Origin of the sequence: Lysinibacillus sp. FN11, from assembly GCF_024628845.1 — a bacterium.
Taxonomy (GTDB): Bacteria; Bacillota; Bacilli; order Bacillales_A; family Planococcaceae; genus Lysinibacillus; species Lysinibacillus capsici.
In genome coordinates this window covers 2,132,271-2,362,956 of sequence record NZ_CP102383.1, presented here as the reverse complement: position 1 = coordinate 2,362,956, position 230,686 = coordinate 2,132,271, and the positions used below count along the sequence as shown (strand labels likewise).

General features: G+C 37.2%; 216 protein-coding genes, 21 pseudogenes and 1 riboswitch (2 of these 238 only partly in view). Of the genes and pseudogenes, 160 read left to right on the top strand and 77 right to left on the bottom strand.

From position 1 onward, the window contains the following. From NP781_RS12730 to NP781_RS12650, 17 genes and pseudogenes are all read left to right on the top strand, one after another. Nucleotides 1-1,144, top strand: partial view of an amino acid deaminase/aldolase gene (locus NP781_RS12730; protein WP_257522448.1) — the 3' portion only. 50 nt of this gene lie to the left of the window's left edge; the window shows 1,144 of its 1,194 coding nt (coding positions 51-1,194); its start codon lies off the left edge, out of view; it ends in the stop codon at nt 1,142-1,144. Further along, a complete protein-coding gene (locus NP781_RS12725) occupies nt 1,113-2,435 on the top strand; it encodes a D-arabinono-1,4-lactone oxidase (protein ID WP_221680259.1) in 1,323 nt (440 codons plus the stop codon). The genes NP781_RS12730 and NP781_RS12725 overlap by 32 nt, the downstream gene beginning before the upstream one ends. 360 nt (nt 2,436-2,795) lie before the next feature. Next, on the top strand, nt 2,796-4,466 hold the full coding sequence (gene ilvD, locus NP781_RS12720; RefSeq protein ID WP_221680260.1) for a dihydroxy-acid dehydratase: 1,671 nt from the start codon (nt 2,796-2,798) through the stop codon (nt 4,464-4,466). Between the two features lie 485 nt (nt 4,467-4,951). Next, a pseudogene (gene ilvB / locus NP781_RS12715) lies at nt 4,952-6,717 on the top strand (biosynthetic-type acetolactate synthase large subunit). Continuing rightward, nucleotides 6,714-7,229, top strand: coding sequence for an acetolactate synthase small subunit (ilvN, locus tag NP781_RS12710; RefSeq protein ID WP_004231416.1), 516 nt, complete (start codon nt 6,714-6,716; stop codon nt 7,227-7,229). The pseudogene ilvB and the gene ilvN overlap by 4 nt, the downstream one beginning before the upstream one ends. Before the next feature lie 89 nt (nt 7,230-7,318). Further along, nucleotides 7,319-8,353 carry a ketol-acid reductoisomerase gene (ilvC, locus tag NP781_RS12705; RefSeq protein ID WP_016991908.1) on the top strand — a complete coding sequence of 345 codons (1,035 nt, stop codon included), beginning with the start codon at nt 7,319-7,321 and terminating at the stop codon, nt 8,351-8,353. After that, nucleotides 8,340-9,875 carry a 2-isopropylmalate synthase gene (locus NP781_RS12700; RefSeq protein ID WP_221680262.1) on the top strand — a complete coding sequence of 512 codons (1,536 nt, stop codon included), beginning with the start codon at nt 8,340-8,342 and terminating at the stop codon, nt 9,873-9,875. The genes ilvC and NP781_RS12700 overlap by 14 nt, the downstream gene beginning before the upstream one ends. 184 nt (nt 9,876-10,059) lie before the next feature. Then, nucleotides 10,060-11,159 (top strand): annotated as a pseudogene (gene leuB / locus NP781_RS12695) (3-isopropylmalate dehydrogenase). Between the two features lie 17 nt (nt 11,160-11,176). Beyond that, on the top strand, nt 11,177-12,586 hold the full coding sequence (gene leuC, locus NP781_RS12690) for a 3-isopropylmalate dehydratase large subunit (RefSeq protein WP_221680263.1): 1,410 nt from the start codon (nt 11,177-11,179) through the stop codon (nt 12,584-12,586). A gap of 32 nt (nt 12,587-12,618) precedes the next feature. Further along, complete coding sequence (leuD, locus tag NP781_RS12685) at nt 12,619-13,209, top strand: 3-isopropylmalate dehydratase small subunit (protein ID WP_257522447.1); 591 nt, start codon at nt 12,619-12,621, stop codon at nt 13,207-13,209. Between the two features lie 397 nt (nt 13,210-13,606). After that, on the top strand, nt 13,607-14,491 hold the full coding sequence (rbsK, locus tag NP781_RS12680) for a ribokinase (RefSeq protein ID WP_257522446.1): 885 nt from the start codon (nt 13,607-13,609) through the stop codon (nt 14,489-14,491). Between the two features lie 256 nt (nt 14,492-14,747). Continuing rightward, a complete protein-coding gene (locus NP781_RS12675) occupies nt 14,748-16,598 on the top strand; it encodes a dynamin family protein (protein WP_257522445.1) in 1,851 nt (616 codons plus the stop codon). 104 nt (nt 16,599-16,702) lie between these two features. Next, entirely contained in the window at nt 16,703-17,923 is a 1,221-nt protein-coding gene (locus NP781_RS12670; RefSeq protein ID WP_257522444.1) for an RtcB family protein, read from the top strand. Between the two features lie 81 nt (nt 17,924-18,004). Then, nucleotides 18,005-18,991: a LacI family DNA-binding transcriptional regulator gene (locus NP781_RS12665; protein WP_257522443.1), complete on the top strand. Its 987-nt coding sequence runs from the start codon at nt 18,005-18,007 to the stop codon at nt 18,989-18,991. A gap of 105 nt (nt 18,992-19,096) precedes the next feature. Further along, on the top strand, nt 19,097-20,518 hold the full coding sequence (locus NP781_RS12660) for an aldehyde dehydrogenase family protein (protein WP_257522442.1): 1,422 nt from the start codon (nt 19,097-19,099) through the stop codon (nt 20,516-20,518). A 20-nt stretch (nt 20,519-20,538) separates the two neighbouring features. Continuing rightward, nucleotides 20,539-21,384, top strand: a complete 846-nt coding sequence (locus tag NP781_RS12655; protein ID WP_004231440.1) for an AhlS family quorum-quenching N-acyl homoserine lactonase — start codon at nt 20,539-20,541, stop codon at nt 21,382-21,384. Nucleotides 21,385-21,401: 17 nt separating this feature from the next. Beyond that, a complete protein-coding gene (locus tag NP781_RS12650; RefSeq protein WP_257522441.1) occupies nt 21,402-22,574 on the top strand; it encodes an iron-containing alcohol dehydrogenase in 1,173 nt (390 codons plus the stop codon). 137 nt (nt 22,575-22,711) lie between these two features. Here the strand turns inward: NP781_RS12650 and NP781_RS12645 are convergent, their stop codons facing one another. Further along, nucleotides 22,712-23,221 carry a ferritin gene (locus tag NP781_RS12645; protein WP_048392396.1) on the bottom strand — a complete coding sequence of 170 codons (510 nt, stop codon included), beginning with the start codon at nt 23,219-23,221 and terminating at the stop codon, nt 22,712-22,714. A gap of 201 nt (nt 23,222-23,422) precedes the next feature. Continuing rightward, nucleotides 23,423-24,184, bottom strand: coding sequence for a TerC family protein (locus NP781_RS12640; protein WP_004230735.1), 762 nt, complete (start codon nt 24,182-24,184; stop codon nt 23,423-23,425). A gap of 414 nt (nt 24,185-24,598) precedes the next feature. Between NP781_RS12640 and NP781_RS12635 the strand changes: the two genes are divergently transcribed. Beyond that, a complete protein-coding gene (locus NP781_RS12635) occupies nt 24,599-26,359 on the top strand; it encodes an ABC transporter ATP-binding protein (RefSeq protein ID WP_257522440.1) in 1,761 nt (586 codons plus the stop codon). Between the two features lie 290 nt (nt 26,360-26,649). Continuing rightward, nucleotides 26,650-27,069: an SRPBCC family protein gene (locus NP781_RS12630; protein ID WP_221680271.1), complete on the top strand. Its 420-nt coding sequence runs from the start codon at nt 26,650-26,652 to the stop codon at nt 27,067-27,069. Nucleotides 27,070-27,108: 39 nt separating this feature from the next. On the opposite strand, the gene NP781_RS12625 is transcribed toward NP781_RS12630, so the two are convergent. The 5 genes and pseudogenes from NP781_RS12625 to NP781_RS12605 all read right to left on the bottom strand — a co-directional run bounded on the left by NP781_RS12625 (nt 27,109) and on the right by NP781_RS12605 (nt 32,185). Continuing rightward, a complete protein-coding gene (locus NP781_RS12625; protein WP_257522439.1) occupies nt 27,109-28,590 on the bottom strand; it encodes a spore germination protein in 1,482 nt (493 codons plus the stop codon). Next, nucleotides 28,590-29,714, bottom strand: coding sequence for a GerAB/ArcD/ProY family transporter (locus NP781_RS12620; RefSeq protein ID WP_221680273.1), 1,125 nt, complete (start codon nt 29,712-29,714; stop codon nt 28,590-28,592). Before NP781_RS12620 ends, NP781_RS12625 begins: the two co-directional genes overlap by 1 nt. A gap of 148 nt (nt 29,715-29,862) precedes the next feature. Further along, nucleotides 29,863-30,752, bottom strand: a pseudogene (locus NP781_RS12615) (RsiV family protein). Beyond that, nucleotides 30,745-31,263, bottom strand: a complete 519-nt coding sequence (locus tag NP781_RS12610; RefSeq protein WP_004230723.1) for an RNA polymerase sigma factor SigV — start codon at nt 31,261-31,263, stop codon at nt 30,745-30,747. The pseudogene NP781_RS12615 and the gene NP781_RS12610 overlap by 8 nt, the downstream one beginning before the upstream one ends. A 154-nt stretch (nt 31,264-31,417) precedes the next feature. Beyond that, entirely contained in the window at nt 31,418-32,185 is a 768-nt protein-coding gene (locus NP781_RS12605; protein ID WP_221680275.1) for a sulfite exporter TauE/SafE family protein, read from the bottom strand. Between the two features lie 215 nt (nt 32,186-32,400). On the opposite strand from NP781_RS12605, the gene NP781_RS12600 reads away from it, so the two are divergent. From NP781_RS12600 to NP781_RS12575, 6 genes are all read left to right on the top strand, one after another. After that, nucleotides 32,401-32,826, top strand: a complete 426-nt coding sequence (locus NP781_RS12600) for a hypothetical protein (RefSeq protein WP_036077327.1) — start codon at nt 32,401-32,403, stop codon at nt 32,824-32,826. Between the two features lie 74 nt (nt 32,827-32,900). Next, nucleotides 32,901-33,896 carry an LLM class flavin-dependent oxidoreductase gene (locus NP781_RS12595; protein WP_221680276.1) on the top strand — a complete coding sequence of 332 codons (996 nt, stop codon included), beginning with the start codon at nt 32,901-32,903 and terminating at the stop codon, nt 33,894-33,896. A gap of 713 nt (nt 33,897-34,609) precedes the next feature. Beyond that, nucleotides 34,610-34,999 carry a GntR family transcriptional regulator gene (locus NP781_RS12590; protein WP_004230719.1) on the top strand — a complete coding sequence of 130 codons (390 nt, stop codon included), beginning with the start codon at nt 34,610-34,612 and terminating at the stop codon, nt 34,997-34,999. Further along, nucleotides 34,996-35,685 (top strand): ABC transporter ATP-binding protein, encoded by a 690-nt coding sequence (locus tag NP781_RS12585; RefSeq protein ID WP_221680277.1) that lies wholly within the window; start codon nt 34,996-34,998, stop codon nt 35,683-35,685. Before NP781_RS12590 ends, NP781_RS12585 begins: the two co-directional genes overlap by 4 nt. Further along, on the top strand, nt 35,682-36,509 hold the full coding sequence (locus NP781_RS12580) for a hypothetical protein (RefSeq protein ID WP_257522438.1): 828 nt from the start codon (nt 35,682-35,684) through the stop codon (nt 36,507-36,509). The genes NP781_RS12585 and NP781_RS12580 overlap by 4 nt, the downstream gene beginning before the upstream one ends. Nucleotides 36,510-36,522: 13 nt before the next feature. Further along, nucleotides 36,523-37,737 (top strand): hypothetical protein, encoded by a 1,215-nt coding sequence (locus tag NP781_RS12575; protein WP_257522437.1) that lies wholly within the window; start codon nt 36,523-36,525, stop codon nt 37,735-37,737. A 103-nt stretch (nt 37,738-37,840) separates the two neighbouring features. Here the strand turns inward: NP781_RS12575 and yfkAB are convergent, their stop codons facing one another. Continuing rightward, nucleotides 37,841-38,953, bottom strand: coding sequence for a radical SAM/CxCxxxxC motif protein YfkAB (gene yfkAB, locus NP781_RS12570; protein ID WP_221680280.1), 1,113 nt, complete (start codon nt 38,951-38,953; stop codon nt 37,841-37,843). A gap of 272 nt (nt 38,954-39,225) precedes the next feature. Between yfkAB and NP781_RS12565 the strand changes: the two genes are divergently transcribed. The 8 genes from NP781_RS12565 to NP781_RS12530 all read left to right on the top strand — a co-directional run bounded on the left by NP781_RS12565 (nt 39,226) and on the right by NP781_RS12530 (nt 47,066). Continuing rightward, on the top strand, nt 39,226-39,930 hold the full coding sequence (locus tag NP781_RS12565; RefSeq protein WP_221680281.1) for a YjjG family noncanonical pyrimidine nucleotidase: 705 nt from the start codon (nt 39,226-39,228) through the stop codon (nt 39,928-39,930). Between the two features lie 171 nt (nt 39,931-40,101). Further along, nucleotides 40,102-41,709 carry a nickel ABC transporter substrate-binding protein gene (gene nikA, locus NP781_RS12560; protein WP_257522436.1) on the top strand — a complete coding sequence of 536 codons (1,608 nt, stop codon included), beginning with the start codon at nt 40,102-40,104 and terminating at the stop codon, nt 41,707-41,709. Nucleotides 41,710-41,714: 5 nt separating this feature from the next. Further along, entirely contained in the window at nt 41,715-42,656 is a 942-nt protein-coding gene (locus tag NP781_RS12555; RefSeq protein WP_004230709.1) for an ABC transporter permease, read from the top strand. Then, nucleotides 42,656-43,459, top strand: a complete 804-nt coding sequence (locus tag NP781_RS12550) for an ABC transporter permease (protein WP_257522435.1) — start codon at nt 42,656-42,658, stop codon at nt 43,457-43,459. Before NP781_RS12555 ends, NP781_RS12550 begins: the two co-directional genes overlap by 1 nt. A 17-nt stretch (nt 43,460-43,476) precedes the next feature. Further along, nucleotides 43,477-44,349 carry an ABC transporter ATP-binding protein gene (locus NP781_RS12545; RefSeq protein ID WP_257522434.1) on the top strand — a complete coding sequence of 291 codons (873 nt, stop codon included), beginning with the start codon at nt 43,477-43,479 and terminating at the stop codon, nt 44,347-44,349. Then, complete coding sequence (locus tag NP781_RS12540; protein ID WP_257522433.1) at nt 44,343-45,155, top strand: ABC transporter ATP-binding protein; 813 nt, start codon at nt 44,343-44,345, stop codon at nt 45,153-45,155. Before NP781_RS12545 ends, NP781_RS12540 begins: the two co-directional genes overlap by 7 nt. Further along, a complete protein-coding gene (locus NP781_RS12535) occupies nt 45,152-46,348 on the top strand; it encodes a staphylopine family metallophore export MFS transporter CntE (protein ID WP_257522432.1) in 1,197 nt (398 codons plus the stop codon). The genes NP781_RS12540 and NP781_RS12535 overlap by 4 nt, the downstream gene beginning before the upstream one ends. Before the next feature lie 82 nt (nt 46,349-46,430). Next, nucleotides 46,431-47,066 (top strand): 50S ribosomal protein L25/general stress protein Ctc, encoded by a 636-nt coding sequence (locus tag NP781_RS12530; RefSeq protein ID WP_221680287.1) that lies wholly within the window; start codon nt 46,431-46,433, stop codon nt 47,064-47,066. A 48-nt stretch (nt 47,067-47,114) separates the two neighbouring features. Here NP781_RS12530 and NP781_RS12525 read toward each other — a convergent pair whose 3' ends face one another. The 3 genes from NP781_RS12525 to NP781_RS12515 all read right to left on the bottom strand — a co-directional run bounded on the left by NP781_RS12525 (nt 47,115) and on the right by NP781_RS12515 (nt 48,766). After that, nucleotides 47,115-47,720, bottom strand: coding sequence for a DUF2812 domain-containing protein (locus tag NP781_RS12525; protein ID WP_257522431.1), 606 nt, complete (start codon nt 47,718-47,720; stop codon nt 47,115-47,117). Continuing rightward, on the bottom strand, nt 47,707-47,994 hold the full coding sequence (locus NP781_RS12520; RefSeq protein ID WP_036218718.1) for a PadR family transcriptional regulator: 288 nt from the start codon (nt 47,992-47,994) through the stop codon (nt 47,707-47,709). The genes NP781_RS12525 and NP781_RS12520 overlap by 14 nt, the downstream gene beginning before the upstream one ends. A gap of 145 nt (nt 47,995-48,139) precedes the next feature. After that, nucleotides 48,140-48,766: a YczE/YyaS/YitT family protein gene (locus NP781_RS12515; RefSeq protein ID WP_205444071.1), complete on the bottom strand. Its 627-nt coding sequence runs from the start codon at nt 48,764-48,766 to the stop codon at nt 48,140-48,142. A 163-nt stretch (nt 48,767-48,929) separates the two neighbouring features. Here NP781_RS12515 and NP781_RS12510 point away from each other — a divergent pair, with 163 nt between their 5' ends. The 3 genes from NP781_RS12510 (at nt 48,930) to NP781_RS12500 (ending at nt 51,979) form a co-directional block, all read left to right on the top strand. Next, nucleotides 48,930-49,352: a pyridoxamine 5'-phosphate oxidase family protein gene (locus NP781_RS12510; protein WP_048392416.1), complete on the top strand. Its 423-nt coding sequence runs from the start codon at nt 48,930-48,932 to the stop codon at nt 49,350-49,352. A 94-nt stretch (nt 49,353-49,446) separates the two neighbouring features. Beyond that, nucleotides 49,447-51,192, top strand: a complete 1,746-nt coding sequence (gene ade / locus NP781_RS12505; RefSeq protein ID WP_257522430.1) for an adenine deaminase — start codon at nt 49,447-49,449, stop codon at nt 51,190-51,192. 250 nt (nt 51,193-51,442) lie between these two features. Continuing rightward, the gene (locus NP781_RS12500) at nt 51,443-51,979 is read left to right on the top strand and encodes a DUF6143 family protein (protein ID WP_257522429.1); all 537 of its coding nucleotides are present in this window, start codon (nt 51,443-51,445) and stop codon (nt 51,977-51,979) included. 115 nt (nt 51,980-52,094) lie between these two features. Here the strand turns inward: NP781_RS12500 and NP781_RS25535 are convergent, their stop codons facing one another. From NP781_RS25535 to NP781_RS12480, 3 genes are all read right to left on the bottom strand, one after another. Then, nucleotides 52,095-52,898: a methyl-accepting chemotaxis protein gene (locus NP781_RS25535; RefSeq protein WP_004230681.1), complete on the bottom strand. Its 804-nt coding sequence runs from the start codon at nt 52,896-52,898 to the stop codon at nt 52,095-52,097. A 57-nt stretch (nt 52,899-52,955) separates the two neighbouring features. Beyond that, the gene (locus NP781_RS12485; RefSeq protein ID WP_257522428.1) at nt 52,956-54,527 is read right to left on the bottom strand and encodes a phytoene desaturase family protein; all 1,572 of its coding nucleotides are present in this window, start codon (nt 54,525-54,527) and stop codon (nt 52,956-52,958) included. 393 nt (nt 54,528-54,920) lie between these two features. Next, nucleotides 54,921-55,820: a cobalamin B12-binding domain-containing protein gene (locus tag NP781_RS12480; RefSeq protein ID WP_257522427.1), complete on the bottom strand. Its 900-nt coding sequence runs from the start codon at nt 55,818-55,820 to the stop codon at nt 54,921-54,923. Between the two features lie 351 nt (nt 55,821-56,171). Here NP781_RS12480 and NP781_RS12475 point away from each other — a divergent pair, with 351 nt between their 5' ends. The 4 genes from NP781_RS12475 (at nt 56,172) to NP781_RS12460 (ending at nt 59,586) form a co-directional block, all read left to right on the top strand. Next, entirely contained in the window at nt 56,172-56,882 is a 711-nt protein-coding gene (locus NP781_RS12475) for a TspO/MBR family protein (protein WP_221680293.1), read from the top strand. Between the two features lie 253 nt (nt 56,883-57,135). Beyond that, nucleotides 57,136-57,738, top strand: coding sequence for a hypothetical protein (locus NP781_RS12470; protein ID WP_257522426.1), 603 nt, complete (start codon nt 57,136-57,138; stop codon nt 57,736-57,738). 181 nt (nt 57,739-57,919) lie between these two features. Further along, entirely contained in the window at nt 57,920-58,468 is a 549-nt protein-coding gene (locus NP781_RS12465; protein ID WP_221680294.1) for a flavodoxin family protein, read from the top strand. A gap of 218 nt (nt 58,469-58,686) precedes the next feature. Then, nucleotides 58,687-59,586: a LysR family transcriptional regulator gene (locus NP781_RS12460; RefSeq protein WP_221680295.1), complete on the top strand. Its 900-nt coding sequence runs from the start codon at nt 58,687-58,689 to the stop codon at nt 59,584-59,586. 22 nt (nt 59,587-59,608) lie between these two features. Here the strand turns inward: NP781_RS12460 and NP781_RS12455 are convergent, their stop codons facing one another. Both NP781_RS12455 and NP781_RS12450 read right to left on the bottom strand, forming a co-directional pair. Further along, nucleotides 59,609-60,637: an S-layer homology domain-containing protein gene (locus NP781_RS12455; RefSeq protein WP_221680296.1), complete on the bottom strand. Its 1,029-nt coding sequence runs from the start codon at nt 60,635-60,637 to the stop codon at nt 59,609-59,611. Between the two features lie 125 nt (nt 60,638-60,762). Continuing rightward, nucleotides 60,763-61,500, bottom strand: coding sequence for an SDR family NAD(P)-dependent oxidoreductase (locus NP781_RS12450; RefSeq protein WP_221680297.1), 738 nt, complete (start codon nt 61,498-61,500; stop codon nt 60,763-60,765). Nucleotides 61,501-61,660: 160 nt separating this feature from the next. Between NP781_RS12450 and NP781_RS12445 the strand changes: the two genes are divergently transcribed. The 15 genes and pseudogenes from NP781_RS12445 to NP781_RS12375 all read left to right on the top strand — a co-directional run bounded on the left by NP781_RS12445 (nt 61,661) and on the right by NP781_RS12375 (nt 75,863). After that, the gene (locus tag NP781_RS12445; RefSeq protein WP_221680298.1) at nt 61,661-62,269 is read left to right on the top strand and encodes a TetR/AcrR family transcriptional regulator; all 609 of its coding nucleotides are present in this window, start codon (nt 61,661-61,663) and stop codon (nt 62,267-62,269) included. 206 nt (nt 62,270-62,475) lie between these two features. Next, entirely contained in the window at nt 62,476-62,637 is a 162-nt protein-coding gene (locus NP781_RS12440; protein ID WP_004230657.1) for a hypothetical protein, read from the top strand. Between the two features lie 153 nt (nt 62,638-62,790). Then, nucleotides 62,791-63,705 carry a metal ABC transporter solute-binding protein, Zn/Mn family gene (locus NP781_RS12435; RefSeq protein ID WP_221680299.1) on the top strand — a complete coding sequence of 305 codons (915 nt, stop codon included), beginning with the start codon at nt 62,791-62,793 and terminating at the stop codon, nt 63,703-63,705. A gap of 9 nt (nt 63,706-63,714) precedes the next feature. Then, the gene (locus tag NP781_RS12430; RefSeq protein WP_004230653.1) at nt 63,715-64,443 is read left to right on the top strand and encodes a metal ABC transporter ATP-binding protein; all 729 of its coding nucleotides are present in this window, start codon (nt 63,715-63,717) and stop codon (nt 64,441-64,443) included. Between the two features lie 11 nt (nt 64,444-64,454). Further along, a complete protein-coding gene (locus tag NP781_RS12425; RefSeq protein ID WP_257522425.1) occupies nt 64,455-65,327 on the top strand; it encodes a metal ABC transporter permease in 873 nt (290 codons plus the stop codon). After that, nucleotides 65,324-66,193 carry a metal ABC transporter permease gene (locus NP781_RS12420; protein WP_221680300.1) on the top strand — a complete coding sequence of 290 codons (870 nt, stop codon included), beginning with the start codon at nt 65,324-65,326 and terminating at the stop codon, nt 66,191-66,193. Before NP781_RS12425 ends, NP781_RS12420 begins: the two co-directional genes overlap by 4 nt. 227 nt (nt 66,194-66,420) lie before the next feature. Continuing rightward, nucleotides 66,421-67,617, top strand: coding sequence for an MFS transporter (locus tag NP781_RS12415; RefSeq protein WP_221680301.1), 1,197 nt, complete (start codon nt 66,421-66,423; stop codon nt 67,615-67,617). Between the two features lie 146 nt (nt 67,618-67,763). Beyond that, nucleotides 67,764-68,416, top strand: a pseudogene (locus NP781_RS12410) (ArsR/SmtB family transcription factor). A 45-nt stretch (nt 68,417-68,461) separates the two neighbouring features. Beyond that, entirely contained in the window at nt 68,462-69,727 is a 1,266-nt protein-coding gene (locus NP781_RS12405) for an MFS transporter (RefSeq protein ID WP_221680303.1), read from the top strand. 210 nt (nt 69,728-69,937) lie between these two features. Beyond that, complete coding sequence (locus NP781_RS12400; RefSeq protein ID WP_257522424.1) at nt 69,938-70,174, top strand: P-loop NTPase family protein; 237 nt, start codon at nt 69,938-69,940, stop codon at nt 70,172-70,174. 551 nt (nt 70,175-70,725) lie between these two features. After that, nucleotides 70,726-71,514, top strand: coding sequence for a lipid II flippase Amj family protein (locus NP781_RS12395; protein WP_255600892.1), 789 nt, complete (start codon nt 70,726-70,728; stop codon nt 71,512-71,514). A 149-nt stretch (nt 71,515-71,663) separates the two neighbouring features. Further along, entirely contained in the window at nt 71,664-72,338 is a 675-nt protein-coding gene (locus tag NP781_RS12390) for a response regulator transcription factor (RefSeq protein WP_257522423.1), read from the top strand. Next, the gene (locus NP781_RS12385) at nt 72,335-73,696 is read left to right on the top strand and encodes a sensor histidine kinase (protein ID WP_257522422.1); all 1,362 of its coding nucleotides are present in this window, start codon (nt 72,335-72,337) and stop codon (nt 73,694-73,696) included. The genes NP781_RS12390 and NP781_RS12385 overlap by 4 nt, the downstream gene beginning before the upstream one ends. A gap of 173 nt (nt 73,697-73,869) precedes the next feature. After that, nucleotides 73,870-74,808 (top strand): annotated as a pseudogene (locus NP781_RS12380) (alpha/beta fold hydrolase). A 189-nt stretch (nt 74,809-74,997) separates the two neighbouring features. After that, nucleotides 74,998-75,863: pseudogene (locus tag NP781_RS12375) on the top strand (DMT family transporter). Between the two features lie 26 nt (nt 75,864-75,889). Here NP781_RS12375 and NP781_RS12370 read toward each other — a convergent pair. Beyond that, nucleotides 75,890-76,576: an ArsR/SmtB family transcription factor gene (locus tag NP781_RS12370; RefSeq protein ID WP_202341089.1), complete on the bottom strand. Its 687-nt coding sequence runs from the start codon at nt 76,574-76,576 to the stop codon at nt 75,890-75,892. An 88-nt stretch (nt 76,577-76,664) separates the two neighbouring features. Here NP781_RS12370 and NP781_RS12365 point away from each other — a divergent pair, with 88 nt between their 5' ends. The 4 genes from NP781_RS12365 (at nt 76,665) to NP781_RS12350 (ending at nt 79,151) form a co-directional block, all read left to right on the top strand. Beyond that, nucleotides 76,665-76,973, top strand: a complete 309-nt coding sequence (locus tag NP781_RS12365; RefSeq protein ID WP_257522421.1) for an antibiotic biosynthesis monooxygenase family protein — start codon at nt 76,665-76,667, stop codon at nt 76,971-76,973. Nucleotides 76,974-76,998: 25 nt separating this feature from the next. Continuing rightward, entirely contained in the window at nt 76,999-77,829 is an 831-nt protein-coding gene (locus tag NP781_RS12360; RefSeq protein ID WP_221680309.1) for a CbrC family protein, read from the top strand. Nucleotides 77,830-77,894: 65 nt separating this feature from the next. After that, nucleotides 77,895-78,767: a PA2928 family protein gene (locus NP781_RS12355; protein ID WP_257522420.1), complete on the top strand. Its 873-nt coding sequence runs from the start codon at nt 77,895-77,897 to the stop codon at nt 78,765-78,767. A gap of 93 nt (nt 78,768-78,860) precedes the next feature. Further along, nucleotides 78,861-79,151: a hypothetical protein gene (locus NP781_RS12350; protein ID WP_221680311.1), complete on the top strand. Its 291-nt coding sequence runs from the start codon at nt 78,861-78,863 to the stop codon at nt 79,149-79,151. Nucleotides 79,152-79,265: 114 nt separating this feature from the next. Here the strand turns inward: NP781_RS12350 and rpoN are convergent, their stop codons facing one another. Next, on the bottom strand, nt 79,266-80,585 hold the full coding sequence (gene rpoN / locus NP781_RS12345; RefSeq protein ID WP_257522534.1) for an RNA polymerase factor sigma-54: 1,320 nt from the start codon (nt 80,583-80,585) through the stop codon (nt 79,266-79,268). Between the two features lie 508 nt (nt 80,586-81,093). Between rpoN and NP781_RS12340 the strand changes: the two genes are divergently transcribed. From NP781_RS12340 to NP781_RS12300, 9 genes are all read left to right on the top strand, one after another. Next, nucleotides 81,094-82,485: a sigma-54 interaction domain-containing protein gene (locus tag NP781_RS12340; protein WP_257522419.1), complete on the top strand. Its 1,392-nt coding sequence runs from the start codon at nt 81,094-81,096 to the stop codon at nt 82,483-82,485. Nucleotides 82,486-82,805: 320 nt separating this feature from the next. After that, on the top strand, nt 82,806-83,576 hold the full coding sequence (locus NP781_RS12335; protein WP_048392439.1) for an SDR family NAD(P)-dependent oxidoreductase: 771 nt from the start codon (nt 82,806-82,808) through the stop codon (nt 83,574-83,576). A 27-nt stretch (nt 83,577-83,603) separates the two neighbouring features. Continuing rightward, nucleotides 83,604-84,992, top strand: coding sequence for an aminomethyl-transferring glycine dehydrogenase subunit GcvPA (gene gcvPA, locus NP781_RS12330; RefSeq protein ID WP_221680315.1), 1,389 nt, complete (start codon nt 83,604-83,606; stop codon nt 84,990-84,992). A gap of 22 nt (nt 84,993-85,014) precedes the next feature. Further along, nucleotides 85,015-86,601: an aminomethyl-transferring glycine dehydrogenase subunit GcvPB gene (gene gcvPB, locus NP781_RS12325; RefSeq protein WP_221680316.1), complete on the top strand. Its 1,587-nt coding sequence runs from the start codon at nt 85,015-85,017 to the stop codon at nt 86,599-86,601. Nucleotides 86,602-86,612: 11 nt separating this feature from the next. Beyond that, nucleotides 86,613-87,359, top strand: a complete 747-nt coding sequence (locus NP781_RS12320; protein ID WP_221680317.1) for an SDR family NAD(P)-dependent oxidoreductase — start codon at nt 86,613-86,615, stop codon at nt 87,357-87,359. A 21-nt stretch (nt 87,360-87,380) separates the two neighbouring features. Then, entirely contained in the window at nt 87,381-88,208 is an 828-nt protein-coding gene (locus tag NP781_RS12315; RefSeq protein WP_221680318.1) for an ABC transporter substrate-binding protein, read from the top strand. 201 nt (nt 88,209-88,409) lie between these two features. Next, the gene (locus NP781_RS12310; RefSeq protein ID WP_004230603.1) at nt 88,410-89,105 is read left to right on the top strand and encodes an amino acid ABC transporter permease; all 696 of its coding nucleotides are present in this window, start codon (nt 88,410-88,412) and stop codon (nt 89,103-89,105) included. Further along, nucleotides 89,080-89,802 carry an amino acid ABC transporter ATP-binding protein gene (locus tag NP781_RS12305; protein ID WP_257522418.1) on the top strand — a complete coding sequence of 241 codons (723 nt, stop codon included), beginning with the start codon at nt 89,080-89,082 and terminating at the stop codon, nt 89,800-89,802. Before NP781_RS12310 ends, NP781_RS12305 begins: the two co-directional genes overlap by 26 nt. A gap of 30 nt (nt 89,803-89,832) precedes the next feature. Next, the gene (locus tag NP781_RS12300; protein ID WP_257522417.1) at nt 89,833-91,485 is read left to right on the top strand and encodes a M20/M25/M40 family metallo-hydrolase; all 1,653 of its coding nucleotides are present in this window, start codon (nt 89,833-89,835) and stop codon (nt 91,483-91,485) included. A 423-nt stretch (nt 91,486-91,908) separates the two neighbouring features. Here the strand turns inward: NP781_RS12300 and NP781_RS12295 are convergent, their stop codons facing one another. From NP781_RS12295 to fdhF, 3 genes are read right to left on the bottom strand one after another with little or no spacing between them, the layout of a single operon-like run. Further along, nucleotides 91,909-92,955, bottom strand: a complete 1,047-nt coding sequence (locus NP781_RS12295) for an Mrp/NBP35 family ATP-binding protein (protein ID WP_257522416.1) — start codon at nt 92,953-92,955, stop codon at nt 91,909-91,911. A 12-nt stretch (nt 92,956-92,967) separates the two neighbouring features. Then, entirely contained in the window at nt 92,968-93,447 is a 480-nt protein-coding gene (locus tag NP781_RS12290; protein WP_257522415.1) for a helical membrane plugin domain-containing protein, read from the bottom strand. A 4-nt stretch (nt 93,448-93,451) separates the two neighbouring features. Then, nucleotides 93,452-96,388, bottom strand: coding sequence for a formate dehydrogenase subunit alpha (fdhF, locus tag NP781_RS12285; RefSeq protein ID WP_257522414.1), 2,937 nt, complete (start codon nt 96,386-96,388; stop codon nt 93,452-93,454). A gap of 574 nt (nt 96,389-96,962) precedes the next feature. On the opposite strand from fdhF, the gene NP781_RS12280 reads away from it, so the two are divergent. The 3 genes from NP781_RS12280 to moaA are packed head-to-tail and all read left to right on the top strand — an operon-like array spanning nt 96,963 to nt 99,155. Then, on the top strand, nt 96,963-97,310 hold the full coding sequence (locus tag NP781_RS12280; protein ID WP_004230595.1) for a Na-translocating system protein MpsC family protein: 348 nt from the start codon (nt 96,963-96,965) through the stop codon (nt 97,308-97,310). A gap of 12 nt (nt 97,311-97,322) precedes the next feature. Next, nucleotides 97,323-98,138 (top strand): formate dehydrogenase accessory sulfurtransferase FdhD, encoded by an 816-nt coding sequence (gene fdhD, locus NP781_RS12275; RefSeq protein WP_257522413.1) that lies wholly within the window; start codon nt 97,323-97,325, stop codon nt 98,136-98,138. Continuing rightward, a complete protein-coding gene (moaA, locus tag NP781_RS12270) occupies nt 98,139-99,155 on the top strand; it encodes a GTP 3',8-cyclase MoaA (RefSeq protein ID WP_257522412.1) in 1,017 nt (338 codons plus the stop codon). A gap of 51 nt (nt 99,156-99,206) precedes the next feature. Here moaA and moaC read toward each other — a convergent pair whose 3' ends face one another. From moaC to NP781_RS12255, 3 genes are read right to left on the bottom strand one after another with little or no spacing between them, the layout of a single operon-like run. Next, nucleotides 99,207-99,689 (bottom strand): cyclic pyranopterin monophosphate synthase MoaC, encoded by a 483-nt coding sequence (gene moaC, locus NP781_RS12265; RefSeq protein ID WP_257522411.1) that lies wholly within the window; start codon nt 99,687-99,689, stop codon nt 99,207-99,209. Beyond that, nucleotides 99,682-100,272 carry a molybdenum cofactor guanylyltransferase gene (locus tag NP781_RS12260; RefSeq protein ID WP_257522410.1) on the bottom strand — a complete coding sequence of 197 codons (591 nt, stop codon included), beginning with the start codon at nt 100,270-100,272 and terminating at the stop codon, nt 99,682-99,684. The genes moaC and NP781_RS12260 overlap by 8 nt, the downstream gene beginning before the upstream one ends. Next, complete coding sequence (locus NP781_RS12255; RefSeq protein ID WP_221680326.1) at nt 100,269-100,763, bottom strand: MogA/MoaB family molybdenum cofactor biosynthesis protein; 495 nt, start codon at nt 100,761-100,763, stop codon at nt 100,269-100,271. Before NP781_RS12255 ends, NP781_RS12260 begins: the two co-directional genes overlap by 4 nt. 107 nt (nt 100,764-100,870) lie before the next feature. Between NP781_RS12255 and NP781_RS12250 the strand changes: the two genes are divergently transcribed. From NP781_RS12250 to moaD, 5 genes are read left to right on the top strand one after another with little or no spacing between them, the layout of a single operon-like run. Then, nucleotides 100,871-101,887 carry a thiazole biosynthesis adenylyltransferase ThiF gene (locus NP781_RS12250; RefSeq protein ID WP_257522409.1) on the top strand — a complete coding sequence of 339 codons (1,017 nt, stop codon included), beginning with the start codon at nt 100,871-100,873 and terminating at the stop codon, nt 101,885-101,887. Between the two features lie 13 nt (nt 101,888-101,900). Beyond that, nucleotides 101,901-103,190: a molybdopterin molybdotransferase MoeA gene (glp, locus tag NP781_RS12245; protein ID WP_257522408.1), complete on the top strand. Its 1,290-nt coding sequence runs from the start codon at nt 101,901-101,903 to the stop codon at nt 103,188-103,190. Then, nucleotides 103,160-103,678, top strand: a complete 519-nt coding sequence (gene mobB, locus NP781_RS12240; protein ID WP_257522407.1) for a molybdopterin-guanine dinucleotide biosynthesis protein B — start codon at nt 103,160-103,162, stop codon at nt 103,676-103,678. The genes glp and mobB overlap by 31 nt, the downstream gene beginning before the upstream one ends. Next, nucleotides 103,675-104,151 (top strand): molybdenum cofactor biosynthesis protein MoaE, encoded by a 477-nt coding sequence (locus NP781_RS12235; RefSeq protein ID WP_221680330.1) that lies wholly within the window; start codon nt 103,675-103,677, stop codon nt 104,149-104,151. The genes mobB and NP781_RS12235 overlap by 4 nt, the downstream gene beginning before the upstream one ends. Continuing rightward, on the top strand, nt 104,148-104,381 hold the full coding sequence (gene moaD, locus NP781_RS12230) for a molybdopterin converting factor subunit 1 (RefSeq protein WP_221680331.1): 234 nt from the start codon (nt 104,148-104,150) through the stop codon (nt 104,379-104,381). Before NP781_RS12235 ends, moaD begins: the two co-directional genes overlap by 4 nt. Nucleotides 104,382-104,418: 37 nt before the next feature. Here the strand turns inward: moaD and modB are convergent, their stop codons facing one another. Together modB and modA are read right to left on the bottom strand one after the other, a co-directional pair. After that, a complete protein-coding gene (gene modB, locus NP781_RS12225; protein WP_221680332.1) occupies nt 104,419-105,075 on the bottom strand; it encodes a molybdate ABC transporter permease subunit in 657 nt (218 codons plus the stop codon). A 3-nt stretch (nt 105,076-105,078) separates the two neighbouring features. Beyond that, nucleotides 105,079-105,864 (bottom strand): molybdate ABC transporter substrate-binding protein, encoded by a 786-nt coding sequence (gene modA / locus NP781_RS12220; protein WP_257522406.1) that lies wholly within the window; start codon nt 105,862-105,864, stop codon nt 105,079-105,081. A 162-nt stretch (nt 105,865-106,026) separates the two neighbouring features. On the opposite strand from modA, the gene NP781_RS12215 reads away from it, so the two are divergent. From NP781_RS12215 to NP781_RS12205, 3 genes are all read left to right on the top strand, one after another. Next, a complete protein-coding gene (locus NP781_RS12215; protein WP_257522405.1) occupies nt 106,027-106,953 on the top strand; it encodes a substrate-binding domain-containing protein in 927 nt (308 codons plus the stop codon). 227 nt (nt 106,954-107,180) lie between these two features. After that, nucleotides 107,181-107,807, top strand: coding sequence for a trimeric intracellular cation channel family protein (locus NP781_RS12210; RefSeq protein ID WP_255600900.1), 627 nt, complete (start codon nt 107,181-107,183; stop codon nt 107,805-107,807). A 56-nt stretch (nt 107,808-107,863) separates the two neighbouring features. Beyond that, nucleotides 107,864-108,565: an SIR2 family NAD-dependent protein deacylase gene (locus tag NP781_RS12205; RefSeq protein WP_257522404.1), complete on the top strand. Its 702-nt coding sequence runs from the start codon at nt 107,864-107,866 to the stop codon at nt 108,563-108,565. Between the two features lie 30 nt (nt 108,566-108,595). Here the strand turns inward: NP781_RS12205 and NP781_RS12200 are convergent, their stop codons facing one another. From NP781_RS12200 to crcB (NP781_RS12190), 3 genes are read right to left on the bottom strand one after another with little or no spacing between them, the layout of a single operon-like run. Continuing rightward, nucleotides 108,596-108,943, bottom strand: coding sequence for a hypothetical protein (locus NP781_RS12200; protein WP_221680337.1), 348 nt, complete (start codon nt 108,941-108,943; stop codon nt 108,596-108,598). A 14-nt stretch (nt 108,944-108,957) separates the two neighbouring features. Next, complete coding sequence (gene crcB / locus NP781_RS12195) at nt 108,958-109,287, bottom strand: fluoride efflux transporter CrcB (RefSeq protein WP_257522403.1); 330 nt, start codon at nt 109,285-109,287, stop codon at nt 108,958-108,960. Continuing rightward, on the bottom strand, nt 109,284-109,649 hold the full coding sequence (crcB, locus tag NP781_RS12190; protein WP_221680339.1) for a fluoride efflux transporter CrcB: 366 nt from the start codon (nt 109,647-109,649) through the stop codon (nt 109,284-109,286). Before crcB (NP781_RS12190) ends, crcB (NP781_RS12195) begins: the two co-directional genes overlap by 4 nt. 911 nt (nt 109,650-110,560) lie before the next feature. Here crcB (NP781_RS12190) and NP781_RS12185 point away from each other — a divergent pair. Both NP781_RS12185 and NP781_RS12180 read left to right on the top strand, forming a co-directional pair. Next, nucleotides 110,561-112,302: pseudogene (locus NP781_RS12185) on the top strand (ABC transporter ATP-binding protein). Next, complete coding sequence (locus NP781_RS12180; RefSeq protein WP_221680340.1) at nt 112,299-114,032, top strand: ABC transporter ATP-binding protein; 1,734 nt, start codon at nt 112,299-112,301, stop codon at nt 114,030-114,032. The pseudogene NP781_RS12185 and the gene NP781_RS12180 overlap by 4 nt, the downstream one beginning before the upstream one ends. 49 nt (nt 114,033-114,081) lie before the next feature. On the opposite strand, the gene NP781_RS12175 is transcribed toward NP781_RS12180, so the two are convergent. Continuing rightward, complete coding sequence (locus NP781_RS12175; RefSeq protein ID WP_004230571.1) at nt 114,082-114,450, bottom strand: hypothetical protein; 369 nt, start codon at nt 114,448-114,450, stop codon at nt 114,082-114,084. 195 nt (nt 114,451-114,645) lie between these two features. Between NP781_RS12175 and NP781_RS12170 the strand changes: the two genes are divergently transcribed. The 6 genes and pseudogenes from NP781_RS12170 to NP781_RS12145 all read left to right on the top strand — a co-directional run bounded on the left by NP781_RS12170 (nt 114,646) and on the right by NP781_RS12145 (nt 118,730). Next, on the top strand, nt 114,646-115,149 hold the full coding sequence (locus tag NP781_RS12170; protein WP_257522402.1) for an RNA polymerase sigma factor: 504 nt from the start codon (nt 114,646-114,648) through the stop codon (nt 115,147-115,149). Then, nucleotides 115,088-115,732, top strand: a pseudogene (locus NP781_RS12165) (sigma factor regulator N-terminal domain-containing protein); the annotation flags it as partial. The gene NP781_RS12170 and the pseudogene NP781_RS12165, both read left to right, overlap by 62 nt. Nucleotides 115,733-115,773: 41 nt before the next feature. Beyond that, nucleotides 115,774-116,142: an anti sigma factor C-terminal domain-containing protein gene (locus NP781_RS12160; protein ID WP_306832388.1), complete on the top strand. Its 369-nt coding sequence runs from the start codon at nt 115,774-115,776 to the stop codon at nt 116,140-116,142. Nucleotides 116,143-116,300: 158 nt separating this feature from the next. Further along, the gene (locus NP781_RS12155; RefSeq protein WP_004230568.1) at nt 116,301-117,056 is read left to right on the top strand and encodes an SDR family NAD(P)-dependent oxidoreductase; all 756 of its coding nucleotides are present in this window, start codon (nt 116,301-116,303) and stop codon (nt 117,054-117,056) included. Between the two features lie 25 nt (nt 117,057-117,081). Next, on the top strand, nt 117,082-117,510 hold the full coding sequence (locus tag NP781_RS12150; protein WP_255600819.1) for a MarR family winged helix-turn-helix transcriptional regulator: 429 nt from the start codon (nt 117,082-117,084) through the stop codon (nt 117,508-117,510). Between the two features lie 446 nt (nt 117,511-117,956). Next, the gene (locus NP781_RS12145; protein WP_221680342.1) at nt 117,957-118,730 is read left to right on the top strand and encodes an IclR family transcriptional regulator; all 774 of its coding nucleotides are present in this window, start codon (nt 117,957-117,959) and stop codon (nt 118,728-118,730) included. Here NP781_RS12145 and NP781_RS12140 read toward each other — a convergent pair. Both NP781_RS12140 and NP781_RS12135 read right to left on the bottom strand, forming a co-directional pair. Next, nucleotides 118,721-119,956 carry an aminotransferase class V-fold PLP-dependent enzyme gene (locus NP781_RS12140; protein WP_257522400.1) on the bottom strand — a complete coding sequence of 412 codons (1,236 nt, stop codon included), beginning with the start codon at nt 119,954-119,956 and terminating at the stop codon, nt 118,721-118,723. The genes NP781_RS12145 and NP781_RS12140 overlap by 10 nt on opposite strands. A 14-nt stretch (nt 119,957-119,970) precedes the next feature. Then, entirely contained in the window at nt 119,971-121,059 is a 1,089-nt protein-coding gene (locus NP781_RS12135) for a M24 family metallopeptidase (protein ID WP_257522399.1), read from the bottom strand. Nucleotides 121,060-121,340: 281 nt separating this feature from the next. Here NP781_RS12135 and NP781_RS12130 point away from each other — a divergent pair, with 281 nt between their 5' ends. From NP781_RS12130 to NP781_RS12110, 5 genes are all read left to right on the top strand, one after another. Continuing rightward, on the top strand, nt 121,341-122,276 hold the full coding sequence (locus tag NP781_RS12130; RefSeq protein ID WP_004230561.1) for an LCP family glycopolymer transferase: 936 nt from the start codon (nt 121,341-121,343) through the stop codon (nt 122,274-122,276). Nucleotides 122,277-122,627: 351 nt separating this feature from the next. Next, on the top strand, nt 122,628-122,738 hold the full coding sequence (locus NP781_RS12125) for a transcriptional regulator (protein ID WP_221680345.1): 111 nt from the start codon (nt 122,628-122,630) through the stop codon (nt 122,736-122,738). Between the two features lie 150 nt (nt 122,739-122,888). Further along, on the top strand, nt 122,889-123,449 hold the full coding sequence (gene lepB, locus NP781_RS12120; RefSeq protein ID WP_221680346.1) for a signal peptidase I: 561 nt from the start codon (nt 122,889-122,891) through the stop codon (nt 123,447-123,449). Nucleotides 123,450-123,848: 399 nt separating this feature from the next. Beyond that, nucleotides 123,849-123,948, top strand: a riboswitch (purine riboswitch). Nucleotides 123,949-124,022: 74 nt separating this feature from the next. Continuing rightward, the gene (locus tag NP781_RS12115) at nt 124,023-125,213 is read left to right on the top strand and encodes an MFS transporter (protein WP_004230558.1); all 1,191 of its coding nucleotides are present in this window, start codon (nt 124,023-124,025) and stop codon (nt 125,211-125,213) included. Between the two features lie 253 nt (nt 125,214-125,466). Then, nucleotides 125,467-128,073, top strand: coding sequence for a cation-translocating P-type ATPase (locus NP781_RS12110; protein ID WP_221680347.1), 2,607 nt, complete (start codon nt 125,467-125,469; stop codon nt 128,071-128,073). 45 nt (nt 128,074-128,118) lie between these two features. Here the strand turns inward: NP781_RS12110 and NP781_RS12105 are convergent, their stop codons facing one another. Further along, entirely contained in the window at nt 128,119-128,601 is a 483-nt protein-coding gene (locus NP781_RS12105) for a DUF3231 family protein (protein ID WP_255600825.1), read from the bottom strand. A gap of 97 nt (nt 128,602-128,698) precedes the next feature. Further along, entirely contained in the window at nt 128,699-129,355 is a 657-nt protein-coding gene (locus NP781_RS12100; protein WP_370635343.1) for a cupin domain-containing protein, read from the bottom strand. A 239-nt stretch (nt 129,356-129,594) separates the two neighbouring features. On the opposite strand from NP781_RS12100, the gene NP781_RS12095 reads away from it, so the two are divergent. The 4 genes from NP781_RS12095 to NP781_RS12080 are packed head-to-tail and all read left to right on the top strand — an operon-like array spanning nt 129,595 to nt 131,756. Continuing rightward, complete coding sequence (locus NP781_RS12095) at nt 129,595-129,816, top strand: WYL domain-containing protein (protein ID WP_221680349.1); 222 nt, start codon at nt 129,595-129,597, stop codon at nt 129,814-129,816. Beyond that, nucleotides 129,813-131,072, top strand: a complete 1,260-nt coding sequence (locus NP781_RS12090) for a Y-family DNA polymerase (protein ID WP_257522396.1) — start codon at nt 129,813-129,815, stop codon at nt 131,070-131,072. The genes NP781_RS12095 and NP781_RS12090 overlap by 4 nt, the downstream gene beginning before the upstream one ends. Nucleotides 131,073-131,083: 11 nt before the next feature. Then, nucleotides 131,084-131,419, top strand: a complete 336-nt coding sequence (locus NP781_RS12085; protein WP_009370357.1) for a YolD-like family protein — start codon at nt 131,084-131,086, stop codon at nt 131,417-131,419. After that, a complete protein-coding gene (locus NP781_RS12080) occupies nt 131,403-131,756 on the top strand; it encodes a YhjD family protein (protein WP_221680351.1) in 354 nt (117 codons plus the stop codon). Before NP781_RS12085 ends, NP781_RS12080 begins: the two co-directional genes overlap by 17 nt. Nucleotides 131,757-131,817: 61 nt before the next feature. Here the strand turns inward: NP781_RS12080 and NP781_RS12075 are convergent, their stop codons facing one another. The 5 genes and pseudogenes from NP781_RS12075 to NP781_RS12055 form a co-directional block, all read right to left on the bottom strand. Then, complete coding sequence (locus NP781_RS12075; RefSeq protein WP_257522395.1) at nt 131,818-132,552, bottom strand: hypothetical protein; 735 nt, start codon at nt 132,550-132,552, stop codon at nt 131,818-131,820. Nucleotides 132,553-132,756: 204 nt separating this feature from the next. Continuing rightward, the gene (locus NP781_RS12070; RefSeq protein WP_257522394.1) at nt 132,757-133,233 is read right to left on the bottom strand and encodes a GNAT family N-acetyltransferase; all 477 of its coding nucleotides are present in this window, start codon (nt 133,231-133,233) and stop codon (nt 132,757-132,759) included. 87 nt (nt 133,234-133,320) lie between these two features. Beyond that, nucleotides 133,321-133,605, bottom strand: coding sequence for a hypothetical protein (locus NP781_RS12065; protein WP_221680354.1), 285 nt, complete (start codon nt 133,603-133,605; stop codon nt 133,321-133,323). A 364-nt stretch (nt 133,606-133,969) separates the two neighbouring features. Beyond that, complete coding sequence (locus tag NP781_RS12060; protein ID WP_081011033.1) at nt 133,970-134,095, bottom strand: YjcZ family sporulation protein; 126 nt, start codon at nt 134,093-134,095, stop codon at nt 133,970-133,972. Nucleotides 134,096-134,370: 275 nt separating this feature from the next. After that, a pseudogene (locus NP781_RS12055) lies at nt 134,371-134,594 on the bottom strand (hypothetical protein). 203 nt (nt 134,595-134,797) lie between these two features. Here NP781_RS12055 and NP781_RS12050 point away from each other — a divergent pair. Then, nucleotides 134,798-135,778, top strand: a complete 981-nt coding sequence (locus NP781_RS12050; protein ID WP_257522393.1) for a DUF2268 domain-containing putative Zn-dependent protease — start codon at nt 134,798-134,800, stop codon at nt 135,776-135,778. Between the two features lie 675 nt (nt 135,779-136,453). On the opposite strand, the gene NP781_RS12045 is transcribed toward NP781_RS12050, so the two are convergent. Further along, nucleotides 136,454-138,010: an S-layer homology domain-containing protein gene (locus NP781_RS12045; protein WP_257522392.1), complete on the bottom strand. Its 1,557-nt coding sequence runs from the start codon at nt 138,008-138,010 to the stop codon at nt 136,454-136,456. A gap of 373 nt (nt 138,011-138,383) precedes the next feature. On the opposite strand from NP781_RS12045, the gene NP781_RS12040 reads away from it, so the two are divergent. The 8 genes from NP781_RS12040 (at nt 138,384) to NP781_RS12005 (ending at nt 145,801) form a co-directional block, all read left to right on the top strand. After that, nucleotides 138,384-139,106, top strand: a complete 723-nt coding sequence (locus NP781_RS12040) for an SDR family NAD(P)-dependent oxidoreductase (protein ID WP_257522391.1) — start codon at nt 138,384-138,386, stop codon at nt 139,104-139,106. Nucleotides 139,107-139,441: 335 nt separating this feature from the next. Continuing rightward, nucleotides 139,442-139,990 carry a hypothetical protein gene (locus NP781_RS12035; protein ID WP_221680359.1) on the top strand — a complete coding sequence of 183 codons (549 nt, stop codon included), beginning with the start codon at nt 139,442-139,444 and terminating at the stop codon, nt 139,988-139,990. A 380-nt stretch (nt 139,991-140,370) separates the two neighbouring features. Continuing rightward, nucleotides 140,371-141,432, top strand: a complete 1,062-nt coding sequence (locus NP781_RS12030) for a suppressor of fused domain protein (protein WP_221680360.1) — start codon at nt 140,371-140,373, stop codon at nt 141,430-141,432. Nucleotides 141,433-141,497: 65 nt separating this feature from the next. After that, nucleotides 141,498-143,159, top strand: a complete 1,662-nt coding sequence (locus NP781_RS12025; protein ID WP_257522390.1) for a DUF6138 family protein — start codon at nt 141,498-141,500, stop codon at nt 143,157-143,159. A gap of 14 nt (nt 143,160-143,173) precedes the next feature. Then, nucleotides 143,174-143,869: a DUF4274 domain-containing protein gene (locus tag NP781_RS12020; protein ID WP_257522389.1), complete on the top strand. Its 696-nt coding sequence runs from the start codon at nt 143,174-143,176 to the stop codon at nt 143,867-143,869. 17 nt (nt 143,870-143,886) lie between these two features. Beyond that, nucleotides 143,887-144,687: a hypothetical protein gene (locus NP781_RS12015; protein ID WP_257522388.1), complete on the top strand. Its 801-nt coding sequence runs from the start codon at nt 143,887-143,889 to the stop codon at nt 144,685-144,687. Nucleotides 144,688-144,847: 160 nt separating this feature from the next. Further along, nucleotides 144,848-145,315 (top strand): DUF4259 domain-containing protein, encoded by a 468-nt coding sequence (locus NP781_RS12010; protein ID WP_257522387.1) that lies wholly within the window; start codon nt 144,848-144,850, stop codon nt 145,313-145,315. Nucleotides 145,316-145,336: 21 nt separating this feature from the next. After that, nucleotides 145,337-145,801, top strand: coding sequence for a hypothetical protein (locus NP781_RS12005; RefSeq protein WP_257522386.1), 465 nt, complete (start codon nt 145,337-145,339; stop codon nt 145,799-145,801). 61 nt (nt 145,802-145,862) lie between these two features. Here NP781_RS12005 and NP781_RS12000 read toward each other — a convergent pair whose 3' ends face one another. Continuing rightward, nucleotides 145,863-146,897, bottom strand: coding sequence for a YdcF family protein (locus NP781_RS12000; RefSeq protein ID WP_257522385.1), 1,035 nt, complete (start codon nt 146,895-146,897; stop codon nt 145,863-145,865). Between the two features lie 115 nt (nt 146,898-147,012). Next, nucleotides 147,013-148,179 (bottom strand): immunity 26/phosphotriesterase HocA family protein, encoded by a 1,167-nt coding sequence (locus NP781_RS11995; RefSeq protein ID WP_257522384.1) that lies wholly within the window; start codon nt 148,177-148,179, stop codon nt 147,013-147,015. Between the two features lie 182 nt (nt 148,180-148,361). Between NP781_RS11995 and NP781_RS11990 the strand changes: the two genes are divergently transcribed. The 4 genes from NP781_RS11990 to NP781_RS11975 all read left to right on the top strand — a co-directional run bounded on the left by NP781_RS11990 (nt 148,362) and on the right by NP781_RS11975 (nt 150,943). Beyond that, nucleotides 148,362-148,796: a GNAT family N-acetyltransferase gene (locus NP781_RS11990; RefSeq protein WP_221680368.1), complete on the top strand. Its 435-nt coding sequence runs from the start codon at nt 148,362-148,364 to the stop codon at nt 148,794-148,796. A 12-nt stretch (nt 148,797-148,808) separates the two neighbouring features. Then, nucleotides 148,809-149,300, top strand: coding sequence for a nucleoside 2-deoxyribosyltransferase (locus NP781_RS11985; RefSeq protein WP_257522382.1), 492 nt, complete (start codon nt 148,809-148,811; stop codon nt 149,298-149,300). Next, a complete protein-coding gene (locus NP781_RS11980; protein WP_221680370.1) occupies nt 149,300-149,614 on the top strand; it encodes a YbjQ family protein in 315 nt (104 codons plus the stop codon). Before NP781_RS11985 ends, NP781_RS11980 begins: the two co-directional genes overlap by 1 nt. A gap of 408 nt (nt 149,615-150,022) precedes the next feature. Beyond that, entirely contained in the window at nt 150,023-150,943 is a 921-nt protein-coding gene (locus NP781_RS11975) for a helix-turn-helix transcriptional regulator (RefSeq protein ID WP_257522381.1), read from the top strand. A 31-nt stretch (nt 150,944-150,974) separates the two neighbouring features. Here the strand turns inward: NP781_RS11975 and NP781_RS11970 are convergent, their stop codons facing one another. Next, complete coding sequence (locus NP781_RS11970) at nt 150,975-151,406, bottom strand: hypothetical protein (RefSeq protein WP_257522380.1); 432 nt, start codon at nt 151,404-151,406, stop codon at nt 150,975-150,977. 93 nt (nt 151,407-151,499) lie between these two features. Between NP781_RS11970 and NP781_RS11965 the strand changes: the two genes are divergently transcribed. From NP781_RS11965 to NP781_RS11935, 7 genes are all read left to right on the top strand, one after another. Beyond that, nucleotides 151,500-153,188 carry an AAA family ATPase gene (locus NP781_RS11965; RefSeq protein ID WP_257522379.1) on the top strand — a complete coding sequence of 563 codons (1,689 nt, stop codon included), beginning with the start codon at nt 151,500-151,502 and terminating at the stop codon, nt 153,186-153,188. A 199-nt stretch (nt 153,189-153,387) separates the two neighbouring features. Next, nucleotides 153,388-153,897: a TetR/AcrR family transcriptional regulator gene (locus tag NP781_RS11960; RefSeq protein WP_054550387.1), complete on the top strand. Its 510-nt coding sequence runs from the start codon at nt 153,388-153,390 to the stop codon at nt 153,895-153,897. A 92-nt stretch (nt 153,898-153,989) separates the two neighbouring features. Next, on the top strand, nt 153,990-154,409 hold the full coding sequence (locus NP781_RS11955; protein WP_257522378.1) for a DUF3995 domain-containing protein: 420 nt from the start codon (nt 153,990-153,992) through the stop codon (nt 154,407-154,409). Nucleotides 154,410-154,454: 45 nt separating this feature from the next. Beyond that, nucleotides 154,455-155,072 (top strand): histidine phosphatase family protein, encoded by a 618-nt coding sequence (locus NP781_RS11950; protein ID WP_257522377.1) that lies wholly within the window; start codon nt 154,455-154,457, stop codon nt 155,070-155,072. Between the two features lie 78 nt (nt 155,073-155,150). Beyond that, nucleotides 155,151-155,987: a D-alanyl-D-alanine carboxypeptidase family protein gene (locus NP781_RS11945; protein ID WP_257522376.1), complete on the top strand. Its 837-nt coding sequence runs from the start codon at nt 155,151-155,153 to the stop codon at nt 155,985-155,987. Nucleotides 155,988-156,653: 666 nt separating this feature from the next. Continuing rightward, nucleotides 156,654-157,169, top strand: coding sequence for an SH3 domain-containing protein (locus tag NP781_RS11940; protein ID WP_257522375.1), 516 nt, complete (start codon nt 156,654-156,656; stop codon nt 157,167-157,169). After that, nucleotides 157,160-157,915: a polysaccharide deacetylase family protein gene (locus NP781_RS11935; protein WP_257522374.1), complete on the top strand. Its 756-nt coding sequence runs from the start codon at nt 157,160-157,162 to the stop codon at nt 157,913-157,915. Before NP781_RS11940 ends, NP781_RS11935 begins: the two co-directional genes overlap by 10 nt. Before the next feature lie 48 nt (nt 157,916-157,963). Here the strand turns inward: NP781_RS11935 and gltS are convergent, their stop codons facing one another. Together gltS and hutG are read right to left on the bottom strand one after the other, a co-directional pair. Continuing rightward, nucleotides 157,964-159,148: a sodium/glutamate symporter gene (gene gltS, locus NP781_RS11930; protein WP_221680378.1), complete on the bottom strand. Its 1,185-nt coding sequence runs from the start codon at nt 159,146-159,148 to the stop codon at nt 157,964-157,966. Continuing rightward, nucleotides 159,135-160,109 (bottom strand): formimidoylglutamase, encoded by a 975-nt coding sequence (gene hutG, locus NP781_RS11925; protein ID WP_257522373.1) that lies wholly within the window; start codon nt 160,107-160,109, stop codon nt 159,135-159,137. The genes gltS and hutG overlap by 14 nt, the downstream gene beginning before the upstream one ends. 140 nt (nt 160,110-160,249) lie before the next feature. Here hutG and NP781_RS11920 point away from each other — a divergent pair, with 140 nt between their 5' ends. From NP781_RS11920 to NP781_RS11895, 6 genes and pseudogenes are all read left to right on the top strand, one after another. Continuing rightward, the gene (locus NP781_RS11920) at nt 160,250-161,143 is read left to right on the top strand and encodes a LysR family transcriptional regulator (protein ID WP_257522372.1); all 894 of its coding nucleotides are present in this window, start codon (nt 160,250-160,252) and stop codon (nt 161,141-161,143) included. 145 nt (nt 161,144-161,288) lie between these two features. Beyond that, nucleotides 161,289-162,524 carry an acyl-CoA dehydrogenase family protein gene (locus tag NP781_RS11915; RefSeq protein ID WP_257522371.1) on the top strand — a complete coding sequence of 412 codons (1,236 nt, stop codon included), beginning with the start codon at nt 161,289-161,291 and terminating at the stop codon, nt 162,522-162,524. Next, nucleotides 162,521-163,295 (top strand): annotated as a pseudogene (locus NP781_RS11910) (SDR family oxidoreductase). The gene NP781_RS11915 and the pseudogene NP781_RS11910 overlap by 4 nt, the downstream one beginning before the upstream one ends. 13 nt (nt 163,296-163,308) lie before the next feature. Further along, on the top strand, nt 163,309-164,352 hold the full coding sequence (locus NP781_RS11905) for a phosphotransferase family protein (protein WP_257522370.1): 1,044 nt from the start codon (nt 163,309-163,311) through the stop codon (nt 164,350-164,352). A gap of 275 nt (nt 164,353-164,627) precedes the next feature. Beyond that, nucleotides 164,628-164,861 (top strand): DUF3955 domain-containing protein, encoded by a 234-nt coding sequence (locus tag NP781_RS11900; RefSeq protein WP_221680383.1) that lies wholly within the window; start codon nt 164,628-164,630, stop codon nt 164,859-164,861. 236 nt (nt 164,862-165,097) lie between these two features. After that, nucleotides 165,098-165,247, top strand: a pseudogene (locus tag NP781_RS11895) (alpha/beta fold hydrolase); the annotation flags it as partial. Between the two features lie 262 nt (nt 165,248-165,509). Here the strand turns inward: NP781_RS11895 and NP781_RS11890 are convergent. From NP781_RS11890 to NP781_RS11880, 3 genes are all read right to left on the bottom strand, one after another. Further along, nucleotides 165,510-165,749 (bottom strand): hypothetical protein, encoded by a 240-nt coding sequence (locus NP781_RS11890; RefSeq protein ID WP_257522369.1) that lies wholly within the window; start codon nt 165,747-165,749, stop codon nt 165,510-165,512. Nucleotides 165,750-165,891: 142 nt separating this feature from the next. Beyond that, on the bottom strand, nt 165,892-166,467 hold the full coding sequence (locus tag NP781_RS11885) for a GNAT family N-acetyltransferase (protein ID WP_257522368.1): 576 nt from the start codon (nt 166,465-166,467) through the stop codon (nt 165,892-165,894). A 16-nt stretch (nt 166,468-166,483) separates the two neighbouring features. Next, the gene (locus NP781_RS11880) at nt 166,484-167,350 is read right to left on the bottom strand and encodes an AraC family transcriptional regulator (RefSeq protein ID WP_257522367.1); all 867 of its coding nucleotides are present in this window, start codon (nt 167,348-167,350) and stop codon (nt 166,484-166,486) included. A 267-nt stretch (nt 167,351-167,617) separates the two neighbouring features. On the opposite strand from NP781_RS11880, the gene NP781_RS11875 reads away from it, so the two are divergent. Further along, complete coding sequence (locus tag NP781_RS11875) at nt 167,618-168,373, top strand: class I SAM-dependent methyltransferase (RefSeq protein ID WP_257522366.1); 756 nt, start codon at nt 167,618-167,620, stop codon at nt 168,371-168,373. Between the two features lie 47 nt (nt 168,374-168,420). Here NP781_RS11875 and NP781_RS11870 read toward each other — a convergent pair. Then, a pseudogene (locus NP781_RS11870) lies at nt 168,421-169,613 on the bottom strand (Ger(x)C family spore germination protein). Nucleotides 169,614-169,754: 141 nt separating this feature from the next. On the opposite strand from NP781_RS11870, the gene NP781_RS11865 reads away from it, so the two are divergent. Continuing rightward, entirely contained in the window at nt 169,755-170,138 is a 384-nt protein-coding gene (locus NP781_RS11865; RefSeq protein ID WP_221680388.1) for a VOC family protein, read from the top strand. A 161-nt stretch (nt 170,139-170,299) separates the two neighbouring features. On the opposite strand, the pseudogene NP781_RS11860 reads toward NP781_RS11865, so the two are convergent. Beyond that, nucleotides 170,300-171,214, bottom strand: a pseudogene (locus NP781_RS11860) (class I SAM-dependent methyltransferase). Between the two features lie 134 nt (nt 171,215-171,348). Here NP781_RS11860 and NP781_RS11855 point away from each other — a divergent pair. Continuing rightward, a complete protein-coding gene (locus NP781_RS11855; protein ID WP_257522365.1) occupies nt 171,349-171,813 on the top strand; it encodes a hypothetical protein in 465 nt (154 codons plus the stop codon). A gap of 1,368 nt (nt 171,814-173,181) precedes the next feature. Here the strand turns inward: NP781_RS11855 and NP781_RS11850 are convergent. Then, nucleotides 173,182-173,447, bottom strand: a pseudogene (locus NP781_RS11850) (SAM-dependent methyltransferase); the annotation flags it as partial. A 38-nt stretch (nt 173,448-173,485) separates the two neighbouring features. Next, nucleotides 173,486-174,910 carry a VanZ family protein gene (locus NP781_RS11845; RefSeq protein ID WP_257522364.1) on the bottom strand — a complete coding sequence of 475 codons (1,425 nt, stop codon included), beginning with the start codon at nt 174,908-174,910 and terminating at the stop codon, nt 173,486-173,488. 426 nt (nt 174,911-175,336) lie between these two features. On the opposite strand from NP781_RS11845, the gene NP781_RS11840 reads away from it, so the two are divergent. Then, nucleotides 175,337-175,498, top strand: a complete 162-nt coding sequence (locus NP781_RS11840; RefSeq protein ID WP_004225101.1) for a hypothetical protein — start codon at nt 175,337-175,339, stop codon at nt 175,496-175,498. 468 nt (nt 175,499-175,966) lie between these two features. Here the strand turns inward: NP781_RS11840 and NP781_RS11835 are convergent, their stop codons facing one another. Beyond that, nucleotides 175,967-176,428 carry a DinB family protein gene (locus tag NP781_RS11835; protein ID WP_257522363.1) on the bottom strand — a complete coding sequence of 154 codons (462 nt, stop codon included), beginning with the start codon at nt 176,426-176,428 and terminating at the stop codon, nt 175,967-175,969. A 162-nt stretch (nt 176,429-176,590) separates the two neighbouring features. Further along, nucleotides 176,591-176,794 carry a hypothetical protein gene (locus tag NP781_RS11830; RefSeq protein ID WP_004225104.1) on the bottom strand — a complete coding sequence of 68 codons (204 nt, stop codon included), beginning with the start codon at nt 176,792-176,794 and terminating at the stop codon, nt 176,591-176,593. Nucleotides 176,795-177,028: 234 nt separating this feature from the next. On the opposite strand from NP781_RS11830, the gene NP781_RS11825 reads away from it, so the two are divergent. The 4 genes and pseudogenes from NP781_RS11825 to NP781_RS11795 all read left to right on the top strand — a co-directional run bounded on the left by NP781_RS11825 (nt 177,029) and on the right by NP781_RS11795 (nt 184,700). Continuing rightward, nucleotides 177,029-177,538 (top strand): ClbS/DfsB family four-helix bundle protein, encoded by a 510-nt coding sequence (locus tag NP781_RS11825; protein WP_221680393.1) that lies wholly within the window; start codon nt 177,029-177,031, stop codon nt 177,536-177,538. Between the two features lie 820 nt (nt 177,539-178,358). After that, nucleotides 178,359-182,479 (top strand): annotated as a pseudogene (locus tag NP781_RS25530) (chitobiase/beta-hexosaminidase C-terminal domain-containing protein). 1,022 nt (nt 182,480-183,501) lie between these two features. Beyond that, nucleotides 183,502-183,878 (top strand): annotated as a pseudogene (locus NP781_RS11800) (transposase); the annotation flags it as partial. Nucleotides 183,879-184,248: 370 nt separating this feature from the next. After that, nucleotides 184,249-184,700 (top strand): annotated as a pseudogene (locus tag NP781_RS11795) (NUDIX hydrolase). Nucleotides 184,701-185,027: 327 nt separating this feature from the next. Here the strand turns inward: NP781_RS11795 and NP781_RS11790 are convergent. Together NP781_RS11790 and NP781_RS11785 are read right to left on the bottom strand one after the other, a co-directional pair. Then, nucleotides 185,028-185,465 carry a DUF3021 domain-containing protein gene (locus NP781_RS11790; protein WP_221680395.1) on the bottom strand — a complete coding sequence of 146 codons (438 nt, stop codon included), beginning with the start codon at nt 185,463-185,465 and terminating at the stop codon, nt 185,028-185,030. A 4-nt stretch (nt 185,466-185,469) separates the two neighbouring features. Then, entirely contained in the window at nt 185,470-185,910 is a 441-nt protein-coding gene (locus NP781_RS11785; RefSeq protein WP_036223011.1) for a LytTR family DNA-binding domain-containing protein, read from the bottom strand. Nucleotides 185,911-186,090: 180 nt separating this feature from the next. Between NP781_RS11785 and NP781_RS11780 the strand changes: the two genes are divergently transcribed. Further along, nucleotides 186,091-186,726: a CPBP family intramembrane glutamic endopeptidase gene (locus tag NP781_RS11780; protein ID WP_221680397.1), complete on the top strand. Its 636-nt coding sequence runs from the start codon at nt 186,091-186,093 to the stop codon at nt 186,724-186,726. A 1,310-nt stretch (nt 186,727-188,036) separates the two neighbouring features. On the opposite strand, the gene speD is transcribed toward NP781_RS11780, so the two are convergent. The 4 genes from speD to NP781_RS11760 form a co-directional block, all read right to left on the bottom strand. Continuing rightward, entirely contained in the window at nt 188,037-188,711 is a 675-nt protein-coding gene (speD, locus tag NP781_RS11775) for an adenosylmethionine decarboxylase (RefSeq protein ID WP_257522358.1), read from the bottom strand. After that, a complete protein-coding gene (locus NP781_RS11770) occupies nt 188,699-189,541 on the bottom strand; it encodes a bis-aminopropyl spermidine synthase family protein (RefSeq protein WP_257522357.1) in 843 nt (280 codons plus the stop codon). The genes speD and NP781_RS11770 overlap by 13 nt, the downstream gene beginning before the upstream one ends. A gap of 719 nt (nt 189,542-190,260) precedes the next feature. Further along, a complete protein-coding gene (locus tag NP781_RS11765) occupies nt 190,261-191,493 on the bottom strand; it encodes an MFS transporter (RefSeq protein ID WP_221680399.1) in 1,233 nt (410 codons plus the stop codon). A 73-nt stretch (nt 191,494-191,566) separates the two neighbouring features. Further along, complete coding sequence (locus NP781_RS11760) at nt 191,567-192,196, bottom strand: LysE family translocator (protein ID WP_221680400.1); 630 nt, start codon at nt 192,194-192,196, stop codon at nt 191,567-191,569. 159 nt (nt 192,197-192,355) lie between these two features. Here NP781_RS11760 and NP781_RS11755 point away from each other — a divergent pair, with 159 nt between their 5' ends. Together NP781_RS11755 and NP781_RS11750 are read left to right on the top strand one after the other, a co-directional pair. Next, entirely contained in the window at nt 192,356-193,036 is a 681-nt protein-coding gene (locus NP781_RS11755; protein WP_257522356.1) for a TraR/DksA C4-type zinc finger protein, read from the top strand. Nucleotides 193,037-193,946: 910 nt separating this feature from the next. Then, the gene (locus tag NP781_RS11750) at nt 193,947-194,078 is read left to right on the top strand and encodes a hypothetical protein (protein ID WP_255600859.1); all 132 of its coding nucleotides are present in this window, start codon (nt 193,947-193,949) and stop codon (nt 194,076-194,078) included. 79 nt (nt 194,079-194,157) lie between these two features. Here NP781_RS11750 and NP781_RS11745 read toward each other — a convergent pair whose 3' ends face one another. Next, nucleotides 194,158-194,358 carry a hypothetical protein gene (locus tag NP781_RS11745; protein WP_221680402.1) on the bottom strand — a complete coding sequence of 67 codons (201 nt, stop codon included), beginning with the start codon at nt 194,356-194,358 and terminating at the stop codon, nt 194,158-194,160. A gap of 210 nt (nt 194,359-194,568) precedes the next feature. On the opposite strand from NP781_RS11745, the gene NP781_RS11740 reads away from it, so the two are divergent. Then, nucleotides 194,569-194,796 carry a hypothetical protein gene (locus tag NP781_RS11740; protein ID WP_257522355.1) on the top strand — a complete coding sequence of 76 codons (228 nt, stop codon included), beginning with the start codon at nt 194,569-194,571 and terminating at the stop codon, nt 194,794-194,796. Between the two features lie 89 nt (nt 194,797-194,885). Beyond that, nucleotides 194,886-195,122 carry a DUF3953 domain-containing protein gene (locus NP781_RS11735; RefSeq protein WP_004230330.1) on the top strand — a complete coding sequence of 79 codons (237 nt, stop codon included), beginning with the start codon at nt 194,886-194,888 and terminating at the stop codon, nt 195,120-195,122. An 18-nt stretch (nt 195,123-195,140) separates the two neighbouring features. On the opposite strand, the pseudogene NP781_RS11730 reads toward NP781_RS11735, so the two are convergent. Further along, nucleotides 195,141-195,434: pseudogene (locus tag NP781_RS11730) on the bottom strand (PBSX family phage terminase large subunit); the annotation flags it as partial. Between the two features lie 330 nt (nt 195,435-195,764). Between NP781_RS11730 and NP781_RS11725 the strand changes: the two are divergent. Next, on the top strand, nt 195,765-195,950 hold the full coding sequence (locus tag NP781_RS11725; RefSeq protein WP_221680404.1) for a hypothetical protein: 186 nt from the start codon (nt 195,765-195,767) through the stop codon (nt 195,948-195,950). 410 nt (nt 195,951-196,360) lie between these two features. Here NP781_RS11725 and NP781_RS11720 read toward each other — a convergent pair whose 3' ends face one another. Next, a complete protein-coding gene (locus NP781_RS11720) occupies nt 196,361-196,483 on the bottom strand; it encodes a hypothetical protein (protein WP_004230338.1) in 123 nt (40 codons plus the stop codon). A gap of 346 nt (nt 196,484-196,829) precedes the next feature. On the opposite strand from NP781_RS11720, the gene NP781_RS11715 reads away from it, so the two are divergent. Continuing rightward, on the top strand, nt 196,830-197,198 hold the full coding sequence (locus NP781_RS11715; protein ID WP_257522354.1) for a hypothetical protein: 369 nt from the start codon (nt 196,830-196,832) through the stop codon (nt 197,196-197,198). Between the two features lie 205 nt (nt 197,199-197,403). Here the strand turns inward: NP781_RS11715 and NP781_RS11710 are convergent, their stop codons facing one another. Both NP781_RS11710 and NP781_RS11705 read right to left on the bottom strand, forming a co-directional pair. Then, the gene (locus NP781_RS11710) at nt 197,404-197,850 is read right to left on the bottom strand and encodes a GNAT family N-acetyltransferase (protein ID WP_221682963.1); all 447 of its coding nucleotides are present in this window, start codon (nt 197,848-197,850) and stop codon (nt 197,404-197,406) included. A 312-nt stretch (nt 197,851-198,162) separates the two neighbouring features. Continuing rightward, nucleotides 198,163-198,924 carry a glycosyltransferase family 2 protein gene (locus NP781_RS11705; protein WP_221682962.1) on the bottom strand — a complete coding sequence of 254 codons (762 nt, stop codon included), beginning with the start codon at nt 198,922-198,924 and terminating at the stop codon, nt 198,163-198,165. A gap of 598 nt (nt 198,925-199,522) precedes the next feature. On the opposite strand from NP781_RS11705, the gene NP781_RS11700 reads away from it, so the two are divergent. The 4 genes from NP781_RS11700 (at nt 199,523) to NP781_RS11685 (ending at nt 202,980) form a co-directional block, all read left to right on the top strand. Beyond that, a complete protein-coding gene (locus NP781_RS11700) occupies nt 199,523-200,080 on the top strand; it encodes a type II toxin-antitoxin system HicB family antitoxin (RefSeq protein WP_257522353.1) in 558 nt (185 codons plus the stop codon). 805 nt (nt 200,081-200,885) lie between these two features. Next, nucleotides 200,886-202,244: a (R)-1-hydroxy-2-aminoethylphosphonate ammonia-lyase gene (locus tag NP781_RS11695; RefSeq protein ID WP_257522352.1), complete on the top strand. Its 1,359-nt coding sequence runs from the start codon at nt 200,886-200,888 to the stop codon at nt 202,242-202,244. 210 nt (nt 202,245-202,454) lie between these two features. Next, complete coding sequence (locus tag NP781_RS11690) at nt 202,455-202,643, top strand: hypothetical protein (RefSeq protein ID WP_004225125.1); 189 nt, start codon at nt 202,455-202,457, stop codon at nt 202,641-202,643. Between the two features lie 208 nt (nt 202,644-202,851). Further along, nucleotides 202,852-202,980, top strand: a complete 129-nt coding sequence (locus NP781_RS11685) for an IS3 family transposase (protein ID WP_004225126.1) — start codon at nt 202,852-202,854, stop codon at nt 202,978-202,980. Nucleotides 202,981-203,013: 33 nt separating this feature from the next. On the opposite strand, the gene NP781_RS11680 is transcribed toward NP781_RS11685, so the two are convergent. The 3 genes from NP781_RS11680 to NP781_RS11670 all read right to left on the bottom strand — a co-directional run bounded on the left by NP781_RS11680 (nt 203,014) and on the right by NP781_RS11670 (nt 205,103). Continuing rightward, nucleotides 203,014-203,217, bottom strand: a complete 204-nt coding sequence (locus NP781_RS11680; protein ID WP_221682960.1) for a hypothetical protein — start codon at nt 203,215-203,217, stop codon at nt 203,014-203,016. A gap of 119 nt (nt 203,218-203,336) precedes the next feature. Next, entirely contained in the window at nt 203,337-203,597 is a 261-nt protein-coding gene (locus NP781_RS11675) for a hypothetical protein (protein ID WP_257522351.1), read from the bottom strand. A gap of 903 nt (nt 203,598-204,500) precedes the next feature. Beyond that, nucleotides 204,501-205,103, bottom strand: coding sequence for a DUF3238 domain-containing protein (locus NP781_RS11670; RefSeq protein WP_257522350.1), 603 nt, complete (start codon nt 205,101-205,103; stop codon nt 204,501-204,503). A gap of 159 nt (nt 205,104-205,262) precedes the next feature. On the opposite strand from NP781_RS11670, the gene NP781_RS11665 reads away from it, so the two are divergent. The 11 genes and pseudogenes from NP781_RS11665 (at nt 205,263) to NP781_RS11610 (ending at nt 214,306) form a co-directional block, all read left to right on the top strand. Further along, nucleotides 205,263-205,763, top strand: a complete 501-nt coding sequence (locus tag NP781_RS11665; protein ID WP_257522349.1) for a sigma-70 family RNA polymerase sigma factor — start codon at nt 205,263-205,265, stop codon at nt 205,761-205,763. Nucleotides 205,764-205,775: 12 nt separating this feature from the next. After that, nucleotides 205,776-205,988: a hypothetical protein gene (locus NP781_RS11660; protein ID WP_257522348.1), complete on the top strand. Its 213-nt coding sequence runs from the start codon at nt 205,776-205,778 to the stop codon at nt 205,986-205,988. A gap of 522 nt (nt 205,989-206,510) precedes the next feature. Then, nucleotides 206,511-206,936, top strand: a complete 426-nt coding sequence (locus tag NP781_RS11655; RefSeq protein WP_221682957.1) for an acyl-CoA thioesterase — start codon at nt 206,511-206,513, stop codon at nt 206,934-206,936. Nucleotides 206,937-206,947: 11 nt separating this feature from the next. Further along, the gene (locus NP781_RS11650; RefSeq protein WP_257522347.1) at nt 206,948-207,322 is read left to right on the top strand and encodes a DUF423 domain-containing protein; all 375 of its coding nucleotides are present in this window, start codon (nt 206,948-206,950) and stop codon (nt 207,320-207,322) included. Between the two features lie 162 nt (nt 207,323-207,484). Beyond that, nucleotides 207,485-208,815, top strand: a pseudogene (locus tag NP781_RS25525) (SPFH domain-containing protein). 14 nt (nt 208,816-208,829) lie between these two features. After that, nucleotides 208,830-209,933 (top strand): TFIIB-type zinc ribbon-containing protein, encoded by a 1,104-nt coding sequence (locus NP781_RS11635; protein ID WP_257522345.1) that lies wholly within the window; start codon nt 208,830-208,832, stop codon nt 209,931-209,933. A gap of 454 nt (nt 209,934-210,387) precedes the next feature. Next, nucleotides 210,388-211,593, top strand: a complete 1,206-nt coding sequence (locus NP781_RS11630) for an EAL-associated domain-containing protein (protein ID WP_036076413.1) — start codon at nt 210,388-210,390, stop codon at nt 211,591-211,593. Between the two features lie 310 nt (nt 211,594-211,903). Beyond that, the gene (locus NP781_RS11625) at nt 211,904-212,554 is read left to right on the top strand and encodes a copper amine oxidase N-terminal domain-containing protein (protein ID WP_257522344.1); all 651 of its coding nucleotides are present in this window, start codon (nt 211,904-211,906) and stop codon (nt 212,552-212,554) included. Between the two features lie 16 nt (nt 212,555-212,570). Further along, the gene (locus NP781_RS11620; RefSeq protein WP_221682952.1) at nt 212,571-212,828 is read left to right on the top strand and encodes a hypothetical protein; all 258 of its coding nucleotides are present in this window, start codon (nt 212,571-212,573) and stop codon (nt 212,826-212,828) included. A gap of 28 nt (nt 212,829-212,856) precedes the next feature. Further along, entirely contained in the window at nt 212,857-213,762 is a 906-nt protein-coding gene (locus NP781_RS11615) for an FAD:protein FMN transferase (RefSeq protein WP_257522343.1), read from the top strand. Then, a complete protein-coding gene (locus tag NP781_RS11610; RefSeq protein ID WP_221682950.1) occupies nt 213,752-214,306 on the top strand; it encodes a ferric reductase-like transmembrane domain-containing protein in 555 nt (184 codons plus the stop codon). Before NP781_RS11615 ends, NP781_RS11610 begins: the two co-directional genes overlap by 11 nt. Before the next feature lie 142 nt (nt 214,307-214,448). Here NP781_RS11610 and NP781_RS11605 read toward each other — a convergent pair whose 3' ends face one another. The 3 genes from NP781_RS11605 to NP781_RS11595 all read right to left on the bottom strand — a co-directional run bounded on the left by NP781_RS11605 (nt 214,449) and on the right by NP781_RS11595 (nt 216,359). After that, entirely contained in the window at nt 214,449-215,693 is a 1,245-nt protein-coding gene (locus NP781_RS11605) for a sensor histidine kinase (RefSeq protein WP_257522342.1), read from the bottom strand. 1 nt (nt 215,694) lies between these two features. Next, nucleotides 215,695-215,892, bottom strand: a complete 198-nt coding sequence (locus NP781_RS11600; protein WP_257522532.1) for a winged helix-turn-helix domain-containing protein — start codon at nt 215,890-215,892, stop codon at nt 215,695-215,697. Between the two features lie 89 nt (nt 215,893-215,981). Then, nucleotides 215,982-216,359: a response regulator transcription factor gene (locus tag NP781_RS11595; protein ID WP_257522341.1), complete on the bottom strand. Its 378-nt coding sequence runs from the start codon at nt 216,357-216,359 to the stop codon at nt 215,982-215,984. Nucleotides 216,360-216,575: 216 nt separating this feature from the next. Between NP781_RS11595 and NP781_RS11590 the strand changes: the two genes are divergently transcribed. Together NP781_RS11590 and NP781_RS11585 are read left to right on the top strand one after the other, a co-directional pair. Then, nucleotides 216,576-217,127: a hypothetical protein gene (locus NP781_RS11590; RefSeq protein WP_257522340.1), complete on the top strand. Its 552-nt coding sequence runs from the start codon at nt 216,576-216,578 to the stop codon at nt 217,125-217,127. Nucleotides 217,128-217,797: 670 nt separating this feature from the next. After that, nucleotides 217,798-218,190, top strand: coding sequence for a RidA family protein (locus NP781_RS11585; protein ID WP_257522339.1), 393 nt, complete (start codon nt 217,798-217,800; stop codon nt 218,188-218,190). A 52-nt stretch (nt 218,191-218,242) separates the two neighbouring features. Here the strand turns inward: NP781_RS11585 and NP781_RS11580 are convergent, their stop codons facing one another. Further along, nucleotides 218,243-218,488 (bottom strand): hypothetical protein, encoded by a 246-nt coding sequence (locus NP781_RS11580; RefSeq protein WP_257522338.1) that lies wholly within the window; start codon nt 218,486-218,488, stop codon nt 218,243-218,245. 425 nt (nt 218,489-218,913) lie between these two features. Between NP781_RS11580 and NP781_RS11575 the strand changes: the two genes are divergently transcribed. Beyond that, nucleotides 218,914-219,768 (top strand): malate synthase, encoded by an 855-nt coding sequence (locus NP781_RS11575; protein WP_221682944.1) that lies wholly within the window; start codon nt 218,914-218,916, stop codon nt 219,766-219,768. A gap of 359 nt (nt 219,769-220,127) precedes the next feature. Here the strand turns inward: NP781_RS11575 and NP781_RS11570 are convergent, their stop codons facing one another. Both NP781_RS11570 and NP781_RS11565 read right to left on the bottom strand, forming a co-directional pair. After that, nucleotides 220,128-221,174 carry a DUF418 domain-containing protein gene (locus NP781_RS11570; protein ID WP_257522337.1) on the bottom strand — a complete coding sequence of 349 codons (1,047 nt, stop codon included), beginning with the start codon at nt 221,172-221,174 and terminating at the stop codon, nt 220,128-220,130. 90 nt (nt 221,175-221,264) lie between these two features. Continuing rightward, nucleotides 221,265-222,218: a helix-turn-helix transcriptional regulator gene (locus tag NP781_RS11565; protein ID WP_221682942.1), complete on the bottom strand. Its 954-nt coding sequence runs from the start codon at nt 222,216-222,218 to the stop codon at nt 221,265-221,267. 101 nt (nt 222,219-222,319) lie between these two features. Between NP781_RS11565 and NP781_RS11560 the strand changes: the two genes are divergently transcribed. Further along, a complete protein-coding gene (locus NP781_RS11560; RefSeq protein ID WP_221682941.1) occupies nt 222,320-222,850 on the top strand; it encodes a dihydrofolate reductase family protein in 531 nt (176 codons plus the stop codon). 14 nt (nt 222,851-222,864) lie between these two features. Here the strand turns inward: NP781_RS11560 and NP781_RS11555 are convergent. Beyond that, nucleotides 222,865-223,871 (bottom strand): annotated as a pseudogene (locus NP781_RS11555) (serine hydrolase domain-containing protein). Between the two features lie 140 nt (nt 223,872-224,011). Here NP781_RS11555 and NP781_RS11550 point away from each other — a divergent pair. Next, nucleotides 224,012-224,532, top strand: a pseudogene (locus NP781_RS11550) (AAA family ATPase). 31 nt (nt 224,533-224,563) lie between these two features. On the opposite strand, the gene NP781_RS11545 reads toward NP781_RS11550, so the two are convergent. After that, nucleotides 224,564-225,385, bottom strand: coding sequence for a non-homologous end joining protein Ku (locus NP781_RS11545; protein WP_221682938.1), 822 nt, complete (start codon nt 225,383-225,385; stop codon nt 224,564-224,566). A gap of 106 nt (nt 225,386-225,491) precedes the next feature. Between NP781_RS11545 and NP781_RS11540 the strand changes: the two genes are divergently transcribed. Further along, nucleotides 225,492-227,309 carry a DNA ligase D gene (locus NP781_RS11540; protein WP_257522336.1) on the top strand — a complete coding sequence of 606 codons (1,818 nt, stop codon included), beginning with the start codon at nt 225,492-225,494 and terminating at the stop codon, nt 227,307-227,309. Nucleotides 227,310-227,524: 215 nt separating this feature from the next. Here NP781_RS11540 and NP781_RS11535 read toward each other — a convergent pair whose 3' ends face one another. Then, complete coding sequence (locus NP781_RS11535) at nt 227,525-228,487, bottom strand: MBL fold metallo-hydrolase (protein ID WP_257522335.1); 963 nt, start codon at nt 228,485-228,487, stop codon at nt 227,525-227,527. Between the two features lie 138 nt (nt 228,488-228,625). Between NP781_RS11535 and NP781_RS11530 the strand changes: the two genes are divergently transcribed. Next, a complete protein-coding gene (locus NP781_RS11530) occupies nt 228,626-230,101 on the top strand; it encodes a methyl-accepting chemotaxis protein (protein ID WP_257522334.1) in 1,476 nt (491 codons plus the stop codon). Between the two features lie 276 nt (nt 230,102-230,377). Then, nucleotides 230,378-230,686, top strand: the 5' portion of a protein-coding gene (locus tag NP781_RS11525) for a GNAT family N-acetyltransferase (RefSeq protein WP_221682934.1). It continues 165 nt past the right edge of the window; only the first 309 of its 474 coding nucleotides appear in the window; it begins with the start codon at nt 230,378-230,380; its stop codon lies beyond the right edge, outside the window.

Sequence of the window (230,686 nt, the reverse complement as noted above, 5' to 3'; positions counted from 1 at the left end):
ATGGTTAGACTTAGATGCACTAGATAAAAATATACAAATGGTTCAAGATGCTTGTGGTGGAAAACAAATTCGTATTGCAACAAAATCGATTCGTTCTATTGAGGTCCTTCGTTATATACAGAAAAAACTTGTGAATGTTGTGGGATTAATGACATTTACTGCAACAGAGACCCTTTTTTTATTAGAGCAGCAGTTTGATGACTTATTGCTTGGCTATCCAGTAATGGAGGAAGCAACGATTCGTCGATTGTTGCATTTTGTAAAGGAAGGAAAAATCGTCACCTTTATGGTAGACAGACCAGAACATATCCAACTATTGGCGAAATTGGGACAAGAGATTGGCGTACGTGTACAGGTTTGCATTGATCTTAATGTTTCAAATGATTTTAAAGTATTGTATTTTGGAACAAAACGTTCGTCATTGTCTTCTCTTGAAACGTTGACACCTTTTTTACAAACCATTCAAAACACCCCTGTAATTGAAGTGGTAGGAGCGATGGGCTATGAGGCTCAAATAGCAGGGGTTGGCAATCGTCCAGCAAATGCTGTAAAAGGTAGAGTCATAGAAGCCATGCAAATACAAGCCAAAAAGCAAGTAACGCAGTTTCGTCGATTAGCGGTCGCCCATATCAAGGCCTATTTTCCAAATCTGCGCTTTGTTAATGGTGGGGGATCAGGAAGTATGACGTACACCAATCAACAGAAGGAAGTAACGGAAATTACAGTTGGCTCGGCTTTTTATGCACCTGCATTGTTCGATCAATTTACACATTTACAGCTAGAAAAGGCTGCTGGATTTGCCTTACGTGTAACAAGAATGCCTGAAAAAAATATCGTTGTTTGTCATGGGGGAGGCTATACGGCTTCAGGAGCAATTGGGATGGATCGTTTGCCTGTATTCTATGACCCTACCACTTTTGCATATCTTAGCCTAGAAGGCGCAGGGGAAGTGCAAACACCCATAAAGGTCAAAGAGAAAAGTATCAATATTGGCGATACTATTTATTTTCGACATGCGAAGGCTGGAGAGCTTTGTGAGCGTTTTCAGATCCTGCATGCTATTCGTGGGGACAAGTATGCAGGACATTACACAACATACAGGGGGATGGACAATGTTTTCTATAGAAAAATGGCGGAATGGTGAAAAGTGGACAAACTGGGCTGGTAATGTTATTTCCTATCCGAATGAAATGTATTTACCACACTCCATTGATGAAGTTTCAGCAATTGTGAAGCATGCGTGTCAATCAGGAAAGACAATCCGTGTCACAGGTGCTGCTCATTCTTTTAGCGCTGTGGCTATGCCTGAGCATATAGCAATTTCCTTACATAATCTGCGTGGATTAATCGCTGTGAATGAGGAAAGGCAGGAGGCAACATTATGGGCAGGGACCTACCTATATGAAATTGGTCCAATGCTAGCGAAACATGGTTTTGCGTTAATCAATATGGGCGATATACAGGAGCAAACCATTGCAGGGGCAGTGTCAACTGGCACACATGGCACAGGGGTTACACTTGGTTCTCTATCGTCAGCTGTCCAGGCATGGGGATTTGTAGATGGTACTGGTACTTATCAGGAACATAGGAGAGGGATGGATGATTTATCTGAAGCGCTGCATGTATCTCTTGGGATGCTAGGTGTTCTGGTCAAAGTAACGATTAAGGTCATACCACTATATGGTTTGCATTATGTGGGGGCAAGAGAAACATTGACAAATGGTCTCTCGTTATTTGCTGAGGATATTCGTCAACATCGTCATGTGGAGTGGTTTTATTTTCCTGGTAGTGAAACAATTCAAGTAAAACGGATGAATGCGGTCGCGCCTGTCTTTCAAAGCGAATGGAATAAAAAAATAGAAAGGTTAAAGCTACAAATAGTAGAAAATGGGGCTTTTTTTGCGATGTCAGCGCTTTGTAAGTGGAAACCAGGTTTAAGTGGTACCATGAGCAAGATAGCGGCTGCCAATGTGGTAGAAAGTGAAAAAGTAGGGATAAGCTATGAAATTTATCCTTCACCTCGTAGCGTGAAGTTCCAAGAGAGTGAATATGCCATCCCTTTATCACAGTTTGAAGCTTGTTTGGAGGAAATCCATGCAACGTTTAAAAAAGGGACTTTTAATGTGCATTTTCCTTTAGAGTGTCGAACAACTGCAGGCGAAGCAGGTTTTTTAAGTCCAACACAAGGGCGTGAGTCAGCTTTTATAGCCTTTCATATGTATAAGGGAATGGCAGAAGAACCTTATTTTAAATGGGTGCATACATTGATGCAAAAATATGAAGGTCGTCCTCACTGGGGAAAACAACATCATTTAACAGCGCAAACGGTCTATGCGTTGTATCCAGAGATTGAAAAGTTTTTAAGTATTCGACACCAATATGATCCTGAACAAGTATTTTTTACAGGATACTTAAAAAAGTTGTTTCTATTGTAAGCGTTATCTCGAGGATTGGATGATTTAGCTTATTCAAATATATGGGAATTATTTATTTACTCATTTTTGTTTATTATTAAAAAATTAAAATTTGAACGAAATGTCAAAATTTTTATCAAAGCGAGATAAAACTGATGCTTAATCAGCATGTAAACGATTTCAATTTTGACAGATTTTTTGAATTGTTTAAACAATTCAAAAAATACTGTTGACGAGACCTTTTTTTCGTACTATGATAACAACAATCTTTACAGCAGTAATCGTCTAAGAGACCATTACTCTATAAACAAAAAATAAAAAGACAGAACATTTTGTCTATAGCAACGAACATAGTATGGATAGCAATGAGGGGCGTTTAAAATGAGAAGTGACATGATTAAAGTAGGCGTAGATCGAGCGCCACATCGAAGTCTTTTATATGCAACAGGCAAAGTAAAAGCAAAAGATCTAGGCAAACCATTTATTGGGGTTTGTAACTCTTATATCGACATAATACCAGGTCACGTTCATTTACGTACGTTCGCTGATGTAGTGAAAGAAGCTATTATAGAAGCGGGTGGTATTCCATTCGAATTTAATACAATTGGCGTCGATGATGGTATTGCAATGGGGCATATAGGTATGCGTTATTCCTTACCGAGTCGTGAGATTATAGCAGACTCTGCTGAAACTGTTATTAATGCACATTGGTTTGATGGCGTATTTTATATTCCAAACTGTGACAAAATTACACCAGGAATGCTTATGGCAGCAGTTCGTACGAATGTACCATCTATCTTTGTTTCAGGTGGTCCAATGGAGGCGGGAACTTCTGCAGCAGGAAAACAGCTTTCCTTAACATCTGTGTTTGAAGGTGTAGGAGCCCACAAATCAGGAAAAATGTCTGCGGAAGAGCTGTTGGATATTGAGAATAATGCTTGTCCAACATGTGGCTCATGCTCAGGCATGTTTACAGCAAATTCGATGAACTGCTTAATGGAAATGCTTGGTGTTGCTTTACCTGGAAATGGTACAATCGTTGCCACTTCTGAAGAGCGTCACAAGCTGATTAAAGAAGCAGCTAAACAATTAATTCGCATGATCAAGGAAGACGTTAAACCTCGCGATATTATTACAAAAGAGGCAATTGATGATGCGTTTGCTCTTGATATGGCAATGGGAGGCTCCACAAATACAGTTCTTCATACATTAGCAATTGCCAATGAAGCCGAGATAGATTACAACATTGAAGATATTAATAAAGTAGCGGAAAGAGTGCCTTATTTAGCAAAAATCATGCCTGCTTCAGATATTTCAATGGATGATATTAATAAAGCAGGTGGCGTAAGTGCCATTATTAATGAATTAACATCTATTCCAGGTGCTATTCATCCAGACCGTCCAACCGTAGCAGGCGTTACAATGGGTGAGCTTGTCAAAGATTATCACATCACGAATGATCAAGTCATTCGAACAAAAGACAATCCATATAGTGCTGTAGGTGGATTATCAGTTTTATTCGGTAACATCGCACCAGATGGCTCTGTTATTAAAGTAGGGGCAGTTGATCCTTCTATCAAAGTATTCAAGGGCGAGGCTATCGTCTTTGATTCACAAGAAGCAGCACAAGAAAACATTGATAATGGAACGGTGAAAGAGGGCCATGTAGTTGTCATTCGCTATGAAGGACCTAAGGGTGGCCCAGGGATGCCAGAAATGCTCGCACCAACATCTGCCATTCAAGGTCGAGGCCTGGGTACAAAGGTTGCCTTAATTACAGATGGTCGTTTCTCCGGGGCATCTCGTGGTATTTCAATTGGCCATATTTCACCAGAAGCTGCTGAAGGCGGTCCAATCGCTTTAGTAGAAAACGGAGATATTATCGAAATTGATCTACCAAATCGTACGATTAATTTACAAGTTTCAGATGAAGTTTTAGCTGAACGTCGTGCAAAATTACCAGCCTTTGAGCCAAAAATCAAACGCGGTTGGTTAGCAAGATATTCAAAATTAGTGACGAGCGCTTCTACTGGAGGCGTAATGAAAATTTAACAACTAGATAAATAAAAACGTTGATGAGGTTAAAGGTTCTAGAGCCTTGTATCTACCAGAGAGCCGGTCGTGCTGGAAGCCGGCGATACAACTAGATCCGACATCCCCTCGGAGTGGGCTATTAAACGTGTTTACACCATTAGATAGCTCCGGGCATAGTCGAAAGTGCTCGTTATTAATGAATAAATGTTTTATGACACTATATTGGATGCGATGTCTGTCGCATTGGTGCATAAATGCAGTCATTTATTCGCGAGGTAGCAATTATTTGCTATAAAAAAGGGTGGTACCATGGAAAGTCTTTTTCATCCCTACGTAAGGTAGTTCTTTGCGTGTGGAGAAAAAGGCTTTTTATTATTTTCACGATGCAATTGAACAACCTCTCAACGAAAAGGATGAGAGGAATAGTCAATCCAGCTATTGACACTTCACTAATCTACAACACTGATGTGTGAGTTTGAAAGAAATGAAGGAGGCATAATTTGATGAGTGCGAATGTTTCAATCAATGAACAAGAACAATTAGCGACAACAGCAACAGCTGAACAAACCTATCAAGCGAAGGACGGTGCAGATGTATTAGTGCAGGCATTGCACGATCAAGGGGTTGAAATTGTCTTTGGCTATCCTGGAGGAGCCGTATTACAAATTTACGATGCGATGTATAAAAACCCTATTCGCCATATTTTAACAAGACATGAACAGGGTGCTATTCATGCGGCGGAAGGCTATGCTCGTGTTTCAGGTAAAACAGGCGTTGTTATTGCCACAAGTGGACCTGGTGCAACAAACCTTGTAACAGGTATTGCGGATGCCATGATCGATTCTATTCCATTGGTTGTTTTTACAGGACAGGTTGCGACATCTGTGATTGGAACAGATGCTTTCCAAGAAGCGGATATTATGGGGATTACAACACCGATTACAAAGCACAACTATCAGGTGCAGGATGTCAATGATATCCCCCGCATTGTGAAGGAAGCTTTCCATATCGCTAGCACAGGTCGTAAGGGGCCAGTTGTCGTGGATTTCCCAAAAAACGTTTCCCAAATGTTGTTTGATGTAGAGAATCCACCGCAAGCACCTGATGAAATTTATTTACCAGGTTATCAGCCAACATATAAACCAAATTATTTACAAATCCAAAAGGCGATTCAAGCCATTTCATTGGCAAAAAACCCAATCATCTTAGCAGGTGCAGGTGTTCTTTTTCGGATGCACGTGAGGAATTAACGACTTTCGCAGAAAAATATCGTATTCCAGTAACGAACACATTGCTAGGCTTGGGCTCCATCCATGGTGAACATGACTTATTCCTTGGAATGGCTGGGATGCATGGAACAGCTACAGCAAATACAGCGATCACAAAATCGGATTTATTACTCAATATTGGGGCACGATTTGATGATCGTCTAACAGGTAATCTAGCTACATTTGCACCAAATGCAACGATTATCCATATCGATATTGATCCTGCTGAAATTGGCAAGAATGTACCGACAGATATTCCAATTGTTGCTGATGCCAAAGAGGCTTTAAAAGCACTGTTGAAAAAGGATTTCCAAGGTCCTGATACAGATGATTGGTTAGCTTATTTAAGGAATCATGCGATGGAATATCCATTATGGTATTGCAAGGATACAAATACGCAAGAAATCCTACCACAAGAGGCATTGCAATTAGTGCACAAGATTACTGAAGGGAATGCCATTGTGACGACAGATGTTGGGCAGCATCAAATGTGGGCAGCGCAATATTATCATTTAAATAATGATCATGCATGGGTAACGTCTGGTGGACTTGGTACGATGGGCTTCGGCTTCCCGGCCGCAATTGGCGCCCAATTTGCGAAGCCAGACAAAAAAGTTATTTCGATTGTAGGAGATGCAGGATTCCAAATGACGGCACAGGAGCTATCCATCCTACAGGAATTTAACTTACCAGTAAAAATAGTGATTTTGAATAATAGCTGTCTAGGCATGGTGCGTCAATGGCAACAAACATTCTATGAAGAGCGCTATTCATCATCACTTATGCCGATCCAACCAGATTTTGTTAAGTTAGCTGATGCTTATAACATTAAAGGCTATCGAATTAACACAATCGATGAAGCAGAGTCTATTTTCCGTGAGGCACTGCTGTCTGATGAGCCAGTATTAATTGACTGTCGAGTGAAACAGCTTGAATGTGTTTACCCAATGGTAGCACCTGGCAAAGGCTTACATGAAATGATTGGGGTGAAAAAGAATTGAAGCGAGTAATTACCGTAACTGTGATTAACCAAAGTGGTGTATTAAACCGTTTGACAGGTTTATTGATGAAGCGTCAGTTCAATATTGAATCGATTACAGTAGGTCATACGGAGCAACCAAATTTTTCAAAGATGACCTTCGTTGTCAACGTAGAGGACGAACGCAAAATTGAACAGCTAGTGAAACAGTTATCCAAGCAAATTGATGTGTTAAAGGTCAATGACATTACCGATAAATCGATTGTTCTACGAGAGCTAGCACTAGTAAAGGTGATTTCCCCACCAAATTTACGTTTGGAAATGAATTCAATTGTTGAACCGTTCCGCGCCCAAATTATAGATACAGCTAAAAATGTTGTGACGTATCAAGTAGTAGGGCATCCAGAGAAGATTGATGCCTTTATCGAACTCATTCGACCATATGGCATTAAAGAACTTACACGTACAGGAGCAACTGCCTCCGTTCGTGAAACACAAAAAGTCTCAAACCCGCAGCTCTCTATTTTAAAATAGTTTGCATATAAAAATGAATAGCTTGATAGACAGCGTAAGTTATCTAAAGCTATAAAAAAAACAAAACATATTCTAGGAGGAAATTAACTATGGCTACAATGTACTATGAGCAAAATATCAACGAGGACGTATTAAAAGGAAAGAAAATCGCAATTATCGGTTACGGTTCACAAGGTCATGCACATGCTTTAAACCTTAAAGAATCAGGTTTTGATGTGGTAGTAGGGGTTCGTCCAGGTGGATCTTTCGATGCGGCAAAAGCAGATGGTATTGACGTAAAAACAGTGGCTGAAGCAGCACAAGAAGCAGATGTTATCCAAATTCTATTACCAGATGAGCGTCAAAAAGCAGTTTATGAAGCGGAAATTGCGCCACATTTACAAGCTGGTAAAGCATTGATGTTTGCACATGGCTTCAACATTCATTTCGGTCAAATTACACCACCAGCAGATGTTGACGTATTTTTAGTAGCACCAAAAGGACCAGGACATCTAGTTCGTCGTCAATTCCAAGAAGGTGCTGGTGTACCAGGACTATTCGCTATTCACCAAGATGCTACAGGTCAAGCAAAAGATTTAGCGCTTGCGTATGGTAAAGGAATCGGTGCTGCACGTGGTGGACTTCTTGAAACAACATTCAAAGAAGAAACAGAGACAGACTTGTTTGGTGAACAAGCGGTACTTTGTGGTGGGGCAACACAGCTAGTAAGAGCAGGATTCGAAACATTAGTAGAGGCTGGTTATCAACCAGAATTAGCTTACTTTGAAACACTACATGAGCTTAAATTAATTGTTGACCTAATGTTTGAGGGCGGTATGGCAACAATGCGCTACTCAGTTTCAGATACAGCAGAGTGGGGAGATTATGTTGCAGGACCACGCATCATTGATGAGTCTGTAAAAGCTCGTATGAAGGATGTATTAACAGATATCCAAGATGGTACATTTGCTCGTCGTTGGATTCAAGAAAATGAAAATGGTCGTCCAGAATATACAAAATTCAAAGAAGCTGGTGCGAACCATCAAATCGAAGAAGTGGGCGCGAAACTACGTGCTATGATGCCATTCATCAACGAAGGTAAAGAAAAAGTTGTGAGAGAAGTGGCGACAAGTGCGAAAAATTGATATTTTCGATACTACGCTTCGCGATGGTGAACAATCTGCTGGGATCAACTTAAACACAGCCGAGAAGATTGAAATTGCCAAACAATTAGAGCGCCTTGGTGTGACAATTATAGAAGCAGGATTTCCTGCTTCGTCACCCGGTGACTTTGATGCGGTCCATCGCATTGCAGGTACAGTAAAAAATTCCATTGTGACGGGGCTAGCTCGCTGTATCCAAAAGGATATTGATGCTACATGGGAAGCGATAAAAGTAGCACAACAGCCACATATTCATATTTTTCTAGCCACATCACCTATTCATATGGAATACAAATTAAAAAAATCTCCTGATCAAGTGGTGGAGCAAGCGGTAGAGGCTGTTAAATACGCTAAAAAGTTCTTCCCACTTGTACAATGGTCTGCTGAGGATGCATTCCGCTCTGATCGAGAATTTTTAGTGCGAATTATGAACGAAGTGGTTGCTGCTGGTGCAACAACGATTAATGTTCCAGACACTGTAGGGTATGCATCCCCACAAGAATATGGTGCATTATTTAAGTTCCTACTGGAAAATGTCAAAGGTGCTGACAAAGTGAAATTCTCTGCCCATTGTCATGATGATTTAGGGATGGCAACAGCTAATACGATTGCCGCAATAGAAAATGGTGCTGCACAAGTCGAAGGAACGATCAATGGTATCGGCGAACGCGCAGGTAATGTGGCACTCGAGGAAATTGCTGTAGCACTTCATATTCGCAAGGACATTTATCAGGTGCAAACAGGCATTCAGTTGCAAGAAATTAAACGTACGTCTCAATTAGTCAGTAAATTGACAAATGTTGTGATTCAGCCAAATAAAGCGATTGTAGGAAGAAATGCATTCGCACACGAATCGGGCATCCATCAAGACGGTGTCTTAAAAAATCCAGAAACCTATGAAATTATTTCACCTGCTTTAATCGGCGAAGGTGAAATACCATTAGTTCTCGGGAAACATTCTGGTCGTGCAGCCTTCCGTGATCGTGCGGAAACAATGGGCTTCCATCTTTCTGATGAAAAGTTGAACAAAGCATTTGTGGAATTTAAAAAATTGGCTGATCGTAAAAAAGAAATTACAGAGGAAGATTTACTCACTCTTCTTACTGAGCAACAAGTTCAAGTAGAAGATGTACCACTCTTTGATTTGAAAATGGTGCAGGTGCAATATGGTACTGAAAATATTCCTACAGCGACAGCTATTGTGCTTACACCTGAGGGACTAGAGAAAACCGTTGTAGCTACTGGCTCTGGTTCAGTAGAAGCCATTTTTAATACACTGGAGCAACTTGTACCTGGAGCTGTGCATGTCATTGATTACCGTGTGACATCGGTTGGCAAAGGACGAGATGCACTGGGTGAAGCGGTTATAAATATTCGCTATGATGAGGTTTCGACTACAGGCCGTAATTCCTCTCAAGATGTTTTAGAAGCATCGGCAAAAGCTTATTTAAATGCTATTAACCGTCATTTAATTCAAGCATGCCTTCGCGCACATCCTGTATAGGTTTCTAAGGTAGTGAATTGTATGAAGTACCATTCACAAGTCGGATGCAATGATGTCATGGCGTATTGTATCAATTAACCCAAAATTACGCTTAGACGTAATGACTACGCTCACCTCGATAAAAGGTAGGTGAGCGTCTTTACTAAATTAGCGAATACGCTATACAAAGAAAGGTGTTTTGACGATGGAGAGAAAAATTACAGTACTTCCCGGTGATGGAATTGGGCCAGAGGTTGTTGCTTCTGCTGTACGTGTATTACAGGTGATTGGTAAACGATTTAATCATACATTTCATTTAGGATATGCAACAATTGGTGGTGCTGCAATCGATCAGCACAACAATCCATTACCGGATGAAACGATCGAGATGTGTGAAAATAGTGATGCGATTTTATTAGGAGCTGTAGGTGGTCCAAAGTGGGATCAAAACCCTCCTGAATTACGCCCAGAGAAAGGGTTACTGCGAATTCGGAAACACTTCGATTTATTTGCCAATCTACGTCCAGTAAAGGCGTTCCCGAGTTTACTAGATGCTTCACCATTAAAGCGTGAAGTGGCTGAGAACGTTGATTTAATGATTGTACGTGAACTAACAGGCGGCGTATACTTCGGGGAACCACGTATGCGTACTGAAAATGGCGCAATTGATACAACCGTTTACTCTAAAGCAGAGGTAGAGCGTATCGTTGAAAATGCCTTTGAACTAGCACGTTTACGTGGTGGCAAATTATGCTCTGTTGACAAGGCGAATGTGCTTGAAACAAGTCGCTTATGGCGTGAAGTTGTAGAAGCAAAGAAAAAGAGTATCCAGATGTAATCGTAGAACATAACCTAGTAGACTCTGTTGCAATGAAACTTATTACAAATCCTGGACACTATGATGTAGTCGTTACTGAAAATATGTTTGGTGATATTTTAAGTGATGAAGCATCTGTTATTACTGGTTCTCTAGGTGTTTTACCATCCGCATCCATTCGTGGTGATAATTTTGGCTTATATGAACCAGTACATGGCTCCGCACCAGAAATTGCAGGGCAAGGTGTAGCAAATCCCGCTGCAACCATTTTATCCGTAGCGATGATGCTGCAATATTCATTCGGCTTAAAAGAAGAAGCAGCAGAAATTGAACGCGCTGTAAGTGCAGTATTTGATGATGGCTACTTTACAGCAGATCTTGCTCGCGACGGCAGTCGCATTTTATCGACTAATGAATGGACAGATAAGGTAATTAACGAAATTGATACTAGCTTTGTATCACAAAGTATTATGACAACATATATTTAAAGAAATAGGTGAAGACAATGGGTAAAAATATAATTGAAAAGATTTGGGATAAACATGTTGTTTATCAGGAAGAGGGCAAACCGGACCTGTTATATATTGATCTTCATTTAATTCATGAAGTAACATCTCCGCAAGCTTTTGAAGGGTTACGTATGAACGGACGTAAAGTGCGTCGTCCTGATTTAAGCTTTGCCACAATGGATCATAACGTACCAACAAAAAATTTACCAACTATCCAGGATCCCATTGCACGCAATCAAATCGAAACATTAGCTAAAAATGCTGAGGAATTTGGTGTTGAGTTAGCAGGCATGGGTCACCCTGACCAAGGGATTGTCCATGTTATTGGGCCAGAGCTTGGATTAACACAGCCTGGTAAAACGATTGTTTGTGGTGATTCTCATACATCGACTCACGGTGCCTTTGGGGCCATTGCATTTGGTATTGGGACATCAGAGGTGGAGCATGTATTATCGACGCAAACGCTATGGCAAAATAAGCCGAAAACGATGGAGATTCGTGTCGAAGGGGAGCTACCAGTTGGGGTAGCGGCAAAGGATATTATCTTAGCCATCATTGCCAAGTTCGGTATTGGTGTTGGTACAGGACATATTGTGGAATTCACTGGAGAGGCTATCCACAAACTATCTATGGAAGAACGCATGACCATTTGTAATATGTCAATTGAGGCAGGCGCAAAAGCTGGGCTTATCTCACCTGACCAAACAACAGTCGATTATATTCGTGGACGCAAATATGCACCGCAGGGAGAAAAATTGGAAGAAGCAGCCGCTTACTGGTTAAGTCTTGCTTCAGACGAAGATGCAACGTACGATACGGTTCGTATTATAAAAGCTGAAGAAATTGAACCAATCATTACGTGGGGAACAAACCCATCAATGGGTACTGGTGTTTCTGGGCATGTTCCAACACAAGCAGATTATGAGGATGAATCTGACAAGGCGGCACTTCAAAAAGCACTTGCCTATATGGGCTTAGAGGAAGGACAACCATTAACATCCATTGACATCCAGCATGTCTTCATTGGCTCCTGCACAAACTCACGCATTAGTGATTTGCGTGCAGCTGCTGATGTTATCAAAGGGCGTAAGGTGCATGACAAAGTCACAGCCATCGTTGTCCCAGGCTCACATACAACGAAAAAACAAGCAGAGGCAGAAGGTTTAGATAAAATATTTATAGATGCAGGCTTTGAATGGCGAGAGTCTGGTTGCTCGATGTGTCTTGCGATGAATGATGATGTCGTACCAGCTGGAGAACGCTGTGCCTCTACCTCAAACCGTAACTTTGAAGGACGTCAGGGCGCTGGAGCTCGTACACATTTAGTGTCCCCACCAATGGCAGCAGCCGCTGCGATTGCAGGTCACTTTGTCGATGTACGTGAATTTGTGAAGGAAACGGTGTAAGTCTTGCTTTACTCGAAAGGGATGATTGAAAAATGGAACCAATTAATATCGTAAATAGTGTCATCACACCACTTGATAGAAAAAATGTTGATACCGATCAAATTATTTCAAAAGAATTTCTAAAACGTATTGAGCGCACAGGTTTTGGACAGTTTTTATTTTACCATTGGCGTTTCGATGCACAAGGGAATGAAATAGCTGACTTTGTATTAAATAAACCTGAATTTAAAGAATCTAAAATTCTAGTGGCGCAAGATAATTTTGGCTGTGGCTCCTCTCGTGAACATGCACCATGGGCAATTTTAGATTACGGTTTTAACGTTGTCATTGCACCTTCTTTTGCAGATATTTTTCATAATAACTGCTTCAAAAACGGTATCTTACCGATTAAGCTAACAGAATCGGAATGTGATGCTATTTTAGCAAAAGGGTTAGCAAAGCCCTATAGTATGGAAGTAAATCTTGTAGAGCAAACCGTAACAGGGGAAGATGGTACAGTCTATCATTTTACAATTGACCCGTACTATAAAGAAACGTTACTGAATGGTTGGGATGAAATCGCCTTAACCTTTAAATATGAGGAACACATCGCCGCATATGAGGCGAAGCGAGTAGCCTATTAATTGATATGACTGAAGACAAATTGGATGTTGTCTTCAGTTTTTTTGTGTGTAGTTCATTTCCCATAAGAAATTCTTTATAATAAAGAAAGCATCGACAATATTATCATAGTAAAAAAGATTTCGAATGTTACAAGAGCTAGTCCAGCCAGCTTTTGGAAACGTTTGTGGGTTATCTCAAGCATTGCTCAGTATGAAGTATAGGAAGATAATCCGAGTAGTTCACGAAACAAGATCGATTAGCTTTCGAAATATTACTGTTTATAAGGTCGTGTTTGAACTTGATAGGTATCTAGTAGATTTGTGAGTTTATACGAAATTTATACTGTTAAGCTACTGAAATGATACTGCTCATTTCAGTTGTTTTTTGTTTGATCAAAAGATGAAAGGTAGGAATTCAATGATTACAGTTATAGGAAGTTTAAATATGGATTTAGTTGTACAAATGAATGCTTTTCCAAAGCAGGGGGAAACCATTCTAGGTAACTCGTTTCAAACAGTTCCAGGAGGAAAAGGGGCTAATCAAGCAGTTGCCGCAGCTCGTCTTGGCAGTGAGGTGGCGATGGTTGGCTGTTTAGGGAATGATCATTTTGGTGAGACATTACATGCCGTTTTACAGCAAGAGCAGATTCAGACAAACGCCATTGTAAAAAGCACCACTGCTCCTACAGGCATTGCTAATATACTTATTTACAAGAACGATAATCGTATTGTTGTCGTACCGGGAGCTAATTATGACTTAAGCATATCCCATCTTGAAGCTTCAAAAGAGGTGATACAAAAAAGTCACTTGGTAATTATACAGCTTGAAATCCCTAAAGAGACGACAGCCCATGCCATTCATTTATGTAAAGAAGCGGGTGTTCCAATACTGTTGAACCCTGCTCCAGCAGCCAATTTTGATGTGCAGTGGATGGAGGATATTACCTATTTAACACCCAACGAGACAGAATGTGCTGAAATTTTTAACGAGCCAGTGGAACAAGTTTTAGAAAAATATCCTAATAAATTAATCGTGACGCTAGGAAGTGATGGTGCACGTTATTTCGATGGCTCCTATCCAATTCATGTTCCAGGTTATATGACAACAGTCGTGGATACAACGGGCGCAGGTGATACCTTTAATGGTGCTTTAGCCTATGCTTTAGTAGAAGGGCAATCGTTGGATGAGGCTGTATATTTTGCTAATATCGCTGCTTCCTTATCTGTAGAGAAACTAGGTGCCCAAGGTGGAATGCCAACACTTGGAGCTGTTTATGCTCGTATGGTAGGTTTGGAGGAATAGGTCAAATGTCAGCTACTCAGCAACCTTGGATAGAAATCTCCAAGCCTTATACTTCTAAACTCATAGTCTGGACTATACCCTTTAGTCTGTGTAGCAATCATATATGAGGCAGACAGGAAATGGGTGTAAGGATGAATTCCTATTTGTGGTATAAACGTATAAGTATATTGTCCTCTTTTCATCAATCCATGTATTAGAAAAGCCATAGTTTCATTTATAATGGTCTTATAGATACATACGAAAAGAGGTTTTGAGGATGACGAACATTGACAATACGCCAATCGAAAATACAACCTCAGCGAATAATATTTTGCCGCAATTTGTTGACCAACTACGACACTTGTATGGCATCATCGTCCAAAATACATATGTGAAAGATACAGCAAAACATTTAAATCGAATCATTCAAGATGCCAATAACCAGACGATGATTTTAATAGTTGGAAAAGAGCGGGTGGGCAAAACAACACTTGTGAATGGACTTCTAGGACGCGAAATATTATCGGTAGATGATCAGCATCCAACAAGTGTAAATACGTTTATACGATACGGCGAGCAAGAAGAGATTAAAGCTTATTTTTTAGATGGTGTTGTCGCTGTATTTGATCTCAGTAAATTAGAACTACTAACAACTGGCGATACGTTTGCTTCCCAGATTTTACGTGAACATTTAGATTACCTAGAAGTCTATTTGAAAAATGATTTGTTAAAATCCGTGACAATCATTGATTCTGTGTCATTAGAAGCAGGCGGGGGAGAAATGGCTTATTTTTCAGAGGCGCTTATGAACCGTGTTGATGAAATTTTCTGGGTGTTACGCGCTGGTTCAATGGCAATGGATGCTGAACTTCTATTGATTGAAACGTTAAAAAATAAAGGTGTTGAACCTTTATGTGTCATCAATGGCATCGATGATGAGGAATATCCCACAGCATTTATGGAATCTGAACAACAACGTATTGGTCATTTGATGAGTGATTTTATAGGGATTTCAGCCATTAATGCACTAGTAGCCAAACAAACAGACAATCATGAGCTTTGGCAAAAAAGTCAGTATGATCAATTAATTGCTCACATTCATCGTGTGGCTGAAAATAGTGATAAAAAAACATATGCCATCCTAATTCGCTTCTTACAATGGCTTGAACGATTCCGCTTCGAATTGACTGTAATTCCACAACGAGATCCATTTCAATCTGCTGTAGAGAATATTGAAAAATACGCAGGCGATACCCAATATGAATATTCTCGCTATCAACGTGACTTAGCAATTGTCAAAGAATATGAGCAAGAATATGAACAGGTAGCGAACACGTTTAAACAGGTTCAAACACTGTATCAACTATTACAAACGATAGCGCAACATGATTATTTACAAGATTCCAAGGTGGAAGAATTTACCGAAATTGCTGTGCACTATCAACAAATGTTGCGTGAATACCGCAACATGCACAGTGAGTATTTACGCGAATATGAGCGTTTAGATGCACAACATAAAAAAATTCATGGTAAAGGTCTTATGAAAGCTTTCTTTGGCCAACATACGCAAAATGAATTTTTCAAAGAGCGTGTTCAAAAACTAAATGAGCAGCAAGAGGTTTGTGTCGCCCAATATGCCAAGGTACAACAAGCAGAGGTTTCAATGCTACAGGCGATTCGAGATACACAGCCTTTTTTGATTGATTTAGTGAAAGAACGCATGAGCCGTATTGAACAAAAAGTACAGAAACTAAATCAACAGCGTGCAAATGATAAGCGTCAGTTAAAGCGCTATGCTGAAAAATTAAATGAATTTTCTTGCTTAATCGAAGCACAGGGTTATATAAAAGAGCATCTTCAACCATTTTTAATGAATGAGCAAATGCCGTTGAAATCGAAGGATATTGCCATGCTTGAGGAAACTGTTCAGGCTATTTTAGCCATTGATTTATCAAACAATGGCTTACTGGCACGAAGTCAAATGAATAATAAAATGGAAAGTATTGCAATACCTTTTGTGGTGCAAGAAAAATATCCCCTGCAAATGCTTGCCTTAAGGGAAGAAGATGTAAAATCAAATGATATACCCGAAATACCCAAAAAATTAGTTGTCCAATATGAAGATTAGGTTTTCACCAAACGTTCTAAAAGTAGCATGCTTTTAGAACGTTTTCTTTATGACATGAAACAAATCATTCCAGTTTTACGTATAAGTAGTAAGGAGGGATACAATTGATTGAAATAAATGGACGCTTTACGAATGCTAAAATTTTTGCGCAAACAGCATTACAAACAGCTGTTGATCAGATTCAAGAATTAACAGATCAGGCTTTCATGGCAGGCACTAAAGTACGTATTATGCCAGATTATCATGCGGGTAAGGGATGTGTAATTGGCACGACCATCCAATTGCAAGACCGTGTTGTACCAAATCTTGTCGGCATTGATGTGGGGTGTGGTGTATTTGTAGCACAATTAGACGTAACGACCGTTGATTTTGCTCAACTCGATGCCATCATTCGCACATATGTACCAAGTGGGCAGGATATTCATAAAGAAGTATCGCCAAGCCGACATTTTGTCGAGTTTGAAGGGAAACAATTTCGAGCAAGCGGCTTGAAAGACGACTATACGAACTTGTCATTAGGTACACTTGGGGGAGGCAACCATTTTATTGAACTTGCCAAAGATGAAGATGATCAGCACTATTTGCTCATCCATACGGGGTCACGATATGTAGGGGCAAAGGTTGCTAATTGGCATCAAAAAAGAGCTTATGATAATTTACGTCGAGAAGATTTGACAGAGAAAATAGAAGCATTGAAACAGCAAGGACGACATCAAGAGATCCAATCCATGATACAAGCCTATAAAGAACAAACACCGTTCGTTCCAAAAGACTTGTCATATTTAGAGGGGGAAGCTTTCCATGATTATATCCATGATATGAAGATTGCACAGCAATTTGCACGGATGAATCGTTGGACCATTGCAGAAACCATTGCTAAACAGATGGATTGGCATTTTACGGATACGTTTGATACGATTCATAACTATATCGATACAGAAACGATGACGCTTCGCAAAGGGGCTGTTCGTGCAAATAAAGGTGAAAAGCTAGTTATTCCAATGAATATGCGGGATGGATCTCTGATTTGTATAGGGAAAGGCAATGCAGAATGGAATTATTCAGCCCCTCATGGAGCGGGACGTATGTTTTCACGACGCGCAGCGAAAAAAGCTTTGAATATGGCCGATTTTAAAGATACGATGCAGGGGATTTGGACAACATCAGTCAATGAAGAAACCTTGGATGAGGCGCCAATGGCCTATAAGCCGATGACCGAAATTACTTCTGCGATTGTGGAAACTGTAGATATTGTCAAAGTGATTAAACCTGTCTATAACTTTAAAGCGAGTGAAGCTGCAAAGCCATTTGAGCGAAAGGGTTAAGGGAGAGAAGGAATCATCACTATAATCATTATTCTATAAATGGTATAATATAGCTTCACAATGATGAAATGGGTGGTTTTTTTGGTTTCTTCAAAAGATGTGGCGAAGCATGCTGGTGTCTCACAAACAACTGTATCTAGAGTATTGAATACACCAGAGCTTGTAAAGCCAAAAACAATTAAAAAAGTAATGCAGGCGATAGAGGAGCTTAACTATGTGCCAAATGATATAGCAAGATCGCTTGTTCAGAAAAAAACAGGCATTATTACATTGATTTCGGGGCCCTTACACAACCCTTTTTTTGTTGATACAACTACAGCTATCGTGAATTATGTTAATGCACGTGGCTATAAAGTGAATGTCTATTTTGGCACAGAGGATAATCTAAATTCAATCTACAATGCAGTTTTAGAAACGAAAGCAGACGCAATTATTTTGTCTTCTATGCTGTATCAGGATGATTTATTTTATAAACTAGAGAAACTAGCTATTCCATTTATTATGTTTAACCGTAAGCATAAAGAGAATAGACATTTTGTGGAAATTGATAATGTTCAAGCAGGTTACCTTGCGACCAATCATGTCCTATCATTAGGGCATGACTCTTTATGTTGGATAGGGGGGCCACATCAAATGAGCACCTTCCATGGACGCTATCTGGGATTTGAACAAGCTTTACAGGATTATGGGCTAGATGCAAAATTAGTGCCTACTTTTTTAACGAACACCAATAAAATAGATATTGAACGAGCGTTTACAGAACTTTTACAACTCGAAAAAAGACCAACAGCTATTTGTGCTGCTACCGATGCCATTGCCATTGAAATATTGAATCTTTGTTTAGAGAGAGGTTTTCAGGTCCCGAGAGATTTTAATATCATTGGTATTGATAATGTAGAACTTAGTAAACATCACTCTATTGCCTTAACAACAGTAGGTTTAACATCAGAAGAGAACTTAGGTTTTATTGCTATCGAAAAATTATTTGAGGTAATGGAGAAAAAAATACTTGCATTAGACAAACAGAGTCTGTTAAGATTTTCCCAAGAAATACAACGTGTAAAATAAACTGATAGACCATCAGTTTATTTTTTACACCAAAATGGTTACGTATTCATTTCTTTATTTTCTGAAATGAATACGTAACCATAAAAAGAAAGGAGTGAATTACGATTGAAAAAGGGCTTATGGATCAATGGAGAATGGAAGATGACTGCTGAATGGATGGAGATCCAAGCTCCCTATTCGCAAGAGGTATTGGCACACTTTGCGATGGCCACTGAAAAAGATGTACAGGAGGCCATTGAAAGTGCGCATGCTGCAGCTCCTCAAATGGCTGCATTAACTGCTTTTCAACGAGCAGAGATATTAGAGCAGTTATCCACCCTTTTTGCAGAAAATAGAGATGAAGCAGCAAGTATCATTGCAATGGAATCAGCCAAACCGTTAAAGTATGCTTACGCTGAAATTGATCGCACAGTTGAAACCTATAAATTTGCGGCAGAAGAAGCAAAGCGACTTACTGGTGAAATGGTTCCAATGGATGCATCAAAAAATGGAGAGGGGCGCTTTGCTTATACATTAAGAGAGCCAATCGGTGTTGTGGCAGCGATTACACCATTTAACTTTCCGCAAAATCTAGTAGCACACAAAGTTGGGCCAGCATTAGCTGCAGGCAATACCATTGTATTGAAGCCTGCCACACAAACAGCACTATCAGCCCATTTTTTGGCAAAATTATTGACGCAAACAAATTTACCAGCAGGTGCCTTTAATCTTGTAACTGGACAAGGTAAATTAGTAGGCGATGCATTTTTAGCACATCCCAATGTTAAGATGATAACGTTTACAGGAAGTCCAGCTGTAGGGATTTCTCTACGCAATCGTGCAGGCTTGAAGAAAGTAACCTTAGAACTAGGTTCCAATGCAGGAGTAATTATAGACGAAGGGGTACAGCTTGAGCGTATTATGGATCGCATTGTGATGGGGGCCTTTTCCAACCAAGGTCAAGTCTGCATTTCTTTACAACGTATCTATGTCATGGAAAGTATGGTGGAGGAATTTTTAATACGGCTGAAGGAAAAAATAGAGCAGCTTACAATTGGTGATCCAATGGATAATCAAACAGATCTTGCTATGATGATTTCACAAGCTGAACAACAGCGTGCTTATCAATGGATTGAAGAGGCAGTAGCTGAAGGGGCACAAGTAATTACAGGTGGTCACATTGACAATCATATTTTATTGCCCACTGTTTTATATAATGTTCAACCACAGAGTCGTGTATCCTGTGAAGAAATTTTTGCACCTGTTGTTATCGTCAATACGGTATCCACCATTGATGAAGGGATAGCGGCTATCAATGATTCTCACTATGGCCTACAGGCAGGCATCTTCACTCCTTCTATTCAGACAGCTTTTCAGGCTACAAAAGCATTGCACGTTGGTGGGGTCATCATTAATGATGTACCTACTTATCGAGTAGATCACATGCCATATGGTGGTGTAAAGGAAAGCGGCACAGGCCGAGAAGGCATTAAATATGCGTTAGAAGAAATGACGGAAATGAAGCTAGTAATTTGGAATAACCAATAATCACGAATGGAGATGGGAAAATGAAAATGATTAAACAACATCCAAAATTGTATGTGATGGACAATGGTACGATGCGAATGGATAAAAATTATATGATTGCGATGCATAATCCCGCAACCATCGATCATCCAAACCAGCCAAATGAATTTGTTGAATTCCCTGTTTATACAGTACTGATTGATCATCCAGAAGGCAAAATTCTATTTGATACAGCATGCAATCCAAACTCGATGGGTCCAGAAGGGCGATGGGGTGAATTTACGCAAAAAGCATTTCCTATTAATATGCCAGAAGAATGCTATTTACATCATCGTCTAGAAGAATTAAATGTTCGTCCAGAGGATATCAAATATGTTGTTGCTTCCCATTTGCATCTCGACCATGCAGGGTGCTTAGAACTCTTTACAAATGCGACAATTATTGTACAGGAAGATGAGTTTAATGGCACATTACAAACATATGCTAGAAACGTGAAAGACGGTGCCTATGTTTGGGGTGACATTGATATGTGGATAAAAAACAATCTACAATGGCGCTTAATCAAACGTGGCGAGGATCATGTAAAACTAGCTGAAGGGATACAAGTATTAAATTTTGGTAGTGGTCATGCTTGGGGAATGCTAGGTTTGCATATTCAAATGCCTGACACAGGTGGTATTATCTTGGCTTCAGATGCTATTTATACGGCAGAAAGCTTTGGCCCTCCTGTCAAGCCACCAGGCATTATCTATGATTCTGTAGGTTATAATACGACTGTGGAACGGATTCGAAGACTAGCACATGAAACAAATTCACAAGTATGGTTTGGCCATGATCCTATTCAATTTAAATCATTTAGAAAATCGACGGAAGGCTATTATGAATAGATAGGAGTAGAGAAGCCATGCATAAATTAACCTTTACGCCTGCTAGCTATACTGGCTGGGGCTGTTTGAGTCAGCTTCTGCTAGAGGTAAAGAAGTTTAACGCTCACAATATTTTGATCGTGACAGATCCATTATTAAAAGAAATAGGTCTAACGGACAATGTCGAAAAGCCTTTGATTGAGAAAGGCTATACAACAACCATTTATACTGATATTGCACCAGAGCCTCCGCTTGCAATTGGCGAAAAACTAGTTGATTTTACGAGAAAGCATCCATTTGATTTGGTGATTGGTGTAGGTGGGGGCAGTGCACTAGATTTAGCGAAGCTTGCCGCCGTATTAGCAAAACATGATGGAAAAGTTGCAGATTATTTAAACCTGACAGGAACGAAGACATTAGATAATAAAGGGTTACCTAAAATCTTAATTCCTACCACTTCTGGGACAGGCTCGGAGGTAACAAATATTTCTGTGCTATCACTGGATACAACCAAGGATGTCGTGACACATGATTATTTATTAGCGGATGTAGCGATTGTAGATCCTGCCTTAACGATTTCCTTACCATCGAAGGTGACAGCGGCGACTGGGGTAGACGCGTTAACTCATGCGATAGAAGCCTACGTATCAGTAAATGCGAATGCAGTAACGGATGCACTTGCACTACAAGCTATCCGATTAATTAGCCAGTCAATTCGAACAGCTGTCCATAATGGGCAAGATAAGCAAGCGCGCACAGATATGAGTTATGGCAGCTATTTAGCAGGGTTAGCCTTTTTCAATGCTGGTGTAGCAGGCGTCCATGCTTTAGCCTATCCCCTGGGAGGTCAGTTCCATATAGCTCATGGTGATTCCAATGCAGTACTATTACCATATGTCATGGGTTATATTCGTCAAAGCTGTGAAAAACGAATGAAAGATATTTTAGATGCCATGGGGATATCATCTTCCTATTTATCGCAAGAAGAGGCTTCCTATAAATGTGTTGACGCCTTACAAAAACTCGTTCAAGATGTGAAAATTCCCTCAACATTACAAGGATTCAATATCCCTGCCTCAGCACTTGAACAGCTAACAGAGGATGCTACAAAACAAACGCGTATTTTAGCGCGAAGTCCAATGCCATTAGAGCGTGAAGATATCTATCAAATCTATCAAGCTGCCTTTGATGGTGTGGTAAGAGAACCATAAAGAACCTGAGAAACGTTGATTATTCAACGTTTCTCTTTTATTACATCTTTTGAAAATCCCACACATCGTAATGTGGTTTCCAAAAGATAGATACCTAAAAAAATCTGCTCTAATGGCAGATTTTTTTATAAGAAATATTATGCTTCTGTATCTGGTGTAAATGTACGTGTAGCCAATTCTGCATCTAGCATAAAGATTGCGTTTGAGTCAGTTTCGATACGCTCAATTTTACGAATTAATGTATCAAATGTAGATTCTTCTTCTACTTGCTCGTCGATGAACCATTTTAAGAAGGCCATTGTCGCATGCTCACGTTCATCTAAAGCAATGTCTGATAAATTGTAAATACGGCGTGTTACTTCTTTTTCGTGTGAGAGAGCTGTTTTAAAGGCATCTAAAATGGATTCGAAATGATTGCCTGGGCTTTCAAAACCTTGAATTGTTGCGCGGTAGCCCATATCACTTAAGAAATTATAAAATTTCATGGCATGGAAGCGTTCTTCTTCGGCTTGTACTAAAAAGAAGTTAGCGAAGCCATCATAATCTTGATCAGTGCAATAGGCTGCCATTGCCATATAGGCATGCGCAGAGTAGAATTCAAAATTCATTTGTTCATTAAGAGCTGTGTGTAGTTTTTCAGATAACATAAAAGTTTTCCTCCTTTTGCAGTAAATGACTTCTTTACTAGTATACAGTGTTGAGGCAGTAACATACAAAAAATTTAATTTTTAAAGCAATTCATGCAAAAGTTAATTGATATTCGTTCTCAATTAGAGAATCTCTTCTTTTATACTTTTAAGAAAATAAAAAAAATCGCCTCGATCGTAATCGAAGCGATTTTTTCATTATTATTGTTCTTGTTTCTTTTGATTTTTCACACCGATTAGGTAGCCACCTAATGCGATAGCAATTAAGACAATCCAGAAAATAGCTTTCCAAATAGTGGAGTGGGGGAATTCGTGTGGAATCACACCCAATTTTTCATGTGCTAATGTTAATACAGCTAATTTTACACCAACCCAGCCGACAATTAGGAAAGCAGCTGTTTCAAGTGATGGGAATTTGTCGAGAACCTTTACAAACCAACGAGCTGCGAAACGCATCATGATGACACCAATAATACCACCTAAGAACATCACTGCGAACTGACCTGCGTTAATCCCGCCAATATCAAAATCACCGATATGTGGAAGTGTGACAGCAATGGCAACCGCTGCAAGAATAGAATCCACAGCAAATGCGATATCAGCAAGTTCTACTTTTACAACCGTCATCCAGAAGCCAGATTGTTTTTTCGGCTCTTGAATTTCTTCGGAGTTTTGGGATGCTTTCCGCGAATCATAAATATGCTTAATAGACATAAACAGTAGATAAGCTGCACCTATTGCTTGAATTTGCCAGAAATTAACGAGCGTTGTAATAAGGAATAATGCGGCAAAACGGAAAACAAATGCCCCCACTAATCCATACAATAAAGCTTTTTGTTGTTGTGCCTTTGGTAAATGCTTAACCATAACAGCCATTACGACGGCGTTGTCTGCTGCTAACAAACCTTCTAGTACAATTAATACGACAAGTACCCATGCGTATTCTAAAAATATTGCCTCCAAATTTATTGCCTCCTTTAATTGTTGAACAGAAATGAATGGCTTGCTAACTTATTCTTTCCCTATTTTAAGCAAAAGAAAAAGACCCCTGCCTAAAAAATAGGCAAAGGTCTTGCTAAGCAATTAACTGTTCGTTGCACAGAAAGTTTTCTGTGTGACAAGAAATGCCATCACACCCGATGGTAATATACCATGTAATGACGAATGTGAATCAGATGCTTCGATCGCATCTGCTAGCTACTCCCTTTGACAATAAAGTCAAAAGCTATTCAATTCTTACTAACATAATAACATGCAACAATATAAAAGTAAATAAAAATATACTGCTATGGAGAAAAAATACTTTTCCGTTACGTTTGCACAAATGGTACTATAAAAAGATAGGCAAAATTTTTACAACTTAGAGAGGAGACAAACATGTATAGAAAATTTTTTTCCTACTACAAGCCACATAAACGATTGTTTGTCATCGATTTTTCGAGTGCCATTATTGTAGCAATCTTAGAGCTTGCGTTTCCATTGGCTGTTCAATGGTTTATCGATGAGTTATTGCCAACAGGAGATTGGGGCATGATCGTGAAAATAAGTGTCCTATTACTGCTTGTTTATGCCATTAGTACATTATTGAACTTTATCGTTAACTATTTAGGACATAAACTAGGCATAAATATCGAAACGGATATGCGTCAGGAATTATTTACGCATGTACAAAGACAATCATTCCGATTCTTTGATAATACGAAAACAGGTCATATTATGAGTCGCATTACCAATGATTTGTTTGATATAGGTGAGTTTGCCCATCATGGACCAGAGGATCTCTTTATTGCGATCATGACCTTTGTTGGGGCCTTTGCCATTATGTTTAATGTGAATCCAACACTCGCTTTGATTGCAGCCATTATGGTGCCATTTTTAACATGGCTTGTGACATTTAGTAATATAAAAATGAACAATGCTTGGAAAACGATGTATGGCAAAATTGCTGATGTGAACGGACGTGTAGAGGATAGTGTGTCCGGTGTCCGTGTTGTGAAATCCTTTACAAATGAAGAATTTGAAATTAAACGCTTTAAGGAGCAAAATGGACTTTTCCGTACGGCTAAATTATATGCCTATAAAATTATGGCAGGGACACACTCCAGTATTTACATGATGACGCGCCTCCTTACATTAATGGTGTTAGTGGTCGGCGCTTGGCTAAGCTTTAATGGGAAATTATCTTATGGGGAGCTAGTGAGCTTTGTTTTATATACGAATGTTCTGATTAAACCAATTGATAAAATTAGTGCTTTATTAGAGCTTTATCCGAAAGGAATGGCTGGCTTTAAGCGTTTCCGTGAATTAATTGAACAGGAGCCAGAAATTCAAGATCGTGAGGATGCAAAGGTTATTAAACATTTAGATGGAAATATTGCCTTCAATCATGTTCATTTTAATTATGATGCATCCAAACAGGTTTTACATGATATATCATTTGATGTAAAAGCTGGCCAAACTATTGCCTTTGTAGGTCCTTCGGGTGCTGGCAAAACTACAATCTGCTCATTGATTCCTCGATTTTATGAGGTTACAAAGGGCGCTATTACGATTGATGGTATCGATATACGTAATATGACACAAGCTTCATTACGTGCTCAAATCGGTATCGTACAGCAGGACGTCTTTTTATTTACAGGTACGATTCGTGAAAACATTGCCTATGGAAAATTAGATGCAAGTGAAGCGGAAATTCGAGAGGCAGCGAAAAAAGCCCATCTAGAGGCATTTATTGCAGAGCTGCCCGATGGCTATGATACACAAATAGGTGAACGTGGCTTAAAATTATCAGGTGGACAAAAGCAACGACTCGCGATTGCTCGTATGTTCCTAAAGAACCCGCCTATCTTGATTTTAGACGAGGCAACCTCTGCCTTAGATACAGAAACAGAAATGATTATTCAGCAATCGTTAACAGAGCTTGCTGAAAATCGTACAACACTAGTTATTGCCCATCGACTGGCAACTATTCGCAATGCTGATCGTGTATTAGTTGTGACACCGAAGGGCATTGAAGAGGATGGCACCTATGATGAGCTAGTGGCACAAAATGGGATTTTTGCAAAGCTTCATCATATTCAATTTCGCAAGGGACAAACAGAACAAAGCGTTCAGAAAGATTTTGTGGAATTGACGTAAATGAAGGAAAGGGAGATTGTTTTTTTTAACAATTTCCTTTTTTAGTTGCTTCTCTTATTACTTGTACTGCTCATGTTGTATCTAAAGCACACTAATATGCATAATAAAGGTTTATGTAGAAAGAGGGAATCCATTGAAAGGTAATACCATCGAATAATCAAAGGGTATCAGGTCAAATTATTGATATGGATAATGGAACATTTATTTCTGAATACATAGAAGGAATGTTTAGCAAGTTTATCGAATAGAACTACAGTTCACTATAAAGGTCATAAAATAGAGGTGAAACAATGGGTAACGATAGAATCATCGGTCAAACGAAAAGTGTAGGTTTTCAAATCGGGGTTAGAAGGACGTTTCCAATTTCCCAGGAGCAAGCATGGGCATTGCTCACGACAACAGAAGGGGTACGTACATGGCTAGGTGAAGGCACTTCAGTTATATTTGAGCCTGGGCATAAATACCATTCAAAGACAGGGTCAGGCGAAATCAGGATTGTTAAACCGTTAGAGCAGCTTCGATTAACTTGGCAAAAGGAAGAGTGGTCAAAACCATCTACTGTACAAATCCGTATTTTACCAAAAGATCGTAATAAAACAACCATTAGCTTTCATCAGGAACATCTTTCTGATCAGACAGTACGAGAAGAAATGAAAGGTCATTGGGAAAGTGTACTGGACGTTATAACAAAAAGAGTCCAAAATCGTTGAGCAAATAAAGATAGCATCCCTTCACAATCGATAGGGATGCTATTTGTTTTTATTTGGAGAATCCTTGTTTTCATGTCCTTTTGAAGTTCGTGTATAATCCTGTGGAGCAAGTGCTTTGTTACGTTCTGTATAGCCCTTAGGTGATAATCGAAAGATGGATTTTTTAATGGTTGCCCAATTTAGATCTGTTGCCAGGTTCATGTAAGAGTAGCCGTAAATTCGAATATTACTTAAGTAAAGCAGTGTTAGGTATAAAGAAACAAAGAAGCCAAATAATCCGAAAAAGGCACTAGCAAAGATAAAGGCAACGCGTAATATGCTAACAGAAGTTACAAGCGACTGATTCACTAATGTAAAGGAGGCAATGGTAGAAATAGCGATGACAACGATCATTTCAGGACTGGTTACACCTGCTCGAATGGCTGCATCCCCGATAATTAATCCACCTACAACACTGATGGTCCCACCGATAACGGAAGGGAGACGCAAGCCTGCTTCACGAAACAATTCAAACATGAGCAACATGAGCAACATTTCAAGCGAAGAGGGGAGCGGTAAGCCCGCCTTCGCTTGCACAACGGTTGCGAGTAGTTGGAGCGGCAATTGGTTTTGGTGATAGGTTGTCAAGGCTAGCCAGAATGCAGGAAGTAGTAATCCGATTAAAATACCAAATATTCTCAATAATCGTTCGAGTGAACTGAAAATAATAGGATATTCATTGTCCTCAGCTGATTTTAGTAAGAGAAACAAATTGACAGGGGTAATGATGGCATAGGCGACACCATCTACAAAAATAATAAAACGTCCTCTTGCTAAGGCCTGTACCGCATAATCAGGTCGTCCTGTATAATCAAACTTCGGAAAAAGCTTGGAATTTTTATTGACCCGTTCCATCAATAAATCGCCACTAAATACAATATCTGTATCAACGGCAGCAAGCTGCTTTTTGATTCCATGTAAAATATCCATATCCACAATATCATCAAAATAAAGAATGGCTACCGTAGTTTTTGATCGCTTCCCAAGCTCCACTTTTTCCACACAAAATGAGTTGGTCGGCAAGCGTTTTCTTACTAGTGCGATATTGACGCGTATATCTTCAATGAAATTATCTCTGGGCCCTTTAACAAGAACCTCCATGCGTGTTTCTTCAGGCTGGCGATTCGGCTTGTGGGCAATATTGCTTGCATATAAAAGATTGCCTTCATCAAAATACAACAACAAGAAGCCACTATAGACAAAAGTTATCAGCTGTTCCTTGTCTTGTACTTTTTGAATACTTGGAACATGAAGATGCCTTGCGATATTCTCTTCAAAGGGGACCTCATCCAAATGATCATATAAATACTGAATACGTTGAATAATCACTTCATTAAGCATTTGTTGATCAATCATAGCATCACACGTAATAAAGTGTACTTTCTGCTGATTAAACATATATTCCTGAAATTGAATATCTGCCGATTTTTGAAATAATTTTCTGAGCGTACTAAGATCTAGCGCCTGTTCTTGCTGAGGCATTATGATTCACCACTTTTCATATCTTGTTTTTCAGTTTTCCCCTTTTTAGAAGATTTATCCGACAAGAAAGCTACGACTACGAAAAATATTGAGAGTAAAAAGAAAAAAATAAAAGTGGCTGTAAGAATATAATGTCCTTTTACTTTTAAAAATAGGCTTTCATTTAGCATAATTAATGGTAAACAAAGAATAAAGAAGGGAGGAGCAAGCATTTGCCATATACGCTTCGGATCTCCTGTCATCTTCAATAAATCTGCCACAATGTACAAAAGGAAACTAACTCGAATAAAGGTTCCTGTCAGCCATTGATAAATGGAGAAAAAGTCAAGATGCTCGATATAGCGACCGATTGTCACTAATCCCCATTCCTCGTAGGCAGGGTAGCGTTGCTTAGCTGCTTCATTCGGTCCAAATTCTGTAATGGCCCCAATTAATGGTCCTAATGTCAGTCCTACTAAAATGGCCAGCATAATAGCAAAATGGTACCAGCGAATACGTTCCTTAAATTGATGCTGTAAAAATAGCAACATTAAAAGCTCAATAAACCCGGATGCAGGGAAAATCATGCCTCGCAATACAGGCTGGAATCCATGTTCAAAAAATGGACGCAATAATTCATAATCTTTCACCTGCATGTTCGTAAAGGCAACGAAAAAGCCGAAGATAACTACACCGAATAATACAAAAACGTTTAAAATGACAATTGTCTGTAAGCTAGTCGCCACAAGAAGAATACACAGAATGGTATAGATAAATAATAAGATGATCACAGGTGTTTGAGGTAAAAATGTAGTATTAACCCATTGCAGTGTTTCAATCATTGTAAAAGCTGCGATAATCATTAAAAAAATAGCAACTGTATAAATTACAATAGTAGAGCCAATTTTCCCGATTTTTGAATCAAGCCAATCTCGGATGGGCTCCTGATTAGATTTTGATTGAATATATACTAATAAAAATAGCCAAAAGAAAACAATTCCCCCAGCAAACAATACTGACAGCCAGCCATCTCTTTTGGCCACATCTAGTAGCGGAGGAATAATGGTTACATGATTTTTTAAGCCAATAACAGTCATTGATAGGAAGATGACATGTAAAATACTGATTGATCCTACACTTTTCATGTTGAAAACCCTCTAACATAGATTGATACATATTAGCTTTGACAAAAAAGTCGGCTTTATAAGCAGAAAATGGTATGGTTTCATGAAAAAAATGAGGTATTGGATGACACCATCATCCAATACCTCGTCATAGGAAAAGTAAGCTAAATTAATGAATATATTTTGTGCTTACAAGATCTTCTTTTAAGACATCTGTTGGGATTTCAAACTCTACAACGCCCATATAGCCAGGTGCCACTTCATATTTATCAAAGGAAATCACAAGCTTGCCTTTATCAGAAATGTAGAATTGCTGATCAGGTTTAATGGCTGTAAATTCCTCCATTAACTCTTCATCGGCAAGGCCAGCACCCTTTACCCAGTAAACTTTATCTTGATTCGATTCAGCTATTTGTGTACGCATTTGTTCTTTAATATTTTCACTAATTGTTTCAATATAGTGCTGATCTTTAAAGAGCATTGGTAAAGTAATTAAAATTTCGTTTTCTTTATCGATCGTATCGTATTCCATCACCGTTGAAGAAGAAGCAACGGTATTCACTACATAACGGCCAATCGACAAAATTTGTTCGTTATCAGTTTTGATTTCGTAGCCACTATCAATACCTAAATGACCACCGCCATTTAATTTTAAATCGCCCACTTCTGCCATAAATTCATCGTAAAGTGTCTTACCTTCTGCACGATATTTTTCATTTAATGTATTCGCCAGATCTTGATTTTCTAAGTTTTCAATAGAAGGTACTTTAATATTGGCATCATAAGTATCTTCAGCCACTTCATATTCTGTCCAAGTCAATACTTTTATCACACTCCCAACCACGGGAATTTCTGAGAGTGTGCGTGCCATTGCAGGACTTACATTTAAACCAGCTGTAAATAGCATGGCTGCAGCGGCTGATCCAAGGACCCATTGAGGTGTACGATTTTTTTCTTTTTTTGACCTTGCTTAAGTGCTTTTTCAACCACGAAGTCTAGCTCTTTTGGAATCGGGACTTTCATATATTGTTTTTCTAACTCCTGTAATTTTTTATCCATGTGCAGTTTCTCCCTTCACATCTTCCAATTGGATTTTCAATAGTTTTAATGCTTTATAAAGACGCGATTTGGCTGTACTCAACTTAATGTCGAGGATGTTCGCCACGTCAGCGAGTTTTAAATCCTCGAAATAATGGAGAATGACAACCTCTCGATACATTTGCGGGAGTTCATCCAACGCATGCTCCAAGTCAACATTCTCATAAACATCCTCTTGAGCAGGTGTTAAATATTGTAATGTATCATCATCTGTCACTTGTAAGCGTTTATGCTTACGTAAAAAATCTATGGCTGTACGGACAACTATTTTATAAAACCAGCTTTTCATATAGGTCACATTTTCAAGTCGATCTAATGAAAGCATGGCTTTTTGGATACTGTCTTGTACAACATCTAGTGCGTCCTGTTCATTTTTTGTATAGCTATACGCGAGCAAATAAAAACGCTCTTTTTGTTCTCGAATGAATTGGACAAACACCTCTTCATGTTGAAATGCATTTCTTGTTCTCATGTCCAAAGAAGCTCCTTTTTTAACATTGTCAAATTGTATACATTTACTAGACGTACGAGGAGAGGGAAAAAGTTGATGCCATGAAAAAAACTTACCCCAATTGAGATAAGTTTGATCCTTCTATAGTATTGGCATACGTTAGTATAACGGCTGATCATGAAAAATAGTCATATGTATTTTTCAAGAGTAATAGAATGGTCACAACGATAAATAATTTACGTACATAGCCACTGCCGCGTTTAATGGCAAATTTTGAACCAACAATAGCTCCTGCAATTTGCGCAAGACCCATAGGTAGTCCGTAGGCATAATTTATTTGTCCTAAGTATATAAACATAAGGAGGGCAGCTACATTACTGCCGAAATTTAAAAATTTGGCGTTTCCTGCTGATTGTAAAAAATCAAAGCCAACTAGGAGAAAAGCAAAGAGTAGAAACGAGCCTGTCCCAGGACCTAAAAAGCCATCATAAAAGCCAATAAGTGTAATCACAAAAACAAAAATAATAGAACGCTTTGGGGTTAATTGTTTATAGGTGGTCATACTGCCCCAGTCTTTTTTAAAGATGGTATAGATAGCAACGGCTGCAAGCATAATCAGCATTAATGGCTTCAGTACACTTGGGTCCATTAAGTGGACAATCCAAGCACCCAGCATAGAGCCAAAAAAGACGAAGGGGAAAAGCTTATAGACGGCTTTTATATCTAGTTTACCAGAGCGATAAAATGTCACTGTGCTAGTAAGGGAACCCATTGTACCTGCCAATTTATTGGTTGCTACTGCAGCAGAGGGAGGAAGACCAACGAACATAAGAGCTGGTAATGAGATAAGCCCACCTCCTCCAACCACTGAATCAATAAAGGCTGCTAAAAAACCGAAGAGGATTAAAATTAATAAAATATTTACATCTAAATCAAAAGGCACAAAAGGTCATCTCTTTTCTATCATAATAATCTGATAGTAGCGAACTGAGGATAGGCTGTAAATACTCTAGCTGCTATTTTTTAATAGAAATAAATGAAGTGATCCGATAGGAAATGACGATAATTTCTACATAACACAAAAAAATTCTACTTGGAGTCATTATTTTGATGTATTATGTAGTTGATGGTGTTTTTACGTAAAGGGGACGTGATGACATGAGTTTAGGAAATCATATACGTGTATTTCTCTGTGTTGTGTTTATGGGAGTACTTGTAGGGTATGTCTTTAATGCAAAAAAAGATATAACAGATCATGAGTATATTGATACTGTAAAGGAAGGCTATTTGGAGAATTTTTCAGATGTCACAGTTCGAAATGCGTTTAATTACGCTTTTTTTGAACCTTACTGGCGCTATTATGAAGCGAAAACTGGGGAGCAAGTTGTAGAATTGTCAGGTGATATTACGTTTCAAGACGAAAAAGGACATGCTATTCTCCAATTTGTCGTGAACGAACAAACGCAGCAATTTTCCCTAGAGGCAATGAAATTTAAAGATGTCGTATTAAACCAGCAACAACAGCAAAAGCTTGTTGGCATGGTCTATCACACTTGGGAAAAGAAACAACTAGCTTATGAGTAAGGTTTTTTATTTTGTAAATCATCCAAACTGTATTACAGTAAAAGGGGGAGCTAGAGACAGAGAGGATGTTTTACATGAGATTAAGTATTTTAGATCAAATGCCGATTCCAAAAGGTCATTCTGCAGAAGAGGCCTTCCAACGTACAGAACAGCTGGCATTGCTAGGTGAAGAGCTTGGCTATCACCGTATGTGGCTTGCTGAACATCATAATAGTCAGTCATTGGCGAGTTCAGCTCCTGAAGTAACTGCTGCTTTTTTAGCTGCTAAAACACAGCGGCTTCGCATTGGTACGGGTGGCGTCATGATGATGCATTATTCACCCTATAAGCTAGCAGAGGTCTTTAAAACATTATCGGGGCTGGCACCCAATCGTATTGATTTTGGTGTGGGGAGAGCTCCTGGTGGTGATCATGCCGCTATCTATGCATTGGCAGAGGGAAGACGACAACGCTTCACGGAACAGTACGATAAGCTAGAAATCATATTAAAACTAATGAATAATCAAAAAACAGGTGAACATGTCTATGATCAAGTCGTTGCAGCTCCTGCTCATATTTCATTACCAGAGGCTTGGTTACTAGGTTCTAGTGGTCAGAGTGCCATGCAGGCTGGCCAGCTGGGAGTAGGCTATTCGTATGCACAATTTTTCACGGGCAATATATCAAAGGATATCTTTGATGCCTATAAAGCCTATTTTACGCCTTCTTATTATATGGATAAACCACAAATCATTGTGACATATGCAGCAACAGTTGCCCCCACCTTAGAAGAAGCGGAATATTTAGCTAAACCGATTGATATTTCTCGTCTTCAATTAATGAAAGGGCAAATCATTCAAACAATGTCACCCGAAGAAGCGAAGGATTATCCATTAACTGAAATGGATAAATTGACGATTGACAATAATCGCAAGGCGAATCTTGTCGGGACACCCCAAGACATTGCTTCTTTTTTAAGTGCTGAGCAAGAACGCTATGGCTTTGATGAAGTAATGCTAAATTGCAATCAATATGAATTAGAAAGTCGTTTAAATACCTATAGATTCCTAGCAAAGGAATTAATTAGATAAGGGGAAAGCCATATTCATCTGAATATGGCTTTTATGTATTTAGAATAACGGCTTTACAATTAGAAAAACCCGGAAATTTATTTCCGGGTCTGATTACCACTTACATTTTCTGCTCCATGACACACTGCCTCGCTTCCGCATAGGATCTTAAGATATTCCTAAGAAATCTGTACTTTAGCTTATTCAGTTTTGATGGTCCTTCTGAGTTATCGATCAATCGCACTCATCGGGTTAACCCTCCTAGTCATTGGATTTGAAGTGAAATCTTTAATAGTATAGCTCAACTATAATTTCTTATACCTCTTGTGAGCATAAAATTTATTTTTTTGTGCTAAAGAAAACATACATTCCTAACCAGTTAACAATTAGCATGATTATTGAGAAGAAAAAAACACTCGTCTGTTTGAAGAAAAGCATATTTGCATCCCAGATTGTACATGCTACTTGTCCAACTGGTTGTGATTTTAATTATTGATAGTTATTTCCATAAATATGGTTGACTTAAAATGTGTATTAAGCATATAATACATTGCAAGAAGTGTATTAACTGTTTAATACATTTTTTTAATGACAGTGTATTAAGTACTTAATACGCAGAGGTGTTAGCGAGAAAAAAATATGTCCATGTTTATTGATAGGGGCAACCCATCATTATGCATACTGTGTATTAAGTGGTTAATACGCGAAATTAATTTTTTGAGGAGTTGAGTTATTTGACTATAAATTTTAATAATCGGGACCCGGTGTATGTCCAAGTTATTCGGCATTTGAAAGAACAAATTGCCAAGGGGTTTTATGAGCCCGGTCAGGAGATCCCATCCAGAAGGGAATTAGCCAATCAGTTAAAGATTAACCCAAATACTGCGCAACGAGCTTATAAGGAAATGGAGGAACAAGGATTGATTTTTACAGAGGGGAATATGCCTAGCTGCATTACAAAAGATGAAGCGGTCCTTAAAAATGTCCGTGAGGAATTGATTATCGAAGCGGTTGACTTATTTTTGGGCTCTATTAAATCTATCGATGTGCCGTTAGCAGAAGTGTTGGAACTCGTAAAGAAAAAACATGATGCCGAAAGCGGAGAAGCGGAGGAATCGAAATGATTGAAGTAAATAATGTTAACAAGAAATACGGCAGGAAACAGGTTTTAAAAGACTTTTCTTTTACTGCAGAAAAAGGGGAGATTACTTGTTTAATAGGAATAAATGGTGTAGGTAAGACGACAATCATGAAAGCTATTATGGCGCTCACACCAATTAATAGTGGTGAAATTTTAATTGATGGAGAAAAAATCACAAAAGAAAGCTTTGAAAAAATAACCTTCATCCCAGACACAATAACGATGTTGCCACAAATGAAAATCAGTGAAGCTTGTGCGTTCATGGCTGATTTTTATAAAAGCTGGAATCCTCAGAGAGCAGAAGAATTACGACAATTTTTTAAACTTGATCCGAATGAACGAATTGCTAACTTATCGAAAGGAAATACAGCAAAAGTGAATATGCTACTGGGTTTGTCACTTGATGTCGATTATTTACTGATGGATGAACCATTCTCTGGCATTGATATTTTCTCTCGTGAGCAGATTGCAGAGGTGTTTACAAGCCATTTAATTGAAGAACGTGGTGTCATTATAACAACGCATGAAATTAGTGATATTGAGCATTTGATTGATAAAGCAGTCCTTATTGATGACGGTGCAGTATTGAGAGAATTTAGCGTGGAGGAAGTACGTGAAAATGAAGGGAAATCAGTGGTTGATGTGATGAGGGAGGTATATCGAGCATGAAAAACTATTTAAAACTTGTTAATTTTGAAGTAAATCGATTTTTTAAATTGTATTTGATTTTAATAGGCTTGACCATGCTCAGCCAGCTTATAGGAGCGGGAATTATCTCACAAACCTATATGAAAAATGCTAAACAGTTGATGGCAGAAAACCAGTTATCCAGGAACCAGTATGAGGAGCAATACGGGACTTTTTCTTTCGATCGATTCACTGATTCAGAATGGTTTCTGCTGCCAATCTTTTTTTGTATCGCCATGTTGATGATTTATGTTTTCTTTATTTGGTATCGAGATTGGTTTGGTAAAAATACATTTATTTACAGATTATTCATGTTACCAACTGAAAGAATCGCCATTTATTTTGCGAAATTAACGACGATTATGCTTTTAGTTCTTGGCTTGATTGCTTTGCAAATCTTGCTAATTTTGATGGAAAAACAAATAGTGAATAAGATTATACCAATAGACCTCCAATCAAATTTCTCAATTTATACTAGTTCTACTTTAAATATGTGGAGGTGGCTGTATCCGACTAGCTTTACAGAGTTTATCCTGGTTTATGCACTTGGGTTACTTTTCGTGGCAGTAATATTTACCGCGATTTTAATTGAGCGAAGTTATGGTTTAAAAGGGATTTTTTACGCTATTTTTTATGGCTTACTGTCACTTGGGGTATTTTTTGCTCCAATCCTATTAGTTAATGTTTATACAAATTACTTTTACCCACTTGAAATTTTCTTAATGGTACTGGTAACGAGCATGATCGTTTTAGGCAGTGCCATTTGGATTGCGAATCATTTATTAAAATATAAAATCAGGGTCTAGAGGAGGTATAACAATGAAAAAATATTGGAAAACAATCAGTATTAGTTTCTTCATCGTGGTGTTTATCAGTTCTTACTATATCCAAAAAACAGCAATGGCATCGAAAAATGACAGATCCTATAAAATTGAAACGATCAGCGGAAATAAGGAAGAAATCGAAAATCTTATTCTTCAAACAAGTTATCAGAGTAATGATCTTTATCATATGTTGTACATATCAAAGGATGGTTCCACGAATCCCAATAATCAGTCTTTTTTTAGAGATTTGATGGCACCGAATGAACCTATGAATCTTCGAAAATATATTGAGGAACACCGTAATTTTATGCGTGGGAAAGAATTTGATCCAAGAAAATATTTTGAAGACAAATCACGTTTGATTTACACAACGTTTTTAGATGATGGCGGAAAAGAAGCTAGCAATGTCGTAACGCTTCAAATTGATACACTTGATAAAAATACAAATGACAGTTCTTCCTTTAAAATCGATATACCAGTCAAAGCTAGCTATGATTGGATTAATGTGAATGACGTCTACGTAGGAGATGGAAAGATAAATATTTTAACAACAAACTATTTATCAGCCAACTATCTTATAAAAGCTAGGGAAGAGTTGCATGTCTATTCGATTGATGAGAACAAGAAGGAATTAGTAAAGGACGCCATCCTTGCAGAGTTAGTGTCAGAAGAAAGAGGCACTTCCAGTATCCGTATTTTTAATGAATACAATACTACTACTCAAAACGAAAATTATTATTTATATATGGTAGAAAAATACAGTGATCGAAAAGAAGATACTGAGCTAGAAGTTATCTCTAGTCAAATATATCTCTATAATAATGCCAAGAATGAAGCAGAGGAATGGACTATGCCAGAAGAATTAAAACCCTATCGGAAGTCAATGCTGATTCATAAAGAAACGATATACATTCCTGTTTATTCAGCCAATGGTTTAACGCTGAATCGTTATCATATTGAAAAGAAAAAGTGGGAAGAGCCCTTAACCCTTCAATATTCAAGCATTGCGAATGAGAAAGATGCTCCATATTTACGTATAGCAGAGGGGAAATTTTATTTAGTATATCGTGTTTCTGATGGACAGTGGTTGTCTATCGTTGATTTACGTACAGGTGGATTGATTTATGAAGGGAAAATCATTTCCGAAGACAAGAAAAATCAAGAGGTGGATTCTTCACTTACGATCGAACAATTATATACGATGCATTAAAGAACAGATAAGGCCAACTTACAATTTATAACGCCATATGTAAAAGCAACTCCATGTTGATCAGTCTTTGTTCAACATGGAGTTGCTCTCTTTATCGATGAACTTATACACGAGCAGAGCCACTCACAAACGCGGCATCTTGATAATACATATTTTTTACAAGTACATTTGGCCCTAAGCATTTGACTGCTGGACAATGGCAGTTAAGCGATTTTGCCAAGTCGGTTGCCATCCATTTATCAAAGATCAATGGTAGTTCGTCATGTACAATATTGCCGAGGGCTGGTGTGTCACCAAAGTCGGTAACGATCACATCGCCTGTAAAGATATTGATATTCAATCGTGAACGACCGTCTGGGTCATTACGCATTGTGACATTCTTCTCAGTACGGAGACGTTGTAACAGCTTTTGATCCTCTTCGTTCATGCTACATGGGTAGAATGGTAGTGTACCAAATAACATCCATGTATTGTCATCACGGATATCTAGCAGGTGATGAATGGCTTCACGTGTTTCCTCTAGTGATAAAGAAGTAAGTGCACTTGCAAAGTCGGATGGATACATTGGATGCACCTCATGACGTGCACATTTCATCTCATGGATGATTTGGTGATGAATATGTTCTAAGTATGGTAAAGTTTTTTTGTTTAACATTGTTTCTGCTGATACCATTACACCATGTTCAGCTAGCATTTTTGAGTTATCAATCATGCGTTGGAATAAGGCTGCACGTTGGTCGTATGTTGGTTTGCGTTCCATCATTGCAAAGCCCGTTTCGACGAATTCATCGATTGTTCCCCAGTTATGTGAAATATGAAGGACATCAAGATAAGGTGCAATCAGTAAATAACGTGCTGGTTCCAATGTTAGGTTGGAGTTAATTTGTGTCCGTACACCACGTTCATGCGCATATTTTAAAAGTGGCAACACATAATTCTGGACGGACTTTTTACTCATCATAGGTTCTCCACCAGTAATGCTGAGCGTTTTTAAATGGGGTATTTCATCTAATCGTTTTAGAATTAATTCAATTGGTAATGCCTCAGGGTCTTTATTTTGTAATGTATAGCCTACTGCACAGTGTGCGCAGCGCATATTACAAAGTGTTGTTGTTGTAAATTCAATATTTGAGAGTGTCATTTGTCCATGTTGTTCTACATCTAAATAGGCTTCCCAAGGATCATAGACAGGTGTTATTTTTTGTAAGGTCGTCATCTTTCGTACATCTTCCTTTCTAGCAATCTATTGTCTCATATTCAACGATAATTTCAAATATGAAATTGCAGAACGGACTATTTTATGGCTAGACGAACTTTTTTCCAATATAGAAAAAGTTCCCTCGTTTCAATTTACGGATAAGCATGTGTATAAAGCGCATACATGTTCTAATATTCTGTCATAGGACATTTTACTGTTATTTTTCATAAAAAACGTTATCATGATATAGAGTAAATAGTCACAATGCATCAAAGAAAGTGGGAATGAACATGACGAAATATGAGATCTTATTGTTTGACGTAGATGATACATTACTAGATTTTGATTTAGCTGAAAATGCAGCACTAGACCGCATGTTTAGAGAGGAAAAGATAGCCACTACGCCCGAGATGATTGCGCGCTACAAAGAAATTAATGAATCGATGTGGCGAGCTTTTGAGCGTGGGGAAGTGACAAAAAATACACTACATAATACAAGATTTGCGGTTGCTTTAAAGGAATTTGGGATGGAGGTCGATGGCGTCTACTTTGAATCACTATTCCAGAAATACTTACAGGAAGCACACCATTATGTAGAAGGGGCTTATGAAGTTATCGCTCAACTAGCCGATCACTATCATTTGTATGTTGTATCAAATGGCGTAACATTGACACAGAATAAACGACTAGTGGATGCCGATTTAGCACAATATTTTAAAGGCATCTTTATCTCCGAGCAAACGGGCTATCAAAAACCAATGCCTGCCTTTTTTGATTACGTATTTGAGCGGATTGAGCATTTTGATAAAGCTAAAACGCTTATAATCGGCGATTCTTTGACATCAGACATTAAAGGCGGCTTGCTGTCAGGCATTGATACATGCTGGTTTAACATCCGCAATATTGAAAATACGAGTGGTATTGAACCGCATTATGAAATTAAAAAATTGCATGAGTTACATGAGCTATTGCATACAAAAATAGCACTATATTAAGACAGAAGGCACTTCCTTTGTTCCATGGACAGAGGAGGTGTTTTTTTATGTTTTTTGTGGCTAATAAAATTTATTTTTGAATATCTACTTTACAAAAAGTCATGAATCATTTAAAATTCGATTTTGAATGATAATAGTAATCATTACTGTTTAGGTAAAGGGGAAAGTATATTGAAAAAAATAATGAGTTTACTAGTTCTATTGATTGTGAGTGCATGTATGCTTGTGGCATGCGGACACTCGGATAACAAGGCAAAAAAAGAAAAGGCAAAAGGTGAAAATGAGCATGTTTTAACCATTTCTTGGCCCAAGGATATTGGAGAAGTAAATCCACACTTGTATGCGCCAAATGAAATGTTTGCTCAGGCAATGTTATACGATCCGCTTGTACGCTATGGAAATGATGGGCAAATAGAGCCAGGATTAGCAACAGCATGGGAAATGTCCGAAGACGGTAAGAGCTACATATTTACATTACAAGACAATGTCTTGTATTCAGACGGCTCTCAGCTTACGGCAGACAATGTTAAACGTAATATCGAAACCGTAGTGGAGAATATTGCACCGCATAGTTGGCTAGAAGTGGTGGCAATCATTGATCGGGTAGAAGTTTTAGATAAGCTGAAATTAAAGATTCATTTAAAAGAGCCTTATTATCCATTTTTACAGGAGTTAACGTTGATTCGTCCATTACGTATGTTAGGGGATAGTGGCTTCCCAGCAAGTGGGTCAACCAAAGATGGCATTGAAAAAGCAGTTGGAACAGGTCCTTGGATTTTAACTGATTACAAGCAAGACAATTTTGCTGAGTTTTCACGTAATGAGCATTATTGGGGAGAGAGACCTAAGCTAGAAAAGGTCATCGTCAAAATTATTCCTGATTCACAAGCACGTATGATGGCACTTGAAAAAGGAGATATTGATTTAATTTTCGGAAGTGGTCAATTAGCTCCTGAGGAACTCCGAGCTTTGGAGAAAAATCCGCACTATCAAACGATAATTTCTGAACCTTCCTCTACTAGAATACTATCTTTCAATTCAGACTATGGTGTGACGCAAGATAAAGATGTCAGACTTGCTTTGCAGTATGCTTTTGATCGACAAACAATTATTGAACATGTATTAAATGGCATTGAGCAAGAGGCCAAGTCTTTATTTGCTCCAGGATTTCCGTATAGTGATATTCCATTTGAGTCTTACAGCTATGATTTAGAAAAAGCCCAGCAACTATTGGATAAAGCAGGCTGGATCTTCGAGGAAGGGGCTCCGTTTCGATCCAAAGACGGTCAAGCACTGACCATAACGATTCCGTATAACAGTAATGACCAAGTGCATAAATCTATTTTTGAATATCTACAGGGCGCATGGCGTGAATTAGGCGTAGATGTCAAATTGATTGGAGAAGAAGATCAACTTTTCCGAACGCGAAGTAAAACAGGTGATTTCAATGTCATTATGAATGATACGTGGGGGGCACCTTATGATCCCCATATGTATTTACGGATGATGACGGGGGAAAAGCAAATTGGCTATTATGCGTTAAAAGGCATGGCACAATCAGAACAATTAGCAGCGAATATTGCGAAAGTGATTCGCTCAACTGATGAATCAGAGAGACGTAGTTTGTATGAAGCTATTTTACAAACCATTCATGAAGAGGCGATTTTCATGCCATTATCTTATCGGACAAATTATTTGGTGGCCAATCAACGTCTAACCAATTTATCGTTTTCTATGCAGCAATTTGAAGTGCCACTCAATCAATATGAGGTGAAATAATCAAAATGTTTGCATTCTTTGTTAAACGGCTAGCCAGTATGTTACTGGCATTGCTTGGTATAACCATCATCGCCTTTGGATTAATCCGTTTCATTCCTGTTGATCCTGTTGAAGCATATTTTACAATCAATCAAATTCCAGCTACTGAAGAGGCCATGACAAGTATGCGTGAAGAAATGGGTCTCGATCAACCATTATGGATACAATATATTGATTGGCTCAGCCATGCATTGCAATTAGATTTCGGAACATCCTTTGTGTCGAAAAAGGCCGTGGCAACAGAACTGTTTCAACGATTTGAGACAACATTGCTTTTAGCAATAACAGCATTGGTCATAATTATTGTCATTAGCTTTGCTATTGGCATTTGGTCTGCAAGTAAAAACAGTGGGTGGCTCGATTGGTTTACACGTACAGCTATCTTTACAATCGCCTCTATGCCAAGTTTTTGGCTTGCCTTTCTCTTCATTTACACAGTGGCTTTGAAATGGGGCGTCTTACCACTTATGGGGTGGGGAAGTTTTGCTCATGTCATTTTACCATCGATAACACTGGCTTTAGGATTTATACCTTATTATATTAGGCTCATCCGATCAAGCATGAGAGAAGAAATGAAGAAACCGCATGTTCTCTTTGCCCGTGCAAGAGGGGTAAAAGAAACGGTTATTTTGCGTACACATATTTTCAAAGGCATTTTACCACAACTTATCACATCCCTTGCCATGACCTGTGGTGGTCTATTAGGGGGTGCAGCGATTATTGAGAATGTTTTTGCCATTTCTGGCGTGGGACACTTTATTGTGGAGGCCATGTTAGCAAGGGACTACGCTGTACTACAAGCTTTTATTGTCATCATTGGGGGATTATATATCACCATCAATTTTATAGCAGATATACTTTGTGCGGTTGTTGATCCACGTGTCAGGCTGAAAGGAGGCGCTCTATAATGAAAAAAAATCTGCCACTCATCATCAGTAGCTTGCTCGTACTCGTGCTGGTGGTGATGGCTCTATTTGCTCCTTGGTTAGCGCCTCATGATCCTTATACAACAGATATAGCCAATAAATTACAAGGATTTTCTATGCATTACCCCTTAGGTACAGATCACCTAGGGCGCTGTGTGCTATCTCGTTTATTGTATGGTACACGCACCTCTCTGCTGCTAGCCTCTGGCGTACTATTCATTACCTTAATCATTAGCATCATCGTAGGGTGTCTGGCGGGGTATATCGGTGGGCTGGTTGATCTAGTATTAATGCGTATTTGTGATGTTCTTCTATCCATTCCTGATTTTATTTTTGCCCTTGTCATTGTAGGTGCGTTAGGTGGCGGCATTAAAAATATGTTTGTGGCAATTATTTTTGTGTCGTGGGTAGGTTTTGCGCGTATTATTCGCAATATGGTGCGTTCTTTAAAAGAAAGCACTTATGTACAATATGCACGGCTGACAGGTGTACCGAAACGAAAAATTATTAGGAGGCATATATTGCCGTTTGTCTTTCCACAAATATTTTTGTTAAAACTAATCGGGCTTGGCTCAACGATTCTTTTAATTTCGGAGCTGTCGTTTTTAGGGTTAGGTGTTACGGCACCGATGGCAGAATGGGGCATGATGATTAAAGATAGTAAAACCTATTTAATGAGTGAACCAACGCTTATGTTTATACCAGGTATCATGATCTCATTAACCGTTCTTATTTTTAATTGGTTTGGGGATGCCCTTCGTACGGTTATGGATGCCAAAGTATAAGAAGAAGAGGTGACAATATGTTAGAGATAAGGGATTTGTCAATTACGCTTCAAACAGCGCAGGGACCTAAAAAAGTTGTGCAGCATGTTGATTTCCAGATTCCAACTGGTACAACGCTTGGCATTGTCGGGGAAAGCGGTAGCGGTAAAACGATGCTGTGCTATGCTATCTTGCAACTGTTTCGGGAGTCCCGAAACTATGAGGGAGACATTTTATTAGAAGGGCGTTCCTTACTGGGAATGGATGAACAGCAGTTGCGAGGTCTTCGGGGCAATGACGTGGCATGTATATTGCAGAATCCTATGGCTATGTTTAATCCTATTATAACAATAGGAGAGCATATGATTGAAACATTACAAGCACACCGATCGCTCAGTAAAAGACAAGCATTGCACATAGCAACTGAGCAACTTGCTTTTTTTCAATTGAGCGATTCAAGACTGTTAAAAAAATATCCTCACGAGTTAAGCGGGGGCATGCTTCAACGTGTCATGATTGCCCTGGCTATGAGTCTTCGTCCGAAACTTTTACTTGCAGATGAGCCAACGACAGCCCTTGATACGATGACACAGCTCAAGATTTTAGAGGAATTGTCTCATTGTCAGCAACAATATCAGACAACGATGCTGATTGTGTCACATGATCTTGGCGTCATCGCTCGAATGGCAGATCAAATTGTAGTTATGCGAAGAGGGAAAATCATGGAATACGGCCCAGCCGAACGGCTATTACAAAACCCTGTTCATTCCTATACAAGAGCATTGGTCGCAGCCAAAAGGAAGGATGATCAGCTCGAAAAACTTGTGGATAGCTGGTCAGGTGATACAAACGGAATCCTATATGAACTAGACACGAACTATTGGGTAAGACAGGAGGAAAGCCGATGTTAGAAATCCAACAAGTATCTAAAACCTATCGAAAAAAGAGATGGTTTGGGGAATATGTAACGATAGAAGCTGTGAAAAATATATCATTCAACTTGGAGCAAGGCGTTTGCTTAGCCATTGTCGGGGAGAGCGGTAGTGGCAAAACCACACTAGGAAAGCTGATAATAGGTATGGAAAAGCCGGATAGCGGCACCATACAATTCGATCATATAAACCTAGCAACGACATGCAAAGAAGAGAAGAAGCAATTACAAAAAAATATTCAAATCGTTTTTCAAGATTGCCATAGTGCTGTTAATCCGAAAATGAAGATTCGAGACATCATTGCAGAGCCAATGAAATGTCATTTACAGTTGACGAAACAACAGCGGCTAGAAAAAATAGAGGAACTTTTAGTACAGGTGGGACTATCGGAGCGAGATGCTCAAAAATACCCTCATCAATTAAGTGGTGGTCAGTTACAGCGGGTGACCATAGCAAGGGCGATAGCAACAGACCCTAAGCTCATTATCTTGGATGAATCCATTAATAGTTTAGATATATTGGTACAAATCAGTATTCTAAAACTATTGAAACAATTGCAACAGGAAAGGGGCCTCAGTTACTTATTTATTACCCACGATTTACACGCAGTTAGTTTGTTTGCAGATGAAGTAGCTGTTGTAGACCAGGGGGAAGTGGCGGAATTTCTTCATGATGTGTCTCAAATTCCATATATGACCCATCCGATCAGCCAGCGCTTATTAGCCTCTAGATTACCTATAAGCCGTCAAGAAATTTCTTCGTTGCAAGGGGAGCAAGTATCATGAAACTTCAGCCTTTATCCCTTCGCATGATGCAAATATATGGGCTTGCGGTTATTTTTTTTACCGCCAATGCCATGTTGACAGTTATTTTTCCATTAGAAGCAGCGGATGGAGGGTACTTGGAGGGCGAAATTGGTGCCATGATGGCCATGTATATGCTTGTTTGTATGCTATTAAGACCTTTTGCTGGCCAAATGGTCGCCAAGCATAGCCCTTATACCATTATGCAATGGCTGTTAATTGGCCATGCACTTGCACTGCTTATCTATGTAATATTTGGTATTGATAGTGTCTTTTTAGTACGAGCCCTACAGGGTATCATCACCGCTTTCTTTTCTATGGCGATGCAGTTAGGTATTACAGATGTTTTACACGATCATGATCGAGGGCAAGGCATGTCGATGTATTCCTTATCCAGTGTTGTACCTGGTTTATATGGACCTGCAGTAGCGCTACTCTTGTGGACGCAATTTGATAGACAGCATTTATTGATCTTTGTGGTTTTGTTGGCTCTTCTGCCACTACTGTTTTTTATTGGCTCCCCTTTACCAAAAGCAAAGGAAGACACAGAAGTTGTGACAACAAGAGAGCTGATAGCCGCCATGAAGGGGGCAAAACAACACAAGGGGCTAATCCTATCAGCAATCGTTATGGTTCTTGGTGCTGCTATTTTTGGCGCCATCACCACGTTTTTACCATTGTTTATGCTGACTGAGGGAGTGGGGAATCCAGCTATTTATTTAACGTTACAGGCATTGGTCGTGGTGGGTAGTCGCTTTGTATTGCGACGCTCTATTCCTTCAGATGGTCAATGGCATCCGAAATTTATTGCCTGTGTGCTTTTCAGCTCCATATTGGGCACAACGCTGCTTGCTGTTTTACCTGAAATAGGTTCTTTTGTCTATATTTCCGCTGTTTTCAATGGCCTTGCCTCAGCGATGCTATATCCGACAATTACTACATATATGTCGTTTGTTGTACCAAAAGAATCGAGAAATGTTTTGCTAGGTTTATTTTTAGCTACCTATGATTTAGGCTTTGGGTTGGGTGGATTTTTGATGGGCTTTATTGTGCAATTTACGTCCTATATGGTCATGTTTATGGTTTGTACGGTTTTAGCGATTATCGCACTCTGTGTTGTATTGCGTAACGGTAATCCCGAGAGGCAAATTATCACTACCATACTGACAAAATAATCGCGTGCTTGCTATGTATAAAATATAATAGAAAAGGCAAAACCTTTTATGAGACTAGTTTCCATGAAAGGGGAAATATTCGATGAATATGGTTTTAACTGCCAGTAAACGTCAAAAGGGACGACAATCTTCTTTAACACAGCTTCGACAAAATGGGCGCATTCCAGGTGTGGTTTACGGCTTTCAAATGGAATCAACGGCGATTATGTTAGATGCGAGAGCCTTTGCAAAAATGTTAGCTACACAAGGTACGAAAAGTGTTTTCCAATTAGATGTTGAAGGAAAACGCATTAATGCAGTTTTAACAGAGGTACAACGTTGTGCATTAAAAGGGAATGTTAAGCATGTGGATTTTAAATCCATCAATATGTCAGAGGAGCTAGAAGTGGATATTCCAGTGACTGTAGTTGGGGATGCAGTGGGAGTTGCTGATGGCGGATTCCTGCTCCAGCCTAATCGTGAAGTGCGTATTAAAGTGAAGCCAACTGACATTCCAGAAACCATTGAAATAGATGTTACAAATGTTGCAATTGGGACTTCTCTATACGTCGGAGATATTCGTCAACAGTTCTCGTTTGAAATTTTACAAGAGGATGACTACACACTTGTGACGATTACACCACCAGCTGCTGAAAACGTACAAGAAGATGATACAGTGGACGATACGCCAGAAGTGATGGAAGCAACAGGACAAAATACTGCTGAACCAGAAGCATAAAGGAAAGAGGAGCCTCCTTACACTACGTAAGAGGCTTCTTGCTATTTGCTATAAAAATTGCTGTATGGATTTACGATAACGATAATACAGCGTGATATATATACTACAAGTTGCTAAAAATAGCCATGGTGGAATAAAGCGCATGATGGCGAAGGGTGTTTCAAATAAGAAAGCAAAAAGGAAAACAGAACCTTCTTTATCCCATAAACCAGGGGTATAATATGCGCTTTTTATACTGAAAAAGGGAGCGACGCCATCGTTGCCATAGAAAATCATTAAGAAGATAAATGAGAGTATTGCCCAATTGCTTGCATGTTTCATTAAACGTTTATATTTCGCAATGTGGGAATCATGATCTGAAAATAATTCATCATTACCATCTTTACTTTTTGTCCAATAATAGGTGCCATCATATGATTTTTCTTTTACTATACGCCAGCCAAAATCCTCATGTAATTGCTTATAGGTAGCTTTATTTTCTTTGCGAAGCTCCTGCTGACAATCAATCCGAATAACTTGTTCAAGATCTTCAGTAGGCTGAAATGTATAAATACCTGTTGAGTTTATATTGGAGCATAGCCAACCCTTAGCTAACATTTCATTTAACCAGCGCTCTTCCTTTTCGATATCAAAAAAGACTTTAAATTTTATCATGTTTGCCAGCTCCCTCATATAAAGCTAAAATGTGCTGCAATCTTTGCTGCTCTGCCGCTAATATTTCTAGACCCTCTTCGGTCGTTTGATAAACCTTGCGTCTTGAATCCTGGGTTTCAACAGGTGTAATCCAATGATATTTCAATAAATTTTCAATGGCTCCATACATAGTACCAGCAGCAATCCTTACTGTACCAGCACTCATTTCCTCAATTTTTTGCATCATCGCATAACCATGCAGTGGTTCACGTAAGGCAAGTAAAATGTAATGCATGGTTTCAGATAAAGGTAATAATTTATGTTTTTTCACATCTTCACCTCAAATATACAGTCAGACTATATAGTTTGATTATATATAGTTGAACTGTATATTTCAACTGTAAAAAAAGACAATGCAAAAACTGCATTGTCATTAAAGTTTAGACAACAGCGCTTTTCACGCCTGTCCATCGCATAAATAATTTTTCGTTATAGGATAAGGCAAATTGTACGATTGGTCCAAGTCCAAATGCCATAAATACCGTACCGATACCAATAGGACCACCAAGTAGGAAGCCAATAATTGCAACCGTTACTTCCATTGTTGTACGAGAGCGAGTCACACTCCAGCCAAGCTTATGGACCATCATCAGCATGAGTGTATCACGCGGTCCAATACCTAAGTTCGCCACCATATACATCCCACAGCCCCAGCCAAGTAAAACTAACCCTGTTAGGTAAGATATAAGTTGCATCCAAAAACCATCAATATCAGGTAACCAATAGTTAAAAATATCAATAAAAATGCCTGCCAAAAACATATCGATAAACGTTCCAGGTAAAGGGAATTTTTTTGTAATCAGCATATCAAATGCTAAAATAGCAAGTCCCAAAATAATGGACCATGAACCGATTGATAAGCCTACTGTTTTTGTTAAGCCAATATGTAGTACATCCCATGAGCCCACTCCAAAAAGTTGGCCTTTAATTGTTAAGGTGATACCAAAAGAAAGCACGATAATGCCTGTTATGAAAAACAAACAGCGCGTAAGAAAAGCTTGTTTCATTTTTAACCCTCATTCATTCGAAAATTCCTGTTGTCCATCCAGTTATTATAACAATAGATTTTCATTATGTCCGAAGATTGTCATTTCGCATTTTTCAAAAAAATACGGTTTAGCTTTCTTGGGAAAGGGCAAAATAGGTATATAGATGAAAGGATGGGATACTATGACTTCTGTACGTGATGAAATTTTAGAAGTATTAAATCGAGAAAAGATTGGAACAATGGCAACTGTAGAAAATGGCAAGCCTTACTCACGATACATGACGTTCCAGCATGAAGATTTTGTATTGTATACAGTGACGAATAAACATTCAGAAAAAATGGAAGAGCTACGCAAAAACCCATATACCCATATTTTATATGGCTACGAAAATGGTGGTTTTGGTGATACGTATGTGGAAATAGAAGGAAAACTTACAGAAGTACATGAAGAAGGGATAAAAAATAAACTAGCTGAATTTTTTACGAGTATCTTTATTGGCAATCAGGATGAAATGGTGACATTAAAGATTGAGCCTATTCGTATGCGCTTAATGAATAAAAAAGGGCAGCCACCTAAAGAGCTAGAATTTTCAAACGACCATTGACAATGGTCGTTTTTTACTGATGTAGCGATAAATAGTTGCAATGGTTAGCATCTTTTTGGCATGATAGTTCTTAAAAGAAAAAGGAGTATAGGTTATGGCGATAAAATTACAGCAGCTAACACAAAATGTATTATCCTCTCAAGGAAAATTAGAGGCAGATTTTATACTGAGAAATGCGCAAATTGCGGATGTTTTTTCGTTAACATGGCAAAAAGCAGATATCGTCGTGAAAAATGGTATGATTGTTGCTCTAGATCGCACGAATAAGTTTCACGCTAAACAGGAAGAGGATGCGGCAGGAGGCTATGTCATTCCTGGTTTAATTGATGGGCATATACATATTGAGTCTTCTATGTTGACACCAGGGGAATTTAGTCGCGTTTTACTTCCTCATGGTATTACAACAGTGATGACAGATCCTCATGAGATTGCCAATGTCGCAGGAGCGGAAGGCATTCAATTTATGCTCGATGATGCACAAAATGCAGATATGGATATTTTTGTCATGCTGCCATCAAGTGTACCAGGTACACAGTTTGAAAATGCAGGCGCTACACTAACGGCTAAGGATTTGGCGCCATTTTTACAACATGAACAGGTTCGGGGATTAGCTGAGGTCATGGATTTCCCAGCGGTATTAAATGGGCAAGAGGACATGCTTCAGAAAATTTTATTATCAAAGGAAGCAAATTTAGTCATTGATGGGCATTGTGCAGGCTTACAAAGCGAGCAAATTACAGGCTATCGAGCTGCGGGTATTCACACAGATCATGAATGTGTAACGGCTGAGGAAGCCATTGACCGTGTAGAGCAGGGGATGTATGTACTGATCCGAGAAGGCTCAGCCGCTAAAAACTTACGTGACTTATTGCCAGCTGTCCAGTCACATAATGCTCGGCGCTTTGGTTTCTGTACAGATGATAAATATGTGGATGAATTAATCGACGAAGGCAGCATCAATTATGATATCGCCATGGCAATAGCTGAAGGGATGCCACCATTGCAAGCAATCCAGTTAGCTACCGTTAACACCGCAGAATGCTATCGTTTATTGGATCGAGGTGTACTCGCACCAGGCTATAAGGCAGATTTTGTGTTAGTAGAGAATTTGTCAACAATGCAGGCAAAGGCCGTATGGAAAAATGGGCGGAAAGTGGCTGAAGATGGTAGAATGCTGACTAATCGTCAAGTGCCAGTTGTGCCTGCTCATATCCATCAATCTGTCCATTTACCAACCATTACAAAGGATAGGCTACAACTAGCATTCACAAAGGGTACAAAGGCGAATGTAATGGAGATTGTGCCAAATCAGCTAATTACCAATCATGTAATAATTGATGTACCTATAAAGGATGGTGTTTTCGTCCCTTCTGTAGAACAAGATCTACTGAAATTAGCCGTCATCGAACGTCATCATCAGTTACACACGACAGGTTTAGGAATCGTCAAAGGCTTTGGCTTACAAAAAGGGGCAGTTGCCACAACAGTAGCACATGATTCACATAATGCCCTTGTTGTAGGAACAAATGATGAGGATATGGTCCTGGCGCTTACACGCATTCAGGAAATTCAAGGAGGCTTTGTCATTGTAGCGGATGGCCATATTCTAGCGGAGATGCCATTAACCATTGGAGGCTTGATGACAGATGTACCAGCTCAGCAAGCAAAGGAGCAGCTAGCAGGCTTGCACAGTGCATTAAAGACGCTTAATCCAACATTAGATTTCCATTTTCTACTGACGTTTTCTTTTGTGGCATTACCAGTTATTCCTGCTTTAAAGCTAACAGATACAGGATTATTTGATGTGACAACCTTCCAGCATATCTCAGTAGAAGCATAGATAAAAAAACGACCTACTAGCTTTCATTAAGCTTTTAGGTCGTTTTCTTATATTACTTATTTAGTGCTAGCTCTCATTCACCATCATTTACGAACTATAAACATGCTTAAAAGTCATTGTAATATGGAATTAGTCGTAAAATTAAGGATTGTGTGTTGATTATTTCAACCTCTTATTTGTAAGATATTTTCGTCTAAACATCCCTACTAAAAATACATACATTAATATATAAAAGGGGGTGAGATTGACAATGAAAAATAATGATCGATTTATGAAAGTAGTTAGTATTCCTACGCCTTTATATGAATCATTATTAGGTCAATATTTTGTTGGGCAAACCGAATTAATTACCTTACAAAAAGGAAGAAATGCGTGGGGAAGCTTAAGTAATCCTAAATATTCTAATGTGGATTTGTTTGTAAATGCGTTTACCATTACTAATTATTCTAAGCAACCTATTCTAGCTGAAATTTGGTTTAATGCAATACCTCCTGGGGATTCAATGATTTCTAAAAATGTAACGCCTACTAATACAGCCATTTATCCACCACCAAATCCAGACGTTAAAATTGAATTTGCTGAACTTGTTGAAGGGCACCCATATAAAGGAGTAAATGCGTTTAAACGAATTGTTCCATCACAAAGTACTTTAGTAAGCGATGAAGATGGAAAATTTATTTTTCCATCTGGTGAATCATTTGTAATTTTTTTAGTTACACAGGACAATGAATGTATAGAGGCTGAGATAGCATTTGGGTGGTTTGAAAAAATGAAAAAATACCATTAAATAATAAGGAGATTGTTAGTAGAATATAATTTATAGTGATATTAATTAGTTAGAAAAAAGAAGCTAAAGCTCTCAAATATCTATTGAGAACTTTAGCTGCTGTATTATTGACTAGTTAAAGCATTTTTTCGAATCTATCAATGGCTTTATTAAATTCATTGTGAGTTTCTGTTACAACTTTCTTCAAATCATGTGTAATATTATCGACCTTTTCCGTATCACTTTCTATAGTCATTACATTATATTCGATATTTCGAAGTGCATTATCAACATTCAGTGCTAATTTTCGTACCTCTTCTGCTACGACTTTAAATCCGCGACCTTTTTCACCAACACGTGCAGCCTCTATTGCGGCATTCAGTGCTAGGACATTTGTTTGTTTAGCGATAGTATGAATCACTTTTACAGTATCTCTAATTGCGTCAACTTCTTTGGCAAGTGATGCTACAGCTTTTATGTTTTCTTCTGAATTGGATACAACAATTTCTACTAACTCCTGAGGCATACTTTTTAGTTTAGCAATAATCTCTAAAGTATTGAATTCTCGATTTGTAATATCTGTTGAAATTTTTAATATGGAACTTACCTTATTATTGTCATTGAAAATGGGGAGGTAAGTTGCTTCAAGCCATATAGAATCGTTCATTTTACTTATTCTTTCAATTTTTCCTTCATATTTTTCTCCATTTAATAAACCTTGCCATAGGAGATGATAGTCTGGGCTTTGTATAAAATCCGGTTTACAAAACTTTTCATGACCCATCCCAATAACTTCATCCACCTGATATCCTAGAACCTCTGCAAATTTTTTATTAGCCCAAATCACTTTTCTATTCAAGTTAAACTCTACGAGGGCTAAATTTTTTTTCATTGAATCTACAATTGCATTTTCATTCATATGTTTTGTCTGAATATTCATATTTTCAAATCCTTATATTAGGTAGCTAAGCTAAATTTAATTCATACTTAATGATTATTAGATATGCAACATTACTTTTTCACTAGGTTTGTTATTGAGTTCCGTATTAAAGAGATCTATTTTAGGTAAAGGTTTCACTGCTAATTGTGCTAGACCATGCTTTTGTAGAATTCCATTAGAAGTAATACGGGCAGACTCCAAGATAATCGGTAAACCACTTCCTGGATGTGTACCACCGCCAACTAACCAGCTATTTTTTAATTCTTCAAATTTATTGTGAGGGCGGAATGTCAGCATCTGTGTAAGCTGATGACCTAGGTTAAAAGTTGCTCCTTTATATACACCTAAATTCTCTTCCCAATTTTTCGGTGAAATTATGTGTTCTTCTTCAATGTATTGCTCTAGATTTTCAATGCCAAGTTTGTCCTCAATTAACCCAATTAGCATGTTACGATAATCTTGTTCACAGGTATCCCACTCAATATGACTGAAATTATTAGGTACTGGTGCTAATACATATAGCGTTGATTTCCCTTGTGGGGCAACTGTCGGATCTGTTACAACTGCATTTTGAATGTAGATAGATGGATCATCCGACAACAATTTATGGTTAGTAATTTCTTCAACATTTTTTCGGTAATTTTTTGCAAACCAGATCGTATGATGGGGCAAATCAAATTTTTTATTGACACCTAGATAAAGCATAAAAGTAGAGCAAGAGTATTTTTTCTTCTCTAACTTTTCTTTAGTGTATTTTTTAAGAACACCAGGCTCGACTAAATGAGTCATCGCATGACCAAAATCACTATTTATTATTACTTCATTAGATGCTATTTTTTCGCCATTATCTAAAATGACACCCTTTACCTTTCGACCATCCAACCAGAGCTTTGAAACGCCACAGTTCGTGTAGATCTCTCCACCATTTTCTCGTACAACCTTTGCCATTGCCTGTGTTAACTTATTAATGCCACCTGTAATGTGATAAACACCATAAGCATGCTCAATAAAAGATAGAATGGAAAATGCACCAGGACTTTCCCACGGAGACATGCCTAGGTATTTTGCTTGGAAAGTAAAGGCAAGTTGTAATTCCTCTTGCTTGTAAAATCGTGAAAGCGTATCGATTAAAGATCTACCGATTTCAAGCTCACCCAATGCCTTTAAAACTTTTGGTTGTAGTAAATCTGTATAACGGTTCATGCTTGCTTGCAATACAGGTACTAACGCTTCTAATTTGTGATTAGTTTCATTCATATATTTTTCAAAAGAGCCCTCATTGCCTGGAAATAATTCATTTATTTGACGAATCATTTCCTCACGATCACGAGTCATTTTAATGCGTTTATCGTGAAAAATTAATTCATACATTGGATCTAGGTTTACTAGATCTATATAATTATGTATATTTTTACCGGCAAGCTCGAATATTTCTTCAATAATATATAACATATTTAAAAATGTGGGGCCCATATCAAATTTATATTCTCCTAGCTTTATTTCACTTGTTCTACCACCAATATAGGGTTGTTTCTCGTAAACTTTGACATTAAATCCTTTAGCGCTAAGCAGCATTGCCGACGCTAAACCACCTGGACCAGCTCCTATAACAATAATCTCCTTTTTCATTGTAAAAAACCTCCGTATCTGCTATTTAGTCTTTTAACACTACCTGTATTGAGTCATGATTTATAAATAGATAAAAATATTTATGGTTGTACAAAAGTTATACAGTGATTATACAATTAGTGTACAAAAATGTGCAAACTATATATTCTTGAAATTTAAAAAATTATTTTATGGCTATTGCGTACAAAAAAAATCATAGACAAAAGCATGTGTAACCAATGCTTTCATCCATGATATTCTCGTTGAACTTCTCAATAAAATAGATTGTAATAACAATGCCTTATTTAAACAGGGATAGCAGTATTAATAAACTTTTTAACGTTTGTTTATAGTACTAGTTCTAACCAAAAACGTTAAACTCCTACTAAAAATAAAGTTATTTAGAGTGAGAGTTTATAAGTTATTTATAACTTCATCAATAGTACTGGCAATAGCAATTGAATGTAAGGAATGTGTTTTTAAATACTCTTCAGAGCCAGCACCCCCCATATAAAATCGAATAGAAGGATGTTGTGCAGCGAAGTCATCTAATTGCTGAATGCTAGTAGGGTATAACTCAAATGGCCTTGTAGTCATAGCAGATAATAGAACCACCTTTGGTTTAAAATGTATGATTAAAGATTCAATTGCCCCAACAGCTGGAGAACTGCCAACAAGGAATGATCGCCAACCAGTCATCATTGCTTGCAACAATAAAATATGAAGTTGAACTTCATGATGCTCCCCTGGTAAGCATGCGCCCATTATAAGTGGTGCATCCTCTTTAGAGTGATAATTTCGTCTTAATTGTACTAAATAATCTCTAACAATCATCGTAGTCACAGATTCTTGATACTCAGTCCATTCCTGTTTTTCCCACAATCTTCCTACCTCTTGTAAGAAAGGAATAATCACATGAGATAGAAATTTTGCTAATCCTAATGAATGATTTGCTTGTTGCAGGAGTCGATTAAGTTCTACTTCATTGCAAAGTCTTCCTTCTTCCAATAAAAGATTACAGAAATGATCTACATTGTCGCTTATGGTCAACACTGTGGGGGTAACTGCCTCTAAAACATTTTGATTGCTAAGTACAATTGTCACTGCTTGTTTTATAGAATAGCCTTGGTTCGAAAGGCTAAGTACTTTTAAATATAGCTGCACATCCTCTTCACTATAAACACGGTGTCCATTTTCTAATCTTTTGGGATGAACAAGTTGGTAGCGCTCTTCCCATTTACGTATCACTTGTTTGGATAGCCCTGTGATTTCAGATACCTGTGTAATATTATATTGCCAATCTGTTGGTGTCATTATTTCCCTGCCTTTCTATAGCTAGTAACATTCATGATTGTGAGTATTTGTGTACCGTAGTGCTCTCCGAAACCTTACAACTTTTCATATTATAATATAGATATTTAAAAGTTGTACAACAATTGTATAACTATAGTGGTTGAATATTGAATAACAGGGAAATAAGGGTGGGGAATTTAATGAGACAATTTGTTGGTTTTTTCTTCCATACCATAATGAATAGGCTATACGATTTTATAGATAAGCTAATGGCTTTAAATAATTTATTAATGTTATGTAAGCGGAGTAATTATAAGTTGGAAAGGGTAATGAATATATTGAATTAGATGATGTATATGAGGGGGAAAGAACATGAAATGGATTGCACTCATAAGTTATTTTGCCATGGTTATTATTAATGGACTAGCTAGCACGGTGGGGATTAATGGGAAAAAGACAGGTGAAATTTCTAATCAGGTAGATGTATTGTTTATTCCAGCAGGCTATGTTTTTAGTATTTGGGGCTTGATTTATTTTTTATTATTCATTTGGCTTGTACAACAATTTCGGTCTTCAACTACTAATCGTATAAATAGCAATCTGGGTCTCTTTGTAATCACTGCATTTTTAAATATCGCATGGTTGTTGAGCTGGCATTATGAATTGTTTATAACGTCCATTGTTATTATGGTCGGCTTATTGGTTCATATAATTTTTCTGTATGTAAGTTACCCGAAAGAGGATAATCGTTTTTCAGGGAGACTTCCGTTTTCTGTATATTTAGGGTGGATTAGTGTGGCGTTGATGGCTAATATTAGCTTTGTGCTTAAATATTATGAGTGGGATGGGTTTGGGCTCTCAGAGGAAATATGGGCACAGTTATTACTTATTCTTGCGACTGTGCTAGCTGCTTTTATACGTGTTTATAAGCAAGATGTATTTTTTCCATTAGTAATTATCTGGGCTTTTATAGGAATCGCTATCAAGAATGGAGAAGATGCAGGGAGTATTTTCTATATGCCATTTATATATAGTTTGTTCCTGGTAATTTGGATTTTCATTGGAAGGCCTAAAAGAATATAGTTAAAGTATCTATAATATTTGATAGAAAGCGTGCTTTGAAAAGAAAATTTATTTATAAAGAAACCCAAACTAATGAAGTGTTATGAGCTTCTGTGTAGTTTGGGTTTTTTGTAAAGATAGGTGACCTTTCATCCAATTCTTCTTATCCAATGATTAAAATGTATTCACTTTTTTAAATGTAGAAATAATGGAAATATAAAGGGAATAAGCTCTTTTTGTCGAATCTTCTTATGATGAAAGGAGTAATCAAGTTTTGCTTGTCACAAATTATTTTTATGATCTACCAGAAGAGACTAAAGAATCTATTTATTTATATGAATATAATCTTATATTGAGTAAAGAAGTTGAAATCATTCAATTACATCGAAAACGGTCAATTGTTTATGAAATGAAAAACAAAGGAGTTATATTGAAAAAATTTTTATCTGAAGGAAAAGGGGATAACGATATTTACGCATTGTTGGAGTTAAACAGTAGTCCTTATTTTCCTAAAATTTATGCATATAAAAAAAGAGAGTTTTTATTTGTAGAAAAAGTGAATGGTAAAACTTTATCACAGGTTTTAAAAGAAGGCATAACTAACAATGAATTAAAAGAAATTGTTTTGAAAATGATTGAAGCAAAAAAAGATATGATGAATGTAGACAGATACGATTTTGATTTTAAATTTGAACATATATACTGGGATACGGAAAATAGCACTTTGAAATGGATTGATTTGGGTGCGTGTGTAAAAAACCCAATAGGATATTCTGAAGAAGAAAAAAAGAAACGAATTGAATATTGCATTAACCAAGTCAAACAACAATTTGCTAAATATGGGTATAGTTTGTTGGATAATTTAGAGGGGCTATAACTAACTATTGATTTCATTTTGTAACCTAGTTTAATTGAACATATTAAGTATGCATGCTAATTGTAATCGAATTTTTCGATTTATTTTATCGAAATAATCATCTTTATCGATTTGTGAAATCATAATAAGCTATTGATATACGGGGACACTAGTTAAAACTTTAAGGAAGTAGGGATACTAAATGTCAATAGCAGTTATTTACGGTGGAAATCGTCCTGATGGGAATGTAGAGACATTAACAAAATTAGTTATTCAAGGCCTAATGGTAGAAGAAATTTATTTAAAGGATTATTTAATTCAGCCGATCATTGATAAGCGTCATACTGAGGAGGGCTTTTCTAATATCAACGATGATTATAACGCCATCATTGACCGCATACTTCCGCATGACATTCTTATTTTTTCTACGCCTATTTATTGGTATAGCATGACAGGAATAATGAAGAATTTTATTGATCGATGGTCGCAAACTTTAAGGGATCCAGATTATCCTGATTTTAAGGCCCTGATGTCTTCTAAAAAAGCATATGTCATTGCAGTTGGTGGAGATGAGCCCTATATAAAAGGGTTACCCATGATTCAGCAATTTCAATATATATTTGACTTTATTGGGACAAAATTTGAAGCTTATATTGTAGGAGAAGGAAACAAACCAGGCGACATTCTACAAGATTTAAAAGTGTTATCTGCAGCTAATCTTCTAAAAAATGAATTAGCAGGGAACGAGTAATTGATAGCCGGATAAAAAGACTTATTTGGAATCTATTATGATCCAAATAAGTTTTTTTATTTAAATTTTAATGGCAACAGGCTTGGCTCCATCGTTTCACGATTGCTTTGTTCGCAAGCCTGTGTCCCTGTCACTTAGCTACTAACTAGTGTAAACTGAAATTTACTATCGATAAAGATGAATGTTTCGGTAAAATTAAATTAAAGGGGTTTGAGTGAATGGATATGAAGCAACTTCAGACGTTTTTAACAGCAGCTGAGACCTTAAGCTTTACTCAGACAGCACAGCTTCTTGACTACGCTCAATCAAGTATCACTGCCCAAATTAAAACATTAGAGCAGGAATTGGGTGTTATTCTTTTTGAGCGCCTAGGAAAACGTATTGTCCTAACAGAAGAAGGTAACCGTCTACAACAGTATGCCAAAAAAATGCTAGAGCTAGATCGTGATTTGAAAAAAGCTATGTCCACTGAGCCCGAACAAATCGTCTTAAAAATTGGGGCTCAAGAAAGTCAGTGTGTCTATCGACTACCAAGTATTTTACAGCAATTTCAACAAGCACACCCGCAAGTGAAAATCATTTTCAAGCCTGTGCATACAACAGCTATTGCAAAGGATTTATTACAAGCTGGTAAACTTGATATTGCATTGATAACGGACACTTATCAGGAAACTGCCATGCTCAAGCGAGAGCGATTGATTCAGGAACAGCTTGTTTTTGTGAGTGCCCCCAAAGAAATTAGTCAGCCTCTATCGGCTCAACAAATTTCAACTGAAACGATGCTGTTAACAGAAACAGGGTGCTCCTATCGTAATCATTTAGAGGCACAGCTACAGCAAGAGGGTGTCAAGCCCTTACAAATGATTGAATTCGCCAGTATTGAAGCGATCAAGCAATGTGTGATGGCAGGGTTAGGTATTACATTTTTACCTAAAATGGTTGTAGAGAAGGAGCTGGAAAGTGGGCAATTAATGGAAGTACCGTCCACAGTTGATTTAGCGCCGATTTATACAGATATTGCATGGCATAAAGATAAGCATATGCATCCCTGTCTCGAAGATTTTATTGCCATCGCCAAACATAGCTATGAAGCTTTTAAGGATGAAAAAAGAGCCTGAATGAATCAGACTCTGTTACAAATTATTGCTGCTTGAGGGTACCCGAAAAATTGGTGCCTTCATTACGTTCAGCACGACAATCAATCTCGGACACCTTTAGGGCATTATTGGATAAACGTTCAAACTCGACGACACAACGATTGCCATTCGAGGATGTATTCATGAGGGCTTTCATATTGCTTGTAATTGTGGCTGTGCCATTTACACTACCTGAAGCGGAGCCATCATTCGCCGTTAAAGCAATAGAAAAGCTCTTGTTTGTGGCATTGGAGATTATAGCATCACGGCGGTTAAACTCATTTGTACCCTTACCCCATTTATAGTAATAGGTATACACACCTTCCCATGCGCTTTTACTAGGAGTAGCCTGTTGTAATGATTTGTCGAGCTGATTTTGAGCATTTTTTGCCCTACTATTTAAAGATACGTTGTTGGCATTCTCATGAATTGCTTGTGCATCCGCTGAAATTTCATAATAATTTCGTTCGTCCATACGATAGAGCATCGTGACAACTTGCGCACGGGTCATGTTGTTTGTCACGCCATAAAACTTTTGTAAATTTCGCTCTTCGTACTGTGGATTTAGCCCGGAAGAAATATAGGTATCAAGTAAAAATTGAATAGATTGATTTAAGCCCTTCTTACCGCTAGCTAAATGAGCAATAGCCTGTGCCACTACACCGCGCTTCACAGTAGCCGCTCGGATTCGGTTGTCGAAATAGCCATTTAAAGGCACCCCATAGCTTGCGAGCTGGTTATAGAATTCATCCGACCAGTTTGCCGAAGGAGTTTGCTTTTTTAATTCGTCGATGGGCGTTTCGAGCTCATAAAAATTGGCTAATAGTTTTGCTAATTGCTGTTCAGTAATGGAAGCATTCGGTTTAAATGTACCGTCTGTAAAGCCGTTAACAATATCATATTCTTCTGCCCATAAAATAGCTTCATAGGCATAATGATCCTTTGATACGTCCCGAAAGCCAGCAGCTTGTACATTGCCTGCACTAGCTATTATCAGAATAGAAAATAATAATGTACCTATTACTTTTTTCATTTGTTGTCTTCATCCTTTCTTGCTCGCTTTAGTAATAGTTTGCAGGAAATGGATAAAAACTGCAAATTTTTCTAGTGAAAAAATAATCGCTGCCCTTTGTTGGGTAGCGATTATTTTAAACGTCGTTATTGGGCTGTGTAGCCACCATCTACTGTTAATGTGTTCCCTGTCATAAACGTTGAATCTTCACATGCCATAAATAAAACGGCTTTCGCCATTTCCTCTGGTTGTCCTAGTCGTTGCATAGGTGTGATCTGACGTAATGGCTCCTTACTTTCTTCCGGGATAATTGGTGTATCAATAAAGCCTGGACATAGGGCATTGACACGAATCCCCCGCGTAGCAAATTCCAATGCTAATGAACGTGTTAAATTAATCACGCCACCTTTTGCCGCATTATAAGCAGCTGATCCTGGCGAGCCAACCCAACCATACATTGAAGCTGTATTAACGATTGTTCCACCATTCGCTTTTAGCATTTCTTTGATGGCAGCCTGTGCCATTAAAAATACACCATCTAAGTCTACATTTACAGTTTGACGCCATTCCGCATAAGGAAGCTCCTCAGTTGGCGTAACACGTCCAATTCCTGCATTATTAAAAAGGACATCGACTTTGCCAAATGCCTCAATAGTTGTTTGATAAATAGCTGCTACTTCCTGTTCATCCGTTACGTTTGCTTTGATAAACATGGCTTCTGCTCCTGTTGCCTGTAGTTCAGCTGCAAATGCTTGGCCTTTTTCCTCGTTTAGGTCCACAAGCACCACTTTTGCTCCCTCTGCTACAAATAATTGGGCTGTTGCAGCACCGATACCAGAAGCACCACCTGTAATAATTGCGACTTTATCTTGTAATTTCCCCATACATGACACTCCCTTAAACAATCTTTTTTCTTGCACACTGTGTAAATCACGGTGTACTTTTATTGTAAAACGCCTGAAAACGGAAACAATCATTAATGTCGTAGTAAATATCTAACTAGTAGACATATGTGCCTGAAATGTCTAAAAGGGGGAAGTAAAATTGCCAAAATGGACACAAAGACAAGAAAGAACCCGCCGTCATTTTTATGAAGCGTTTGTCGAGTTAATGAAACAGCATGGTTTTCAAGCCATTACAGTGAAGGATATTGTAGAACGAGCGGGCTATAACCGTAGTACCTTTTATGTGCATTTTCAAGATAAATTTGAACTAGCAGAGAATTTACTAGAACAAATGCTGAGTGGTCTGGAAGTGGCAGTAGGTGAACCCTATCTATATGGTGAAAAGGTATATACGACAAAATTGAAAGCACCATCCTTTAATATTATTCATTACATTTATAAGCACCGTCAGTTTTTCGAGCTGCTGAATGTGGAAGATACGATTCCTGGGTTGCACACCCGTATGCCCTTAACGATTACAAAAATTTATCAAGAGCAATTTAAATTTGAGACGATCAATCAGCAGCCTGTCAACATGAACATGTTCAAGCATTATACTTCCTACGGCTTTTATGGATTGATGATGCAATGGATTGCAAGCGGTTATGAAAAATCAGAAGAAGCTTTAATCAAGGACATTATTGAATTAACGAAAACACATATTTATGCATTTGAATTTATAGGAAAGCCGCTGGAAAAAGAAGAATGAAAGTATATTAAAATAAATATATGTATTTTTATAAAAGAATCTCTAATGTCTGCATTAGGGATTTTTTTGTTTGGGCTAAGCTAATTTTTGTGTAAGAAAAAAATTTTTTAAAAGAAATTTTCATAAAGTAGTTGAATTTTCTTTGTATTAAGCATATATTTTTCCTAAGGGAAACAAAATATCTCCAAAGAAAGAAGAGTGCGTGAATGAAAGATTTAGGTGATTTCAAGCTGACGATTCTTCCAATGGCCATTTTAATTATTTTAGCAATCGTATGGAAACTGACCGATTCAGTAGGCGCAGGTATGATGTTAATACTTTTCTGGATGAGCTGGCGCCAGCTTATCAGGAAAATGAATATAAATTAAGGTATTGTATGGAAAAAGTTAGGAGATTGAAGTTGAATACTACTAGGGGCGGGCATGACAAACAATTTACGGCTTGTCCGCCGATTGGTTACTTCGTTGTTTAGGCACTTTTTTCAAACAATTGCTTAAAAAAGAGAAAGTCGAGGTAGGAAAATGAAACAATGGTTAGGTGTGATGGTATTATCACTCTCATTTCTATTATTAGGCTGTTCAGCAGAAACAGAGGGTGAAAAAGAAGGTATTGTGGTTGCAACCACTGGACAAATTGCAGATGCGATAAAAGAAATCAGTGGTGATCATTTACAGGTATCAGCATTAATGGGTCCAGGTGTAGATCCCCATCTCTACAAGGCGACTCAAAGTGATTTATCAAAATTGGATAAAGCAGAAGTCATTTTTTATAATGGCTTACATTTAGAAGGACAAATGCTCGATATATTTGAACAAATGGCGAAGGATAAAACGGTCTTGGCAGTGGGCGAGACATTAGATGAAAAACAACTGCTTGCCAGTGATACGGATGCCATGCTCCATGATCCACATATTTGGTTTGATATTGAGCTTTGGAAAGGTGTTGTCAAGGCAATCAGTACGCAGCTTCAGGAAGAATACCCTGAATTTAAAGCAGATTTTCAAACAAATGAAGCAGCTTACTTGAAAAAGCTGGATGATTTACAAAGCTACGCAGAAAAGCGGGTGAATGAAATACCACAGCAACAAAGAATATTAGTAACCGCTCATGATGCATTCAATTATTTTGGCAGAAGTCAGGCATTTGAAGTACGTGGCTTGCAAGGGCTGAGTACGGATTCAGAGTATGGAGTGAAAGATGTTCAGGAGATGGTTGATTTCTTAGTAGAAAATAAGATTAAGGCTCTTTTTATAGAATCCAGTGTGTCCGATAAGGCGATGAAAGCTGTTATTGAAGGGGCTAAGGAGAAAGGCCACGACATTGTCATCGGTGGAGAATTATTCTCCGATGCTATGGGAGCTGAAGGAACAACAGAAGGTACGTATGTAGGTATGTATCAACATAACATCGACACGATCGTCGATGCATTAAAGTAGGTGAAGAATATGTATGCATTAACAGTGGAAAATCTATCGGTGGCGTATGATAAAAAAACAGTATTAGAAAATGCCTGTGTAACAGTGCCTACAGGTCATCTAGCTGCCATTATTGGCCCAAATGGTGCAGGGAAATCCACATTTTTAAAGGCCATTTTAAATCAGCTTCCCAATAAAGTAGGAAAGGTAGAAATTTTAGGGAAGGTGTTTGAACCAAAGAGTTTAGTAGTAGGCTATGTTCCTCAGCGTAATGCGGTGGATTGGGATTTCCCAACAAATGCGTTGGATGTGGTGCTCATGGGGCGTTATGGCCATACAGGTTTATTTAAAAGACCGTCTAGGCAGGATAAAATTGTTGCTCGACAAGCTTTAGCAAGTGTTGGGATGCAGGATTTTGCAGAGCGTTCCATCGGGCAGCTTTCAGGAGGTCAGCAACAGCGTGTATTCCTGGCTAGAGCCCTTGCACAAAATGCAGATATCTATTTTTTAGATGAACCATTTGCAGGAGTAGATGCTGCGACAGAAAAAACGATTATTGATATTTTAAAGGATTTAAAGGCACAGGGAAAAAGTATTTTTGTTGTGCATCACGATCTTCAAACCGTTAAAGAATATTTTGACTATACGATTCTATTAAACAAAACGATTTTAGCATCAGGCGCAACAGAAGATGTTTTTACACCAGAGCAATTACAAAAAACATATGGTGGTAAACTTTTCATGATGCAGCATGTGTAAGGAGGGACATAATGTTAAGCGGTAACTTATTGTGGGTACTGAGTGGAACGATGTTACTTGGCATTGCAGCAGGTATCACAGGCACGTTCTCCTTCTTACAAAAACAAAGTCTAGTTGGGGATGCTGCTGCGCATGCAGCATTACCAGGCATTGCCCTTGCGTTCCTGCTAACAGGTCAAAAGGAATTGCCGATTTTAATGCTAGGAGCGGGCATTACATCTGCATTATCTGTGTATTGTATTCAATGGATTGTGTCATTTTCAAAAATGAAGGCTGACGCTGCCATTGGATTAGTCCTCACTGTATTTTTTGGTGTGGGTGTTGTATTTTTAACAGTGGTCAACCGTAGCCCACTGGGGAATCAGAGCGGTCTGAATAATTTTATCTTCGGTAAAGCAGCGACGATGACCAAGGCAGATTTAATGTGGCTCTTTATTAGTGCAACCATCATTATTGTAGTTAGTCTCTTGCTTTATAAGGAATGGAAGCTACTGATCTTTGATCCTGTTTATGCAAAAGGGATTGGCTTACCGATAGAGGCTTTAAAGGCAACATTAACGGTTTTAATTGTTATGACAATTGTTACAGGTATACAAGCTGTTGGCGTTATTTTAATGTCAGCTCTATTAATTATTCCTGCTGCCAGTGCCAAGCTATGGACAAAAAAATTGAGCACAATGCTCATTTTAAGTGCTGCGATTGGAGGTATCGCTGGCATAACAGGAACCTTTATTAGTGCAATTCGAACAGGGTTATCGACGGGTCCGATAATTGTCTTAGTGACAGCAGGTATATTCTTTATTTCGTATTTTATAAGTCCAACTGGTCAAATTAGTAAATATCGTAGGAAAATGCAATTTCGAAAGCAGGGTGATGTAAGATGATTGAATTTTGGGTTGTATTCACGGGACTGTTAGTTGGGATAACTTGTGGAATTGCAGGTGTCTTCCTCATCTTGCGTAGAATGTCCATGATTGCAGATGCGATCAGTCATACAGTGCTCTTTGGCATTGTGATGGCTTACCTTATTACCCAAACGTTGAATGGTTTTTGGATGTTGGTAGGTGCTGCGTTTGCAGGAATTTTAACAGCCTATCTTGTGCAATTATTACATTCTTCTGGTATTCAAGAAGACGCAGCGATAGGCGTAGTGTTTACATCTCTGTTTGCAGCAGGTGTTCTCCTTATCACCTTATTTGCAGGCAATGTGCACTTAGATGTTGAGCATGTTTTAATGGGAGAAATTGCTTTTGTTCCTTGGGATAAATGGACATTGCTTGGGCTAGCAATGCCTAAGGCAGTATGGATGCTCTTGCTCGTCCTCGTCATTAATATTGGGTTCCTACTTCTTTTCTTTAAAGAAATGAAGCTTGCGACGTTTGACCCTGTTTATGCAGCAACCATTGGAATTCCCGTTGTCTTTCTTCATTATGGCTTTATGACATCGATTTCGTTTACAACAGTGGCAGCTTTTGATAGTGTAGGGGCCATTTTAGTGGTTGCCATGTTAATTGGACCAGCTGCAACTTCCTATTTAATCAGCAAGACGATTAAGCAAATGTTTGTCTATAGTATGCTCTTTGGAGCTGCTGCTTCCGTCATTGGCTATTATTTAGCGAAATTCTGGGATACCTCTATAGCAGGTATGATGGCGACAACAGTCGGCTTCATTTTTTGCATGACGTTCATCTGTCAAAAAATCGTTGAGCGTAGAAAGAAAGCACTTGTTCATAAACTAGAAACCTCTTAACGAAAAACATCGTTTGATACGCTCATCAAACGATGTTTTTTCTATTGGGGGCAAGTTCAAACTTTTGAATGAGTACTCCTTCTAGGAAAAATAGTATACTCGTTAAGATAAACTAGAAAGAGAAAGTGTAGCATAGCATAGCATCTAGCAAATTTTTCTATATTTTTATGTACGAATATTTAAAATTTTGTTACGATAAATTTTATGATAGCAACAAGGAGAACAGCATGTGGAGAAATCGAAACGTATGGATTATTTTATTAGGTGAATTTGTCGTAGGTCTCGGCTTATGGGCTGGCATTATTGGCAATTTAGCCTTTATGCAAGAGGTAGTACCTTCTGACTTTCACAAATCATTAATTATTTCTTGTGGTATTTTAGCAGGCTTAGTCGTTGGTCCAATGGCAGGGCGTATCATTGACCAATCGAAGAAAAAAACGGTTGTCCAGTTGGCCAGTATCGGACGCATCATCAGTGTTTTATTTATGTTTATCGCACTTTATACTAATTCTGTCATTTGGATGATTCTATTTTTAATCACACTGCAAATAGCAGCAGCATTTTATATGCCTGCCTTGCAATCTATTATTCCCATGATTGCGAAGGAACAGGATTTAATTACATTAAATGCTTGGCAAATGAATGCGAGAACCATTTCAAGGATCGTTGGTACAGCCGCTGCCGGATTTATGCTCAGTTTTTTTGAGTTAAAATGGTTATATATTATTTCATTTATTGTCTATTTAGGTATGTTTGTCATTACTAGTCTATTGCAATTGGATGAAGCATCTACTGAAACGATGACAAACAAAGAAAAAGGGAATTTTAAAGAAGTGTTACCGATGGTCAAAGAGCATCCAGTCGTCTTGATGACCCTTGTCTTAATGTTAATACCTACATTATTTTTAGGCTCTTTTAATTTAGTAATTATGAAAATAGCTGAAATTCATCAATCTACCACAATTTCAGGATTATTGTATACGGTGGAAGGTCTCGGATTTATGCTTGGTGCAGCTGGTTTAAAAATGATTGCTGACCGTGTACAAATGGGTACTCTGCTTTTTTCATTAGCCTTTATTATCGGCTCAATGGAGCTACTATTATTACTGGCAGATATTCCATTTTTCGCTTTAGTGGCATTTGGCGTTTTTGGCTTTTCAGTTGGCTGTTTTTTCCCAACAACAATGGTAATCTTCCAAAAGCAAGTACCCAAACAGTTCCATGGACGCTTTTTCTCATTCCGCAACATGATTGATTCAGTCGTCTTTCAAGTCGTGCTTTTATCGACAGGCATGATGCTAGATTTAATTGGTTTAAGTGGTATGGGACTTGTTTTCGGAATCATAAGCTTAAGTTTAACCACTACTTTCTTATTTTACGCTAAGAAAAAGAAAGTCGTTATGCATGCACATTCAATCAATTAAAAAGGTAGAACATGTTTCTTTGGAAGCATGTTTTATTTGTGCATAAAAATGTAGATGTGTATCAATCGATTGACAATGGTAAAATAAAACATTATCATTCAACTATTCAATAAATTAATTGAATAGTTGTAAGGGGGTTAGTATTAATGAATGAGCGTAATTTAAAGGATTTGTTATATCAAGAATTCGCTAGGATAGGAAAAAGTTTATCTAGTCCTAAGCGATTGGAGATTCTTGATATACTTTCTCAAGGTCCGAAGTCTGTTGAGGCATTAGCCAAGAACACCGACATGTCAGTTGCGAATGTATCTCAACATTTACAAACACTTTTGAACGCCCGATTAGTAAAATTCACAAAAGAAGGTAATTTTGTTATTTATGAATTAGCAGATGATGTGATTTCTGATTTTTTAACGACATTACATGCATTATCTGAAAAGCAATTGATTCAGGTTCAGCAAATAAAAGAAGCATTTTTTAATGAGCACCTTGGTATAGAGGGAGTAACACTTACCGAGCTTATTACTCGAATGGAAAAGGGGAGGTTTTATTACTAGATGTTCGTCCAAAAGAAGAGTTTGAAAAAGCACATATTCCTGGAGCTGTTTCGATTCCAATTGAAGAGTTAGAGAAACAACTATCTTCATTGCCAACTCATTTTGACATTGTGGCTTATTGTAGAGGCCCCTACTGCTTATTGTCAGCACAAGCTGTAAAAATGTTGAAAGCAAAAGGCATGAATGCTTTTCGATTAGAAGAGGGCGTTTTAGAATGGCAAAGTTTAACTGAAAATAAATGAAGTGTTTGTAGCTCTGATAAAGATTAATGGAAAGAAGGTTGAAAAATGGTTGAAAAATCTCAAGAATCAATTGCGTCCTATATTGAGTCACCAGAAAAACTAAAAAACCTATATAGGCGTGTATTGATAGTTGTTAGCTTATCCCAAATTTTTGGTGGAGCTGGACTTGCAGCGGGTATTACTGTAGGCGCTCTACTGGCACAACAAATGCTTGGAACGGATGCCTATGCGGGTGTACCCTCTGCATTATTTACATTAGGCTCTGCGGTTGCAGCTTTCATTGTAGGAAAACTATCACAACGTTATGGTCGCCGCATAGGCTTATCAACGGGTTTTATAGTGGGTGGACTCGGTGCAATAGGTGTAGTCCTTGCTACTTTAATAAATAGTATTGTGTTATTGTTTGCCTCTTTATTAATCTATGGAGCTGGTACGGCAACTAATTTACAGGCACGCTATGCCGGGACAGATTTAGCCAATAATAAGCAACGTGCTACAGCAATCAGTACAACCATGCTTATGACCACGTTTGGTGCTGTTTTAGGTCCAAATTTAGTAGAATGGATGGGAAAAGTGGCCCTGTCTATCGGTATTCCAGCTCTAGCGGGACCATTTCTATTATCTGCTTTGGCCTTTATTATGGCGGGGCTTGTATTGTTTACTATGTTGCGTCCTGACCCTCTAGAAATAGCGAAAGCCATAGAGGCACATAAGCAAAAAATGAACAAAGAAAATCAAACACCATCCATGCCTATATCAAGCAATAAAAGAGGCCTAGCGGTAGGAGCAACAGTTATGGTCCTAACACAAATTGTCATGGTGGCCATCATGACAATGACACCTGTACATATGAAACATCATGGACATGGATTAGCTGAGGTTGGTATTGTGATAGGGTTTCATGTAGGTGCTATGTATCTGCCATCACTCGTCACAGGTATGCTTGTTGATAAAATCGGACGTACGGCAATGAGTATTGCTTCAGGTATTACGCTGCTGCTCGCGGGCGTAGTGGCTGCATTTGCACCAAGCGATTCCATGGTGTTACTCATTGTGGCACTTTCTTTACTGGGATTAGGTTGGAACTTCGGCTTAATTAGTGGAACTGCTCAAATTGTTGATGCGACGGAGCCTTCTACCCGTGCAAAAACACAGGGGAAAATGGATGTCTTTGTGGCATTGGCAGGTGCATCAGGTGGTGCGCTATCAGGTATGGTAGTAGCGAATTCAAGCTATGCAGTGTTGTCCTTAGCAGGAGGGCTATTGTCGTTAGTATTAATTCCTGTTGTCATTTGGTCTAGAAGAGCCTAAAAAAGAGAAGGAGAAAAAAGGGAATCTCATCATCTTGGACATGGTACCTTTTGATTGCGCAAGATGTTGTCCGACGTGATATGTTAAAGGTGCATTTATCGAGAAGGCAATCTTTCTATTGAATTAATTCGTCAAATCGCAGAGTATGGTAAAGGTCGTTGTGAAGTTGTCATTGTAGAAGGAATATTACATACCAGTCGTTATGGAGCTATGTTAAAAGATTTAATCCACTTCTATGATCAGAAGGCCAATACTTATTATTTTGATTTATCTTTTGAGGAAACCGTTATTCGTCATCATTCTAGCGCTAAAAAGAATGACTTCGGGGAAGATTCTTTACGTGCTTGGTGGAATCCGCATGATTATCTTGGGGTGGATGGAGCAACGCTGCTGACGGAAGAGATGTCACAGGATGATCGATTAAAATTGTTGGTAAAGCAACTATAGAAGTAACAAAAACTTACCCTTTCTTAGGGTAAGTTTTTTCATAGTGTTGAAAAACAAAACCATCAATAGAATTGTTGTAAAAGGTGAAAATGGATTTCCGTGCAGGTTACTTCTTTGGCGAACACAGCTCCGTTTAGAGGTTTACCTGTATCGCTATCCCAGAAGATTCAAGTAGCCTTCCACTCCAACCCATTAAAATGTTTCTTCTTTAGAAAAATTTATCGAATAAAACAAAGGTGTTCACTACTCTTTATGGCGAGGGTAGTCACTCATCACTTCTCACTACTGCCAGTATGAAAGAGGAAAAGACACTTTTGTAGAATGGTTGATTGGAGAGGAGTCAGCGTCACAGAGGAGACCTCTGGAGCGAACGCCCTGGAAAGGACACTGGCGGAACGAAATCAAACCCTCGCCTTTTAAAATTGCATTTTCTACCGTTGACATCACATTTTTTCAATTGGAACTATTTTATTGAATAAGCGTTACAATATTAAATCGTTAGAAAGCGAAGAGTAGGTACATATGTGGATTTAATAACAGAAAAATTAATCATGATTGCTTTATTTATTTTAATCATTCATGCGATTGAAACGCTTGCCTATGCCGTACGTTTATCAGGAGCACGTGTCAAATTACTAGCATCGGCTTTATCTCTTTTTAATGTAATGGTCATGGTGTCGAGGTTAGCAAATATGATGCAACAACCATTTACAGGGAGCCTTGTTGATACAGCACCCACGGTTAATGCGATGACATTTGTAGAGCATCAATTTCGACTAATTATTGGAGCGGCTTCGCTTGGAACAATAGTAGGAATCTTACTTATCCCCACCTTTGTAGCCATTTTTTCAAGGGCTATCGTTCATTTGGCTGAGGAAAGAGGTTCAATCCCGTCTTTATTGAAAAAGGGCTTTACATTTGACTATGTAAGACGGGGGATTAAGCATATTCATACACCAAATTTTAGTTATTTAAAAGGCATTCGTCTACAGGATATACCGATTAAATTATTTGTCATCAATATTGTCATTACAGCTATCTATACGATTGGCGTTTTATCTGCATTGTATGCCACATTATTAGTACCAGAATTAAAGACTACTGCTGTTATGGCATCTGGATTAATTAATGGCATTGCAACGATACTATTAATCCTATTTATTGACCCGAAAATATCCATTCTAGCAGATGATGTGATCAATAAGAGAGGAAGCTATCTAGACCTAAAAAGAATGTCTGTTATGATGATGTTTTCCAGATTTTTAGGAACCATTGTGGCACAGTTATTATTGATTCCAGGGGCTCATTACGTTGCATGGTTTGCAAAGCTAATTGCTTGATTAGAACCACTTCCTTTATGTTTTTTTAGGAAGTGGTTTTTTACTTTTAGGACACAGCAATTAATCGTGAGGTGTGGTAGGGGAGAAGTAAAGAAATTATATAGTATAATGTGGGTGAATAATAGATTCGAAAAGAGGGGAACGAATGTATGGCAACGATACTTGTTGCGGATGACGATGCGAACATTCGTGAACTTGTTTGCCTTTTTCTGCGCAAAGACGGGTTCACTACAATGGAGGCAGGAGATGGTAAAGAAGCATTAGCCATCTACGGCTCAGCACCTATTGATCTTGTTGTACTGGATATTATGATGCCAACGATGGATGGCTGGACACTATGTAAGGAGCTCCGCAAAATGAATACGGATCTTCCTCTACTGATGCTGACTGCAAGAGGGGAGACATGGGAAAAAGTGAAGGGCTTTGAGCTTGGAACGGATGATTATTTAACAAAGCCATTTGATCCGTTAGAGCTAACTGTACGTGTAAAGGCACTTTTAAAGCGCTACAGAATTGGCCATTCGCAGACCATTCAACTTGGTCAAGTCACGTTGGACCGTCAGACCTATAAAGTTATGAGAGGAAAAAATGTTATTTCACTACCACTCAAGGAATTTGAATTATTATATAAGCTTGCAGAAACACCTGGACAAGTCTATACAAGAGAACAACTGATCGACCAAATTTGGGGGATTGATTATGTGGGAGATAATCGAACCATCGATGTACATATTAAGCGCCTGCGTGAGCGCTTCAACACCATCACTGATTTTCATATCGATACAATAAGGGGTCTGGGCTATAGGCTTGAGGTTGAGGAATGATTAAATCTTTATATACACGCGTCGTTTTAATCTTTCTAGTTGCTGTCATTGGGGGAACTGTTATCTCTTTTTTCATGGCAACATGGGTATTTAAAGATAAATTAAATGAAAGCTTACAAATTCCCTTACTAAATTTTGGACAAGACATGGTACAAATTTTTGACACATTGCCATATCATGAAGCAGATCGTTTTATACGTGATATGCATCAGCTTGAATCCTATCATATTCGCATTTATGAAGAAACAGGGCAGTTTACGTCTTACGGAAAGCTTCATGGCAATCAGTTAGCCCCTGTAACAATGGAACAAGTACAAGCTGTACTGGATGGAGAGGTCATTCAAGTAATTCCAAGTGGTATTTCATCAATATTTGTCGGCATACCTCTAACAACAGAAATGGGAACTAGAGCGATGTTTATCCAAACGATTTCTTTACCATCAACCTCTTTTTCCATTAAGTTGATTTTGAATTTTGCTACTTATGCCCTTGTTATTGGAAGCGTTGTGTTTTTAGTTGCAGCGATGTTTTTAGTCAAGCCAATCAAAAAACTAACACAAGCAACTAAACATATTGCTGGTGGTGATTTCAATGTCGAATTAAATATTAAGCAATCGGGGGAGTTAGGTACGTTGGCTAAAAGCTTTGAAGACATGGCGGAGGAGTTACAGCAGCTAGAGCAAATGAGGAGGGATTTTGTATCAAATGTGTCTCATGAGGTGCAATCTCCACTTACCTCCATTTCTGGTTACGCATTAGCACTGAAACAAGTCGATGTAACGGATGACGAGAAACGCCGTTATCTTGATATCATCATTTCAGAGGCCAATCGAATGTCTAAGATGAGTGATAGTCTTTTAAAGCTGAGCTTACTAGAATCAAAGACACAGCCAATGCTTCTCGATACGTTCAGTCTAGATGAACAAATTAGACGTGTCATAGTCTCCCTCCAGCCTCAATGGTCCTCTCGTAATATTGATTTTGAGCTTCAGTTGAAGGCTGTTCGCCTCATGGCTGATTACGATCAATTACATCAGGTATGGACAAATATTCTTACGAATAGTATTAAATTTTCAAGTGCTAATGATACGATTGAGATCAGCATGAAGCATAGTGCAAATCATGTGACAGTCCGAATAGCGGATAGAGGCATGGGGATTTCTTTAGAGAATCAGCAACGTATATTCGAACGGTTTTTCAAGGCTGATCGTTCCCATAGTCATAAGTATGAAGGCAGTGGGATGGGGCTTGCTATCGTAAAGCAAATCGTCTCGCTACATCGAGGAGAAATTGAAGTCGAGAGTGAGCTTGGATACGGGACGACAATGATTGTCAGATTACCTATCACCTTAAATTAAAGAGAGAATGTTTGTCGTAACATTTTTTTTGTTGTTCATCTTGTGTTCATCTTGTCGTCATGCGTAAGACATCTCTCTCCTTTATAGTAACACTAACAGCTCAAAAGTAGCTGGAATAATCGTAGTAAAGGAGGGAGGCACGAGTAAAGGTGAATCCCCCTCGTGCATTAAACATGAAAAAATTTATGCGTGTTTTACTGAAATCAATGGCAGTCCTAGGTGTATCAATTGTGGGGTTACTTCTCATTGTTTTTACAATAAACATTATTTGCAACAAAATAGAGCAAGGAAAAATAGAACCCTATGGTCAGCTCGTCTCCGTTAATGGGGAAAAGATGAATGTCACTATTCAAGGAAAGGGTACTGAAACCATCGTATTACTACCAGGCTTTGGGACTGCAGCACCGACGCTTGATTTTAAGCCATTGATAGATGAACTAGCTCCCTATTATAAGATCGTCTCAATAGAGCCATTTGGCTATGGCTTAAGTGAGGATACAGCTAAAGAACGAAGCACAGAGAATATTGTTAGTGAAATTCATGAAGCTTTACAGGAGTTAAAGATTGATCGGTATATGCTAATGGGCCATTCGATAGCAGGCATCTATGGACTCGATTATGTTAATAAATATCCGAATGAGGTAACTGGATTTGTCGGAATTGATAGCAGTGTCCCTACACAGGATGGTATGGACACGAAGTTTCCAATCAAGTAGTTACAACTTCTAAAAAAATCAGGGATTGCAAGAATTCTTATAAAATTTTCAGATGATCCCTATGCAGGTCTTCCGTATGATGATGACACAAAAGAGCAAATTAGGATGATTACACTCAAAAACTTTTATAATACAAGTACTTCAAATGAATTAGAATATATAAGCGAAAATTTTACAGCAGCAAAAAATCTTACATTCCCTAAAGATTTACCGCTTCTCTTATTTGTCCAAGCAAAAAGTGGTGGAGTTGAAAAGAACTGGATACCGCTTCATGAAGAACAAGTCAAACATTCAGTTTATGGCAAAGTAATCACATTGGATGGGGATCATTACTTACACCATACAAAATCGCAGGACATCGCAGACAACGTCAGATCGTTTATGCAAAATAAATAATCCATAGTATCTTACCTCTTTGCTTTTGGAGGTAAGATTTTTAAAGACTATTCCTTTCATTAATTTCTTCCTAAGGAAAGCTTATAAAATTTTTCAATCGAGTTGTAATCCATACTTCGATGAGTATTGAAATACTTCCTGATTATAATGGACGTAGAACAATTATTCTATCAGGTAAGGAGCTATTGGATGAAAAATTATCAATTTATTGCTTTATTAGTAGTAACGACCTTTTTAATGGGTTCATCATTTGCCATTGTTAAATTAGGCTTACCGTATGCCTCGCCTTTATTATTGGCTGCACTTCGTTTTATATTGGCTGGTATAATCATGGCGATCGTTGTTATCATCTTGAAGAGACCCCATCCTATTACAAGGAGGAGTGGTTCAAGTTATGCATGATCGGGCTCTTTCAAACGGCAGGTGTGATGGGGTGTATTTTTTTAAGTCTACGCACCATCACGGCAAGTGAGTCTTCTATTTTAACATTTACAAACCCATTACTGGTTGTGATTTTTGCCACCATTTTCATGAAAGTGCGCTACCGTTTCTATCAATGGATAGGGGTTTTATTTGGCTTAATCGGGGTGATGATTACGATGGGGGCACAAGTTGATTTGAAAGTAGGAATCCTTTTTGGCTTGCTATCAGCTATTTTTTGGGCTACTGCCACCCTGTTAGTGAAAAAATGGGGCGTGTTATTTGATACGTGGGTTTTATCTGCTTATCAGATGCTGTTTGGTGGCTTACTATTATTAATAGGAAGTTTATTGTTAGAACAGCCATTTTTTATTGTGAACCCACAATCGTTATTTATTCTATTGTGGCTTAGTATTTTTTCCTCCATCATTCAATTTGCAGGGTGGTATTATCTTCTGCAAAATAGTGATCCAGGGAAAACAAGTGCCTATTTATTTTTAGCTCCTTTTTTTGGCGTATTAACAGGCTGGGTGTTATTGGATGAACCGTTAAAACCATCACTAATGGTTGGCGGCTTACTCATCATCATGGGCATTTATTTAGTAAACCGTACTTTTAGTAGAGAAAAGGGCTAGGAGATAACTCCGTGCCCTTTCCTATTTTACAAATCTAAATGAAAGATCTCTTTAAAGCCTATTTTCCCTTTCTCCGTCACTTTAATGGCGCGAATAGAGGGAACGCGTAAAAGCCAACCAAGGTTGAAAAATTGATTTAATAGCTCACAGCCTAATGCACCAGCTAAATGATAACGCCGTTCACTCCAATCTAAACAGGCATGAGAAAAGGATCGTCGTTTTCTCTTTAAAGCAGTTAAATCGATTCCGAATGTCGTAAAAAATAATGTGCCCTCATCTGTCAGGACAAATTGTTTACCCTCCAATGTAAGATAGCCTGCCTTCAGCATTGATTCCGTTAATTGGACACCCAATTTACCAGCAAGGTGATCATAGCAAGTTCTAGCATCCTGTAATAACTTGATTTGGCTCGATTGCTTTAATGAACGTACTTCAGGTGGTGGAGAGATGGCTAGGAATGACTCTAAAAAATGAGCAATGTCCTCACCAGCCAATTGAAAATAACGATGACGGCCCTGTTTTTCAACTTTTATCAGCTTTCCTTCTACTAATTTAGCAAGATGAAAGCTAGCAGTTTGTGGTTTGATGGCAGCCATATAAGCTAGTTCACTAGCCGTATGAAAACGACCGTCCATCATACTAGCAAGTATGGTTGCCCTTGATGTTTCACCAAGAAGTGCCGCTATTTCTGCCATGTTTGGATTAATTCCCATTCTGTCACAATCCTTTCAGTGTCCTATATTTAGATTTTAGTCAAAGTCATTATGGTTTACAATAAAAGTAATGGAGGAGGAGAAATAAATGGAAACATATTATGCAGTGATTTTTACATCGCAAAGAACTGAGCAAGATGGGGATGGCTATGGCAAGATGGCTGACCTAATCGATGCCTTAGCACAGCAACAGCCTGGCTTCATTCGTGTTGAAAGTGTTAGAAATGAGGAAGGAAAGGGCATAACAGTGTCTTATTGGGAATCGCTAGAGGCTATCCAAGCATGGAAAGACAATGCTAAGCATTTAACAGCACAACAATTGGGTAAAGACAAATGGTACGCAAACTATAAAGTGGAAATCTGCCAACTGATAAAAGATTATTCATTTGCCAAATAGCAAGTGAGAAGGAGGCTTATTTTTTATGACGATTGTGGAAGAATGGCACGAACTAAGACAAAAATTTAATCCTTCCAATCCGATAACCATTAATCAAATGCATATTTTTAAAGATCAATTAAAGCAGGTTCAACAAACAGAAGAAACATTAAGGATATTAGTAGAGGTTTACTGTTTACTTAGGATGTATCCTGAGGCATATCAGTTATTTACTGTCATTATGAATAAAGACGATAAAAAGGATCTGAAAAAATATGGCGTTCTCCAGACCTACATAGATAAACCAATTACGGTGAATCCTCTGCTACCAAGAAAAATTAGAGACCATCAGCAACTTAAAACGAAAATTCCAACGTTTAAATATCTACCAAACCCTCTTGAGGCTGAAATTTTTGAAACAGATGAAATCGTTGTATGTGATTGTTGCGAGCAAGAAGTGGATGTTTATTATACTGGTGGTATTTATGCAATTGAGGACGTAGATTATCTTTGTCCTTCCTGCATCCATAGCGGGGAAGCAGCTCAAAAATATGATGGTTCTTTCCAGCAAGACTTAATGGATGATGAACAGGTTACGAATCCCAAGTTTGCGGAGGAAGTGCTCTTTCGGACGCCTGGCTATGTAAGCTGGCAGGGCAATAATTGGGTGGCACATTGCTCTGACTATTGTGCGTTTATCGGCTATGTTGGTTGGCGTGATTTAGTAGAGCTAGGAATTGAGGATCAATTTGATAATTATACCGGCTTTTCAAAAGAAGAACTTTCCGCATCCTTAATGAACAATGGGCATCATCAAGGATATTTATTTCAATGCTTGGAATGTGACCGTTATGTGCTTTATTCAGATTTTAGTTAATCGTTGTTTGAGGGGTAGAGAAGTGGAACAATTTCTACAACGATATATCTATTCATGGCGTTTAAATGGTTGGCTCACCCACGATATTTTTTTCTGCTGTTCAAATGGTGCAAGGCTCAGAAAATAATGGGACATCGAATGGTATTACACATGTAATCGCCCACCATCTCCTAGTAGCTGTGAATTTACAAACAGGTGAAAAGCAATGGACAAAATCAGCTTCCTATAAAGAAACACTGCTCGGGGAATTTATGGGTGGTGTTCTTGTCCATCATCGTGATGATGAATTTGGTCAATTATCACTGGTAGATATGGAAACAGGCAAAGAAATACTTTCTGAAAAAGATTTTCGAACGCACCATCCGTCATTAATAGCGATATTGAGCAATAACGCACATCAAATGGCTGTCCTAGAGAACAATTTATATTTGGAAGGGGTCGATGGCAAATTCTATCGCTTTGATGGTAAAACATTAAGTGAGGATGCGAAGGCTCAAGATTACCTATCTGCCCGTTTTTTCATCGAGACAGAGTTGCCAGGATATTTTGCCACACATCCACAGCCTGTAGAGAATTATCAGGGTATTCGAGATTTTAGTCAAGCTGTCCTAACTGAGCCAGCCATTCGAGCCTATGAAAATTTACAACCAAAAGTGGTGGATGTAGATATCATAGAAAAAACGGCTCTTGTTTCATATAGGCAAACACAGCGAGAAAGTGCTGAACACATGTTATTGCTCTATGATATGAACAAACATCAAATATTGTGGGAAAGCAATATTGGCATCATTAATTCCCAGCAGCAACAGCCCGCTGTACGGACTTTAGAGAATAGCTATGTTATTCAAGCTGGTGATAGATTACTGGTATTGGACAAACAAATGAAAAAGAGGTCTGTTCACTATCATCTACGTTGGAATCGTCCTATTGATGAGTGAAATCTACTGGAAAAATCGTTCTTTTTTTGATTCGCCAAAAAAGGAGTATAATTTAATAGGAAGAAACTCTGATTAAAAGGACGGCATGCGAATATGGATGAGCAATTAGTAGAGTGGATTATACGCTTTCAAAGGGACAAGGATATGGAAGCACTGGCCCATTTAAAAGATTATTGTTATGAGATGATCGAGCCTTTGATGGAAGAATTTACGATGAAGTATGGCGAAGAAGCAGGAGAGTTATTACGCCTAAAGTGGGATAAACGATTTTATTTTATATTTACAAAATATCAAGTGAATGTAGGGCTACCCCTAGAGACATTTGTAAAAAATACGTATCGTTTTTATTTCATGCAGGTGTTACAAAAGGCTGGTTATAAGTAATCGAAAAAACCCTTCATTTGGGAACTGACAGTCGGTTTTGAGACAGTCAATCCCATAATGAAGGGTATTTATTTTGTCTTTAACCTCTTAATAAGTAACTGATAATAAAGTTTTTTATAAATAAATGCGTTTAGATGAATTGGCTATGTTCAATTCTTTACGATATTTTGAAACTGTGCGTCGTGAAATTCGAATACCCTCAGTTTCTAATTTTTCAGTTAGTTGTTGATCTGATAAAGGAGTTTTTCTATTCTCATTTTCTACCAATTTTTTAATGCGACTTTTTATATAGGACACAGAATCAAGCTTTCCTGAATCGTTGATAATTCCTTTTGTAAATAAAGACTGGAGTGCAAAGATTCCATGTGCTGTACGGATAAATTTATTTTTAACCGCACGACTTATGGTGGATTCATGCATATTTAATGCTTGTGCAACATCTTTTAAACGCATAGGAGATAAGGCTTTTATTCCATGTTCAAAGAATGAAGCTTGTAAATCAAGCAGTAATCGTGTCAGGCTGTATAAAGTTTTATCACGTTGAGCTATTCCTTGTGTTAAAGCTATAATATCGTTCATGCATTGTTGGTAATAGGCATAATCTTCAACGGACTCTTTTAATAGATCTACGTAATCTTGATTAATTTCTATTTTAGGTAAAAACCGATTATTTAGTTCTATTATCCATTCCCCATTCAATTTGCTAATGATTATATCAGGTATAATATACACGCTAGTAGCATTATTATCCAATGAAGCTGGAATGGGTTTTAGGTTTCGTATATATTGTATTGTTCTTTGAGTTTCTTCTATTGAAATGTCGTAAGTTGTACTTAACATTTTAATTGATAAATTAGCTACTTGTTCTAAATGATGTTGAATGAATGGAGCTGCAAATGGTGGGGCCTCTATATCATTGTAAATTTGAATTAATAAATATTCTTTCATATTTCTAACGCCAACGCCAAGAGGTTCGAATGTTTGTAATAGATCTAACAGTGTATTTATATGGTCTAAAGAGATGTTAAATGATTTAGCAACTTTGGATAAATCTACATTTAAAAATAGATGTTCATCGAGGTTATGTATGAAATATTTTAAAATTTCTCTGTCATGTTGTGTAAGACTTAGATGTAAAGGTATTTGATCGAGTAGTTGGGTAATATATGAATGTTGCTGTGTTAGCCGAGTTTGAATGAAATCATACTGTTGCTTTTGCTTAGGTTGAATACCTTTTATAGACATTGTGGCAAGGTCTACAATATCCTTTGTGTGATTCATGTTTTTCTCAATAACAGTTAAGAGTGGATTTTCATTTGATTTCTCATAAATATGTTGTTCTAATTCGGAGCTGGAGTATTGTAGTAGTTCCAATTGATGAATGAGTTCAGTTGTCAACGTTTGAGTAATTTGTTGTGAGACGTTTAAATTCATTTTCAAGGGAATCACCTCATTTTCTCTATGTAATGTTATTATTATCTAATCTACAAATTTTGTCTATATTGGATCAGATATTTAGTGAAAAAACATAATGCTTAAAGGTAACTAGTTCTTACAATGAGTAGGAAAGCAGATAAAGATAAATAGCTGTTGTTGAATGAGATAAACTTCTAATTTAGAGGATGATATAGAATATAGACATAGTTATAAATGTTAGCTACCCAGTCATGGAATGCCCCATTTAAAGTTAGATATTCTGTTTAACTTTTATGGGGCAATTCAATTTTGCATGGCTTTTTTCATGCTCTATAATCCTTGAAGAAAATTATAAAGGTAAGATGTAACTTTTGGCGAATTAAAAAAGATAAGATAATTAAACTTCCGTAAAAGGTGTAATTCTCATAAAACCTAATCCATTAACTATTTTATGGACTATTACGAGCTATTTTCACTATAAACAAATTGGCTATATTACTTTTTCGATTTTTGTGGGGGGAATATCATGTTGAATGCCGAAAAATTAGTGCAATCTATGCTGGATGCCTTTGGTGAACTATTACAATTGGAAATGGCCTATTTCACTTCGAATGGTGAAGTTTTTATAGCAACGGAAGAATATAGAAAGCAAAAAGGGATACAGGTACACCTTCCGTTCTTTCAGAAGTATTATTCTAAATCTGTTCAATATTTACAAAAACCTGGTCAAATGAAAGTGTGTTCTGGTTGTAGGTTCCAAAATAACTGTCCATCTAAAGTGGAAATGCTAATGAATTTAGTAAAAGGAGATCGTCACTTCGGATATTTGACATTTGTCAGTTTTACAGATGAGGGGGAGAAAAAATTTTCATCTGAGCCGAAGGAATATCAGTATTGGTTAGCTCGGTTGGGAGATATGATTATGAATGCCCTGAACAACGAAGGATCCTATTTATTGCTTGAACATAAAAAAGGATTTGATACGAAATATGTATTAGGCAACGCACCTCACTTACAACTTATAAAGAGTAAGTTAAGTAGTATTGCAAATAGCCCATCTTCAATTGTCATAACAGGAGAGACGGGAACAGGGAAAAGTTTATTAGCGAAATATATTCATTCAAATAGCATTACACACAAAGGGAAATTTATAGAGTTGAATTGTGCAAGCATTCCAGAAAACTTGTTTGAAAGCGAGTTATTTGGCTATGATGAAGGGGCGTTTACAGGGGCTAGAAGAAAAGGGAAAATGGGCTATTTTGAAGTAGCAGATAAAGGTACTTTATTCCTCGATGAAATTACAGAATTACCATTACATTTACAAGCGAAGCTATTAACAGTTTTGCAAGATGGGCTTATTTATAGAGTCGGAGCAATTGAGCCTAGAAAAGTAAATGTCAGGATTATTGCTGCGACAAATAAACCTTTAGAAGATATGGTGAGAAAAGGTGAGTTCCGTTCGGATTTATATTATCGACTAAATGTGATCCCTTTAACATTACCTCCTTTAAAAGAAAGAACAGATGAAATAGAATATTTGATTGTAAAGTTACTTGAAAAGATTCAGCATAAAACAGGGAAATTTATTAAAGATTTTTCGAAGGAATTTTTGGAGGAATTGAAATTATACTCTTGGCCAGGGAACATAAGAGAGTTAGAAAATGTATTAGAGTACAGTATGGTAATGGAGAATTCCTTACAATTAACAAGGGAAAGCTTACCGAAATATATCATCGAGAATAATCAAGCACAAAATCTTTATAGCAATTCTAATATATTGAAAGATACAGAAATGGAGGTCATTTACCAAATGCTCTCTATATATGGAAATGACACTGCTGGAAAAGAACGTGTTGCTGAAGAATTAGGCATAAGTACAAGAACGCTTTATAGAAAACTAAAAAGTGTAAATTTATAGTTTAAGTTTGACACAAATACCTTGCTTTTAGAGATTTTTAAATTTCTCACCTCCTTAATGGGGAATTTAAAATGAACTTCCTAGGTATTTGTGTTTTTTTATGGCTGATTTTAATGACAAAAGTGACAACGGAATTGACAAATATGGCAAAAGGAAATTTAGTATATTGCTGAATCTTTTACGATACATATTTTGAAAACCCTTTAACATCAGAAATTTCTGATATTTTGTAGATTAAAATGGTAAATGGATTTGTGTTTCTACACTTGGCACGTATTTTGCTAGATATATAGTAAGCAAAGGAAAGGAGGAAGATTTATTTGGTAGATTATTTTGAATTGGAAGGTAAGGTGGCTGTGATTACGGGAGGTGCCTCAGGGATTGGCCTTGCAACAGCTAAATTATTAAGTGAGTTGGGAACTAAAACTGTGATTTTAGATATTGATCAACAAAAAGGTAAGGATACAGAAAAAAGCTTTCAAGAAGCTGGTTTAGATGTTGAGTTTTTAAAATGTGATGTAACGAATACACAAGATTGCAAAAGTGTGGCTGATTCTATACAGGAGAGATATGGAAAAGTAGATGTGCTTTTTAATAATGCAGGCATTATCCGTAGAAAAACGGTAGTGGATTTAGAGGAAGCGGATTGGGATGCGGTTATTAATGTTTCTCTAAAAGGGGTCTATCTACTTTCGAAATACTTAATCCCACTCATGAGAGGAAATGGTGGCAGTATCATTAATACTGGTTCTGGGTGGGGAATCAAAGGTGGAGACAAAGCTGCATCTTACTGTGCTGCAAAAGCAGGGGTTGTAAATTTAACAAAGGCTATGGCTATTGATCATGGTCCAGAAAATATTCGCGTAAATTGCATTTGTCCTGGAGATACAGATACGCCATTACTTCGTGGAGAAGCAAAACAATTAAATATAGATGAATCAAGTTTCTTACGTAGTTCAGCTGTTGATAGACCGTTAGCAAGATTAGGAACACCTGAAGATATTGCTAAAGGGGTACTATTCTTGGCAAGTAATTTATCTGCTTGGGTTACGGGAACGACATTAACAGTTGATGGTGGCGGCTTAGCCTAAAAATAATTATAGAGGGAGGCAAATTAAATGAGTAAAAAGGTCCATCCATATATCCCCAATATGGTATCTGAGGTAAAGCAAGAAATGTTAGATGAAATTGGTGTTCAATCCGTTGAGGAACTTTATTCGTGTATTCCAGAGGATTTACATTTTAAAGGTACCATGAATATTCCAAAAGCTTTAAATGAATTAGAGTTACGACGCCATATTGAGGGTCTTTTAAATAAAAATATAAGTACCAATGAATATATTAATTTTCTAGGAGCTGGTTGCTGGCAACACTTCATACCAGCCGTATGTGATGAAGTGAATCAACGTGCAGAGTTTTTAACAGCTTATGCAGGAGAGCCTTATGAGGATCATGGACGCTTTCAAGCATTATTTGAATATCAAAGCTTAATGGCGGAGCTTGTGGATATGGAAGTAGTGAATGTTCCTACATTCGATTGGGCCCAAGCTGCATCTACATCGATTCGTATGGCGAGTCGGATTACAAAGCGTACGAAAATATTACTTGCTAATACACTTTCTCCCGAACGCAGAAAAGTTATTACAAACTATGGTACACCACAGTTATCATTTGAAGGAATAAAATTCAATCTTAATACAGGATTAATGGACTTAGCCGATTTAGAAGAAAAGTTGTCAAATGAAGTTGCAGCTATTTACTTTGAAAATCCATCCTATTTAGGTTTTATCGAGTCGCAAGGTCAGGAAATTTCACAACTTGCTAAAAAATATGACGTACTTATGATAGTAGGAGTTGATCCAAGTTCCCTAGGGGTATTGGCACCACCAAGTCAATATGGAGCCGATATCGTATGTGGAGATCTTCAACCATTAGGTATGCACATGAATTATAGTGGAGGGCAAGCTGGATTTATTGCAACATATAATGATCCAAAATTTGTTAATGAATATCCATCACGATTGTTCGGTATTATTCCGACTGTAAAGAAAGGTGAATATGGTTTTGGTGACATTGCCTATGATCGTACGTCCTTTGCAGATAGAGAAAACGGTAAGGAGTCTGTAGGCACACAAACAGCTCTTTGGGGAATTACAGCAGGTGTGTATTTATCATTAATGGGGCCAAATGGCATGTACGAGTTAGGTCAAGCCATTATGCAAAACAGTCAGTATGCAGTAATGCAATTGAATTCTATTAACAATATTCGGGGTTCAAGAATTACCTCTCCATTTTTCAAAGAGTTCATTATAGATTTTAACGATACAGGATTAACAGTAGAAGAAATCAATTCACGGTTACTTGAGCAAAAAATCTTCGGTGGTAAAGACTTATCGTTGGAATTTCCTGAATACGGTCAAACAGCACTTTATTGTGTAACTGAAGTTCACACTAAAGAGGATATTGATAAGTTAGTCAATGCTTTATCTACAATTGTTGGATATTAAATAGGGAGAAAGGAGTTTTAACGTGGATAAGATTCTAAGAGAGAATGTAAATAAAGATTTTCATCAAGCTAAATGGAATGAACCTATCATTTTTGAGTTACATCAATCAGGAGAAGTCGGAGTAGAAGTACCGCAACCTTCAAATGAGATTGTAGAAGCAGTCGGGGATGGTATTTCATCCTTACCTCAGAAAATGAAAAGAACAAATAAACCGAATTTACCAGAAATAGGTCAAGCACGTGTGTTACGACATTATGTAAGGCTATCGCAAGAAACATTAGGCTCTGATTTTAATGTTGAAATTGGACAAGGCACTTGTACGATGAAGTATATTCCAAAAATTAATGAATTGCTTATTCGTAATCCTAAAATAATGGAATTACATCCTTTACAAGAGGGAAGTACTGTCCAAGGAATGCTAGAAATCATTCACAATTTGGACTTAGCGATGCGTGAGATTTCGGGGATGGATTGTTTCTCTTTCCAACCAAGTGGGGGTACACAAGCACTGTTTGCTATGGCATCGATTGTGCGCAAATATTTTGAAGTAAAAGGTGAGGCAGATCAACGTAATGAAATTATTACAACCATCTTCTCACACCCTTCTCAAGCAGCAACCGCAGTAGTCAAAGGTTATAAAATAATAACTATTCATCCAGATAAAAATGGTTTTCCGGATATTAATAAATTGAAAGAAGTTGTATCCGAAAGAACAGCTGGTTTTGTTGTAGCTAACCCTGAAGATACAGGGATTTATAATTCTAAAATTAAAGAATTTACGAAAATAGTGCATGATGTTGGTGGAATTTGTTATTACGATCAGGCAAATGCCAATGGACTGTTAGGAATCACACGTGCAAGAGAAGCAGGTTTTGACATGTGTTTTTTCAATCTACACAAAACATTTGCAGCACCTCACATGTGTGGAGGACCAGCAACAGGGGCTCTTGGGGTCACAGAAGAATTAAAGCCTTATTTGCCAGGCCCAATTGTTGAAAAAGAGGGAGACCAATATGTGTTAAATGATCAATTAGAGCATTCGATTGGAAAAGTACGATCATTCCATGGGGTAGCTCAAACGATTTTGCGTTCTTATGCTTGGATTAGGGCATTAGGCACAGATGGACTTAAAGCTGTGGCAGAAACAGCCGTATTAAATAACAATTATCTGTATAGTAAAGTATCAAAAATTCGAGGTGTAAGTGTGCCATATATACAAGGGCAACGATTAGAGCAAGTTCGTTATAGCTGGGAGCAGTTGGAGAAAGAAACAGGTGTTACAACAGAGGATGTACAGCGCCGAATGACTGACTTTGGTTTACATTACTGGACTAGTCATCATCCGTATATTGTTCCGCAACCATTTACACTTGAACCAACAGAATCTTATTCTAAGGCAGATTTAGATGAATACATTCAAGCGCTTGAGCAGATTTCTAAAGAAGCGTACGAAACGCCAGAAATTGTTAAAGCAGCACCGCAAAATAGCACAATTCATCAGTTAATTGAAGCAGACTATTTAGATGAGCCTTCTAAATGGTGTATTTCATGGAGGGTATATCTACAAAAGGTGAAAAATAAAAAGGATGTATTAATTAATAACCATTAGGGGGTGTTTGAATGAGAACCAATCATAGAAGTTTAAAAAATAAGAGAGTAGTTATTACAGGAGGTGCTAGTGGTATAGGATTAGCCACCGCACAACGTTTTATAGAAGAAGAATCTATAGTGGCTATTTTAGATATTAATAATGAGGGTATTGAACAGTCGATAAAAGAAAATCCCGGAATTGCTAAAGGCTATGTAGTAGATGTTAGTAATCCTGAAAATGTAAACGCTGTTTTTGAGAATATAAAGAGGGATTTAGGTGGTGTAGATGTTTTTATTGCGAATGCAGGTATTAGCATTCGCAATAAGTTTCTTGATATTAGTCCTGAACAATGGAGTAAAGTATTAAACATTAATCTTAACGGTGTATTTTATACTTCACAAGCAGCCGCAAAAATGATGGTGGAGCAGGGCAAGGGTGTCATACTTATGACAGCGTCTACAAATGGAGTGACAGGACATCCATTCTATGCTGACTACAATGCTTCAAAAGCAGGGGTTAATCTTTTAGCACGAACAATGGCATTGGAGCTTGCTCCAAATATCCGAGTTAATACGATATGTCCTGGATACGTACTAACCCCTATGCAAATGGCTGAGTATACACCAGATATGTTGGAAGTTGTAAATGAAGGTATCCCTCTGAAACGACATGCAGATCCTAAGGAAGTCGGAGCATTATATGCTTTCCTTGCTTCGGATGAGTCATCTTATATTACCGGACAAACAATTGCTATTGATGGTGGAGAGCTAGCTTAATTAAATGGAAGGGGTTATTTGATGAAGAAAAATTTATTCTATTTATTATTGGTGTTGGTTATTTCGCTGATGGCGGCATGTTCGGAAAATAAAACAAATACACAAGTTCCAGCTACTGCGGATGCAAAAAATGAGGATCAGGATAAAAGTGTAACAACAGAAATGAAATTGGTTAAGGATGGCAAGTTAACATTTGCAATGAGTGGTTTACTCAAACCATTAAATTATAAGGAAAACCAAGAATTAGTAGGCTTTGATGTTGAGATAGGGAAAGAAATTTCAAAAAGGATTGGGCTAGAAGCAAATCCTGTAACAAATCCATGGGAAACAATTATTCAAGGGTTACGAGGAAATAAATATGATGCCATTATTGGCAGTATGACAGCTACCGAGGAAAGGTCTAAACAGGTCGACTTTTCAATCCCTTATTATGTTTCAGGTGCTACAGTATTTATCTCGAGTGAAAATAATGAGATTAAAACGGTAGAAGATTTAAAGGGAAAAACGATTGGCGTTATGCAAGCTAGTACGTATGTTGAAGATGCGAAGAAATATACAGATAAAATCAAAGAATTCCCTAGTGAAATCTATGCATTACAAGATCTTCCACCAGGTCGGCTAGATGCAGTAATTACTGATAGAATTGTAGGTATTTCAGCCATGCAAGAATCCGGATTAAAGATTCAAGCCCTAGGAGAGGTCATTAAAAGAGAAGAAATTGCAGTGGCGATTAATAAAGATAATGAAGTTTTATTAGAAGCGATTAATAAGGCGATTGAAGAGATGGTTAAGGATGGAACGTATAAAGAAATAAGTATGAAATGGTTTGGGAAAGACTTGTTAGAATAACTGTTAAAAATAGCGTGCCTAGTATGCTAAAGACGTACTAGGCATAGATATTAATTGTTCTAAAACATAAAGTTATTAAAATTGTAGGTTAAATAGATTGAAAATTCTATCTATTTAACCCCTACCAAAATCTAATTTTAGCTATCTATAGGAGTGTTTGTCTTTTACGTCCACATACTTAAAAGAGGTTAGGTGATTAATATGGATTTTCTAACAAATGTAACATCTATATTCCAAAAGCATGGCATTGAGTTTTTAAAAGCGACAGTTTTAACTATTGAATTAACAATTGTTTCTTTATTTATTGCTTGTGTGATTGGGTTAGTGTTTGCCTTCTTCAAAGTATCCAATATAAAAATATTGGAAAGTATTGCTAACGCTTACATTTTTGTTGTTCGTGGTATGCCATTAATCGTACAACTTATGTTCTTATACTATGGTATTTCTAGTATTTTTACTTTATCAGACTTTGCAGCAGGATCCATTGCGCTGGGAATTCATTCAGGAGCATATATTGCAGAAATTTTCCGTGGATCCATTCAATCTATTGATAAAGGCCAAATGGAGGCTGGTCGATCATTAGGAATGACATATTTTAAAACAATGAGAAGAATTATTTTACCTCAGAGTTTTAAAAGAGCTATTCCAGCATTAGCTAATCAATTTATCATAGGGTTAAAAGATTCGTCTTTAGTAGCTTATATCGCAGTGTCAGAATTATTTAACCATGCACTTTCAACCCAAGCATACAACTATATGCCTCTTGAAACATACTTTGTTGTGGGGATATACTATTTAATTTTAGTCTTATTATTCACGTTGTTATTTAATAAACTTGAAAGTCGACTGGATGTTGGGAGGAGGAAAAAACGTGATAAAGTTGAAATCGCTTTCTAAATCATTTGGTGACTTGGAGGTTTTAAAAGGGATCAATCTTGAAATTAATAAATCAGAAGTGGTTGTTCTAATAGGGGCTAGTGGATCAGGGAAGAGCACTTTATTACGATGTATGAATTTTTTGGAGATATTAGATTCAGGTACGATAAGCATTAATGATGAGATTATTGATGTAAAAAGAACTAATTTAAATCATGTAAGAGAAAATATGGGGATGGTATTTCAACATTTCAATTTATTTCCCCATTTAAGTGTTTTACAAAATGTAATAGAAGCACCAATTCAGGTGAAAAGGCAAAGTAAAGAGGAAGCGATTAAATTTGCTATGAATTTGTTAACACGAGTAGGTCTTGCTGATAAAGCTAATTACTATCCTGAACAACTATCTGGTGGTCAAAAACAACGAGTTGCTATTGCAAGAGCACTGGCAATGAATCCAAGTGTTATGTTATTTGATGAACCAACATCAGCATTGGATCCTGAGTTGGTAGGAGAAGTCTTAGAGACTATGAAAAGCCTTGCTAAAGACGGAATGACGATGGTCGTCGTAACCCATGAAATGGGCTTTGCTAAGGAAGTTGCGGATAGGGTAATTATGTTAGCAGATGGCAAAATTATTGAAGAGGGTTCGCCAGTCGAAATTTTTAAAGCACCAAAACAAGAAAGAACGATTAAGTTTTTGCAACAAGTTTTATAATTATTATCTTTAATTAGGGGATGATGATAGATGTTAAAAACGTATGAAGAAGTATTAAAGGTTACGAACGAACTTGTAAATATTGAAAGCATTGTTAATACCGAAGGGGAAATTAACATATCAAAGTCACTGGCTAAAACAATTTCTAATTTACCTTATTTCCTGAAAAATCCTAATTATGTGTTTACTTCACGAACAATTAATGATGAGGTTGAAAGGTACAATGTGTTTGCATTTGTAAAAGGGACTAAAGGAGATAGTAATAAAACGGTTGTGCTAATGGGACATACAGATACGGTGGGTATCGATGATTATAATAGTTTGAAAGAGAAAGCTTGTTTTCCTAATGAACTGCATGAAGCGTTAAAGGGTGAAGAAGTTCCGCCGTTGGTTCGAGAGCATTTAGAATCAAATGAATGGTTATTTGGAAGAGGAACACTTGATATGAAGAGCGGTGTTGCAAGCCATTATTATCTATTAAAATATTATTCAGATCACCCAGAGGAACTGAATGGAAATATCGTATTTTTTGCTGAATGCGATGAAGAGGATAGTTCTCATGGCGTATTGTCTGGTTTAAATGATTTAAAAATGTTAAAAGTAGAGCATGGGTTTGATTACGCGGCATTAATTAACTCCGATTTTGTTGCTCCTAAGTATGAGGGGGATGAAAGTAGATATATATATAAAGGAAGCGTTGGTAAGCTACTCCCTTCTTTTTATATAACTGGGGTGGAAAGCCATGTAGGCTCTAGTTTTGAAGGAATCGACCCTAACTATATTGCTGCGGAGTTAACTAGACAAATTGCATATAACCCAGAGCTATGTGATAAATCGTTAGGAGAAACACCAATGCCACCTGTAAGTTTGAAGCAAACTGATTTTAAAGAGACTTATACAGTTCAGACAGCTCTTGCTTCATATGTATATTATAATTTCTTTGTGCAATCATGGTCACCTAAAGATGTGTTAGAAAAGTTAAAAGTCCATGCTGAAATTGCATTTAATAATGTAATAACTAATTTAAATCATCATTATAAGAGATATTGCGAAATTAGTGGGCAGGAATATACAAAATTGCCATGGAAGACGAGGGTATTGTTCTATGAAGAATTAGAACAATCAATTATTGTTGAATATGGGGACAATTATAAAGAGCATATAAAAAATTTTAAACACGAATTATTAAAAAATAAAGAGTTAGATGTACGCATGTTTTCTGCAAGAGTGGTAGAAGAAGTTTGGAAGTGGACCAAGGATAAGAGTCCTGCAATCATTATTTTTTATTCTTCATTGTACTCACCATGTGTAGAAGTAACTGGTAAAAATGAAAAAGAAAAAAATTTACTAACCGCCTTAGATTATGCAGTTGAAAAAGTTCAACCACATTATGATAAGCCTATTGTACAAAAAAATTATTTCCCTCATATTTGTGATATGAGTTGCGTGGCTATAAATGTCGATGAAGATAGTGTGAATTCAGTTGTTAACAATAACCCTAGCTGGAGAACTAAACATTATGTAAATTATGATGACATTAGAGAACTAAATATCCCTGCAATCAATATTGGACCATATGGATATGATGCACATAATAGATATGAAAGAACAGAATTGAAATATACTATGGAAATAATGCCTAATTTAACAAAGCTAGTAATAGATAAATTACTTGAAAATTAAAGCGTATCATGGTATTCGTTTTAGTGAATGATAGAACGTTGCGGATCTAAGCGAGAGTTAGGTCAAAAACATCTCGATTGGGGGATGATTGACTGTGCCTTTAGGGGACATGCTCATGGTCATTCCTTTTTTACTTCTTGTTGATAATACAAATTATAGAGTCTTAATTTATATGCAAGGTAACTTTTTCTGACAGATGATGTGACTGAAGAAGTGTGCCTAAGATAAAAAAATGTAGACGCAATGTTTGGCGGGAACTTTTGCTTATCTTATTTTTTTCTTCTATATAATAACATACTCTTGGTCACATAAAAAACACCTTCACGTTGATTGTTCGGGATACTTATCCCCTTATTTCAACGAAAGGTGTTTTAATTTGTATCAGTTTTTAGATTAGTGCATGGTAAAAAAACAAATCAAGGGTTATTTATAGAGTAGATCTTCTGCTAAATGAGTAAACACCTCACCGATTATCGACTCTTCATCATAGACCGAGGAACCTGTATTTTCCTCAGGTTGAGCAAAAGGAATTTGAGCGATTACATCTGTCTGTAATAAATCTGCTAATTGTTCGGCTCCGCCTTGTCCAAATAGATAGTTTTTTTGACCGTCAGCACCTTCAAAATAGGCCATGTTTTCAACAACACCAAGAATCCTGTGTTTCGTATGTTGCGCCATCAAGCCTGCACGAGAAGCAACATGTGAAGCGGCAAGATGCGGTGTTGTCACGATGATTTCTTGAGCTTGTGGAATCATCGCAGCCATATCAATCGCAACATCACCTGTACCAGGTGGTAAATCGATGAGGAGATAATCTAAATCTCCCCATAGCGTGTTGACAAGGAAATTGCGAATCCACTTATTGAGCATAGGACCACGCCACATAACAGGCTGGTTGTCATTTGTAAAAAAGCCCATCGACATTATTTGTACGCCGTGACGTTCTACTGGAATCGCCGTTTGATCAAGCATGGTAGGCTTTTGATCAATCTTCATCATGGCAGGGATACTGAAACCATAAATATCAGCATCTAAAATACCTACACGTTTGCCAAGACGAGCAAGTGCAACCGCTAAATTGATTGTTACAGTAGACTTTCCAACACCGCCTTTACCACTTGTAATGGCAATGAATTGAACACCAGAATTAGGCAGTAGCATGTTTGGCATTCCTTGTTCAGTCACATTTTTTGCCTGTAGAGAGGCGGTTAAAGTGCGTCGCTCCTGATCTGTCATAGAGCCAAAGCTAATGGTAACAGTGGAGGCACCAAGCGCTTGTAAGGCCTCCTCCACATCTTGCTGTATTTTCGCCTTTAACGGACATCCTGGTATGGTCAAAATAATATCCAGCGCTATATGGTTGTCATGTATTTGAATGTTTCGCACCATATTCAAATCTACAATACTCTGATGTAGCTCAGGATCATTTACCTGTTTCAATGCGTTTACAACATTTTCTTTTGTTAACATTTAGGAACCACCTTATTCTTTTAAGCCTTTGCCGAGTCCCTTTAAGAAATGAACCCCAAAATTGAGCGCACGATTGACATCTGGATCGTTTATCATTTTCATGAGCTTAAAGGCACTGACCTTTTCATTCGATTCAAGTGCTTTACTTGCTTCATCTACGCCTGTATTTAAGCCTTCAATCAGCTTAGTCGTTGTTTCAGGATTGAGCTCCGTCAATGCTCCCGCAACACCCATTAAATTGTTAATGATATTGGTTACAGGCTTACGTGTTAATTGTCCAAGTGCAATATGGGCCACTTCCTCTTTGGCTTCAAGTAGCTTCATTGCTGCTTCTAATGCACCGATATCATTTAATTCAGCCATAATACTAAACACTTGATTGACGGTTTCTTCATTTTCAGAAAGCAGTTCTTTTAGATTGTCTAATTTTTGTTCCTTTAGTTGTTCTTCCGTTAATTGTTGTTTTTTAATACCTGTAATGGGTACAGCCATGCTCTCACTCTCTTTCGTTTATGGTTGTTAAGTGAACGTAGCCAGGACGATTCCATTTTCGTTGTACCTCAACACCATTTTGAGGATGACGCTTTTTATAGCGTGGGTTTGTGCGAGGAAGTGGTGATTTACCTTTTGCTTTTAGCACTTCTACTCGTACTTTTGTTTGTTTATAAGCTGGTGTTGACGTATTCACATCTGCTGCAGGGCCAGTTAGGAAGTTGATGGCTGAATCTTTGCTAACAGAGTTCATTGGTAAGAATAATTCGTTTCCTTGTACGCGATCTGTAACAAGAGCATTTAGCTTCAAGGCACCATATGGAGACACTAAACGAAGTAGGGCTCCATCTGCAATGCCTCGTTCTTTCGCCAATTCTGGTGATACTTCAACGAAAATTTCAGGTACTTTCGATTGAATACCTTTCGATTTATTTGTTAGATTTCCTTCATGGAAGTGTTCAAGCATACGGCCATTATTAATATGACAATCGTATTGTGCTTCAAACTCAACAGGTTGCACCCAATCATTTAAAGCAAAACGAGCTTTTTTGTCAGGGAAGTTAAAGCCATCCTCATATAATAAGGGCGTATCCTTACCATCATGGCTACCCCAACAGAAGCTTCCCCAGCCCTCTAGAACCTCATAATTGGCTTGTGAGAAGAGGGGAGACAGGCTCGCCATTTCATCAAAAATGTCACTTGGGTGATCATAATGCCAATCTGCTCCTAAACGACGAGCAACCGCTTGCAAGATTTCCCAATCTGCTTTCGACTCACCAAGTGTTGGTAATACTTGATACAGGCGTTGAACGCGGCGTTCTGTATTCGTGAATGTACCTTCTTTTTCAAGCGAAGGCGCAGCAGGTAAAATCACATCTGCATATTGTGCTGTGCGTGATAGGAAACAATCTTGGACAACGAAAAAGTCAAGCTGTGAAAGCACCTCATCTACATGGTTAGCATTACAGTCAACGAGTGCCATATCTTCACCCACTAAATACATTGCTTTCATTTTCCCTTCCATAATCGCATCTAACATTTGCATATTATTTCGACCTGGCTGTGGTTGAATAGGGACACCATAGGCTTTTTCGAATTTTGCACGTGCCTCGTCATCAGTGACTCTTTGATAACCTGGCAGTAGATTTGGAAGTGTCCCCATATCGCAGGCACCTTGCACATTGTTATGGCCGCGAAGTGGGTAGGCACCAGCACCTGGACGACGATAGTTCCCAGTTGCTAAAAGTAAATTTGAAATCGCCGCGGATGTATAGGAGCCACCAGTATTTTGTGTTACACCCATGCCCCAAAGAACACATGTCCCATCTGCATCACGAATCATTTCAGCCACTTCGATCAATGTTTCTTTACTAATACCAGTCATTTCTTGCGCATAATCAAGTGTATAGGTTGCAAGTATTTGTTTAAAATCTTCATAATGAAGGACGTTTTCTTGAATAAAGGCTTCATCATGCCAACCTTGATCAATGATATATTTGGTAACAGCCATTAACCAAACTTGGTCAGTACCTTGCTTTGGACGCATAAAGATGTCGGAACGCTCTGCCATTTCATGCTTACGAATATCAGCAACAATTAATTTCTGACCATGTAATTTATGTGCACGTTTCACACGTGTTGCTAAAACAGGATGTCCCTCAGCTGGATTAGCCCCAACAATAATGACAAGTCCAGCCTTAGCAATATCTTTGATCGTACCAGCATCTCCTCCCATGCCAACTGTACGTAATAAACCATCAGTTGCAGGAGATTGGCAATAACGAGAACAATTATCGACATCGTTTGTTCCAAATAATTGGCGGGCCATTTTTTGAATTAAGTAATTCTCTTCATTTGTAATTTTAGATGAGGAGATAAAGCCAACAGAACCTGGACCATATTGTTGTTGAGTGCCACCTAGTTTTGTTGCAATTAAATCCAGGGCTTCATCCCACGATGATTCCACAAACTCATTATTTTTACGAATGAGTGGTTTTGTAATACGTTCCTCAGAATTGATAAAATCCCAGCCGAATTTCCCTTTGACACATGTAGAAATCGCATTTACTGGACCATCGGAAGGCTGTACTTTTAAAATTTTACGACCCTTTGTCCAAACTTCGAACGAGCAGCCTACACCACAGAAAGTACAAACTGTTTTTGTTTTTTTGGTGCGCTTACTACGCATAGCAGCTTCCACTTCAGAAACGGCAAAAATACCGCTATAACCTGGTTCAACTTCCTTAATCAAACTGATCATCGGATCTAACATATCCTGTTTGAGGCCAGTCATAAATCCTGCCTCTCCAAGCATGGATTTTTCCATTAAGGCATTACATGGACATACGGTTACGCATTGACCACAACTTACACAGGAAGAATCATTGATAGCTACGCCTGTATCCCAAATGACACGTGGTCTCTCTGCTTCCCAATCAAGGGATAATGTTTCATTTACTTGTAGATTTTGACAAACCTCTACGCACTGACCACAAGCGATACATTGGTTAGGATCATATCGATAAAACGGATGTGACATATCCACTTCATGAGGTTCAACTTTTGGTTGGTAGGGATATTTTTGATGCTCGATTTCCATCATTTCAGCTGTGTTGTGTAATGCACAATTACCATTGTTGTTATCACAAACTGTGCAATACAGTAAATGATTTTCAAGTAGACGGTCCATCGCTTCTGTTTGTGCCGCTTTTGCTTTGTCAGAAGTTAGGAATACATTCATGCCGTCTACTGCCTTTGTAGAGCAGGAACGAACTAATTGACCATTCACTTCCACGATACATGTATCACATGTTTCTATTGGGTCAACAGCGGGCACATGACAAATCTGTGGATGTGGAATGTCATGTTGATTAATGGTATCAAGGATTGTAGCTCCTGCTTTTACTTCATACGGTACGCCATTAATATTAATTTGAGTCAAGGTAACTTCCTCCTTTTGCACTTTGAGACGAATCGGATAACATGTTACAGCTTAAGACAAAAGGGAATAACAAATCGAGTTGGTGATTGTTGAAAAAGATTGTCTTGTTATCATTGTAATTCCCAATGGTTCTTGAAGCTACCTCAAAATAGGTAAATTGCTAGATCATAACATGTTATCCATGTCTCGGTTTGAAAAAATAAAAAAATCCACCATGAAATCACATGTCCTAGACATGCTAATAATTCATGGTGGATAAAATTCTTAGCAGGTCTTGCTAAAAACTCAATCTACTTTTATTTTTTAATAACAATAGAATTCAACTATTAAAAACACTATGCAACATCGTAACATAGGGATCAAAATAAATTAATTCCATTTGTGATATGCATATTATAGCCCTTTCCTTCAAAATGAACAATATTTATCATAAAATTTATTAAATGAGAATTGTTATCAAAAAGTATTTTCTCTTTTATTTTTTTAAAAGTTGCTATATCATTAACAAACTGTAAGGGTGGCCTACATAACCATTTGCCTAAAAAAGTTTAATTATGATGGGAGAATCGTTGCTATGTCTAAAAAAATCCACGAATTTAATGACATGATTCGAAAGTTAAGGAAGGAAGTATTTGGTAAAGGTCCGGAGCGTATTCATACCGTTTTTGTAGAGAATATGGCTGTATCTACCCTATACGGAAATATCACTCCGACAGAAAAATTTATTGCCAGTACACCAGAAGGGCTGAAAATGGTCCATGCTGCAAGAACAAGTATGATTCAAGATTTATATAGACAATCGCCACCAGAGGGTATGGAAGAACTGATGGGCAGCAAATTACTTCACTTATTTTCAGATATTAAAATTGAAGAGGATTTTGCGATTTCCGTCTTTGTTTTTGAAAAGCATATCAGTGAATAAAGGGGATGCCTTATGGATCAAGCAATGACAAGAAAAATTGTGCGTGTTGAAGGACAACGAGTGACAGAAATGGATGATTTAATTGTTTCAGAATACGCTGTGACCGTAAAAATTAATCAGCAAGAATTTGTCACGATGGTATGTACACCGGAGTATGTAGAAGATATGGTTATTGGCTACTTAGCTTCTGAACGAGTGATTCGTAGTTTTGAGGATATTGAGGAAATTTGGCACCAAGAGAAAGAGGGCTTTGTGCATATTAAAACAAAGCATATTAATCCTTATTACCAACAGACGCAAAACAAGCGCTATATTACGTCTTGCTGTGGGATGAGTCGACAAGGGTTTGTGTTTACGAACGATGCATTAGTAGCGAAAAAAATGGATCAAGTCCATGTGCAAATAACGACCGAGGATTGCTTCCGTCTAATGCATGCGATGCAGGATAGTGCCGACATTTTTAAGAAAACGGGTGGCGTGCATAATGCTGCACTCTGTGATGTAAATGGCATGGTCCTAAGTCGCATGGATATTGGACGTCATAATGCTTTGGATAAAATTTACGGCTATTGCCTACGCAACAACATCCGTATGGAAGATAAAATTATCGTCTTTAGCGGACGAATATCATCAGAGATTTTACTAAAGGTTTCCAAAATAGGCTGTGCCATTGTGTTATCTAAATCAGCACCAACCGAATTAGCATTGCAATTAGCAGAGCAGCTTGGTATTACGACGGTTGGCTTTATTCGTCAACAGACATTGAATATTTATACACATCCACAACGCATCCTATTACCAGCTAATGAATTGAAAGAAGGAGATTAAATGACGAATCTACAAGACCAATTACACAGACCGTTAAGAGATCTAAGAATATCCGTGACAGATCGTTGTAATTTTCGCTGTCGCTATTGTATGCCAGCAGAAGTATTTGGTCCAGATTACGCATTTTTACCGTCTGATAAAATATTAAGTTTTGATGAAATTGAACGATTAGTAAAAATCTTTGTTTCATTAGGCGTGAAAAAAATACGGATTACAGGTGGGGAACCCTTGCTACGTCGTGATTTGCCCGAATTAGTTGCCCGTATTCACCGCATAAAGGGTGTAGAAGATATTGCTTTAACAACCAATGGCTCGTTATTAAAAAAATACGCACAGCCATTGGCACAGGCAGGCTTAGCCCGAGTTTCTGTTAGTTTAGATTCACTTGATGATGAGCGTTTTTTCGAGATGAATGGTCATAGAGGCAAGGTATTGCCAGTGTTAGAGGGAATTGAAAAGGCTGCAGAAGCGGGCTTACAAGTAAAAATTAATATGGTTGTTCAAAAAGGGAAAAACGAACAAGATATTGTTACTATGGCGCAGTTTTTTAAAGAAAAACAACATATTCTACGCTTTATTGAATATATGGATGTAGGGAATTCGAACGGCTGGCGCTTGGATGATGTGGTGTCCAAAAAAGAGATCATTGAGCAAATCCATCAATTTACGCCTTTACAACCAATAGCTCCCAATTATAAAGGAGAAGTGGCAACGCGTTATCAGTATCAAGATACTCAAGGTGAGATTGGTGTCATTTCATCTGTAACGGATTCATTCTGCTCCAATTGCTCACGTGCTCGTCTCTCTGCAGAAGGGTCATTATACACTTGTTTATTTGCAACAGAAGGCACGGATTTAAGAGAATTGTTACGTTCAGGGCAAGATGATGCTGCCATCATCAAGTGCATTTCGAACGTTTGGGAAACAAGAAATGATCGTTATTCAGATGAACGCAATGAACAAACGATGGCAAAAAGGAAAACGTCAAAAATTGAAATGTCTCATATTGGGGGGTAGCGTGTAAAAAAACAGAAAAAAATCGGCACAATAATGCCGAATTTTTTCTGTTTATTTATGCACAAAAGTGCCACTTTTTCCACCCGTTTTTTCAACAAGGTAAGTTTCTTTGATGACCATCGTCTTATCAACGGCTTTGCACATATCATAAAAAGTTAGTGCAGCGACAGACACAGCAGTGAGAGCTTCCATTTCAACACCCGTTTTTCCACTACATTTAACAGTGGCTTGGATATGGAGCTCATAGCCATTCTCTGCTTTTTCATAATCAAACTGGAAATCCGTGCCCTGTAGCATAATGGGATGGCACATGGGAATGATATCAGCTGTTTTTTTAGCTCCCATAATCCCTGCAACTTGCGCAACTTGCGTCGGATCACCTTTTTTAATGCCTCCTTGTTGGATGGCTTCATAGACCGCATCGGATAAAAGAATCGTACTGCGCGCAATTGCTGTACGTGTGGTAATTTCTTTTGCGGAGATGTCGACCATTTTAGGACGACCTTCTTCGTTCCAGTGTGTAAAATTATTCATTATTAAACTCCTTTTTCCTTGTTTGTGACCAGTCTTGTTGTGCGTTGATATTGATGAATGTTGAGCAATCGTCATCAAAAGGGACATAACAAACACGAAGTTGCTCTAAAAGCACTTTCATACTTCGTTTATTTTGTGCCGTTAATTGTGTCGCATTTGGTAAAGCCGTACGTCGATATAATGCAGCTAATGGCTGATCTCTTAGTGCTTGCGTCGGAACAATGGCATCGTACGTGTCATGAATCAGGCCTAACATTTTTTGGATAAATTTTGCATTCATATAAGGCATATCGCTCGCTACGACAAAAAACCATTCCACATCAGGATAGGCTGTCATGATATGATGCAAAGCAAAAAGAGGGCCTTGATGTGGCTGCTTTTCAATGACCCATTGAACATTTTCCTTTCCAAACTGATGTTGTAAGTGCGCATTCGTAGCGATAATAAGAGGATCTAGCTGATTTTTTTGCAGGGCTATGAGACTATGTTTATATAATGGCTGTCCAGCAAACATCTCAAACATTTTTGGCTGTCCATAGCGAGAGGATTGACCGCCAGCTAACACTATACCTGCAATTTTCATAAGCGCTTTAACTCACCGACAAAATGTTGGACAGTAGGTACAATGAGCTTCGTCATAGCCAAAGTCACCGCATTTGTGGAGCCTGGTAAAACATAAATGGCTGTTTGCTGGAGACTTCCAGCGGTGGCACGACTAAACATCGCCTTTGGGCCAATTTCTTCATAGCTGAGCATTCGAAATAATTCACCAAACCCCATCATTTCTTTTTCAAGCAGAGGCAGAATGGTGTCATAGGTTTGGTCTCTTGGTGTAAATCCTGTTCCACCAGTAACGATAATGGTATTTATTGTTGGATCGCTGCACCATTTTTTAACATAACGAGCGATATCGAGCGGTTCATCCTTTGTTAGTTGGTAGTCTACAACTTCAAATGCAGCTTCCTGTAGTAAGGACTGAATACGCTGACCAGCATGATCATCTGCCTTTGTGCGTGTATCACTGACCGTTAAAACGGCAACTTGAATTGGTTGCTGCTGATGTGTGGGATGCACAGTAAGACCTCCTTCAAATGCGTTTTTGCTAAAAAACATTGCTTTTATTATAATGCTATAAATGAAAAGGTCAAACGAAAATTCATAGAAAGAAAGGCCTCATACGTATGCAAAATAGATATTCTAGACAACAATTATTTCACCCCATCGGACAAACAGGGCAACAATCCCTCCAGCAAAAACATGTCCTTATCATAGGTGCGGGGGCATTGGGGAGTGCTAGTGCAGAAGCGCTTGTACGAGCGGGTATTGGCAGGCTGACCCTCATTGATCGTGATTATGTAGAGTGGAGTAATTTACAAAGACAGCAATTATATACAGAGCTAGATGCACAAGAAAAAATGCCCAAAGTTATCGCAGCTAAAAAGCGTCTCCAACAAATAAACACAGAGGTAGAAATTCATGTCGGTATTATGGATGCTTGCACAGAGACCTTGCTACCATTACTAGAAGATATTGATGTGATGGTCGATGCGACCGATAATTTTGATGTTCGCTTTGTCATGAATGACCTTGCGCAAAAATATCGTATTCCTTGGGTATATGGCTCTTGTGTTGGTAGTTATGGGGCGACTTATACAATTGTGCCAGGCAAAACACCTTGTTTGCATTGCTTATTAAACGTGATGCCTCAAACTGGGATGACTTGTGATACGGTAGGAATTATTAGCCCAACGGTACAAATCGTAGCTGCTTATCAAGTGGCAGAGGTTTTCAAGCTGCTTGTTGGGGATGACAAAGCCTTACGAAAAAGCTACTTAACGTTTGATGTTTGGCAAAATCAACACTATGAAATCAATGTGGAGAAAATAAGGCAGGGTGATTGTCCATCTTGTGGCGACAAGCCAACCTATCCTTACCTATCCTATGAAAATCAAACGAAATTACAGATCCTTTGTGGCCGAGACGCGGTACAAATTCGACCACCAAAGCCTATCTACTATTCGCTCGACCAGCTGGCAAATCAGCTCCGTTCCCACGGAGAAGTTCAGATTAATCCGTATTTGCTATCTTGCCAAGCGGACGATTACCGAATTGTTATTTTCCAAGATGGGCGAGTCGTGATACATGGTATACAAGATATACAGAAAGCCAAAAGCATTTATTATCGTTTATTAGGTTAAGGGAGTGTACCAAATGGTAGAAAAAAGACAACCAATTCCTGTGGCAGAAGCCGTTCATCGTGTAATGGACTATGCCTTTCAAGCAAAAAAGGAGCATGTGCCATTAACGCAAGCGCATGGACGTTTTATAGCACAAGCTATTAGAGCCGATCATGATGTACCAGCTTTTGATCGTTCACCGTATGATGGCTATGCCATTCGTTCCATCGATAGTCAAGAGGCATCTTCACAGCATCCAGTCCGCTTTCAAGTCGTTGGGGAAATTGGCGCTGGCTATGTCTATGATGACGAAGTTGGCGATCATCAAGCTGTCCGCATTATGACGGGGGCCCCGATACCACAAGGATGTGATGCAGTGGTCATGCTAGAATTAACCCATACATTCGAAGAAAATCATCAAAAGTATATGTCGATTAAACGACCTTTTGAAGCAGGTACTAACATTTCCTATAAAGGGGAAGATGTACAGCAAGGCGCTGTCCTCATTGAACAGGGACAAACGATTAATCCAGGAGTGATGGCACTGCTTGCTACTTTTGGCTATGAGCAAGTACCTGTTTATCGTAAAAAAGTTATTGGTGTGCTTGCCACTGGTAGCGAATTATTAGAGCCAGGGGAATCTTTACAGCCAGGTAAGATTCGCAATAGTAATGCCTATATGATTATGGCGCAAATTGAGCGTGCTGGCGCAGAAGTGAAATATTTTGGCAAGTTTAGTGATGATCTTGCGTTATGTATTGATCGTGTTGAAAAGGCCCTACAGGAAGTTGATATTTTAATTACAACGGGTGGCGTTTCCGTAGGGGATTATGATTATTTACCAGCTATTTACGAGGCGATTAATGCAAAGGTATTGTTTAATAAAATAGCGATGCGTCCAGGTAGTGTGACAACAGTTGCTGCTCGCAACGACAAATTATTATTTGGCCTTTCTGGTAATCCTTCAGCCTGCTATGTTGGCTTTGAGCTATTTGTACGTCCGATTATACGTTCTGCATATGGGCATACTCAACCACATTTACGTAGAGAGCAAGCTATTTTAGGGGCTGATTTTACAAAGCCCAATCCCTTTACACGCTTTGTACGAGCTCGTATCGATTATGAAAAAGGGCAGCTCGTAACTGTCCCATCTGGGTTCGATAAATCGAGTGCAGTTTCATCTTTAGCGACAGCCAATGCGTTCATTGTTTTACCAGGAGGCTCCAGAGGCTATGAAAAGGGTATGCAAGTGGATGTCCTTTTGCTAGAAGATTTGCAAGGAAGTGAGTGGCCTTGGGACAATATCGAAAAATCTTACAGATAGTTGGCTATCAAAATAGTGGGAAAACAACATTGATGGCGCAATTGATCAAGCGGGCTACAATGGAAGGGCTAAGGGTTGGAGCCATTAAGCATCATGGACATGGTGGTGTACCGATGATGGAAACTTCAAAGGATAGTAGTCGGCATGAGCAAGCAGGCGCGGTTGTCACAGCAGTGGAGGGGGCGGGTACTTTACGTATGAGTATCCACCAAAATAGCTGGCAATTGGCTGATATACTAGCGATTTATGATTCTTTTCCCCTGGATATCATGCTAATTGAAGGGTATAAAAATGAACATTATCCGAAGGTTGTGCTGCTGCGCACTGCTCAGGACCAAGTACTGCTACAGCAAGTAACCAATATCCTCTGTGTAATTTATTGGCCAAGCTGTCCACTTGATCTATCCCTAACAATCCCAGCTTTTTCGATTCATAAAGAAACACAATATATGGAATTTTTGTTGACAGAAATGAGGGGAAAACGATGACGACAGCGTTATTTGAAATTATCGATCAACCGATAGATGTAGAGGAAGTAAGGCAAAAAGTCCTTAGTCGAAATGCTGGAGCCATCACATTATTCATCGGCACAGTGCGTGAAATGACGAATGGTAAAAAAACGATGCATTTGGAATATCAAGCCTATCCAGCAATGGCGATTAAAATGTTTGAACAGATTGCAAAGGAAATACAAGAAGAGTGGCCAGAAGCAAAAGTGGCCATCACCCATCGTGTCGGGCATTTAGCTATTTCCGATATTGCCGTAGTGATTGCTGTGTCATCACCGCATCGTAAAATAGCTTACATGGCGAATGAATATGCAATTGATCGCATAAAACAAATCGTACCCATATGGAAAAAAGAACATTGGGAGGACGGGACAGAGTGGATTGGTGATCAATTGGAAAATGTTCCCTATCCGCAAGGGAAACCAGCCATTCAGGAGGAGGAAGACCTGTGATTAACATTTTATTATTTGCCCACCTACAGGAAGCACTAGGTGAATCAAAGCTATCAGTAGAGCTGTCAGATGTGACAGTTGCACAGTTAAAAGAGTGGATGGAAAAGCGCTATCCTCAGCTAACATTACAACAGATCATGACAGCGGTTAATGAGGAATTTGCAACGGATACGACGATTGTCAAATCTGGCGACACAATCGCCTTTATTCCACCGATCAGTGGGGGATGAGCAAAAAGAGGTAGTTGGCTTGAGCCAACTACCTCTTTTATACTTTCAGGATATGGATAGTAAGAAGTAAAAGGAAGGAAATGGCGATCATACACAGAACCCATGTCCAGGCAAGGGGCATGTTTCCAGAATCGATGGCCATATATATTGCTAGCGGTGTTGTTTGTGTTTTCCCTGGAATATTTCCCGCAAACATAAGTGTCGCTCCAAACTCACCCAAAGCTCGTGTGAAGCTTAGAATCCCACCAGAAACAAGTGCCTTTAATGCAAGGGGAATGGACACATAAAGAAAGACCTGCCATTCATTCGCCCCATCCACACGTGCTGCATTTTCAATATCTCGATCGACAGAGGCAAAGCCAGTTTTAGCTGATTGATACATTAATGGAAAGGCAACGATTGTAGAAGCGATGACGGCCGCCCACCATGTGAACATGATAGGTTGATCGAATAGCCAGATAATGAAATTTCCTAGCATACTATTTTTCCCGAAAATGACGATAAGCAGGAAACCGACTACGGTAGGAGGTAAAACTAATGGTAGTAGCAATACCGTTTCTAGCACTAGTTTGCCTTTGAAATCATGGGTTGCCATCCATTTACCCATTAAAATACCTGCTATAATAGCGATGATCCCTGCAACAAAAGCAATTTCGATCGAAAGCCTAAGTGGAGACCAAAAATCGGTACTCATCTTTTATTGAGCCCCTTTAAATCCATACTCTTCAAAGACATCCATCGCTTCATCACTTTGTAAGAAGTGATAAAAATCCTCCGCCTCTTGCGCATGCTTACTAGCTTTTAAAACACCTACAGGATAAATAATCGGTGCGTGCATAGCATCATCGGCAGTTGCCACGACATTGACCTGATCAGAGACAAGGGCATCTGTTTTATAGACCATCCCAGCATCCACATTTTCTGTTTCTGTATAAGTAAGTACTTGACGTACATCTTTTGTATATACTACTTTTGATTCGAGTGAATCCCAAAGTTGCATATTTTTTAATGTGTCCACACCATACTGTCCAGCAGGAACCGTTTCGGGCGTACCGAGTGCAATTTTTCCTGCTTGTTGTAAATCTTCAAAGGATTGAATTTGCTTTTCATTGTTTTTAGGCACGATTAATACTAAGTCATTGGCTAAAAGATCCGTTCCTAGCTTTTGATCGATCATTTCTTTCTCTACAAGCACATCAAATTTATCCTCCGCTGCTGAAAAGAAAAGGTCTGCAGGAGCACCTTGTAAAATTTGTTGCTGTAAAGCACCTGAACCACCAAAGTTATAGAGGATTTTGATTGTATCGTGTTGTTTTTCATAAGTTGTTTTCAATTCCTCTAAGGCATCCTGTAGACTAGCCGCCGCAGAAATCGTGAGTTCAACAGGTTCGTTTGTTGCCGCCTCTTTTTCTTGGTTACCACAGGCTGCTAATAGTCCAACTAGTACGAACAGTGTCGCAAATAAACGATAAAATTTTTTCACTATGAGTATACTCCTTTTATAACTCGTTATAACAAGACATAACTAATTATAATCAGATATAAATAAAAAAGAAAGTTAGTAAGGGTAGAAAATGTCAAGATGTTCATAAAGCTATAAATACGTTACCATGTAAATAGAGGCTTATAGGAGGAGAACTTTTACATGTCACAAGAACAATCCTATACGATTGAAGAGGTTGCACAATTATTAAAGGTTTCAAAATTAACAATTTATGATTTAGTGAAAAAGGGTGATTTGCCAGTTTTCCGCGTAGGACGGCAAATGCGGGTAGATCGTGCTGACTTGCAAACCTATATACAAAAACGGAAAACAGGTAGTACGCCAGCTGTGGCACAGGCTTCCATTGTCACTCCGACTAAAAATCATGCGAAAATTATAGTGAGTGGGCAAGATTTAGTATTAGATATTTTAGCAAAATATATCGAGAAACGACGATCTATGAAAGTATTACGCTCACATGAAGGTAGTTTTAATGGTGTAATGGCGTTGTATCACGGAGACTGTGATATTGCGAGTTTACATATGTTTGATGGGGATACAGGAGATTATAATACTCCTTATGTAAAAAAAATCTTTGTTAGCCATGCCTTTGTGCTCATCAATGTTGTATCACGTAAAGCAGGTTTCTATGTTCAAAAGGGGAATCCGTTGGAAATTCACACATTTGAAGATTTTCAAACAAAGACATTCACATTTATCAACCGTGAAAAAGGCTCAGGTGCTCGTACTCTGTTAGATGAGCAATTGCGCATTCATGGTATTGCATCATCCACGATTGCAGGCTATGCCCATGAAGAAATGAGCCACCTCGATGTCGCCTCTGCAGTCGCCAATGGACGTGCAGATGTTGGGATTGGCATTGAAAAAATCGCCAAGCTTATTCAGGTCGATTTTATACCAATGGTCACTGAACGTTACGATATTGTGTTATTAAAAACACCAGAAAATCAACCGCTCATCGATATGGTGAAGGAGATTTTAAATACTTCTGATTTCCAATCTGAAGTAGCTGCATTAGGAGATTATGACGTCTCTTTAATGGGCCAAGTCATGTATGAAACGCTATAATCGAAAATTCATATTGAGTTTAATGAAAAAATCAATTACAATTCTAACTAGGAAATTTTATGGTCGTTGTGTCATTTAGTATGGCTCAGCTACTATATGTTTTATGATACATGGTGAGATGGATAAATTAGTAGGTGCTACTGCTAGGATATTAGCCCACCATAAAATAGCTTGCGTACTCAATGCGCAACTATTTTATGGTGGGCTTTTTGTATAGTAAAAAGGAGATGGATGATGTGACATGGTCAGTACTACATATTATTGGCATGATTGCCTACGCCATTAGTGGAGCATTTGTTGCGTTACAGGCCAACTATTCTTTTATTGGCATATTTGTGCTTGGTCTTACAACGTCTTATGGTGGTTCCATTATCCGCAATGTTGTACTGGATATCCCTGTGTCAGATATATGGGAACGGCAATCCTTATTAGTCGTTTTAGTCACGCTGACGACCATTTTATTTGTCAAAAGGAACTGGATTCATCATTGGAACCGCTGGGGCTATTTCTTTGATTCAATTGGCCTAGCCTCTTTCGCCATACAAGGCGGATTGTTAGCAAAAAGCTTGCATCACGACCTAGGTATCATTATTATAGCGTCGATGTTTACGGGTGTTGGCGGAGGCATGGTTCGAGATTTATTAGCTGGTAGAGCGCCGCTTGCATTAAGAGAAGAAATCCACGCTGTCCTAACCTTTGTATGTGCCCTTTGTATATGGTTGGGGTGGGACAGCCCGTTTGAATTGTCAGTCATTGTTATTTTTATAGTAGTGATTCGCATGTTATCTGTGAATAATAAATTAAAATGGAAGCTTCCTTTTCAACATTCCTATAACCATGCAAAGGAAAAATAGGTTGATTGTCGAAATAGGTGAAGGTAGTTTTTTAATTCGAAAAAAGGAGGGGTAAAATGGCAATAGAACGTTTACGTGAGTGGTTACTATCTTCAAATAATACAGTGATTCTAACAGGAGCGGGCATGTCAACGGAAAGTGGAGTTCCCGATTTCCGTTCAGCATCTGGTTGGTGGAAACAAATGGATCCAAGAACTGTCGCAACAACGGAAGCATTAACAGATCACTACTCATTATTTCATGAATTTTATAAAACACGTATTGAAAACCTAGAAAAGGCGGCTCCCCATGAGGGGCATCATATATTAGCTGATTGGGAAGCAAGAGGTCTAGTGTCTCTAATCGCTACTCAAAATGTGGATGGTTTTCATCAATTAGCGGGAAGTCAATACGTAGAGGAATTACATGGCTCCATTCGATCTATTCGTTGTCAACGTTGCCAGCAGGCTGCAGGCATGGAAAGCTTCTTGAACAAGGCTAATTGCTCCCATTGTGGTGGGAAACTTCGTCCAAATGTCGTGCTATTTGGAGAAAGCCTACCACAAGCAAGCTGGCACCGTTCCATGGAGGCAATCAAAACAGCTGAACTTGTCCTTGTCATTGGAACGAGTCTTGAGGTGTATCCCGTCAACCAACTGCCTATGATGACAACAGGAAAAACCGTTTATATTAATATGGATATTTCACAGCAGACAACCCCATTTGATCTGACGGTGAGAGGGAAAATAAAAGAAGTGTTGCAAACACTTCAAATCTAAAAAAGGCGCCCTTGCAATTCCAAGTGGCGCCTAAAACATTTGGGGTAGAAATTCCCTCATGAATCGTTGATTTTTTCGTAACCATATCTTCAAAATCATACGATGTGTTAACAGTTTATGCCTTTTATTTGGTCTCGCCTTTGCTTCTATGAGGCTCTGTAAAAGAATACAAGTTTCAGGTGCAAAAGCTTGAGGTTCAACGAGAACATCCAGCTTGTAATCAATCAACTGGGCTGTCTGAACCTTGGCAAGTAATTGCGCAAATTGTGTATTCATGGTAGCGTAATTTTCCTCTAATTCTAGGTCAATCAATGAATAGAGCGTTTGCTCTATTTCAACTTCTAATTCCTCCAGTAACTCTTTTGACGGCAGTGTCAATAGTTCACCCTCTTTTATACGACTAGATAACCAATAGCTGCACTAAGTATGCCAATTAGCAAGGTACTGGCAATATAGCTAATGGCTTGTCTCCATTTTTGTTGTTCTATAAGCTGTAGACATTCAAATCCAAAAGTAGAAAAAGTTGTGTAGGCTCCTAAAAAACCTATGCCAATTAATTGCCATAACCAATCACTAAGATGTAGGGCAAATAAGAAACCAAGCGCAAAGGAGCCTGTACAATTAATAATCAAAGTCGCCCATGGATAGGGATGTACAAGTAATTTTCCTAAATAAAACCTAGAAAGAGCGCCAAAAAATCCACCAATTCCAACTAAAATCATGCAATACGCCCCCTAGCAAGTCGTATTCCCAGCCATGTGCAAGCTAATCCACCTAAAACACTCACTGTAACATAGAGTACAGCCTGTAGCCACTCGCTATTTTCTAGGAGTAATAGTGTCTCTAAGGAAAATGTCGAAAAGGTAGTAAAAGCGCCACAAAACCCTGTACCTACTCCTAGTATAATAGGTGTGCGTTTTATAAAAGAAGTAAAAAGCCATGCTAAGCAAAAGCAGCCCAGTAAATTTATAAACAGTGTTGTGAATGGAAATATTTCTGTATTGGGAACGGCGAGACTAAGGCTATATCGACAGATGGCACCAAGAATTCCACCAATTCCCACGGCTAGGAATGACCTCAACATAAAAACCCCTTACTGAAAATGACTATAATGAAAGTGTATCATGAGACAAAAATTTTAGAAATATTTCAATTCAAGTTATGTCCCCAAATCGATTATTAAAATGTATATAGTGTATAGAAAGTTATAAATGCTTATGAAATAATATTTCGAAATATTATATATGGAAAATGAAATGTATTTTATTACATGGACAATTCTTGTTCCCTCTTATGTGAATCCGTTGACGGAAAACCCGATGACGGCTAAACCATAAACGGAAATCACGACACTACTAAATAATAAATAACTAAATAATAATTAACTAAATAAAGATGATGATAAGCATATTGAAGGAGTGCAATAGACGCAAAGAGAATATTCTATTGTCTGCTATTTGGTATCAAAATCACTAGTCGTGTATTTCAGTCTTTAGGTTAATGTTTGTGCTGTAGAATTATTGTAAGGTTATAGACAACACTGTAATTTTAAGCATGTTCTCCCTTTGATTCCTTGAAGCATTTCAATGCTTTAAAGCGCTAACTATTTCCTGAAAATGATAAAAAATAACAGGGTGATAGTTGACAAATATTTCTATAGTGTGATAATCTTCAAGAACACTATAACAAATAAACTAAAGGAGGGCATGACAATGTTAATTTTATCCGCATCAAATTCAATCACAGTTACATACATTGTCCGTGCCTAACGCTTTATTTACTATTGCAGAACTAGGTATGGAATTATCCTGCCTTTTATAAGAGACACTTACTCTTTTAGGGTATGTGTCTTTTTTTGTGCAAAAAAGGTTGTAGTGAAAACAAAAAGGAGTGTATGTATATGACAAAAACAGTTAGAAGAATGATTTTCAAAAAGGAATTTCTAGAAAGTGGGTAGTCATCCACAACAGCACGGAGGAAAGAAGGTTATGATGTATGTTTGATGTGTTAAGTAAATTAGGCTGGTTCTTTAAAAAATACTGGAAGCAATATACGGTGGCCATTGTTCTACTAATGGTTGCCAGTGGATTAGAGGTTGTCCCTCCCTATCTACTCGGTTCTATTATAGATCTATTGACTGCAGGAGAAATGACACCAGCTATTTTAACAAAGTATGTCTTGATTTTTATTGGGATTATTATTGGGGGCTATTTATTAAATTTTGTGTGGCAATTCCGACTATTTGAAGGAGCTATCAACCTTGAGAAAATTTTACGTCGTAATTTAATGCAGCATTTTTTACGCATGACCCCAACATTTTATGAAAAAAACCGTACTGGTGACCTGATGGCACGTGCAACAAATGACTTGAATGCCGTATCCATGACAGCAGGTTTTGGCATTATGACGTTGATTGATTCAACGATTTATATGGGCTTTATCATTTTTGCGATGGGCTATATGATTTCTTGGAAGCTCACATTTTTTGCCATGTTACCAGTCCCTATTATGGCGATCCTCATTCAATATTTAGGAAAAATTGTTCATGAGCGATATATGAAGGCACAAGATGCTTTTGGGGAACTAAACGATAGTGTGCTGGAATCTGTAGCAGGAGTGCGCGTGGTGCGTGCCTATGTGCAGGAAAAAAGGATGAGGCTAATTTTGCAGATATGAGTGAAGTTGTGTATGCGAAAAATATTCATACAGCGAAAATCAATGCTTTATTTGGCCCGATTACAAAAGTTGGAACAGGCATTAGCTATGTTGTAGCACTTGGTTACGGGGCTCATTTAGTGGCAACAGAAGCGATGACGGTTGGGCAACTGGTGACGTTTAATGTTTATTTAGGTTTGGCTGTTTGGCCGATATTTGCGATTGGTGAGCTCATCAATGTTATGCAACAGGGGAATGCCTCACTAGATCGCGTGCAGGAAACATTGAACTACGAGGCGGATGTTCGAAATATTCCGAATCCCCAAATGATTGCGACACCAAATGCGATTGGCTTTGATGCCTTAACATTCCAATATCCGATGAGTCAGGTGAAAAACCTACAGCAGATTTCACTTTCCTTGAAAAAAGGTCAAACCCTTGGCATTGTAGGTAAAACGGGAGCAGGTAAAACAACCTTCCTACGCCAATTATTGCGAGAATACCCAATTGGTCAGGGACAGCTTGCCATTGACGGTATCGATATTACGGCTCAAACGAAGGAGCAGATCCTCGATTGGATTGGTTATGTGCCACAAGATCATGTGCTATTCTCACGAACTATTCGTGAAAATATATTATTTGGGAAAGAAGATGCAACACAAGCAGAGTTGCAGCAGGCGATACGTGCCGCTTATTTTGAAAAGGATTTAGACAATCTACCAATGGGCCTTGAAACACTTGTTGGAGAAAAGGGTGTCTCTCTTTCAGGCGGTCAAAAACAACGTGTGTCTATTGCTCGTGCTTTAATTAAAGATCCTGAAATTTTAATGCTGGATGATTCGCTTTCCGCTGTCGACGCGAAGACAGAGGCAAGAATTATTGAAAATATTCAGCGTGAACGTCAAGGTAAAACGACGATTATTACGACACATCGCTTGTCTGGTATTCAGCATGCCGATGTCATCATCGTACTGGATGATGGGCAAATTGTAGAGCAGGGAACACATGAGGAACTTCTTGCGCAACAAGGATGGTATAAAGAGCAATTTGACCGTCAGCAGCTAGAAGGAGGTGCCTCATGAGTACGAGTCAACGTTTAATACGCTATGCGATGTATTTTAAAAAGCCGATACTATTAGGCTTATTCTTCCTAACAATTGCCGTATTCACGGAGCTTGTTGGACCGTTTATTGCGAAACATATTATTGATAATTATATGACAATCGGTCATATAGAAATCAAACCGATTACATGGTTGCTCATTGTTTATTTACTTTTAGCCATTGCAACAGCCATATTACGTTATTTTATGTATATTTATTTGCAAATTGGGGCAAATCGTGTCATCCAAAAATTACGTAAAGATGTCTTTGAACATATTCAAACTTTACCGATCCAATACTTTGACAATTTACCAGCGGGTAAAATTGTTGCTCGTGTAACAAACGATACAGAGGCAGTTCGGAATCTATATGTACAGGTACTATCTAATTTTGCGACGAGCTTTATTTCTATTTTTGGGGTGTATATAGCGCTCTTTATTTTAAATTGGAAAATGGCAATGCTTGCTTTAACCATGATTCCAATTGTTTATGTGTGGATGATTTTATATCGAAAATTTGCCTCTAAATACAACGATGTCATTCGTACAAAAATTGCAGATATTAATGCCATGATTAATGAATCCATTCAGGGCATGACAATTATTCAGGCGTTCCGTCGTGAGCAGCAAATGACGAAGGAATTTGATGACATGAATAATGAGCATTATGCGTATGAACGTAAGCTGCTGGTGCTTGATTCAGCTACATCCTTTAACCTTGTGAATACGCTAAGACTCATCATGTTTACGGTCTTTATTTTCTACTTTGGTACACGCTCATTCACTGCAACTGAAGTGATTACGGCAGGGACATTGTATGCATTTGTTGATTACTTAACAAAGCTATTTAATCCGATCACGAATATTGTGAACCAGTTTTCACAGCTTGAGCGTTCACTCATTGCAGGTAAACGTGTCTTTGAGGTGCTCGATACGAATGGCGAGCCTGTTTCAAAAAAGAGCATCCCACGATATAAAGGAAATGTGGTTTTCGAAGATGTTTCCTTTGCCTATAAAGATAATGAATATGTGTTGAAAAACCTGTCATTTGAAGCACATCAAGGTGAAACAATTGCCTTAGTTGGTCATACAGGTTCAGGGAAAAGTTCCATAATGAACTTGTTGTTCCGCTTCTACGATCCGTCAAAAGGCAAAATAACCATTGATGGCATTGATATTACCTCTGTTCCACGTCAAACGATGCGTGAACATATGGGTATTGTGCTACAGGACCCTTACTTATTTACGGGTACGATTGCATCCAATGTTAGCTTAAACAACCCGCGCATCTCTCAGGAGAAAATAGAAGCTTCCTTAAACGCTGTTGGTGGGGAACGCGTTTTAGCTAATTTACCAAATGGCTATGAGGAGCCAGTCATTGAGAAGGGCAGTACATTATCTTCAGGACAACGTCAGTTGATTTCATTTGCACGCGCTCTAGCATTTGATCCAGCAATTTTAATATTAGATGAAGCGACATCGAATATTGATACGGAAACGGAAGAAATTATTCAGCATGCGATGGATGTCCTGAAAAAAGGACGAACAACGTTTATTATTGCCCATCGACTTTCTACGATTAAAAATGCAGATCGTATTCTTGTACTTGATCGCGGGAAAATTGTAGAAAACGGCACGCATGATGAACTGCTAGCACTTGGCGGAATTTATGACAAAATGTATCAAATGCAAGCGAACTCCTTACAATAAATTAATAGCTATGAAAAGCCCCACTTCAACTGAAGCGGGGCTTTTCTATTTATCTTACATATTTAAAGACATTGACAAAGAATAACAGGACAGACAACGCTACAGCAATACCACCACCAGACACGAAAAGCTCAAATAACCAGCGTGGTACATCCCAATACACCATCATCATGCCAACAAAAAGGAAGGGTAAACCGAGATTGTAAAGCCAGAACTGTGCTTTGGCGAGACCTGTCTCCGCAGCATTTTTATAAGTCGAATAAATTAAACCAATGAATCCAGTAGTCAGCCAACCTACCACACCAATATGAGCATGTGTCGCTTTCCATTGAAGTTGAACCGTATAATGCATAAACAGGCCAAAAGCAAAAACAATCAATAAATAAAAGACTGAAACCTTTATCCATTTAGCACCCATTATCCACAACTCCTTTCTTGAAAGTGATTTTAGCTAGCTGCTACAGTATATTCTTGTCAAATTAAAAAGATGCTTGTATGTATTTGAAAATAAATGTTGTTGGTTTTCATTAAACTAAAATAATTAATGGGAACTTTTTGTAATATGTAAACTTTTCATGGAGTTCTGCGTTGTATAGGCAGAAGGGAGGTGGACATGGTAAAGCAATCAATGAATGCGTTTCTACAGCAAGCAGGAACGCTGCTATATCGTTATTTGAGAAAACGTGGATTAGCCCATGAGGATGCAGAAGATATCGTCCAAGATACATGTTATAAATTTTTATTACATAAAAATGGAATTCAGTCAGACAAAGTAATGAGTTGGTTATATCGTGTAGCAACCAATCAATTTTATGATCTCAAGAGAAAAGAAACACGTCATCCAACAACAGAATTAGATGAGGTTCAATTGACTTCATTCATTCATATTCCTGAGATCCAGATGCTAAAGAAAGAAAAATTAAAGGACATACAGAACACACTCGAAACGCTATCCATTTTGCATCAGGAATTATTAATCCTGAAATATGAGCTGGGATTATCGTATAAGGAAATTTCAGTCTTGATGAATAAGAATGAAAACACACTAAAAACGCATGTCAGACGTGCTAGGGAAGAATTTACAGAACGATTTAAGGAGGATATTCATGATGAATAAAGAAGAAAATGAATTTTTGTTTGATGATAAACAAACGAAAAAAATAATGAGAAAGGCAAGGTTTTGGTCAACAGTCAAAATGATTGGGATTACATTGGTCGTTACCCCCATTGTGCTAATAGCATTATGGTATGGGCTGAGGGCTTTATCGTTAAATAGCGCGCAAAAAGTAATGGATGATATTCATTTATTTAACGAAATAAGTGCGCCCAATGTCCAAATTAGTAATCAGGTTTATGACGATCATTTGCTGGGAGGGAAAATAACAACAACAACCTATAAGGTGCTTGGAGATCAGCATCGTCCATATATTTGGGAGCCTATCAAAAGCGATTATAATTTATTTGGAACGCTTACACGAACGGCCATTTCTAGCTCCATCCAGATAGAAGGTTCAGAATCACTGGCAGAAACATATCAATTCGAACGGTTTAATGACTACACAGGTGACCGAGAAATGTTTTTTTATCATCCAAGGATTTCCTACGATCATTACCAAGATAATATTAGTGAACTGCATCAATTGGAGAAAAATACTTTAGTAGAAATAGCTATTTCCTTTGATGATGCCTATAATTTTGGTGAAATTAAAAGCAAGCTACCTTCTGAAGTACAAGTAGATTGGTGGTGGGTGGATGCCTATCCAGATGCTACACTAGATTTTTTAAGCAAGGACAGAATACTATTTCAGCCAATGATCCATACATTTACGGCTTCCAATCAGAGCAATCTAAACCTAAACCTCGACGCTCTTCAAACGACGAGGTTGAGACCTTTATTCGAAACATTGAGCTTCTTCGTAAAAGCAAGAACTTTGAGTGGGAAACAAATCAGGTTTATCAAGCTTTAGTAGGGGAAAATGGAACCCTAGAGAAAAGTGATGTGAAAATAACCGGGGCTGTAGTAACTGGTACTCCAGAGCAATTGCAGTCTTTACAAGGACAAACCTACATTAAAGGGTCTATATTTGGTGTAATATCGAATCAGAAATAGAGCGCTGGAAAAGAGTAAACGGACAATCAATTTTAGAAAAGCTTATTTTGGATTAACTCTTCTCTAGAATAGGCTTTTTATCTGAAGCATTTTAGTTTAAAACTAAATAGTTTGATGTTAAACTATTAACAGATAAACAAGAAGGAGATGTTGTTGCAATGGGTAAGCTACAAAACAAAGTGGTCATTATTACTGGTGGCGCAGGTGGGATTGGTAGTGGAATGGCAAAAGCTATGGTAAAGGAAGGGGCGATTGTGACAATTGTTGACTTAAATACAGAAGCAGGCGAGGCAATGGCAAAAGAATTACAAGAAATGTCTCCGAAGTCTATGTTTTTACAGGCTAATCTAATGGAACGCGACCAATTACCAAAAATTATTGATACAGTCGTAGAAAAATACGGTAAACTAGATGTGCTAGTTAATAACGCTCATGCTGCTAAACAAGTTACAATAGAAGAAACTACACAAGCAGATCTTGATTTGTCATTTGGAACAGGTTTTTATCCAACCTTCTATTTAATGCAAGCAGCCCTACCGCATTTAAAAGAAACTAAGGGTAATATTATTAACTTTGCATCTGGAGCAGGCATTCAAGGTCATGAAACACAGGCTGCTTATGCCGCTGCCAAGGAAGCCATTCGTGGTATTTCCCGTGTTGCCGCAAATGAATGGGGACGTTTTGGTATTAATGTCAATATCATTAGTCCGCTTGCTGATTCACCAGGTGTACAAGCATGGGCAAAAGCACAGCCAGAGTATTATGAAGCGGTGAGAAGTAAAATCCCGTTAGGCCGTTTTGGTGATATTGAGCAAGATATCGGTCGAGTAGCTGTTTTCTTAGCTTCTGACGATTCTCAATATATTACAGGTCAAACGATTATGGTGGATGGAGGCTCACTAATGCTTCATTAATTCTCAGCGTTTGAGGAGGATTTTTTTGAAACAGACAAATATTTTTAAACTGATTCATATGATTGAACAGGTGAACAATGCGAATATTATACGTTTTACAAAAGCGTTCCCATATCCTTTAGGAATTTCACCAATTTTAGTTTTAAATGAGCTACATGTCAAAGGCCCACAAAAACAAGCCGAGTTAGCTGAGACAATCGGCTATACAAAAGGTGCTATGACGAGCATTGCTGAAAAGCTGGTCAAGCTTGGATTAGCAGAAAGACTATATGATCCATCCGACCGTCGCACCATTCGCTTACAAATTACAGACGAGGGTCAAAGTGCTTTAGCAAAGGCTCAATCTATCGGGAAAGAGGTCTTTGTACAGCTTTTTGAAGTATTAGATGACGAGGAAATTACCCAATACTTGCGGATTCAAGAAAAATTAGTACAGGGTATTCAGCAGAAATAGCCATGTAAAAAAATCAACCTACCTTTTAAGAGATGGGTTGATTTTTCATTGTTCAGGCGGATAGCCCTCCTTTTTTGCGGAATAGAATGGCTCTAAGTGGATAGAATGTCCAAACTCGCGGATAAAACTCAATATGTGACGGATAGAAAGAGGATTCTGACGGATAGCCTTCTTTATTAGCGTGATAGAATGGCTCTAAGTGGATAAAATGTTCAAACTGGCGGATAAAACTCAATATATGACGGATAGAAAGAGGATTCTAGCGGATAGCCTTCTTTATTAGTGTGATAGCCATGCTCTGCACAATCCGAATGTCCAGAGGAACTGCTTGAAATGAAATCGTGCATTTAAAATCTAATTGTAAAATAGTTGAATTTATTGAAAATTGTCCGTGTTCATTTTATAATCAAAATACGGTTCTATTATAGAGACATTTGAGGTGTGAAATGACATTAAAAACATTAGATAACTCATTGGAGGTACTGAAATATTTTAATAAGGAAAATCCTACATGGGGTGTTCGTGAGCTAGCGAAAGAGATGGATATTAGTCACTCCATTATTTATCGGATTTTAGCAACCTTCGAAAAACAAGGCTTTCTTATTCAAAATCCGGAGACAAAAAAATATGAATTAGGGCTTCGCTTTCTAGAATATGGCCAGATGGTTAAAGATAAATTAAATCTTTCTGACTTTGTTTTACCAATTATGATCAACCTTGCAGATACCATTAAAGAATCCGTATTTTTAACTTGGCTGGATGGCACAGATGGTGTCACAGTAGAAATAGCTGAGAGCTCTCAAACCATTAAGTTTTCAGTGTCGATTGGCACGCGGACACCACTACATATCGGGGCATCTTGTAAAGTCATCATGGCTTATCTACCTGAAGAGAGAAAAAAGGAGATCATGGAACATGGGATGAAAAGATTAACTCCTGAAACCATTACTGACCCTGATGAAATGTTAGCCGATTTAGAAAAAATACAACAGCAAGGCTGGTGCTTTTCAACGGGAGAGTACTCTCATTCAGTATTTGGGATAGGTGTACCTCTTTTTAATAGTAAAAAAGAAGTCATTGCCTCTTTAACAATTGCTGGTCCTATTTATCGTAAGCCAACAGAGGAGAAATTACCTGAAATGGTGAATGTTCTTCAATACGGAGCGATGAATATTCAACGGTATTTCGATCAATACAGCTTTAAATTATATCATGAATAAGCATGAAAAAGAGGCTCAAGATAGACATTAACTATCTTGAGCCTTTGCTTGGATTTTTTCATAATGGATACGGCCTTGTCAATTTCTTCAAACGTATTAAAATAGTGTGGTGAAAAACGGGCCATTTTAGAAATCTGATTGCGTTCCATGATGGTATTCGCCATAAATGTGCCAGCTTCAATGATGACCCCGTGCTCTGCTAAAGCATTGGTTAGCTCATCTGGTGACAGCCCTTCAATGTTAAACGGCGTAATCGATAATCGATGAGCACTATTTTGAGGACCATATAAGACAATGTTTGGAATGGTTGCAAGCTGTTCAATTAAATAGTTTGTTAGCTGCTTTACACGATCATATATGTGGTGGATACCAATATTGTTCGCATAATCAATAGCTGCACCTAATCCAAAAATACTTGGAATGATTGGACAACCTGGCTCAAAACGTTTAGCGGTTTCTAAAAAAGAATAGGCATTGTTCTGATAATCCCACTGGGTGCTGCCCCAGCCAATCATAATAGGCGTCAATGTTGGAATGAGTGCTTCTCGTACATATAAAATACCTGATCCTTCAGGGCCGCGTAGCCATTTCCGCCCACATGCAACTAGAAAGTCACAGCCAAGTTCGGCAACATTAATCGGTGTTAAACCAAGTGTTTGATTGGCATTCATCAATGTTAGTACATGGTGTTGCTGGGCGAGCTGACATATTTCTTTGGCGGGCTGGAGTGCCCCAGCAGCATTAGACATATGGGCAAAGGTAATCAATTTCGTTTGTGGTGTAATGAGTTGCTCAAGTGCATATAAATCTACCATATATTCATCATTGGTTTTTAACACTTTCAGCTGTACCCCTTGCTGCTGAAGGGCAAGCCAAGGCACATAGTTACTCAACATTTCTGTGTCGAGCACTATGACCTCATCTCCCTGTTTCCATTGCAAGCCCCCTGCGACATAATTAATCGCCACTGAACCGTTTGGTACAAAGGCAATTTCCTCTTTTGTTGCGCCGATGAACAATGCGGCTTTTTCTCGAATACGCTCTACTTGCGCATACGTTTCTTGACGAAAGGAGGGCAAGTAGGGACCAATACTTGCTTGTTTTTGGAGATAGCTAGTCATCTCATCCACTACTGGCTGTGGCATGGCAGATGCAGCAGCTGTGTTTAGGTAAATATAGTGTTCAAGTAGTGGCATATCCTGTTGTATTTTCCTCATATCGATCATTGTACACACCAACCTTATAAAATGATTAATTCTTTCGAATAGGTCATGAAATTTTCGTAACCATTTTCTGTGACGATTAAATTATCCTCGATACGAACACCACCAACATCCTGCACATAGATACCTGGCTCCACGGTAAAGGCCATGCCTGGCTTTAACACTAGCTGATTACGCTGCATCATATAAGGCTCTTCATGTGCACTTAAACCAATGCCATGGCCAAGTCGGTGTGTGAAATAATCGCCATAGCCAGCATCGCGAATAATGTCTCTTGCCAGATCATCAATGGCATGAGCTGTCATACCTGGTTTTATGGCTGCTATGGCTGTTTCATTTGCTTGCTTCACAATACTATAAATGGTTTTGAGCGTTGGTGAAACTTCTCCTAAAGCAACTGTTCTAGTCATATCCGCCACATAGCCCTTATAAATCGCGCCAAAATCTATGACGATTAATTCACCTGTCTCTATTTTTTTCATGCTCGCTCTACCATGAGGCAGTGCACCTCGATAACCAGAAGCAACAATGGTTCCAAAAGGTGTTCCCTCTGATCCACGTCGTCTCATTTCATATTCTAATTGGGCTGCGACTTCCATCTCTGAAATACCAGCTTGAATAATCGGTAATGTGGCTGCAAGACTTTCTTCGACGATCTGTACAGCCTGACGCATGAAGGCTATTTCGTGTTCATCTTTCTCCATACGTATATCACGAATGGTTTCACCGATATCACATAAAGTGTCATATGTAAGGTTTTCGATAGCTTTCTGTTCCTTCACGCGCATGGTGTCAAACTCAACGCCAAGTGTCTGCGCTGTTCCTAGTTCTTTTTTTAGTTGCTGGATGGCCTGTGACGGTCCTTCCTCATCCGAATAGGATAAGATTGTCCCACCATTCCGCAAGTCAACTTTTGTTAATTCTACTTGTGGAACGAGAAAGTATAATTGATGGTGAGCAGTAATAGCGGCTACCGTTAGGCGTTCACTTTGCTTTAACTGAAGACCTGTAAAATAATACATGCTTGACCCTGGCACTAGCACTGCTACATCAATTGACTGTTGCTGCATACGGGAAACGAGCTGATCTCTTCTTTTCTGAAACATTGAGTGATCCCTCCTAAAAACGTTTCTATTATAGAGACGTTGTATCTGAAAATTAGTATATATCAACAATAATGAATTTTCAATAAATTAAGATAGCATCATTTTGATAGAGGAGAAAGAAGATAATTGACAAATGAGGGAATAGTATGTTGTAAATTTAGTAAATACTAGTGTACGTCTTTTTTTCGTTCATTATGCATATAAGTAGACTAGATAAACTTTTTTCCAACTTAATACGTCAAAAAGAGGGGCAAAATTGTTAAGCAAGAAAGGACTTATGTATGGAAAAAAACATGAAACGCTCAAAAGAGAAAAAGAGCAAGAAAAAATTATGGCTGTGGATTGTTGGTAGCCTATTAGCAATTTTTTTAATTTTTATAGGTACTGCCTACTTTACCATCCAAAAAACTATGAATAAAATAAATACACCACTTATTCAAACAACAGATGCAGCACAACCAGAAGAAAAAACAGTGATTAAAAAAGATCCATTTTCGGTTCTAATGCTTGGGGTCGATGAACGAAAAGATGATAGTGGACGTTCCGATACCATGATTGTAATCACTGTGAATCCTGAAAAGCAGACGATGAAAATGCTTAGTATACCCCGTGATACTCGAACAGAAATCGTTGGTCATGATACGGTAGATAAGATTAATCATGCCTATGCCTTTGGAGGCGTCCCTATGGCTGTGGATACGGTCGAAAATTTTTTAAATATACCCATTGATTATTATGTTTTTATTAATATGGAGGGTTTTTTACAAATTATTGACACGCTGGGTGGCGTAACAATCGATAATGATATGGATTTAACCTTTGACGAATACCATTATCCAAAGGGAGAAATCACATTAGATGGTAATGAGGCCCTTATTTTTTCTCGTATTCGTTATGAAGATCCTCGAGGTGATTTTGGACGCCAAATTCGACAACGTCAAATCATTGAAGCGGTGATGAAAAAAGCCTCCACACCATCAACATTATTAAAAGCAACCGATATGTTGAATGTACTAGGTGACAATGTTCGCATGAATTTTTCGGTGAAGGATCTTATTCAGCTACAAAGTATTTATAAAAAAATGGATAAGGATATTGAGCAGTTATCGTTTGAAGAGGGAGACGGTGAAAGGATTAACCGCATTTGGTATTATATTCCGAATGAGGCAGAGCTTCAAAAAATACAAACGGATTTAAAAAACCATTTACAAAAATAAGGAAGCAAGTTGCTTACAAATGTCGCATACTAGTTGTAAACTTTTTGGCCACGAAGGGAGGGAGATGAATGAATGGGAGGACCCAGGTGCTGAGGTATACAGCGCTGAATCATTGCATGCAAAGCTATGTACCTAAACGTAAAGTGCGAAAAAATCCAGTCCAATCAGCAATAAGAGGCCTACAAGTATTATGTTTAAAATTATTTATGTAAGGGATAAAAAATCATTCAGGTAGGGTGCATGCCTAGTTGAATGATTTTTTTGCTGTTATTCATCATTTTTCGATATTTCTTGAAATATCAGAAAATTAAGTGTATACTGACATTAGAAATGGTTAAAGGAGTGATTGTGATGATTATAGGCACAATTTTATTAGCATTTGCATTACCAGTGGGTATCGTATTAGCAGTAGATTTATTAAACGAGCAGCATCACTCTACCACACAAACTAACCATTCATAACGATGAAACAGCAAAATATCAATTTCTAGACAATGTTACTTTGTAGCCTTGTCTATTTTTCTATGAATAGGAAACAATTTGTGTGATTCATTCGTCAATAATAGTGAGAAAATGTTATACTATTAAAAAAAACAGTATCGGGGAATGAGCATGCAAGCGGAAAAACCATCCAATCTAAAAAAAGAAATAGTATCCTACATCAAAATTATTGTCATTACAGCTGTTGTTGTTTTTGGCTGTAAGCAATTCTTATTTGCGCCGATTAAAGTGCAGGGAGCATCCATGTATCCAACTTATCACGATAAGGATATTATTATTGTAAGCAAAACAAGTAAAATCGAGCGCTTCGATCAAATTGTTTTCCAATCACCTGTCGAAGATGAGTTATATATTAAACGTGTCATTGGTCTTCCAGGGGATAAAGTGGAAATGAAAGATGATGTATTGTACGTCAATGGCAAAGCATACAAAGAAGATTATGTGAACCGTCAAACGGATGATCCTAATCAATTACGCATTACGGAAAACTTTACATTGGAACAATTAGTGAATGAAAAAGAAGTGCCGGAGGGCATGTATTTTGTGCTTGGTGACAATCGCTTAAAAAGTAGTGACAGTCGCCATTATGGTTTAATTTCAGAGGATGCTGTATATGGTGAATCAAAATTAATACTCTATCCATTTAGTCATTTTCATATTGGCTCAAAATGATGAAAAAAGAGGTCACTCCATTGAGTAGCCTCTTTTTTATTGTTGGGGTAAATCGGTACAGCTTTTATACGTGGGATAATAGACACAAATCCTTGAATTTTCAACGGTTTCCTTGATGGGCGATGGCTTACTTTTCATGGGAGATTGCATTGCTGGTTCTTCATTTGTGAACGCTTCTTCTACTAATTCTACGCCATAAAATAGTATTAAAAAATAGCAGACAAATCCTACTATACGCAAACAATCACCTCGTAAAATAGTTATTGTATGTTACTATATATGGTCAAATTCGTCGAAATATAAGCAGAAAATCGAAATTTTCTCTTGCCCAAAAGATTTTTAAAGGCAATGAGTTCTATGAAAAAAGTTATTGTCAATGAAATTTTGATGTGCTACTATAGCTAAAGTAAATATTTGATCTGTATAACCTCAATAATATGGATTGAGGGTCTCTACCAGGAACCATAAAATCCTGACTACAAAACTTTGCTTCATTTTTGTAGTCAGGATTTTTTTAGTTTGTTTTAAAACAATCTCCTACAAAAATGAACGTGTAACGAAGGGGAGATTACGATGAATTGGAGAGTTTATATTCTTGCTGTGACTACCTTTGCAGTAGGGTTAGTTGAATTAATTGTTGGCGGAATCCTGCCAAATATTGCAGAGGATTTAGATGTGTCTTTAGCGACGGCGGGACAATTAATTACTATTTTTGCACTTGTTTATGCGATTTCTGCGCCTGTCCTACTATCCTTGACAGCCAAGGTGGAGCGGAAGCGCTTATTCCTTATTTCTTTATTTATTTTTACGTTAGGAAATCTAATGACCTTCTTCAGTACAACGTTTATCATTGTGCTAATCGCACGTATTTTCACAGCTATGAGTACAGCGTTAGTGATTGTTTTATCATTAACGATTACAACTAAAATCGTAGAGCCTCGCCATCGTGCTAAAGCACTGGGGCTTGTTTTTATGGGTGTAAGTTCTGCGCTGGTGATCGGTGTGCCAATGGGTATTTTTATTACAGAAGCGTTTGGCTGGCGAGCCGTATTTTTAGGTATTAGTATCCTATCAACGATTTCAATGATATTAATTGCTTTATTACTTGAAAAAATGCCAATTGGAGAAGTAGTGCCACTCAAGGCGCAAATCAAATCGCTGGCGAATTTAAAAATCCTGACAGCACAGTTAACTACCCTATTTATGCTAGCGGGTCATTACATGCTTTACGCCTATTTAACACCATTTTTAGTAGAGGCATTTGATATGAATGCTTCATGGATTAGTATTTGTTACTTAATCTTTGGTATTGCCTCTGTTAGTGGGAATGCTGTAGGTGGATGGGTGAGTGATAAAATTGGCACAAGTAAAGCCATTATTTTAATTGTCTCAGCTTTTGCCATTGTCTTATTTAGTATTCCTTATACAATTATTGCCCTTCCACTGTTTTTAGTATTTACGGTTTTATGGGGTGCGTTGAGCTGGGCACTGACACCGCCATTACAAAATTACTTAATTCAAGCAGATCCTCAATCATCGGATATTCAGCAAAGCTTAAATACAGCAGCCCTGCAAATTGGTATTTCTATCGGATCAGCAGTGGGTGGCGCAATGTTTGCTTGGACAGGATCCGTTATGCACCTAGCTAGCTTTGGTACGATTCTAGTTCTTTGTGCATTAGGCTGCGCCATCTTTTCTATTAAAAGGGCACCTCTTGGACAGGAGCAGCACGTAGATTATCAGTCAGCACATCATAATTCATAATCAAGCAATAGCCCTGAAAGGTATTGGGAAAGCCATCCCAATACCTTTTTAATTGGTTGGCATGAATCTATTTTCGTACACTTCCCAAAATTAAATTCTCTATGGTTTCTTAGCATACTCTAATTACCTATGGAATAGATTGTTGTAGTTAATGAATTTACAGATTTGAGAAGTTTGAGATTTTAAGAACGAATATTATTTTTAAGAAAAATAGTAGGAGACTTTCAAATCTTGTAAATGGAAGGAGAACTCAATGACTGAATATCATCAACAATCATCTGCTGAAGTCATGAAGATATTGAACGTCACCACGCAAGGTTTGACTGATGATGACGTCCAAAAGAGGCAACAAGTCTATGGCTATAATGTATTAGAGGAAGGGCAAAAAACAAGTACGTTGGCTGTTTTTATGGGCCAATTCAAAGATTTATTGGTCATCATTTTACTCGTTGCTGCCGTCGTTTCCTTTCTACTAGGAGAAGTAGAAAGCACCATTGTGATCATGATCGTGGTTATTTTAAATGCCATTTTAGGTACAGTGCAGCATGTGAAGGCCGAACAATCATTAGATAATCTGAAAGCATTGACCTCTCCCATTGCCAAGGTCATGCGTAATAATCAACTAGTAGAAATTCCTTCTGAAGAAATTGTAGTAGGCGACCTTCTGATGTTGGAGGCGGGAGATTATATTAATGCGGATGGAAGACTACTAGAAAGCCATAATTTACACATCAACGAAAGCTCTCTTACAGGCGAATCAATTGCTGTGGCAAAAAGTACAGACCCCATTCGGAAACAGAATATCACCATTGCGGATAAGAAAAATATGGTGTACTCAGGAAGTTTTGTGACCAATGGACGTGGCATCGTGATGGTTACGGCAATTGGGATGCAGACGGAAATCGGAAAAATTGCGAATTTACTCGATACAGCCAAGGAAAAGAAAACGCCATTACAAATTAGTCTCGATCAATTCGGTGAAAAATTAGCCTTAGGAATTACGCTAATTTGTTTAGCAATCTTTACGATTGATCTTATCCGAGGACGAGCATTAGTGGAGTCCTTTATGTTTGCTGTATCTCTTGCTGTGGCGGCTATCCCTGAGGCTTTAAGTTCTATCGTGACCATTGTATTAGCTTTTGGCACCCAAAAGATGGCAAAGGAAAATGCGATCATCCGCAAGCTTTATGCTGTGGAGAGCTTGGGGAGTGTATCGGTCATCTGTTCTGATAAAACAGGTACTTTAACAGAAAATAAAATGGTGGTACAGGAAGTTTTTGTGGACCAGAAGAAAATTCCTCATGATTGGCTCAATCCAATAAATCCAGTGGAAAAAGAGCTAATGGTAAAAGCGCTTTTATGTAGTGATGCTGTCGAGCGTGACCAGAAGGAGATTGGTGATCCTACAGAAATTGCGCTCGTGAAATTGGGGAAACAGTATGGTTTAGATGAATTGAAGATACGTGAGCAATATCCACGATTGGCTGAAATTCCATTTGATTCGACGAGGAAGCTTATGAGCACTGTCAATCAGATGGACAAGCAGCCCATCATGATTACCAAAGGGGCTCTGGATGTACTCTTACCAAAAGTGACGCGAATCAAAACATCAACAGGTATTTTTGAGATAACCCCGCAGCATCGCCAGAAAATCGAGGCGGTGAATCGCGATTTTTCTATGAATGGTTTAAGGGTGCTAGCCATTGCTTATAAGGAGGTATTGCCTCTACAAAAAGTCGATCCACAAGCAGAACGAGATTTAATCTTTGTCGGCTTAGTAGCGATGATGGACCCTCCAAGAAAAGAGTCGAAAGAGGCTGTGGAAAGCTGTATAAAGGCAGGTATTAAACCCGTCATGATTACAGGAGACCATAAAATTACAGCAACCGCGATTGCCGAACAAATTGGTATTTTGCAAAATCCAGCTGAAGCTATAGAGGGACATGCGCTCGAAGGCTTAACGGATCAAGAGCTGCAAGATAAAGTACAGGATTATTCTGTTTATGCCCGTGTTACACCCGCCCAAAAAATTCGAATTGTTAAAGCATGGCAGGATAAAGGACATGTGGTTGCCATGACAGGAGACGGTGTCAATGATGGACCTGCTTTGAAGCAAGCTGATATTGGGGTGGCTATGGGTGTAACAGGCACAGAGGTTGCAAAAGATGCCTCATCCATGATTTTAACGGATGATAATTTTTCAACAATTGTTAAAGCAATCGCCAATGGCCGTAGCATCTATACAAATATTAAAAATGCCATTCTGTTCTTATTATCTGGAAATGCAGGCGCTATTTTTGTCGTGTTATATGCAACGGTTCTGGGCTTACCTGTTCCTTTTGCACCTGTCCATCTTCTATTCATCAACTTATTAACAGATAGTCTGCCTGCTATTGCCATCGGTTTAGAGCCAAATAATAAGAAAACAATGAAGGACAAGCCTAGAAACATTCATACCCCTTTATTAAATAAAGCCTTTACCACACAAGTTGTGCTTGAAGGGATATTAATCGCCATTTCCACCATTATTGCGTTTCAAATCGGTTTATCGACAGGCGATACGTTAACAGCAAGCACGATGGCCTTTACAACACTATGCCTGTCAAGGTTAGTGCATGGCTTTAATTCTCGATCCAAACAATCTATCTTTGCGATTGGTGTATTTTCGAATAAATATACGTGGTTCGCCTTTATCATTGGTGTGCTAAGTTTACACATGGTCTTATTTATGCCGATGCTTACAACGGTCTTTGAGGTAGCTCCATTAACACCAGCACAGCTAGGCTTTATTTATAGCCTGTCGGTGTTACCATTCCTAGTCAATCAATGGTATAAGCTACTGTTCGTAAGAAATCGATAAAGATTAAAAAAAGCTTCCGTTAGGTATTCAAACGGAGGCTTCTTTTTAGTGTGTAGAGGCTAATAACCAGCCTTTACTCTTACTTAGGTCAATCAATTTCGCTCCAAGTAGGGCATAACGCATATGGAGTTCACCATATTTGGTTAGATGTGTTTTCTTTACTGCTAGTTCTAAAGCTTGGCTTACGGCAATCAAAGAGGAGGCAATATTCATCGATAAAATAGCACTTATTTCGCCATCATTAATGAAAGATTTTCCACGAATATCCGTTATTTTCATTTTACTGTATTCTATCGATGCTGTTGGTGCCAGCACACCGTTTTCCTTTAATAGCAGGGTTAACTGTTTATTTTCCTCTTTTAAACATTGAATAAATTCCAATGTAAGGATTTTTAAGTTTTTATCACGCGTATGCTTAAAAAAAGCATGACTGGAAGCAATATAGCCTTGATTGATCCCAAGCTGTGACCAAAGCTTGAAAATCTCCTTAAATTGTAGCGATGCTAGATTTTCATTTATCATTGTCATCCTGACACTTCCTAACTCTTAGTTTGATTTAAGATTAGGATGTAGCAGTAAATGACATTCTATTCATCTTTTACAATAAAAAATGAATAAGAGGTCGCTAATAGTAGGTACCATAAGGGTACAAAGGAGGGTAACGGTAGGGATAAGGGTATGGACATGGTTTCATATATTGCTGTGGCATGGTTGGTTTATAAGGGGCTTGATCCGTTGCTGACTCGATTCGATTACAGCTTTTTGCTGGTCCAATATAAGTCGTAGGAACAATCGGTGCAATCGTTTTCTTCCATTGTTCTTCATCTAAACAATACGTATGGGCCATCATATGGGCTGGTGTGAATTTTAAGATATCAGAGCCTAAAATGACCTCAGGCGTTGGCGCATCAAAAATAGCAAGTAGATGCGTGTCATCTTCTGTGGCTACTTCATAATGCCACCAGCCCTGTGGGACATTGGCAACCTGCCCAGGCTTGATAGGATAGTGTTGAATTTTCTTGGTAAATGGATTCAATAGAGAAACCGTTGCTGCTCCTGCAATACAATAGACAAGCTCTGCTGCATTTTGATGGTAATGTGGCTCGATGACATTGTCTTTACTTAAAAAAATATCAAGTAAAGATGTATTTTCTAATGTATTTAATTGTTCCACACCGAGAATATTAATGTAATTTCGGGAGTCTTTTTTAAAAAGCGTACTTTTATTGACATCAAAAGTGAACGCTGCAGAAGGGGAGCTATAATCGATGTTTGAGCTGATACTTACATCCTTTCTCATATAAATTGAGCTATTCATCATCATAGATTATGTTTTAGGTGCTCCTAGACTTACACAAATGCCTAGCTACAGCTAGCCTCTGTCTGGATAAAAATTAGCTAAAATTACCACTTCTATTTCAGAACATACGTGCGTATAATAAAAACACAAACGTTTGTTCTTGGTTGTTAAAAACTCTGTTCAACATGAATGAAAACAGAGTCAGTAAAGGAGCATTCAACATGAAAGAGCAGTTGAGAAAAGCCATGCATCGTCACCAAATCTTCCACATGATGTATATAGCGGAATCAGGTGCCATTACGAAAAGGCGCGTGAAAATCATCCACATTAAAGGTGATTCCTTTACCGCCTTTTGTTTTACAAGGCTAGCGAAGCGTACGTTTCGTATTAACAATGTTCTAGCCCTTCTGCCCATTCTCCAACGGGAGTCTGAGGTAATATGAATTACAACGATTTCCCACAGAAAGATATTTTTTGTATTGATATGAAGTGCTTTTATGCAAGTTGTATTGCCATGCTAGAAGGGCTAGATGTGCTGACAGATCCAATTGCCGTCATCGGTAATTTTGAACAACCTGGCAGTATTGTGCTGGCTGCATCACCAGTGATGAAAGAAAAATTTAACATTAAAACAGGGAATAGACGTTATGAAATTCCCAAACATCCAGATATTAAGTTGTTTGAACCAAAAATGTCCTTTTTTCTAGAGATGTCCATGGCCATTACGCGTCTGATTGCACAATATGTCCCTCCAGAGGCGATCCATGTTTATAGTGTGGATGAAAGCTTTATAGATCTAACAGGCACGGAGCAACTTTGGGGTTCGCCTGAGCAGGTAGCCAAATTGATTCAGGAAGACATCTATGAAAAGTTTCGCATTCCGTCCGCCATTGGCATGGGACCAAACATGTTGATGGCTAAATTAGCATTAGATTTAGAGGCAAAAAAAACAGGCTTTGCCAAATGGACCTATGCCGATGTGCCAACAAAGCTTTGGCCCGTGCGTCCTCTGTCTGATATGTGGGGGATTGGGAAACAGATGGCAGCCAATTTAAATGCGATGGGCATCCAAACAGTCGGTGGATTAGCCCATGCCGATTTAGCCGAATTAGAAAAGCGCTTTGGTATTATGGGTAATCAATACTATTACCATGCATGGGGCATTGATCTCTCCACATTAGGTGAGCCATTAGTGAACAATGCGGCATTAAGCTTTGGGAAGGGCCAAATGCTCATGAAGGATTATCACACACGAAGGGATATTGCGGTTGTACTCCTAGAAATGTGTGAGGATGTGATGCGACGTACACGGGAAGCAGGCTATGTCGGGCGGACTGTTAGCTTGGGGCTCTCTTACAGTCGCAATGCGATGACGAAAGGGTTCCATCGCTCAAGAACCATCGAAAGTCCAACCAATGAGACTCTTGTTATGTATCAGGCTTGTCTGGCCTTACTAGATGAGCATTTTGCGGGTGAGCCAGCGCGTCAATTATCTGTTAGACTGACAAACTTAGAGCCAGAACGTAGCATTCAGCTTGATTTATTTGATGAGCGTAAGGACCAGCGGCAGGTCATTGGTCATGTCATGGATGCGATTCGTAGAAAATATGGAGTGGTGGCCTTATTACGAGCAGCCTCCTATACCAGCGCTGGTACGGCTATTTCACGGAATCGCTTAGTGGGCGGGCATTTAGCATAAGGAGTGGAAAAATGATAAGAGATAGAGGAACGATGAAATGGACAGCAATGATGCTACCAGAGCATTTAATGCTTTTGAAGGCATGGAAACAAGAGGTGTTGACAGAGTTGCCTCGGGAACATGCTGAATGGGAGCTTGAAGAATTACAGCAAATAATCACACAAGCATTCACACAGCATAACTATATTATGTTGACTATATGGGAACATGGTAACTATGTGCAATGGGGAGGTACCATTCAAGCGATGAACGAGGACCAGCTGCTACTAGAAACCATTACCACAACGAAGCACATCCCATTAAGATACATTTATGCTGCTCGTATAGAAGATGATGGATGTGATTAATGGAGAGCAACGACGATTATTACATCAATTTTTGCTGCTTGATTTAGCTGTGAAATCCTTGCAGCACGATCTAACAGTGGCGGAGCATTTTAAGATGAAGCGTGTATTCTTACCTGCTATGGATGCTTTATTAAAGCAGCTACACAATGATTATTTTCAATTAAAACGTCAGCTCGCTCAACAAAAAATACGATTAGTTGGCTGGCATCGAATTGATGATTACTTTAGTGATGTGCAGGTGGCTACCGCAGGCAATGATGAGGTACTACGCTATGCCAATCAAGCGTTAAAAACCCAAGTCGAAGAGCTAATGAATAAACATTTACACAATGCCTAGGCTTACGTCTACGACGAAAAAGCCAAAAGCTGATGACAGGAGTGGTCAGCTTTTGGCGGCTTTATTTCTCGATAGGTTTCACATCAATTTGCTCAACAAGAAATTCATTGTTAGTACGATTAAATTGATAGGTAATACGAACATCGGCTACATAAATAGGTGAGATGCCAATCGATCCAGGGATGTTTAACATTATTTTTTGATTTTCTACTGTATAAATGACCACACCACCGAAAGCAAGTTGCGCTTGATTGATATCTGGTGCTGGATCAAAGTCATAATCAAATGTAGATTCTTTTCCCTGTGCTTTCATAGTAATCGCTAATGTGCCATCATTATTTTTAGTAATCGTTGATTCAATAGTATGTGCAACGATGTCTTCATAATGTTGGACATTCATCTCCGATAAATCCTTTCCATTTACAACATGGATCTCATAGTGATTGAGGCCTGTCCCTCGTCCAGTTTGGATAATCATAACAGCCTCTTCCTTATGATCATTCGTCAGATCTGTATAGAATAACTGAGGTTTAGTTCCTGTCTCAGGAATTGTCCAGTCAAAATTTTTTCGCTTACCATCAATATCTAAAGTTACCTCTGTAATTTCATTTTGTGCTTCATTCTGTGCAAATAATTTCACCTTCTCATCATCGGAAACGGCAATCAATGGAGCCTGTATATCCAGCTGTGATGAGACCTGTTCAGCAGGGGGGATTACTGTCTCGTTTGGAGCAGTAACACTACATCCAGCTAGTAGAGAAATTCCTAATAACCATAGCCACATCTCTTTTTTCAATGTCTAGAGCCACCTTTTCTATAGCTTATTGACTTTATTATACTGTACAAAAATGACCCATAGCAGTTGAATTCGTGAAGGAAAAGCTTATATGCCAGGGAGTGGAGGTGTAACAATGAAATTCTTAGAGATAGTAGGGGAAAATAGAATTCCGTTGTTTGTAAGGCGTCTCTCATTTTGAAAAGCAAATGAGTGACAATTTCTTTACAGCGGCAAATTCATAACGATCTGCTCACCAATAGGTCCCAATCTTCTTTCTCCATGATCCACAAAGCCTACTTTGATATATAAATTCTGTGCAGCTATATTTTTATGATTGACGACTAACACTACTTCATTACATTCTTTAAATTCCTGCTTCACAAAATCCGCAAGTGCAAACATAGCCTTTTTAGCATAGCCCCTACCTTGCTGCTGATGGTCGATGGACAGGGCAGTTAGTAACATTGCCTGAGGATTACTAGAATATTGTTGGACTCTGTCCGTTGCATGAAGAACAAAAAAGCCGACAGGTACGCCACCACTTAAAATCACAATTGGATACTGTCCGACCTTCTCGATTGAAATCTCTTGAGGAAGTGCTGTAAATTGGTGTTGTTCTTCAGGTAATTCAAAACGATTTAACTGCTCTACATAGCTTTCAGAGAAATGTACTAACTCAATATTCGTTGTTTCTTGCATAAAAAAGCCTCCTTTTCTAATAGTTTAACCATAGAACAAACGTTCGTCAAGGAGGCTTGTATTAAAATAATGTGGGGGTAGGTCATTTTAACTTAAAAGGGTACCAAAAAGTAAAATAAAAGAAATACTAATCATCACAATAAGTGTAATGACCATTGTTAAAATTCCTCGAAGCAAGGTCGTTAAATTTTTAACATTTTTCATACCGACCAGGCTTAGGTAGAAACAGACAATAGACAAGAGTAGTGTCAACAGTAGTGGATGGAAATGAAGATATGTGTCAAAGAAGTCTTTCATTGAACCTGATAGAAAAAATAATAGAATACAGCCCAAAGATAAGATAAATGACCAGAGATTTAAATTAATTCCCATTGTTTTCCTCCTTCCTATAAAAACGAATTTGTTGTAGGAATGTTCCGATGATTCCGCTTGATAGGGAAAAGGAGAAACTAAATGTGTAGTTGCTACAACAGGGTCACTCGGACGAAAGTGACCCCAAGTATCAAAAGGAGTGTAAAGTAAAGTTGAAAGAACCTTACACTACTATTATTATGTGAAGCTAGCGGTTTAAGATAGTTATCTATCTAAATTACTAGCTTTTAATTGTGAGTAAAAATAAATGAGCTAGAAAAAAACGAAAAGGAAGGAGATTAGACAGAATAGCTGTGGTAGCGATTCATTGTAAAAAGGCTTTAGCTTCTGTAATGGAACAGAGGCTAAAGCCTGAGACGATCAATTAACACATGAAGCTAGCACCAACGATAATAAGAAGGATGAATAGTACAACAATAAGCACGAATGTAGAGCTATTGCCGCTTCCATTGTCCCCGCCACAGTAACTATTGAAATTACAGTAACTCATGAAACACACCTCCTTTCTTTCTTCTAAAGTATGTATAAGACAAAAAGGGGGTAGCGAGCCAAGCTACAACTAGAGAAAAAATGAGTTGTCCCTTCATTCGGGAATAAAACGGTGAAAGCTTTACTTTATTATTATGATGGAATAGTAGCTTGAGCTAGTTGTTAGCCTGTATAGCACTAAAAATGTCAAATAGCATCAAGAATAATGAAACAAATTCTACTAATTGTTTTGATATTCAACACGATGTAAAAAAACATCCGTTCTAGGATGTTTTTTTAGTATAACGGCTGCTGCGTATGACAAGGGGGAAGCCGTTCACATCATGAATCATTTGAAGGTCGTACTGCTTTAAGGCAAATTGACTTTGATACAAATATTCAAGAACAAGAAGTTTTCCTCCTGATACGCCACAGAGGACACCAGAAGTTCCTTGACCATTTGTAAAAGAAACACCAACAGGCTGACCGATTAAATACGGAATTTTATGTTGCCAAGGCACAATAGCCACTCCTTTCATTATAATATATGAAAGAAGTGGCTAGAGGTTCTTACCTTCACAAAATCGTACACTCTGTTGTTGGAGATGCTAACTAAATACTGACAAATCGATCATTCTTTCATTACTATTTATATGGTAATATAATCTATAAATGGGGTTATAAAGAATTGCTAGTTATTAACGATCAATCGGGAGGAAAATGGATGAAATTTAAAAAGGGAATCACCTTTATTCTAGGCTTCTTACTACTCATGCTTACTGCCTGTACACCAACAGAAAAAAGTGAGAGCCAACTTCATGAGAAAAAGCAAATAACAGATGATGAAGAGATGGTGTTCTCATTTGAGCACCCTAAAACCAAACAAAACTACAAAATCATTCATGCCAATCAACTGTTTTATCCATATATGGAAAAGGTCAAAGAGAATCCGAATCTTTCAAGCTCGGAAACTCTGGAACTGTATAATAAGGAGGTTATTCAACCGATCTACAAGGATTGTTTTGAAAATGGGGAATATTATCATATGGCAGAAAACCTGCTTAATACGGTTCCTAGCAGGCTAACAGAAATACAAATGGTGAGTGAAAAAATGGAGACGCATAAAGCAGAAATCAATCAACTTATTCAAGAATCGCTATTGAAATCCGCAGACCTGTTACCCTCTCAAAGCGATGTAGCCGTTTGTGTATTCCCTTCCGCAACCAATAATAGAATACCCTTCGCAGTTGGAACGGGCAAAATAATCCTCCCGCTTTATCTAAATGTTTTGGATGATGGTATAAAGTCAACTGTTGCCCACGAATACCATCACAGCGTTTGGGCGGAAAAATATTTTAATAAAGATGTCGGAGCTTCGGTATTGGATAGTATCGTCTTTGAAGGAAAAGCGGTCATGTTTGAAAAAAATGTTTATCCTGACTACGGCTATACAGCAAAGAATGTAATTTACAACAAGGAATTATGGTCTAAAGTAGAACCTGATTTACATAAGTACGACAGTAATCGTACCTCAGACATCTTATATGGGGGAAAAGGGTTACCGAAAAATTATGGTTACAGTGAAGGCTATAAGATGGTTAAATCCTATCTTGACTTGCATCCTGATCAAACACCAGAGGATTGGACAGCCTTAAGTGCACAAGAAATTTTCGAACAAGGAAAATACTTGGAACACTATCAATAACTATTTTGAAGACACTTATTTGTGAGGGTTCAAAATTAAAGACAGAGCACTTTTACTGATTACAATATGAACTCGTAAAACATCAACGTAATAATGATAGGACTTTCTCAATCGAAAAACGACAAACAATAAGTCACGACGGTTTTAAATCGCAGTGGCTTATGTAATGAGGAGAACCTTCCCAAGAATAATGCAACGGCTTATTAATGAATTAAATCTTGGGGAAATTTCCAACTAAACAGAGTATGTAAAAAGGGATAGCATTGTACAAAAACATCTTGGGGGCGATGTTAAAGGTGCTATCCCGACATTAATGTATGTGAAAGAACTTAAGAACATTACCACTGTAAGTAAATTGAAAAGTAATTGAAATAAGGGTGTAAAGCTTTTATTATAGGTATCATCTGAGGCATCATGGATAAATAACAGGTGGTTTTTCCTTGTGTGCTATGGTTGAATTTATGTTTTCATTCTAATAGAAAATTTTTGGCACATAATTTAAGTCTTTCAATTAAACCATATTATGTCAATTGTTGGCGTAAGACCACCTTATTATAGCTACCCAATCTACGAGTCATATTATCCGATTTGGGACAATGAATAAACTGTAATCGAAGAAGCCATCTGGTGTTGAAAAAATAACAACACCAGATGGCTTCTTTATTTATAAGAATATTAATAATTTTTAATCTCTTCGAAAGTCCCGAACGTTGCATCCCGTAGATTAATTGTACCATATATATTTTTCTTCCCATCAATCACTAGCACCTTTGGATGCATGTATTGTCTTGGAATACTTGATTTTTGTCCGTCCGTTTTATGGAATGCTAAAATTTGTTGCAATGTCGCATCATCGGTATACGTAAATCCACTGAAATCATCATTATAGGTATGAAAAGGTACAGGTCGAATGATAGGTAAATAATAGAATGTACGATCTTTTAATACTTTTCCTTCAAATAAAACGTCTCCATCATTTGTTACTGTGTAACGCTTATCACCGATATGATTCATGGCATCTGTATCAAATACCATGACACCTTGATAGTCGAAATAATATCGGTAATGCACCGTCCTTGGTGTTCTTATAATTTCTTCATTATCAATAGATAATACATTTCCATTAATTGTATGCTCTATTATGCCAGAATCACTGTTTATGAAATACATAGATACACCTTGTTGATCGATATATCCTGCTTCTGATCCATATTCTCTTCCTGTATCTAATAATTTGTAATGCGCATCTGTAAAACTATGCATTAAGAAAAGATTCATATTAATATATCCATGTTGACCTGGAATGTATTTATTTACAATGGAGAAAGCATTTGATTGCATAAATTGATTTCTTAGCTGTAATCGTGATTCGTGAGGGCGACCAAAAAGGCTAGTCCCTTCAATTAGCACTTCTTCGTCGATGGCAAAGTTACCATCATAGCGAGCATAAATATGAAGAAGAGAATTAGAAAAGGATACTTGTAAATGGGATTTATTGACCGTTGTTACATTTGAAATTTTTTGAAATCCTAGCTCTTCAGCTGTTTTTTCAAAATGAATAACATGGTGATTGCGCTCAATTAATTTGATTGTTCTTGATAAAAAAGAAGCAAACTGCACACGTGTCACACTGTTTTTGGGATTGAAAGTATCTACATTGGAAATGCCTAAAGCATTAAGTGCCTCTATATAGGGTCTAGCTTCTTTATTTGCTTTCTGTATATCCACTACATGACTTTGCAAATCATAGGCGTAGTCAATCAATGAATATTTACGGGCTAATACCATAAGTCGGTTTAAAGTTAGTGCCATTTGTTCTCGTGTCATGTGATGATATGGATTTAGACGTCCATTTTCTCCCTTAAAGATGCCATTATCGTAAAGTAAAGTTGAATACTTTAGCAATTCACGATCCTTCACACGAAGGGGCATATCCATAAAACGATCCATTTCCTCCCAATTTTTATCAACCTTCGCTATGCCAGTCTGTTCGATATAGCGTCCCATCATGATGACAACTTGACCACGAGTAATTGTAGAGTTTGGGGAAAAAGTTGTCGGTGTTGTCCCCTTAATAATATTTCTTTTTATTAAATCCTGTACTTCTTGTTGCATTTGATTCGGCAGTTTTTTTATATCATCAAAGCCACTTGCAGAGACAGAAATGTGATTCATTAAAAAAACGAAACAGAATAAAACGAACATTATTGTATAAATAAGCTTTCTTTTCATCTTTCACCTGCTTTAACCAATATCCACAAAATGATAGCATGTTTAAACAGATAAATTCTATTGGTAATGAATAACAAATATAAAGTGACCTAGAGCTAACTAGATTTATAGATGCTACTGCAACTACTTTAGGTTCTCTTCACAATAATTATCATATGACAATCATAAAAGAGGCAGTGGCAAGTTCAAGTGATAAAAAGAGATTAATAGCATTAAATACGTTAAGATCAAATAAGGTGAAAGTTATTCATTCTTTTCATTATTAGCGATAATTTTGAAAGGCAGAAATTCCTTTCACGTAAGGATATATTGATCGGCATAGGGTAAAAGATATAGGTTTTCATTACATTTTGTCATGAGAAAGGGTGGTAATATGAGTAGGAATTTTATTATCTTTGGAGCTAGCCAAGGATTGGGAGATGCATTTGTTAAGGGTTTACCTGTCAAAGGAGATACAGTATGGATGGTAGCACGAACAAGACCTAATAGTTTAGAACTAAATGACGGAGTAAATCGTCACTGGCTATCCATTGATCTGTCTAGCCAACAACAAATTTCCACTTTAAAAGAAGTGTTACAAGGCATTCCTCTCGATGTATTAATTTATAATGTGGGTGTATGGGAAAAGCATGGTTTTGAAGATAATTATACATTTGATAAGGATGAAGTAGAGGATATTTCGAACTTAATCAATATCAATCTAACCTCTACTATTACATATATACAGGCACTTATACCCAACTTAAGACAAGCAGAGCATGGAAAGATTATTTTAATTGGCTCTACAGCAGGCTTAGACCACACAAACAATACACAAGTTTCATTTGTCACATCTAAATTCGGCGTAAGGGGTATTACAAATGCACTACGAGAACATTTAAGGAAAGATAAAATTGCTGTCACATGCATTAATCCTGGTGAACTGGCAGCAGAAGTACCCTATGAAGAAGGGGCAGAGAAAGCCATTCATTTATATGAAGGTACACGAATCCCCGTACAAGATATTGTATCTCTTGTGCAATGTGTAATTAATCTATCAGCAGTCTCCTGTGTAAAAGAAATTAATGTCCCAGCCATAACGGATTTAAATGCATGATTACTCAGTGAACGCTACTCAAAATTGAGTAGCGTCTTTTAATAAAAAGGACAAATAGATTCCGTGCCTTAGAAAAAATTTTTACGATCCCTTCACACATAACACTACAATTAAGCTCATATAAATAAAGGTAGTAAAAAAATCAACATCCTTTCATCGTCATAACCAATTCTAAAAATACTTTCAGCCTATTAAATCTTAAGAAAATCTTCAGGTTCTACTAGGAAATATTTAAGATTCGCTGTGTATAATTATAAAAAAAGGAAATTAACGAAACCATTTGAAGATTTAAAACGTATTGGTAGTAGGAGAGAGAATATTAAGTAGGTGAAGATATGGCACATACGATTTACATAGTATTAACCAAAACAGGGACGTTATTATCAAAAGCGATCGGCATGTATACGGGCAAGGAGATGAATCATGCATCCATAGCCTTTGATGAGGGGCTTTTTGAGATGTATAGCTTTGGTCGAAGGCAATTGAACAATCCGTTAAGTGGTGGCTTTTTACGAGAGGATGCAGAAAGAGGGCTATTTGAGTGTGCGGATTGTGTTATTTATCGCTGTCGTATATCCCATTATCAATATTTAGATATGATGAAAATTGTCCGTTATATGTATTGGAATCGAGATCGCTATAAATATAATTTTATCGGACTTTTTGGTGTGGTGATGCAAAAGGAAGTGAGACGTGAGCGTGCTTATTTTTGTTCCCAGTTTGTAGCGACGCTACTAAAGGTGGGAGGGCTAAAAATAGTTCAAAACCCAGCATTAATGACGCCTCATTGTCTGGCGCAATTACCATATTTAGAGAAAGTATTTGCAGGGAAACTGTCAGATTATTTACAAACGGTTCGTGAGCCAGCTATGCTATATGGTTAATGTATAGATGCACTACTTGACGTTTAAATAGTAAAATAGACACTCACGCGACAATCTTCTATTTTGCAAGAGGATTGTCTTTTTATCTTTCAACAGAAAACGCCCTTCTTTATCAGTGATGAGATGAATATACAAATTGTAGTTTTTTATTCAATGGGTTTCTCAATACTTGTCGAGCCAGCTCGAAAAAAACTGAACGCAATTACGCTAAGGCGCCATCAATATTAGTCATATTTACCCCATATAGAATGTCAATAAACCTAGTTACTGGAAAGTGGAAAATGAGTCCTATTCCTGTTAAAAGAGTCACCATAAAATTGCTATCATAAATAATAGATACGTACGTTCTACGAGTGAATATCAGCAAGGAGGATATGGAAATGAGTGATGAAATAGCAGCAGTTGGCTGGGATGCGATTGATCAGGCATTAGCACAGGTATATGGTGAGCAGGAGCCAAAGCATTATGGAACTTTAATTCCCTATTCACTAGGAGGACAAGATCCTTTAGATGGAATTAGTGTTTATAAAAGCGAAACATCCATCCCACATTGGCATTTTGTTACATATGGCTTTTCGGAACTATATGAAAAAGAATTTGAAAACAAGGACTATAGTGGATATGGATTTGAATTAACATTTCGTCTAGTACGTCAACTAGATGAGGAAGAGCCACCTGCTTGGGCATTGAATTTACTACAGAATATGGGCAGATATGTGTTTAATAGTGGAAATGTTTTTAGAGCGGGAGATTATTTGGATGCAAATGGTCCGATTTGCCTTGATGCTGACACGCAATTAACTGCACTAGCCTTTACACATGATCCAGAGCTTGCTGAAATCGATACACCAAATGGCAAGATGGAGTTTATCCAAATGGTTGGTATTTCAGAGGATGAGTTAGAAGCGATGCAGACGTGGAATACGCTTGGTGTACTACAGGCTGGCATGAAGCAAATACCAAGCTATACTACGGATTTAACAAGAACTTCTCTCTTACAAAACCCTGAAGTCGCCGAGGCAGTTGTGCGAGGAATGGAGGAAGATGGCTCTAATACGGGGTTTCTTTTCGTAGATCAACTCGCTTGGGAAGTAGAAAAAAAGAGCTGGTTTAACAAACAGTCTAATGTTGTTCAACTTGGGGCAAAGCAAGCAGCTGTCATTAGTAAATTATTACGTGGACGCATTCTGAAAGATAAAGATCTTACCTTAGTCGGTCAACAAATAACGATCATATTTAGAGCAGGCCCACAGGTAGGCTATTCTGAGAATGGTCAAGAAATTACGATTACATTGAACAAGACAGCAGTAGAAGAATTAAGTCAGAGGCTGATACCGCAAGAAAGTCAATTCACTATTTCTTCTTTAGCTGGCGTGAGCTTTCAAATTTTGAAGACACATATTAAAAATCAAGAAGGAGCGGTTGTGAAAACAATCGGATAAGATGAATCTCTCGCTAAGGCTTTAGCGGGAGATTTTTCTCTAACAATAGAAAGGGAAGATGTACAGTGAAGCAGTGTGTAGAGCATTTTCTAGCGGCTGTGTGGGAGCAACTCACGGCTGTTTATCAACAAGAGAGTAAACGAATAGCAGAGCTGAAAGAGCAAAGTAGGTTACAAGCAGGCATCCTTCAATATTTGAAAGTTGCCTGGAAAAAGGGGAAAAGTCCTAATGGCACAATCTTTATAGATGTTTATGAGCCATTTAGTTGGAGTGATAGTTCCTATAAGGTGGAAGCGGGTCCATACATACAAGAATTTACAGATGTCCAGCATATTGAAGAGCTTTTTAGCGCTTTATGTACTAAAACAGAGGAAGTATTTCAATCTGAGCAATACGGTCACCGATTTTTTGATTACCGCTTTGAGGTTGTGCTGGAATTTGAACATGATAAAACGGTGCTTCATTATCAAAAGGAGCTATTGAATAATCGTAAACTAGCGTCAACGAAACAAGTGCTGGCAAGCTTTATAGAAACAAAGGTGATGGCAGAGCTACCAGTCAGACCAAGTGACAATGATGAATTTTTCCTTGCGAAGCATTTGGTCAATCCACATTTTTTCCATCAAACAGCTGAGGAAGTTGAACCACTTATTCACCGGCTTCAAGAAAAGCATCGGGCGAATAAAGAACGTTTAGACAAATGGATATATTATTATACAATGGCCTTTAAGCAGTGGGCAGAGGAGCATTTTTTAACACACTATTTTGAACAAGCAGGCGATTATAGGAAAGAGTGGGTATTGAAAACAGAGGACTCGGTACAACAACTAGAGCAGGAAAAACTAGATTTCTTTCTTTATGTCGCGTTGAAGATTGGTCAAAAAGAGCCAGCCACACGATTAGAATACTTGGAACTTGCGAAGCAGCTTGGCTCGCTGCAGGCAGCTAATTATTTGGAAAAAGGAAGCGGGCGTTTTGAAAGTATTAGAAAGCGGGATGTATGCCAAGGACAGGCAAATGATATTTTACAAACGATTGATATACGAGTGATGATAGAAGAGGAAAACGCTTATCGTGAAGCCCTTTACTATATCATTCAACTGCTACAAGAAGGTTTTCCAAAGGGCTATAAGCTGACTTTAAAGAGTAAAACGAAAAATTATCTTCCTATTAAAAAGTTAGCTAAATCAAAGCTTCATCAGTTTTTCGCCAATTGCCTACAGTATTCAAATCTTTTCCCTTTATTAGCGGACTATGCCCAGCTCGCTATGGAGGAATTTGCTTGGTATCAGGATGTTGAGCCGAGCGAAAAATCAGCTATGCCCAGCACCTATGCGGTTTTTGGATTAGGGCTTTATAGTAAGGATTATTTTCCGCTTGTTCAACGATACATGTTACTCATTGATACAGAGCATCAATCCGTGCAAGATGCTTATGCGGAAGCCTTTCTTGAAGCTCATGGCTTATCAGTAGAGATGATGCCTGTGTTTGTAGCTATTTTACTTGGTGCAAGTGAATCAGCTAAGCCAATAAAGGACATTGACATCATGGATTTAGATTTACTCGTGGCACTCGGACAAGAGCTTGAACAGAAAGCAGATTATCAGCGTCCATTTGTTTTGTATCGAATATTCGGTAGTTCTAAGAAGTTAGCACAACGACTAAAGCAAGAATCAGCACCCATAAGGGAAGAGCTTGAGAAATTACTGCAATGGATGGATTCCTGAAGGGGGGTAGACGAATGGAATGGACGGAAGTGAGTAAATCCAAGGACTTAGAGGTCGTACGGGAGGCCATTAGTAAATTAGATGTTAATGAGCGAGATGCAAGAGGGAGAACACCATTGATGCTTTTTATAACAAATCGAATGCTACATGAAGGAATCAAGCTTCTTTTGGCACAGCATATAGACTTGGAGGCACGAGATAAGCTTGGTGATACAGCGCTTAAAAAAGCTGTAAAGTTTAAGCAGAAAGAAGTGATTTCTTTACTACTTGCAAAGTGTGTAAATTTATCTGAGCCAGAGGGGATTACCGCGACAGCTTGGTTTGCGGCAAGGGAGCATGCAAGAATAGCTGATTTATTGTTAGATACACCAGGTGCAATCCGTCTAACTTTGAATGCAGAAGAACAACAGCAAGTTGATGCCATTTTATACGAGGATTCTCTCAATACAATGTGCCAGCGCATAAGCAAGGTATCATCAGCTGTTGTTTTACATGGCATTGTCAATAGCTATAACTGGGATGATGGCCCCGAGCCTATGCTCACAGCATTAGCTAATCCAGTTTGTGCTCCTATTACCATGCTAGACATGTTTGAGCTAATGGAAGGGGAATATTGGCTAGCACTAACAGAGGAAGAGATAGCGAGTTCCGATTGGAAGCGACCATGGAAAGAGATGGCAATAATCTTACAAGAAAAATTAAAGTGCTAGCTAGCGAGGAGAGAGTAATGGACCAAAAAGCAAGGAAAATATTAATGCAAACCTATTGGCAATCTGGTCGATGGCGTTCAGGTGGTTATACCTATACAGAAGAAGATTTTCAATATGCTAAAAGTAAGGGCTTGATGTTTGATCGATTAACGATTTCCCATGATGAATGTGTACAAAGATTGCAGCAGCTTCATGAGAAATTTTTAACAAAGGAGCTTGTGGTAAAGGCATTTTTGCATAGCTTATCGACGCGCAAAGTACATTTACGCAGTGCCTTCTCGAGCTGGGCTCTTACGCATGATTTACCAATGCATACGTATGACGAACAACCTGTGGCATTGGTCTCCTATAGCGGCTGTGGCTACTGTAATGAGCGGAAAATCATGTCCAATGATACGTATGTCAATGAAGATTTAAATGTGCTTAATTTTGAACGCATCAAGTGGGGAGGGGTTCGCCTCAATTGGCTTGTTTATTGTTTACTAGACTTAGAATGCCTAGTGAAAGAACAAGAAGCATTGAATGTAAGTGAGGATGACGTAGCCATCTTAAAACAGATGGTAGCAGCAATAGAATCCTGTAACGACACAGATGCAGCTAGACAGCTTGAAAAGCGCTGGAAAGATGTTTTCAAGTCCAATCAACATGAACGAGATGTGGTCATGGAAATCTGGGGTTACGCGGGACTACTCGTATCAAAGGATGATTATCGCAAGGAGCGTGGACGTGGAACTGATTTTATGTCAATGGCTACTTGGAGAGGACAGGATGGCTATTCACAGGAAAAGATGAAGTTTTACTTTGGCTCCTACCTATAAAAAGGAGCAGTATTCGATCAAAAAACTGACCAAAGGATGCTGAGAATTATTGATATAGCGAAGGAATTTTAAGAGTGCATATCATAATGGACTGCTGCCATGGTCATGCACTAATAATGTGCCAATTTTATGTTTACTTAAAAAAGAGAGGTGCAGTGAGATGGGGGCTTGGGGATACAAAGCATTAGAAAGTGATGAAGGGTTAGATGTAGTGACATTTTTACAGGAGTTTATGGAACAGCATAAGGAATCCAATCAGCTAACATTATCGGGTATTGTAGAGGCAATGAAACAGCAAGGCTTTTTTGGTAAAACATTTGAGGATATTGATTTTTTCTATGATATAAGTGCCCTGGCTTTGGCAGAACTTTATAGTCAATATCTGCATACGGGAACCATTTATGGTCAAGAAAGTAAGGATAGGCAAATACAATGGATACTAGATGAAAGCTCTTTGACATTTATATTGCGGTATTTACAGGACATTAGAGATGAAGTACCTGATCAACATGGTAGTAGAGAGATTGTAGAATTATGGCAAGAGTCCAAGAGTTGGCCAGAATGGCAGTCCAACTTAGCCTATCTTATTCAGACGGTGGAACAAGCGATTAACCGTTTGCCACAATAAAAATAGTTGGAGTGATTGGAAATGACCTATGATTTTTGGATGATGGCTTCCATCATGGAGTTGGTTGAATATCCAGATGAGACAAGCGATGACTATATAGCACATCCAACTTTACAGACGATCATGGATGTGCTTGAAATACAAGTACCAATAGCAGAGATTTACGAACGTTATTTTGGTCAATCCATTCATACAGGACATGTTTTAGTATTTGCGAATAAGCAGCCACATGTCTGTGTGGTACTTGATACTTATCGAGATCCGCTCGATCAACTGGATTTAATTCAATTTGGCTGGAGAGTGAACACAAAAGATGTTCACCTAGTAAGACAGCTGACCAGAAAACTATTTGATAATTGTGAGGAGAGGATTCGTTATGAGGAAGGGCAATCCATTCTCTACCAGGTATTACAAGAACAACACTATCCTCGAAAACTTTACTATGAGACATTATATGAACAACAGCTGAAGAAATTTTGGGTATGATAGCATCAAAAAGGATTCGTAACACCTTCTATAAAAAGTGTACGAATCCATATGCTAGAACCTATACAAAGAAAAAGCTGAATAGAGATAACGCAATCGAAATGATCACAATAGGTCCAATCATTTTCATATGTCGTTTTCGTGCCATTACAACAATCGCTACATATTCACGAATCATCGCATTTGGCCAATAATAAAAGGCTGTCTTAGAGCCAATGCCCTGACTATCTAAGCCTGCGAGTCTTGCATAAATACCCGCACGAAAAAGATGAAAATTATTCGTGGTGAAAATACTGTTGTAGGCTTCACCCTGTTTCTGGGCATCCATAAGCTGCTTAGAAAATAACATATTTTGATAGGTATTCACAGAGTGGTTCTCCTGAAGTGTATGCTCAATGGGTATGCCTTTTTCAATCGCATATCGTTGCATCGCTTCAGCTTCGGGTAGATTTTCATCAGGACCTTGTCCACCAGAGAAAATAATGGTAGGTGGAGTAGTTACTGCTGCTTGCTTGTGATAGAAGTCAATTGCCTTTTGAATTCTACTAGCTAAAAGTGGAGGCACCTTATCATTAATTAATCCACTGCCTAGTACAATAATAAAATCTTGATTCAATCGAGGGCGATTGAATTGGTAAAGAAAATAAGCAGATAAAAAATTGGATAAATGGATAAAAAAATAAAACGTAATGAGTGAAATTCCACCGAAAATGGGCTGGAGGTGGACTGAAAACAAACTTGCTGGATTGATAATCGGTAATAGGATAAAAAGTAAAATGCCAATGGCCACAAGTAATGTTAAGGAATTGGCTAAACGTCTACCTTCTCGCTTCATTAATACTCTCGCATTTAAAAATAAACCAAACATTAAAGCAACAATGCCAAAAGGAATTAAGATGAAAAGAGCAATTAGTGGAATAATGACAATAAGCCTTAAAAAGTAATGGTCAGATGCCAAAGATAGAATGACGCAGAATAGCAGAAATGAACACACAAATAGATTAAATAATAGCCCGTTGATCATTTTTCTTGGGTCTTTGAAGTAAGAAATAAGAAAAACGATGAAAAGAATCAGTGGAATAATGCCAAAATACATACAAAATGCACCTCTAGTGATGGAGTTGGTTAATGATATCTCTATATTATAAGTAATTATTGGATGAAATCAACCATCGATGAAAAAGTGGAGGGGGAGCATCTAGAAGCTCCCTCTATTTTTTTTGTGTACGATGATAGGTTTTATTGAGGTAATGAATATATTGGGTGCGGGTCAATCCACCCGTTTGGCGATTAAAGTCATCGTAGGAGATATCTTCTGGAAAACTAAATTCAGCGAGTGCCCGCTGACGATCTTCGCGGAAGTGAGGATGATCTAGCGACTCTGTTACAATTCCTTCCTCTTGCTTCAACCAATCACTGGCAACACCTGCATAGACACCATGATTGGTAAAACGGCTAGCTGTTTGATAGGAGGTGGAAGGTGCAGGTTTACTAATTGTTCCTGTCCCCCAGGATAGACGATATCGAGGCTCTTTCCCATAGTTTAGTGTCACACCATAGCCCATTGGAAATACAATATCGGATTCTGTTAACATTTTATGGCCTATCTTTTCATAGCATCCTCGCATAAAATGGTCATCCATCACAATATGGGTTTGAGGGGCCAATGGAGCAGATAGGATTTCCTCAAGAGAAGGCTTGCGCTCTGTCGTTGTCAACAAATAGGGCCGTACAAACAATGGCATTGTCATTACATTATGCCAAATACTATCTTCTCCAAATAGATGATCCTTTTGCATTTGACGTAAATCGCCAATGACGAGTACATAGCCATCTACAAATAAATCGATTTCTACACGAAAAATATCACCTGGCACAGTCTTATAGCGTAGACTTTTCATCTTGGTTAGCTTTTCTAGCTTGTCTGAGTAATCAGCAGGAAGCTGGGAGGGAAATTGCTCTAACCAATTCAAGAGAGCCGACTTAGTCGTTAAATGCTCAAAGCCTGTTAATGGTAGCTGGTAATATGTTTTAGTGTTACGAGCTGTAATATAGCTAGATGGATGGTTTTCATTACCTAGACCAGCAGAAAAAACAACGCCTGCAGCTTTCACAGCGGAGATATTGGTATAATTCAATTTCTTTTCTTTTCCACGCGCGGTTTGAGGGACAATGACTTCACGATTACGTGTTAAAATGTCGACATCCGCTTCTTGGTAGCTATGCTCATTCACGAAAATTCTTTTTTTAATGAGATCACCTTCAAGGCAAATAAAATAATCCTCTCGAATCGGAATCGTTTCCCAATGTGCTTCTAAAGTATGTAGGCCGAAATAGGGGCGCAATGAATTCGTTAACCAACTAGTAAATGGTGCCAAGCGGATTTCCTCCTAGCTATTGTTTTGTATTTTGGTCAAGTATACTGAATTTGGTGGGTGTCGAAAATAGTTTAGATGGAAAATAGTTACTTTTATGCAGTAGTAATAATTGCTTTTGGAGCAGATGCCTACCTTTTCTTCAGGCTATAGAACTGCTATAATGACAGACAGAGGTGATGAATATGCATATTGTGACGATTGAAGGCATACCCTATGCTTGGCTTGAACAATTACAAGAAATCCACGCTCACGTTTTTAATGGAGCAAGTTTGCCACTCGAAAAGCTAGAAAAGAAAGAAGGCCTTCTTTGCATATTGGCAGTGGAAGGTGACACATTGATCGGCTTTAAACTAGGCTACCCACATCCAGATGACATTTTTTATAGTTGGTTAGGTGGCGTTCATGTGGCACATCGAGGTCAGGGAATTGCAAGTCAATTAATGAAACAACAGCATGAACATATTAAGACATTAGGCTTTTACAAAGTTCGTACATACGGAAGAAATACATTCAAAGCCATGCTCATTACCAACCTCAAACATGGTTTCGATATACTATCAACATTTATTGATGAAAAAGGCAGACATAAAATTATATTTGAAAAAACAATTGATTAAGGAGTTTTATACATGAAAGCATATTTAGCAAATGGGTTATTTTCGTTGGGCGATCGTTTTGTAAATGAACAATTAGCAGCAGCTATTCGCGAGGCAGTGCCAGGCATCGCATTATACGTACCCCAGGAGAATGAAGCCATCAATGATAAATCTGCCTATGCAGATAGCTTAGCGATTGCTCAAGCAGATTTAGAGATGCTACAGAGTAGCGATGTTCTGATAGCTGTATTAGATGGGGTGGAAATTGATTCTGGCGTTGCCGCAGAGATAGGTGCGTTTTCGATGCTGAATCGTCCTATTATTGGTGTGCTAACTGATGTTCGTCAGCAAGGGCGGGACAATATGCAAAAAATAGAGGCATTGATCCGAGATGGGCTAGAGAATCAGTTTGTTTATCGTAATTTATTTGTTGTGGGGTTAATTAAACGCAATGGCGTGATTACATCTTCTATTGAAGAGGCTGTAAAAGCAATACAAAAACTACAGAACGGGGAGGTATCATGATGCTATTAGCTACATCAGACATTGTGGCAGGAAAAGATATCATGGAAACATTAGGGCTAGTGAAAGGGAATTCAGTTCAATCTAGGAATATTGGTCGTGACATGATAGCAGGACTTCGCAATATTGTAGGTGGAGAAATGAAGGAGTATGCGGAGATGCTTGTGCGCTCTCGTGAAATTGCCACAGAGGCAATGGTAGAGGAAGCCAAACAATTAGGTGCAGATGCAGTTGTAGGCGTTCGTTATGCTACTTCATCTGTAATGGATGGTACATCCGAAGTATTGGTATATGGAACAGCTGTAAAATTCAGATAAAAGAGTAGCAGGACTTTCATTCAATGAAAGTCCTTTTTCAATGGTTAAAAAGTGACACATTCATCTAAAATGCTGTAAAATTTTAGTTAATTATGTCAAAAATACAGTCTATTGTGCTGCTTGAATGGTGATTTATTATAGGATGCGTATAGTACAAATTATACCAATAAAGTAGAAGTTTTATCTTGATTCAGTTTATAGATAAGAGATGAATGCACAAAATGGTTCTCTTTGATTTAGTGGGTGTTAACATACCAACTGAATCAAGATAAAAGCCTTAGCGGATGTCACAGATTTTGAAGAGGAGCTTTTTGAGCAACTCGCAAAAAATCAGGACACAATCTGTGAGAGGGCCATTTATGGCCAATGTATTGCAAGCTGGGCATGATAGAAGAAAGAGTGGGATATATGGTAGATTCACAACAAGGCAAAGGCTATCGCGTTCTATCGATGTTTGATCGATTGATGGATGGCCAAGGAATCAACAAGAAGCAAGAAGCATTGACACATCAGGTTGGTGAAAAAACCATACAACGGGATATCGATGAAATTCGTACGTATCTAGAAAAGGCTAAGCTAGATTACCATTTACAATATGTGCGTTCAGAAAAAGTGTATAAATTAATAAATATAAAAAACAATCGTTTATCTAAAGAACAGGTACTAGTCATCGTTAAAATTCTGATTGCCTCAAAAGCTCTCGTAAAATCGGATATTGGTGAGATCGTTAATCAACTTCTCTCACATGTAGCAGTCGATCCACTGTTATTAAATGAAAAAGTTGTATATGAAGATATTCATCAAAACAAGTCATTATTGTCCTTGATATGGGGAATTTCCACAGCCATTCAAAAGAGAAAGGTTATTACCATTGATTATTTACAGGAGGGTGAAGCGATTCCAACTGCAAAAATTTTAAAGCCGCTCGCTGTTATCTTTTCAACACATTATTTTTATTTAATAGGAAATAATCAAGACACCCCAACTGTTTACAGAATGGATCGTATTCAGCATTTTCGTGAAATGGCTATCAATTTTGAATTTCCATCTGTACATCCATTACAAGTAGAGGACGCTAATGACCTTACTCATATACGTATTCTCTATAAAGGTCGTTCTCCTGAAATAGTCTACAGTCGTTTCCCAACAGCCCACCTAGTTTCACAAAACAATCATGAATATGTTTTTGAGGCAGAAGTGTTAGAATATGGCGTGAAAGAGTGGTTGCTAAGTCAAGGAGCCGATATGGAGGTATTAGAGCCAATTGAACTGAGAGAAGAAATCATTGAGACCGTACAAGCTATGCAGCAAAATTATCGTTACATATAAAAACCCGTGCGTACATGCACGGGTTTTACGCTTACTGAAACAATTGTTTGATAAATGTCATATCGATATCCTTAGTGAGCTTATAATCTTTCATATAATTTTCCTCATATAAATAAACAAATAAATGCTGGTCATCATCTAAACGCAAGCCAATTTCCCTGTTGTCATTAATTGAGAGTGTTAGCCAGTATGCTTCATGAGAATCAGAATTCGAAAACCACACTTTTTTTAAAGGTAGGTCCTTAAATGGCTGCATAATTTGATTGATTTCTGCTGCGTCAGTAATCGTTACTGTTTTTTCATCTGAGGAACGAATAATTTCAATCTCATGAATTTTCTCCATTTCGAGACGTTCTGTTACCTCTGTTGTAAAATCGGTGTCTCGTGTTAACAGCATTGTCGAGATATACAGAATAAGTAGTGGTAGTAAAATGCCTAGAAGTAACTTGTATCTTTTTTTCATGCTCGTCTCCTTAAATTCTAAAAATTCGCACATATGTATTCTTTTCCACGCTATAATTGAGCATATACTGAAATGATGAAGGAAGGCAATTAAATGACACATAATCATGAAGAAAAAGAACTATTTTACCCCAGTGGAATCATCATGTATCGAGGTGGCGTCAAAAAGAATGATTTCGGTCACGATATTTATGACGGCAAAGGCTCGCTATTTGATCAAGAGGGAGAATTATTATTCGAGGGTGAATTCGTCAATCATATGAAGCAAGGCAATGGCATTATGTATTTGAAAGGACAACTCATTTATCAGGGTGAATTCATACAAAATAAAAAACAGGGTCATGGCATTTTATATAAGGATGGGCATATTCATTATGAAGGTCATTTTCGCAATGATTTAATGGATGGCTATGGTGTTTTATACTATGAAGAAGAAGTAATTAGCCCTTATCAAACACTACGAGCACAGTATCCACATTTAAATCAACCGCAGTATGAGGGTGACTTTGTCCATGGCATGAAAAAGGGCAAAGGCAAGCAATACTATCCAAATGGATTTTTACAATATGAGGGTGATTTTATTTGGCATCATATGCAAGGGGCTGGGAAGATTTATTATCCTACGGAATCACCAACAGCTGAGGAGCTTGCACGTGGTGTAACTACACTTCACTATGAAGGTCATTTCTTTGAGGACTTAAAGCATGGTAAAGGCAAAGTATATTCTAGGGATGGAATTCTAGAAGCGGAAGGGCAATTTAAAGAGGATATGATGACAGGGCAAGGAACGCTCTATTATGCCAATGGGCAAGCTTCCTATATTGGTGACCTCGTTCAAGGCAAAAAACATGGACGAGGTGATTATTTTAATGAAGAAGGCAAAATTATCTATAGTGGTGAATTTATCAACGATGAGCGGTTGCGCATTACACCTGAAGTCGAGCAAGAGATTGCCAAGCTACAAAAACAATTAGATAGTCTTGTAGGTCTTCCGAATGCAAAGAAGGAATTACATAATTTAATAAACTTTATTAAAATTCAAAGTCTGCGTGTGGATCATGGTTTAACAAGCTTTCCTATTACGTATCATCTTGTCTTTTCGGGCAATCCAGGCACAGGTAAAACAACAGTGGCACGCATTATTGGCCAAATCTACAAGCATCTTGGCGTCCTTTCAAGTGGGCATTTTGTGGAAACCGATCGTGCAGGGTTAGTCGCTGGCTATGTTGGACAAACAGCATTAAAGGTTCAGGAAGTCGTTAACAAGGCAAAGGGCGGGGTACTTTTTATTGATGAAGCCTATTCATTAATGAATGATAAACAGGATGCATTTGGGAAGGAAGCTATTGATAGTTTATTAAAGGCAATGGAGGATCTACGTGATGACTTAGTAATTATTGTTGCGGGCTATACAGAGCTAATAGAAGAATTTTTACAATCTAATCCAGGCTTTAAATCTCGCTTTAATCATTTTGTACAATTTGATAATTTTAGCACGGATGAACTATATGATATTTTTGCGATGCTTTGTCAAACGAATGATTATCAATTTGGCGAAGCATTTGCCCAACATATGAAAACACAACTACGTCATATGCCGATTGAAACCATCCCTAATTTCTCGAATGGTCGTTATATTCGAAACTTGTTTGAAAAACTAGTGACGATCCAATCAAACCGATTGATTCAACAGGCAATAATCTCGAGAGAAGAACTCATGACATTTGAGGAGCAAGATATTTTACAGGGCATTGCTGAAAAGTTGTTTGACAATACTTTTTAAGACAAGGAGTAGACGCATGAAAAAGCTATTAGTGTTTATTTTAGTGTGTGCATGTATTTTACCACGTCTAGTAACAGTTCATGTTACAGTGAATAATCATATTAATGTACGCCATAAAAACGATAAAAGTTGATGAAAGATGTATAAAGTGGTAATATAAGACAAAACATACGCTAACGTATTTTTTTGGAGGGCAATTATGCAAGTAACGAAAGAGGATTGGATTAGAGCGGGTCTAGAGCAATTAGCAGAAGCAGGGATTCATAAAGTACGTATTGAAGCACTTGCTCGATCATTAAACATTAGTAAAGGTAGCTTTTATCATTATTTTCGTGATCGTCAACAACTTTTAGATGCCATGCTAGACTACTGGGAAAACCACGCAACAAAGGCCATTATTCAAAATATGGAGCAAGTTGATGCTACTTTAGAGCAGCTTTTACGGATAAGTTTTCACAAAAATAAAAAGATGGAGATAGGCATTTATGCTTGGGCCAAATATGATTCAGATGTCGCAAAGCGTATCGTTCAAATAGAGGAGCAGCGAATAGCCTGTGTGGCGACACTCTATCAAAAAAGTGGTATCAGCATAGACGAATCCACTGATCGTGCAAGATTAGCTTATTTAACCTATATAGGCTGGATGACACGATTTGAAGCCAATCCTCATTTCGATCTTGAAAAAATGATTAAGCTGTTAATACAGTAAGAAGGTCTCTCAGAGCTAACATGGGCTTTGAGGGACTATATTTAACGCTAGAACATACGGTAGCGTATGTAAATGTGAAGAGGAGGTAGAACATGTTTATTTTATCAATTGTCGCAGTGGGACTATTATGGCTCATTAGTATCCTACATATTTATTGGGCCTTTGGTGGTCGATGGGGTAGAGAAGCTGTTATTCCTATGAAAGAAGGCAGCCAACAAGCCGTTTTTACGCCTAGAAAATGGGGCACGCTCTTTGTTGCCATGCTGTTGATGCTAGCAAGTGGTATCATCCTTGTTCAAGGAGGCTTCATGCCATTTTTTCAAGCCTCTATTTTTTCAAAAGTAGGAAGTATCGTTTGTGCGCTAGTATTTTTGCTACGAGCAATTGGTGATTTTAAGTATGTTGGTATTTTTAAAACGATTAAGCATTCCACATTTGCTCAAAATGATTCAAAATGGTATAGTCCTTTATGCTTGTTTCTTAGCTTTGTGTATGTGCTAGTGCTAGTTTAACAGCAATTTTACTTTAACAAGGGGAGCAGAACGGGGGAAATAAAAATGGAGCAAATGATTTACTTACTTCGTCATGGTGAGACGAATTATAATACGCAAGGAAGATATCAAGGACAGCTTGATTCACCACTCACTGAGCGTGGTCGGGAGCAGGTTCAGCAAAATGCACGCATGCTGAAATCACTTATTGGCGATGCAGATGAATGGACCATCCTATCAAGTCCAATGGGAAGAGCCATGCAAAGCACAGCCATACTTTGTGAAACTCTTGGCTATGACAGCAACAAGGTGAGGCAGGATTCACGTTTAACAGAGGTTGCTGTGGGACAATGGGCTGGATTAACCATGGCGGAAATACAGCAACAATGGCCTGCCTTGTTAACGAACACGGATGCCTTCAATTGGTATTTTCGTGCACCAGATGGGGAAACCTATGAAGCTGTTGTAAGCAGATTAACTGCTTTACTTGAAACGATTCAACCACTTTCAAAAGTGATTGTTGTCTCGCATGGCTTGACTGGTCGTATTTTACGCGGCGTCTATGCGGGTCTAAGCAAAGAAGAGACACTCAAGTTAGAGGTTTCTCAAGATGTAATGTTCAAATTAACAAATAAAGAAATTACAAGAATTAGTTCAAATTTCGATGATGATTTTTACCTGTGAAAATATTTGAGCTCATCCCATTTTTCTCAAGGAATATTCAGAAATGCCGCCTCTTATAATGTGTAGGAGGCGTTTTTTATGAAAAAATGGATGTTATTAGGCTGTATTTGTATTATGGTTTTCTTATTTTATTATACAAGCAAAACATATGAATTTACGCATCTAGAACTGCCATCATTACATAGTCAAAATGCTTTGTTACTCAATGAACAGGGCGATGTATTATACGAAAAAAATGCGGATGCTATTATTTATCCTGCATCCTTAACAAAGATCATGACAGCCATCGTTGCCATAGAGATGACAGATAATTTACAAACACAAACCATTGTAGAGCCCCAAACGATTGCAAACTATACGGCACAAAATGCTTCGATGGCAGGCTTTCAGGCAGGAGATTTTGTCACGATGGAGGATTTATTGTATGGTACACTCCTTGCCTCAGGTGCCGATGCAACAGGAACACTTGCAGATGCTGTCGCTGGCAGTGAGGACAAATTTGTCACGTTGATGAATAACAAGGCGCAAGAATTAGGCATGCATAACACACATTTTGTTAATTCCAGTGGCCTACATGATGAGGCACATGTATCCAGTGTGCGGGATATCAGCAAGCTTCTGCGATATGCATTGGAAAATCCCACCTTTTATCAAATATTTACCTCAAAAAGCTACACAACCTATGTACCCAATCAATTAATCATCACAAACTCATTATTTACAAAATTACCGGGTCTAGACAGTCCGATAATAGGTGGAAAAACAGGCTATACCCCAGAAGCAGGACTGTGTCTGGCGACCATAATCGAGAAAGAGGGGAAATCTTTTTTATTCATTACAACCAATGCTCCTAGCTATATATGGACCCCACCCCCACATATTGAAGATGCCCTAACTGCTTTTGAAGCATTATAGGAGGAAAATAAATGAAAAAACCTCAACTTTTTCATGGTTCCTAACGTCTTAATAGAAAGGGGGGATTATATAGCTGAGGTTCAGTGGTGGATAACCAGCTTTTTATAGGTAACCATCAAATACGGGGAGAGCTGCTGCTAAAAGTGAGGGAGCAGCTACACAGGGATGAGAATCCGCTCTAGAAGGTGTAGAACCCGCTCTAAATGAGAGGGGAGCCGCTCCAAGAGGTGTAGAACCCGCTCTAAATGAGAGGGGAGCCGCTCCAAGAGGTGTAGAACCCGCTCTAAATGAGAGGGAAGCCGCTCCAAGAGGTGTAGAACCCGCTCCAAATGAGAGGGGAGCCGCTCCCAGTAAGGAGAAAGCCGCTCACCTAATTCCGTAGTCAGCTTAGGCACGAGAATCAATTCTCCAAAAAGGAGCTATCAAAAAATCTACAAAATAAGCCACCATCATTTAATTAGCATAATATATGCATAGTTTCTCAGTAAAAAGGGAAGGAGGAATGTAGAAGTATTTACTAAAATACGAATTTTAGCAGCATCGTAAAAGGGAATCTAGTTGATTATTACTATTTTATGGCAGGGTTGTTTACTCTATAATAAAAGTTAAATCCTAGCAATTTTTTAGCAAACAGACATGGAAGACATCTAAGGGCGGTGTAGAACAATGAAAAAATTTTTACCCTTTGCCATCGTTTTGACGTTTATGATGTGCATCTTGGCAGGGCAACTTTCAGTAAATGCTGAAGGGTCAGTGGTGATTCACAAGGTAGTCAAAGATACGGTTATTTTTGAAGAAGCTTCTACGAATAGTGCGGAGATCGGGGAACTTTCGAAAGGTAGCTTTGTTTCAGTAACAAAAGTAAGTAAAGGTTGGACACATATTCAAACGCCAGAGCAGGAGGGCTATGTCACATCTGATGCTTTAGTCAAGTTGAAGTCTGAGGGATACCTAGTGATTCAAAAGGGTGGTACAACATTATTTACAGCCCCAAGTCAATATGCCCAGCATGTAGGACAGCTCTATGAAGGACGAATAATTTATGTATATGGCACAGCACCTGGTGGTTGGTCTTTCGTTCAATATGGCGAGGAGATAGGATATGTAGCGACAAACGCATTAAAAAAACCAGCTCCAACGAAGAAAAAATTAATGCTGTTGCTGGTGCTGAAATGCGTTTAACAGCTAGTCCAAACGGAGAAGTACTTGGTACACTTCCCAATAAAACAACTGTCCAGTATTACATAACACTTGCTGGTTGGGCTTATGTAGAAGCAGGCGACCTAAAAGGGTATGTCAAAGCTTCTGAGCTAGCAGATATTCAGTTAATAGATAATAAAGTTTATAATAAAGGTGTGCCAGTAGCGAAAGGCGCAAAAAAACGGGTAGCCTTAACATTTGATGATGGGCCAGATGCTAAGGTCACACCACAAATTTTGGCAACGTTAAAGAAATACGATGCCAAGGCTACATTCTTTATGGTAGGTAAAAATGTGTCAAGAAATGCTACAATCGTTAAACAAGTCTATGAAGCAGGACATGAAATCGGAAACCATACCTTGAGCCATAAAAAATTAACGACCTTATCAATAACAGGCGTTAAACAAGAAGTCAATGGCACAAGTAACGCTATTTATACAGCCATCGGGCAGTATCCAACTGTTTTCCGTCCACCCTATGGAGCGACCAATGACCAAGTACGTTCTGTCATGACAATCCCCTCGATTTTGTGGTCGATTGATACACTGGATTGGAAACATCACAATCCAGATAAAATTTTAGCGTATGTCAAAGCCTCTGTAAAAGATGGGAGTATTATTCTAATGCACGATATCCATCAAACGACAGCCAATGGTTTAGAAAATGTTATTCTTTATTTACAAAAACAGGGCTATGAATTTGTTACAGTAAGTGAGATATTACAATAATAGAAAAGCTTTGCAATCGTCTACTCAGAACGAATGCAAAGCTCTTTTTTATTTAAATAAATTGATAGTTGTAATAATAATAGGAATCCCAAATACGTCAATTAAAAATGCGCCAACAATCGGTACGACAAGAAAGGCTTTTTTAGAAGGCCCGAAGCGTTGCACAACGGCTGACATATTGGCCATGGCATTTGGTGTTGCGCCTAGACCATGTCCTGCAAAACCTGCTACCATAACAGCAGCATCGTAGTTTTTGCCAAGTAATTTAAATAACACAAAAATACTAAATACAACAATAAAGAATACTTGCGCAAAAACAATGATGAATAATGGTAGTGCCAAATCAGCAATTTCCCATAATTTAATACTCATGAGTGCCATGGAAAGGAATACACCTAATGTGACATCTCCAATTAATGAGATGCTTTTCATATTAATGGCTTCAGGTTTGAATTTATCCATAATATTGCGCACTAATACAGCCACAAACATTGCTCCTACATAGCCAGGTAGAACGAAACCTGTTGCTTCTGAGAATAGTGTGCCGACATACGTACCAACAGCCATACAGAAAGTAATTAATAAGACTTGTGTAAAGAACGAATCCGATGTAATTTGCTCATTTTTATTTTCATATTCGACTTCTTCCGATTCTTGTTCATCTGGTGTTAAATTATATTTACCTACTAAATATTTGACAATTGGTCCACCAATTAAGCCACCAGCAACTAGACCACATGTTGCGGCAGCAGCACCAATTGTCATAGCTGAAGAAATCCCTAAATCTTCTAAGGTTTGGCCAAATGCAGCTGCAGCGCCATGACCACCCTCCATAGAAACGGTACCCGCCATCATACCGATTAAAGGATGGATCCCCATAAGTGAGGCCAGAGATACTCCAATGACATTTTGCATTAACGCTAGGAAGCCACATGCTAGCCAGTAAATAATCAGTAATTTACCACCGAGCTTTACAAGTTTAAAGCTTGCACCTAAGCCAATTGTCGTAAAGAAAGTAATCATAAATAAGCTTTGTAAAGAAGTATCAAGTGATATTTCTAAAATACCCGTTGTTTTTAAGATGGTAGCAAGAGCAGCGAACAATAACCCACCAACCACTGGTGCTGGGATACAGAAACGCTTTAAAAAGCCTATTTTATTGATAAGAAAGCTTCCAAATGCAAAGAGTGCAACAGCTAGGAATACCGTTGTAATTTGATTAATTTCGATCATGAACCTTGCCCCTAAGTAAGTTGTTCAGTGCCTCATATACAAAATAGGCACCTAATTTCACTGTACGTCCGTTTTCATCTAATAACGGATTGACCTCACAAATATCAAATGAATGGGTGTGAGGGTGTGAAGTGACTTGTTGCAAAATTGAGCGCACAGTCGATGGGTCAAGCCCAAACGGTGATGGAGCACTTACACCTGGAGCAAATGCTGCGTTCAATACATCCATACATAATGTTAAAAGAATATAATCATGCTTATCCATAAAATGGTGTAATGCATCCGTTAATTGTTGTTGATAGGCTACCGTCATTTGATCCTCATAAACATACTTCACATTTAATTCATCAGCTTTTTCGAAAAGTTCTCTTGTATTGCCGTAGCGTTGAATACCCACAACAAAATAGTCAGCATGTGGATCCTGCTCTAAAATTTGACGGAACATCGTACCTGACGAAGGCTGTTCATCATATGGTCGTAAATCAAAGTGAGCATCTATATTGATGATGCCGATTTTAGCTTCCTTTGGTAGAGCAGAACGAACGCCTAAATAATGCCCATACAGCGTTTCATGCCCGCCACCTAGCACTACACATGATAAGTTTTTTTGTAGGATTGTTGCTACGACTTCACCAAGCTCACGTTGGGCCACCTCTAAAGCATGGTTTAGACAAACGATATTGCCAACATCAATAATTTGCTGATCGTCCTCAAATGTCCACGGTAAACTGGCTAAGCCTTCTCGTAGGGCGTTTGGACCATTTGCTGCCCCTATACGGCCTTGATTTCGACGTACCCCTTCATCGCAGATAAAACCAACGAGAGCTGCACTTTTCTTATCTGAAGCGCTTACATCATTAATCGCGACTCTTTTTACTTGTTGATGTAAACGAAAGCTGCTTGTATTTGTCGTTGAATCTATTCGGCCTTTCCATTGTTTTTGATCTGTCATTGTGTACATAAACTTATCAACCCCATTGTGAATATTATTGTAGTAAAAGTATTGTTGTAATTCATTATATATTCACATAATTATAATTACTAATATATAATTAATATTAATCTATAGCTTTTAGCTATAAATTTAGGAGGTATCTATAGGTGGACATTAAACAATTACACTATTTTATCGCTGTTTCAGAACAGATGAATTTCTCAAAAGCCGCAGAAAGACTGCATATTTCGCAGCCTTCGTTAAGTAATGCGATCAAAAAATTAGAACAAGAGATTGGCTCCCCTTTATTAGGGAGAAATACTAGAAATCTGCAATTAACAGAAGCTGGAGAATTACTTTTTGAACGAGCAAAAGTTATTGTAAAAAATATGGAAGTGCTAAAAATCGAAATGGATGAAGTGATTGTTCATGGCACAAGGGACATTACCATTGGTGTCATGGAATCTATTAAGCATTGGCTGCCAAAGGTAATCGCCAACTATAAAAAAGACTATCCTCACATGAAAATTCACTTAGTCGATATTTTAGGTAGTAAGCGGGTGAAAAAATCCTTGAAAAGCTATAAAACTCATTTAATCATCACCAATCAGCTAATGGATGATCCAGAGTTGGAAGTTCAAACTTTATATGAAGAACGGTTGGTCGCAGTATTACCTTTACAACATCCGTTAGCCCAAAAGGATACTTTAACCATTTCAGATATTTGTGAAGAACCATTTATTATTAGTACCGAGGGCTTTCAAACAAGACGAGATATCTTAACGTCATTTGAACAGGCTGGTAAAAACATCAATATTCAATTTGAAATTGAGCGTTTTGAAACCGCTGTATCGCTTGTACGAGAACATTTAGGAGTGACCATATTACCTGAAAATTACTTGCAAGGACCGACTGCCAAAACGATTGTAAAAAAAGAAATAGAGGGTCTGAATTTAAGTCGCAATGTCTATCTAGTGTACTTAAAAAACCGTCATTTACCATTAGCCATCCGACAATTACTGAAGGATATCGTACAGTTTTTTGAAAATAAAATGATGTAAGTCCATAGTAATGAATTTTCTCCTTTATTAGAAAATTCAAAAATAGAACATTGCTTTACTAGAAAAATAGCGGTAACATTTATTGTAAGAATGAAAATGAACATTCATTCATTTTGCGAAGTTCAAGCAAAGGGGGTATCTTCTAATGAATTTTTCCTATAGTGAAAAAGTTGAGAAGTTACAGGACAAGCTGAAGAATTTTATGGCGCAATACATTTATCCAAATGAAGCCGTTTATGCTGCACAGGTTGAGGCAATGGAGGATCGTTGGGGAGCGATTCCACCGATTATGGAGGAGCTGAAGCAGAAGGCACAACAGGCAGGTTTGTGGAATTTATTTTTACCAGATAGTGAATATGGGGCAGGTTTAACCAACTTAGAATATGCACCTTTATGTGAAATCATGGGCCGCTCACTTCTGGCCCCCGAAGTGTTTAACTGCAATGCACCTGACACAGGCAATATGGAAGTACTTGTACGCTATGGATCGGCACAGCAAAAAAAACAGTGGCTTGAACCATTATTACGAGGCGAAATACGGTCCTGCTTTGCGATGACGGAGCCAGCCGTTGCATCCAGTGATGCTACAAATATTGAGGCAAGCATTGAACGCGATGGAGATGAATACATTTTAAATGGCCATAAATGGTGGACAACTGGTGCTGGGGATCCTCGCTGTAGGGTGGCTATTTTTATGGGCAAGCATAAAGATACAACGGCCCCTATCCACGAGCAACAGTCTATGATTCTCGTACCGATGGATACACCAGGGGTAAAAGTGGAGCGTATGCTAACGGCTTTTGGCTACGATCATGCACCAGAGGGACATGGTGAGGTTACATTTACCAATGTGCGTGTACCTGTGGACAATATTTTATGGGGTGAAGGAAAAGGCTTCGCCATTGCGCAGGGCAGACTAGGGCCAGGGAGAATTCATCACTGTATGCGTCTTATTGGTGCCGCAGAGCGTGCATTAGAGGAAATGTGTGTGCGTGTACAAGCACGGCAGGCATTTCATCGACCACTAGCAGATCAAGGGGTAATGCGGGAGCGAATTGCGGAATCTCGGATGGATATTGAGCAAGCAAGACTTTTAACATTGAAGGCTGCTTATATGATGGACACGGTAGGCAACAAAGAGGCAAAGGCTGAAATTGCCATGATAAAGGTAGTTGCTCCAAATATGGCACTCAGAGTCATTGATCGAGCTATCCAAGCATTTGGTGCTGCTGGGGTAGGGCCAGATACAACGCTTGCTGCACAATGGGCTAATTCTCGTACATTACGTTTAGCGGATGGACCGGATGAGGTGCATCGTAATACCATTGCTAAACTAGAATTGAAAAAGCATGCCAACAAACAAGAGGAGCTGGTGAAATGACGGTCCTAGAGTTATTTAGCTTAAAAGGTAAAACAGCGATTGTGACTGGAGGCGGACGTGGACTCGGCGCACAAATTGCACAAGGATTTGCAGAGGCAGGAGCCAATGTGGTCTTATGCTCACGTAAGGTGGAGGCATGTGAGCAGGTTGCCACAGGACTCGAAAAGCTTGGTGTTCAAACATTAGCCTTAGCCTGTGATGTCACAAAGCCTGAGGATATTGCCAATGTGGTAGCCCAAACGATTACAACATTTGGTAGAATTGATATTTTAGTCAATAACAGTGGCGCATCATGGGGAACACCTGCCATTGATATGCCCTACGAAGCCTGGCAAAAAGTATTTGATGTCAATGTCAACGGGACATTTTTATTCAGCCAAGCCGTTGGCAAAATTATGCTAGAGCAGAAAAGCGGCAAAATCATTAATATTGCTTCTATTGCTGGACTAGGTGGGACGCTACCAGCCTTTATGGACACGATTGCCTATAACGCGAGTAAAGGGGCTGTCATTACTTTAACGAAGGATTTAGCTGTCAAGTGGGGGCCACAGGAGTCAATGTCAACGCCATTGCACCAGGTTTTTCCCTACAAAAATGTCCAATGTCTTAATCGAACGTGGACAAGACTATTTGATGGGTGTTACACCGTTGAAGCGATTAGGCTCCGAAAATGATTTAAAGGGCGTAGCTTTATTTTTAGCAGCACCAGCTTCGGACTATGTAACAGGGGATGTCATTGTAGTAGATGGGGGCATGAGCTCCATTATTTAAGGAGGGAAATAGAATGGATACGATGCAAGTAAGGTCAAGTGAACGTTTAGATATGGATAAACTACATGCCTTTTTAGACAGTTATTTCACTGAGCTTCCACAGGGGAAGCTTGAAATAGCACAATTTAGTGCGGGACATTCCAATTTGACGTATTGTTTAAAAATAGCTGATTTTGAAGCTGTTCTACGTCGTCCTCCTCTTGGACCAGTTGCCAAAAAAGCGCATGATATGAAGCGGGAATTTACGATTTTATCGGCACTGCATCCATTTTTACCATCGGTTCCAAAACCATATGTCTATGTGGAGGATCGAGACATTATCGGTAGTGATTTCTTTTTAATGGAGCGCAAAAAAGGTATCGTCCTTGATACACATTTTCCAAAAGGCACAGAGCCAACAGAGGAGCTAGCACGTCAATTGTCTGAAATGATGGTCGATTCTTTAGTTGCATTACATGCTATTCCTTATCAGGACACACCGTTAAAGGATATCGTGAAGCCTGACGGATTTCTTGAAAGACAGGTGCATGGCTGGATTGAGCGCTATGAACATGCGAAAACAGCAGAACATGCAGAAGTAGCAATGTTAACAGAGTGGTTAAAAAACAATCTTCCATCCAATCAAGAGGCAACCATTATCCATTATGATTATAAATTGAATAATGCAATGTTCTCCGAGGACTATACCGAAATGATTGGCCTTTTTGATTGGGAGATGGCAACAGTAGGGGACCCACTTGCTGATGTTGGTGTAGCAATGAGTTATTGGATGCAAGCGGATGACCCAAAAATGCTATTATATGCACTTGGTGAACCACCAGTAACTGTATTACCAGGCTTTTATACCCGACAGCAATTTATTGATCGTTATGCGGAGAAGAGTGGGCGAGATGTGTCAGCTATTCATTATTACTGCACATTTGCTTATTTTAAATTAGCCGTTATTTGTCAGCAAATCTATTATCGCTATGTTAAAGGGCAAACGCAGGACGATCGCTTTGCTCAGATGGATAAAATGGTCGCTGCCCTCATACAACAAGCCTCTAAATCAATATGATTTTATGGAAAAACGGTTACTTTTAACAAAGTAGCTGTTTTTTAGAGCTCATTATAACAGATTATCCGACATTAATTTATATAATTATTTATGCTAACTCGCACAAAATTTACTCAAAAAACATAATAAATCACGTACAAGAAAATAAAGGAGGGGGAACGTTTGTTCTTTTGGTTAGGAGTTTTAATCAATAATAATTTATTGTTTTTCAATAAAAAATAATTGACTTATAATAAAAATAACGCTATCATCAATACCCACAAGGATTTAATAATATGGAGGAAGAAATAATGAAAAAATATTTACTTGCCACAATTCCGATGATCATGGGGATCGTCTGTTTATTAATAAAAGGCCTTATAGGAGATGAGATACTAGCAGATGGGACGATCGTAGAGAAGAACTTCTTTTTAATACCATTGAGCTATTTATTTATCTTTAGCGGCATACTTACATTCGTGATTATGGCGTTATCTTCTACATTCAAAAAGCAAACTTCCGTATCATAATGCTAAAAACAGGCCCTGAATAGGAGCCTGTTTTTTTATAACCATGTTTGATCTAGCTTATCACTGTAGTCGTGAATAGCTTTTTTATAATCTTGAATGCCTTGATGATTGGCTGTGCGTAATATAATCATACTTGCCTAGACCTACAAAAATTGGCTTGTTAACTTGTAGCATTTGTTGTAAAAGGTTCTGCTCCGCAAAAGCTACTCCCATAGATAATCAATAATTTCCATATATATTTAGTAGCCCCTATCTCATTATGGGATGCAGTAGATCATATTCTCAATGTAAAGAAAGTCATTTTTGAAAAAAGTGGTCATAATCCTATGTTTGAAGAACCTGTATGTTTTAATGAACAGCTAATTCAATGGATAAACGAAGGGTAGTCGAATGGCTGGTTATGCTGTATAGCAATTAACCAGCCTATTTTAATAATGAAAAGAGAAAAGCCAGAGTATCAACTACCTCAACAAGTTTTACGTATTGCATCAATGTTTTGACAGTCCATAATGACAGGCCGTGCCCTATCATCGATTTGAAGGAAGTACCCGCAGCAACTTTGCGGAATAAGATAAATAAAGTATAATCCTAGAAATTGGCTACCATCTGAGAGGTATACATCTACTAAAGTCCCTGGTTCAAAACATTCTAAGTGACTACAAATACAGCTTTGACAATGCTTTTTAACTTGATTTTGTTTCTGATATTTTTTTCAAATTGGGGACTATTATAATATTTTATTTTATAAGAATCTTCCTCAATAATAGGATGATCTACGCTGGGAGAGTGACCAAAGTAAACATTCTTTGATTCACAATAGCATTTAGAAAATTTATGATAATTGTTAAATTCCCAATTCATTCGTGTTAAATATCTGTTTCCATCCATTTCTAAAACGCTCCTTTATGATTACAATGTCATGCTAGCATGAGTCATCTATTTCTAGTCTATGTGAAAGAGCCCTTTAGGAGATGGTAAAATGTCCATTTATCTGTACAATATAAGAAAAGACTAAGCTCATTAGTAGAGTTTAGTCTTTCAAGTCGTAATCGCCTTTCAATAAGCCGTATATCTCTAAATCAACAACACCTTTGCCAGACCATAATGAAGCTTGTCTCAAAAGGCCTTCTTTTAAAAATCCATTTTTTATCAGAACCTTTTTCGAGGGTTCATTTAAAGGCATGACTTCTGCCTGTATTCGATTAACATTTACCTCTGCCAATAAAAATTTTACGATTGTTGCAACTGCCTCTGATGCAATGCCTTTTCCCCAGGATGCTTCAGCTAAATAGTAACCAATTGTTACCATATTTACTTTTTGATTAAAGTCCATTGCTTCGATAATCCCTACTAGTTTTTCACTTTGTGATTTTTCGAAGATTCCCCATTTAATCCTGCCTTTCTTTGTATAATCACGTTCAAAATGGCCAATCATTTTTTGAACGGTTTGAAGGTTGTGTTTTGGGATGATGCCACAATACTCAAATACCTTGTCATTATCATAAATAGCAAATAGCTCTTGTAAATGTGATTCTTCTATTTTTTTAAATTGTAAATTAGCTGAATGTAAGGTTGGGAATTGCTTAAATACTTTCTCAATATTCATCGACCTTGCTCCTTTATTATTCTTTAATGGGAATGTAGATTTTCATTTTCATCTCATGTGGATAGATAGATTGCATGACATCGGTTATTTCAAAATCAGGACCCGTATCGCGCTCATAATTAGAATTCGGCAACCATACTCCGTAAATGAAACGTCTTGTATTTTGAATTCCTTCCGCAGTGCCATTCAATGTAAACTCTGCATATTTACCAGCAGGAATTTCAAGGTGGGTGAAGCCTTCCTCTAAATGCTCCTCAAAGATTTCGACTACCTCTCCTACAATAAAGGAAAACCGGCCATCCTCCTGAAAGTTTGTAGAAATGCCATACGCCATATTAGGGGCTACCTTATAGGAGATTCGCTCATAGTATTGCTGCTGACCAAAATCCAAATAAAAGCCTGGGATTTCTGCATAGAACTGTTCGTCTTGTAAGGACGTTTTGTATTCATAGCCTGTAATACGTTTTTTAGATAAGTGAAGTATTTCCGGTCGTTGCATAGGGAGTTCTCCTTCCAGTTTATAATCCAAAAAGTTTATTTTGGTTTGAAATGGTATGGAATTGGCTCCTTTTCGGTATTTAGCAGGTGTGACACCAAAATACTGTACAAATGCCCGTGTAAATGCCTCCTGAGAACCATATTGAAAGTTGATTGCAATGTCAAGTATATTCTGCGTTGTTGTTGCTAATAAGGAAGCTGCTTCAGAAAGCCTCCTGTTGCGAATATACTGTTGCACAGAAAAACCTGTAATGGCTTGGAAAAGCCGTTGGAAATGAAATGCTGAAAAGTAAGACTGAGAAGAAATATCTGTAATCGTTAACTTTTCATGTAGGTTTTTCTCAATAAACTCTATAGCGTTTTGAATTCTTTCAAAATAATCCATACCATCATCCTTTCTTAACTCAATGGTACCGTTGAATAGGAAGGGTTTTTTGATAATTTGTGCTAATTTGTACATTAAATTGTACTATATAGGAAATCAATATAAATATTGATTAAAAAGGAAAATAAATGTATAATTTATCTAAATATACAAGAAAGTGAGTGATAGATAATGATAGTCAGCTCTGTTTTCCCATTGAATATAATAAAGGTGCGGGAGAATAAATAGATTAGTTGATTTCTTCCGCAAATAATCGGAGGAGAATATATGTACAAAAATTACGGACCGTTAAGCACAGCACTTTATGATTTTACAAAACCAGTTGGATACTCGCTTGGTGGAGATATTGAATATTATCTAGAACGACTGCAAGGTGTAAAGGGGAAGATTCTAGAAGCAGGGGTTGGTTCTGGACGTTTCTATATTCCTTTTATGGAAAAAGGCTTTGATATAGAAGGAATTGATCATTCCCCAGAAATGCTAGCATCCTGTCGAAAAAGATGCCAAGAACGAGGATTGACGCCAGTGCTGTATGAAGGAAATATTTGCCAATTCACCTTAGGTCAACAATACGAAGCCATTGTTATGCCTACAGGCTCATTTTGTTTAATTGAAAATCATCAAGAAGCACTTTCAGCATTAACCTCTATGTATCAGCACCTTGTCCCGGGTGGGAGACTCCTAGTAGATTTATTACTTCCTACAGACTGGAAAACAGGAGAAATTACGACATCTTACCATCAAATTTCACAAGATGAAGGAATTGCCCTTGAAAGAAAATCGATTGCCATGAATTGGGTGGAGCAATATACGTTGATGGTTTTAAAATATGAGAAGTGGCAACAAGGTACATTAAGTGATACGGAACTGCAAAAGTTTTTATTACGCTGGTATGGGATTGAGGAATTTAAGCTCCTATTACAAAGTGTTGGCTTCTCTGCAATTACTTGTTCTGCGAATTATAAGTTCCTTCAACAACCAACTGAAGAAACGTCACTCATAACGTTTGAAGCAGTACGTTAATTAAAATGACCAGTACTCCTTAAAAGAGTACTGGTCATTTTTACGAATTAGTCAAGCTTTAATTTTGTTGCAGTTCCTATTCCTTTTGTATGCACATCGACTTCAATTTGAACTTCAAGATCAGGATAGAGGGTTAGCCAGTTCTTTTTAATTCGATTCCATGCTTGATAGTCCTCTCGGTGTAGGACATTGCTAAATTTTAACAAATCGGCTTGATAAGTTTGTTGAATCGTTTGAAGTGTACGTTCTAATCGTTCCTTGATTTGTCTGCTCGTTTCTTTATTTAAAGCATCGATGGTTTTTGATTTTGTTAAATCCAATGGGCAACTTATCTCTGCAACGTTTTGCTCAATTTCGAGTTTGATGGAAATCGAAGGTATATCATTTTGAAAATGACCTGTCACTTTAGTAGAAGAATTAATAATTTCTGTTGAGATTTTCCTTCTTCAGGACAAGCAATAATTTCAAAAGTACTTTTTATATTATTATTTAAAAAATTATAGTCTCTGCTTTCTTGTTCTGTTAAATAGCCGATGAGTTTATAATTTTTAAAAATAGCCAGTCCACCATATTTTAATTGTGCAGGGCTATCAATTTTTTCTATATTCGAGCTAAAATCTCCAGCATCCGCATCACCATGTATATGAATAGAGGGTAAGACGGCACTATGATCAATACTGCCTAAAGATTGGATTAAATCATCAAGAATAACAGATTCTGTTGTCCCCCACACTGCTTCAGAAACCTTTAATGATTTAAACATTTTGCTAGCAGGCACATCCTCTAAAGGGGTTAAGACACTTAATATTTCTTGTGCAGTAAAATCATGAGAAACAATAAAGTTAAAATCACTTCGTCCTTCTGGGTCTCTTTGAAATAAATCTAAAACGCTATTCATACCTTCCTTAGCCATTTCTTCACCAATAATAATAATTTGGGCATGCGCATAATAAGGCTTTCTAGGTGTTAGCGCTGTTAATTTTCGAATGGCATCAAATAAAGATTTCCCTTTAGCATGGTAGGTAAAAACAGGGACTTGAATGCCAGTTGCTTTGTTCGAAGCCACTTGACTTGGATTAACAATCTGAACAGAAATTTCGAATAGCTCGTCCGATTTATCCACTCCAACAGCCGTAACAATAGCTAGTTCGTTTAACTCCCGCTTATTCCAGCATCCACCTAATAAAAGAAGTACTGACAGCAATAGGATGAATGATACCTTGTGTTTGATGGTGGACACCTCCTCTAGGTAAAGAAGACATTTCCGATACTATTAAGGATAAACAAAAGACATGCAAAATAATCAATAATAGAAATCTCAATGAATCTTTTTAAAGGAGAATAAAATGAAGAACACAAACTGTGAAAGGGAGGTAAGAAAATGAAACAATCCTTATTTAAAGGTGTAGAGGCCATTTTTATTCCAATAAAAGATCCCAAATTATCGGCTAAATGGTATGAGGAAATACTTGGATTTAAGCTTCTATATATAGAAGCGGGCGCAGCAGTTATGAAGATCACTGAACAATCTCCGACGGTCATTTGCTTAGTAAAAGCTAAGGAGCATCAGCCATGTCATTTTCCAGACAATCACTTTGGTGTGGGGAAATATGTGAACTTTCTCTCTCAAAATATTGAAGAGACTTATTTATTTCTAGTGGAACATCATGTTCAAGTCGAGGCTTTAGAAGGAGAAGAGGACACCAAATTTTTTACCTTCTATGACCCTGATGGGAATCCTTTAGGTGTTTGTCAATCATTATAAGCGGGTCACTGCGTTAACAGTGACCCTAGTAACAAATCTAGGAGGTGTAAGGCTAATTAGCTTTACACTACTATAGTATACTAATTCTCTATATTGAAATAGTTAATTGCCTGGGTAATAAAAAGAAAATTTAGAATTTTGGAAAATTAAATAGAGTGGACCTATTTTTTAACAATATGCATGTAATGGATAGTTTCAAAAGCACACAAGTAATCTGTCCGATTTTGAAAATACAGCTCTTGAATCGCTGTAGGAGATAGATGTTCATATATAAGCAAACCTAATCGATCTAACATCCTTTCCATGTCCTCATAAGCATAGCATGATTTCATTGGTTCACCACCAAGTGCGGCCATTTTGACCATGTTTTCTACTCTATTGGAGAGTCCTTTTTCCGTGAAGAGAGATTCATCAGCATAATCCAAAACAATGGAACTACCTGCTGGAACTAAGGCAAATAGATGATTGAGTAAACTTGCTAATTCATCTTTTGTTAAATAATAAGAAACACCTAATAGACTAAAAAATGTTTTTTTAGATTGGAAGCCTTGCTCTGAAAATAATTGAGATTGAAATTGCTTTGTAAAATCCATCGGTACAAAATGCAAATGATTCAAGAGGGGGAGAGAGGCTTCCTGTAATCTTCTCATTTTCGATGCCTGCGTAGTGGGATAATCCACCTCAAAAATTTCTAGCCTGGATTGTCCTTGTTGCTGACGATACGGAAAAGTATCGAAGCCAGCACCTAAGATGACATATTGCTCGACACCAAGCTGTATTTCACTGTCCAAGACTCTTTCACAATAAGCAGCACGTGCCAAAGGAGTTGGTGAGAGTTAAACTTGTGTAATCCATTTAATTAATTCCTTTGAATTGTCTTTAAACTTTGTAGCGATATCTTTATTAAAAAATTCAATGCCTTGTATCATAGTAGCTTGAATATTTTGATATTCTTCTTGTGAAATCAATTCTTTGGCTATATAATCATCAAAAATTTTCGGTGTATCAAATTGGCTATGGTAGGCTCTACTAAAGGCAGCCACTAATGAAGTGATACTAGATTCCTGTTGATTCATACCAACACTCCTTAACAAAAAATAGGATTCTCCTGGCCAGGAGAATCCTATTATATATAATATTTATTTAAATGTAAATTTTAGCATAAAATCATTTTTTTGTCAAGTTTCTGATGCTGAGAAAGAGGAGTAATATGAAAAAATTTATAATAGCCTTATCTTTACTCTTAGCAGTAATTGTTAGTGGTATGCTCATTATATGGAAAGAGCAAAGCTATTCTGCTACAGATCTGTTGGAAAATGCTAATTTTCAAGTGGAGAATGCCATTATAACGCTCCATCGTATAGATACAGATAAAGAAGATATCTTTTCTGAAATGAAAATATCAAAAGAAACACAGCAAGAATTGATACAGTCTTTTCAACATGCAACATTCAAAAAAACAACTATAAAAACTATTGATTACGATTATCGAATGACAATTTCACTCAATACAAGCTACCCGATGTTCATTGATTCTAAAAATAAAATATTGGTTCTCCTTAACACAAATGAAAGCTTTGAGCTGATAAAAGATAATGCTTTTTTTAGTCTTTTAGAAAAAGCAAGGGAAGATTCACAGAAATTAGTTAGTATCCAACACAAGTTAAATGAGTAGGGATACTCCTGTGAATTATGTAGATGGACCAATTGGGAATGGTAAATTTCACCTCTCCTTTTATAGTGACCATTCTGATGGAACTCGGTATCCGATAGGAAAATAAAGGCACACAATTATTTAGCTGGAGTGTCACAGAGTCAAAAAAATATGGGCTAAAGGTACAGTAGCTGCTGAAGAACAAACATCATTACTGGAAAAAGAAGCCTATATGAGTCTGAGGGAGCGTGTACTATTCAATTAGTTGGTAGATGGAGCTGACGGCGTGTTTGATTTTGCGATTTAATTTGTAGCGTAAAAAATTTTTAAGAATGTGTAACTTTTTAAAACATCAGCCGTCTAACTCATCAGTAGAATACAAAGAACTAAAGCAAACTAGTAACATTCACTTTTCACAAAAGGGCCAGGATTCACATTTTTTCGTGTTTCCTGGTCTTTTTGTGGTGGTGGTCCTATATTTTAAAGAAAAAATAAAGAATTTATGAAACCTTTAGCCTGTTCATTCGTATTGTAATTTGAATCTAAAGCTAGACAAAAATTTAGTAAGATTCACTTTCACTTAAAAGACTAGAGCTTACATCATCATGTGAGAATCTAGTCTTTTTTGTATGGTTGTTTAGATATTGTTCAGTATAATATGTTAATCTATGAAAGAAGATTTTTCATAGTCTTCAACCTAAACGCAAAATGACCAGTTCTCTTTAAAAGAGTGACTGGTCTTTTTGTTTAATGTTCCTTTAGCAGACTGTGCTTCTTCAGCATGTTTTATTAATAGCACGAAAAAGTTATGAAAGGGAGAAATTAATTTAAGTATAGTTGCTTCACCTATCATAGTTAAGATCATAGAGACCTATATGTTTGTAACAGAGATGTCTAGCTTGTATTGCTTTCGGTATCACCATGCGAGAATAAAGAAGTAAATTTCATTAATTATTCAGTTAGAGTAGGGGGAGCATTGTTATCAATTTCAGTTTGTAGAAACATAATTTAAATTATGTGAAAATAGCAAACAGTCATCCACCTATTCAATGGGGCTGTCATTGGTAAATGACCATGTGTCATTAGCAAAGGTTAGTCATTTATGAGATTTCATTATTTCTTTTTTAATGAAAGTAAGAAAACTATAAAATTTGATAGAATGATTTATTTTCTCGAAAAAGCATTAATTTCCCCTAAAATCCTATTGGAAAATATTTTAACTTGTTCAGCGCCTCAAGTTGTCGTAGTATTATAACGAATCAAAACTAAGTAAGTTAGTAAGATTCACTTTCACAATAAAACCAGATGCTCTCTTTTGGGGAGCACCTGGTTTTTTGTTTATATGTGATATTAGCGATACCCAATACATATTGCCTGAGCACACAGTGATTATTTTTTCTCTGCTGCAATGATTAAAAACATAGGTCTCCGTAGTTATCCTGCATGTCCGGAATATTTTTTAGCACTTCCTCTGAAGGCATAGGTTCCTTCACCGTACTTATCGTATAGCTAGCTTGTATTAAGACATTCATATAAGTAGACAGTGTGCGATGGTACTTAATAACATTTTCGGTAAGGTAGGTTGTTTCCTGAATGCCTTCTGTCTGATAGTGATCAACTGCCCAATGCAGGCGGTTGCCATTCTCATCGTAGTATCAAGTCTGGCTTTCCTTAGTAAACAGTATCAAAAAAGCTATTTTCTCGCCTGAATCAATGTGAACCAACTTTTTCCATTGAGTGTGCCAGAAACTCTGTATATGGGTTGATAGAAATCTTTTGTATCGTACATATAAGAGAGCTCTATTAAATCGACAGTAAGTTGATCGCCTTTTTTTATCAATAGTTCTTCTTCCGTTACAAGTGCATTATATTTTATCTGTGGAAATTCGCCATTCTTAATTCGCTCATACACCTCTGCAGGTGACAAAATATTTACTTCACGGATTAATTGATGCTCATGAATATTATACGATAATGAATACATACTACCATCTGATTTCAAACCGAGCTCTACTTCACCAAGCCAATAATCTTGGTTCAATTCAGCTTGGTCAGGAAGCGTCCATTCAAATACGCCATTATCCAAAGCTGTAAACGCCCCATCTTTAGGAAGGAGAGAAAGCTCATCCATCATGCTCTTTGCCTTCTTCACGAGTGTTTCTTGCACAGCTAAAGAAGGTTGCACTGGCGTATAAAGATCGTCTGTTAGCGACCAATTTCCCTCTGAATTAATAAATAACGTATAGGAGTTCTCTGCTTTATCTTTTAATAAAAGCTCACGATCACCACTAATATCCTGCTGATTTAACTCTGCTAAATCAAATTTCTTTTGCAACAAAGTCTCAACTTCATCTGTATGAATAATTTTTTTATACACGGGGGCAACGGTAGATGCTGTATGTAAATCTAATGAGGTGGTTACATCAACATCCGACATATTTGATTTTGTGTAGGCGTTTATTGCTAAATGACCAAATTCCTGTTGAGCGTAGACAATCATCATGCCAATAAAAATCAAACCCATCATGAGAGGAATGGCTAGGTTTCCGATCAAGCTTTTCACTTTTATTTTTTTATGCTGAACAATAGAAGATCCTAGTCTATATAACTGGTATCCAATAATCCCCCCAAGCGAGTTGTTGATTAAGTCATCAAGCTCAAAAATCCCTGCTCCTGTAAGTGTTTGATACGTTTCAATGGATAAGGTTGCAATCACCACTACAGGAAGAAGCCATTTAAACAGTTTGAATTTAGAGAAAAGTAAAGGTAAGAAAACGCCTAGCGGTACAAACATTAAAATGTTGAAAATACAATTTTGAAGATCACGTAACGAGTATTTCTTCCATGCATCTATATAGCCACTAAATGGTTGAAGATTCATTTGCATGAAATGGGAAGAACCACGCCCAAAAATCGTTAGTTCACACACAAATACAATATAGCCGATAAAGAGTGCTACAAGTATCAGTTGCTTAAAGTTTATTTTTTTCCGATTTGACTGTTGGTTTTTATGATAGAGGAAATAATAAAGTCCAATAAGTAAGAACTCAGCACCAATAATAAGGATGACTGGCAACATTAAAATCCGAATGTTATTCATAATATCTGTAACGCCCAAGACAAGATGCTCCTAACTATGTTAATCTATTGTCGACTTTTCTTATTGTAAATGGTAATTATTAATAATTATTGAGAAAAATTATGAAGATTTCTTAAGATTTTGTAGCATATCTACTTGAGGGAAAGTGCTTATAGTAAATATGCTTTTATTTTCCGTAAAAAAAGGGGAGGAACAGTTTGGGGATTATCAACAAAGTTTGTGGAAATTGCACGTTTAGAGCCGTAGACAAAATAAATAAAACCTCTTGCTGTTTCGAATTATCAGCATAATTTTATGGGCAATAAAGTATAGATAGACGTTTTTTATAAGACTTCCGTTGTATTGTCTTGTCAGTCCTTGTAATCAAAATTGACATAAACAATTGTCAGAAAATATCAATATACCCTATAATAAATAAAAAAGCTGAGAATAAGAGGTGAACTTATGGGGAAACCAGTAGATTACAATCTATTTCCGGGTTATCAAAACACACTTGACTCCAGACTTGATGAACGTAAGGAAGAATTTATTGAAGAACTAGAAAGAGCAAAAGTTGATGGACATATACTTGAATTTGAGAAAACACCAGAAGAATTGCCCCAATAGTAAGATCAAAGCATCTTGAAAAGAGATGCTTTTTTCTTTTACTTGGAGCTTGTTTTTATATGTATAAATTGGGCTTTTCACTTCAAGGAGCTCTTCCTTTTTAAGCGATAATAATTGATAGAAATGTCTATAATCAATAGGATGTAAATTACACTAAATACATTTAAAGTTAACGAAGGCAGAGGGAAAATGACATCTCTGATCAATATTAACCAAATAGTGGTTGATATTAAAACAAAAGCATCCAATACAATAACCATAGTATGTTTGTAGGCTTTAAAAATAAAATTAAATACAATTAATCTTACTAAAATTGGTGTCGTGAAGAAGTAAAATGAATAGATCTGTGTAATTTCTTCTAGGCTCACATGCATCTTCCTTTGGTGTTATTTGTGTTAAATAAGCGGCAGCAAACAAAAATAGGACTATTAACAATAGTCCCATTTTAAGAGTATAGCATATAAATGTCTATTTTTCCATTTTACGTAAATAGGCGAGCTGTCCAATATGATAGGCATTATGAGTAGCGGCATTAGATATGATAGCCCACCATTGCGCTTTCACAGGGAACCCATTTACGATAGATAAAAGTCGCTCTTCCTCAATTAATTCTTGCCACTTAAGTAGAATATGTAATAACTTTTCTTTTAATTCATTGAAAGTTACCTCCTCTTTAACTAGAAACGTATTCGCATTATTTGTTTGCGAAGGGGCCTTCACTTGATTTTCTCGATACCGTATTTGCCAAATTTCATTCCAATAGATTAGATGCTGGACAATTTCAGCCATACTATGGCTAGAAGAATCGGGTTTCCAAAAGGCTTCTGCTTCAGATAGCCCTTCTACGACTTCAGAAAATGAGATATACCAACTTGGGTCATTTGCATTAGCTAAAAGTTGATCTAACAAAATGGTCTTAGCCTCCATCATTCACGTTTCCTTCCTCAAAATATTTTTTGAATAGTATAACATTTTAAGTTTGAATGTACGGATAAAATACTAGTTTGGTGCAACAATAAAAAAGCTGCAGCTTATTAGAGCTACAGCAAATATAGATGAGGATTTTAACACTAGTCAGTTAAAACAGGCAAATCAGCTTCTATTTTCAGCTTTTTTCGATTCTTCTTTTTTACTTCTAAGTAGTAATGCCATGAATAAGAAACTGGCCACCCAAAAGGCAAAGAATAAATTTTCTAGCAAAGCCCAATGACCATTTTTAATATAATTCCAAATGGTTGTAAATAAAAAAATGATGATAAAGAATGCGATATATAAGCATTTTCCGAATGTAGTCACTTCAAGCACCTCTGTTATTAATCATCACACATAAGAAATAAAACCCTCTGTTTCATTCATTATGGGTAATACACTCAAGGTTAGTGTGTGTAAATTTTGGTTACTTATACATCCACCGAAAAGATAGAAGGTAACACTTACCGAATAACAACTTTTTAATAAAATGTAAAAATTAGTGTATTCGCATTATGGTAGACTGAACATGAAGAAGTAGATGGAAGGGAGGGAAATAGAGTGAGACAGTATGCGAACAAAGAAGAATTAATTAGTACGATTGACGAAAAGTATAAAAAATATATTGCCGAATTTAATGATATACCCGAAATCTTAAAAAATAAACGGATTAAAGAAGTTGATAAAACGCCGTCTGAAAATCTTTCTTATCAACTTGGATGGATAAATCTATTGCTTCACTGGGAGCAAAAAGAACAAAAGGGAGAAGAAGTACATACACCTGCAGAAGGCTATAAATGGAATAATCTAAGTGGATTGTATAACTCTTTTTATAAACAATACGGAGAGTACTCTTTGAAGGAACAACAATCCATGCTTAATGAAGCTGTCAATCATTTATGTGAGTGGTTAAATACCCTTTCAGAAAAGGAGTTATTTGAAGTTGACCAAAGACGATGGGCAAAAACACAAGCTAATTGGCCTGTTTGGAAATGGGTTCATATTAACTCAGTTGCTCCATTTACAAATTTCAGAACCAAAATTCGTAAATGGAAGAAGATGAACCTTTAGAAAATTGAATGTTCCTTACTATAACAAACCAAACGAATTTACTTTAGCCTTCCACAAATGGAAGGCTTTTTATTATCCACTATGACAACAAGTGATGAGCTATGGTACGTTTTACTGTATCTAGATACTTCATATGAAGGAGGAGGTAGGGAATGAGCAAGAAACAATCTTTCTGTATTTATGCTTGACGGAGCTGAGCAGGTACATTAGCGCTTTTATTCATACGAAAATGTAATTACATAATATAAAACTACTATTCTAATGACTATTGTAAAAGATTAATATGTACTATTTTACATAGAATTTAGAATATTCATATTAAATAACAAAGTATTTATTATTTTTCTGTTAAAATTACTATGTTAAACAATATTTTGGTATTGTTTGATAATTACAAGTAATTGTGTTAATAGGATTTAAAACTTATCTTTATTAAACAGGGAGGGATTACTCTAAGTATGAGTAAATGTATTTAAATGCATTAACAGCTTCAGCGGTAGTAGTAGCACCGATTACAAGGATGTACTGCGCTCGCCATAAGCTTATAAAAAGATTAATAATTTAATGATCGTCCATGATGGTAAATTTAAACTCGAAAAAATCTAATCATCTGTATGTTGGAGAAGCTTTAAATACGAATTTCTTTAATGCCATCTGGTAGTACAGGTACTATTTAGGGGGATTTAATCATTTATGCGCCAAATGTACCCTCTCTTTAAATGGGTTAACTGTTGAAGGGAATACAGTAATTGAATAATAACTTCCATGTAAAACCTAAGGAAAAGATTATTTTAGATTAAAATCATAAGGAGCTGAGCGAATGAAGAAATATGAATGTAATGTCGTTACTAAAATAGCGTTATCATTTTTACTTGTAATGTCTATGATTTCACCTTATTTCACAGTTGTAAAGGCCGAAACCACAGAAGCTATTGGTGTGGGGGAAGCGGTCAATCAATTTGTTCCTACTTCAGTTATTAGTAATGTTACTGTAGAAGGATATATAGTAGGGTTTGTCAAAAGTGAAACTTCTTATTCTGTGATAGCAGATAGTGATACAAATATTGCCATTGCCGATTCACCAGATGAAACAGATGTCACGAAAATGCTATATATTCAATTACCAAGCTCCTATAGAGCCAATTTCGGATTATTTACTAACCCAAGTAATCTTGGGAAAAAAGTTAGAATAACAGGTTCACTGGAAAAATATTTTGGCAACCATGCAGGGCTAAAATCGCCAACTTCAATGGACTTTGTTGGGGACGATACAACTGAACCAACTATTCCTTCAGTAAATGAAGTAACCATTGCCGAAGCTCGTGCAGCTGTTGGGACAGACAGCACAGTAAAAATTCAAGGGACGGTTACGACAACACCTGGTAGCTGGGGAGGCAAGGCCTTCTATGTACAAGATGAGACAGCAGGGGTATATGTCTTTTCAAGTTCTGCAGAAGCAGGGAGCTTAGCTGTTGGGGATATTGTCAGCATCACAGGAAAAACAAGTTTATATAGTGGAGAAGTTCAATTTAATTCGCCAACAATTGAACGGATTTCTACAGGGGCATCACCTGCACCGCAGACAGTAAATTTACCGATTGCAGATGATAGCACACAAGGTAGATTAATCACACTTGAAAATGTGAAGATTAAAGATTTAGCGCCATCTGGTACGTATGGTACATTTGAATTTAAAGCAGTCGATGCAGCAAATAACGAACTGTTAATTCGCCATGATAACCGCACAGGCTATCAGTTTTCACAGTTTGAAGCAGATGGCTTCAATAACAATGATGTCAGGAGTTGCTTCAATTTTTAACGGGGTTTATCAACTCAAAACATTAAGTACAGAAAGCTTCCAATTGGTACTAAACTATGAGCCAACACAAGTAGAGAAAGTTAAGGCTTTACCAGCAACAGGCGAAGTTTATGCAGGAACAAAAGTAACACTGTCTACAAATACCCCAAATGCAACCATCTATTACACAATCGATGGTTCTGAACCGTCATTAGCTAGTGAGGTTTATGATGCAGCAGCGGGGATTATTGTAAATGAAGCCATGACTATAAAAGCATTTGCTACCGCAACAGGTCTAGACGATAGTGACATTGCATCCTTTAATTATACAGTTAAAGAAGAGCTAACCGTTATATCCATTACGGAAGCTCGTAATAAAGAAATCGGGCAAATTGTTATCGTATCAGGGATCGTGACAGCCAAATTAGAAACAGCTACAGCGCACATTCAAGATGAAGATGGTGCGGCGATAGCCATTTATCCTGTGGATAGTCTTGCCGCAAATGTCGGTGATCGGGTGACGGTGCAAGGACGCGTAGATGAATATAGCGGTCTAAAGCAATTAACGAATATTTCACTTGTCGGTATGCCTGTTCCTTCGACAATACCAGAGCCACATCTTATTAAAAGTAATGAGGTCGCAGAAGACAATGAATCGAAACTAGTTACACTTAAAAATGTTACCATTACTGGTTCGGGTCAAAACTTTACAGGTACTGATGAAGTAGGCCCATTTGCTATTTACGATAAAACACGAGACTCTGGTTTAGTGAGTGGAAAAACGTATGGGGAAATTACAGGAATTGTTGGTCAATATACAAACCACCAATTGCTCCCACTTCGCGTTATTGAAGATGTAACAAAGGTGCAGGATATCAAAGCTTCTCACGTAGGGGGCGTAACAGCTGGCACGAAAGTCTCCTTTCTACAATGACTGAAGGAGCTACGATTTATTACACAGTGGATGGCTCAACGCCAACAACAGCTAGTGCAAAGTATACAGAGGAAATCCTTGTTAATAAACCAATGACGCTTAAAGCGATTGCAGTGAAAGAAGGTTTAACGAACAGTGCAATTGCTACATTTGTTTATGAAATTATTGATACTAAAAATGCCAAGATTAGCGATATTCAAGGGGCAAGCCATAAATCACCATATGTCGATTTAACAGTAAATGATGTGGAGGGAATTGTAACCTTCGTTTTAAATTCAACTAGCTTTATTATGCAGGAAAACGAGTCGTCATTTGATGGCGTAAAATCAACTGCTATCAAAGTAAATAAGACAGGACATAATGTAGCAGTAGGGGATGTTATTAACGTATCAGGAAATGTAATAGAAGCTGGTGGCAACTCTCGATTGACAGATACACAAATTGCAGCAACAAATATTACAAAAACAGGTACAGCAGGAATTCCAGAAGCCCTTGTGATAGGGGAGGATCTGTTACCACCAAAAAAATTATTGATAATGATAGTTTTGCAATTTTTGACCCACAAGAAGATGGCATCGATTTTTGGGAATCTATTGAGTATATGCTGGTATCATTCCAAGATGCGAGAGTGATAGGACCGATTTATAATAACGATTCGCCAATTGTTGTACCGAGCACAACAAATAATACATTTAATGTGAATGGCGGTTTAAATATAGCGGCCGATGATTATAACCCAGAAAAAATTATGCTTGAAGGGGTAGCTGGTAAAAATTATGATTCAGGTGATCGTTTTAATGATGCCCTTTTCGGATTTGTAGAAAATTTTACAGATGGCTATCGACTGAACACAAATAAAGTCTTCCCAGAATTAACAAAAGCGAATCTTCAGCAAGAGGTGACGCATCTTGAACCAGTAGCGGACAAGTTAAATGTCGCTTCCTATAATATCGAAAACTTTTCAAATAATCCTGCCAATACATCAAACGAAAAAGTAGCCAGAATAGCAGCGACATTTGTGAATAATATGAAATCACCAGATATTATTACATTAGTCGAAGTTCAAGATAATGATGGGCAAACTGATTCAGGAAATGCGGATGCATCGGAAAGCTACATGCGATTAATTCAAGCAATTAAAGCTGCGGGTGGTCCTGCTTATGATTGGATTGATGTCATGCCAATTAACAATACAGTAGGTGGTGCACCTGGCGGTAATATTCGTGTGGGCTACCTATATAATCCAGATCGTGTTTCATTAGTGTCAGGTATAAAAGGGATGGGTGACCAAACCAATACGTGGACAGCAGATGGAAGCCTTACTTTAAATCCTGGCTTTGTTGATCCATCAAAATTTGTAGATACACGAAAACCAATTGCAGCCGAATTTGAATTTCAGAAAGAACGTGTAGTGATTATCGGAGCTCATCTAAATTCTAAAGGTGGGGATGGTTCACTTTGGGGACCAACTCAGCCACCAGTGCTAGAATCAGTTAAGAAACGTATTCAACTTGCGCAAGCCATCAATGATTTTATGGATGAAGGACTTGCTATTAATCCAGATTTAAATATCATTGTAGCAGGGGACATGAACGACTTTGAATTCACACCAGCTCTTCAAACGTTAAAAGGTGATGTTTTAACGAATATGATAGATAAAGCCCCAGAGCAAGATCGTTTTACCTACTTCTTCCAAGGAAACAATCAAGTGTTGGATCATATTTTAGTTTCAAATAATCTTGCTGATGTTACAGAAATTGACTTGATTCATATAAATGCGAACTTTACAGAAGCACAAGGCCGTGCATCAGATCATGACCCAGTATTAGTTCAAATTGATTTGAAGGCAGACAATGAGGAAATACCCACACCAATAACACCTGAAAATGTATACAACTATGATAACTACAAAACAGGTAAATTAATAATGAATCGCCCAAGCATTTCGCTATCGTTAGGGAAAAATACGAAAATTAAAAATGGAATTGCAGTATTTAGTCAATATGCTGAATTCCATGGGGAAGGATTTGCAGATAAAACAGTAACGATTAGTCCCAAAAAAGGAAATGCGATTATTGACTTTAAAGGTACGAAAATTGGTGAAATTATTATCGAAGGAAAAAATATAAAAGAAATACGAAATTTACCTGATGGAGCGACCATTACGTATACTAAAGGGGCTTCGGCAGAGGAAATTGAGTTTAAGTAGAATCTAAAAAACTACCCAGCACTAATCTATATATGATATGGTGCTGGGTTGTTTGCTAATTAACCTATAACACTGAAAAGTTGTTGAATAATAAAAAATAACCAAGTGTTTATATGAATACTTGGTTATTTTTTACTTTTTATAAAGCCCAAATTAGGAAATAAAAATTTTAAACCGATAATTAAACTAACGAACCCTGAAATCTTTAATGTTATATTTGTAGATGTCTCTCCATTCTCAGTGATATTCATTAGTAAACTGCCAAAGGAAATAAAAATAAATCCAATAAAACCAGAAATATATTTCAATTTATCATCCCCTTATTTAAATAAGCACTAATTTTTACTCCACTCAAAAAGCAGTTTCTTTAAACAAAGAGTAGCATCCAACCTTTCTTTCAATACAATTATTTCAGTTGGAGTGAGGGACTCATTGTATGTATAAGAGTAACTACTCATGCTTACTGTATAAAACTATTTAAAAGTGTACCCCACTTAAAAGTATTTATAGAAGTTTAGATGGTAGTAAATATCATGTTAGAAAAATCGCTATTTATATTAACTATCAAGAAAAGCATCCCTATATTTTTCACCCTTCCAATTTCCTTAGAGCAAAAACCCGACTGAATCATACTTTTGTGCAGATGAAAGAAGGGACTATGGCAAACGAAAAAAGCATCGCAACGAAGCAATGCTAAGTACGTGGGGTTTTTGACAACTTTACTACATAAAAAACAAAGCCTATAAATCCACAAATAAAGAAAATATATGCTACTAATATGGACATTGCTTCTAAGTTGTTAGTGAATATCCTATATCCTCCTAAAGTAAATAAAGCCAAACTGCCAACCGAACTAAGTAATATTCTATTTTTGTCAGTCAACACACACACCTCCAAATAATGGTATGTATATATGTTAACATAAAATTTATTTTTAGTTAACATATTATGTTTTCATTGGTGAGTGTCATAAAGTTCAATATATGATCATATATTCTCTTTTTTAATACATATTAGATTTATTAACTGGCACAGTTATAGCAAACTTTTATGACTATTTATTTCGAAATGAAGAAGTACAAAATGACATAATGGAAAAGTTAATGAAACAAGTGTTCACTGGAGGTAACAAACATTACAAAAGCTTCTTACACTATATTACTAAAGATAAGCCCTCCACAAGAAACGTACTTAATTTAAATGAACCACGTAAAAAAGTAAATACACTAAGGAAGGAACAAGCACAACAAGCAACTAAGAATATCCGAGATAAGTTCCTGATTCAATTGTTATATGAAACGGGATTTCGTATTGGAGAAGGTCTCGCTCTTTTCATGGAGGATTTCATTTTGATCATGGCAAGGGACATCGAATTCGTTTCGTGCTTTTTGGACGGGTTTATTAGCATTGTTTGTTGTTACTTAGTTCTACTTAGTTGGTGACTTAATTATAAAAATAGTTCTTCCAATGGCTTTATCAATTATATATCTTGTTGATTTAGTTTTTCGTTTTTAAAAAATAAAACGTATGAAAGTAGAGCTTTAAATTTGTTTGTTTATGCATGTCATTTAACAATAACGTTCCCAAATGAAAGTTTGAAAAGAGACCGAAACCCTTAACAATCGGGTGCGATTCTGTAACAAGGATCAGCGCTCGTTTTCATTAAAAGGCCAGATCGTTGAATATCTGATCAATCTTTTAATTGGATTTTTATGTTAAAATTAATAATTAACAATTAGATTAAAATATATATGATGTTGGAAGAAACCATGGGATACATTATGGATTTAAGAAATTTAGTGGGCAGTCGTCCTCTAATTATGGCTGGTGCATGTGTAATTCTTGTAAATAGTAAATAGGAATTACTGCTACAACTTCGTAAGGACAATAATTGTTGGGGATTGGCTGGTGGTTCCATGGAGGTCGGGAAGCATTAGAACAAGTAGCCAAAAGAGAATTATTAGAAGCGACGGGTTTGCTTGCAAATGATTTGACCTTGTTCAATGTTTTTTCTGGACAAGAATTCTGCTATAAATATCCTCATGGTGATGAGGTACATAATGTAGTAGCAGCTTATTTTTGTAGAGATTATAAAGGGACATTAAAAAGAGAAGAAAATGAAGTTGAAGCCTTAAAATTCTTTAATATGACTGACCTTCCTTCGAATATCAGTCCACCAGATTTACCAATCGTTAATGAATATTTACATAAGTTTTTATAAAGCAAACGGGCGCATTTCTATAGTAAGGAATACGTCTTTCTTGATCTAAGGGCCAGATTGTTGAGGAACATTTTCAACGGAATTTGATATTGTTGTTAAAATTCAGAGTGAGATTGTGAAGTTTCTCACTTAAACTAACGGGTCAGGTTAGTTGAATAATCTTCGGCTCATACAGTTATAGCTGTATGACCGAAGATTAGTAGAGAATAAAGATGGAGACTGTTTAATTTAAGTCGTTTGAAAACGAATGGAAATATAAGGAAATGGAGGCTTGAATCTTGTTATGTTGATTAGCCTCTTTAAATAATGAATTTCTATCAAAGAAATCTATTGATTATTACTACTGTCTGTATGAACAATGATTTTCTGCTTCATTTTTTTTACTTCCGATTGACTATAAAAATAAAATAACAGCCAAACTAGTGCAAAAATTAATACATTAAATAGTAACAATAGAATCGTTAGTTTTATCGAAAATGTTGGAAGCCATTTTAAAGAAAAGGCGACAGCTATAAAGGTCCCTATAGCGATAAAAAAATGACAAGCACTTTGTTGTAAAAATGTTAAACGTTCTGTTCTATAGAGGTATGAAGGTAGTATACAGGCAATGCCAACAGTAACTGATCCGATAACTTGTTGTGGAAAATTAGATATAACAGCTTCTAAAAACAAATCCCCTTTCAACCAATATCCAATAAGATTTACAAAAACAAAAACTGTACAGCCCATACTTATTCCGAACCATAAATTCTTGAAAAAGTTCATGTACTTATACCCCCAAGCGCTCTTTAAATGATTTTTTATAATTGCGTGAAATGACTTCTTTTATTCCTAAAGTAAGCTCGATTTCCATTGTGCCATTAAAGGAAGCTTCAATATTTCTGATTTTTCTAGGATTAATGATGGCAGATTTAGAAATCCGAATAAATCCTTCTCCTAGTTGCTGCTCTAACTCATACAAAGGCTTATTCATAAGTACACGATTACCATCGTCGCTATATAGTACTAAATCTTTGCCTTCCGTCCTAATAGCTATTACAGAATTAGGCTCGATAATATGTACTTTATTGTTAGCGGTCCCTGTTAAAATTTGTTGTTCTTTTTGTTGTAAGAGTGAGATTGCAGCCTGTATAGTTGGCGTTAATTCAGAAACGCAGATTGTTATGTAGGGTTCGTCAATTTGTGGATCAATTTTTATGTCTATCTTCATCTCTATCACCTCTCTATAAAAATATACCATAAATTACAAATTGAAAAATGCAGGTTGTCTTTCATAAAAAGCATTTCACCTTTCAATAAAGACATGTTACATGTAGCGTATTGTTGCTAAACTTTGATGTCGTTATATTAAGCCTTAGAAACATAAATTTAATTTAAGGGGACAGTTAATATGAACGAGATCACAACGCTAAAAGAGCGAAGAAAGGCAGGATGGATATTAGCAAGCATATCAAGTATGCTTTCATTAAGTGTTATTTATTGGTATGTAACTAATCCTAAAAAATTTGTTGAGAATGGGTTGGGGTTGGGCAATTCACTGGAACTGCACCTGAACTTACCTATGTGGTTTTTCACTGCATTCATTGTAATCGGGTATATTTCCTATACAATGTCTGCAATACCTTTAGTAAAAAGCAATTTGTTTACATTTTCTTGGCTAAAATTGATTGGTATATGGGCTGCTATTGTAAGTGGGATAGTTGAAGAAGTCGTATTTAGACATTTGCTCATGGAGTATGTATTATCTATTGGATTTTCAAATCTTTCACAAGTAACAATCTCAGGAATTGCGTTTGGAATTGCTCATGGCACATGGGTGTTATTGCGAGGAGAGATGAAAATTGCGCTTCCAGCAATTCTTTCAACGACAATCTTAGGTTGTCTACTTGCGATGCTCTATATTTATACTGGAAGGAGCACCTTTGCACCAATTGTAGCCCATATTCTAATTAATATGGTAATAGAGCCATGGTTGATGCTAGCTGCCATTTCAGGGAAATGGCAGCTAAATAAAAAACGATGGTAATAATTAGGGATGATGGTGTAATTTAGCCTCTCGATATTAAATGATTTTATGGGAAAAGGCTATATAATTTACCTCTGTTAGCAAATTTGAAGTTTTTTCAGGATCTATGAGGTTCAGCCGTTTAATCTAAGCTCTTCAATTCCCATAAAAAAACGGAGTAATCTTTCATTTTATGTGATGAAGCGTCGATTTTACCCGACGTGGATGGCTAACGGAGTGATTTATTTCAACAAGCTATAAGCGATTTTAGGAATAAGCCCATATTTTAGTTAGTCCATTAAATGGTGCTTTCCTAGAAACATGGAAAGTGCCTTTTATATTAATTAGAGTTCAAAATTATCACAATTTTTTAGGTTGTTGAATATCCTTGTATGAAAAAATCTTTCATTGAACATAATAGAATTTAGAATTAATAGATTTATAGGTGGGAGAGTGAAAGACACATGTTATCATCCGAAGCATGGAAAAGGTACCAACAGGATAAAAAAATCGAGGGATATTCATCGCTTACATTATAAACATATTGTTTTCAATACAATCTATTATTACGATTTTTTGGTGATATTGATATGAACGAAATTAATATAGATAGATTAAAAGAATATTTATTACTTTCAGGAGACCACTTAAAGCCTTCTAGTTTAAGATATAGGGTTCGTTGTGTTAAATCATTATTTAGATGGTCACAAGATTGGAGAAGCCTCAAACAAATTAGAATTAATTAGCAAAGGAGGTGTAATAACTGTAAAATAAAAACTTACAATCTGTGTGGTTAAAAATAATGTTAAGACGAGAACTTGAACAACAGGGATCACATTTATCTACTGGGATTGATATTTGTGAGAGCCATTCTATCTGTCGTTATATAAAAAAACAATTGCAATTGTTGAATTAAAAAGTTGAAAAAAATCAATAAAAGGCGGTCAGGTATTTGAATTCAAATAATATAAAGTAAGGGCCATATTGTGGAATAAAGGATGTACAGTTTATACCTGAAGAAAATCAAGAAGATAGAGTAGGATTCCTTTATGCTATTACCCTTTATGAAGATGAACAAATGAACTTTTATATTTACTGAAAATGAAGTAACTAATTTTTACTCCTATACAGAGCCTGATATTTATCCAATAGTTGATAGCTTTTATAAAAATCTTAAAGTTGAAGAAGAATAAGTATATTCTTGTGCAACTTATGATGGCTTATGTTGAAGATTTTAATGCTGAAATAAATTAAAATGGCTTGATTCTTTTAGTGAATCAAGCCATTTTCTTTGTAGAAAAAGTAACAATACATATACTAATTGGGGTAATCTATTTACCTCGATTTACGTAATGTTGTGTGGTATTTCCTGCATTAAATTGATCAGTAATATATTGTACAGCCTCTTGTAGCGCTAATTTACTGTTACAAGTGAAGACATCTATTGCAGCATAGCCGTACTCTGGCCACGTATGAATCGTTAAATGTGATTCTTGTATAATGACTACACCGCTAACCCCGTAAGGTGAAAAATGATGGAAATGTTCGGTCACAATTGTTGCTTTTGCTTTATGGGCAGCTTGACACATAATCTTTTTAATGTGTTGTACGTCATTGAGCAATGCATCATTGCAATCATACAACTCTAATAAAATATGATGCCCTAATGCGTGCTGGGATTGTGATTTTTTTACTGTTCGCTTAATTTGTGAAAACTTGTTATTTTTGCAATTTGGACAACCACTGGATTGAAGCTGTGTAATCGTAGTGTATTTGTTGCCAGTGCCTACTGTATGGGAGTTCTTACAATGATTACACTGATAAACAACAGATTTCTTCTCAACCTCTCCTGTGTAAATTGGTCGCGTAAATTTACGCTGATTAGGAATATAAGGAATCATTTGCTCTGTAGTTTGTAATACGAATAATTGACTTGTAGCACCTAAAATCTGCGCACCTTCATAGTTGTTTATGTCGTAATGAATATTATTAATCACAAAGCCCATAGCATATAAGCTTTGCTGTAGCTCCCAATGCTTTTGATAGCTACGTTTGGCATAGGAAAAAACACATGCCGCATTGCTTCTGGCTTTAGTGCATTAATTGCACGTGATAAAAAGAGCTGTGCGCCAATCAAGGTATACGGTGTATCTGTATAAACGCAATCAAACTGGTCAGCATATGTTTCGGGCAAAGGCTCATGAACGTTATAATAATCTGTTGTAATCGAAAGCTCATAGTCTTTAGCTATTTTGCTAATAGTACTTAAAATTCGTCTATCAATATCTAATACAACAATTTTAGTTGCAGAGTGTGGAGCGATTTTCTTTATTAAAAATGCTAATGCAATACTGATGAAATCATCATCGCCTAAACACAAAATACGCTTATTGAGTAGCATCGTATAGTCTAGTGCCAGCAATGCACGTTTTAAGGCAGTCTCAACTGTACATTTTGCTTGATCAATTGTCACGTCAGCTATAGGCCTAGCCTCATAAATAGTGTTTATTTCGCTTATATTTTGTGAAATCCATTCTATTCGAAATGCATCATCTGTCGTTAATTGTAGGTAGAGTTCAGCATCGGCACCTGAGAGTTGGAAATATTGCATAACGGCTAGCTGGCCTTTTTTCGTTAAGCTATGTTTACCCCAACCTTGTTTGGCAAATTCTTTCTTCATAGCTGAAACGATAGGTATTGGTAAGGCTGTCATATAAGCTAAAGATTTAGTTGTACAATTATTATGGAAATATAAAGTAAGTAGAGCTTTCTCTAATGTATGGTAATGTTCTTCAAGCTGCATATCAGCTGTAATTTGTTGTAATAGTTTTTGCATTGTAGATTCGTCCTCTCAATTTTAATAAGTAACAAATTAAAATTGTCTAAATCAACGAACAGAAAAAGCGCGACTAAAATTAGTCGCGCTAAAGGTTTATAATAGCCTACTAATTCTAATCTTGCTTTTTTTTGCACAACAAATAACACCCATATAAGGTGGTTTTGTTCAACAAAATTTAGCTATAACGTTGATTTAGATTAGAATTCTACAGTAACAAAAAGTTCACCCTTTAATAAAATATTACTTCAACTATAAAATAGACATAGTAATTTCGCAAGTTATATTTTTCGCTACCCCTTATTCAACAATGGCTGCGATTGTGGAAGAAGCGGCGCTGTTCTTATTAAACTAACGGAGTGCTTAAGTTGAACAAGAAAGGGCATAACATATTAGTCATATAAAATATGTTTTACCCTTTAATTTATTTGACTTTTCTCAATTTAGGTCTTGATAAGGGGAGATAGATTTACAATTTCGGATATGCATGGGGATAGAGAGGTTGAAGTAGTTCATAGATTGCTTGATACGATAGCATACATGCTATTGGAAACCTCATGAAATTATCCAGTATGACAACAAATGATGAAGTAGCCGAGTGACTACTTCTAATAAGAGTATTTTTAAGAGGAATTAATTTATTTAGTATGAGATCTGGATAAAATTAAGTACTTTCAAATAAGGTCTTACAGTCTAAAAATCTGTCAGGTCCTTATTTTTTATGCCATTTCATTGTTTTTTTCAATATCTTCTACTTTGATAAATTTCAAGACAACAAACAAAAGAATAAATCCTAATACACCTGCCGTAATATAGCTGGCATTGAGATAATTTTTCATGACAAGTGACATAACAGGAGGGCCTGCTGCAACGCCTATAAATCGTGCTGAGCTATAAAAAGAGGATACGGTTCCCCTTAACTCTTTTCTAATATTGTCAGTAATAATTGTGTCAAGTGCAGGCAATAGTGCACCAATAGCAATCCCCACTACACTCGTGACGACTAATAAAAGAATCAGTTTTTTGCTTGTAAACCCAACAAAGATAATACTAACAGACATGGCAATCAAGGAGGCAATGATAATTTTTTTAATCCTACCTAAGTTTCCTTTAATTTTTCGACCAGATATAAATGAAGCTATACAAAGTAATAAAAGTGGGATGGCAAGGACAAACCCTTTTTTAATCCCTTTTATATCATGAACTTTTTCGAGGTTTTCTGACAAGAAAAATAGCATACTAAATAATATGAGCATCACAAGGACCCCGTTAAGGAATACGGTATATAGCCATTTTCCTTCCTCCTTGAAAACTTTTTTTGTATTACGTAAAAACTCTTTGAGCTTCAATGGTTCATCATCATCTTTAGGCGCTTTAACAAAGAAAAAAATAAGTACAATCGAAATCAGACTAAGCGCTGAAATAGAAAAGAAGGGCAGGAACCATAAAAATGCAGCAAATATTGATCCTAAAATGGGACTTAACACTTTCCCAAACGTGTTAGACGTTTCAATTATCCCTAATGTAGAACTTATTTTTTCATCATCATCCTGGTAAAGGTCACCTACAAGAGGCAATACGATCGGCATTGCACCAGCGGCCCCAATTCCCTGAATAATTCTTCCGGCGATAATCATTGCGTATGGGTCATCCATTTTCCAGGAAGCAAATCCAGCAATCAGACCACCGATTAAAGCTAAAATTAAGCTTGGTAATATGACTATTCTTCTGCCGAAGCGGTCCGAAAAATAGCCAGCTACTGGGATCAGAAAAATAGCTGCGACTGAATAGCTTGTTATGATCATGCTCGACTGAAATGATGTGATCCCTACCTTATCCTCCAGAATAGGGAGCACGGGAATAAGCATTGAATTTCCAAGTGTCATGATGAGCGGAATTGAAGTCAAACTTACAATGCACCAGACACTTACATTAACCTTCTCTTGGTCCATTACCACACCTCGACTAATATTCTTTGAAAGGTATGGTTTCCTTTCGTGTTTATTTTATGCGCTGTTGGTGGGTTTATTGGAATAAGACTTGGTAAGCCTGCTTCCCAAAGTAAATCCCGAAACCAATCATTAATAAGGCTGAGATAAAAGAGACCGTTTTCAAAAGCTGTGTAGATAATAATTTTCGAGCAACACTGGATAAAAAGGCATAAATAAAATCTACAAGAATAATGCCCATCAAAATGGCGATACTTACCAAAATGATTTCATACCCTGTTGAGATACCAGCTGTTTTTGCGAGTATGGAGCCGTATATTCCTAGCCAGAAAAGGATGGTTAGCGGATTCAAAAAAGACATGAAAAATCCAGTCATGAGGGATTGTCTCAGTCGTGTTCTTTTCCCTGTTTTCGAATCCATCTCAATTTTATGTAGCGACAGTAAATTTTCGATACCGGTGTATAAAAGAACAAAACAGCCAAAGGACCAAAGGATTGTTTTCAACCAGATGGAATTGATAAATTGGCCAATTCCAAAATATACGATAAACATATAGATAATGTCAGTCGCTATGGCTCCCAGACTAAAAAACCATGCATGAAAAAACCCATTTTTTAAACCTGTATTTAATAGAACAGTCTTAACAGGACCAATTGTTGCAGCCATTGATATGCCTAAAAAGATAAAGGTAAATATAGATCCCATAAAATAGCCTCCAATTATCAAATGTAATTGCATTTTATTCGAAGGCCATAACTTTTAGGACAATCTAAAAGGGCAAAGAAAACATGCTGGAATGAGGATATCTTTAAAACAAATAATTCAATCAAATTCGTTCATAATAATGAAAAGGACGTGATGACAATGCTAAATGAGAAGAAGATATCAAAGCTAAAAAATATGTTAATTGAGCAAAAACACTCGCTCCAACGAAGAATGGATACAGATGATGAATATTTAGAACGAGATAGTTTACGGGATTCAGTTGATGAGTTGTCAACAGTCGATAATCATCCAGCAGATCTGGGTACCGAATTATACGAGCGTGAAAAAGATATGGCGTTAAAGGTCCATGACAATGATGAGTTAGCAAAAGTAAATACGGCCTTACAAAAGATTGAGGATGGTACCTATGGCGTATGTGAAGTTTGTCAACAAGATATCCCATATGATCGATTGGTGGCACTGCCTTATACCTCTTTTTGTATTGAACATACTGCAAAAGACGTTCCAACAGATCGACCAGTTGAAGAGCAAGTGATGCTTCCTCCAGTAGACAATTCTTTTGCTGGCCGAGATGACAAGGATGATATTCATGATTATGAAGATATGTTTCAAGTTGTGGCGAAATATGGAACTTCTGAAACACCTTCCGATTTTGAAGGGGATTTTGAAGATTATGATGAATTATATGAGGACTCTGAAGAAATTGCCGTTAATGACGAATGGGATTCATACCATATCTCTGAAACAGATGAACTAACACGCCAAGTTTCCATTCAGGAAGTAGAACACGCGAGAAAATTTGATTATTTAGAGGATTAAATGTGGGATTCAAAAAGATAGGCACAATTGTTATAAATGAGTGCTTTAATAAAATGTTTAGAACGAATGTAAAACTTGCAGCATGTTTTGTAATAAGAAAAATAGGATGTAAACTCGGAGGTAGGTCCTTTGGTATTTACAATAACCTCAATGTTAGGGAAAAACAGTCCAATGACCGACCTACATCCAAAATAACGTGGTGTCGCTCTATCACGAGTTGCAAGTGAGCTCTCCACAATAGGATTACCATAATATTTAAGCTTTCATCTTAGGATGGAGGCTTTTTCTTTTGCTTCTAAAACTGCACCAAACAGCCAAAACACTATGAGTTGACAGGGCAGAGTTTGGTTAAAAGTTGAATATTTTCGGCAATTGCCGTGAAGTCACGTGTGATTATGTTGGCTACTAGAGATCGGTTTACACTTGCGACCCTAGTAATAAGAGAAAAAAGTAATTGATATGGGATTAAGGCAGTTAGAGCAACTTGAATAATATGCTGGACAAGGATTCCCAAGTAACTATAATTTCAGAAATTACGCAATCGGATCTAAATACCGAAAAAGGAGCAAATAAAGCGTGTCAGAAATAGTGTGCCTCCTGACTTGCCAGAGGCTGTTGTATGAGGGAATTTACCAGAAATGTGTGCTAGCAGCAATCGATATGCTGTGAATATATGAAAGAAAATGTGAAGGAGTAAATCAAATTAAAAAGTGTAAGAAGTGTGGGGGAAAAAGTGGTGGTTACAGGCGATATTATTGTGCTTGCAGATGGATATGAAATTGAGGAATTTAAGTGTAAGAAATGCGAAATCACTTCGAATTAGAAAGAATTTGTGCAGCAAGAAAAAAGGTGAAATTCTTGATTGCGGTAGTATCAGTCAATTTATATTCAAAAGATGCATTTGCCAGCGATGGATGATGAATTACTGGACGAAGCAATTGAAATTGTTCGTCATAGAAATGAAAAATTCAAAAGTGAACATTGTTACGTTCAACGGAATATTGACTATGTAAGTAAAGAAGAAATTGCCAGAAAAGATTGATAAAACCGTAGCAGAGATTAGTTGAAAAGAAAGAAACGAAAAAGGGTCACTAGGTTGGAAGTGACCCTAAACAGAAGTTTTATGTGAATTTTTTAGGATTAGCAACTTTGAGTGATGCAATCTCTCCGCAGTTTTTGCAAAAAGTCATAAGAATTGGTGAACCAAAAGCCATTTTTGAACCAATCGGTCTTATATTACCCGAACTACTATTACCACCAACTTGACCGCTTATAAAGGAATCCTTACCACAAGTCTTACAAACTAACTTATTATTTTCCATAATATCACCTCTTTATGTAATGTATGTAAATTATAGCATAAAAAACCTGAAATATTTCTCACGAATACAACAAACAACTGCACAAAACATATTACACAGTAACTAAAAAAAGCACAGCGTCATCACTCGCCACAGCTCAAATTGGTTTATGCCCTTTTAGGCTATTCAGATAAGTAATTATGACAAAGTTAAGAAAGAGGATTTACTTCAGTGGATTGTAAATTATCGTTGGATGGTGGAACAAACGAGGAAGCAAAGCAGCCAGTAGCAAAGGTAAATAACAATAGTTACATTGGGGTGAAAACGGCTATGTATGGGATTGAGGCAACATTACCAAAAGCTAGTGGTGGAATTAGTGATGCATCGTATACAGCAGTACAATGCCGAGTGTATTCCCTTAATTATACACGTCCGGTCCATATTTTTTTAAGAGATTAGGTATCTTAATAAATTTAAAGCTTAAATATTTACAATCATTTCCATGACTTCTTTTTTGTTATATGATATTTAAAGAGGAGTGGAATATTATGCTTAACATTTTACAAATTGTTTTTGCTATCATTACTGTCTCTCTTTCAGCTTACCTACTTATAACACGTGATTACGATCTGACTTTTTTAATGGTATTCTTCTCAGGTTTATTCATGTTAACTAAAGGAATTGAAGCATTTCAGAGCGAGAGAAAAGTTTATGGTTGGTTATTAATCGGGCTATTTTTATTTGCGGTTTATTTATCAATGTATCAATTCACAGCTTTACTATGACCAACATTAAGGAATTGTAAATACCTTGATATTTAATCTTCCACTTTCAAGTAAAGTGACCATTTTTATCGATAATGTCTGCCTTAACTGGATTTTTTGGGTTAGTACGACGAGCCTTTTCCCAGGCATTTGCATTGGTTCCATCAAAACAATAAATCTTATTAACTCGAACTGCATTTGTTTTATCTAACTTTAGTTCTTTGCCTAAAATGGCCTCCATATCGTCAAGTTCGTATCTCGCTTGAGTGGAACCTCCAATAATAAAGAAAGCCCTTGGTTTTTGAACTTGGCAATGTGCATTAAAAAAAGTAGCTTTAACAACTCCAATTGAGTTTTTGACGTTACCCAAAGTCTTTGAAGCCCATAGGAACGCCATTATCAGGCGTTTAAACATCGAGATAGCACAGAGTTTACAAGCTGGAGAAATCTATACAGACATGGCCATTAGAATCGAGAATGATATGGGATGGACTAGAAAGAAAGGAATTGTTGTTACCCGAGTAGAAGAAAAAATTTAATGGTGAGGTGTAGTAAGACCATATATAAATGATCATCTGTTGCTTCTTTCAAGGCTGTTCTTGCGATTATAAGTGAAAATAGTGTATTATAGCATTCATGTTGTAAACAAAAAGGACGGATGTAATGAAATATAATAAGACAATCATGCTAAAGCTTATAAATGAACATCGAGCATTGCATGATGAATTAAAAAAACTAAAATCTGAAATGGGTTTAGAGAAAAATTTCGCAGTAAAGGCATTGTATCATTCGTTCGTTGCAGAAGATGGTCCTTATATGAAAGAATATCAGGATTTAGAGCGATTATAATAAATCGTAGTGCCACTAACAAAATTGTTGGCAAGATGAATAATAATTTTTAGTGCAAGAATTGAATACTAAGCTTGTGATTGAGCCATTCATTTTGAGTGGCTTTTTATTCTGTCTTTTTACTGGCAGACGCTATAAAGAACGATAAGAAATACACTTTTGAACAGTTTAGGAATTATTACAGATCACTAAATTGGGCAAGCAGGAAAATACAAAAGAATAAGTACTTGAAATGTATGAAAATGAAAAGGGTAACCGCCTGAAAGTTGAAAGGGAATTGGAAAACCTTAAAACAATGATTGGCTATGCGAAAACGCAGATACAAGGAGCATTGAACTCAATTGGTTAATGATCACTAGAAAGATATTGTTCAGTAAAAGATGGGATTCCCATCTATAAGATAGTAGTGTTTAATTCGATTTGCTTTTTTCAAGTTCTTCGATACGTTTCTCTAATTTCTTAATCTTCATGTCATTAAGTAAAGCAATGATTAAAGCAATCATTGCAAAGGTAGAAGCAACGAATAAACTCATTCCGGAACCCCCTAATATTTGTTAATTATATTATACAATAGGTTGTTCAATGGAACAAATTACATTGCTGATATGAATTACTGAACATTTTGAGGAAAGTGTGCACTTAAAAACACTTAAAAACTTTTATCATAAGGTTGGTGAGCCGATAGTGACTGAAAAAACTGTTCAAAAATAAGTAAAAGAAAAAGCAGTAGCGTTTATAGACGCTACAGCTCGAATTGGTTTATGCCTTTCTAGGTTAGTCAGATAAGTAAATATAACTCAACTTAGGGGGGCTAACCTATGTTAAAGGGCAAAAGAGAATTTACTTCAGTGGATTGAGAATTATTGATGGATGGTTGAAATGATGGAGGAAGCACGGCAGCTGGTAGCGAAGGTAGAAGAAGTAGAACGTCGTGTATATTCACTAAATTATCGGATTAAGGAATATGAGCATAAGATTGCAGAGGTGCAGAACCGCATTCCATTTGTAGAAGGGGATAGAGAGGTTGAAGTCTTTCATAGATTACTAGATGGGAATAGCATGCGTGCAATTGGAAAGCAAATGAGATTATCTAGTACGACAATTTTTAGAGTAAGAAATAAAATTTTGAGTCAGATGATGAAGGAGCCAAGGAGTTATTTCTTTTTAATAACATATGTTCAACATTCGGGCCAGATTGTAGAGGAAGGTAAAACATATATTAGTATATATAATGTTACTGAATTTTGAAAGTTTATACTAAACTAGCAGGCAGTTTAAATGAAGAAGCAACATAAAAAAGAACGTGTTTTGTAAAAAATTGATCAAAACACGCTCTTAATAATTAAATTGGTTCATTTTTTTATAAAAAGTTTAATCATTTCCTATTTATGTTACTCAACAACCTGATCCTTTAATTTAATGTCTAAATATTCATTGTGGTAAAATCAAGTGCTTACAAGGAATACTTAGCTAATTGTTCACCCCAAGATGATAATTCAGTCTCAATAAATCCTACCTTTTTATATACAAATTTTGCAGTAAGATTTTCAGGATCATATCCAATCATTATTAAAGAAACGTTTGCAGTATTATTTCGTCTTATCTCTTCAATAACCTGATATATTGCTTGTTTACCTATACCTTTACCTTGAAATTCTTCATCAATCATAAGTCTATAAATCCAATAATTATGGTCATCAGGGTCTATTCCAAACATAGTAAATCCTATCATTTTATTTTCAAGATAAATACCTTTTGCATAGAAATTATCTAGAAATTGAACTTCTGCAATAGAATAAAGATTGGATGCAATAAATGTTTGTTGTTCTTCTTTAACAGATAATCTAATTGCTTCTTCCCAATTACTTTTATCAATAGGCTTTAAATAAATTTTCTTCAATCTGGTACGCTCCCTTTGAAGGGGAATCACGTAGTTTATGGGCTATTGAAACGTTATCCCCTTGTTTTTTCGCCCAATCAAGTATAAATAATTTCTCATCGACAACGCCTCCTTAAAAGTACAAAAAACAAGTAATTATATTCAATATCTTACTGTAATTTAGTAAGTGCTATTCAATTAATTGGCCCATAGATGGAACAACTTATTGACACTAAACAGTTCCTTAAGCTTTTTCAATTTAAGATGTTCTTTTCATTTTCACACCAATGCTAGTTATCTGTTTTAATATAACACAATTGAGTTTACTCATTATCATCTTGCTTGATCGTCGTAATAGGCTTCATTTGCAGCCTTATGATTATTGCCTTTTAGATAAGCTAAAATCATACTAGGTCGTTTAAGTAAAATCCAGTCCCCATAATGGTCAAAGCGCCTGCAAGAAGTAATCATACCATTTTTTATTGTTCCGTATTTTTTACCATTTGTTTTACCCAATTGTTTTAATCGTTTTGCAAAATCAGCATCTTCAGCCATCAGCATCTTCTCATTAAAACCTTTTATTGCTTGAAAGTCCTTTCGATAGCACCAAAAAATCCCTACAGAAATCAAACCATATTTAAACAATAAGGGAACAATCAAGAGAAAGGTAGAAACAATGATTCCAAGCGAAATTCTTTCAAAATTTCCGTTTACGCCGCCTCCAATATATTGATTAGATGCTAGATGCTTTTCAGCTTCTGATAACAAGTGTTCAGTCATTCGAGTATCTGCATCAATTGTAATTAGAATTTCTCCTTTTGCTAGTGCTGCTCCTGCATTTCTAATTTTGGATAAATTTTTATCTTCATTAATCAATGTTACACAATTGTATGACTTTGCAATTTCCTCTGTTCTATCTGTACAACGATTAAGCACAACAATCACTTCTACTTGATCTTTATAAAGTTGTGCAGCTTTGACGATTGATTCTAGGCATCCCCCGATGTACTTTTCTTCGTTGTGAGCGGGTATTATTACGGAAAATTTCACATTATTTTCATTTATATCCTTAATAAATTGCTTGCTTTCGGACATAGCAAAATCCCTCTCTCCTATATAATTAGTACTTACAAAAAAAGTATATCATTTACATATAAATTATTTTATGGCAATTTCGTAACAATATATTCAAAATATAGCTACTTCATAACAGCTAAAATCGCTAATCAAATTGTAACCAGAACCAAAAGTGGCGTGGCTAGAGCCAAAGCCCTTGCAAGGTACACTATCTGGAGAAATCGCATTCTCTTGAATGTTAAGAATTGCATTGATAAGTTCAACAAAAATAATCAGGCGCTCATATAAAATTGAGTTCCTAGTATTTATTGTTTACTCGTCATAGGGTTTGTAATTGCCTGATAACCCTTTTGCTTCCTCTTTATTGAAAGGTGGATTTTATTGAGTAACAATAAAGTTGTTTCTCAATCGTGCGCGATTCTATAACAAAGAACAGCGCTCGTTTTCAATTAAGGTCCAGATTGTTGAATAACAAGCTCTTAAGAAATGTTTACCAACGACGCTTTGGGACATTTTTGCTTCAAAATAATGCAGCGTTTCAGTTGAGATTTGATCATTACAATTTTCCTAAAATAATTTATTATAAAGAAATAGAGTAATTAAAGGATGTGTAGCTATGGTAAATCTCGATAGATTAATTTATCCAGCTTTCATACAGCAAGATGATGAAGGAATATTTTGTGTTTATTTCCCTACTCTGTTTCTTGAAAATGGATGGGAATATCCATTAACAAGAAGAGAAACTAGACACAAAGCAATACAAGATGCCAAAAAGGATTTAGCTTACACTTTGGCTGGAATTCTTTATGACAATGAAGAGCTTCCTGAACCTTCCTATCTAAATAGAGATGACCTTTCCGAAGGAATGGAATTAGTGGAGATAGAGACATCATTTGAACCGTATGCTGAAGAAATAAAGGAGCATTTAAAAGGTCGTCATTGGCATATCACTTATTATGACGAAGAAAATGATGATTATATTGAAGCTATTGGGTATAAAAATGAACAAGGAATGTGGGACATTTATTTTGAAGATTATTCTACGAAAGTGGAATATGATAATTTTGATTCTCCCAATCAAAAAAAATTAAATACCCTATGGACCCTTTGCTCTTTAGTGTCAAATGTTATTCCGATGCAGAGGAGAAATTCAGCCAATATGTTGAAAATGTAATACTAAAGCAACGTGGTAATAAATGATTCAATCTACATGGTTTTCATTGAACTAATAGGTACTCAATTCAACAAGGGAAAAGAAACAAAAGGAACAAATGTAAAACATGAACGATAGTTTGTGATTTAAAGTTTGTATTGTAAACTCGGAGGTAGGTTCGGTAGGAGTAAGGCTGATGTAAAGGAGTAGTGGCGGAATAGAATGTAGTGGTGTATAGCTAATGGCTCTTTGTAGAGGACGCTGAAGCTCAGCAAGATCGGGCATAAACTAGATACCACGAAAATTACCATACAAGGTGCAAATCTACTTTTACTTATTCCTGTCTAAACAAGAACTATAAAAGCATTGTAATAGCTGTAAAAGCTTTATGATGCTTTTTTCTTTTGCTTTGAAAACTGCGTCAAACAGCCAAAACACTTCGAGTCGAGAGGGCAGAGTTTGGTGTGGTTTTGAGAGCAAACATATACCAATGATTAAAGTTGAAGTAAATGCTCATGCAGCTTTACTTTCGCATTTGGAGATTTCGACAAAATTTTTTTCCATTTAAAAGTAAAACACAATTTATTGTTAGAGAAAAAATCGTTAAACAAATTATTATCAAAACATCCTTCGGAGCAAAGTTTCCTCCCCTTTGATTCGTCAGTGTTCTATGAGCGTAGGTTATTATTATTGATTCATTCATAACAACTACGTTTAAATGTGATTAGGTGAAAAGATTTACAAAATATTAATAACTAATTAAAAAACACATGTTATTTTGTTTAGATAAAAGAATTAATTACCTACAATGAGAGGAGAAGAAATAATGGAAAAAAACATTGAAGTTTTAAGAACAGAGGGGGACATTAATTTAACAAAAACTCGTTCTTTATGGCAAGGAAAACACTTGAGCAAAGAATCATTTGAGCTTTTAAACGATGATTCCAAGTATTATTTACATCAATCTCTTTCTACTCCTTGTTTAAATATTATTGAAAAAAGCTATGGAATTTACATAGAGGATATAGATGGAAGAAAGTATATGGATTTTCACGGAAATAATGTTCATCAAATAGGTTATGGTAATGAGTATGTTATTCAAGCAGTAAAAGAGCAGTTGGATATTCTTCCATTCTCACCAAGACGTTATACAAATAAAGTTGCGATCCAGTTGGCAAAAAAATTAGTTGACATTGCACCAGAAAGTTTAAATAAAGTACTGTTGACTCCTGGGGGAACTTCAGCTGTTGGAATGGCTTTAAAACTTGTTAGAAAGGTAACAGGTAAATTTAAAACTATATCTATGTGGGATTCATTTCATGGTGCATCTTTAGACGCTATTTCAGTTGGAGGAGAAGCACTTTTCCGTAACGGTATGGGTCCTTTAATGCCAGGGAGTCTGCATATAGCTCCTTACAATTCATATCGTGGTTTGTTTGATGATGACAATGGTAGATTTAAATCCCTTGATTATTTAGAATATGTACTTGAAAGAGAAAATGAAATCGGTGCAATTATTTTAGAGCCTGTTCGTTGTACAGACGTGCATATCCCACCAAAAGAGTACTATCAACGTTTACGTAATATTTGTGATAGGAACAATATATTATTGATTTTTGATGAAATTCCAACAGCTTTAGGTCGAACAGGTAAAATGTTCACTTTCGAAAATTTTGGAGTTATGCCAGATATTGTTTTATTGGGAAAAGGATTGGGTGGAGGCGTATTTCCAATGGCAGCGATGCTCGTAAAAGGAGAACTTGATGTTGCCCAAGATATTGCACTCGGTCATTACACTCATGAAAAAAGTTCATTAGGTTGTGCAGCAGCATTGGCTACTCTTAATTATATCGAGGATTTTAAATTAATTGATAAGGCTAATCAATTAGGAAATTATATGAGAATACGTCTTAAAAAGATGCAAGAAAAATATGAAATTATAGGTGATGTTCGAGGAATCGGTCTTTTATACGGAGTAGAATTAGTATTAAACCGCAATTCGAAAGAAAAAGCTATATCTGAAGCAGAGCAAGTAATGTATAAATGTATGGAAAAGGGATTAAGCTTTAAAGTATCCCAAGGAAATGTGCTTACTCTCACTCCACCACTTATCATTAATGAACATGAATTAGAACTGGCAATGGATATTTTGGAACAATCTATCCAGGAGGTTTTAGGACAGTAATATAGATTTATGAAGAATTTATACAATTTACTAGACTGAAGCAACTAAACATCTCATATGAGGTGTTTTTATTATATAAAGAAACTTGATGTAACCATTCCAAAACAAACAAAGGTCGATGGAGGTGGGGGTGTTCAAGGCTGTTCTTGCGATTATAAGTGAAAATAGTGTATTATAGCATTCATGTTGTAAACAAAAAGGACGGATGTAATGAAATATAATAAGACAATTATGCTAAAGCTTATAAATGAACATCGAACATTGCATGATGAATTAAAAAAGCTAAAATCTGAAATGGGTTTAGAGAAAAATTTCGCAGTAAAGGCATTGTATCATTCATTTGTTGCAGAAGATGGTCCTTATATGAAAGAATATCAGGATTTAGAGCGATTACAATAAATCGTAGTGCCACTAACAAAATTGTTGGCAAGATAAGTAATAACTTTTAGTGCAAGAATTTAAATACTAAGCTTGGATTGAGCCATTCATTTTGAGTGGCTTTTTATTTTGTCTTTTTTCTCCCAGACGCTATAAAGAACGAGAACAAATACACTTTTGAACAGTTTAGGGATTCTTATGGATAACTAAATTGGGCAAGGAGGAAATCATGAATGAAAAGTTAAAGAAGAAAATAGAAAAGTATATGGATTACTATAATAACGATCGAATTAAACAAAAATTGGCCGGCATGGGTCCGGTAAAATACCGAGCTTATGCCAGCCGATTAGCTGCATAAATAAAACTCTAACTTTAAGGGTTCACTTCACAGCTACATGCCGTCTTGGTCTATTTTCATTTTATTTAATATTTGTTTGCGTTCTAGAGTCAATTCCATAAACTCCTCTAAATCTTCCTCTAAAGCGTGGTTTTTAATAAAGCTACGCGCTCTTGATCGTGCGCTAATGTATTTTGCACGCTCTTTATTCTTCTCTTGCCAACGTTTATTAGCTTCAGTCTGAAAATTCTTCTCCATTTTAATCCTTCCTTTTTTTAAAATATACTATGATATTTAATATCACTAAGATTAAACAAAAAGAGTAAATAATAATCATAGATACATCGAAGAAGCCTGGTTGTTTCCAATTCACCATATTAATCAAAGCGTAAATAGCAAATGCAAAAGCTACTACATATCCGATATTTTTCATAATACAATGGATGTGATAAGATTATAGGTAAGGAGGCGCTAACCTCCTTCTGTAAGCTTTTAGCGACGTTTACCTTTGCGAGAGGGGCGTCGCTTTTGTTTTGGCTTATTCTTTTCATATCGCTAATGTTTTTTGCTGAGCCTGTCAGCAAATTAATTACTGTAGCGACTGCTACTAGATAAGCTAAAACCTTATCATAATCCACTTTGTTCACCTCCTTTCTATACTTTAATTATACTAGTACTAGTATATAGAAACAAGCCTTAATTTACATTTATTTACCTTATAATCAAGCATCTACTAAAAATAAAGAACCAGAGTACCCCGATCAAGATGAATTTGATTTTGAGGAAGATGAAAAAACACATTAACCGAAGTAATCCTGGTAGCAGATGAAAGTATTCTCCATCAAGTACAATTTAGATAAAAATTTTCGGTTTTTGGTTTTATTTGGTTATTTTCGGGTAAAACAAATAAGAGGGTGTATTTAATTATTTTGAGGAAGTAATGAAACAATTCAATGTCTTTACAACAAATAAATTGATAAATAAAATTACCAAAATATGTAGTATTATGTTTTAATGTAAAGTGAGGGGGGAAACGATGAATAAAATTTTTTGAATGATTTTTGTCTTATTCATTGATGTTAAGAAAAAAACAAGGGTTGTGAAAAGATGTTAAAAAATAAAATTATTTCAGCTATTATTACTATAATTATAGGAATATTTATCATACCATTATTTATTCAATATACATATCACCTCTCATACGGCGTTTATGGTACAGCATTTACAGCACCAGCTATGTTAATAGCTATAGTGGTATCAATTCTTCTTGAAAAATACAGTAAAAATAAAAATCCATTTCTTATGTATATTAAACACTTAATATGTACATTAATTTTTGCACTACTATATAGTTTATTTAATTTCGATCTTTTCAAAGATACTTTCTATTTAACTTTTTCAATAGGGAGCATTTATATCACTATATTTGTTATTATTGATTATTTATTAAAAAATTTTAGGAAGAACCAGTAAAGATCTACAGAAACTTAAATGAACTGAAAAATTAGTGTTTAAAAAAAGACCGTGAAAACGGTCTTTTTTTAATTATTAACCCAGCTATCGTATGGTCGACCAACATCTACTAAACCAATGTCCATAGGAGGGAATAATTTATTAATTTCATCTAAGCTTTTTGGTTTGTGTACATAGATTGTTTCAGGACCTTTATTCATGCTATAGATATTACGCATAAATTCGTATCCAGGGAAACCATCATGATAGCCTTTAATACGAACACTACCAGTACGAGTTACTTTAAGTGTAAATTGATAATCAATATCAGGAGAGCCAGTAACTAACGGATTGTTAGAAGCACACTTACAGTTAATGTACAAAATGTCATCAATAACTTCAGTAGCATACTTAATTGTATCCGTAGATTGTTGTTTTGATTTGATTTTTACCCATTTACCATTCTGTAATTCTTCTAATATCGTTACACCAGTATTTGAAGTTGCACTAGTAATATAATTCGCCTTAGAAGTGTCAATCATAAAACTTTGTGATGTTCGATATTTACTTGAATGCCATTCGCCACCTAAGCGGTCTTTACCATCGCCATGAAATCGTTGATTACTATTTAATGGATGTGGAGCGTAATCGAAAGGGAGAAAAGTTCGTAATCGTAATTCTAATTTTGCCATAATATAACCTCCAATATTTTTGTGAAATATGAATCTTACATATTGGATAGGTTATTTTTTAATTGAAAAAACAACCAAAAAATATAAAAAATAGGTTGCTATTTCCTCAGGGAAATCCACTTTATATTAAGAACGTACGTTCTTTTTAGGAGGGTTATCTTGGGAGAATTATATTTAAAATCAATACTGAATAGTTTCTTAACTATTGAGCAGAATAAAAAATTGTATGAGGAATATAAAGTTAGTTTTGATAAAAAGAAGTTGTGTGTTTTAGATAATGAATTTGAAAAATTTTATTCAAAAATAGTTCTTGTTTCATATTTTTCAAAAGCACTTCATTTCGCTGCACAAAAGTATGACCAGGGAATTAGAAGATACAAATGTTTTGAAGTGGAATTGTTGGAAAGAAATGAGGATGTCATATACAGAGATAGTTACAATGTGCATGAGCCAGACAATATTGCAAACTATGTTGAAGATAAAGATATTAGTGAATCCATAACTAATCTTAAAGACAGACAAAAACAAATTTTATACCTACACTTTGTTAGAGAAATGACCGAAGCTGAAATTGCCAGCGTCCTGAATATATCTCAGCAAGCAGTAAATAAGGCAAAAAATAAAGCTATTGATGAAATTAGACTAAATATTACTAAGTAAGGAGTTTCACCTATGGGAAATAAAATAGATCCGTTAGAAGTAATCGAGCTAATTCAACCGAAAATCAAGAAACTATTGTATCAAACGTCCATTGGTAATAGAGAAGATTTAGAACAAGAGTTAAATTTGTTAATTAAAACTTCAATGAAAAAGATTAAATTTAAGAATTTGCCGAGCTTTTCTAAATTAATAAGTTTAATTGAACAGGGTAAAAAAGTTAGCTAAATACTTTTTTATGGATATTAAGCAATCCTAACTGAGATGGGGACGTAGTAACTTGCTATTATTATATTGATTCAACTAATAAGGGACTTTATTGTCCTTATTATTTAACAAATAGACGGGAATGCTAATTTAGTATTAGTAACTAAAAACTAAATTCAAAAGATATTATAATAAGATTAAAGACTAGCCAAGTAATTATGCAAGGGTAATCTTTTTTTTACAGAGGTATTTTAAAAAGATAACCAGGCGCTCGAATGAGTACCTGGTTATTTTTGTAGGTGCTGTATTGTAACTGCTCGTGCACGTTTATTTAATTGTTCAAAAAGTGGTACCCCAGATAGTACCCCATTTAAAAGTGTTTATATGAGTTTATATGGAATAAAAATTTATATTAGAAAAATCGATATTTATTTTAAATACCAAGAAAAGCAACGCTCTATTTTTCACCGTTCTAATTTCCTCAGAGCAAAAACCCCACCAAATCAACACTTTTACGCTATAATGTAGGACGAGGTGAAGAAAATGTTTGTGAGTGAGAAACAGATTGAAATACGGTACGCAGAGACAGACCAGATGGGCGTGGTGTACCATGCGAACTACATCATTTGGATGGAAATTGGGCGTACCCAGCTTGTAAGTGATGCTGGCTTTGAGTATGCTGCATTAGAAAAAGATGGCTATGTATCGCCTGTGATGGATTTATCGATTTCATATAAAGCAGCCATGCATTATGGACAAGTGGCGACGGTGCGCACTTGGGTAGAAAAGCATGATCGTTTACGAACTACGTATGGCTATGAAATTTTACATGAGGATGGCACGGTAGCAGCCACAGCTCAATCCGTACATATTCTTGCGCATAAGGATTCATTGCGACCGGTATCTTTAAGTAAGATTGACCCTGCTTGGGATGCTAAATATAAAGAAATTGCCCTTGAGGCAAAATAGGAGAACAATAGATGGAAATGTTTCTAGCTTTAGGCGCTATTTTGGCAGCTCTTGGTGTTGTTTTAGGTGCTTTTGGTGCACATGCACTCAAGGATAAGTTTGCCTCGCCGCATTATGCAGCCGTTTGGGAAACGGCTGTGCAATATCAGATGTATCATGCTTTGGGGATTTTAGCCCTTGGCATTCTATCCAATGATGCATTTTTAGGAAGCTCTAGTCTACTTTCCTGGGCAGGCTACTTGATGTTTACAGGGATTGTATTCTTCTCTGGTAGTCTATATGTGCTTGCTGTGACATGTGTGAAAAAGCTAGGTGCGATTACGCCAATTGGTGGCATGTTATTTATTGTTGCGTGGGTGCTTGTTATAATAGCTGCCTTATCCTGATACAGAAAAAGTAACGAGAACGTTCTGATGATTTATATCATAGGAGCTTCTCGTTTTTTAGTTGAAAGTAAGAAAATGAAACAATTTGTCTGATTTTGCGTATTACATAATATTAAGAGATGTTAAAATAAGCTAAACATCAATGTGAAGGTGGGAATATTTATGGGTTTATTGAAAGCAGGCGTTGGGGCATTAACAGGTGTTTTAGAGGATCAATGGCGTGAGTATTTTTATTGTGAGGCATTATCCTCAGATGTTCTAGTAACTAAGGGTGTTAAACGCACTTCTAAACGAGGTTCAAATAAAGGAAATGACAACATTATTAGCAATGGCTCCATTATTGCCGTCAATGAAGGGCAATGTATGATGATTGTTGAACAGGGGAAAGTTGTAGAGTTTTCTTCAGAAGCTGGGGAATATGTCTATGATACATCAACAGAACCTTCGATTATGTACGGCTCAGATTTATCCCAAGGCATAATAGAAACATTTAAACAGATAGGCAAGCGTTTTACATTTGGTGGGGAACCTGCTAAAGATCAGCGAGTTTATTATTTTAATAAAAGGAGATTGTTGGGAATAAATATGGCACTCCTGCACCAATTCCATTCCGAGTTATTGATCGTAATATCGGATTAGATATCGACATTGCCATTCGTTGCCATGGTGAGTATTCTTATAGAATCATTGATCCGTTATTATTCTATACAAATGTATGTGGAAATGTAGAGCGTGAATTTACGCGAGAGGCCATTGATAGCCAGTTAAAATCAGAATTAATGACAGCATTACAGCCAGCTTTTGCACAAATTTCAGCAAGTGGCGTTCGTTATAGTGAAATACCTGCGCATACGGTTGCCTTAGCAGACGCACTCAATAAGGTATTATCAGAAAAGTGGCTTGCTACACGTGGTTTAGCTGTTGTGTCATTTGGCATTAGTACCCTGAAGGCTTCTGAGGAAGACGAAGCCATGATAAAACAACTACAACGCAATGCGGTCATGCGTGATCCAGGTATGGCTGCTGCCCATTTAACAGGCGCTCAGGCAGAAGCGATGATTGCAGCTGCTAACAATGATGGTGGGGCAATGGCAGGCTTCATGGGGATGAATATGGCTGCACAAGCAGGTGCAGTCAATGCTGGTCAGCTTTATCAAATGAATGAGCAAAATAAGCAAGCGCAAATGGCTCAGGCTGCGTTGCAAAATCAATCAGCCAAAGCACCTGGAACATGGACATGTGCATGTGGTCATGACAACACAGGGAAATTCTGTTCAAATTGCGGCGCAGCAAAACCAGTGGAAGAGGGCTGGACATGTACATGTGGAGCGGTGAATAAAGGAAAGTTTTGTAGCGAGTGTGGCTCTAAAAAACCAGCTGGTGCTTTACTCTATGCATGTGATAAATGTGGGTGGGCACCAGAGGACCCTGCCAATCCGCCTAAATTCTGTCCAGAATGCGGCGATGTTTTTGATGAAAAGGATGTCAAGTAAGGAGATGATGACCTATGTCAACGCAAGAAGTTGAACATGTCAAACAAGTAAAACTTGACTTTGATGCAGAATGTCCGTCCTGTAGTGCATCAATTGAGTTTAATCCTGCTACAGGTAAGCTGACTTGTCCGTATTGTGGATTTGAATCTGAAATTGCAACCCCTGAACAAGAAGAGGAAAAGGTTGCTCAGGAAATGGATTTCTTAAAAGCAGAGGAACGTGGGAATTTCAATTGGGGCGTGGAGAAGAAAACAGTTATTTGTAAAGCTTGTGCGGCCGAGACAATTTATGATGCCCTGCAGGTCGCTGACAGTTGTCCTTACTGCGGCTCAAATCAGGTCATGGAAGCGAGCGCTGAAAATACGCTTGCTCCCAATGGCGTATGTGCTTTTGAAGTAACGGATAAGCAGGCAGGAGAACATTTTCAGAAATGGATCAAAGGTCGATGGTTTACACCAAAGGCTGCCAAAATAAGTGCAAGGCCTGATGCCTTTAAAGGGGTATACCTCCCGTATTGGACGTTTGATTCAAAAACAAGCTCTAGATACTCCGCAAGATATGGACGACATCGAACGGTTACGGATAAAGATGGTAAAACGCATACTGAAACAGATTGGTATTCAACAAGTGGTTTTTATCAGGAATTTATAGACGATCATTTAGTGAGTGCCACAACACGCTATGATCGGGACATGATGCGAAAAATTGAACCATTTAATCTTCTTAATAATAAGGCCTATAAACCCCAATATGTAGCTGGATTTTTATCAGAGCGTTACAGTGTTGGTTTGCAGGATGGCTGGAGCCAAGCAAAAAGTGAAATCCATGATCATCTCCATGCGCAGATTACGTCCAAAATTCGTTGGGAAAATAATGCGGATGTAGTATCCAATCTACGTTTTTCCACAAACCATGATGATATTACATACAAATATTTAATGTTACCCATTTGGTTATCTTCTTTCCGCTATAAGGAGAAGGTTTACCGCTTTATGGTGAATGGACAAACGGGTCGAGTTGGCGGCAATGCTCCTATCTCGCCGCTTCGCGTAACAATTGCTGTTATTTTATCCTTAGCAGTAATCGCTCTGATTTGGTATTTCTTTATGTCTGAATAATAATAAACAGTATGCCAGTAGGAGCCTTTTGTTGTCCTTTTGGGATACTGTTTTTTCATAAAATTGTCCTTAAATACTGGGTAAATGACTGAATTAATTGGCTTATATAGGATAATCATCATCCATTATCACGGCTGTCATTGCGTCAAGTTGCATAGATTAAAGGGAGAGTAAAATATTAGAACAGCCTTGGATGGACAAAAGCATAAAGTTGCAAGATGGTGTAAAAAGCAACTTACTATGTAGGAAAATCGTTAGAATTGATAAAAATCAAATAATGCAATGGTGGTTAAAAATGAGGGCGGATTTGCGATAAATGATGAGAAGTGAAGTTGCGATTTTACTTTAAACAACTTATTATACAGTCAGAGAGCATTTTTTAAGCTAGTCATGATAAATGTAATGTTATTTTTGAATAACAACGAAAACGTTATTCATATTGGAGGTTTCGATGATGGACGCAATTGAAGTGTTAACAAATTTAGATCAAATACATGGGTATTATCAACCGATATTTAGCGCAGACGCGCATACGGTGATTGCCTACGAAATTTCCGGATATCTACAAATTCAAGGTCAGCAAATTAATTTAAAGGATTTCGTCAACAATGAAGATATTCCAGAAGAATATCGAATTGATATGGAACACAAAATTTTACATGCGGCATTAGCCAAAATTGATGAAATTGCACCAGAAATTGATATTTATATTCCAAGCAATCCAAATTTATTGATGCAAGATTTTGGTGAAAGTCATTTTAATATTATCCAACAATATATAGAGGAAAAAGATTTACAGCGTATCGTACTTGTCGTATCAGAGCATCGTTTTATAGGGGATATTAACAAATTACATCACGCCCTACGCTATTTTACGACGTTTGGGGTGAAAATTGCCGTACAGGAAGTAGGAGCCGAAAGTCACTTAGAGCATATTGCGCTATTGGCCCCACATATCTTAAAAGTCAATACACGTGATTTAAATTACGATTCTTGGTCCGCTCAATCGGACATGATTTCTGCCATTGGTAGCCTAGCTTATAAAATTGGAGCGAATCTATTATTTGAAGATATTGAAACGGTTTATCAGCTACAATTTGCATGGAAAAATGGTGGTAGATTTTATCAAGGGCCATACCTAGCTAATCCAGCTATGACTTTTGTTGATAAGGATATATTAAAGGAACGTTTTAAAAAAGAATGCCAGCAATTTATTACTTCCGAAAAGAAAATGCTGGAGGCGCAATATTTGCAGTTGAAAAAATTAAGGGAGGAATTAGAGGCGATTGTTCACCGTGTGAAACCAACAAGCGACAATGTCTCCCATTTAGAGTACTTAGCTGAATTATTGGATAACTACTCCTTCCGTCTCTATATTTGTAATGAGGACGGATTCCAGTTAACGCCTAACGTTATGCGAATTGATGGGAATTGGGAGCTACAGCCACGTGCCATCAATAAAAATTGGAGCTGGCGTCCTTATTTCCTTCAAACAATTATCAAAATGCGCAACGATCAAAGTGGGGAAATCTCTGAATTGTATCGGGATATAGAAACAGGAGAAATTACAAGAACATTCTCCATTGCGATCAACGAGCATGAATATTTGTTTGTTGACCTTTCCTATGACTATCTTTATGAGCACAAAATCTTTAGATAATATTAGTAATTTCTTTAGTGACAACATATCAGGAGTACAATTGCAATTCGATATATTTAGTGTACTAGGTATGATGGGAGAATCCTAAAAGCCTAGCAAAATACTGAAGTTGCCTTCTATTTTTGTAGAAGGCAATTTTTTTGATTTCAATCAGGAATGCTATTTAAATTCTCATAGAAAATTACCTACCTCTTTCGAAACAAAAATGGCAAGCAATACATTTGTTAAATTTGTATTGAATGATTTTGTTTTTTCAGTATTTTTTCATTTAGCTTAATTAAGATGGAAATAACATAAAGGAGCTGAAAAAATGAGGATTATCAAAATACTTCTAATTATGATTTTAATTTGGCCATTTGTTGATACCAAAATAGCAAAAGCGGATGATGAAAATGATTATAAAAAATACGAGGGTGATGTTCATAAAAAGCACGATGATGATTATGAAGAGGAAGATGAAGAGGAAGATGATGATTATGATTATGATTATTATAAAGAAGAGGATGAATACGATTATTATGATCAAAGATACCTTGAAACAAATAGTAATACATGGAATATTTGGACAAGATCGACTTATGTAAATAAAGGAGAGTTACCTTTGAAAGAAGCGAAAGAAATTCAGTTAAAACTAGAAAATAATACACTGTCTCTTTACTTGATTCCTTTAGATGGGGAAATATATGTGCCAGGTAAAATTATTGCTGAACTTTTAGGTGCAAAAGTAATTAATTATGATAATAGTAAAATATTAGAAATTAATAAAGGTGATACAGAATTAATTTTTCGTTCGGGGACAAATGTTGTGTACTATAACGAGATAAAATCACCGATACCAGCTGTTACATTTTATTTGAATGATAATATATATGTTCCAATTAGTGTAATTTCAAATGGTTTGGGCTATGTGGCTGAATGGCAAGAAATGAATAACGCTGTTGTATTTAAGTTTTTAAAGTAAAAAAGGAGATGATTAAATGAAAGATCAAAAGAAAGCTAAATGGATATTAGGTACCTCTGGAGTAATATTATCTTCTTTACTATTAACGCAATTTAATAATGTTCCATCAGATACAAACATAGCTGATCTAAATTTGACAAATGAACAATCAAAAAAAATGTCAGACCGAGAAAGGGAACTTGTTCAATTGGATTGGACAAATTTTGAAATTGTGGGAGTGAATCAACTACAACAAAATAAAATCCGTACCGATCGAACTACCAAACGATCCTAGACATAGTTTGAAGTGGAGTTGAAGTTGCTTGGATACCCTATCATTAAACACGATGAATACAAACTTTTATATTGAAATTGCTGGAACACAAAAAAATGATTGGAAAGACAAAGTGGTGAAATGGTTGCAATACGTTGCAAGAGAGTGGTCAAGATTTGAGCCAAATAATGAGTTAAATCAAATTAATCAACTAAAGGTAGGAGAAATCGGCAGAATTTCTCCTGCATTATACGATTGTTTAAAAGAAGCAGATAACTATTATACATTAACTAATAATATATTTTCTCCGTATTTAAAATTACATTTAGAACAACATGGGTATGATCGATCCTTTCCTTTTCAAGAATCAAAGTATAAGCCAATACAAATAGAAAAAAAGGCAAATAAGCCATTTCTTTTTTTGGATCACAATGAAGTTTTAAAAACGGATAATCAATTAATTGATTTAGGTGGATTTGCCAAAGGATACGTAGTTGAAAAAATAGCTGATTGGCTTAGACAGGTTTCTCCAGAGTTTGGAATTGTAGATGGTGGTGGAGATATGAAAATGTGGTCGTCAGGTAAAAAGACATGGACCATTGGGATTGCTCATCCATTTCATATACAAGAAGAGATCAGTACAATTAGAATTCAAAATGGAGCAATTGCCACTTCAAATCGTATATTTAGAAGTTGGAAACAGCAGGGGAAGGAAAAGCATCACTTATTAGATGGAAGAACTGGAGAGGTAATCATTAGCCCTATCCTTCAAACAACAATAATAACAAACTCATTATGTCAAGCAGAAGTGGCAACAAAACTTGCCTTTTTATTAAATGAACAAGAATTACAAGTATGGTTTGACAAACTACAGATGCCTTGTGCTTGCTTGATAGCAAAAGATGATGGAAGTATATATTGGTTGAAAGGAGGAGAAAAGTTAGATGTTATTTAGTACTTGGGAATGGATTCGATTATTAGGGCTTTTAAGTTATTTTTACTTCAGTATGTCCATTTTTTTTGGTTTACTAAGGAAATCTTCTACTCTCAAGTCCAATAAAAACTTGTACTTTCAATTACATCAAATGAGTGGATGGATGGGATTTATAACTGTTATTGTACATTTACTTTTACTAATGATTGATCAATACGAACCCTATACTATTTCTGATATCGTATTACCTTTTAGCGCTAACTATCAGGCATTGTTGTCTGGGCTGGGAACCATAGCTTTTTATTTATTTTTAATAGTTCTTGTAACATCAGATATATGGATAAATAAAATGAAATTCTCACTTTGGAAGAAGATGCATTTTCTTGTTTTACCTGCTTGGATATTATCACTTATTCATGGGCTATTCATTGGTACTGACACTAATCAAATGTTAGTAATTTTATTTTATAGTAGTACGGTAATGGTTATAATTATCGCACTACTTGTAAGGTTGATGAGTGATGGGTTTAAGAAGAAAGATCAAAAGCAAGGGGTTAGCAAGTAAGCGTGCTTGAATGGAGGAAAGGCAGTTTCTCCATGTTAGCTAGGCTACCAAAGTAGCTCAAAAAATAAACTAGTTGAATGGCACTACTGATTCATGTAATGCCATTCTATGGTTTATCCATCATGTAACGATAAATAGCCTACTATTTATTATAAAGAGGAAATTGAATACAAAATGTTGTACCTTTTTCCAACTCGCTTTGAACTGTTAATGTTCCTCCGTGATCTTGAACAATAGAATCAGCTATAGCAAGTCCCAGTCCTGTTCCGTTTCTGTTTCTCACAGCATCACTCCGGAAAAATCTATCAAAAATAAAAGGCAGGTCTTCCTTAGAAATCCCAATGCCTGTATCTTCAATGTAGATATATATCATTTTATCAGTTTGTAAAAGCTTTAGATAGATAGATCCTTTTTGTGTGTACTGGGCTGCATTATCTAATAATATATAAATTAATTCAGTTATATTATTTGAATTTCCAATAAATTCAACATTAGGTTGGATTTCTGTTTCGAAATCGATTGTTTTTGGTAACGCTCTTTTAAACTTCCTACTAATCGTTATTAGCAACTCTGTTAAGGAGATTTTTTCTTTAGTTGATTTAATACGATTTTTGTCATGTCGGGCTAAAAATAATAGTTTATCTAATAGCTCTTTCATTAACGCTGCTTCATGCTTTAAATCTTCGATTAATTCTTTACCGAAATCACTCATATTATTAGCTTCATCAGATTCTAAAATATCGAGTGAACTATAAAATACACTTAGCGGTGTTCTTAACTCATGAGAAGCATCTGAAACAAAACTTTTTTGTTTTTCAAGTGCATGTTGAATGGGGATCATGGCTTTTCCTGCCATGTTGTAACTTAAGAATCCAATTATGATCGTAAAAATTATAATTAAAACAATAAACAGTAAAATCATTTTTTGAAAAAAATGATATTGTGATGTGGTCGATTTGCCTATAACAATATAGCCTAGGAATTCATCGTTAGTCTGAATGGGTTTCGATAAAATTAAAAGATGTTTATCGCGCCAATTTAAATTTTTTACAAAACGTTTAGAAGGATTTTCCGTTTGAATGATTTTTTCTAGATCTTTAAATAAACCTTGATAGTTTTCGTCACCGTGGACTAGTATCTGGTCTTTTGTATAAATATAGTAAAAATACATACCATTTGGGTTAAATTCTAATTTCCCTTCATTATCATTTTTGTGCTCAAAAAAGTCATGATATTGTTCTTCGTAATAAGTTTCTAGTTCTTCTATTTGTTGATAATTCATTAGTTGAACTAATGAAAAATAAAGAATAATAAGAAAAGCAAAGAAAAAGCCTATAAAATAAATGGAGTTAAATAAAGTTAATTTTTTACGAGTTTTCTTAAACATGCTACCTCACTCTGTATCCTATTCCTCTAATGTTTTCAATAATGGATTTTGATCGATTATAATCGATTTTTTTACGAACTAGTTTTACTAACGCATCAAGGTTGTTGTTAGTCATTTCATGATCAAATCCCCATACTTGTGTATAAATTTGTTCTCTAGTAAGAATGATGCCTTTGTTGATAAATAGGTACTCTAACAATAAAAATTCGTTTTTAGTTAATAGTATTTCTTGATTATCTTTATAAAGTGTCCTGGAATCCAAATATAACTTTAAATCATCAATTTGAATTATTTGATGAATGGATTTATTTTTCTTCTTAAAATGGCACGTATTCTTGCTAAGAGTTCTTCCATTTTAAATGGTTTAACAACATAATCATCAGCACCTGCATCTAATCCAAGGATGATGTCATTGCTATCATCCTTTGCTGTTAGTATTAAAATGCCACCTTCATAACCATTTCTTCTAGCTTCTTTGCACACATCGATACCGCTTAATTCTGGCATCATCCAATCTAGAATGACGAGATCGTAAGAATGAAACAGTATGTATTCTAATGCATGCTGACCATTATCTACAGCATCGACCTGATGAAATTCTTTTTGAATGATGTGAACAATGTTTTTCCTTAACCGATTATCATCTTCTGCTATCAGTATTTTCAACAAAGCTCCTCCTACCTTTTTTATATTCAATATAACTAATTTATAACAACATTATGAAATCCACCTGAATTTTTTGTGCGACCAATCTTCTACTTATTCTAAGCCAAAAAGAAATTTTAGTTAAATATCGTAATTTTTTCTAGTGCCGTTTTTCAGATTTTTTTCATATTGTTTGCTTAGACTAATGTTGAAACTCAATATGGAAGGAGATCTCCTATGCGATATTTAAAAATTTTTGGGATAGTATTGGTAGTTATATTTTTTATGTATGATGTAAATCCCATTTATGCAGATGATATTTTTGAAGGAAAAGATGAGTATGATTATGAGGATAACGGTAGACAACAACACGAGGAAGGACGTTATGAGGATATTGGTGAATTAATTGGTTGGTGTACATTTATAGGAATTGGTGCAGCTGGTATGATTTTTCCTATTCGAACCTTCATGAAGTCTGTAATTCGTACATTCCCACAATCTAAAGGGCTATATTTATCTGCAGCAAAGTTAATAGGTAGATATCATATTCTTTTTGGCACAATGGCATTGTTGTTAGGTATAGGTCATGGGTTAATCATGTACTTTAATGAGGGTGAATTGGAGAATGAAGGAATTATTGGCTTGATTGCAATTATTCTTTTGTCTATTACTGCTATCGCAGGAATGAATTTTTTCAACTATAGAAAAAATCGAAGCTTACGAACAATCCATATCTCCATAGCCGCATTAAGTGTTATTGCAGGAGGGATTCATATTTTTATCTCTTAGTCATGTAAACATGACTCGGCTCATAATTACTCAGCTTAACATTTTTGTTGCCTATTGTATTCTTTTCTATATTTGTTTTATAAACAATGTCTTAGACAAAGAATCTCTAGTATTTGAGCTAAATGCAAAAAGATCGCACTAGGGAAGTGTGATGTGTAATTATATTTAAGTTTATAGTTCTTGTATTGGTTAAGGTATTTTTCCGTATAAGAATTCTACACCTCAACTCGCTGTAGGTGGACAAAACTTAGTCACCGACACGACCCCAAAATAACGAAAAAACTAGGTACGCCAAAGAGGGGTACCTAGTTCTATTATGCAAAGGGACACTTGGGATGGAGTGACCCTAGTAACAATTTCGGAGGTGTAAGGCTAATTTAGCTTTACACTACTATATATATGTTGTGATTGCTATAGTTGAATAGTTAATTGCCTGAGAAATAATAAATGAAATGATAAATAGTTTGGGTATTTCATTGATTATCTAGGATAGAAATGGTAAAGTGAACATAACTTTAGGGACAAGGAGGAGAATTCACATGAAAAAAAGAGCTATTCGTTTTTTAAGCATGGGTATAGGGTTCTCCACAGCTGTTTTTTTCTAAAATCAACAAACGAGGGATAAGTCTGCCCTTTTTTAGAAAAATACGATCCTAAAGGAGAAAAGAATATGAAAACAAACATAATACGTAAAAATCCAATACAGGTACCTAGCCCTGTGGGGGAATATAGCCACATCACAATCATTCCGAAAGATGCAACATTGTATGCATTTTCTGGACAAATAGGGGTTGATCAAGATGATCAATTGCCTGTAGGATTAATTGAACAAACGACCAATACATTTAAAAATATTGAAGCGCTTTTAGCAACTGAGGGATTGGATGCTTCTCATGTGGTAAAGGTGAATATATGGGCGACAGAGGAGATTGATTGGCATCATTTCGATCAGCAATGGGAAGTAATGTTTGGTCATTCCTATCCCTCTATGACTATTGCTTATGTATCAGCATTAGGGCTACCAGAATTAAAAATAGAGATTGAACTTTGGGCTGCTAAATAGCCTAAAAAACGACAATATCCATGTGGTATTGTCGTTTTTGTATAACATGGTATTAACGTAACATCCTTTTTAATTGTTTCATTTCATAATTTAATTCATCAATTTGCTTTTGTAGTTTGTCAATATCATTGCTATTACTTTCGTTTGCCTTCAACTCATCTTCTAGCGCAAGACTAGCCGCAATGGTCGCTAGAGCGTCTCCAAGTGTTGTGATCGCCCCTGCAATGACAGCCAGCTTAGCTGCTTGACTCACGGATTCCAATCCCTCACTATTCCGATTATCTTTATTTTTCTTCATATAATCCTCCCTACAAAAAAGGGTATTATTTGCATTGTATGCTTAGGATAAGTAACAGGTGAAGAATTTATGGGCATCAAAGTATGTAACAAGGGAAGTTGGTTTTTATAAGGCATTTTTCAGAAGTTTATGGTCTTTTCAAAGATGATTCCAATGACATTCAGAGGATAAATGAATATTTTAACTCATGTAAAAATGAGTTGTCAATAATAAATTTGTAATTTTATTAAAAAATGTTATAATAGTATTACGATAATTTTTTATAAACGTATTTCGAATTCCGATGTCCTATTTTGCAGAAAGAATTTGGATACGTTTTTTTATTTTTTAAACGGAAAAAAATCGAAATTGTTTAAAGAAGTTATTTGGAAAAATTTACTATCTAATAGTAACTTAATTTTTATTCCATAAGGAGGACTAGATGAATGAATCTAATTAATAAGAAAGTTACACACAAGCGTTTTGGCATAGGTAGTATAGTTAATCAAAATGATTCAAGTATTGAAATACATTTTGCATCAGAAAATAAAAGGTTTGTTTTTCCAGATGTATTTGGAAAGCACCTAACAATACATGATAAAAGTGATGCTAAGTTACTTGAGGAAATCATACAAAAAAAGGAAATTGAACGAAAAGAAGAAGAATCGCGGATGGAAGAGGTAAAAGAACTTCAACGGAAAGAACTCTTGCTTCGCTTGGAACACGAAAAACTTATGAGTAATCATAAACTTCATCCCGCATCCCAGATGGTTTTTTGGTGTGATTCAGAGGAACAGAATAGTTCTGTTTCAGAGTGGAATGTTTTTTCAGGTATATTAAAGAGTGGTAATAACAAAGGGAAGCCAAACAAGCCGAGCCGCTTGCACCAAAATAGCGCTGTCCTTTTAACAGCAAGAGATTCCAGCCAGCCTGAAAGTGATAGACGCATCTTAGGTATCTATATGGTGAATGAAAAATTCGTTGGCAAGCTGTGTGAAGATGGACATATTCCTGCCCATTCAAAATACAGAATTCAACTGACAGAGCAGGAATCGGATCAGCTGCTTTTCTGGCAATATTATATAAATGAAAAATTCCCTGAAAAAATGACATGGAAAACAGGGAAATATCGTTATTTTGAAAATTTATGGATGGCTCAAATTTTACTTGATATCATTTCATTAAAAAGTGACCCGAAAGAACGGGAGTTGGCACAACAATTCTTTAAACATTTTTGTAAAATGAATCAGATAGCAGTTCAAGAAATACCAAAGCCTACTGGCGCATTAACCCGCATTTAGAACAGTGAACCAATTTTCAAGATGAAGAGACATACTCGCTTGCAAGAGAAAAATAATGGCAATGAATACAAGTCACGGGATTTTATAATCCCGTGACTTGTATGTTTATGTCCCAGTAACTTTATTTGCTTTTAATACCTATTCCCCACAAAGTACCCCCAATGATTCACTTATTAGGTTTAATAAAAGTAAAAGAAACAGCGTTAACAATGGATTAACGCTGTTTTTAAATTAGTCACTTCGGTGACCAAATAAAATGGGGATGTGTTTCTTGCTGAAGATATGAGCAAAGATGGAAAGCGAGTAGGGTACATTACCAATATATGATGTTTACCACCAAGCTGATAGGTATTTATCCTTTACGATAAATAATCTTTCTTACTTTGTCGTAGGGGAGGAATTGTCCAATATGTCCCGATTCGCCATAGCCATTCCATAGGGCCAAAGCGGAAAAAGTATAGCCATAGCTTACTAAAGAGCAATTGGCAAACATAAATGCCTAAACAAATCCACAAAGATTCAAGATAGCGAAGTTGTCCGATTAAACCGAAAGCATGGCCAATTAAGAGAATGAGCACTGTTTGCCCCAAGTAATTAGTCAAGGCCATGCGCCCATATGCTTTTAACGGTGCCAATAGTCGCTGGAACAAAGTACTTTGTAATAATAGGATAATTGTTCCCATGTAAAAGGCAGAAGCAAATGGGCTAAACTGTAGTCCAATTAATGAAAATTGCTCGATATTTGTAATATGAGGCTCTAGCTGATCCTTGGGCAAATGTTGGATATTAACAAGAGGCTCAGGGACATACTGCCATTGATAAAACCAGCTAGCCATGCTTATAAAGCCCATTACAATCGTCACTAACCTGATTTTATTTCGATGTAACGAGATATTTTCAAATAAATGATATTGACCCGCAGCTAGACCAAGCAAAATCAGTGGAAATGGCATTAAAATTTTTAGACCAAAATAGGCGGTGATGGCTAGTAGGATGAATCCAAGGATGAGATTTATGTCTTTGCGCATTTTATAAAAAGGTAAGGCTACAAAGCCAAAGATAGCATAGACAGTTAAGGCTTCACCTGGTTGGAAATAAAAATGCACAAGCCCCATACACAGTAAAATCAAAAGTCTACGACTAAATAAGGCATAGGCTTTTTCGCCCCTTGCCTGAGCGCGTGAAATAAAGAGATAGAATCCTATTCCAAATAAAAATGAAAAAATGATAAAAAATTTACCCTCTACAAAAAGTGTTAGAAAGCGGCTATAGGCAATATCATTAGCCAATTCAGGTGGTTCAATCCACATTAATGAGGGGATATTGACTAAAATAATGCCTAGTAAGGCGAACCCTCTTAAATAATCTAATGTATCAATTCGTTTATTACTGTTGGTCGGTTGCAACGTATATCTCCTCCTTCAAAACCAATTATAAGGAAGATCTTTTAAAAGTAGTAACGATGAATGTTACGTGAATCTGACAAAATTGTCATCTTATAGAGGCTCTATTGGCTCAGGGTAAATCGCTAATAGCTCATGTGCATGCTGACGCATAAGCTGAATTAATGCTTGCGGTTCTTTAACAATCGCATGTTGTCCAAGGCGAAAGAATAGGGAGCTATTAAAGTGGAGCTCATGTTGATCGATGATCGTATCGATATAACCTGTTCCATCACTTTGATGAACAACCGCTTTTTCAAGATGGGGCTCACTTAAACATTGACGAACGCCCTCGCTTGATAATTCAACATATAAGCGAATAGGCTGCTGAGGCTCATAGTCATTTTCAAGCCATTGCTGCAAATTCATCGTCGTTTTACGGTTTGTTTCACTAACTTTTATGTTTTTAATTCGATCTACACGGAAGAGTAATATTCTTTCATTTGATAGTAGTAGCGCAGGCATATACCATAAGCCATCATGAGCGTACACGCCAATAGGCTGGATATGTTTAGAGGTGATACCAGACTTCGATTCATATTGGATATGCAATTGTGATTGGTTGATGATAGCCTCTAAAACGTCCGTTAAGAGTGGTGTTGTTATGGTTCTTTTAGGGTTCCAAAAAGCAATATAGGATTGCAGCGTATCCACCTTTTTCTTGGCTTCCTTCTGTAAGGATTCATACAGCTTGTGAGAGACAGACTTCATTTCAGTATTAAAAGGTAAATCACGATAATAGTGCAAAGACTGAAATGCAAAGAAAATGGCGACCGCCTCTTCCTCGGTAAATAATATCGGTGGGAGAATGGCATTTGATAGCACCGTATAGCCCCCATGTCTTCCTTGTTCCGCGTAAATGGGTAGCCCCATATCACTTAAATCCAAAAGGTAACGATGCACCGTTCGCACGGAAATATGGAAAGTGTCAGCAATTTCCTGCGCTGTAAATTTCTTTTGAGCACTGACAAATAGCAAAATATCAATTAATCGTTTAGCTTTGGTCATATTTTTTTCACCTTTTTATTTAATCATGCCAAGAGTTGTCATGTTTTATATTTAGTATAGAGATTGTAGAAGAGATTTTCAAAAGAAGAGGAGCTGACATGATGTCACGAGAAATACTAGTATTTATTGCAGGGAGTTTAGATGGATTTATTGCCAAGGAAAATGATGATCTACAGTGGCTAGAGGAAACAGAGGGAGAGGGTGATAATGGCTACGCTGATATGTATCAAACCATTGATACCGTCATTATGGGAAAACGAACATATGATTATATCCTAGAACATATGGAACCTTTCCCCTATTCTGATAAAAAATGCTATGTGTTCTCAACAACTCGAACTGGGGAAAATGAGCATGTGACGTTTATCCAAGAGGATGTCATCACATTTACAAAACGTTTAAAAGAGCAAGAAGGCACAAAGATTTGGATGGTAGGGGGAGGGGACATTTTGGATGCTTTTTTACAGGAGCGGCTAATTGATGAATGGATTATTACGCTTACACCGCATTTACTGGGCTCAGGAATACCCTTGTTTAAATCGCCACGTCCATTCGAAAACTTAAGGCTATTGGAAACAAAGCGATATGGTCAAATGGTACAACTGCATTATGAGGTAAGGAAAGAGGCTTAAATCAAGCCTCTTCTTTATTTGATAAAGGAACGATAGATTTCTCCTAAGAGACCTTGCATTTGATGGACGCCTGTATCGGTGTTAATCATGGCAACAAAGCCTTTGTCTAGGTGGGGGTAGGCCACTAGCATACATTGATAGCCAACGCCCCAGCCAAGCGAGGATATTTCAAGCTGCTCACCAGCACCGTCAAGAAATACACCAAGGCCCAGCCATTCTTTACAGCCCTGAGGACGAATTAGCTCATGGATTGAAGCTAAACCAAGTGTACCTTTTCCCTTTAAGGCATGCATTACCTCTTGTAATAATTTTGCTAGGTCTGACGGTGTTGTCCATAATCCACAAGCTGCATCATACGGGTAAATAGGGTATCTTTGTGCTGTTACGGTGCCATCTTTATGGTGACCACTTGCTGTGTTGGCAGTTGGGACTGCGGAAGAAAAAAGCTATTTGTCATGGCTAGTGGTCGAAAAATCAGGTCAGTCATAAGTGTTGAAAAACTTGAACCCATTGTATCCTCAATTAGCAATTGAACAATACAAAAGCCAGCATCTGAATAGTGAAATTCTTGCTCGGCCTCAAAAGTACTATCGATTGGTATGGAACAATAAGGAGTTGTACCTTTTAATAAGTCGACCATCGAAGGCGTCTGCCATAGTGAATGTAAGGGAGAGAAGCTGCCTTTAGGGTCAATAATCCCCGCCTGATGACTTAACAAATGTCGTAATGTTACTTTTTTTCCTGAGTGTAGCTATGATCTGGCATCTTCCAAGATGTAAGCTTTTGATTAATATCCTCATCTAAATCTACTATCCCTTGCTCGACCAGCTTCATCACTAAAATGCTTGTAACTAGTTTACTAATTGAACAGGCATTGAAGATGGTTTCGGTATTGATTCTGTTAGTTTTCCCGACCTCTAATAGACCAAAGCAATCTGCTTTCTGGAAGCTCACCATCCTTTATATAGGCAATGCTGAGGCCAGCTATTTGTTGTTGCGACATTTGCTCAAGTATTGTCATGAATAAAGATCTCCTAGTTTTTCCTTCATCATACCATAAGAGGGAACGAATGTTCTTGGGAAACTATCGTTATGTAAGCTGAAATCTATTGTATAATAAAGGAATTATTTATACAAAGATACATCTAATGGAGGGGTTCTGTGACAAAAGCGTTTCCACAAAAAATACATATCATTGGGTCCGTTGGCAGTGGGAAAACGACATTGGCGAGGAAATTATCTAAAACCTTGCAGATTCCTTATTATGAGCTTGATAATGTGGCATGGATGCGAAAGGAATCAGGGGATATTCTAAGAACAGATGAAGAAAAAAGGAGCACTTACAAACCATTCTTCAAACGAACAGTTGGATTATAGAGGGGATCCATCAGGAGGAGTGGGTTGTTGATAGCTTCCAGCAAGCTGATTGCATTATCTTTCTCGATATCCCTTATAAAATTCGAGTCTTTCGTATTTTAAAAAGATTTATGAAACAGAAAATGGGCATCGAAAAAGCTCACTATCAACCTACTTTTTCGATCTTTTTTAAAATGTTTCGTTGGAATAAACGCTTTGAAAGGGTAGGAAAGCCTAAATTCTTTAAACAGCAACATGCTGTATTGGCTAAACTTTTAATGATTCAGCGCAAAAAGGATTTAGATTCCTATTTTCGACAATTTTAAAGCGTATCCAAATGTCAGGATACGCTTGTTCTTAGGCATTTTTCTTTGTCCGTGTTGTCCGTTTTCTTGTAGCGGGCTTTTTTGTTTTTTCTAAAGAGGCCTGTAGTGCTGTCATTAAATCCGTGACATTTTCAGGAATTGGACGTTGTTTATCGCTTGTAGCGATCGAATTTGTAGCTTTCTTTTCTTCAATTAGTTCTAATAAAGCATTGCGGTAATCGTCTGTATATTTTTCAGGGTTGAATGTAGTTGTTAGCTGTTCCACTAACATGAGGGCTGTATCGAGCTCCTTTTGTACTACATCCTGTTCGCTTGGAATATTAGGTACATCGCCAATACTTCTTACCTCATCTGGATAGTGAATTGTTTCCATCACGAGGGCATTTTGATAAACACGCACGATGGCAAGCTGCTCTTTAGAGCGGATAATGATTTTGGCAATGCCAATTTTTCCTGATTGTTCTAATGTTTTTCGTAACAATGAATAGGCTTTGGCACCCGTCGAATCGGGTGATAAAAAATAGGTGCGTTCAAAATAGATTGGATCGATTTCAGTTAATTGCACAAAATCAATAATTTCCACAGCCTTATCTTCATTTTCCTTACGCAAGTTTTCTAAATCGTCTGGATCCAACACAACAAATTTATTTTTGGCATATTCATAAGCCTTCACGATATCCTCATCTTTTACCTCTTGGTTACAGCCCTCACAAACCTTTTTATAGCTAATCGGCGTATGGCAGTCTTTGTGAAGCTGACGCAATTTGACATCTTTATTTTCAGTAGCAGCATGTAGTTTCACAGGAATATTAACAAGTCCAAAGGAAATACTGCCTTTCCACACTGTATGCATTGTTGTCACCTCGTTTTTCTTACTATGATGTATTTTGAGGTTTTTTATGTATCTTAAAATGAAATCTTCAAACACTGAATATAAAAAGCAAAGTAGGTATAGCGGAATGAAACCAATGCTTTTATCGGAAACAAACGATATTCCTAGTGGAGATGAATGGCTATTTGAAACGAAATATGATGGTTTTCGCTGCTTATTAGTTTGGGATGAGGAGCCGAAGCTCATTAGTAGAAATGGGCGACAATTAAATCACCTGTTTCCCGAAATTTTAGCTTTTTGTCAGCAAATATCTGCATCCATCCAAACCTTTTTACCCCTAACCTTAGATGGTGAGTTAGTTTATTTACGCAATCATTATAAAAGCGATTTTACCGTTGTTCAAAAGAGGGGGAGAATGCAAAATCAAGACGTGATTCAGGAGCACGCTCATTTGTTTCCTTTTCACTATCTAGCATTTGATGTTTTAACCCTTAAAGGAGAATCTCTCCAAAACCACTATTTAAAAACGCGTAAGGAGCAATTGGTCAAGCTTGCTACGAAGTTCAAATGGCCAAGCGTTAACTATGAGAACCCAACCCCTATCCAAGTCATACATGGTAGTGAGGAACATGAGAGCTTATGGCAGTCCATCAAGCTTTACAATGGAGAAGGCATTGTTGCTAAGAAGAAAACAAGTAAATGGCTTGAAAACATACGATCAAATCATTGGTTAAAGATAAAAAATTGGCGTTATGTCACAGTCATTGTCACACAATATGACCATAGCAATAGTTATTTTCATGGTGCAGTTTTTGAGAACAATCAATTACGAGAAGTTGTTACGTTTAAGCATGGTATGACAGAGGAAGAGCATCAAACACTTGTCAAATTCTTTCAGACTAATGGACTGCGTAAAAAGCAGTTATGGGTACTTGAGCCTTCTATTTGTGTTGATATTGCCTGTATTGATTTTGATGGTAGTAAGCTTCGGGAACCTAGATTTCATGCCTTTCGATTAGAGAAGTCACCTGAGGAATGTCATTGGCTGCATATGCAACGTCAACTGTATCCTATCCCTGAATCAGTTGCTATCACACATCCAGACAAGCCTGTATGGCCAAAAATGGGTATTACAAAGGATCAATACTTGTTCTATTTGCAAAATATCTCGTCCTATTTAATGCCATTTCTAAAGGATCGCCCTCTAACGCTAATACGCTATCCACATGGTGCTCCAGGTGAAAGTTTTTATCAAAAAAGTAGGCCAGAGAAAATACCTAATTTTATGGCAACAGCTGTGATGGATGATATTGATTATATCGTGTGTAATAACTTGGAAACGTTATTGTGGCTTGGAAATCAGCTGGCATTAGAGCTCCACATTCCATTTCAAACACATCATTCTCAATACCCGACAGAAATCGTTTTCGACTTAGATCCTCCCTCAGTACAAGATTTTTCATTAGCCGTTTCAGGAGCACTTGATTTAAAGAACATTATTGATTATTTTCAGCTACAGTCCTTTGTTAAAACATCAGGTGGAAAAGGTTTACAGCTATATATTCCTTTACCAGAAAATACATTTACTTATGAAGAGGTACGTATATTTACAGAATTCGTTTGTCGCTTTTTATGTGAGCAAAAGCCAAATTTATATACAATTGAGCGTTTAAAGAAGAATCGTCATGAAAAATTATATTTAGATTATGTGCAGCATGCAGAGGGCAAGACCATCATTGCCCCGTATTCCACTCGTGGCAATGAAATGGGTTTAGTAGCCACACCGCTTCTGTGGGAGGAGGTTAATGAAAACCTAAAACCCACACTTTTTACGATTCCTTTTGTCATGGAGCGCATGAAAAAAATGAGCAATCCCTTTCAATTATTTCGTGAAGTAGGGGAGCAACAAAATTTTCAAGCAGTTCTAGATCAATTAAAGGAATGAAGACAAGGAAAAGCCTCTATATGTGGAACAGGGCATGGTCACTACTGATGAGATTTGGTGCGCTTTGATCAGAAAAGAGAGCGGGTTCACCTGAAAAAAGAGCACTTTGCGATAAAAAAAGAGCGGATTTTCCAAAAAAAGATCGCTTCGGCCAATATTATTAGCGAATCTAAAAAAAGGTGTCCACAAAATCATTGGAGACACCTCTTTTCCTATTAAAGTGGAACCTGTGCATTTGCTTTTTCGAGGTAATCCAGTATTCCCATTGCGGACACAATGGTATCGAATGGGATGGTTTGATAGACAGGATGATCGGACGGAATGCCGTTTTCCTGTAGATAGTTGAATAAAAGTTCCTTTAAGCGAGCATCTAAGTAATGAACTTGTTCTTGGAACTGGCTGGATGACGCTTGCGCTTTTCTACCTTCTTCTAAAAAGAGCGGTGTCCAATAGCGCACCTGACGATAGGCTTCTGCTGGATTTTGATAAGCACCATAGTGACCGAAGTATAATTCACTTGCTTGTAGCTTTTCGTACAATTTTAAAGATTGTTCCATTGTTTCAGGGTTGTATTGATTTGGAGAGGTAGACGGAATGATTAAATCAATTGCTTCCTCATCCATTTCGGGATAGCGAACACCTGTTGTATCACCTACAAACAAGCCATTTGTAGCGGAATAAAGCATTGAAACATGATGCTTAGCATGCCCCTCAGTATGATAAAACGTTAAATGATGTTGACCTAGTTGCAAACGCTGTTCGTGTTGAATTTCAATAATTCTTGCAGCGTCAATGGGCACAATTGGATCAAAAAGGCGGTCAAATTCAGCGCCATAAACCCCTTTAGCACTGAGGATAAGACGACTTGGATCAATCATATGGGCTACGCCTCGTGGATGAACCACGAATTTAGCATTGGGACAGCTTTGCAAAAATAACCCTGCTCCGCCTGCATGGTCTAAATGAATATGTGTCACGATGACATAGTCTATATCCTCTACTGCAATATTTAATTTCTGTAACCCTTCCATAATATAAGGTACAGATGGGCTGGCTGAAGTTTCAATGAGAGCTATCTTTTCATCGATTAATAGATAGGAGCTTGTTCGCTGCTCTCGACCTAAATCATGTGTATCGATACAGTAGAAATTTGGTGCGATTTGTTGGACGCTAGTCAATTTAATTTCCCCCTTTTATTTCAAAAATAATCTAATTCTGCTTATAAATACAATTTTTAGCTACAAAAAGTAGTTGTTATACTATATAATAATAGAAAATTAAACTGAATGTCTATTCATTTTTTTAGGGGGATAGTAATGGAGCATAAAATTCGTTATGATACACGAAAAGTTCATCGTGTAAATTTGGCTATTATCTCAATTTTGGCCATTCTAATATGTGGACCTATGATTCTATCAAAGGGCATACATTTTTTATTTATTGGGTTAGCTGTCATTGCCTTGGCGGTATGTAATTATTTTTTACCTATAAAAACGTATGTCAAAGGCTTTATTTTTGGCCTCATTCCATCAAGTGTTGTGTTTACCTTATTTTTGCTTGATAGCTTTTCATTAAATAAACATTATATTTTACTGTGTACAGTGGCTATTATTGCCCTGTATTTTAAAAAAGAATTGATTGTTTTCTTTGGGATTTTAACTAATCTTAGTTTTTTCATTTTATATATGGTCAACTCGTCATCCTTGTTAGGACCATTTGATGACACCATTGTCTTTGTGACACTTCTTGCAATCATGAATGGGGTCATTATTGCTTTTTATTTGCTGGCAAAATGGGGGAATGAATTGATTCAACATGCAGAAATCCAGCAAAATGAAGTGCAAGCATCCTTCAATCAACTACAAAATACATTTCAGGAAATCGAAAAGAGCAGTCAGGCATTGGACAAGCATGTCACACAATTCCAACAAACAATGCAAAAGATTTCTGGTTCTAGTAAGCAAATTTTAGTAGCAACAGAGGACATCTCTGCAAGTATTCAGCAGGAGGCATCCAGTTTACAAATGATCCACGGCACAATGGGTGACTCGGTTCATTTTGTCAATAAAACATTGACAATTTCGAAGGATACGGTCGTTAAATCTACTGAGCTACAACAAGAAGTATTAGTAGGATGGGATAAAATGCAGGATGCAATGACTCAAATGAGCGTCATGAGTCATGCGATGGGCTCAACTGCGGAAACTGTCAATGAGCTACAACAGAGCCTACAAACGGTGGATAGTCTATTAAAGGGGATTACCCATATTGCAGAACAGACTAATTTATTGGCCTTAAATGCGGCAATAGAAGCGGCTAGAGCGGGAGAACACGGAAAAGGATTTGCGATTGTAGCAGATGAAGTGCGTAAGCTAGCAGAAGAAAGCGCTGCAATAACTGTCAGCATTACCAATGTGACGAAAACCTTGTTTGAAAAATCAACAGAGGCCCACAAACGTTCTGATGACGGTGAAAAGGCACTCCAGCATGGAGAACAGCTTTTACAGGATGTCAGTCATTTCTTTAATAGTTTAAAGGATTCTTTTACGGAAACGAATACAGATTTAACAAGAGGGATGCATGAATTAAGCAGTGCCATCTCACAATTCGAGGTAATCCAAAAGCAAATTGAAAAACTGAATCACATGACGGAGCAAAATGCAGCTTCTACGGGAGCTATTTTACATTCAGTGGAGGACGAAAATCAACTTCTTGTTAGCATGACAGATACCACAAACCACATTCAGGCTTTAAGCAACACGTTAAAGTCATTAGTGATGGCAAAGGTATAATAGAACCATTGATATTGAAATAAATGGTAGGGTAAAATAAGAGTAGGATTAACCTACCTAGATGGAGGGTATATAGATAGTATTCATCTACATTTCTACATTGTTTTATCCATATCTGGTTATGGTGATTGTTTTTGAGTTTGTATGAGCCTCAGCACAATAACTTAAATACATTTGTAGTGCGTTTGCTGTGGTGAATGTCACCATTTATATAATAGCTGTAGATATATTCAGACTATAAGTCTGTTGTATGACTTGAAAAGGAGGAGGGATTCCATGAATATTCGTAGTGTACAGAGTTCAGATTACTATACTTTATCTCCATTGATTAATGAGTGGTGGGGCGGTAGGAATATGTCAGATAAGCTGCCTAAATTATTTTTTGATCACTTTACAAATACGAGCCTTATTATGGAGAAGGATGGCGAAATTATCGGCTTCCTCATTGGCTTTTTATCGCAGTCCAAAACGAATGAAGCGTTCATCCATTTTGTCGGGGTCCATCCTGATTACAGAAAACAGAATATTGCAAAAAGATTATATGATGTATTCTTTCATGTGGTGAAGCAATACCATCGAAATATT

Excerpts from the sequence above, each read along its gene's own strand:
- NP781_RS12115 (WP_004230558.1), top strand. The coding sequence starts at position 124,023 with ATGAATTGGAGAGTTTATATTCTTGCTGTGACTACCTTTGCAGTAGGG.
- NP781_RS12520 (WP_036218718.1), bottom strand. The coding sequence starts at position 47,994 with ATGCATTACATTTTACTTGCCTTACGTGAACCACTGCATGGTTATGCG.
- NP781_RS11840 (WP_004225101.1), top strand. The coding sequence starts at position 175,337 with ATGGGGAAACCAGTAGATTACAATCTATTTCCGGGTTATCAAAACACA.
- NP781_RS12430 (WP_004230653.1), top strand. The coding sequence starts at position 63,715 with ATGTATGCATTAACAGTGGAAAATCTATCGGTGGCGTATGATAAAAAA.
- NP781_RS11980 (WP_221680370.1), top strand. The coding sequence starts at position 149,300 with ATGCTATTAGCTACATCAGACATTGTGGCAGGAAAAGATATCATGGAA.
- NP781_RS11855 (WP_257522365.1), top strand. The coding sequence starts at position 171,349 with ATGAAAAAATTTATAATAGCCTTATCTTTACTCTTAGCAGTAATTGTT.
- NP781_RS12310 (WP_004230603.1), top strand. The coding sequence starts at position 88,410 with ATGGATTTTCTAACAAATGTAACATCTATATTCCAAAAGCATGGCATT.
- gcvPA (WP_221680315.1), top strand. The coding sequence starts at position 83,604 with ATGAGTAAAAAGGTCCATCCATATATCCCCAATATGGTATCTGAGGTA.
- NP781_RS12315 (WP_221680318.1), top strand. The coding sequence starts at position 87,381 with ATGAAGAAAAATTTATTCTATTTATTATTGGTGTTGGTTATTTCGCTG.
- NP781_RS12080 (WP_221680351.1), top strand. The coding sequence starts at position 131,403 with ATGATGGATGTGATTAATGGAGAGCAACGACGATTATTACATCAATTT.
- NP781_RS12095 (WP_221680349.1), top strand. The coding sequence starts at position 129,595 with ATGAAAGAGCAGTTGAGAAAAGCCATGCATCGTCACCAAATCTTCCAC.
- NP781_RS11865 (WP_221680388.1), top strand. The coding sequence starts at position 169,755 with ATGAAACAATCCTTATTTAAAGGTGTAGAGGCCATTTTTATTCCAATA.
- NP781_RS11610 (WP_221682950.1), top strand. The coding sequence starts at position 213,752 with ATGTTATTTAGTACTTGGGAATGGATTCGATTATTAGGGCTTTTAAGT.
- NP781_RS11630 (WP_036076413.1), top strand. The coding sequence starts at position 210,388 with ATGGACGCAATTGAAGTGTTAACAAATTTAGATCAAATACATGGGTAT.
- NP781_RS12070 (WP_257522394.1), bottom strand. The coding sequence starts at position 133,233 with ATGCAAGAAACAACGAATATTGAGTTAGTACATTTCTCTGAAAGCTAT.
- NP781_RS12125 (WP_221680345.1), top strand. The coding sequence starts at position 122,628 with ATGATTATAGGCACAATTTTATTAGCATTTGCATTACCAGTGGGTATC.
- NP781_RS12040 (WP_257522391.1), top strand. The coding sequence starts at position 138,384 with ATGAGTAGGAATTTTATTATCTTTGGAGCTAGCCAAGGATTGGGAGAT.
- NP781_RS12485 (WP_257522428.1), bottom strand. The coding sequence starts at position 54,527 with ATGAAAAAGGAGATTATTGTTATAGGAGCTGGTCCAGGTGGTTTAGCG.
- NP781_RS12555 (WP_004230709.1), top strand. The coding sequence starts at position 41,715 with ATGTTTGCATTCTTTGTTAAACGGCTAGCCAGTATGTTACTGGCATTG.
- NP781_RS11790 (WP_221680395.1), bottom strand. The coding sequence starts at position 185,465 with ATGAACTTTTTCAAGAATTTATGGTTCGGAATAAGTATGGGCTGTACA.
- NP781_RS11680 (WP_221682960.1), bottom strand. The coding sequence starts at position 203,217 with ATGGAGAAGAATTTTCAGACTGAAGCTAATAAACGTTGGCAAGAGAAG.
- NP781_RS12625 (WP_257522439.1), bottom strand. The coding sequence starts at position 28,590 with ATGCCTCAGCAAGAACAGGCGCTAGATCTTAGTACGCTCAGAAAATTA.
- NP781_RS12170 (WP_257522402.1), top strand. The coding sequence starts at position 114,646 with ATGGTAAAGCAATCAATGAATGCGTTTCTACAGCAAGCAGGAACGCTG.
- NP781_RS12500 (WP_257522429.1), top strand. The coding sequence starts at position 51,443 with ATGAAAAATAATGATCGATTTATGAAAGTAGTTAGTATTCCTACGCCT.
- NP781_RS11625 (WP_257522344.1), top strand. The coding sequence starts at position 211,904 with ATGAGGATTATCAAAATACTTCTAATTATGATTTTAATTTGGCCATTT.
- NP781_RS11635 (WP_257522345.1), top strand. The coding sequence starts at position 208,830 with ATGTCAACGCAAGAAGTTGAACATGTCAAACAAGTAAAACTTGACTTT.
- NP781_RS12450 (WP_221680297.1), bottom strand. The coding sequence starts at position 61,500 with ATGGGGAAATTACAAGATAAAGTCGCAATTATTACAGGTGGTGCTTCT.
- hutG (WP_257522373.1), bottom strand. The coding sequence starts at position 160,109 with ATGTACACAATGACAGATCAAAAACAATGGAAAGGCCGAATAGATTCA.
- gltS (WP_221680378.1), bottom strand. The coding sequence starts at position 159,148 with ATGATCGAAATTAATCAAATTACAACGGTATTCCTAGCTGTTGCACTC.
- NP781_RS11985 (WP_257522382.1), top strand. The coding sequence starts at position 148,809 with ATGAAAGCATATTTAGCAAATGGGTTATTTTCGTTGGGCGATCGTTTT.
- NP781_RS11725 (WP_221680404.1), top strand. The coding sequence starts at position 195,765 with ATGAAATATAATAAGACAATCATGCTAAAGCTTATAAATGAACATCGA.
- NP781_RS12215 (WP_257522405.1), top strand. The coding sequence starts at position 106,027 with ATGTCACAAGAACAATCCTATACGATTGAAGAGGTTGCACAATTATTA.
- NP781_RS12130 (WP_004230561.1), top strand. The coding sequence starts at position 121,341 with ATGGAAAAAAACATGAAACGCTCAAAAGAGAAAAAGAGCAAGAAAAAA.
- NP781_RS11945 (WP_257522376.1), top strand. The coding sequence starts at position 155,151 with ATGAAAAAATGGATGTTATTAGGCTGTATTTGTATTATGGTTTTCTTA.
- NP781_RS12300 (WP_257522417.1), top strand. The coding sequence starts at position 89,833 with ATGTTAAAAACGTATGAAGAAGTATTAAAGGTTACGAACGAACTTGTA.
- NP781_RS11545 (WP_221682938.1), bottom strand. The coding sequence starts at position 225,385 with ATGCATACAGTGTGGAAAGGCAGTATTTCCTTTGGACTTGTTAATATT.
- NP781_RS12460 (WP_221680295.1), top strand. The coding sequence starts at position 58,687 with ATGGATATGAAGCAACTTCAGACGTTTTTAACAGCAGCTGAGACCTTA.
- fdhD (WP_257522413.1), top strand. The coding sequence starts at position 97,323 with ATGGATCAAGCAATGACAAGAAAAATTGTGCGTGTTGAAGGACAACGA.
- ilvD (WP_221680260.1), top strand. The coding sequence starts at position 2,796 with ATGAGAAGTGACATGATTAAAGTAGGCGTAGATCGAGCGCCACATCGA.
- NP781_RS11620 (WP_221682952.1), top strand. The coding sequence starts at position 212,571 with ATGAAAGATCAAAAGAAAGCTAAATGGATATTAGGTACCTCTGGAGTA.
- crcB (WP_257522403.1), bottom strand. The coding sequence starts at position 109,287 with ATGATTTTAGTTGGAATTGGTGGATTTTTTGGCGCTCTTTCTAGGTTT.
- moaC (WP_257522411.1), bottom strand. The coding sequence starts at position 99,689 with ATGAATAATTTTACACACTGGAACGAAGAAGGTCGTCCTAAAATGGTC.
- leuD (WP_257522447.1), top strand. The coding sequence starts at position 12,619 with ATGGAACCAATTAATATCGTAAATAGTGTCATCACACCACTTGATAGA.
- yfkAB (WP_221680280.1), bottom strand. The coding sequence starts at position 38,953 with ATGACGACCTTACAAAAAATAACACCTGTCTATGATCCTTGGGAAGCC.
- NP781_RS12085 (WP_009370357.1), top strand. The coding sequence starts at position 131,084 with ATGATAAGAGATAGAGGAACGATGAAATGGACAGCAATGATGCTACCA.
- moaA (WP_257522412.1), top strand. The coding sequence starts at position 98,139 with ATGACGAATCTACAAGACCAATTACACAGACCGTTAAGAGATCTAAGA.
- NP781_RS12620 (WP_221680273.1), bottom strand. The coding sequence starts at position 29,714 with ATGAAAAGTGTAGGATCAATCAGTATTTTACATGTCATCTTCCTATCA.
- NP781_RS12065 (WP_221680354.1), bottom strand. The coding sequence starts at position 133,605 with ATGGGAATTAATTTAAATCTCTGGTCATTTATCTTATCTTTGGGCTGT.
- rbsK (WP_257522446.1), top strand. The coding sequence starts at position 13,607 with ATGATTACAGTTATAGGAAGTTTAAATATGGATTTAGTTGTACAAATG.
- NP781_RS12340 (WP_257522419.1), top strand. The coding sequence starts at position 81,094 with ATGTTGAATGCCGAAAAATTAGTGCAATCTATGCTGGATGCCTTTGGT.
- NP781_RS11765 (WP_221680399.1), bottom strand. The coding sequence starts at position 191,493 with ATGGACCAAGAGAAGGTTAATGTAAGTGTCTGGTGCATTGTAAGTTTG.
- NP781_RS12575 (WP_257522437.1), top strand. The coding sequence starts at position 36,523 with ATGAAAAAATATTGGAAAACAATCAGTATTAGTTTCTTCATCGTGGTG.
- NP781_RS11780 (WP_221680397.1), top strand. The coding sequence starts at position 186,091 with ATGAACGAGATCACAACGCTAAAAGAGCGAAGAAAGGCAGGATGGATA.
- NP781_RS11540 (WP_257522336.1), top strand. The coding sequence starts at position 225,492 with ATGAAACCAATGCTTTTATCGGAAACAAACGATATTCCTAGTGGAGAT.
- NP781_RS12000 (WP_257522385.1), bottom strand. The coding sequence starts at position 146,897 with ATGTATTTTGGCATTATTCCACTGATTCTTTTCATCGTTTTTCTTATT.
- NP781_RS12005 (WP_257522386.1), top strand. The coding sequence starts at position 145,337 with ATGACCTATGATTTTTGGATGATGGCTTCCATCATGGAGTTGGTTGAA.
- NP781_RS11530 (WP_257522334.1), top strand. The coding sequence starts at position 228,626 with ATGGAGCATAAAATTCGTTATGATACACGAAAAGTTCATCGTGTAAAT.
- NP781_RS12015 (WP_257522388.1), top strand. The coding sequence starts at position 143,887 with ATGGACCAAAAAGCAAGGAAAATATTAATGCAAACCTATTGGCAATCT.
- NP781_RS11700 (WP_257522353.1), top strand. The coding sequence starts at position 199,523 with ATGGTAAATCTCGATAGATTAATTTATCCAGCTTTCATACAGCAAGAT.
- NP781_RS12365 (WP_257522421.1), top strand. The coding sequence starts at position 76,665 with ATGGAAACATATTATGCAGTGATTTTTACATCGCAAAGAACTGAGCAA.
- NP781_RS11755 (WP_257522356.1), top strand. The coding sequence starts at position 192,356 with ATGCTAAATGAGAAGAAGATATCAAAGCTAAAAAATATGTTAATTGAG.
- NP781_RS11785 (WP_036223011.1), bottom strand. The coding sequence starts at position 185,910 with ATGAAGATAGACATAAAAATTGATCCACAAATTGACGAACCCTACATA.
- NP781_RS12105 (WP_255600825.1), bottom strand. The coding sequence starts at position 128,601 with ATGACAATGATAAATGAAAATCTAGCATCGCTACAATTTAAGGAGATT.
- NP781_RS11720 (WP_004230338.1), bottom strand. The coding sequence starts at position 196,483 with ATGAGTTTATTCGTTGCTTCTACCTTTGCAATGATTGCTTTAATCATT.
- NP781_RS12455 (WP_221680296.1), bottom strand. The coding sequence starts at position 60,637 with ATGAAAAAAGTAATAGGTACATTATTATTTTCTATTCTGATAATAGCT.
- NP781_RS12260 (WP_257522410.1), bottom strand. The coding sequence starts at position 100,272 with ATGAAAATTGCAGGTATAGTGTTAGCTGGCGGTCAATCCTCTCGCTAT.
- leuC (WP_221680263.1), top strand. The coding sequence starts at position 11,177 with ATGGGTAAAAATATAATTGAAAAGATTTGGGATAAACATGTTGTTTAT.
- NP781_RS12530 (WP_221680287.1), top strand. The coding sequence starts at position 46,431 with ATGAATATGGTTTTAACTGCCAGTAAACGTCAAAAGGGACGACAATCT.
- NP781_RS11735 (WP_004230330.1), top strand. The coding sequence starts at position 194,886 with ATGCTTAACATTTTACAAATTGTTTTTGCTATCATTACTGTCTCTCTT.
- speD (WP_257522358.1), bottom strand. The coding sequence starts at position 188,711 with ATGGGCTTTGTGATTAATAATATTCATTACGACATAAACAACTATGAA.
- NP781_RS11770 (WP_257522357.1), bottom strand. The coding sequence starts at position 189,541 with ATGCAAAAACTATTACAACAAATTACAGCTGATATGCAGCTTGAAGAA.
- NP781_RS12030 (WP_221680360.1), top strand. The coding sequence starts at position 140,371 with ATGAGTGATGAAATAGCAGCAGTTGGCTGGGATGCGATTGATCAGGCA.
- NP781_RS12415 (WP_221680301.1), top strand. The coding sequence starts at position 66,421 with ATGTGGAGAAATCGAAACGTATGGATTATTTTATTAGGTGAATTTGTC.
- NP781_RS12390 (WP_257522423.1), top strand. The coding sequence starts at position 71,664 with ATGGCAACGATACTTGTTGCGGATGACGATGCGAACATTCGTGAACTT.
- NP781_RS25535 (WP_004230681.1), bottom strand. The coding sequence starts at position 52,898 with ATGAATATTCAGACAAAACATATGAATGAAAATGCAATTGTAGATTCA.
- NP781_RS11990 (WP_221680368.1), top strand. The coding sequence starts at position 148,362 with ATGCATATTGTGACGATTGAAGGCATACCCTATGCTTGGCTTGAACAA.
- NP781_RS12355 (WP_257522420.1), top strand. The coding sequence starts at position 77,895 with ATGGTTGGCTCACCCACGATATTTTTTTCTGCTGTTCAAATGGTGCAA.
- NP781_RS12580 (WP_257522438.1), top strand. The coding sequence starts at position 35,682 with ATGAAAAACTATTTAAAACTTGTTAATTTTGAAGTAAATCGATTTTTT.
- NP781_RS12480 (WP_257522427.1), bottom strand. The coding sequence starts at position 55,820 with ATGACACCAACAGATTGGCAATATAATATTACACAGGTATCTGAAATC.
- NP781_RS12595 (WP_221680276.1), top strand. The coding sequence starts at position 32,901 with ATGAGATTAAGTATTTTAGATCAAATGCCGATTCCAAAAGGTCATTCT.
- NP781_RS11885 (WP_257522368.1), bottom strand. The coding sequence starts at position 166,467 with ATGAATATTGAGAAAGTATTTAAGCAATTCCCAACCTTACATTCAGCT.
- NP781_RS12290 (WP_257522415.1), bottom strand. The coding sequence starts at position 93,447 with ATGGCTGTACCCATTACAGGTATTAAAAAACAACAATTAACGGAAGAA.
- NP781_RS12510 (WP_048392416.1), top strand. The coding sequence starts at position 48,930 with ATGACTTCTGTACGTGATGAAATTTTAGAAGTATTAAATCGAGAAAAG.
- NP781_RS12655 (WP_004231440.1), top strand. The coding sequence starts at position 20,539 with ATGAAAATGATTAAACAACATCCAAAATTGTATGTGATGGACAATGGT.
- lepB (WP_221680346.1), top strand. The coding sequence starts at position 122,889 with ATGCAAGCGGAAAAACCATCCAATCTAAAAAAAGAAATAGTATCCTAC.
- crcB (WP_221680339.1), bottom strand. The coding sequence starts at position 109,649 with ATGTTGAGGTCATTCCTAGCCGTGGGAATTGGTGGAATTCTTGGTGCC.
- NP781_RS11875 (WP_257522366.1), top strand. The coding sequence starts at position 167,618 with ATGTACAAAAATTACGGACCGTTAAGCACAGCACTTTATGATTTTACA.
- ilvC (WP_016991908.1), top strand. The coding sequence starts at position 7,319 with ATGGCTACAATGTACTATGAGCAAAATATCAACGAGGACGTATTAAAA.
- NP781_RS11750 (WP_255600859.1), top strand. The coding sequence starts at position 193,947 with ATGGATGATGAATTACTGGACGAAGCAATTGAAATTGTTCGTCATAGA.
- NP781_RS12155 (WP_004230568.1), top strand. The coding sequence starts at position 116,301 with ATGGGTAAGCTACAAAACAAAGTGGTCATTATTACTGGTGGCGCAGGT.
- NP781_RS12045 (WP_257522392.1), bottom strand. The coding sequence starts at position 138,010 with ATGAAAAGAAAGCTTATTTATACAATAATGTTCGTTTTATTCTGTTTC.
- NP781_RS12235 (WP_221680330.1), top strand. The coding sequence starts at position 103,675 with ATGACGACAGCGTTATTTGAAATTATCGATCAACCGATAGATGTAGAG.
- ade (WP_257522430.1), top strand. The coding sequence starts at position 49,447 with ATGGCGATAAAATTACAGCAGCTAACACAAAATGTATTATCCTCTCAA.
- NP781_RS12210 (WP_255600900.1), top strand. The coding sequence starts at position 107,181 with ATGGATGATGTGACATGGTCAGTACTACATATTATTGGCATGATTGCC.
- NP781_RS12440 (WP_004230657.1), top strand. The coding sequence starts at position 62,476 with ATGAAAGATTTAGGTGATTTCAAGCTGACGATTCTTCCAATGGCCATT.
- NP781_RS12035 (WP_221680359.1), top strand. The coding sequence starts at position 139,442 with ATGGCACATACGATTTACATAGTATTAACCAAAACAGGGACGTTATTA.
- NP781_RS12135 (WP_257522399.1), bottom strand. The coding sequence starts at position 121,059 with ATGTTTCAGAAAAGAAGAGATCAGCTCGTTTCCCGTATGCAGCAACAG.
- NP781_RS11690 (WP_004225125.1), top strand. The coding sequence starts at position 202,455 with ATGAAATATAATAAGACAATTATGCTAAAGCTTATAAATGAACATCGA.
- NP781_RS11590 (WP_257522340.1), top strand. The coding sequence starts at position 216,576 with ATGCGATATTTAAAAATTTTTGGGATAGTATTGGTAGTTATATTTTTT.
- NP781_RS11560 (WP_221682941.1), top strand. The coding sequence starts at position 222,320 with ATGTCACGAGAAATACTAGTATTTATTGCAGGGAGTTTAGATGGATTT.
- NP781_RS12550 (WP_257522435.1), top strand. The coding sequence starts at position 42,656 with ATGAAAAAAAATCTGCCACTCATCATCAGTAGCTTGCTCGTACTCGTG.
- NP781_RS12585 (WP_221680277.1), top strand. The coding sequence starts at position 34,996 with ATGATTGAAGTAAATAATGTTAACAAGAAATACGGCAGGAAACAGGTT.
- NP781_RS11950 (WP_257522377.1), top strand. The coding sequence starts at position 154,455 with ATGGAGCAAATGATTTACTTACTTCGTCATGGTGAGACGAATTATAAT.
- NP781_RS12420 (WP_221680300.1), top strand. The coding sequence starts at position 65,324 with ATGATTGAATTTTGGGTTGTATTCACGGGACTGTTAGTTGGGATAACT.
- glp (WP_257522408.1), top strand. The coding sequence starts at position 101,901 with ATGGTAGAAAAAAGACAACCAATTCCTGTGGCAGAAGCCGTTCATCGT.
- NP781_RS11685 (WP_004225126.1), top strand. The coding sequence starts at position 202,852 with ATGAATGAAAAGTTAAAGAAGAAAATAGAAAAGTATATGGATTACTAT.
- NP781_RS12280 (WP_004230595.1), top strand. The coding sequence starts at position 96,963 with ATGTCTAAAAAAATCCACGAATTTAATGACATGATTCGAAAGTTAAGG.
- NP781_RS12515 (WP_205444071.1), bottom strand. The coding sequence starts at position 48,766 with ATGAAACAAGCTTTTCTTACGCGCTGTTTGTTTTTCATAACAGGCATT.
- NP781_RS12540 (WP_257522433.1), top strand. The coding sequence starts at position 44,343 with ATGTTAGAAATCCAACAAGTATCTAAAACCTATCGAAAAAAGAGATGG.
- NP781_RS12360 (WP_221680309.1), top strand. The coding sequence starts at position 76,999 with ATGACGATTGTGGAAGAATGGCACGAACTAAGACAAAAATTTAATCCT.
- NP781_RS11965 (WP_257522379.1), top strand. The coding sequence starts at position 151,500 with ATGACACATAATCATGAAGAAAAAGAACTATTTTACCCCAGTGGAATC.
- NP781_RS11940 (WP_257522375.1), top strand. The coding sequence starts at position 156,654 with ATGAAAAAATTTTTACCCTTTGCCATCGTTTTGACGTTTATGATGTGC.
- NP781_RS12350 (WP_221680311.1), top strand. The coding sequence starts at position 78,861 with ATGGATGAGCAATTAGTAGAGTGGATTATACGCTTTCAAAGGGACAAG.
- NP781_RS12675 (WP_257522445.1), top strand. The coding sequence starts at position 14,748 with ATGACGAACATTGACAATACGCCAATCGAAAATACAACCTCAGCGAAT.
- NP781_RS11715 (WP_257522354.1), top strand. The coding sequence starts at position 196,830 with ATGATGGAGGAAGCACGGCAGCTGGTAGCGAAGGTAGAAGAAGTAGAA.
- NP781_RS12395 (WP_255600892.1), top strand. The coding sequence starts at position 70,726 with ATGATTGCTTTATTTATTTTAATCATTCATGCGATTGAAACGCTTGCC.
- NP781_RS12370 (WP_202341089.1), bottom strand. The coding sequence starts at position 76,576 with ATGGGAATTAATCCAAACATGGCAGAAATAGCGGCACTTCTTGGTGAA.
- NP781_RS12020 (WP_257522389.1), top strand. The coding sequence starts at position 143,174 with ATGGAATGGACGGAAGTGAGTAAATCCAAGGACTTAGAGGTCGTACGG.
- NP781_RS12630 (WP_221680271.1), top strand. The coding sequence starts at position 26,650 with ATGGGTAACGATAGAATCATCGGTCAAACGAAAAGTGTAGGTTTTCAA.
- NP781_RS11565 (WP_221682942.1), bottom strand. The coding sequence starts at position 222,218 with ATGACCAAAGCTAAACGATTAATTGATATTTTGCTATTTGTCAGTGCT.
- NP781_RS12475 (WP_221680293.1), top strand. The coding sequence starts at position 56,172 with ATGAAATGGATTGCACTCATAAGTTATTTTGCCATGGTTATTATTAAT.
- NP781_RS11575 (WP_221682944.1), top strand. The coding sequence starts at position 218,914 with ATGAATCTAATTAATAAGAAAGTTACACACAAGCGTTTTGGCATAGGT.
- NP781_RS11605 (WP_257522342.1), bottom strand. The coding sequence starts at position 215,693 with ATGTTTAAGAAAACTCGTAAAAAATTAACTTTATTTAACTCCATTTAT.
- NP781_RS11580 (WP_257522338.1), bottom strand. The coding sequence starts at position 218,488 with ATGAAGAAAAATAAAGATAATCGGAATAGTGAGGGATTGGAATCCGTG.
- NP781_RS12465 (WP_221680294.1), top strand. The coding sequence starts at position 57,920 with ATGTCAATAGCAGTTATTTACGGTGGAAATCGTCCTGATGGGAATGTA.
- NP781_RS11915 (WP_257522371.1), top strand. The coding sequence starts at position 161,289 with ATGAATTTTTCCTATAGTGAAAAAGTTGAGAAGTTACAGGACAAGCTG.
- NP781_RS12010 (WP_257522387.1), top strand. The coding sequence starts at position 144,848 with ATGGGGGCTTGGGGATACAAAGCATTAGAAAGTGATGAAGGGTTAGAT.
- NP781_RS12385 (WP_257522422.1), top strand. The coding sequence starts at position 72,335 with ATGATTAAATCTTTATATACACGCGTCGTTTTAATCTTTCTAGTTGCT.
- NP781_RS12545 (WP_257522434.1), top strand. The coding sequence starts at position 43,477 with ATGTTAGAGATAAGGGATTTGTCAATTACGCTTCAAACAGCGCAGGGA.
- NP781_RS12205 (WP_257522404.1), top strand. The coding sequence starts at position 107,864 with ATGGCAATAGAACGTTTACGTGAGTGGTTACTATCTTCAAATAATACA.
- NP781_RS11745 (WP_221680402.1), bottom strand. The coding sequence starts at position 194,358 with ATGGAAAATAATAAGTTAGTTTGTAAGACTTGTGGTAAGGATTCCTTT.
- NP781_RS12645 (WP_048392396.1), bottom strand. The coding sequence starts at position 23,221 with ATGTTATCTGAAAAACTACACACAGCTCTTAATGAACAAATGAATTTT.
- NP781_RS12400 (WP_257522424.1), top strand. The coding sequence starts at position 69,938 with ATGTTAAAAGATTTAATCCACTTCTATGATCAGAAGGCCAATACTTAT.
- modB (WP_221680332.1), bottom strand. The coding sequence starts at position 105,075 with ATGAGTACCGATTTTTGGTCTCCACTTAGGCTTTCGATCGAAATTGCT.
- NP781_RS11970 (WP_257522380.1), bottom strand. The coding sequence starts at position 151,406 with ATGAAAAAAAGATACAAGTTACTTCTAGGCATTTTACTACCACTACTT.
- NP781_RS11695 (WP_257522352.1), top strand. The coding sequence starts at position 200,886 with ATGGAAAAAAACATTGAAGTTTTAAGAACAGAGGGGGACATTAATTTA.
- NP781_RS12405 (WP_221680303.1), top strand. The coding sequence starts at position 68,462 with ATGGTTGAAAAATCTCAAGAATCAATTGCGTCCTATATTGAGTCACCA.
- NP781_RS11960 (WP_054550387.1), top strand. The coding sequence starts at position 153,388 with ATGCAAGTAACGAAAGAGGATTGGATTAGAGCGGGTCTAGAGCAATTA.
- NP781_RS12610 (WP_004230723.1), bottom strand. The coding sequence starts at position 31,263 with ATGAGAACAAGAAATGCATTTCAACATGAAGAGGTGTTTGTCCAATTC.
- NP781_RS11670 (WP_257522350.1), bottom strand. The coding sequence starts at position 205,103 with ATGGCAAAATTAGAATTACGATTACGAACTTTTCTCCCTTTCGATTAC.
- NP781_RS12535 (WP_257522432.1), top strand. The coding sequence starts at position 45,152 with ATGAAACTTCAGCCTTTATCCCTTCGCATGATGCAAATATATGGGCTT.
- NP781_RS12250 (WP_257522409.1), top strand. The coding sequence starts at position 100,871 with ATGCAAAATAGATATTCTAGACAACAATTATTTCACCCCATCGGACAA.
- NP781_RS12060 (WP_081011033.1), bottom strand. The coding sequence starts at position 134,095 with ATGAGTTACTGTAATTTCAATAGTTACTGTGGCGGGGACAATGGAAGC.
- NP781_RS11955 (WP_257522378.1), top strand. The coding sequence starts at position 153,990 with ATGTTTATTTTATCAATTGTCGCAGTGGGACTATTATGGCTCATTAGT.
- NP781_RS11660 (WP_257522348.1), top strand. The coding sequence starts at position 205,776 with ATGGGAAATAAAATAGATCCGTTAGAAGTAATCGAGCTAATTCAACCG.
- NP781_RS12320 (WP_221680317.1), top strand. The coding sequence starts at position 86,613 with ATGAGAACCAATCATAGAAGTTTAAAAAATAAGAGAGTAGTTATTACA.
- NP781_RS12140 (WP_257522400.1), bottom strand. The coding sequence starts at position 119,956 with ATGATCGATATGAGGAAAATACAACAGGATATGCCACTACTTGAACAC.
- NP781_RS11905 (WP_257522370.1), top strand. The coding sequence starts at position 163,309 with ATGGATACGATGCAAGTAAGGTCAAGTGAACGTTTAGATATGGATAAA.
- NP781_RS11650 (WP_257522347.1), top strand. The coding sequence starts at position 206,948 with ATGGAAATGTTTCTAGCTTTAGGCGCTATTTTGGCAGCTCTTGGTGTT.
- rpoN (WP_257522534.1), bottom strand. The coding sequence starts at position 80,585 with ATGAATTTAAACGTCTCACAACAAATTACTCAAACGTTGACAACTGAA.
- NP781_RS12565 (WP_221680281.1), top strand. The coding sequence starts at position 39,226 with ATGACGAAATATGAGATCTTATTGTTTGACGTAGATGATACATTACTA.
- NP781_RS12525 (WP_257522431.1), bottom strand. The coding sequence starts at position 47,720 with ATGATAAAATTTAAAGTCTTTTTTGATATCGAAAAGGAAGAGCGCTGG.
- NP781_RS11760 (WP_221680400.1), bottom strand. The coding sequence starts at position 192,196 with ATGGGATCTATATTTACCTTTATCTTTTTAGGCATATCAATGGCTGCA.
- NP781_RS12295 (WP_257522416.1), bottom strand. The coding sequence starts at position 92,955 with ATGTTAACAAAAGAAAATGTTGTAAACGCATTGAAACAGGTAAATGAT.
- NP781_RS11655 (WP_221682957.1), top strand. The coding sequence starts at position 206,511 with ATGTTTGTGAGTGAGAAACAGATTGAAATACGGTACGCAGAGACAGAC.
- NP781_RS12600 (WP_036077327.1), top strand. The coding sequence starts at position 32,401 with ATGAGTTTAGGAAATCATATACGTGTATTTCTCTGTGTTGTGTTTATG.
- NP781_RS11890 (WP_257522369.1), bottom strand. The coding sequence starts at position 165,749 with ATGGATGGAAACAGATATTTAACACGAATGAATTGGGAATTTAACAAT.
- NP781_RS11835 (WP_257522363.1), bottom strand. The coding sequence starts at position 176,428 with ATGATGGAGGCTAAGACCATTTTGTTAGATCAACTTTTAGCTAATGCA.
- NP781_RS12110 (WP_221680347.1), top strand. The coding sequence starts at position 125,467 with ATGACTGAATATCATCAACAATCATCTGCTGAAGTCATGAAGATATTG.
- NP781_RS11900 (WP_221680383.1), top strand. The coding sequence starts at position 164,628 with ATGGAGGAAGAAATAATGAAAAAATATTTACTTGCCACAATTCCGATG.
- NP781_RS11585 (WP_257522339.1), top strand. The coding sequence starts at position 217,798 with ATGAAAACAAACATAATACGTAAAAATCCAATACAGGTACCTAGCCCT.
- NP781_RS12635 (WP_257522440.1), top strand. The coding sequence starts at position 24,599 with ATGTATAGAAAATTTTTTTCCTACTACAAGCCACATAAACGATTGTTT.
- NP781_RS12175 (WP_004230571.1), bottom strand. The coding sequence starts at position 114,450 with ATGGGTGCTAAATGGATAAAGGTTTCAGTCTTTTATTTATTGATTGTT.
- NP781_RS12725 (WP_221680259.1), top strand. The coding sequence starts at position 1,113 with ATGTTTTCTATAGAAAAATGGCGGAATGGTGAAAAGTGGACAAACTGG.
- NP781_RS11705 (WP_221682962.1), bottom strand. The coding sequence starts at position 198,924 with ATGTCCGAAAGCAAGCAATTTATTAAGGATATAAATGAAAATAATGTG.
- NP781_RS12650 (WP_257522441.1), top strand. The coding sequence starts at position 21,402 with ATGCATAAATTAACCTTTACGCCTGCTAGCTATACTGGCTGGGGCTGT.
- NP781_RS12425 (WP_257522425.1), top strand. The coding sequence starts at position 64,455 with ATGTTAAGCGGTAACTTATTGTGGGTACTGAGTGGAACGATGTTACTT.
- NP781_RS12435 (WP_221680299.1), top strand. The coding sequence starts at position 62,791 with ATGAAACAATGGTTAGGTGTGATGGTATTATCACTCTCATTTCTATTA.
- NP781_RS12180 (WP_221680340.1), top strand. The coding sequence starts at position 112,299 with ATGAGTACGAGTCAACGTTTAATACGCTATGCGATGTATTTTAAAAAG.
- NP781_RS12145 (WP_221680342.1), top strand. The coding sequence starts at position 117,957 with ATGACATTAAAAACATTAGATAACTCATTGGAGGTACTGAAATATTTT.
- NP781_RS11975 (WP_257522381.1), top strand. The coding sequence starts at position 150,023 with ATGGTAGATTCACAACAAGGCAAAGGCTATCGCGTTCTATCGATGTTT.
- NP781_RS11880 (WP_257522367.1), bottom strand. The coding sequence starts at position 167,350 with ATGGATTATTTTGAAAGAATTCAAAACGCTATAGAGTTTATTGAGAAA.
- NP781_RS12090 (WP_257522396.1), top strand. The coding sequence starts at position 129,813 with ATGAATTACAACGATTTCCCACAGAAAGATATTTTTTGTATTGATATG.
- NP781_RS12050 (WP_257522393.1), top strand. The coding sequence starts at position 134,798 with ATGAAATTTAAAAAGGGAATCACCTTTATTCTAGGCTTCTTACTACTC.
- NP781_RS11935 (WP_257522374.1), top strand. The coding sequence starts at position 157,160 with ATGCGTTTAACAGCTAGTCCAAACGGAGAAGTACTTGGTACACTTCCC.